The organism is Micromonospora sp. NPDC023956, assembly GCF_040639195.1.
In the GTDB taxonomy this organism is placed as follows: domain Bacteria; phylum Actinomycetota; class Actinomycetes; order Mycobacteriales; family Micromonosporaceae; genus Micromonospora.
In genome coordinates this window covers 115,344-346,029 of the sequence record NZ_JBEZZN010000001.1, presented here as the reverse complement: position 1 = coordinate 346,029, position 230,686 = coordinate 115,344, and the positions used below count along the sequence as shown (strand labels likewise).

Genomic DNA, 230,686 nt, shown 5'->3' with positions numbered 1-230,686 from the left:
GGGACCAGATCCGCAAGCGCATCGAGCACCTGCGCGACGAACTGGCGGCAGCCGGGGTGCAGGGACTCGACGGGCCGGACGCCCGCCGAGGGCTGTGCGAGTGGTTCCTCAGCATGCGGCTGATCGGACCGCAGGACCTCGACTGGCTCGACCGGCACCGTGGCGGAGGGAGGTCGCCGTAGCCCGGACCGGCGTCGGACGGTCTGTCGGTCGTCCCGTACGCGGCGATCATCGCCGTCCGGCGGCACTACGCCGAGGTCTGGTGGTCGGCCTGCCGGTGGCCGCTCTGGGGGGCGGCGTACCTGAGCCGCGCCGGTGTCCACACCCCCCGGTCGCCGAACTGCGGTGCCCTGCCCGAGGGCGACCAGCGCGCTGATCACCCGTGGTAGCCTCAGCTCCAGCGTCGCGTGCCGGTGGCAGACCGTGTCAGGCATGGAGGCGCCGGACCGAAGGGAATACGACGACGATGATCGTTGTCCCTTCGCCCTCTACCTATGCGTGAGGGCGAGAAGAGCAGGCTGGTGGCCTGGCACCGAGAGCTGCACAACGTTCACGACCGGCTCCGCGACGCACTGACCGTGACCCGGGAAGCCCTGGCGGCTGGTGAGTCGGCGGAACCGGCGACCAGAGACCTGCTGCTGTTCTGTCACGGGTTCTGCGCCGCCCTGACGGCCCACCACGAGGGTGAGGACCGTGACCTGTTTCCCGCCATCGCCGAGCAGTACCCGGAACTGCGCGAGGCGTTGCGCTATCTGCGGCAGGACCACTCGATGATGGCCCACCTGCTGACCGGTCTACAGGCTGCCGTGACCCGGGCCGCGCCGCCCGCAGAGCTGGACCGTCATCTGGAGGGCTTGGCGGCGATCATGGAATCGCACTTCCGCTACGAGGAACGCCAACTCCTGACTGTGCTGAAGACCCTGGAACTGGACGCGGACCCCGGCACCGTGCTGGGACCTCTCTAGGGGGCATGCTCGTGCGGTGCGAGTTCCTCCGACGAACTCGCCTTCTACGACGCGGTCGCCGACAACGAGGCCGCCGTGGCGGTGATGGGGGAGGGCAAGCTCGCCGACATCGCCCGCGACCTGGGCGATTCGTCGGGTGCTGATGCAGGCCGAAACCTTCGCCGAGGACTGTTCGACCGAGGCACTACGCAGACGCTTTCCTCACCACCGTTGAGAGGCATCCCTCATGCCAACCGGATGCACGTCACCGTTGGCTACATCCGCCTGCGCGTGTGGTGGCACGTGGCTGAGTTGTTGGGCGGGTTCGGTGGCGAGGGCGTTGGTTGTCAGTCTTCGTCAGTGGGCCGAGGCTGACGGTACCTGGCGATCCATTCCTCGATGTCCTTGGCCAACCACACCTTCATGCCCCGTAGCTCCTGGTACGGCTTCGGGAAGGTGGGATACCGGGCAAGCTGTTGGAACCGCTGCCGCGAGACGCCGAGGCGCTGCGCGATTTCGTAAGGCCCCATCAAGCGGCCTGGCCCAGGGTCCACGCCTCCGAACGTAGGCAGGCGTTTTCTAGTCTTTTGGCTATAGCCAGTTGACTAGACTATTGGGTGAGTGCCACCCTGGACGGGTGACGCGATACATCCCGTACCGGGAGCTTTCGCTGTCGTCGATAAGACCTTCCGGCCAGGCATAACGCTCATCGCCGGGCCTTGTCCCTGTGCAGGCAGAAGGTGGGAGTGCTCGTGACGTCCGAGATCGCGTCCATCGTGTTCGGCGGGCTGGTGCCGGGGTTCCTGCTCGGGCTGCTCGCGTTCCGGGTCAAGTCCCGGTGGTGTCCGTACTGCGGGCGGTCGACCGAGGCCATGCACCGCAGCGAGCAGCGGTGACCACGCCGGGCCGGCAGGACCGCCGGGAGCTGCCGATCGGCCGGCGGGTGGCGCAGCTACGGGCACGCCGGGGGATGAGTCAACAGGTCCTCGCCGACCGGGTCGGCAGGTCCAAGAGCTGGGTCGACAAGGTCGAGCGCGGGGTGCGTACTCTCGACCGCCTCTCCGTGATCGAGACGGTGGCCGCCGCTCTCGGCGTGGCACCCGGCGTGCTGGTCGGCCGTGCGGCCCGACGGACGCCGACCACCGACGCCACCACCGCCGTGGAACGGATCCGCGTGGCGTTGGCCTGCTACGACCCCACCGACCGCGATCAGCCACCCCCGGCGGCCGATCTCGACCGCCAGATCGGGTACGCCTGGACCGCCTACCGGCACGCCCACCATTCCCAGGTGCTCCGGATGGTGCCCGACCTGCTCACCGCGACCCGTGACGTCGATCGTCCCGACGCCGGCCTGCTGGTGCGGGTGTACCAACTCACGGCCCAGATGCTGGTGAAACTCGGCGAGCCCCACCTCGCCTGGCTGGCCGCCGACCGGGCCATGACCGCCGCCGCCGGCCAACCACGTCGTACCGCTCTCGCTGCCGTCCCCTTGGCGCAGGCGCTCCGGGCGCTCGGCCGGGGTGGCCTGGCGATGGCCGTTGCGACCACCGCCGTACGGGCGATCGAGGCGGTGCCGGCGCGCGTGTCCGTACCGGATGATCTGGCCCTGGCCGCGACCCTGCTCACCGAGGCCGCTCTCGCCGCCGCCTCCTGTGGGGACGGCACCGCCACCGACGACCTGACCGAGCGCGCCGCCGGCTGTGCGGCGCGGCACCCCGACGACGGCAGCGGGTGCGGGTCGATCGTGGTCGACCTGGCCCGCGCACTGGCCGCCGTCCGCCTCGGCGACAACCACCTCGCTGTCGCCCTGCACCAGCGCGCCGCCAGCGGCGACGCCTGGCAGCGGCTTCCGGCCGAACACCGGGCCGCCCACCTGATCGACATGACCCGGGCTCACCTCGACCTCGGCGATCATCGGGCCGCCGGCCGGGCGCTCGTCACCGCCGACCGTATCGCCCCAGCCGAGGTCCGACTCCGGCCCGTCGCCCACGCGGCGCTGGCGGCTGTCCTCCGGGCCGGCCCGACCTCCGTCGACCTGACCCGCCTTGCCAGCACCGTCGGCCTGACCCGACCCTGACCTGGGCGAGGAAGGCATCGCGCCAGCTGGGCCATCGATACAGTTCCTCCAATGGACGCAGCATCGACGCGAGCGGCTCTTCACCTGCGGGACCGCCTTGCGCACGTCTATTGGATCGGCGGTGGCAGCGGCGCCGGCAAGTCCACGATCGCGGCCCGCGTCGCGCACCAGTACAGCCTGGGCCGGTACGCGACTGACGACGTCATGGGTGAGCATGCCCGGCGGAGCACCCCCGAGAACACGCCCTATCTGCGGCAGTTCATGGCGATGGACATGGATGATCGGTGGGTGAACCGGTCCCCGGACACCATGCTGGACACGTTCCACTGGTACCGCGGGGAGGCGTTCGGCCTCATCGTCGAGGACCTGCTGGCCCTGCCGGCCGATCGCGGCGTCATCGCGGAGGGCTTTCGGCTTCTACCGGAGCTTGTCGCGCCGCTGTTGGCCGAGCCTCGACGTGCCGTCTGGCTGCTCCCGACTCCGGAATTCCGCCGAGCGGCGTTCGACAGCCGCGAGGGTCTGTGGCAGATCGCCGGCCGGACCAGCGACCCCGAACGCGCCCTGCGTAACCTGCTGGAACGGGACCGGATGTTCACCGAGCGACTCGATGCGACGGTGACCAGCATGCGACTGCCGGTCATCCGCGTGGCCCCGGGGACAACCGAGGACGACCTCGCGGCCCAGGTCGCCGAGTCGCTCGGCCTCTGACTGCTGCCGTGTCGATGGCCGACCGTGCGGCCGGCTGGGCCGGGGGCATCGGCCTGGTGCGGTCAGGGGGTCAGCGGCGGGCCAGCCAGACGGTCCGCTCGGTGCGTACGCTGAGGTCGTCGCGGGCAATCAGGCCCGCGACGATCCTCTCCAGGGCGGCGGAGTCCGACGGGGAGAGCCGCCCCTCAAGGCCGTGGCGCATCCGCCCCAGGGCGACCTGGGCATAGCGGGCTGCCGACGCCGGCAGCGGCGGGCGTAGGTCGATGTCGAAGTGCCGCTCGGTCACCGACGTGAAGCCGGCCTGGCTCATCCGGTCGCCCCAGTTCTCGTGCATGTGCATGCCCGCCTCGTGCCGCCGCTTCGCCGCTTCGGCGTGACCGCGCAGCTCCACGTCCTCGTCCACGGTGCCGGTGAGGAAACGCGGGAACGACTCCAGTTCGGCGATCACCAGCAGGCCACCCGGCCGCAGCGCGGCGAACGCCGACGCGAGCGCGTCCGCGGGGTCGGCCATGTGGTGCATCGAGGAGGCGGCCCAGATCAGGTCGGTCGGGCCGAGGTCGGGCCAGGGCTGGTCGAGGTCGGCCTCGACGGTACGGATCCGGTCGCCCAGCCCGGCGGCATCGGCCCGGCCGCGCAGGTGCGCCAGCATCTCCGGGGCGATGTCGACGGCGGTGACCGTGGCGCCGGGCAGCTCCCGGGCGAGGGCGAGGGAGGCGGTGCCGCTGCCGGCCCCCAGGTCCACGATGCGGGGACGGTCGGCGGCCTCGCGGCCGACCCAGCCGATCAGGTCGCGGACGTACTCGTGCAGAACCTCGGCGTCCAGGTCGAGCATCTCGATCAGGTGGTCGTGTGCCATGCGACGACAGTAGGCGCATCTTGCCTTAGCAGCATACTATCTTGCCTATGAAGCAAGACGAGGAGCTGGAGACCCTGGTTCGGCACCGGATCCGCAACCTGCGGGTGGCGCGCGGCTGGTCGCTGGACGAGTTGGCCAGCCGTTGCCTGATCAGCCCCTCCACGCTCAGCCGGATCGAGACCGGCCACCGGCGCATCGCCCTGGACCAGATGGTCACGATCGCCCGGGTGCTGGGCACCACGCTCGACCGGCTGGTCGAGTCCGACTCCGACGACGACGTGGTGATCCGTCCGCACTGCAACGAGGAACGCGGCATCACCACCTGGCTGCTCTCCCGGGACAGCAACCAGACCGTCGCCAAGCTGCGGGTCACCCGTGAGGCGCCGGAGGACCTACGGGTGCACCCCGGGCGCGACTGGTTCACCGTGCTCTCCGGCACGATCGAGCTGCGCCTCGGCGAGCGCACGATCCTCGTCGGCACCAACGAGGCGGCCGAGTTCTCCACCCTGGTCCCGCACGCGTTCGGCGCCCATGGCGGCCCGGCGGAGATCCTCTGCATCCTCGACCACGAGGGTGGACGCAGTCACCTGGGCCCGGAGCACTGACCGGGCGGGGTCACCCCACGGCGCGACGGCTGCCCTTGCCGCACCACGGATCGGGCGACGACCCGGGCTCCTCCGGTCTGACGGACGTGCTCGCCGGTGTTCTCAGGCGGTGGGCGCGGCAGGATCGCCGAGCGCCACGTCGTCGACCCGGATGTTGATCTCGTCGACCCGCAGCCCGTACGCCTCGACGGCTTCGGTCACCTTGGCGCGCACCGCCTCGGTGACCTGCGGCACCGTAGAGCCGACCTCGATCACGATCACCAGGTTGACCACCGCCGCGCCGTTGGTGACGTGGGCCGAGCAGCCGCGTCGGGCGTCGCCGACCTGATCCAGGCCGACCTTGTCGAGCACCGCGTTGAAGAAGCGGGCGACGTCACCGCCCAGCTCGGCCACCCCGGGCACCGAGCGGGTGGCGGCCACCGCGATCTTCTCCACCACCTCGTCGGAAACGTGCGTGCTGCCCCCGACCACTACGTCCGGCGTCCCCGACAGCTCCTGCGTCGCCTCGTCACCCATGGTCCGTCCCCTGACCGTCGTCATCGCGTATCGAGCAGACGGACTGTACTCGTTCGGCTCACAGGCGGAAGAATTCCAGGTAGGCCTCGATCTGGTGGGCGAGCATCGGCAGGCCGGGCTGGACCGTCAGGTCACGGGCGCTCGCCGCCCGGAGCAACGCCGTCTCCACCGGGGTCATGATGATGTCGGCGACCACGGCGTGCGCCGGCAGATCGCCCACCGGGAACGGCAGCGGGTCGCCGGGGCGCAGCCCCAGGGGAGTGGCGTTGACCGCGAGGTCGACGTCGGCCAGGAGCGGGTGGGGCGAGGCGCTGACCCGGCCGGGGTACACCGGCGACAACCGCCCGTGCAGCGCGTCGAGCCGGCCGGGGTCGGTGTCCACCAGGCGCAGCGCGGCCACCCCGGCGTCGAGCAGCGCGACCGCGATGGCGCTGCCCGCACCGCCCGCGCCCACCAGGCACACCCGGCCACCCCGGGGGTCGTGCCCAGCACCGACCAGGCCACGGACGAACCCGTCCCCGTCGAAGGTGTCGGCCGTCCAGGTGCCGTCCGGCTCGCGGCGCAGGGCGTTCGCGCTGCCGGTCAGGCGGGCGCGGTCGGTGACCCGGTCGGCGAGCGCCAGGACGGCCGCCTTGTGCGGCACGGTGACGAGCATCCCGTCCAGGTTCGCCATCTGGCGTAGGCCGCGTACCACCGGGCCGAGGTCGGCCGCCGTGACGTGCACCGGGACCAGCACGGCGTCCGTACCGCGTCGGGCGAGTACCGGGTTGAGCAGGCCGGGCGCGCGAACCTGGGCGATCGGGTCGCCGAGCAGGGCGTACACCCGGGTCGTACCGCTGATGGCCGGCACGGCCGTGACGGGGGTGTCGACGTCGAGCATCGGAGGTGGTCCTTCCGGGTGCGGTTACCGGGAGCCGGTGCGGTCGGTCGCCAGGTCGCGGGCCAGCCAGAGCGCGCCGTGCAGCGAGGAGAGCCCGCCGAGGACGGCGGCCCGCACCGTCGGAGCCGGTCGCCCGGGACGCCCCGCCTGCCGGGCCAGGTCCGCGACGCGCGGGACGAAGCCGGGCAGACCGTCGGCGAAGCCGCCACCCACCACGGCCACCGGCACCGCCAGCAGTTCGCCGAGGCTCACCACCGCCGAGGCCAGGGCGGCACAGCTCTCGTCCACCGCCGTGACCGCCCACGGCAGACGGTTCCGCCACCCGGCCCGCAACTGGTCGAAGCTGACCGCGCCGCCGTGCTCCCGCGCCGCCCGCCGCAGGGTGGCCGGGCCGGAGGCAACCGACTGGAGACAGCCGATACGGCCGCAGTCGCACGTGGCGCCGTCGAGGTCGACGACCATGTGGCCGACCTCGGCGGAGGCGCGGGCCGGGACGGGCCGGCCGCCCAGCACGATCCCGCCACCGATCCCGGTGCCCACGCCCAGGTACACCAGGTCGTCGTGGCCGGCGTCGCGCGCCTCGGCCAGCGCGGCCAGGTCGCCGTCGTCGGCGTACCCGATCGGCACGTCGGGGAAGATCCGCCGCAGCGCGCCGGTGAGGTCGAGGCCGGTCCAGCTCGGTCGGCCCGGCCAGGTCAGGACCCGGCCGTCGGGGTCGGTGGTGGCCGGCATCGCCACCCCGACCGCGCCGACCGGCCCCCACGTGGTGCGCAGCGCGGCCACCGCCGCGTCGAGCGCCGCCAGATCGCCGGCCGGGTCACCGGCGGCGTGACCAGCGTCGGCCGGACCGCCGCCGGTCGGCCAGGAGAAGGTCCGCTCGTACGTGGGCCGTCCGGCGGCCTCGGCGCGCAGCGCGACCTTCGTGCCACCGACGTCGACGCCCAGGACGCCGACGTCCGGCCCGTGCGTCATGCCGCTGGTCAGTTGTCGAGGACGTGCAGGACGGCGATCGCGGCCGCCGCCACGGCGAACGCCACCGGCACCACCGCCATCGGCACCGGGTCCTTGGCCCGGATGTGGTAGACGGCCGCGCCGATCAGCAGCACGGTCAGGCCGACGGCCGCCGCGACGCCCACCGGCCACCAGAGGAGGCCGAGCAGCAGCCCGGCGATCCCGGCGACCTCCAGGATGCCGATCGTCCGGGTGAGGCCGGCCGAGACGCCGAGGCGGGCCATCCGGTTCCGCATCTCCGTCTGGCCGAGAAGCTTCGGCAGCGCCACGGAGATGAGGACGGAGGCGAGGATGACGGTCAGGGTGATGATGGGGATACGCACGGGGCTGTCCTCGGGTCGGGGGAAACGGACGGACGACCGTGCTGGTGCCGGCCGTGGAAGGGAAGGATCAGGCGACGGTGGCGACGAGGGCGCGGGCGGCCAGCCGGTAGCCCAGCGCGCCGAGTCCGACGATCACCCCGCTGGCGAGCGGAGCGAGCACCGAGTCGTGCCGGAAACTCTCCCGCGCCCACACGTTGGACAGGTGGACCTCCATCCAGGGGCGGGGGTAGTTGGCCAGCGCGTCCCGCAGGCTCCAGCCGGCGATCATCAGCGCGCCGGGGTTGACGATCGCGCCGACCGTGTCGTAGTTGTCCTGGATGGCGCGGATCAGCGCGCCCTCGCAGTCGTGCTGCTCGGCGGTCACCTGCCAGCCGCGCGGCGCCACCTCCTCGGCGACCGCCCGCTCGATGTCGGCCAGCGTGTCGGTGCCGTAGATCTCCGGCTCCCGTCGACCGAGGATGCCCAGGTTCGGGCCGTTGAGCAGGAGCACGTTGGACACGGTTCACCTCGCGCGGAGCGGTCTGCGTCCCGACGGGTTCGACGACGGGTCCCCGCAGTATCGCGTCGCCGGCCGGCACCGGCCGTGACCGTGCCGCGACCTAAGGGTCGGGTAGGGGCGGTTAGGGGCCGTTAGGGGAGTTGAGCCGCCGGTCAGGTCGGTTAGCGTCCACCGCGAGCCAGGTACGTCGCCGTGATCGACGGTGGTGTCCGCCCCGAAGAACCGACCGGGCTGGTGCGGGTCGCACCCGGTGCCCGGGGTCGCGGGGCGGCGCGCCGCCGTCGGCGAACGGCCAGTGAACCGCCGTTCCAGCTGGATTGGGAAGTGGGACATCATGAGTGGTCTGTCGGCGAGCGTGCCGGAGTTCCCCGAGTGGCCGCAGTTCGGTGACGAGGAACGGACCGGTCTGATCCGGGCACTCGAGCAGGGCCAGTGGTGGCGGGTCGGCGGCAGCGAGGTCGACACCTTCGAGGCGGAGTTCGGGGCGTACCACGGCACGCCGCACGCGCTCGCCGTCACCAACGGCACCCACGCCCTCGAGGTGGCCCTGGAGGTCCTCGGGGTCGGACCGGGCACCGAGGTGATCGTCCCGGCGTTCACGTTCATCTCGTCGTCGCTGGCCGCGCAGCGGCTCGGCGCGGTGGCCGTGCCGGTCGACGTCGACCTGGACACCTACTGCATCCAGCCGGAGGCCGTCGCCGCCGCGATCACCGACCGGACCCGGGTGATCATGCCGGTGCACATGGCCGGACAGATGGCCGACATGGACGCCCTCGACAAGATCGCCGCCGACGCCGGGGTCGACATCCTCCAGGACGCCGCGCACGCCCACGGTGCGCACTGGCAGGGCAAGCGCGTCGGCGAGCTGGGCTCGGTGGCCGCGTTCAGCTTCCAGAACGGCAAGCTGATGACCGCCGGCGAGGGCGGCGCGGTGCTCTTCCCCGACCAGGAGCTGTACGAGCGGGCGTTCCTCGTGCACAGCTGCGGCCGGCCGCGTACCGACCGCGACTACCTGCACCGCACCACCGGCTCGAACTACCGGATGAACGAGTTCAGCGCCGCCGTCCTGCGGGCCCAGCTGTCCCGTCTCGACAGCCAGATCGAACTGCGCGAGCAGCGCTGGCCGCTGCTGGCGAGCCTGCTCGCCGAGATCCCCGGCGTGGTGCCGCAGGGGCGCGACGAGCGGGGCGACCGCAACCCGCACTACATGGCCATGTTCCGGGTTCCCGGCATCGGCGAGCAGCGCCGCCGGGTGGTGGTGGACGAGCTGATCGCCCGGGGCATCCCCGCCTTCGTCGCGTTCCGGGCGATCTACCGGTGCGAGGGCTTCTGGCTCGCCGGTGCCCCGGACGAGTCGGTCGACCAGATCGCCGCCCGCTGCCCGAACGTCGAGCAGATCCACGCCGACTGCATCTGGCTGCACCACCGTACGCTGCTCGGCACCGAGGAGCAGATGCACCAGATCGCCGCCGTGCTCGCCGACGTCCTCGGCGAATGACCGCGTCGTCGCCGGTCGCCACACCGGGGCGCGTCCGGGTCGCCGTGGCCGGCCTCGGCTGGGCCGGACGGGCGATCTGGCTGCCCCGGCTCGCCGCGCATCCGCGCTACACGGTGACCGCCGTGGTGGACCCGGACCCGGCCGCGCGTGACCGGGCCCGCGCCGCCCACCGGGTCCCGTCCGCGTACGCCGACGTCGACGAGATCCCCGCCGACACGGTGGACCTGGTGGTCGTCGCCGTACCGAACCACCTGCACGCAGGCGTGGCGGCCCGGCTGCTGCGCCGGGGCGTACCGGTGTTCCTGGAGAAGCCGGTCTGCCTGACCTCCGCCGAGGCGGATCAGCTGGCCGAGGCCGAACGGGCCGGCGGGGCGGTGCTGCTCGCCGGCAGCGCCGCCCGCTACCGGGCGGACGTCCGGGCGCTCGTCGCGGCGACCGCCGACCTGGGCGCCGTCCGCCACGTCGACGTGGCCTGGGTACGGGCCCGGGGCGTGCCCGACGCCGGCGGCTGGTTCACCCGCCGGGACCTCGCCGGTGGCGGTGCCCTGGTCGACCTCGGCTGGCACCTGCTCGACACGGTGCTGCCGCTGCTCGGACCGGCCGCGGTGGTGCACGCCGTGGGCAGCGTGTCCGACGACTTCGTCAACGACGACGCCGCCGCCGCGGCGTGGCGGGGTACGGCCACCGACGCCGGCCGGGCCCGGGGCGATGTCGAGGACACCGCCCGCGCGTTCCTGCTCACCGCCGACGGCGCCTCCGCCGGCCTGCACGCCTGCTGGGCGTCGCACGAGGCCCGGGACCGCACCACCATCGCCGTGCACGGCACCGGCGGCTCGGTGTCCCTGCACTGCACCTTCGGGTTCAGCCCCAACCGGGAGCCGACGCCGGTGCTGACCCGGACCCGCGACGGCGCGACCGTCCGCCTGCCGCTGCCCGAGGAGCCGATCGGCGCCGAGTACGACCGTCAGCTCGACGTGCTGCCCGACCTGCTCGCCGCGCCGGCCAGCCGGGGCGCGGCGGCGGCCGACGCCCGACGGACCATCGACGTCATCGAACGGATCTACCGCTGCGCCCGGCCCACCGCGCCGACGTACGCGCTGGCGGGAACCCTCGACCGGTGAGAACCACCGGCGAACCCACCCGGGAGCAGCCATGAGCCATCCGCCGTCCACCCTCGAGGCCAGCACAGTCCCCGCGCGACCGGGACCGATCCGGGCGGTCGTCTTCGACCTCGACGGCGTCGTGGTCGACAGTACGGCGGTGATGCGTCAGGCGTTCAGCGTCGCCTACGCCGAGGTGGTCGGGACGGGACCCGCGCCGTTCGAGGAGTACAACAAGCACATGGGGCGGTACTTCCCGGACATCATGCGGCTGATGGGGCTGCCGTTGGAGATGGAGGAGCCGTTCGTCCGGGAGAGCTACCGGCTCGCCCACCAGGTGCCGCTCTTCCCGGGCGTGCGCGAGACGCTGGAGGAGCTGTCCGAGCGGGGCATCCGGATGGCGGTCGCCACCGGCAAGAGCGGCCCCCGGGCCCGGTCGCTGCTCGACCTGCTCGGCGTGCTCCACCTCTTCGACCATGTGATCGGCTCCGACGAGGTGCCCCGCCCGAAGCCCGCGCCGGACATCGTGCTCCGGGCGTTGGACCTGCTCGGCATGCCCCCGCACCAGGCGATGATGGTCGGCGACGCGATCACCGACCTGACCAGCGGACGGGACGCCGGGGTGACGACGGTCGCCACCACCTGGCACGGCGGGGACGTCGAGGACCTGCTCGCCGCCGCCCCCGACCTGGTCGCGCACAAGCCGGAGGAACTGCTCGCCCACTGCCCGGCCGTGCCCGCCGCCTGACCGCCCACCGCCTGACCGCCCACCGCCGCCCGGGGTGGTCGCAGGGGACCCGGCGCCCACCCCGGCGCGCGCCGGGGTGGGCGGGGGAGTTCACATCGCGGTGAGGGCGGCCCGGACGGCGCTCTCGTCGACGTCGGCGACGAGTTCCGGACCGGTCGGGCCGTCGAGCACGAAGGACAGTCCCGAGGTGGACTTCTTGTCCCGCCGCATGAACGCGAGCAGGTCGTCGTGGTCCACACCGGTGGGCAGGCGCGTGTCGAGCCCGTAGCCGGCCACCACCTCGCGGTGCTCGTCGACCCGGTCGCCCGGGATCCGACCCAGCAGACCGGCCAGGCGACCGGCGAACACCGTGCCCACCCCGACCGCCTCACCGTGGCGCAGGTGGAAGTCGGTGGCCCGTTCCAGCGCGTGGCCCAGGGTGTGGCCGTAGTTCAGGATGTGCCGCAGGCCGGCGTCGCACTCGTCGGCGGCCACCACCCGGGCCTTGAGCGCCACGCAGGCGGTGATCTGCTCGGTGACCGGACGGCCGCGCAGGTCCCCGGCCCCGATGAAGTGGGCGCGGGCGATCTCCCCGTAGCCGTTGCGCCACTCGACGGCGGGCAGGGTGTCCAGCTGCTCGGTGTCGCAGAGCACCGCGCGGGGCTGCCAGTACACGCCGACCAGGTTCTTGCCCTCGGGGAGGTTCACCGCGGTCTTGCCGCCGACGCTGGCGTCCACCTGGGCCAGCAGTGAGGTCGGCAGGTGGATGACCGCGACCCCCCGGTGGTACAGACCGGCGGCCAGGCCGACCACGTCGGTGGTGGTCCCGCCGCCGCAGGAGACCACCGCGTCGGCGCGGGTCAGGCCGAAGTCGGCGAACGCCCGGCACAGGTGCTCCACCGTGGCCAGGGTCTTGTCGTGCTCGCCGTCGCGGGCCGGCACGACCCGGTGCGGCACCCCCGGGTCCGGGGTCCACTCCGGCGGGCGGGCCGAGACCACCACGACCCGACGGGCACCGACGCGCGCCACCTCCTCCGGCAGCCGGTGGCGGATCCCCGGGCCGACGAACACGGGGTAGGTCCGGTCACCGAGGAGGACGTCGACGCGGCCGGTCGCCTCGGGACCGTCGGTGCGGGTGTTCATGCGGCTGCGGGTCTCCTCGTGGAAGCGGTGGGCGGGACGGTCGGTGGCGGTGGCGGGCGACGGTCCCGCTGCAGGGCCAGCCGCAGCGCCATGGCGGCCAGCGAGTCGACGGCCGGGTCGACGCCCCACCGCTCGTGGGTGAGCTGCGCGTGCTCGGCCAGCAGGAAACCGCGCGGGGTGGCCGCGTGGTCCTCGCCCATCACCTCGGTCACCCGGTCCAGGTAGTGCTGCCAGGCCGCCGCGACCGTCCCGGTCGACGGCAGGTCCCCGGCGGCCAGGACGATCTTCTCGGCCCCGCTGTCGGCCTGCGCGGCCAGGTCGCGGCGGTGCGCCGCGCTCAGCGACCGGCTGCGGTCCTGCCAGTGCAGGAAGAAGAAGGCCGGCCGGTCGGCGACCGGCATCAGGTCGCCCAGGTGCCGCAGGTGGGCCACGACCAGAGGCAGCTCCATGCCGGCCAGCCAGGGCGCGTCGCCCCCCAGCAGGGTCAGGGCCAGCTCGCTGCCGGCCTGGGCCAGCGGCCCGCCGCGTGCGGCGTCGCGGACGGCGTACGGGTCCGGGGCCAGCGGTGGGCCGTCGCCCAACCGTCCCCGTGCCGCGTCGAGGGCGGCGGGACTGGCGTGCAGGCCGACGCGCAGACGAGGGCCGGCGGGGTGACGGAGGCGGTCGTAGAACCAGCGTGACTGCGGGTCGGCGGCGCGCACGGCGGCGACCAGTCCCGCCACGACGGTGCCGACCAGCTCGGCCGCGCGGGCGTCCGGACACCCCCCGCCGGGTACGGCGAGGTGGGCGAACATCCAGGAGCGTTCCAACGACGGCACCTCGACTGGTGGACGGGGCGGGACGGGGGCGACGGTCCACGGGCCACCCCATCATCGGCCGACGGCGCGCCTGGTCATCGGCTCCACGGGTGGATCTGGGGACCACTTAGGGGGTGACAGGGGTAGGTCACCGGAAGGTCGCTCGGAAGACTTGGGCCGTTACGGCGAGGGACGGATGTGGTGACATGCTTCGGAGTGACCTGGTCCAGCCGTTGCCCGATCTGTTGAGGGCCCACGCCGCCAGGCTGGGGGACCGGGTCGCGTTCCGCGACGAGAACCGCTCGGTCGGCTACGCCGCGCTCGCCGAGCGGACCCGCCGGCTGGCCGGGCACCTGGCCGCGAGCGGGGTGGCCCGGGGCGACCGGGTCGCCTTCTGCCTGGGCAACCGGGTGGAGACCGTGGAGACGTGGCTGGCCGTCACCCGGGCGGCGGCGGTCGGCGTACCGGTGAACCCGCGCAGCACGGACGCCGAGCTGGCGCACCTGCTGGACGACTCCGGTGCGGTGCTGGTGGTCACCGACCCGCAGCACCTCGACCAGCTGCTCCGGCTCCGCCGGGACCGCCCCGACCTGCGGGTGTGGGTCACCGGCCCCGGCCCGTTGCCGTCGGGCGTCGCCGCCTGGTCGGAGCTGGTCGACGCCGAGCCGGACATGGACGCGCGGGACGACCTCGGCCTCGACGAGGTCGCCTGGATGCTCTACACCTCGGGCACCACCGGCCGCCCCAAGGGCGTGCTCTCCACCCAGCGCACCTGCCTGTGGTCCGTCGCCTCCTGCTACGTGCCGATCCCCGGCCTGACCTCCGAGGACCGGGTGGTCTGGCCGCTGCCGCTGTTCCACAGCCTCTCCCACATCGGCTGCGTGCTCAGCGTGACCGCGGTCGGCGCGACCGCCCGGCTCGTCGACGGGTTCTCCGCCGAGGACGTCCTGCGCGCGGTCGAGCAGGACGACGCCACGGTGCTCGCCGGGGTGCCGGCCATGTACCACCACCTGGTCACCGCCGCCCGGGAGACCGGCTTCCGCGCCCCGGCCCTGCGGGTGTGCCTGGTCGGTGGCGCGATCACCACCGGGCCGCTGCGCCGGGCCTTCGAGGAGGTCTTCGACGCGCCGCTGCTCGACGCGTACGGCAGCACGGAGACCTGCGGCTCGATCGCCGTCACCCGCCCCGACGAGCCCCGGGTGGAGGGCTCCTGCGGGCGTCCGGTGCCCGGCGTCGACGTCCGCCTGGTCGACCCGGAAACCGGCCGGGACGTCCCCGCCGGGGTGGAGGGGGAGGTGTGGGTGCGCGGACCGAGCGTCATGCTCGGCTACCACGGCCGGTCCGCCGACACCGACGCCGTGCTGCGCGACGGCTGGTACCGCACCGGCGACCTGGCCCGCCGTGACGACGCCGGCAACCTCTTCGTCACCGGCCGGCACCGGGAGCTGATCATCCGGGGCGGCGAGAAGATCCACCCGGCCGAGGTGGAGGAGGTGCTGCGCGCCGTCCCCGGCGTCGCCGACGTGGCGGTCACCGGCCGCCCGCACGAGGTGCTCGGTGAGGTGCCGGTGGCGTACGTGGTCGCCGGGCCGGAGGGTTTCGCGCCCCGGGCCGCCCTGGCGGCCTGCCGGGAACGGCTGGCCTACCACAAGGTCCCGCAGGAGCTGTACGAGATCACCGCCGTGCCGCGTACCGCCTCGGGGAAGGTGACCCGCCGGCTGCTGCCCGACCAGCCGGCCCGACTGCGCGCGGTCAACGGCAGCCACCACGACGAGCTGGTCCGGTTCGGCTGGGCGACCCTGGACGTAACCGGCGTACCGGTGCCGGAACAGCACTGGGCGGTCGTCGGCACCGACACCGGGTCGCTCCCGGCGGCGGACCCGGACCGCTTCCGGTGCCACGCCGACCTGGCCGCCCTGCGCGACGGCGGGCCGGTGCCGGACGTGGTGGTGCTGCCGGTCGGTTCGGCGGACGCGGACCCGCCGACGCTCGCCGACCAACTGGACGGCTGGCTCGCCGACGCCCGGTTCGCCGGCACCCGCCTGGTGCTGCTGACCACCGGAGCGGTGGACGCCTCGACCCCGGACCGGGCGGACGACCCCGACCTCGACCCGTCGGCCGTCGCGGCCTGGGCGGTGGCCCGTGCGCTCCAGGCCACCCACCCGGACCGGATCGTGCTGGTCGACCGGGACCTCGACACGGACCCGTACGCGCTGCTGCCGGCCGTGGTGGCCACCGGTGCCGCCCAGGTCGCCCTGCGCGCCGGTGCGGTCCGCCACGCGCACCTCGGACCCGTGCCCGTGCCGACCGTGGAGCGTGCGGCCACGGTCGCCGACCTGGTCGTACTGGCCGGCGCGGACACCCCGCTCGGGGCGGCGCTGGCCCGGCACCTGGTCGCCGCGTACGGCGTACGGCGGCTGCGGCTGCTGGCCACCGGGCCGACGGACGTCACCGCGCTGACCGCCCTGGCGGCGGAGCTGACCGCCGCCGGCGTCGAGGCCGTCCCGCTGGGCCCCGGGCCCGCCGCGGACCCGGCCGCGTCGGTCGGGGACGAGGAGATCGGCGCGGCCGTGCTCTGCCTCTCCGCCGACGACCTCACCCACGACCTGCCCGACGCCGACAGCCGCCCGGGGCGGCACCGCGCCGACGACGACACCGACGACCACGGCGGACGGCTGCTCGCCCTCGCCGAAGGGCTGCACCGGCGGACCCGACACGCCGACGTCACCACCTTCACCGTGCTCGTGCCGACCGCACCGCTGCTCGGGGCACCCGGTGGCCACCGGGCCGCCGCCGTCGTCGGCGCCCTGCACGCCCTGCTGGCCCGACGGCGGGCGGCCGGGCTGCCCGCCCGGCTGGCCGGCACCGCCACCCACGGCCCCGCCCCGACGCCCGCCGGCCTCCGCCGGGACCTCGACGTCTTCGACACCGCCCACGACGGTGCCGACCTCGTCCTGCTCGCCCGGCCCGCCGCCGGCCACCCGGCCTGGCGGGAACCCGCCCGCCCGGCCGGCGACACCGCCGAGGCGGTCGCGACGCTGCGCCGCCGGCTGGCCGTGCTGACCGCCGCCGAGGGCGACCGGCTCCTGCTGGACCTGGTCCGGGCGGCCACCGCCGAGGTCGTCGGCCTGTCGGGCCCGGTCGCGGTCCGCCCCGGGCGGGCCTTCAAGGAACTCGGCTTCACCTCGGTCGGCGCGGTCACCCTGCGCGATCGGCTGGCCCGGGAGACCGGGGCCCGGCTCTCCGCCACGGCCGCCTTCGATCACCCGACGCCGGAGGCCCTCGCCCGGCACCTCGCCACCCGGCTGCGCGGGGCCGCCCCGGTGGCGACCGCCGAGGCGGCCGGGCCGTCGTCCGCCGACGAGCCGGTGGCCATCGTCGCGATGGCCTGCCGGCTCCCCGGCGGCGTCACCGCCCCCGAGGAGCTGTGGGAGCTGCTCGACCAGGGCCGGGAGGGACTGACCGGGTTCCCCACCGACCGGGGCTGGGACCTCACCCACCTCTTCTCCGACGACCCCGACCAGCCGGGCACCTCGTACGCGCGGGTCGGCGGGTTCCTCGCCGACGCGGCCGACTTCGACGCCACCCTGTTCGCGATCAGCCCCCGCGAGGCGCTGGCCATGGACCCCCAGCAGCGGCTGCTGCTGGAGAGCTCCTGGGAGTTGTTCGAGCGCGCGGGCATCGACCCGACCGCGCTGCGGGGCAGCGCCACCGGGGTCTTCACCGGCGTCATGCACCACGACTACGCCGCGAACCTGCGCCAGGCGCCTCCCGGTGTGGAGGGCTACCTCGGGGTCGGCACCGCCGGCAGCGTGGTGTCCGGCCGCGTCGCGTACGCCCTCGGGCTGGAGGGGCCGGCGGTCACCGTCGACACCGCCTGCTCGTCCTCGCTGGTCGCCCTGCACCTCGCCGCGCAGGCGCTGCGCACCGGGGACTGCTCCCTCGCCGTGGCCGGTGGGGTCGCGGTGATGGGCACCCCGCAGGCGTTCGTGGAGTTCAGCCGCCAGCGCGGGCTCGCCCCGGACGGCCGCTGCAAGGCCTTCGCCGAGGCCGCCGACGGCACCGGCTGGTCCGAGGGCGTCGCCGTCCTGCTGCTGGAACGGCTCTCCGACGCCCGCCGCAACGGGCATCCGGTCCTCGCCGTGCTGCGCGCCACCGCGGTCAACCAGGACGGGGCGTCCAACGGGCTGACCGCCCCCAACGGGCCCGCCCAGGAGCGGGTGATCCGGCGGGCGCTGGCCGCCGCCGGCCTCGGACCGGCCGACGTGGACGCCGTCGAGGCGCACGGCACCGGCACCCGCCTCGGTGACCCGATCGAGGCGCAGGCCCTGCTCGCCACGTACGGGCAGGACCGGTCCGCCGACCGGCCGCTGCTGCTCGGCTCGCTGAAGTCCAACCTCGGGCACACCCAGGCCGCTGCCGGGGCGGCCGGGGTGATGAAGATGGTCCTCGCGATGCGGCACGGCAGGCTGCCCCGCACCCTGCACGTGGACACCCCGACCACCGAGGTGGACTGGACCGCCGGGGCGGTGGAGCTGCTCACCGAGGCCCGCTCCTGGCCGGCGGTCGACCGGCCCCGCCGGGCGGGCGTCTCGTCGTTCGGCATCAGCGGCACCAACGCCCACGTCATCGTCGAGGCGCCCGAGCCCACCACCGGGCAGCAGGAGGAAAGCAGCACGGTTGCCCCGGACGGCGGGACGGTGCCGTGGCTGCTCTCCGCCGCCAGCGGGGAGGGCCTGCGCGACCAGGCCGCCCGGCTGCTCGGTTGGCTCGACGGGCCCGGGGCGGACGCCGACCCGGGCGACGTCGCGCACGCCCTGGCCACCACCCGGGCCGCCCTGGACCACCGGGCCGTCCTGCTGGTCGCCGACCCGGCCGGGGCCCGGACCGGGCTGACCGCGCTGACCCGGGGCGACGCCGACCTGCCCACCGTCGTCACCGGCCGGGTCGGCGACGGGCTGCTCGCGGTGCTCTTCGGCGGTCAGGGCGGGCAGCGTCCCGGGATGGGCGCCGGGCTGCACGCGGTGTACCCCGTCTTCGCCGAGGCGTTCGACGCCGCCTGCGCCGAACTCGACCGGCACCTCGCCGGGGTGGCCCCGCACCCGGTCGCCGACGTCGTCCGGGCCCCCGACGGCGACGAACGCGTCGCCCTGCTCGACCAGACCCTCTACACCCAGCCGGCGCTGTTCGCCGTCGAGGTGGCGCTGTACCGGCTCCTCGAGTCCTGGGGCGTCCGCCCCGACCTGCTGATCGGCCACTCCGTCGGCGAGCTGGCCGCCGCCCACGTGGCCGGGGTGTTCCCGCTCGCCGACGCGGCCGCCCTGGTCGCCGCGCGGGCCCGGCTCATGCAGCAGCTCCCGACCGGGGGCGCGATGGTCGCCGTCGAGGCGGCCGAGGCCGAGGTGGCCGTGCACCTCACCGACCGGGTCGGACTCGCCGCCGTCAACGGCCCGACCAGCGTGGTCCTCAGCGGGGACACCGACGCGGTGCTGGCCGTCGCGGCGACCCTGCGCGCCGCCGGTCGCCGCACCAGCCGGCTGCGGGTGTCGCACGCCTTCCACTCGGCCCGCATGGAGCCGATGCTCGACGCGTTCCGCGAGGTCGCCGCCGGCCTGACCTACCGCACCCCCCGGCTGCCGGTGGTGTCCAACCTGACCGGCGAGCTGGTCGACCCGGCGCGGCTCTGCTCCGCCGACTACTGGGTCGACCACGTCCGGGGCACCGTCCGCTTCCTGGACGGGGTGCGCGCCCTGCACCGGCACGGCGTCAGCACGTTCCTGGAGGTCGGACCGGGCGGGGTGCTCACCGCCACCGCCCAGGACTGCCTCGCCGAGGGCGGCGACCAGCTGGCGTTCGTCCCCACCCTGCGCACCGGGGAACCGGAACCGGACGCGCTGCTCACCGCCGTGGCCCGACTGCACGTACGCGGCGTCGGGGTGGACCGGGCCGCGATCACCGGCCCCGGCCCGCGTCGCCGGGTCGACCTGCCCACCTACGCCTTCCAGCGCCGGCACTACTGGCTGCCCGCCGACGGGCCGGGCTCCGGCCGGCTCACCGACACCGGGCACCCGCTCCTCGACGGCGTGCTGCCGGTCGCCGGCACCGGCCAGGTGGTCGGCACCGGCCGGATCACCGCCGGCCAGTCCGCTCCGGCCAGCGTGGACCGGGCCGTGCCGCTGCTGCCCGCCACCGCACTGCTGGACGTGCTCACCCACCTCGGCGAGCAGCTCGGTGTGCCCGCCGTGGCGCGGCTGCTCGTACCCGAGCCCGTCCCGTTCCCGGTCGACCTGACCGTCGACGTGCAGGTCGACGTCGCCGGTCCGGACTCCGACGGCCACCGGGCCGCCCGCTGTCACGTCCGTAGCGGACCGGGGCAGCCCTGGCGGGAGGTGGCCGAGGCGCTGCTCGCCCCGGCCGAACCGACCGCCGCCGCGACCGCCGTCGGCGCGTCGTGGCCGCCCGCCGGGGCGCGTCCGGTGGACCTGACCGTCGACCCGCACCGGGCGCTCGCCGGTGACCTGGCCCGCGCCGCCTGGACCGCCGGGGACCGGCTCCTGGTCGACGTGCGTCTTCCCGAGGACACCACCGACGCCGACGCCGAGCGGTACGGCGTGCACCCGCAGGTGCTCGACGCCGCCCTGCGCCTGCTCCCGCTCGCCGGCCTCGCCCCGTACCCGAGGGACGGCCGGCGGACGGTGCCCACCGAGTGGACCGGGGTCCGCCGGCACGCCACCGGCGCGCACGCGCTGCGGGTCAGCCTCGCCCGCGCCGGGGCCGACGCGGTGACGCTGAGCGCCGTCGACGACGCCGGGGCCCCCGTGCTCGACGTGGACCGCGTCGTCCTGCGCGACGTACCGGTGCCGACCGCCGACGCGGCGGCCCCGACCGCCGACACCGACCCCGCGGGCCTGTACGCGGTCGACTGGCTGCCCGCCGCCACCCCGGCGACGCCGGTGCCCGCCTGGACCGTCGCCGACGGCGCACCGCCGGCCGGGCCGCTGCCCCCGCTGCTCGTGCTCCGCGTCGGCGACGGCGACCCCGACGCGTCCGTGCCCGACCGGGCCGAGGCGGTCGGCCTCGCACTCCTCGGCGTGCTCCGGCGCTGGCTCGACGACCCGCGGGCCGAGGAGACCCGGCTCGCCGTGGCCGTCCGCGACGGTGACCCCGTGCACGCGCCGGTCGTCGGCCTGCTCCGGGTCGCCCGCGCCGAGCATCCCGGCCGGTTCCTGCTGCTCCACCTCGACGCCACCGACGACGCCACCGTCCGGGCGGCGCTGGCCGCCGCCACCGACGACCCGGAGGTGGCCGTCCGCGACGGTCGGGCCCTGGTGCCCCGGCTGCGCGCCGCCGCCCCCGACGCCGACACCCCGCCACCGGCACTGCGCGGCGGAACGGCGCTGGTCACCGGCGGCACCGGTGGCGTCGGCCGGCACGTCGCCACGCACCTCGCCACCGCGTACGGCGTCAGCGAACTGGTCCTGCTCAGCCGGACCGGACGGCCGGCCCCCTGGACGGCCGCGCTCGCCGAGACGGGCGTCGCCGTACGGGTGGTCGCCGTCGACGTCGCCGACCGCGCGGCCCTCGAAGCGGTCGTCGCCCCCCTCGCCGACCGGCTCGTCGCCGTGGTGCACGCCGCCGGCGTCACCGACGACGCGCTGCTGACCGACCTCGACCCGGCCCGGTGGGCGCACACCCTGCGGGCCAAGGTGCACGGCGCGTGGCACCTGCACGAGCTGACCGCCGGCCTCGACCTCGCCGCGTTCGTGTTCTTCTCCTCCGCGTCGGCGGTGTTCGGCAGCCCCGGCCAGGGCAACTACGCCGCCGGCAACGCCTTCCTCGACGCGCTCGCCGCGCACCGGCGCGCCCACGGGTTGCCGGCCACCGCGCTGGCCTGGGGACTCTGGGCCGAGCAGGACGGCATGGCCGGTCGCCTCGGCGTCGCCGACCTGGCCCGCCTCGCCCGTGGCGGCACCCGCCCCCTCGGCACCGCCGCCGGGCTCGCCCTGTTCGACGCCGCCCTGTCCGCCGACCGGCCGACCCTGGTGCCGATCGGACTGGACCTGGCCGCCGTACGCGCCGCCGGGGAGGTGCCCGCCCTGCTCTGGGCGCTGCTGCCGCCGCCACCCCGCCGGGCGGTCAACGCCGACCCCGCCCCGCGCACCGCCGCCGGCTTCGCCGACCGCCTCGCCGGTCTCGCCGAGCCGGAGCGGGCGGCCCTGCTGCTGGACCTGGTCCGGGCCCGCTGCGCCACGGTCATCGGGCACACCGACGCCAGCGCCGTCGAACCGGACCGCCCGTTCAAGGAACTCGGCTTCGACTCGCTGATGGCCGTGGAACTGAGCAACCGGCTCTCCGCCGTCACCGGCGTCCGGCTCGCCCCGCACGCGGTGTTCAACCACCCCACCCCGGAGGTGCTCGCCGCGCACCTGCACGCCCGGCTGCTCGGCACCGCCGCCACCGAGGTCGCCGACGCCACCACCGTCGCCCTCGACGAGCCGGTGGCGATCGTCGCCATGGCCTGCCGGTTCCCCGGCGGCATCGGCTCCCCGGAGGAGCTGTGGCGGCTGCTCGACGCCGGGGACGACGTCATCGGCGACCTGCCCACCGACCGGGGCTGGCCGCTGGCCGACCTGTACGACCCCACCCCCGGCACCCCCGGGCGGACGTACGTGCGCGCCGGTGGCTTCCTCACCGGCATCGCCGACTTCGACGCCGCGTTCTTCGGCATCAGTCCCCGCGAGGCGCTGGCCATGGACCCGCAGCACCGGCTGCTACTGGAGACCTCCTGGGAGGCGCTGGAACGCGCCGGCCTCGACCCGGGCACGCTGCGCGGCAGCCGTACCGGGGTCTTCGCCGGTACCCACGGCCAGGACTACGCCGACCACATCGCCCCCGGCGTCTCCTCCGACGACGGGGAGACCACTGCCGACGAGGGCCACCTGCTCACCGGTACCGCCGGCAGTGTCCTGTCCGGACGGGTGGCGTACGCCCTCGGGCTGGAGGGCCCGGCGGTGACCGTGGACACCGCCTGCTCGGCGTCGCTGGTGGCGCTGCACCTGGCGGTGCAGGCCCTGCGACAGGGCGACTGCGACCTGGCGCTGGCCGGCGGGGTCTCGGTGCTGTCCACCCCGGCCGGACTCACCGGGTTCAGCCGCCAGCGTGGCCTCGCCGCCGACGGCCGCTGCAAGGCGTTCGCCGAGGAGGCCGACGGGTTCGGCATGTCCGAGGGCGTCGGGATGCTCGTCGTGGAGCGGCTCTCCGACGCCCGGCGGCGGGGCCACCCGGTCCTCGCCCTGGTGCGCGGCACCGCGGTCAACCAGGACGGCGCCTCCAACGGGCTCACCGCCCCGAACGGGCCCTCCCAGGAACGGGTCATCCGGGCCGCGCTGGGCGCCGCCGGGCTCACCCCGGCCGACGTGGACGTGGTGGAGGCGCACGGCACCGGCACGCCGCTCGGCGACCCGATCGAGGCCGAGGCGATCCTCGCCACCTACGGGCAGCGTCCGGCCGACGTCCCGCCGCTGCTGCTCGGCTCGGTCAAGTCCAACCTCGGGCACACCCAGGCCGCCGCCGGGGTGGCCGGGGTGCTGAAGGTCGTCCTGGCCATGCGGCACGGCCGGCTGCCCCGCACCCTGCACGCCGACCAGCGCACCTCCCGGGTGGACTGGACCGCCGGGGCGGTCGACCTGCTCACCGAGGCCCGTCCCTGGCCCCGTACCGACCGGCCGGGCCGGGCCGGCGTCTCCTCGTTCGGCATCAGCGGCACCAACGCGCACGTGGTCGTCGAGGCGGTCACCGACGCCGAGCCGGCGGCCGACGCCGCCCCGACCGCCGTCGACCCGACCGGTGGCGCGCGGGCCCTACCGTGGCTGCTGTCGGCGCGTACCCCGCAGGCCCTGGCCGGCCAGGCCCGGCGACTGCGCGCCCACCTCGCCGAGCGGCCCGACCAGCGCCCCCTCGACGTGGCCTGGTCGCTCGCCACCAGCCGGGGCACCTTCGACACCCGGGCGGTGCTCGTCGGCGCCGACCCGGACCGGATCGCCGCCACCCTCGACGCGCTCGCCGACGGACGTTCCGCTCCCGACCTGGTGCGCGGCGACGCCGGCCCGGCCCGGCGGTGCGTGTTCGTCTTCCCCGGGCAGGGCTCCCAGTGGGACGGCATGGCCCTGGACCTGCTCGACCAGGCCCCCGTCTTCGCCGAGCGGATGGCCGCGAGCGACGCGGCGCTGCGGCCCCACCTGGACTGGTCCCTGCTGGACGTGCTGCGGCGGGTTCCCGGCGCGCCCGGCCTGGACCGGGTCGACGTGGTGCAGCCCGTCCTCTTCGCGGTGATGGTCTCCCTGGCCGAGCTGTGGCGCTCGTACGGCGTCCAACCGGTCGCCGTGGTCGGGCACTCGCAGGGCGAGATCGCCGCCGCCTGCGTCGCCGGGGTGCTCTCCCTGCCGGACGCCGCCCGGGTGGTGGCGCAGCGCAGCCGGGCCATCCGCACCCTGGCCGGGCAGGGGGCGATGGCCTCCGTGGCGCTCCCCGCCGACGTGGTCCGTGACCGGATCGCCCGCTTCGGCGACCGGGTCGCCGTGGCCGCCGTCAACGGCCCGTCCGCCGTGGTGGTCTCCGGGGAGGAGTCCGCCGTCGAGGAACTCCTCACCGAACTCGCCGCCGAGCAGGCCCGGGTCCGCCGGATCGCGGTCGACTACGCCTCCCACTCCGCCCAGGTGGAACGGATCCGCGACGAGCTGGCCGGGGCGCTGGCCGGCATCACGCCCGGCCCGGCCGCCGTGCCGCTGTACTCCACCACCGACCTGCGCTGGCTCGACGGCCCCGAGATGGACCCCGACTACTGGTACCGCAACCTGCGCCAGCCGGTCGAGCTGGAGCAGGCGGTCCGCGCGCTGGCCGCCGAGGGCCACGACACGTACGTCGAGTGCAGCCCGCACCCGGTGCTCACCGTCGGCATCGAACAGACCCTCGCCGACGACCACGGGGCGGTGACCGTCGGGTCGATGCAGCGCGACCAGGGTGGCCTGGACCGGTTCCTGCTCTCCCTCGCCCAGCTGCACGTGCGCGGCGTCCCGGTCGACTGGCGTCCCGCCCTGACCGGCGGGCGGCGGGTCGACCTGCCCACCTACGCCTTCGCGCACCGCCGCTACTGGCCCCGGCCGGTCACCGGCCGCGGCGACGTCGGCGCGGCCGGCCTGGCCGCCGCCGACCACCCGATGCTGGGCGCGTCCGTGCCGCTGGCCGAGGCGCGCGGCCACCTGTTCACCGGCCGGCTCAGCATCGCCGACCAGCCGTGGCTGGCCGACCACACGGTCGCCGGGACCGTGCTGGTGCCCGGCACCGGCCTGGTCGAGCTCTGCCTGCGCGCCGGTGACGAGGTCGGCTGCCCCGTCCTCGACGAGCTGGTCATCGAGGCACCGCTGGCGCTCGCGGCCCAGGGGGCGACCCAGGTGCAGGTAGCCGTCGGCCCGGCCGGCGAGGACGGCCGCCGCCCGGTGACCCTGCACTCCCGACCCGCCGACGGCCCGGCCGGGTGGACGCGGCACGCCACCGCCACCCTCGGCGCGACGGGTACCGCACCGATCGAGGCCGGCACCTGGCCCTCGCGCGACGCCCGCCCGGTCGACCTGACCGACTTCTACGCCCGCCTGGCCGACGACGGCTACGCGTACGGGCCGGCGTTCCGGGGACTGCGCGCGGTGTGGACCACCGGTGACGAGGTGCACGCCGAGGTGGAGCTGCCCGCCGGGCCGCGCGCCGACGCCGACCGGTACAACCTGCACCCCGCGCTGCTCGACGCCGCGCTGCACGCCGCGCACTTCGGCGGCCTCGCCGACGCCGGAACCGACCGGATGCTGCTGCCGTTCGCCTGGAACGGCGTCGTGCTGCACGCCGCCGGAGCCGGCACGCTGCGGGTCCGGCTGCGCCGGGTGGCGCCGCACGCCTTCACCCTGACCGCCGCGGACGCGGCCGGCGCTCCGGTGGCCGAGGTCGCCTCGCTGGCCATGCGCCCGATCTCCCGGGCCGAGCTGGGCGCGCGCGACGCGGCCGTCGACGACGCGCTGTTCCGGCTCGACTGGCAGCCCCTCGCCGTGCCCGAAACCGTCCCGGCGGCCCGGCTGGTGGCACTCGGCCGACCCGTCGGCGGCTTCCCGCACCACCCGGACCCGGCCGCGCTCGCCCGGACGGTCGACGAGGGCACCCCCGCCCCCGACGCCGTCCTCGCCGCCCCGGGCTGGGCCGGACCGAGCCCCACCGACGCCGCCCCGGACGCCGACCGGGCCCGGCTCGTCGCCGCCGAGACCCTCGCGCTGGTGCAGGGCTGGCTCGCCGACGCCCGCTGGGCGGACACCCCGCTGGTCCTGCTCACCCGGGGCACGGTCGGCGTGCACGGCCCCGCCGAGGCCGACGATCCCGAGGCGGCTACCGCCTGGGGGCTGGTCCGCTCCGCCCAGTCCGAGCACCCCGACCGGTTCGTCCTGCTCGACACCGACACCACCCCGGACGCCACCACCGTCGCCGCCGTCCTCGCCACCGGCGAACCACAGGTGGCCTGGCGGGACGGCACCCCGTACGTCCCGCGCCTGGCCCGCCGCGCCGACGCGGCCACCCTCACCCCGCCGGCCACCCCGGCGTGGCGGCTCGACGTGCCGACCCGGGGCAGCCTGGAACACCTGACGCTGGTCCCCACCGACGCGGCCGACGCCCCGCTCGGCCCGTGGGAGGTCCGCGTCCGGGTCCGCGCCGCCGGACTGAACTTCCGGGACGTGCTCAACGCGCTCGGCCTCTACCCCGGCGACCCCGGCCCGCCCGGCGGCGAGGCGGCGGGGGTGGTCACCGAGGTCGGCGACGCCGTGACCGACCTGCGCCCCGGCGACCGGGTGCTCGGCGTCTTCCTCGGCTGCTTCGGACCGGTCGCGGTCACCGACCGCCGGCTGCTGGCCCCGATGCCCGACGGCTGGACGTTCGCCCAGGCCGCCTCCGTGCCGGTGGTCTTCCTCACCGCGTACCGGGGCCTGGTCGACCTGGCCGGGCTGCGGGCCGGCGAGTCCGTGCTCGTGCACGCCGCCGCCGGTGGCGTGGGCATGGCCGCCGTCCAGCTCGCCCGGCACCTCGGCGCGGACGTCTACGCCACCGCCAGCCCCGGCAAGTGGCCGGCGCTGCGGGCCATGGGCATCCCCGAGGACCACCTCGCCTCGTCCCGCACCCTCGACTTCGAGGAGCGCTTCCGTACCGCCACCGGGGGGCGCGGCGTCGACGTGGTGCTCGACTCGCTGGCCCGCGAGTTCGTCGACGCGTCGCTGCGGCTGCTGCCGCGCGGCGGCCGGTTCCTGGAGATGGGCAAGACCGACCTGCGCGACCCGGACCTGGTCGCCGTCGACCATCCCGGCGTCGACTACCAGGCGTACGACCTGACCACGGTGGCGCCCGAGGAGATCCAGCGGATGCTGGTCACCCTGATGGGCCTCTTCGCCGACGGCACCCTCCGGCCGTTGCCGGTGCGGGCCTGGGACGTCCGCCAGGCCCCTGACGCCTTCCGGTACGTCAGCCAGGCCCGGCACGTCGGCAAGGTGGTGCTCACCATGCCCACCGCCTGGGACCCCGACGGCACCGTCCTGCTCACCGGCGGTACCGGCCTGCTCGGCGGGCTGGTCGCCCGTCGCCTGGTCACCGGGCACGGCGTACGGCACCTGCTGCTGGCCAGCCGCAGCGGCCCGGAGGCCCCCGGCGTGGCCGATCTCACCGCCGAGCTGACCGCCCTCGGTGCCACGGTCACCGTGGTCGCCGCCGACGTCGCCGACCGGTCCGACGTCGGCCGCCTCGTCGCCGGGGTGCCCGACGCGCACCCGCTCACCGCCGTGGTGCACGCCGCCGGGGTGCTCGACGACGGGGTGGTCACCGCGCTCACCCCGGACCGGATCGACACCGTCTTCCGGCCCAAGGTGGACGCCGCCCGCCACCTCGACGAGGCGACCCGCCACCTCGACCTCGCCGGGTTCGTGCTCTTCTCCTCCGGGGCGGGCGTGTTCGGCGTCCCCGGCCAGGGCAACTACGCCGCCGCCAACGCGTACCTGGACGCGCTGGCCCGGCGGCGACGCGGGGCCGGCCTGCCCGCCCAGTCGTACGCCTGGGGGCTGTGGGAGCAGGCCAGCGCGATGACCGGCGGGCTGGACCGCACCGACCCCCGGATCACCGCGCGCGACGGCCAGCTGGCCATCCCCACCGACCTCGGCATGGCCCTGTTCGACGCCGGGCTGGCCGCCGCCGAGGAACACCTGGTGCCCACCCGGGTCGACGTGACCGCCCTCGCCGGGCGGGCCGTGGTGCCGGCGCTGATGCGCGGCCTGGTCCGGCCGGACCGGCCCCGCTCCCGGGCCACCGCCACCACCGACGGCCAGGACCTCGCCGGTCGGCTGCGGGCGCTCACCGCGACCGAGCGGTCCGCGTTCCTGCTCGACCTGGTCCGCGCCGAGGCGGCCACCGTGCTCGGCCACGGCAGCCCCGACGCGATCCGGCCGGAGCAGGCGTTCAACGAGATCGGCTTCGACTCGCTGACCGCCGTGGAGCTGCGCAACCGGTTGACCGAGGCGACCGGCGAACGGCTGCCGGCCACGGCGATCTTCGACTACCCGGATCCGACCGCGCTCGCCGTGTTCCTGCGCTCCCGGCTCGTCCCCGACGACGGCGAGGCCACCCCGGCGATCCTCGCCGAACTGGAGAACCTGGAACGCACGTTCGCCGAGACGACCGTCGAGGCGGACCTGCACACCCAGGTCACGGCCCGGCTGGAGGTGCTGGTCGCCAAGTGGCGGACCATGCGCAGCGCCTCCACCACCGACCACGACCTTGACCTCGACCAGGCCAGCGACGACGAGATCTTCAGCCTGATCGACACGGAACTCGGGCTCTGATGGCCGGCCCGACTACGCGGACCACGAGGAAACGGTGATGACCGACGTACTGATCGTGGGCTACGGCCCGGTGGGCCAGGTGGCGGCGATCCTGCTCGCCCAGCGCGGACTCACCGTGCGGGTGGTGGAGAAGTGGCAGACCCCGTACAACATGCCCCGCGCGGTCTCCTACGACGGGGAGGCCAGCCGGATCCTCGCCGCCTGCGGCCTCGGCGACCGCCTCGACGACGTCACCGAGCTGTCCGGCGAGTACACCTGGAAGAACGGCTTCGGCCGGACCCTGCTGCACGTCAGGGTCGCCGACGACGGCCCGGCCGGCTGGCCCGACTCCATCTCCTTCTACCAGCCCGGCCTGGAGGATCGCCTCGCCGAGCGGGGCCGCGCCCTGCCCGGCGTGCAGGTGCACCGGGGGCTGGAGGTCACCGACCTGACCGACCACGGCGACCGGGTCGAGGTGACCGCCGTCGACGGCGACGGCACGGAACACGCCTTCACCGCCTCCTGGGTGCTCGGCTGCGACGGCGCGAACAGCTTCGTCCGCCGCTGGCTCGGCGCCACCGTCACCGACCTGGGCTTCGGCTACGACTGGCTGGTCTGCGACGTGGTGTTGAACGAGCCGCACGAGTTCAAACCGAACAACCTCCAGATCTGCGACCCGGCCCGGCCCCGCACCGCCGTCTCCGCCGGCCCCGACCACCGCCGCTGGGAGTTCATGCGGGTGCCGGGGGAGACCCTGGAGGAGTTCCGTAGCGAGGGCAGTGCCTGGCGGCTGCTGGGCCTGTTCGACATCACCCCGGACACCGCCCGGCTGGACCGCTACGGCGTCTACACCACCCAGGCCTGCTACGCCGACACCTGGCGCTCGGGGCGGGTGTTCCTGGCCGGCGACGCCGCCCACGTCATGCCCCCCTTCCTCGGGCAGGGCATGAGTTCCGGCTTCCGGGACGTGGCCAACCTCGCGTGGAAGCTGGACCTGGTGCACCGGGGCGTCGCCGACGGGGCGCTCCTCGACACCTACGAGACCGAGCGGCGGGCCCACGTGCAGCACGCCATCCGGATGTCCATCGACTCCGGCACGGTGATCTGCGAGACGGACCAGAAGAAGGCCGCCGGTCGGGACGCGGTGATGCTGGCCGCGCTGCGGCGGCGTACCCAGCAGCGGCACGCCCGTTCGCTGCGCGAGGCGATCGTCGACGGTGTGCTGCGCCGCGACCCGGACGGCAGCCCCGCACCGTACGCGGGAGCACCCGCCGTGCAGGGGCGGGTGGCCGTCGGCGACCGGACCGGCCGCTTCGACGAGGTGGTCGGCGCCGGCTTCGTCCTGGTCACCCGTGGTCCGGCGGCGCTCGACGCGGACGCCACCGCGTTCCTCGACACCCTCGGTGCCCACCGGGTGACCGTGCGCCCCGCCGACTCCGCCGCCCCGGCACCCGGCGAGGCCAGCGCGCCGACCGACGTCGTCGACCTCGACGGCGTCCACCTGGCCTGGCTGGCCGACGCGAACGCCGACGCCGTGCTGGTCCGTCCCGACTTCTACGTCTTCGGCGTGGCGGCCGGACCGGACGGCCCGGCCGCCCTCGTGGACGACCTGCGCCGGCAGGTCGTCGCCCGGGCGCTGCACCCCTGACCACTCCCCGCTGCGCAAGGAGCAGACATGTTGGAGAACCTCCGCACCCTCGGCCGGGTGATCCGCACCCTGGCCACCAAGGACCCGGTGGCCCGGGTCCGCCGCTTCTACGAGATCCAGTCCCCGGACGTGGAGTTCGCCGCCCGCACCAGCCGGTACATGAACGTCGGCTACTGGGAGGAGGGTGTGACCAGCCTCGACGTGGCCGGCGAGGCGCTGGCCACGAAACTCGCCGACGCCGCCGGGTTCAAGCCCGACGACACCGTCCTCGACGTCGGCTTCGGCTACGGCGACCAGGACTTCGCCTGGCTGCGCGACCGCCGGGTGGCCAAGGTGCACGGCATCAACGTCACCCCCCGGCACGTCGAGCACGCCCGCGAGCGCGCCAGCCGGGAAGGCCTGGCCGAGCAGGCCGAGTTCCAGCTCGGCACCGCCACCGAGCTGCCCTTCCCGGACAACACCTTCGACCGGGTCGTCGCGCTGGAGTCGGCGTTCCACTTCCACCCGCGCAGCGCCTTCTTCGCCGAGGCGTTCCGGGTGCTCAAGCCCGGTGGCACCCTCGCCACCGCCGACATCATCCCGCTGCGCAACGAGACCCCCCGGATGTCCATCAGCTCCGGGCCGCTGAGCTTCGTCAAGTTCAGTATCCCCGACGAGAACTGGCACGACCGGACCGTCTACGCCGGACAGCTCACCGCGGCCGGGTTCGTCAACGCCGAGGTGCAGTCGATCCAGGACCGCACCTGGGAGGGCTGGCGGCGGTTCCAGGCGGCCCGGCCCCACGACCCGGCGTTCCAGGCCGCCGCCGAACGCAGCGCGGTCAAGGGAATGGCCAACCACTGGCGCGACGAGAACCTGATCAAGAAGGAGATCGCCCTGCTCGACTACGTCATCGCCGTCGCGCACAAGCCGTGACACGGCGCGGCCCTCACCAGCCGGGACCACCCGGCGGCGAGGGCCGCGACCCGCGTCGGCCGGACGCGGTCAGCCGACCGCCGTCCGGGTCAGCGCCGCCGAGAGGGTACGCAGGATCGCCGGCTGGTGTTGGGCCAGGAAGAAGTGCCCGCCGGGGAAGACGTGCAGGTCGAACGGTCCGGTGGTGTGCTCCTGCCAGGCTCGGGCCTCGTCGACCGTGGTCTTCGGGTCGTCGTCACCGGTGAACACCGTCACCGGGCAGCTCAGCTTCGGCCCCGGGGTGTACTCGTACGTCTCCGCCGCCCGGTAGTCGTTGCGGATGGCCGGCAGCGCGGCCCGCAGCATGTCCGGGTCGCCGAGGACCGCCGAGTTCGTCCCGCTGAGCTTCTTCACGTCGGCGAGCAGGCCCTCGTCGTCGAGCAGGTGCACCGTCTCGTGCCGCTGGCACGACGGCGCCCGCCGCCCGGACGGGAACAGGTGCGTGGCCGGCGTGCCGGTTTCCGCCTCCATCAGCCGGGCCACCTCGAAGCCGAGGGTCGCGCCCATGCTGTGCCCGAAGATCGCGAGCGGCTGGTCCAGCCAGGGCCGCAGCACCCGGAAGACCTGCCGGGCCAGCTCCGGAAGGTTGTCGACGCACGGTTCGTGGCGGCGGTCCTGCCGGCCCGGATACTGGACGCTGAGGACCTCGACGGCCGGCGACAGCGCCCGGGAGACCGGGAAGTAGAAGCTCGCGGACCCGCCGGCGTGCGGCAGGCACACCAGCCGGGGCGCACCGGCCGGCGCCGGGTGGAACCGGCGTACCCACAGGCCGTTGTCGTGGTCGGTCATCGTCACGCGATCCTTCCCAGCGATGGACCCGGACCTCCGGGCACCCTGCCATTGCACCGGACGCTAACCGCGCCGCCGGAGGCGGACCACCCCTAGCGGACGGGGCCGAGCGGTTAGGGGTTGTCGCAGCTCATACGACGCCATAACTTCCCCGCAGAGGGGACCCGTGGCTCTCGGGTGACGTGTACTCAAGGACGTGGAACCGAACTGGCCTGAGAATTCGCGCATTCGCACCGCCGACCGCGTCAGGTCTCCGCCGGCCACTGCGATGGGTCAGGTTGATGGACACCGAAGAGAAGCTCCGGGAGTATCTGAAGCGGGTCACCACCGACCTGAGGCGGACCCGGCAACGGCTCCGCGACGTCGAGGACGAGGCCCGGCAGCCGATCGCCATCGTCGGCATGGCCTGCCGGTTCCCCGGCGGCGTCACCACGCCCGAGGAGCTGTGGGACCTCGTCGCCGCGTCCGGGGACGCCGTCGGCGGCTTCCCCACCGACCGGGGCTGGGACCTCGACGACCTCTACGACCCGACCGGGGAGCGCCCCGGCACGTCCTCGGTGCGGGAGGGCGGCTTCGTCCCCGACGCCGGCCACTTCGACCCCCGCTTCTTCGGGATCTCGCCCCGGGAGGCCCTGGCCATGGACCCGCAGCAGCGGCTGCTGCTGGAGGTCTCCTGGGAGGCGTTCGAGTCCGCCGGGGTGGACCCGACCGCGCTGAAGGGCGAACGGGTCGGCGTCTTCGCCGGCCTCACCCACGGTGACTACGCCGCCGGTGCCACCGACGTACCCGACGGTGTCGTCGACTACCTCGGCCTCGGCAACGCCGGCAGCATCAGCTCCGGCCGGGTCGCCTACACCTTCGGATTCGAGGGACCGGCGGTCACCGTCGACACCGCGTGCTCGTCGTCGCTGGTGGCCCTGCACCTGGCCGTCCAGTCGCTGCGCTCCGGCGAATCCGACCTGGCCCTGGCCGGCGGCGTCACCGTCATGCCCACCCCGGCGGTCTTCGTCGACTTCACCCGGCAGGGCAACCTCTCCGCGTCCGCCCGGTGCCGGGCCTTCGCCGACGCCGCCGACGGCACCTCCCTCGCCGAGGGCGTCGGCATACTCCTCGTCGAACGCCTCGCCGACGCCCACCGGCTCGGCCACCGGGTTCTCGCCGTGGTGCGGGGTACGGCGGTGAATCAGGATGGTGCGTCGAACGGGTTGACGGCGCCGAATGGTCCGTCGCAGCAGCGGGTGATCCGGCAGGCGTTGGCGTCGGCGCGGTTGTCGCCGGCGGATGTGGATGTGGTGGAGGCGCACGGTACGGGTACCACGTTGGGTGATCCGATCGAGGCGCAGGCGTTGCTCGCCACCTATGGGCAGGACCGTGTCGTGCCGTTGTTGTTGGGGTCGGTGAAGTCGAACATCGGTCATACGCAGGCTGCGGCGGGTGTGGCGGGCATCATCAAGTCGGTGTTGGCGATGCGGCACGGCATCGTTCCGGCGAGTTTGCATGTGGATGTGCCGTCGTCGAAGGTGGACTGGTCGGCGGGTGCGGTGGAGTTGGTGACCGAGGCGACCCCGTGGCCGGTGGTGGATCGTCCGCGTCGGGCGGCGGTGTCGTCGTTCGGGATCTCCGGCACCAACGCCCACGTGATCGTCGAGCAGCCCGAACCCGTACCGGCCGACCCGGACGTGCCGCAGGCGGTGGCCGGCGGGGACCTCCCGGTGGTGCCGTGGTTGGTGTCGGCGCGGTCGGCGGAGGCCCTGACCGGGCAGGCAAGCCGGTTGGCCGGGTTCGTCCGGGAGGACACCGGCCGGTCGCCGGTGGAGGTCGGCTGGTCCCTGGCGACGACGCGGGCGGCGTTGGAGCACCGGGCGGTCGTGCTCGGCACGTCCGGCGACGAGCTACACGCCGGGCTGGAGTCGCTGGCCGCCGGTGGAGCCGAGCGGGCCGGCGCGTTGGTGGTGGGTCAGGCGGTACCCGGTCGTCGGGCGTTGGTGTTCACGGGTCAGGGTGCGCAGCGGTCGGGGATGGGTCGGGAGTTGTACGGCCGGTTCCCGGTGTTCGCGGATGCGTTCGATCGGGTGTGTGGCCTGTTCGAGGGTCGGTTGGATCGTCCGTTGCGGGAGGTGGTGTTCGCCGAGGCGGGCTCCGAGCTTGCGGGGCTTCTCGATCGGACGGTGTTCACGCAGGCGGGTCTGTTCGCGGTGGAGGTGGCTCTCTACGAGTTGCTGTCTTCGTGGGGTGTGACGGCTGATTATGTGGCGGGTCATTCGATCGGTGAGGTGACGGCTGCGTATGTGTCGGGGGTGTTGTCGCTGGAGGATGCGTGTGCTCTGGTGGCGGCGCGGGGTTCGTTGATGCAGGCCCTTCCTTCGGGTGGGGGCATGTTGGCGGTGGGTGCCGCTGAGGCCGAGGTCCGCGCTGTCGTGGGTGACGGTGTGGATGTGGCGGCGGTGAATGGTCCTCGGTCGGTGGTGTTGTCCGGGCCGGTGGCCGTGCTGGATCGGGTGGCGGAGGAGTGTGCTGCCCGGGGTTGGCGGGTCAAGCGTCTGTCGGTGAGTCATGCGTTCCATTCGCGGTTGATGGAGCCGATGCTGGATGAGTTCCGGGCGGTGCTCAGCGGCCTGTCGTGGTCGGCGCCGAGGGTGCCGATCGTGTCGAACCTGACCGGTCAGGTGGCGGATGCGTCGGAGATCGCGGGTGTGGAGTACTGGGTGCGGCACGTGCGGGAGGCGGTGCGGTTCGCCGACGGGATCGCCACCCTGTACGGGCTCGGTGTCAGCACGGTCTTGGAGATCGGGCCGGATGCGACGTTGACGGCGATGGCCGCTGACACGCCGACCGACCGGACGGTGCACCTGATTCCGGTGATGCGGCGGGACCAGTCGGAGACGAGCAGTCTGGTGACCGCGTTGGCGCGGCTGCACGTGACCGGGACTCCCGTCGACTGGACGGGTTGGTTCACCCAGGCCGGCCACCAGCCGCGCACCGTCGACCTGCCCACCTACGCCTTCCAGAAGGAGCGCTACTGGCTCAACGCCGGAGCGTCCGGCGCGGACGCCTCCGGGCTCGGCGTACGCGGCACGGAGCACGGCCTGCTCGACGCCGAACTCGTCGCCGCCGCCGACGACGTCCGCATCCACGGCGGCCGGCTCTCCGTGCAGGCTCAGCCCTGGCTCGCCGACCACGTGGTGTGGGGCTCGGTCGTCGTACCGGGCTCGGCACTGGTGGAGATGGCGCTGGACGCCGGAACGCGGGCCGCCTGCGACACGCTGGAGGAGCTGACCCTCGCCGCCCCGATCGTCCTGCCCGAGCAGGGCGCCCGAACCGTACAGCTGCACCTCGGCACCCCCGACGAGCACGGCCGTCGTCGGGTCACCATCCACTCCCGGCCGGCGGACGACCCGCGCGGCGACTGGACCCGGCACGCCGAGGGTGTCCTCGCCCCCGGCGGCTCCGACGCACCGGACCCGCTCACCGAGTGGCCACCGGCCGGCGCCACCACCGTGCCGGTCGAGCCGATCTACGAGCAGTTGCACCGTCTCGGTGTGGACCACGGTCCGACCTTCCGTGGGCTGCGCGCCGCATGGCGTACCGACGACGCGGTCTTCGCGGAGGTCGCCCTGCCCGACGGCACCGCCGCCGCCGGATTCGCCCTCCACCCGGCGCTGCTCGACGCGGCGCTGCACGTCGTCGGCCTCACCGACGACGCCGACGCCGACGCCACCGGAGCCCGGCTCCCGTTCGCCTGGTCCGGTGTCGCCCTCACCGCCGTCGGCGCGACCCACCTGCGGGTACGCCTCACCCGCGCCGGTTCGGCGGTGTCGTTGACCCTCGCCGACGGGACCGGTGCACCCGTCGCACGGATCCGTTCACTGCTCTCCCGGCCGGTCGGCGCCGGCCAGCTCGACACCACCGGACCGGCCGGACTGCCCCTGTTCGACCTCCGCTGGTCCGCGCTACCGCTGCCGTCCCGGCCGGCGACCGGAATCGTGGCGCTCGACGACGCCGGACCCGCCACCGCGTCGCTGGCCGGCGGACTCGCCGCCCTCGCCGCCGCCATCGACGCCGGTCGGCACGACCCCCGGCTGGTGCTGCTCCCCGTCGGGGACGATTCGCCCGGCGACCCGCTCGGCGCGACCCACGCCCGGCTCGCCGGGGCCCTGACGGCCGTGCGGGAGTGGCTCGCCGACGACCGCTTCGCCGACCGGCGGCTCGTCGTGCTCACCCGGGGCGCGGTCCCGGCCGGTACCGCCGGTGAGGTGGCCGACCTGGCCGGTGCCGCCGTCTGGGGGCTGGTGCGTACGGCGCAGCTGGAACACCCCGGTCGATTCGTACTGGCCGACCTCGACGCGGGGGTCGACGCCGACCTGCTCGGCCGCGCCCTGGCCAGCGACGAACCCCAGCTCGCCGTCCGCGACGGGCAGCTGCTCGTACCCCGGCTCGCCCCGGCCGACGCCTACCCGACCGGCACCACCGACCTGCTGCCCGACGGCACGGTGCTCGTCACCGGCGCCACCGGCACCCTCGGCGGCATCATCGCCCGCCACCTGGTCACCGTGCACAAGGTCCGACACCTGCTCCTCGTCGGCCGGCGCGGTCCCGACGCCCCGGGCGCGGCGGAACTCCTCGCCGACCTCGCCCGGCTCGGCGCGCAGGTGCGCCTCGTCGCCGCCGACGTCGCCGACCGGGACGCGGTCGCCGCGTTGCTCGCCGCCGTCCCCGCCGAACACCCGTTGACCGGGGTGGTGCACGCCGCCGGGGCCCTCGACGACGCGGTGGTCACCGCGCTGACCCCGGAGCGGACCGCCGCCGTGCTCGGCCCGAAGGCCGACGCCGCCTGGCACCTGCACGACCTCACCCGGCACCTGGACCTGCCGATGTTCGTGCTCTTCTCCTCGATCGCCGGCCCGCTCGGCGGTCCCGGCCAGGGCAACTACGCCGCGGCCAACGCCTTCCTCGACGGGTTGGCCCACCAGCGGCACGCCGCCGGGCTCGCCGCCACCTCCCTGGCCTGGGGGATGTGGGAGGAGGGCAGCGGGATGACCCGCGACCTGGGCACCGGCAGCCGGGAACGGCTGGCCCGCCAGGGCATCGTCCCGCTCGGCACGGAGCAGGCCCTCGCCCTCTTCGACGCCAGCCGGCGCAGCCGGCAACCGCTACTGGTGCCGGTCCGCCTCGACCTCGCCGGACTGCGCACCCTCACCACCGTCGACCACCTCCCGGTAACGCTGCGCGGGCTGGCCGGCGTCCGCGTGCGGCGCAGTGCCGCCGGGTCCACCACCCCGGCGGGCGGATTCCGTGACCGGCTCGCCGCAGCCTCCGACGAGGACCGTCGGCGGCTGGTCGAGGAGCTGGTCACCGGCCAGGTGGCCGAGGTGCTCGGGTACGCCTCGTCGGCCGCGCTCGGCACCGGGCAGTCCTTCATCGAGCTCGGCTTCGACTCGCTGACCGCCGTGGAGCTGCGCAACCGGCTCACCGCCCTGACCGGTGTGTCGCTGCCGGCCACGCTGGTCTTCGACCACCCCACCCCGGACGCGCTGAGCGGGCACCTGATGGCGCAGCTCGGCCCCGGCCCGTCCGCGCCGACCCTCCTCGACGAGCTGGACCGGCTGGAGGCGGCGTTCTCCGCCACCCCGGCGGAGAGCCTGGCCGAGCTGACCGCCGACGAGGAGACCCGAACGGCGGTCACCGCGCGGCTCCGGGCACTGCTCACCCGGTGGGAGGGCGAGGACGGCGACACCGACTCCGTCGCCCCCTCCCTCGACGACGCCAGCGACGACGAACTCTTCGACTTCATCGACAGCAGGTTCGGTCGTTCCTGACCGTCGAACCGCCCCGCTTGCCGACCAACGCGACAGGTGAATCCCCGATGGCCAACGAAGCCAAGCTCCGTGAGTACCTCAAGCGCGTCACCGCCGATCTCCACGAGACCAGCGAACGCCTGAAGGCCGTCGACGCCAGGAACCACGAGCCCATCGCGATCGTCGGGATGAGCTGCCGCTACCCGGGCGGGGTCCGCTCACCCGAGCAGCTGTGGGACCTGGTCGCCACCGCCACCGACGGCATCACCGGCTTCCCCGTCGACCGGGGGTGGGACACCGAGCAGGCGTACGACCCGACGGGGGAGCGGCGGGGCAGCACGTACGCCCGGGAGGGCGGGTTCCTGCACGACGCCGGGGACTTCGACCCGGACCTCTTCAAGATCTCCCCGTACGAGGCGCTGGCCATGGACCCGCAGCAGCGGCTCATGCTGGAGGCGTCCTGGGAGGCGATCGAGGACGCCCGGATCGATCCGCTCTCGCTGCGCGGCAGCCGCGTCGGTGTGTTCGCCGGCATGATGTACCACAACTACGCCGCCGGACTCGAGGACGTACCGGAGACGCTGGACGGCTTCATCGGCGGCGGCACCGCCAGCAGCGTGCTCTCCGGCCGGGTCGCCTACACCTTCGGGTTCGAGGGGCCGGCGGTGACGGTGGACACGGCGTGTTCGTCGTCGTTGGTGGCGTTGCACCTGGCGGTGCAGTCCCTGCGGTCCGGCGAGTGCACGCTCGCGTTGGCCGGCGGCGTCACCGTGATGACCACCCTGGAGACGTTCATCGACTTCTCTCGACAGCGCGGCCTCGCACCGGACGGGCGCTGCAAGTCGTTCGCGGAGGGCGCCGACGGGACGGGGTGGTCCGAGGGCGTCGGGGTGCTCCTGGTGGAGCGACTCTCCGACGCGCGTCGCCATGGTCACCGGGTCCTCGCCGTGGTGCGGGGTACGGCGGTGAACCAGGACGGTGCGTCGAACGGCCTGACCGCGCCGAATGGTCCGTCGCAGCAGCGGGTGATCCGGCAGGCGTTGGCGAATGCCCGGTTGACCACGGCGGACGTGGACGTGGTGGAGGCACACGGTACGGGCACCATGCTCGGTGATCCGATCGAGGCGCAGGCGTTGCTGGCGACGTACGGGCAGGGCCGCGACGTTCCGTTGTTGTTGGGGTCGGTCAAGTCGAACATCGGTCACACCCAGGCCGCAGCCGGCGTGGCCGGCGTGATCAAGATGGCCGAGGCGATGCGGCACGGCATCGTTCCGCCCACGCTGCACCTGGATGCCCCCTCGTCGAAGGTGGACTGGTCGGCGGGTGCGGTGGAGTTGGTGACGCAGGCGCGTGCGTGGCCGGTGGTGGATCGTCCGCGTCGGGCGGCGGTGTCGTCGTTCGGGATCTCCGGCACCAACGCGCACGTCATCATCGAGCAGGCCGAAGCGGAAACCGACCCGGCACCGGCGACGGCCGGGGGCGACCTTCCGGTGGTGCCGTGGCTGGTGTCGGCGCGGTCGGCGGAGGCCCTGACCGGGCAGGCCGGACAGTTGGCGGAGTTCCTCCGCACGCATGCCGACCTCTCGCCGCTGGATGTCGGGTGGTCCCTGGCGACGACGCGGGCGGCGTTGGAGCACCGGGCGGTGGTGTTCGGTGCGTCCGGCGGTGACCTGTCCGCCGGTCTGGTGGCGTTGGCCGAGGGTGCTTCGGTGCCGGGGCTCGTCACGGGTGAGGTGGTTGCTGGTCGTCGGGCGTTGGTGTTCACGGGTCAGGGTGCGCAGCGGTCGGGGATGGGTCGGGAGTTGTACGGCCGGTTTCCGGTGTTCGCGGATGTGTTCGATCGGGTGTGTGGCCTGTTCGAGGGTCGGTTGGATCGTTCGTTGCGGGAGGTGGTGTTCGCCGAGGCGGGCTCCGAGCTTGCGGGGCTGTTGGATCGGACGGTGTTTACGCAGGCGGGTCTGTTCGCGGTGGAGGTGGCCCTCTACGAGCTTCTCGTTTCGTGGGGTGTGACGGCTGATTATGTGGCGGGTCATTCGATTGGTGAGGTGACGGCCGCGTATGTGTCGGGGGTGTTGTCGCTGGAGGACGCCTGCACGTTGGTGGCGGCGCGGGGTTCGTTGATGCAGGCCCTTCCTTCGGGTGGGGGCATGTTGGCGGTGGGTGCCGCTGAGGCTGAGGTCCGCGCTGCCGTGGGTGACGGTGTCGACATTGCGGCGGTGAATGGTCCGGCGTCGGTGGTGTTGTCTGGGGCAGTGGCTGATCTGGATCGGGTGGCGGAGGAGTGCACCGCCCGGGGCTGGCGGGTCAAGCGTCTGTCGGTGAGTCACGCGTTTCATTCGCGGTTGATGGAGCCGATGCTGGATGACTTCCGGGCGGTGCTCAACGGTCTGACCTGGTCTGCGCCGAGGGTGCCGATCGTGTCGAACCTGACCGGTGCGGTGGCGGATCCGTCGGAGATCGCGGGTGCGGAGTACTGGGTGCGGCACGTCCGGGAGGCGGTGCGGTTCGCCGACGGGATCGCCACGCTGCACGGGTTGGGTGTGTCGACGGTCCTGGAGGTCGGGCCGGATGCGACGTTGACGGCGATGGCCGCTGACACGCCGACCGACCGGACGGTGCACCTGATTCCGGCGATGCGGCGGGACCAGTCGGAGACGACGGCGCTGGTCACGGCTCTGGCCCGGTTGCACGTGACCGGCACTCCTGTCGACTGGTCGGGTTGGTTCACCCAGGCCGGGCACCGACCGCGCATCGTCGACCTGCCCACCTACGCCTTCCACCACCGGCGCTACTGGCTGAACGCCAGTACCCGACCCCGTGGCACCGAAGGCTCCGCCGTTGCCTCCCCGAGCGACGAGGCGTTCTGGCAGGTCATCGAGAACCAGGACGTCGAGACGCTCGCCGCCACCCTCGCCGTTGACCCCGAGGCCCCGCTCGGTGCCGTGCTTCCCGCCCTCTCCGCGTGGCGGCGTCGCCACGAAACCGAGTCGGCCCTCGATTCGTGGCGGTACCGGGTCATCTGGCAGCCGCTACCCGACCACGTCCGGCAGGAGGGCGGCGACCTCCTCGTCCTCGTGCCCGCCGAAGTCGACGGCCCCGCCGGCCAGTGGGCGACCGCACTCACCGAGCCCGGCGTACGGCTGCTGCCGGTGGCCGCCGACACCGACCGGGCGCGCCTCGCCCGGGACCTCACGGAGGCGTACGCCGAGGGACAGCCCGGCATCGTCCTCTCCCTGCTCGGCCTCGCACCCGGAACGCATCCCGACTCAGTTTCCGTGCCGGCCGGTCTCGCCGCCACGGTCACTCTCGCCCAGGCCCTCGGTGACTCCGGGATCCCCGCCCGGCTCTGGATCGCCACCCGGGGCGCGGTCACCGTCGACCCCCGCGACCACCTCGTCGACCCTGACCAGGCGGCACTCTGGGGCTTCGGCGGTGTGCTGCGCGTCGAGCATCCACACCGCTGGGGTGGCCTTGTCGACCTGCCCGAGACAGCGGACCCGCGCGGCGTACGACTGCTGCGTCGGCTGCTCGGCGGTGAGCGCGTCGAGGACCAGCTCGCCCTCCGCGCCACCGGCGGGTACGCCCGGCGACTGGTCCACGCCGGTCCGCCGGTCGGTCCCGCGCGTACCTGGACCCCGCGTGGCACGGCGCTCGTCACCGGCGGTACGGGCGCGCTGGGCGGGCACGTCGCCCGTGCCCTCGCGGCGGCGGGCGTCGACCACCTGCTGCTGGTCAGCCGGCGCGGCCCCGGCGCGCCCGGCGCCGCGTCCCTGGCCGAGGAACTGACCGCAGGCGGTACCAGGGTCACCGTCGCCGCCTGCGACGTGGCCGACCGGGACTCGCTCCGAGCACTGCTCTCCACCGTCCCCGCCGACCTGCCGCTCACCACCGTCGTGCACACTGCGGCGGTACTCGACGACACCCTGGTCGACGCCCTCACCGTCGCGCAGATGACCACCGCCCTGCGAGCCAAGGTCGATGCCGCCCGCAACCTCGACGAGTTGACCCGCGACCACGAGCTGTCGGCGTTCGTCCTGTTCTCCTCCCTGGCCGGCACCATGGGTGGCCCCGGGCAGGCCAACTACGCCCCCGGTAACGCCTGGCTGGACGCCCTCGCCCGCCGCCGCCGAACCGAGGGACTGCCGGCCACCTCCGTCGGCTGGGGCCTCTGGGCCGACGGCGGGGTCAGCACCGGCGACTTCGAACGCCGGATGGCCCGCAACGGCATCGCGGCGATGGACCCCGCCACGGCCATCCGTGCCCTCACCCGGGCGCTCGACCACGACGAGACCGACCTGCTGGTCGCCGACGTCGACTGGAACCAGGTGGCGGCCACCGCCGGAGGACGCCCCGATCCGCTGATCCGGGAGCTGCTGACCGCGCCACAGGTCACCGACGCCGCCACCGCCGAGCGGGCCGGCGGCGCGACCGCCCTGCGGCACCGTCTCGCCGGACTCTCCGAGGCCGAGCAGCTCGACACCCTGCGCGACCTGGTGCGCGCCGAGGTCGCGGTGGTGCTCGGGCACGGCGGTGCCGACCAGGTGCCGGCCGAACGCGCGTTCCGGGACCTCGGCTTCACCTCCCTCACCGCCGTCGAACTGCGTAACCGGCTCGACGCCTCGACCGGGCTCACCCTGCCCGCCACCCTCGCCTTCGACCACCCCAACCCCACCGCCCTGGCGGTCCACATCCGGACCGAACTGCTCGGCGGGCACGCCCTGCCCGAGACGCGACAGCCGGCGGTACGCCCGGTCGACGACGACCCGATCGTCATCGTCGGCATGGGCTGCCGATTCCCCGCCGGGGCCGGCTCACCGGAGGAGTTCTGGCGGCTGCTCGCCGACGGGGTCGACGCCATGTCCGACTTCCCCACGAACCGGCACTGGGACCTGGACACGCTGTACCACCCCGATCCGGAGCACCCCGGGGCGTCGTACGTGACGCAGGGCGCCTTCCTGGACGATGCGGGCGCGTTCGACGCGGGGTTCTTCGGGATCTCGCCCCGGGAGGCGGTCGCCATGGACCCGCAGCAGCGGCTGCTGCTGGAGGTGTCCTGGGCGGCGATGGAGGACGCCCGGATCGACCCGTCCTCCCTGCGCGGCAGCCGGGTCGGTGTCTTCGCCGGCACCAACGGTCAGGACTTCGACAACCTCATCCGACACGGCGGCGACGACCTCGCCGGGTACGGCGCCACCGGTGCCTCCGCCAGTGTGCTGTCGGGTCGGGTGGCGTACTCGTTCGGGTTCGAGGGGCCGGCGGTGACGGTGGACACGGCGTGTTCGTCGTCGTTGGTGGCGTTGCACCTGGCGGCGCAGTCGTTGCGGTCGGGGGAGTGCGACCTGGCGCTCGCCGGTGGCGTGACGGTCATGGCCACCCCCGGTGCCTTCGTCGAGTTCTCCCGGCAGCGCGGGCTCTCGGCCGACGGGCGGTGCCGGTCGTTCGCGGACTCGGCGGACGGCACGGGCTGGGGCGAGGGCGTCGGCGTGCTGCTGGTGCAGCGGCTGTCCGACGCGCGTCGGGAGGGTCGTCGGGTTCTCGCGGTGGTGCGGGGTACGGCGGTGAACCAGGACGGTGCGTCGAATGGTCTGACGGCGCCGAATGGTCCGTCGCAGCAGCGGGTGATCCGGCAGGCGTTGGCGAATGCCCGGTTGACCACGGCGGACGTGGACGTGGTGGAGGCACACGGTACGGGTACCACGCTCGGGGATCCGATCGAGGCGCAGGCGCTGCTCGCCACCTACGGGCGGGACCGTGTCGAGCCGTTGCTGCTCGGGTCGGTGAAGTCGAACATCGGTCATACGCAGGCTGCGGCGGGTGTGGCCGGCATCATCAAGATGGTGCAGGCCATCCGGCACGGTTTCGTTCCTCCGACGTTGCACGTGGATGTGCCGTCGTCGAAGGTGGACTGGTCGGCGGGTGCGGTGGAGTTGGTGACCGAGGCGACCCCCTGGCCGGTGGTGGATCGTCCGCGTCGGGCGGCGGTGTCGTCGTTCGGGATCTCCGGCACCAACGCGCACGTCATCATCGAGCAGCCCGAGGCCGAACCGGTGACGGCTTCGTCCGTGGCGTCGGTGGAGGCCGGACCAGCGGCTGACGCGCTGCCGGTGGTGCCGTGGCTGGTGTCGGCACGGTCGGCGCAGGCCCTGGCCGGGCAGGCAAGCCGGTTGGCCGGGTTCGTCCGGGACCACGCGGGGCTGTCGCCGGTCGACGTGGGTTGGTCCCTGGCGACGTCGCGGGCGGCGTTGGAGCACCGGGCGGTGGTGCTGGGTGCGACTGGCGACGACCTGTCCGTCGGGCTGACTGCTCTGGCCGACGGTGAGTCGGTGCCCGGTGTGGTGACGGGTGAGGTGGTTGCTGGTCGTCGGGCGTTGGTGTTCACGGGTCAGGGTGCGCAGCGGTCGGGGATGGGTCGGGAGTTGTACGGCCGGTTTCCGGTGTTCGCGGATGTGTTCGATCGGGTGTGTGGCCTGTTCGAGGGTCGGTTGGATCGTTCGTTGCGGGAGGTGGTGTTCGCCGAGGCGGGCTCCGAGCGTGCGGGGCTGTTGGATCGGACGGTGTTCACGCAGGCGGGTCTGTTCGCGGTGGAGGTGGCGCTTTATGAGTTGCTGTCCTCCTGGGGTGTGACGGCCGACTACGTGGCGGGTCATTCGATTGGTGAGGTGACGGCTGCGTATGTGTCGGGGGTGTTGTCGCTGGAGGATGCCTGCGCGTTGGTGGCGGCGCGGGGTTCGTTGATGCAGGCCCTTCCTTCGGGTGGGGGCATGCTGGCGGTGGGTGCGGCTGAGGCCGAGGTCCGTGAGCTGGTCGCTGTCGCTGTCGATGCCGATGCCGGTTCTGGTGACGGTGTCGACATTGCGGCGGTGAATGGCCCTCGGTCGGTGGTGTTGTCCGGGCCGGTGGCCGTGCTGGATCGGGTGGCGGAGGAGTGTGCTGCCCGGGGTTGGCGAACCAGACGTCTGTCGGTGAGTCACGCGTTCCATTCGCGGTTGATGGAGCCGATGCTGGATGAGTTCCGGGCGGTGCTCAACGCTCTGACCTGGTCTGCGGCGAGGGTGCCGATCGTGTCGAACCTGACCGGTCAGGTGGCGGATCCGTCGGAGATCGCGGGTGCGGAGTACTGGGTGCGGCACGTCCGCGAGGCGGTGCGGTTCGCCGACGGGATCGCCACCCTGCACGGGCTCGGTGTCAGCACGGTCCTGGAGATCGGGCCGGATGCGACGTTGACGGCGATGGCCGCCGACACGCCGACCGACCGGACAGTGCACCTGATTCCGGTGTTGCGGCGGGACCAGTCGGAGACGACCGCCCTGGTGACCGCGTTGGCCCGGTTGCACGTGACCGGCACGCCGGTGGACTGGGCGGGTTGGTTCACCCAGGACGGGTACCGGCCGTGCACCGTCGACCTGCCCACCTACGCCTTCCAGCGCACCTGGTACTGGCCACAGGTCACGGCCACCGGAGGGGCCGCCCGGTCGGGCGATGACGTCGACGAGCGGTTCTGGGCGGCGGTGGAGCGGGAGGATCTGGCCGGGCTGGGGGAGGAGTTCCAGCTCGACGCCGACCAGCCGTTGAGTGCGCTGCTGCCGAGGCTGGCCCAGTGGCGGCGGGAGGGACAGCGGCGGTCCACCGCCGACTCTTGGCGCTACCGCGTCGAGTGGCGACCGGCGGCGTCCGTACCGAAGGCGGATCTGGTCGGGACCTGGTTGGTGCTGGCACCCTCGACGCAGACCGGACACCCGGTGGTCGAGGGCCTGGCTGCGCACGGCGCCGAGGTCGTCACGGTGCTCCTCGACCCGACGGCCCTGGGCCGTGCCGACGTGACCGAGCGGCTGCGCGCTGCCGTACCCGACCCGGGCGATCTCGCCGGAGTGGTGTCGTTGCTGTCGCTCGCGGGCGCGGGTGTCGGTGAGGCGCTGGCCGTGGTGCAGGCGTTGGGTGACTGCGGTGTGGGCGGTCGGGTGTGGTGGGTGACCCGGAGCGCGGTGTCGGTGGGCCGGTCGGACGAGCCCGCGGACCCGGTCGGGGCTGCGGTGTGGGGTCTCGGTCGGGTGGCGGCGTTGGAGGAGCCGCGCCGCTGGGGTGGCCTGGTGGACCTGCCGCAGGAGGTGGACGAGCGGGCGGTCCGCCGGCTCTGCGGGATGCTGACGGATGGCACCGAGGATCAGCTCGCGCTGCGGTCCTCCGGGGTGTTCGTTCGTCGGTTGGTGCGGGCGTCGGGTGATCCGGTGCGTCGGGTTTTCCGGTTGTCGGGGACGGTGCTGGTCACCGGTGGTACGGGGGCGCTCGGTTCGCGGGTCGCGGAGTGGGCGGTCGGTGCGGGTGCCGGGCACCTGGTGTTGACCAGCCGTCGCGGTGAGCGGGCGTCGGGCGCGGTGGAGCTGGCCGAGCGGTTGCGGACGTCCGGGGTACGGGTGACCGTAGCGGCCTGTGACGTGGCGGATCGGGCGCAGGTCGGGGCGCTGCTCGACGGCCTCGCCGGGCAGGGCGACCCGGTCCGCGCGGTCGTCCACGCCGCCGGAGCCCCCCAGTTCACCCCACTGGCCGAGATGGGCCAGGACGAGCTGGACGAGGTGCTCCGCGCGAAGGTCGACGGTGCGGCGCACCTCGACGAGTTGCTGCCGGACGGGCTGGACGCGTTCGTGGTGTTCTCGTCCATCGCCGGGGTGTGGGGCTCGGCGGGGCAGGCCGGCTACGCGGCAGCCAACGCCTTCGTGGACGCGCTCGTCGCGCGCCGCCGGGGCCGGGGCACCGTCGGCACCACCGTGGCGTGGGGACCCTGGGCCGGCGGTGGCATGGCCGTGCAGGGTGAGGCACAGGAGCAGTTGGCGCGGCGTGGTCTGCCGGCGATGGCGCCGGAGTTGGCGGTCACCGCGTTGCAGGGCGCCCTGGACCGGGACGACGTCGCGGTGGTCGTCGCCGACGTGGCCTGGGACCGGTTCGCCCCCTCCTTCACCGCGCTGCGCCCCAGCCCCCTGCTCGACGAGATTCCCGAGGCGCGACCCACGCAGACCGACGTCGGCCCGGCCCCCAACGACGGTCCGCAACTCGGCCGCCGGCTCGCCGGCATGACGACCGTCGAGCGGGACGCGTACCTGCTCGACCTGGTCCGAACCCAGGCTGCCGCCGTGCTCGGGCACGCCACGCCGGACGCCGTACCGGCCGACCGGGCGTTCCAGCGTCAGGGCTTCGACTCGCTCACCGCCGTCGAGTTGCGCAACCGGCTCACCGCCGAGACCGGCCTGACCCTGCCCAGCACCCTGGTCTTCGACCATCCGACGCCGTTGGCCCTGGCGACCCAGATCGGCGTCGAACTGACCGGTGCGCCGGCTGAGACGGTGGCGGCGAACCGGAGCGTCGCGGTCGACGACGACCCGATCGTCATCGTCGGCATGGGCTGCCGCCTGCCCGGTGGTGTCGACACCACCGGGCAGCTCTGGGAACTGCTCACCGGTGGCCGGGACGGCATCTCCGACTTCCCGCTGGACCGGGGCTGGGACAGCTTCCTCGGCGGCAGGCTCACCGACACGTCCTTCCCCCGCCAGGGCGGCTTCGTCTACGACGCCGGGGCGTTCGACGCGGAGTTCTTCGGCATCTCGCCCCGCGAGGCCCTGGCCATGGACCCGCAGCAGCGGCTGCTGCTGGAGGTCTCCTGGGAGGCGATCGAATCAGCCGGCGTGGACCCGTCCCGCCTGAAGGGCGAACGGGTCGGCGTCTTCGCGGGCGCCAGCTTCCAGGGGTACGCCTCGACGGCGATGGGCCGGGACCAGGAGGTCGGCGGTCACCTGCTCACCGGCAACGCGACCAGCGTGCTGTCGGGTCGGGTGGCGTACTCGTTCGGGTTCGAGGGGCCGGCGGTGACGGTGGACACGGCGTGTTCGTCGTCGTTGGTGGCGTTGCACCTGGCGGCGCAGTCGTTGCGGTCGGGGGAGTGCGACCTGGCGCTCGCCGGTGGCGTGACGGTGATGGCTTCCCCCGCCACCTTCGTCGAGTTCTCCCGTCAGGGTGGCCTCGCGCCGGACGGGCGCTGCAAGTCGTTCGCCGAGGGCGCCGACGGGACCGGCTGGTCCGAGGGCGTCGGTGTGCTGCTGGTGCAGCGGCTGTCCGATGCGCGTCGGGATGGTCGTCGGGTTCTCGCGGTGGTGCGGGGTACGGCGGTGAACCAGGACGGTGCGTCGAACGGGTTGACGGCGCCGAATGGTCCGTCTCAGCAGCGGGTGATCCGGCAGGCGTTGGCGTCGGCGCGGTTGTCGCCGGCGGATGTGGACGTGGTGGAGGCGCACGGTACGGGTACCACGTTGGGTGATCCGATCGAGGCGCAGGCGTTGTTGGCGACGTACGGGCAGGACCGTGTCGTGCCGTTGTTGTTGGGGTCGGTGAAGTCGAACATCGGTCATACGCAGGCTGCGGCGGGTGTGGCGGGCATCATCAAGTCGGTGTTGGCGATGCGGCACGGCATCGTTCCGGCGAGTCTGCATGTGGATGTGCCGTCGTCGAAGGTGGACTGGTCGGCGGGTGCGGTGGAGTTGGTGACGCAGGCGCGGGCGTGGCCGGTGGTGGATCGTCCGCGTCGGGCGGCGGTGTCGTCGTTCGGGATCTCCGGCACCAACGCCCACGTCATCCTCGAACAACCGGAACCCTTGCCGGACCCGGTACCGGCCGGGACGCCGGTACCGGCCGGACCAGCGGCTGACGCGTTGCCGACGGTGCCGTGGTTGGTGTCCGGGCGCTCGGCCGACGCCCTGACCCGGCAGGCCGGTCGCCTCGCCGAGCATCTTCGTGGCGACCGGGAACAGTCGCCGGTCGACGTGGGTTGGTCCCTGGCGACGTCGCGGGCGGCGTTGGAGCACCGGGCGGTGGTGCTGGGTGCGACTGGCGACGACCTGTCCGTCGGGCTGACTGCTCTGGCCGACGGCGAGTCGGTTCCCGGTGTGGTGACCGGTGAGGTGGTTGCTGGTCGTCGGGCGTTGGTGTTCACGGGTCAGGGTGCGCAGCGGTCGGGGATGGGTCGGGAGTTGTACGGCCGGTTCCCGGTGTTCGCGGATGCCTTCGATCGGGTGTGTGGCCTGTTCGAGGGTCGGTTGGATCGTCCGTTGCGGGAGGTGGTGTTCGCCGAGGCGGGCTCCGACCTTGCGGGGCTGTTGGATCGGACGGTGTTCACGCAGGCGGGTCTGTTCGCGGTGGAGGTGGCTCTCTACGAGCTTCTCGTTTCGTGGGGTGTGACGGCCGACTACGTGGCGGGTCATTCGATTGGTGAGGTGACGGCTGCGTATGTGTCGGGGGTGTTGTCGCTGGAGGACGCCGGCGCGTTGGTGGCGGCGCGGGGTTCGTTGATGCAGGCCCTTCCTTCGGGTGGGGGCATGTTGGCGGTGGGTGCCGCTGAAGCTGAGGTCCGCGCTGTCGTGGGTGACGGTGTCGACGTGGCGGCGGTGAATGGTCCGGCGTCGGTGGTGTTGTCTGGGCCGGTGGCCATGCTCGATGGGGTGGCGGAGCTGTGTGCCGCCCGGGGTTGGCGAACCAGACGCCTGTCGGTGAGTCACGCGTTCCATTCGCGGTTGATGGAGCCGATGCTGGATGACTTCCGGGCGGTGCTCAACGCTCTGACCTGGTCTGCGCCGAGGGTGCCGATCGTGTCGAACCTGACCGGTCAGGTGGCGGATCCGTCGGAGATCGCGGGTGCGGAGTACTGGGTGCGGCACGTCCGCGAGGCGGTGCGGTTCTCCGACGGGATCGCCACCCTGCACGGGCTCGGTGTCAGCACGGTCCTGGAGATCGGGCCGGATGCGACGTTGACGGCGATGGCCGCCGACACGCCGACCGACCGGACAGTGCACCTGATTCCGGTGTTGCGGCGGGACCAGTCGGAGACGACCGCCCTGGTCACGGCTCTGGCCCGGTTGCACGTGACCGGCACGCCGGTGGACTGGACGGGTTGGTTCACCCAGGCCGGGCACCGGCCGCGCACCGTCGACCTGCCCACCTACGCCTTCCAGAAGGAGCGCTACTGGCTGCACGACACCCCGCCCGCCAGCGCTGCTCACGCCGCCGTCTCGGCTCCGGCGAGCGACGAGCGGTTCTGGGCGGCGGTCGAGCGGGAGGATCTGGCCGGGCTGGGGGAGGAGTTCCAGCTCGACGCCGACCAGCCGTTGAGCACTCTGCTGCCGAGGCTGGCCCAGTGGCGGCGGGAGGGACAGCGGCGGTCCACCGCCGACTCCTGGCGCTACCGGATCGACTGGACCGCCGTACCGGATGCCGAGCCGGCGCTGTCCGGCACGTGGCTGCTGCTGGTGCCGTACCTCGGCCTGGACGGCGCGCTGCTCGCGGCCGTGACCGACGGGCTGACCGCAGCCGGCGCGGCGGTCCGCCCGGTGCCCCTCGACGGCCCGGCCGACGACCGTGAGCTGGTGACGAAGACCCTCCGCGACGTCGGCGAGGTCGCCGGCGTGGTGTCCTTGCTGTCGCTCGCGGGCGGTGGTGTGGGTGCGGCGCTGGCGGTGGTGCAGGCGTTGGGCAGCGCCGGTGTGGGTGGCCGGGTGTGGTGGTTGACCCGGGGGGCGGTGTCGCTGGGCGCCTCGGACGGCCCGGTGGACGAGGCCGCAGCCGCGGTGTGGGGTTTCGGTCGGGTGGCGGCGTTGGAGGAGCCGCGTCGATGGGGTGGCCTGGTCGATCTGCCGCAGGAGGTGGACGAGCGGGCGGTCCGCCGGATCTGCGGAATGCTGACGACTGGCACCGAGGACCAGCTCGCGGTGCGGTCGTCGGGGGTGTTCGTTCGGCGGTTGGTGCGGGCGTCGGGTGACCCGGTGCGACGGGCGTTCCGGTTGTCGGGGACGGTGCTGGTCACCGGTGGTACGGGAGCGCTCGGTTCGCGGGTCGCGGAGTGGGCGGTCGGTGCCGGGGCTGGTCATGTGATGTTGACCAGCCGTCGCGGTGAGCGGGCTCCGGGGGCGGTGGAGTTGGCCGAGCGGTTGCGGGCGTCCGGGGCGCGGGTGACCGTGGCGGCCTGTGACGTGGCGGATCGGGCGCAGGTCGGGGCGCTGCTGGACGGTCTGGCCGGGCAGGGCGACCCGGTCCGCGCGGTCGTGCACGCCGCCGGTGCGGCCCAGTCCGTTCCGCTCGCCGAGATGACCGCCGAGGAGCTGTCCGACGTCCGGCGGGCCAAGGTCGACGGTGCGGCGCACCTCGACGAGTTGCTGCCGGACGGGCTGGACGCGTTTGTGGTGTTCTCGTCCATCGCCGGGGTGTGGGGCTCGGCGGGGCAGGCCGGCTACGCGGCAGCCAACGCGTACCTCGACGGGTTGGTCGCCCGGCGACGCGCCCGGGGCCTCGCCGGCACCGCCGTCGCCTGGGGACCGTGGGCCGGAGCCGGCATGGCGCAGGGCGAACAGCAGGAGCAGTTGGCGCGGCGTGGTCTGCCGGCGATGGCGCCGGAGCTGGCGGTCACCGCGTTGCAGGGCGCCCTGGACCGGGACGACGTCACGGTGGTCGTCGCCGACGTGGCCTGGGACCGGTTCGCCCCCTCCTTCACCGCGCTGCGCCCCAGCCCCCTGCTCGACGGCATCCCCGAAGCGAGCACCGCCGGCCAGCCCGAGACGTCGCCGTCGGACGCGGGAGCACCGCAGGCCCTCCGGGACCGGCTCGCCTCGGCCGGGGACGCCGAGCGGGAGCGCATCCTGCTCGACCTGGTACGCGGCACCGCGGCCACCGTCCTGGGACACCGCACCCCGGCCGCGATCCGGGCCGGACGGGGCTTCCTGGAGCTCGGCTTCGACTCGCTCACCGCCGTCGAGCTGCGTAACCGGCTCACCGCCGAAACCGGCCTGACCCTGCCGACCACCCTGGTCTTCGACCACCCGACGCCGGCCGCGCTCGCCGCGCACCTCGGTGCCGAACTGGTGCCGCACGGGGCGGCCAGCCCGGTCGTCGCGGAGATCGAGCGGCTCGACCAGCTGCTGCGCGCGGTACCCGGGGAACGGCGTGACGACGCGGAGATCACCCGCCGGCTGGAGGAACTGGTCGCCCGGTGGCGGGGTGGCGCGGCCCCGTCGGCAGTCGACCCGGCCCCCGCTGCCGGCCCGGTCGACGTGGCCGACGACCTGGCCAGCGCCACGGAGGACGACATCTTCGACATCATCTCGCGGGAGTTCGGCAAGTCGTGACCGCCTTCCGCCCTAGGGGTGCGCCCTGCGCATCTAGGGGTGTGCCACACCGTGACGGGCTCCGTAGGGTCGGAGCCCGTCAGGTGGTCGTCCCCGACCGGTACGCGGGACGAGTGGTGGGGTGCGCGCGGGTGCCCGGAGGTACGGGAGGTTCCGTGTGACCCACGTCCGCCAACTGCTCGCGATCAGCGACCTCCACGTCGTGTACGCGGAGAACCGCGCGATCGTGGAGGGCCTGCGCCCCGGCAACGACGAGGACTGGCTGATCGTCGCCGGTGACGTCGGCGAGTTCGTCGCCGACATCGAGTGGGCCCTCGGTCTGCTCAGCGAGCGCTTCGCCAAGGTGATCTGGGTGCCGGGCAACCACGAGCTGTGGACGCCCCGGGACGACGTGGTGCAGCTGCGCGGCGAGGCGCGCTACCGGCACCTGGTCGAGCTGTGCCGCCGCCTGGGCGTGGTCACCCCGGAGGATCCGTACCCGGTGTGGGACCCCGACGGCGACCCGGTCCTGATCGCCCCGCTCTTCGTCGGCTACGACTACACGTGGCGACCCCCGGGGACGTACACCCGGGAACAGGCGTTGGCGCTGGCACACGAGACCGGTGTGGTCTGCACCGACGAGATCCTGCTGCACCCGGACCCGTACCCGAGCCGGGACGCCTGGTGCCGGGCCCGGGTGATCCAGACCGAGCGGCGTCTCGACACGGAGCGTGGCGGTCTGCCCACCATCCTGGTCAACCACTATCCGCTGGTCCGCGAACCGACCCGGATCCTCCGGTTCCCCGAGTTCGCCCAGTGGTGCGGCACCGACCTCACGGCGGACTGGCACCTGCGCTACGACGCCCGCGTCGCCGTCTACGGTCACCTGCACATCCCGCGCACCACCTGGTACGACGGTGTGCGCTTCGAGGAGGTGTCGGTCGGCTACCCCCGGGAGTGGCGTCGCCGGGCCACCGCCCCGGGCCAGCTCCGGCCGCTCCTGCCGACCGCCGTACGGCACCTGGGCTGACCGCCCGCGCCGACCCGTCGGCAGGCCCGTTCCGACCGCCTCAGGCTGCTGTTATCCGGTCCGCCGAAGGCCCGTCGACCACAGCTGAATGAGGGGTCCGTAGGGGTTGGGCGGCAGTTCAGCGCTCAGTACCGTCCACTCACGGTAGCGGTCGGATACCGGCATTCCCAGGGCGAGACGGTGCGCGGGCATGCCGGTGGTCAGCGGTGAGGGACAGACATTGAAGCGGTGAGTGCACGTCCGTGTCGCCATCGGTCGCTCCCGGTCGAAGACGCCGGGTCGGATCGATGGCTTCCTCAGTGTTCGGCGGAAATCGATCGGTAGCAAGCTCCGGGCGGGTGGGTCATGGCGGACGAAGAGAAGCTCCTCGAACACCTGAAGTGGGTCACCACCGAACTCCGCCAGGCGCACCGGCGCCTGCGGGAGCTGGAGGACGCCGAACCGGAGCCGATCGCCGTCGTCGGCATGGCGTGTCGGTTCCCCGGCGGCGTCAGCTCCCCCGAGGAACTGTGGGACCTCGTCGCCGCCGGCACGGACGCGACCGGCACGTTCCCCACCGACCGCGGCTGGAACCTGGCCGAGCTGTACCACCCGGACCCGGACCACCCCGGCACCTCGTACAGCGACCGGGGCGGCTTCCTGCGCGACGCCGGCCACTTCGACCCCACCCTGTTCGGCATCTCGCCCCGCGAGGCCCTCGCCATGGACCCCCAGCAGCGCCTGCTGCTGGAGACCACCTGGGAGGTCTTCGAGCGCTCCGGCATCGACGCGGCCACGCTGCGCGGCAGCCGTACCGGGGTGTTCGTCGGCACCGCCGGGCAGGACTACGCGTCCGTCCTGCGCCGCCTCCCCGAGGGCGTCGAGGGGTACGTGCTGACCGGCACCGCCGCGAGTGTCATCTCCGGCCGGCTCGCCTACACGTTCGGGTTGGAGGGCCCGGCGGTCACCATCGACACCGCCTGCTCGTCCTCCCTGGTGGCCCTGCACCTGGCCAGCCAGGCCCTGCGGGACGGGGAGTGCACCCTCGCGGTGGCCGGTGGCGTCAGCGTGATGGCCACCCCCGGCGGCTTCGTCGAGTTCTCCCGCCAGCGTGGCCTCGCCTCCGACGGCCGCTGCAAGGCGTTCTCCGCCGACGCGGACGGCACCGGCTGGGCCGAGGGCGTCGGCATGGTGCTCGTCGAGCGGCTCTCCGACGCCCGACGCAACGGCCACCCCGTCCTCGCCGTCATCCGGGGCAGCGCCGTCAACCAGGACGGGGCCAGCAGCGGCCTCACCGCGCCGAACGGCCCGTCGCAGCAGCGCGTCATCCGGCAGGCCCTCGACAGCGCCCGGCTCACCCCCGCCGACGTGGACGTCGTGGAGGCGCACGGCACCGGTACCCGGCTGGGCGACCCGATCGAGGCCCAGGCCCTGCTCGCCACGTACGGCAGGGAGCGCCCCGCCGACCGGCCGCTCTGGCTCGGCTCCCTCAAGTCGAACCTCGGGCACACCCAGGCCGCCGCCGGGGTGGCCGGCGTGATCAAGATGGTGCAGGCGCTGCGACACGGGACGCTCCCGGCGACCCTGCACGTGGCCGAGCCCACCCCGCACGTCGACTGGTCGACCGGCGCGGTCTCCCTGCTCGCCGAGGCCCGTCCCTGGCCCGAGGTGGACCGGCCCCGGCGGGCCGCCGTGTCGTCGTTCGGCATGAGCGGCACCAACGCCCACCTCGTCCTGGAGCAGGCTCCCGCGCCCGAATCCGGGACCGACGACGCGCCCGACGCGCGGCCGCTGCCGGCGCTTCCGGTGCTGCTCTCCGCCGCGAACCCCACCGCGCTCGCGGCGCAGGCCGGCCGCTGGGCGGCCCGGCTGGACGCCGACGGGCAGCTGCGCCCCCTGGACGTCGGCTTCACCTCGGTCTCCGCGCGGACCCTCCTGGACAGCCGGGCCGTCCTCACCGCCACCGGCCGCGACGACCTGCTGGCGGGGCTGCGTGCGCTCGCGGCGGGGGAGCCGTCGGGCACGGTGGTCACCGGGCACGCGGCCGACCGGGGTCCGCTCGCGGTCCTCTTCTCCGGCCAGGGCGCGCAGCGGGCCGGCATGGGCCGTGAGCTGTACGAGACGTTCCCGGTGTTCGCGAGCGCCCTGGACGAGGTGTGCCGTCACCTGGACCGGGCCCTGCCGCAGCCGCTGCGCGAGGTGCTGTTCGCCACCGAGGGGTCGGCCGAGGCGGAGCTGCTGGACCAGACGGTGTTCACCCAGGCCGGGTTGTTCGCGGTCGAGGTGGCGCTGTTCCGGCTGGTCGAGTCGTTCGGCGTCACGCCAGATCTGGTGGGTGGGCACTCCGTCGGTGAGATCGTCGCGGCGCACGTGGCCGGGGTGCTCTCCCTGGAGCACGCGTGTGCCCTCGTCGCCGCCCGGGGCCGGCTGATGCAGGCCCTGCCGGCCGGCGGTGGCATGCTCGCGGTCGCCGCGTCGGAGGCCGACGTGGCGGCCTCGATCGAGGGACTGACCGACCGGCTCGGGATCGCCGCCGTGAACGGCCCGAACGCCGTCGTCCTCTCGGGTGCGGTCGAGGCGCTGGACGAGGTGGAACGCGGCTGGCGGGAACGGGGGGCACGGACCCGCCGGCTGACGGTCAGTCACGCGTTCCACAGTCCGCTGATGGCGCCGATGCTGGAGAGGTTCCGGGCCCTGCTGGCCCGGCTCACCTTCGCCGCGCCGACGCTGCCGGTGGTGTCGAACCTGACCGGTGCGCTCGCCGACGGCGACGACCTCCGCACCCCCGACTACTGGGTACGGCACGTGGTCGACACGGTCTGGTACGCCGACGGGGTGGCCGCCCTGCGGGACGCCGGGGTGGACACCTTCCTGGAGATCGGCCCGCAGAGCGTCCTGACCGCGATGACCGCCGACGCCCTGCCCGACGACGACATCCTCGCCGTCGCCGTTCAGCGCCGGGACCGGCCCGAGGTCACCGGCCTGCTGGCCGCCCTCGCCGAACTGCACGTCCACGGCGTGCCGCTGACCTGGACGCCGTGGTTCGCCGGCTCCGGTGCGACGCGGGTGGATCTGCCCACGTACGCGTTCCAGCGGGAGCGGTTCTGGCCCGAGGTGGCGTCCTGGCGGGTCGGTGACGTGTCGGGGGCGGGGCTGGGGGTGGCCGGGCATCCGTTGTTGGGTGCGGCGGTACGCCTGGCCGGTGACGGTGGGGTGGTGTTGACCGGCCGTCTGTCGACCTCGACCCACCCGTGGTTGGCCGACCATGTGGTGTCGGGGTCGGTGGTGGTGCCGGGTACGGCGCTGGTGGAGTTGGTGGTCCGGGCCGGTGACGAGGTGGGTGCGTCGCGGGTTCGGGAGTTGACGGTCGCCGCGCCGTTGGTGCTGCCGGCTTCGGGTGGGGTCCGGGTGCAGGTGCGCGTCGGTGACGCCGACGGCACGGGTGGTCGGGACGTGGCGGTGTACTCGCAGCTCGACGAGGACGTCGACGCCGAGTGGGTCCGGCACGCCGAGGGTGTGCTGGAGCCCGCCACGGACGACGAGCCGGTCCTGGCGACCTGGCCGCCGGCCGGGGCGTCCGAGGTCGACCTCGCCGGCTGGTACCCGACGTTCGCCGAGCACGGCCTGTCGTACGGGCCGGTGTTCCGGGGGCTGCGCCGGGTGTTCTCGGGTGGCGGCGAGGTGTTCGCCGAGGTGGTGCTGCCGCAGGAGGCGGCGGAGGTGGCCGGGTTCGGGGTGCATCCGGCGTTGTTGGATGCGGCGTTGCATCCGATCGGGTTGTTGGACGCGGGTTCGGGTTCGGGTCCTCGGGTGCCGTTCGCGTTCGAGGGTGTGCAGGTGCACGCGTCGGGTGCGCGGGTGCTGCGGGTGCGGTTGACGCGTTCCGGTTCGGGTGTGCGTCTGGTGGCGGTGGACGAGTCGGGTGCGCCGGTGGTGTCGGTGGACTCCCTCGTCCTGCGGGAGATGGGCGCCGTCTCCGCGCCGAGCGTCACCGACCGTTCCCTGTTCGAGATCTCCTGGCCTGTCGAGGACGTCGTACCGGCCGGGGAGCCGGCCCGCACCGCGCTGCTGACGGCCGATGCCACCGCGCCCGGCGTCGACCTGCCGGACGTTCCGGTGTACCGGGACGTGGCCGCGTTGCTCGCTGCGGTCGAGGCGGGGGAGCCGTCGCCGGAGGTGGTGCTGCTGCCGGTGCGGGGCCCCGCCGGACTCCCGGTCCCGGAGGCGGTCCGGGCGCTGACCGTGGACGTCCTGACGACCCTCCAGGCGTGGCTCGCCGCCGAGGCGCTCGACGACTCCCGACTGGTGGTGGTCACCCGGGGCGCGATGACGGTCGGTGACGAGGAACGGGTCACCGATCCGGCCGGCACGGCGGCGTGGGGTCTGCTGCGCTCGGCGCAGTCGGAGCACCCGGGCCGGATCGTCCTGGCCGACGTCGACCGTGGCGTCGACGCCGACACGGTGGCGGTGCTGGTGGCGGTGGCCGGCGAGCCGGCCGCGACCGGGGGGCAGCTCGCCGTCCGGGGCGGCACCGTGCGCGTACCCCGGTTGACCCGGCTCAGCGGTGACAGCCTGGTTCCCCCGGCGTCGGAGCGCTGGCACCTCGCCCCGGTCACGCCCGGCACGCTGGACGGCATCGGCCTGGTGCCCGCCCCCGCCCCCGCCCTCGGGCCGGGGCAGGTCCGGATCGCCGTACGGGCCACCGGCGTGAACTTCCGTGACGTGTTGATCGCCCTCGGCATGTATCCCGATCCGGCGGCCCGGATGGGCAGCGAGGGTGCGGGCGTCGTGCTGGAGGTCGCTGACGACGTCGACGACCTGGTGCCCGGCGACCGCGTCATGGGCATGTTCGAGCCCGGTTTCGGCCCGCAGGTGGTGGCGGAGCGGGAACGGGTGGCGAAGATTCCCACCGGCTGGTCGTACCCCCAGGCGGCCTCCGTCCCGCTCGTCTTCCTGACCGCCTACTACGCGCTGCACGACCTGGCGGGTCTGCGGGCGGGTGAGTCGGTGCTGGTCCACTCGGGTGCGGGTGGCGTGGGTATGGCGGCGATCCAGCTCGCGCAGCATTTCGGTGCGACGGTCTACGCCACGGCGAGCCCGGGTAAGTGGGACACGCTGCGTGGCTTGGGGGTGGCTGAGGAGCGGATCGCGTCGTCGCGGACGACGGAGTTCGAGGGTGCGTTCCTGGCCGCGTCGGGTGGCGCGGGTGTGGACGTGGTGCTCGATGCGCTCGCGGGTGAGTTCGTGGACGCGTCGCTGCGGTTGTTGCCGCGTGGTGGCCGGTTCGTGGAGATGGGCAAGACCGACGTCCGTGATCCGGAGGTGGTCGCCGAGCAGCATCCGGGCGTGACTTACCGGGCGTTCGACCTGAACGAGGCGGGCAGCGTCCGGATCGGGCAGATGTTGTCCGAGCTGTTGGCGCTCTTCGAGCAGGGTGTGTTGCGGCCGTTGCCGGTTCGGGTGTGGGATGTGCGGCAGGCGCGGCAGGCGTTGCGGCACATCAGTCAGGCCCGGCACGTCGGCAAGGTCGTCCTGACCGTGCCGGCTCCGGTCGATCCGGACGGCACGACGCTGGTCACGGGTGCTTCCGGCACCCTGGCCGGTGTGGTGGCGCGGCATCTGGTCGCGTCGGGGCAGTCGAACCGGCTGTTGTTGGCGTCCCGCCGGCTGCCGGTCGAGGGCAGTGACTACGCGGCCCTGGTGGCGGAGCTGACCGGTGCGGGCGCGTCCGTCACCACCGTCGCGGCGGACGTGGCCGATGCGGAGCAGGTCGCGGCCCTGGTCGCGGGGGTGGAGTCCGCGCATCCGTTGACCGCCGTGGTGCACTGTGCCGGGGTGGTCGCCGACGCCACGGTCACCTCGCTGGACGCGGAGGCCGTGGCCACCGTCATGCGGCCGAAGGTGGACGCGGCGTGGGCGTTGCACGAGGCGACGGTTGGTCTGGATCTGTCGGCGTTCGTGGTGTTCTCGTCGATCGCGGCGACGCTCGGTTCGCCCGGTCAGGGTAACTACGCGGCGGCGAACGCGTTCCTCGACGCCCTCGCCGCGCAGCGCCGGGCGCAGGGCCTGCCGGCGACCAGCATCGGCTGGGGCATGTGGGCCACCACCAGCAGCATGACCGCCCACCTGGACCGGGACGACGAGCAGCGGCTGAGCCGTCTCGGCATGAGCGGCCTCACCGCCGCCGAGGGAGCCGCCCTCTTCGACGCCGCGACGGCGCGGGCACTGCCGGCGATCGCCGCGGCCCGCCTCCGGATCACCGGGGACGCCGGGCAGGTTCCACCGATCCTGCGGCTGCTCGCCCGCTCGGGTGGACGCCGCCAGGCGGGCGGTGCGACCGGCACGGGCACCTGGTCGGAGCGGTTGGTCGGGTTGTCGCAGGACGAGGCGCGTCGGTCGTTGGTGGAGCTGGTGTGTGCGCAGGCGGCGGCGGTGCTGGGGCACGCGTCGGCGCAGGCGGTGCCGGGTTCCCGGGCGTTCAAGGAGCTCGGGTTCGACTCGTTGACGTCGGTGGAGTTGCGTAACCGGTTGGCGTCGGCGACCGGGCTGCGGCTGACCGCGACCCTCGTCTTCGACTACCCGACGCCGGCCCGCCTCGCCGAGCACCTGCACGAACGGCTCGACGAGACCACGAGCGGCGACCGGGCCGCCGTCCGGACGGCCGGTACGGCGACCCCCGACGAGCCCATCGCCATCGTCGGCATGGCCTGCCGCTACCCCGGCGGGGTGACGACTCCCGAGCAGCTGTGGACGCTGGTCGCCTCCGGTGGAGACGCGATCGACAGTTTCCCCTCGGACCGGGGTTGGGATCTGGACGCCCTCTACGACCCGGACGCGGATCGGGCAGGGACGTCGACGACCCGGCAGGGCGGTTTCCTGTACGACGCGGCCGAGTTCGACCCCGAGTTCTTCGGCATCTCGCCGCGTGAGGCGCTGGCGATGGATCCGCAGCAGCGGTTGCTGCTGGAGACCTCGTGGGAGGCGTTCGAGCACGCCGGAATCGACCCCGCCAGCGGCCACGGCACCATCACCGGCGTCTTCATCGGTGCCGCGTCCTCCGGCTACGCCGCCAGCGGCAGCGAGGGTCTCGACGGGCTCGAAGGTCACCTGCTCACCGGCACCGCCGGCAGCGTCGCCTCCGGCCGGGTCGCGTACACCTTCGGCCTGGAGGGGCCGGCGGTCACGGTGGACACGGCGTGTTCGTCGTCGCTGGTCGCCCTGCACCTGGCCGCCCAGGCGCTGCGCGCCGGTGAGTGCGAGATGGCCCTCGCCGGTGGTGTGGCGCTGATGGCCGCCCCCGGCATGTTCTCCGAGTTCTCCCGGCAGGGTGGCCTCGCCCCGGACGGTCGGTGCAAGGCGTTCGCCGGGGGCGCGGACGGCACCGGCTGGGGCGAGGGCGTCGGCATGCTCCTCGTCGAGCGGCTCTCCGACGCCCAGCGGCGGGGACACCGCGTCCTCGCCGTGCTGCGGGGCAGCGCCGTCAACCAGGACGGTGCGTCGAACGGCCTGACGGCGCCGAATGGTCCGTCGCAGCAGCGGGTGATCCGGCAGGCTCTCGCCAACGCCCGGTTGACCGCCGCCGACGTGGACGCGGTCGAGGCGCACGGTACGGGTACCACTCTGGGTGACCCGATCGAGGCGCAGGCGTTGCTGGCCACGTACGGGCAGGACCGGCCCGGGGACCGGCCGTTGCTGCTCGGGTCGATCAAGTCGAACATCGGTCACACGCAGGCTGCCGCCGGGGTGGCGGGTGTGATCAAGATGGTGTTGGCGATGCGGCACGGCTTGGTGCCGCCGACGTTGCACGTGGACGAGCCGTCTCCGCACGTGGACTGGTCGGCTGGTGCGGTGGCGCTGGCCACTGCGGCGACGCCGTGGCCGGCGGTGGACCGGCCCCGTCGGGCGGCGGTGTCCTCGTTCGGCATCTCCGGCACCAACGCCCACGCCATCATCGAGCAGGCCCCGACCGACATCCCGAAGCCGCGCTCCGCGCGTTCCACCGTGCTGCCCGAGCTGGTCGCCGCCGACGCCGTACCGCTGCCCGTGTCGGCCCGCAGCGCCCGCGCGCTGCGCGACCAGGCGGCGCGGATCCGTGACCACCTCGCCGAGCGGCCGGATCTCGACCTGGTGGACCTCGGATACTCGCTCGCCACCGGCCGCGCCCACCACCCGTACCGGCAGGTCGTGGTCGCCGCCGACCGCGACGACGCGCTGACCGGGCTCACCACGCTGGCCGGGTCCGACCAGCCGGTCAGTGTCGGCGACGACACGACCAAGGTCGTCTTCGTCTTCCCCGGCCAGGGTTCCCAGTGGGCCGGCATGGCCCTCGACCTCCTCGACTCCTCGCCGGTCTTCCGCAGCCGGATGGGGGAGTGCGCGGCGGAGCTGTCCCGCCTGGTCGACTGGTCCGTCGAGGACGTCCTGCGCGGCACGCCGGATGCCCCGCCGATGGACCGGGTCGACGTCGTCCAGCCGCTGCTCTTCTCCGTCATGGTCTCCCTCGCCGAGGTGTGGAAGGCCTGCGGTGTCCGGCCGGACGCGGTCATCGGCCACTCCCAGGGCGAGATCGCCGCCGCCTGCGTGGCCGGCGCGCTCACCCTCTCCGACGCGATGCGGCTGGTCGTGGCCCGGAGTCGGGGCCTGCTCGCCATCTCCGGGCTCGGCGGCATGGTCTCCGTGCCGCTCTCCGTCGCCGACACCGCGCAGCTCATCGCGCCCTGGGCGGACACCCTCTCCGTCGCGGCCCTGAACGGGGCCGGCGTCACCGTCGTCTCCGGCGACGCCCCGTCCGTCGCCGAACTGCTCGTCACCTGCGCGGAGCGCGGCATCCGGGCCCGGCGGATCGCCGTCGACTACGCCTCCCACTGCGGTCACGTCGAGGCGGTCCGCGAGGACCTGGCCGCTGCCCTCGGCACCGTCGTGTCCCACCCGACCGAGGTGGCGTTCCACTCCACCGTCACCGGCGAACTGATCGACACGACGGAACTGGACGCCGACTACTGGTACCGGAACCTGCGCGAGCCGGTCCGTCTCGCTCCCGTCGTCGACGCGCTGATCGCCGCTGGCTACCGGACATTCGTCGAGGTCAGCCCGCATCCCGTGCTCAAGGTGGTGGTGCAGGACGCGCTCGACCGGGCGGCCGCCGAGCCGGCGGGCCAGCGTCCCGCCGTCGCCGGGCAGTCCGGGGTCGTGGTCGGCTCGCTGCGTCGCGACGAGAACGGCCCCCGTCAGCTCCTCGCCGCGCTCGGCGGCCTGTACGCCGCCGGGGTACCGGTCGACTGGGCCACCGTCTTCGCCGGCTCCGGTGCGACGCGGGTGGATCTGCCGACGTACGCGTTCCAGCGGGAGCGGTTCTGGCCCGAGGTGGCGTCCTGGCGGGTCGGTGACGTGTCGGGAGCCGGTCTTGCCGCCCCCGGCCATCCGCTGCTCGGTGCGGCGGTCCGGCTCGCCGGTGACGACGGGGTGGTGCTGACCGGCCGGTTGTCGATCTCCACCCATCCCTGGCTGGCCGACCACGTGGTGTCGGGGTCGGTGCTGGTGCCGGGGACCGCGCTGGTGGAACTGGTCGTACGGGCCGGCGACGAGGTCGGGGCGTCGCGGGTACGCGAGCTGACGGTCGCTGCTCCGCTGTCGCTGCCCGCGTCCGGTGGGGTCCGGATCCAGGTGCGCGTCGGCGAGGCCGACGACACCGGGGGCCGGGACGTCGCCGTCTACGCGCAGCGCGACGAGGACGGCGACGCCGAGTGGGTCCGGCACGCCGAGGGGGTGCTGGAATCGTCCGCCGCCGAGGAGCCGGCGATCGACGCCTGGCCCCCGTCGGCCCCCGAGACCGACCTGACCGGCTGGTACGACGCGCTCGCCGGGCACGGCCTCTCCTACGGGCCGGTCTTCCAGGGCCTGCGTCGGGTGTGGTCCGGTGACGGCGAGGTGCACGCCGAGGTCGTCCTTCCCGACCAGGGTGCGGACGTCTCCGGCTTCGGGGTGCACCCGGCGCTGCTCGACGCGGCGTTGCACCCGATCGGTCTGCTGCTCTCCGACGACGGCACCGCCGGCCCGCGCGTGCCGTTCGCGTTCGAGGGTGTGCAGGTGCACGCGTCGGGTGCGCGGGTGCTGCGGGTAGGGCTGAGCCGTTCCGGTTCGGGTGTGCGTCTGGTGGCGGTGGACGAGTCGGGTGCGCCGGTCGTGTCGGTGGACTCCCTCGTCCTGCGGGAGATGGGCGCCGTCTCCACTCCGGCGGCCGTCGACCGTTCCCTGTTCGAGGTGTCCTGGCAGGCGGCGGAGATCACGCCGGCCGGGGAGGTGCCCGGCTGCGCGGTCCTGGCGACCGACGCCGCCCCGCTCCCCGTCGACCTGCCCGGTACGCCGGTGTACCGGGACGTGGCGGCGCTGCGCGCCGCCGTCGAGGCGGGCGGAACCCCGCCGGAGGTGCTGGTGTTGCCGGTGCCGGCAGCGGATTCCGGGATCGCCGTGCCGGCGGCGGTACGGACCCTGACGGCGGACGTCCTGGCGACCGTCCAGGCGTGGCTGGCGGCCGACGCGTTCGCCGACTCCCGGCTGGTGGTGCTCACCCGCGACGCGGTGGCGGCGCAGCCGGGCGACCGGGCGGGTGACCTGGCGGGGGCCGCCGTGTGGGGTCTGCTGCGCTCGGCGCAGTCGGAGCACCCGGGCCGGATCGTCCTGGCCGACCTCGACCGTGGCGTCGACGCCGACACGGTGGCGGTGCTAGTGGCGGTGGCCGGCGACCCGGCCGCGACCGGTGGGCAGCTCGCGATCCGGGGCGGCACCGTGCTCGTACCCCGGGTCACCCGACCCGGCACCGACCGTCTCGTCCCGTCGACCGACCGGTGGCACCTCGCCCCGGTGGAGCCGGGCACGATCGACGGCGTCGACCTGGTGCCCGGCGCCGACCTGCCCCTGGCCGCCGGCCAGGTACGCGTCGCGGTGCGGGCCACCGGCGTGAACTTCCGTGACGTGCTGATCGCCCTCGGCATGTACCCGGACTCGACTGCGGTGATGGGCAGCGAGGGTGCGGGTGTGGTGGTGGAGGTCGGCCCGGGGGTCGATGGTCTGGTTCCGGGTGACCGGGTGTTCGGGTTGTTCGAGCCCGGTTTCGGGCCGCGGGTGGTGGCGCAGCGGGAGCGGATCGCGCGGATCCCGGCCGGTTGGTCGTTCGTGGAGGCGGCGTCGGTTCCGGTGGTGTTCCTGACCGCCTACTACGGCTTGCGCGTCCTGGCGGGCCTGCGCGCCGGAGAGTCGGTGCTGGTCCACTCGGGCGCCGGTGGCGTCGGCATGGCGGCCATCCAGCTCGCGCACCATTTCGGTGCGACGGTCTTTGCCACCGCCAGCCCCGGCAAGTGGGACACGCTGCGTGGCCTGGGTGTCGCGCCGGAGCGGATCGCGTCGTCGCGGACGACGGAGTTCGAGGGTGCGTTCCTGGCCGCGTCGGGTGGCGCGGGTGTGGACGTGGTGCTCGACGCGCTCGCGGGTGAGTTCGTGGACGCGTCGCTGCGGTTGCTGCCGCGTGGCGGCCGGTTTATGGAGATGGGCAAGACCGACGTCCGGGACCCGCAGCTCGTCGCCGAGCAGCACCCGGGCGTGACGTACCGGGCGTTCGAACTCAACCAGGCCGGCGGAGAGCGCATCGGGCAGATGCTGTCCGAGCTGCTCGCCCTCTTCGAGCAGGGTGTGTTGCGGCCGTTGCCGACGCGGGTGTGGGATGTGCGGCAGGCGCGGCAGGCGTTGCGGCACATCAGTCAGGCCCGACACGTCGGCAAGGTCGTCCTCACCGTCCCGGCTCTGGTCGACCCGGACGGCACGACGCTGGTCACGGGTGCCTCGGGTGCTCTGGCCGGTGTGGTGGCGCGTCACCTGGTTACCACCGGGCAGTCCCGTCGGCTGCTGCTGGCCTCGCGGAGCCTGCCGGTCGAGGGCAGTGACTACGCGACGCTGGTCGCGGAGCTGACCGGTGCGGGCGCGTCCGTCACCACCGTCGCGGCGGACGTGGCCGATGCGGAGCAGGTCGCGGCCCTGGTCGCGGGCGTGGACTCCGCGCACCCGCTGACCGCCGTGGTGCACTGCGCCGGGGTCATCGCCGACGCGACCATCACCTCCCTCGACGCGGACGCCGTGGCCACCGTCATGCGGCCGAAGGTGGACGCGGCGTGGGCGTTGCACGAGGCGACGGCTGGTCTGGACCTGTCGGCGTTCGTGGTGTTCTCGTCGATCGCGGCGACGCTCGGTTCGCCCGGTCAGGGCAACTACGCGGCGGCGAACGCGTTCCTCGACGCCCTCGCCGCGCAGCGCCGGGCACAGGGCCTGCCGGCCACCAGCCTCGCGTGGGGGCTCTGGGCCACCACCAGCAGCATGACCGCGCACCTCGACGCCAGCGAGCACCGGCGCGCCATCCGTACCGGCAGTGCCCCGCTCACCGACGCCGAAGGGCTCGCCCTCTTCGACGCCGCGCAGCGGCACGGTGGCGCGCACGTCGTCCTCATGAAGGTGCCGGCGGTCGCGGACGGGCCGGACGCGGACCGGGTGCCCGCGCTGCTGCGGGACCTCGTCCGCCAGCCCCGTACCCGCCGGCGTTCCGCCGCCCGGAGTGCCGGCGAGCTGTCGGCGGCCGAGCGGCTCGCCGCGCTCAGCCCGGTCGAGCGGCGCGGTCAGCTCCTGGACCTGGTCGCCGGCAGCGTCGCGGCGGTGCTCGGCCACCGGTCGGCGGAGCGCGTCGACCCGCTGCGGCCGTTCAAGGAGATCGGCTTCGACTCGCTGACCTCCGTCGAGTTGCGCAACCGGTTGGCCTCCACCACCGGGCTGCGACTGCCCGCGACCGTCGCCTTCGACTACCCGACCCCGGTCGTGCTCGCCGACTTCCTCGACCGGGAGATCGGCGGTCGGGTCGCCCCGGCAGTGAGCCCGGCCACCGTCTCGACGACCGACGTCGACGAGCCGATCGCCATCGTCGGTATGGCCTGCCGCTTCCCCGGTGCCGTGCAGACCCCCGAGCAGCTCTGGGAGCTGGTCACGGCGGGCGCCGACGTCATCGCGCCGTTCCCCACCGACCGTGGCTGGGACGTCGCCGCCCTGCGGTCCGACACCGGCGACGACACCGCCGTGCCCCGCACCGGCGGGTTCCTCTACGACGCCGCCGACTTCGACGCGGGCTTCTTCGGCATCAGCCCCCGTGAGGCCCTGGCCATGGACCCGCAGCAGCGGCTGCTGCTGGAAACCTCCTGGGAGGCGTTCGAGCGGGCCGGTGTCGACCCGCACACCGCCCGGGGCAGCAGCACCGGTGTCTACGTCGGCCTGATCTACCACGACTACGCCGGCAAGGCGCTCGGCACCTCCGACGAACTCGACGGGTACGTCGGCAACGGCAGCGCCGGCAGCGTCGCCTCCGGTCGGATCTCGTACCTGTTCGGGCTGGAGGGACCGGCGGTCACCGTCGACACCGCCTGCTCGTCGTCGCTGGTCGCCCTGCACCTGGCCGCGCAGGCACTGCGGCAGAACGAGTGCGGGCTCGCCCTCGCCGGTGGTGTCAGCGTCATGTCCACCCCCGGCATGCTCGCCGAGTTCTCCCGCCAGCGCGGCCTGTCGCCCGACGGGCGGTGCAAGGCGTTCGGCGCCGGCGCCGACGGCACCGGTTTCGCCGAGGGCGTCGGCATGCTGCTACTGGAACGCCTCTCCGACGCCCAGCGCAACGGGCGGCGGATCCTCGCCGTCGTCCGGGGCAGCGCCGTCAACCAGGACGGGGCCAGCAGCGGGCTCACCGCCCCGAACGGCCCGTCGCAGCAGCGGGTGATCCGGCAGGCCCTCGCCAACGCCCGCCTGACCACCGCCGACGTGGACGCGGTCGAGGCGCACGGCACCGGCACCGCCCTCGGCGACCCGATCGAGGCGCAGGCGCTGCTGGCCACGTACGGGCAGGACCGCCCGGACGACCGACCGTTGCTGCTCGGCTCGATCAAGTCGAACATCGGGCACGCCCAGGCGGCGGCCGGTGTCGCGGGTGTGATCAAGATGGTCATGGCGATGCGGCACGGCCTGCTCCCGGCGACCCTGCACGTGGCCGAGCCGTCCCCGCACGTCGACTGGACGGCCGGCGCGGTCGAACTGCTCGCCGAACCCCGCCCCTGGCCGCAGGTCGACCGGCCCCGTCGGGCCGCCGTCTCGTCGTTCGGCATCTCCGGCACCAACGTCCACACCATCCTCGAGCAGGCCCCCGAGGCGACCCCCGTGCCGGTCGCGTCGACCCCGGCCGTCTCCGGTGACCTGACCACCCCGTGCGTGCTCTCCGCCCGCACCGGTGCGGCCCTGCGCGGGCAGGCGCGACGACTCCGGACCTGGCTGACCGAGAACCCGGACACCGGACTGGCCGACCTCGGTCACGCGCTGGCCACCGCACGTGCCGCGTTCGAGCACCGGGCGGTGCTGTTGCCCCGGGACCGGCAGAGTCTCCTGGCCGGCCTGGACACACTCGTGGACGACCAGCCGTCCTCCGTCGTCGTGCGCGGCACGGCCCGTACCGGTCGACTCGCCGTCCTCTTCTCCGGGCAGGGCGCGCAGCGCGCCGGCATGGGCCGGGAACTGTACGGGATGTTCCCGGTGTTCGCCGCCGCGCTGGACGAGGTCTGCGGCCACCTGGACGCGTCGCTGCCGCAGCCGCTGCGCGAGGTGCTCTTCGCCACCGAGGGTGCGCCGGAGGCGGAGCTGCTGGACCAGACCGTGTTCACCCAGGCCGGGTTGTTCGCGGTCGAGGTGGCGTTGTTCCGGCTCGTCGAGTCGTTCGGCGTCGCGCCGGACTTCGTGGGCGGCCACTCGGTCGGCGAGATCACCGCCGCGCACGTGGCCGGGGTGCTCTCCCTGGCGGACGCGTGTGCGCTGGTCGCCGCCCGGGGGCGGTTGATGCAGGCGCTGCCGGCCGGTGGCGGCATGCTGGCGGTGGCCGCGACCGAGGCGGAGGTCACGGACACCCTCGTCGGCCTGTCCGACCGGGTCGGGGTCGCGGCGGTGAACGGCCCGCAGGCGGTGGTCGTCTCCGGTGCGGTCGAGGCGCTCGACGAGGTGGAGCGGATCTGGCGGGAGCGGGGTGCGCGGACCCGGCGACTGCGGGTGAGTCACGCCTTCCACAGCCCGCTGATGGAGCCGATGCTCGCCGAGTTCCGGGCCGTGGTGGAGAAGCTCACCTTCGCCGCGCCGCTGCTGCCGGTGGTGTCGAACCTGACCGGTGTGCTCGCCGACGCCGACGAGATCCGTACCGCCGACTACTGGGTGCGGCACGTCCGGGAGGCGGTCCGCTTCGCCGACGGCATCGCCTACCTGCGGCAGCGCGCCGTCGGCACCTACCTGGAGGTCGGGCCGGACGGGGTCCTCGCCGGCATGACCCGGGACTGCCTCGCCGAGGGCGTGACCGAGGGCAGCGACCCGGTGGTCGTACCGACCCTGCGCAAGGGCCGTACCGAGGCGTCCGCGCTGCTCGCCGCCCTCGCAGAGGTGTACGTCGGTGGCGTCGCCGTCGACTGGAGCCCGCTGACCGGCGGCTCCGGCAGCAACCGGGTGGACCTGCCGACGTACGCGTTCCAGCGGGAGCGGTTCTGGCCGGAGACGCCGGCCTGGCGTACGGGCGACGTGTCGGGGGCCGGGCTGGCGGCGGCGGAGCACCCGCTGCTGGGCGCCGCCGTCCGGCTCGCCGGTGACGACGGGGCGGTGCTGACCGGCCGCCTGTCGATCTCCACTCATCCCTGGCTGGCCGACCACGTGGTGTCGGGATCGGTGCTGGTGCCGGGGACCGCGCTGGTGGAACTGGTGGTGCGGGCCGGAGACGAGATCGGCGCCTCCCGGGTACGGGAACTCACGGTCGCCGCGCCGCTGTCCCTGCCGGCCTCCGGTGGGGTCCGGGTGCAGGTGCGCGTCGGCCCGTCCGAGGCCGGTGGACGGGACGTCGCCGTGTACTCGCAGCCCGACGACGACGTCGACGCCGAGTGGGTCCGGCACGCCGAGGGTGTGCTGGAGCCCGCCACGGAGGACGAGCCGGCGATCGACGCGTGGCCCCCGTCCGCCCCGGAGACGGACCTGACCGGCTGGTACGACGCGCTGGTGGGACACGGCCTGTCGTACGGGCCGGTGTTCCGGGGCCTGCGTCGGGTCTGGGCCGGCGACGGCGAGGTGTTCGCCGAGGTCGCCCTGCCTGACGTGGTGGGGGAGGTGTCGGGGTTCGGGGTGCATCCGGCGTTGTTGGATGCGGCGTTGCATCCGATCGGGTTGTTGGACGCGGGGTCGGGTTCGGGTCCTCGGGTGCCGTTCGCGTTCGAGGGTGTGCAGGTGCACGCGTCGGGTGCGCGGGTGCTGCGGGTGCGGTTGACGCGTTCCGGTTCGGGTGTGCGTCTGGTGGCGGTGGACGAGTCGGGTGCGCCGGTGGTGTCGGTGGACTCCCTCGTCCTGCGGGAGCTGACCGGGGTGGCTGCCACCCCGACCGCCGCCTCCCGGTCGCTGTTCGAGGTGACCTGGCAGACCGAGGACGTCACCCCGGCGGGAGCCCCGACGGCCTGGGCCCTGCTCGGTGCCCCGGACGTCGCGGCGGGCCTCACCGCCGCCCTGCCCACCGCTCCGGTCTTCGCCGACGTGGCGGAGCTGGCGTCCGCCGTGGCAGCGGGTGACACCGCACCCGAGGCGGTGCTGCTGCCGGTGCGGGGCGTCGTCGACGCCCCGGTGCCGCAGGCGGTGCGGGCCCTGACCGACCGGGTCCTGGCGACCGTGCAGGCGTGGCTGGCGGCCGACGTCCTGGCCGACACCCGACTGGTGGTGGCGACCCGGGGCGCGGTGACCGCGCAGGACGACGAGCGGGTGGTCGACCTGGCGGGTGCCGCGGTGTGGGGTCTGCTGCGCTCGGCACAGTCGGAGCACCCGGATCGCATCGTGCTCGCCGATCTCGACGAGACCGTCGACGCGCGGGCGCTCGATGTGCTGGCGGCCGTCGCGGGGGACCAGTCCACCATCGGTGGGCAGCTCGCGATCCGGGGGGACCGGGTGTTCGTGCCCCGGCTCGTCCGGCAGGCCGGCGCGGAGCTGGCCCCGCCGGCCGACGGCCCGTGGCACGTGGCCGCGGTACGCCCCGGCACCCTGGACGGCGTCGAGATCGTCCCGACCGCACCGGTCGACCTCGCTCCCGGCGAGGTCCGCGTCGCGGTGCGGGCCACCGGCGTGAACTTCCGCGACGTCCTCATGGCGCTCGGCATGTACCCGGACCCGGCTGCGGTGATGGGCAGCGAGGGTGCGGGTGTGGTGGTGGAGGTCGGCCCGGGGGTCGATGGTCTGGTTCCGGGTGACCGGGTGTTCGGGTTGTTCGAGCCCGGTTTCGGGCCGCAGGTCGTCGCGCAGCGGGAGCGGATCGCCCGGATCCCGGCCGGTTGGTCGTTCGTGGAGGCCGCGTCGGTTCCGGTGGTCTTCCTGACCGCCTACTACGGGTTGCACGCGCTCGCCGAGCTGCGGGCGGGTGAGTCGGTGCTGGTCCACTCGGGTGCCGGTGGGGTGGGTATGGCGGCGATCCAGCTCGCCCAGCATTTCGGTGCGACGGTCTACGCCACGGCGAGCCCGGGTAAGTGGGACACGCTGCGTGGCTTGGGGGTGGCTGAGGAGCGGATCGCGTCGTCGCGGACGACGGAGTTCGAGGGTGCGTTCCTGGCCGCGTCGGGTGGCGCGGGTGTGGACGTGGTGCTCGATGCGCTCGCGGGTGAGTTCGTGGACGCGTCGCTGCGGTTGTTGCCGCGTGGTGGCCGGTTCGTGGAGATGGGCAAGACCGACGTCCGTGATCCGGAGGTGGTCGCCGAGCAGCATCCGGGCGTGACCTACCGGGCGTTCGACCTGAACGAGGCGGGTGGGGCGCGGATCGGGCAGATGTTGTCCGAGCTGTTGGCGCTCTTCGAGCAGGGTGTGTTGCGGCCGTTGCCGACGCGGGTGTGGGATGTGCGGCAGGCGCGGCAGGCGTTGCGGCACATCAGTCAGGCCCGGCACGTCGGCAAGGTCGTCCTCACCGTCCCGGCTCCGGTCGACCCGGAGGGCACGACGCTGGTCACAGGCGCCTCGGGTGCTCTCGCCGCTGTGGTGGCGCGTCACCTGGTCGCCACCGGACAGTCCCGTCGGCTGCTGATGGCCTCGCGGAGCCTGCCCGTCGAGGGCAGCGACTACGCGGCCCTGGTCGCCGAGCTGACCGGGTCGGGAGCGGTCGTGACGCCGGTGTCGGTGGACGTGGCCGATGCGGAGCAGGTCGCGGCCCTGGTCGCGGGGGTGGAGTCCGCGCATCCGTTGACCGCCGTGGTGCACTGTGCCGGGGTCATCGCCGACGCGACGATCACCTCGCTCGATGCGGATGCCCTGGCCACCGTCATGCGGCCGAAGGTGGACGCGGCGTGGGCGTTGCACGAGGCGACGGTTGGTCTGGATCTGTCGGCGTTCGTGGTGTTCTCGTCGATCGCGGCGACGCTCGGTTCGCCCGGTCAGGGCAACTACGCGGCGGCGAACGCGTTCCTCGACGCCCTCGCCGCGCAGCGCCGGGCACAGGGCCTGCCGGCGACCAGCATCGGCTGGGGCATGTGGGCCACGGGCGGCATGACCGCGAGCCTCACCGCCGACGACCGGCAGCGGCTGGGCCGTCTCGGTATGAGCGCCCTCACCGCCGCCGAGGGGACCAGCCTGCTCGACACCGCGATGGCCGGCACGCGGCCGACGGTGGTGGCCGCGCGGCTGCGGATCACCGGGGAACCGGCGCAGGTTCCGCCGATCGTGCGCCAACTCGCCCGCAGCGGGGCACGTCGGCAGGCCCGCTCCGTCGAGGCCGGCACGGGCACCTGGTCGGAGCGGCTGGTCGGGTTGTCGCAGGACGAGGCGCGTCGGTCGTTGGTGGAGCTGGTGTGTGCGCAGGCGGCGGCGGTGCTGGGGCACGCGTCGGCGCAGGCGGTGCCGGGTTCCCGGGCGTTCAAGGAGCTCGGGTTCGACTCGTTGACGTCGGTGGAGTTGCGTAACCGGTTGGCGTCGGCGACCGGGCTGCGGCTGACCGCGACCCTCGTCTTCGACTACCCGACCCCCGAGCGGCTCGCCGAGCACCTGCACGAGCAGCTGGGTCACTCCGTGGCAGCGGCCCCCGCCGCCACCCGGACCCACACCACGGCCGGGGACGACGACCCGATCGCCATCGTCGGTATGGCCTGCCGCTTCCCGGGCGGCGTCGCGAGCCCGGAGCAGCTCTGGAACCTGGTCGCCTCCGGCCGGGACGCCATCGACGGCTTCCCCACCGACCGTGGCTGGGACCTCGACGCCCTCTACGACCCGGACGCCGACCGGGCGGGCACCTCCACCACCCGGCAGGGCGGTTTCCTGTACGACGCGGCCGAGTTCGACCCCGAGTTCTTCGGCATCTCGCCGCGTGAGGCCCTGGCGATGGACCCGCAGCAGCGCCTGCTGCTGGAGACCTCGTGGGAGGCGTTCGAGTCCGCCGGCCTCGACCCCCGCGACACCAGGGTCACCACCGGCGTGTTCGCCGGGCTCATCCACCACGACTACGCGGGCCGACTGGAGGCCTCGGAGGAACTGGAGGGCTACCTCGTCAACGGCACCGCCGGCAGCGTCGCCTCCGGCCGGGTCGCCTACGTGTTCGGCCTGGAGGGGCCGGCGGTCACCGTCGACACGGCGTGTTCGTCGTCGCTGGTCGCCCTGCACCTGGCCGCGCAGGCCATCCGGGCGGGGGAGTGTGATCTCGCCCTGGCCGGTGGCGTGACCGTGATGGCCACCCCCAGCGCCTTCGTCGGCTTCTCCCGGCAGCGGGGCCTGGCTGCGGACGGCCGGTGCAAGGCGTTCGCCGGCTGCGCCGACGGCACCGGCTGGGGCGAGGGCGTCGGCATGCTCCTCGTCGAGCGGCTCTCCGACGCCCAACGGCGGGGACACCGCGTCCTGGCCGTGCTGCGGGGCAGCGCCGTCAACCAGGACGGCGCGTCGAACGGGCTGACCGCCCCGAACGGCCCGGCCCAGCAGCGGGTGATCCGGCAGGCCCTGGCGAACGCCCGGTTGACCGCCGCCGACGTGGACGCGGTCGAGGCGCACGGCACCGGCACCACCCTGGGTGACCCGATCGAGGCGCAGGCGCTGCTGGCCACGTACGGGCAGGATCGGCCGGGGGACCGGCCGTTGCTGCTCGGGTCGATCAAGTCGAACATCGGTCACACGCAGGCCGCTGCTGGGGTGGCCGGCATCATCAAGATGGTGTTGGCGATGCGGCACGGTCTGGTGCCGCCGACATTGCACGTGGACGAGCCGTCTCCGCACGTGGACTGGACCACCGGGGCCGTCGCGCTGGCCACCGAGGCGACGCCGTGGCCGGCGGTGGACCGGCCCCGCCGGGCCGCCGTCTCCTCGTTCGGCATCTCCGGCACCAACGCCCACGTGATCATCGAGCAGCCACCGCTGCCGGACGCGGGCGGAACCGTGGAGCCGGTGCTGCCGACGGTGACGCCGGTGCTGCTCTCGGCCCGTTCGGAGCTGGCGCTCGCCGGGCAGGCGGACCGGTGGGCCCGGTGGTTGGCGGGTGACGAGTCGGTGCGTCCGCTGGACGTGGGCTGGTCGTCGGTGACCACCCGGCCGGCCCTGGAGCACCGCGCGGTGGTCGCGGCGGCCGACCTCGACGAGCTGGTCGCCGGGCTGCGCGCTCTCGCCACCGGTACGTCGTCGGGCACGGTGGTGACCGGCAGCCAGGGCCAGCGGGGCCAGGTGGCGTTGCTCTTCTCCGGTCAGGGCGCGCAACGCGCCGGCATGGGCCGGGACCTGTACGCCGCGTTCCCGGTGTTCGCCGGGGCGCTGGACGAGGTGTGTGCCCAGCTCGACGGGTTGGTGCCGCAGCCGTTGAAGGGTGTGCTCTTCGCCGGGGCGGGCACGGCGGAAGCCGAACTGTTGGACCAGACCGTCTTTACGCAGGCTGGCCTGTTCGCGGTCGAGGTGGCGCTGTTCCGGCTGGTCGAGTCGCTCGGTGTGGTCCCCGACTTCGTGGGTGGGCATTCGGTCGGCGAGATCACCGCCGCGCACGTGGCCGGGGTGCTCTCCCTCGCCGACGCCTGTGCGTTGGTGGCGGCGCGGGGCCGGCTGATGCAGGCGCTGCCGGCCGGCGGCGGCATGCTGGCGGTGGCCGCGTCGGAGGAGGCGGTCGCCGAGACGCTCACCGGCCTGACCGACCGGGTCGGCGTCGCCGCCGTGAACGGCCCGAACGCCGTGGTCGTCTCCGGTGCGGCCGACGCCCTGGACGAGGTGGACCGGATCTGGCGGGAGCGGGGTGCCCGCACGCGCCGGTTGACGGTGAGTCACGCGTTCCACAGCCCGCTGATGGAGCCGATGCTCGCCGAGTTCCGGGCCGTGGTGGAGAAGCTCACCTTCGCCGCGCCGCTGCTGCCGGTGGTGTCGAACCTGACCGGTGCGCTCGCCGACGCCGAGGAGTTCCGCGACCCGGACTACTGGGTCCGGCACGTGCGGGAGACCGTGCGCTTCGCCGACGGGGTCACCGTGCTGCGCAAGGCGGGCGTCGACACCTTCCTGGAGATCGGCCCGCAGAGTGTGCTGACCGCGATGGCCGCCGACGTGCTCCCCGGCGACCAGGACGTGCTCGCCGTGGCCGTCCAGCGGCGGGACCGGACCGAGGTGGCCGGGCTGGTGGCCGCACTGGGTGAACTGCACGTCCACGGGCTGCCGGTCCGGTGGGAGCCGTGGTTCGTCGGTGCGCGTCGGGTGGACCTGCCGACGTACGCGTTCCAGCACCAGCGCTTCTGGCCCGAGCCGGCGAGCCGGCCGCAGAGCCCGGTCGCGGACGCGGGGGACGCCGAGTTCTGGGCCGCCGTGGAGGGTGGTGACCTGACCGTCCTCGCCGACCAGCTCGGCGCGGACGCGGCGGACGCCCTCGCCCCGGCCCTGCCCGCCCTCACCTCCTGGCGCCGGGCCCGGACCCGTGACGCGGCCGTCAACGGCTGGTCGTACCAGGTCGGATGGCGGCGGATCGACCTGGCCGACCGGGCGACGGCGACCGGCGGATGGCTGCTCGTCGGCCCCGACGGCGACCCGGCGGGCGAACAGGTCACCGCCGCGTTGACCGCCGCCGGTGGGGACGTCCGGCGGCTGGTCGTCGACCCGGCCACCGCCACCCGGGGCGGCCTGACCCGCCGGCTGACCACCGCCCTGGCCGACGGACCGGTCACCGGCGTGGTCTCCCTGCTCGGCCTGGCCGGCGGCACCCACCCGAAGCAGCCGGCCGTGCCGGCCGGTGTCGCCGCCACCCTGCTGCTCGTGCAGGCCCTGCACGACGCCGGAGCGGCGGTTCCGCTGTGGTGCGTCACCCGGGGCGCGGTCGGCACCGGCGACGACGACCCGGCGCGCGACGCCGACCAGGGTGCCCTGTGGGGCCTGGGCCGGGTCGCCGGCCTCGAACTGCCGCAGCTACGGGTGGGCCTGCTGGACCTGCCCGAGCAGGACGCCGACCCGGTCCGGCTGGCGGCGGCGCTCACCGCCGCCGGGGACGAGGACCAGCTCGCGGTCCGCCCGGCCGGCGTGTACGCGCGCCGGCTCACCCGGGCCACCCCCGCCGACCCGGCGGCGGCCGAGCGCTGGCGGCCGTCCGGCACCGTGCTGGTCACCGGCGGCACCGGCGCGCTCGGCGCACACGTGGCCCGCTGGGCGGCCGGTAACGGCGCGGCACACCTGGTGCTGACCAGCCGGCGCGGCGACGCCGCCCCCGGCGTCGCCGACCTGCGCGACGAGCTGACCGCCCTCGGGGCCCGGGTCACCGTGGCCGCCTGCGACGTGGCCGACCGGGACGCGGTCGCCGCGCTGCTCGCCCGGATCGATGACGACCCGGAACCGCTGACCGCGGTGGTGCACGCGGCCGGGCTCAACGACGTGGTCCCGCTGGTCGACACCGACCTGGACCGGCTCGCCGGTGTGCTGGCCGGCAAGATCGCCGGGGCGGTGCACCTCGACGAGCTGCTCGGTGACCGGCCGCTCGACGCGTTCGTCCTCTTCGCCTCGATCGCCGGCGTGTGGGGCAGCGGCGGGCAGGCCGGCTACGCCGCCGGCAACGCGTACCTCGACGCGCTGGCCGAGCGGCGACGCGCCCGGGGCCTCGCCGCCACCTCGGTGGCGTGGGGGCCGTGGGCCGACGGCGGCATGGCCACCGACGACGCCCAGCGGGAACTGGCCCGGCGCGGGCTGCGGGCCATGCCACCGCAGGACGCGGTGCACGCCCTGCGGGTGGCGGTCGGCCGTGGCCGCACCTGCCTGACCGTGGTCGACGTGGACTGGGCGACCTTCGCCCCGGCGTACGAGTCGGCCGGTCCGCGTCCGCTCCTGGCCGACCTGCCGGAGGCCCGGCAGGTCACTCCGGCCGAGGACACCGCGCCGGCCGACGGCGGGCGGTCGCTGCGCGAGCGGCTGCTCGCCCTGCCCGGCGACGAGCGGGACCGGCACCTGACCGACCTGGTCCGCGCCGAGGCGGCGGCCGTGCTCGGTCACACCGGTTCCGAGCTGGTCAAGCCGAGGCGGGCGTTCAAGGAACTCGGCTTCGACTCGCTGACCGCCGTGGAGCTGCGCAACCGGCTGACCCGGGTCACCGGCCTGTCCCTGCCCACCACGCTGGTCTTCGACTACCCCGACCCGGCCACCGTCGCCGGGCACCTGCTCACCGAGCTGGTCCCCGAGACGCAGCGGGAGGAGACGGCCGACCCGGCGGAGACGGCGGTGCGGCAGGCCCTCGCCACCATCCCGCTGGCCCGCATCCGCGAGGCCGGACTGCTGGACCTGCTGCTCACCCTCGCCGACGGCGACGACACCGACCACGCCTCCACCGACGAGGGCGTCGACATCGACGAGATGGACGCCGACACCCTCATCAGGCTGGCGCTCGACGGCTCCGAGTCCTGACCCTTGTCCCACGTACGGAGTAACTGATGTCCACGTCTGCAGATAAGGTCGTCGAGGCGCTTCGGGCTTCGCTCAAGGAGACCAGCCGGCTCAAGCAGCTCAACCAGCAGCTGACCGCGGCGGCCCGGGAGCCGATCGCCATCGTGGCGATGTCCTGCCGCTACCCGGGCGGGGTGTCCAACCCGGACGAGCTGTGGGACCTGGTGGCCCGCAGCGGCGACGCGATCGGCGGCTTCCCCACCGACCGGGGCTGGGACCTGGACAACCTGTACGACCCGACCGGGGAGCGAGCTGGCCGCTCCAGCACCCAGCAGGGCGGGTTCCTGTACGACGCGGCCTCCTTCGACGCCGACTTCTTCGGCATCAGCCCCCGCGAGGCCCAGGCGATGGACCCGCAGCAGCGGCTGCTGCTGGAGACGTCGTGGGAGGCGTTCGAGGGCGCCGGCATCGCCCCGTCCGGGGTACGCGGGCAGAAGGTCGGCGTCTTCGTCGGCACCACCGCCAACGGGTACGGCGTCGGCGCGGACGGCGGTGCGGACGGCGCCGACGAGGGCTACCTGCTGACCGGGACCGTCAGCAGCGTCGTCTCCGGCCGGATCGCGTACGCGCTGGGGCTGGAGGGGCCGGCGGTCACCGTCGACACCGCCTGCTCGTCGTCGCTGGTCGCCCTGCACCTGGCCTGCCAGGCGCTGCGCGCCGGGGAGTTCGACCTGGCCCTGGCCGGCGGCGTGACCGTGATGGCCACCCCCAGCGCCTTCGTCGGCTTCTCCCGGCAGCGCGGCCTCTCCTCCGACGGGCGGTGCAAGGCGTTCGCCGCGTCCGCCGACGGCACCGGCTGGGCCGAGGGTGTCGGCCTGCTCCTCGTCGAACGGCTCTCCGACGCCCAGCGCAACGGCCACCGGATCCTCGCCGTGGTGCGCGGCTCCGCGATCAACCAGGACGGCGCGTCCAACGGGCTCACCGCCCCGAACGGCCCCGCCCAGCAGCGGGTCATCCGGCAGGCGCTGAGCAACGCCCGGATCACGCCCGCCGACGTGGACGTCGTCGAGGCGCACGGCACCGGCACCACGCTCGGCGACCCGATCGAGGCGCAGGCGCTGCTCGCCACGTACGGGCAGGAGCGCGACGGGGGCGATCCGCTCTGGCTCGGCTCGATCAAGTCGAACGTCGGGCACAGCCAGTCGGCCGCCGGGGTCGCCGGAATCATCAAGATGGTGATGGCGATGCGGCACGGGCGGCTGCCGGCCACCCTGCACGTGGACGCCCCGTCGCCGCACATCGACTGGACGACCGGGGCGGTGTCGCTGCTCACCGAGGCCCGCGACTGGCCGGCGGTGGACCGTCCCCGGCGGGCCGCGGTGTCGTCGTTCGGCATCTCCGGCACCAACGCCCACGTCATCCTCGAGCAGGCCGCCCCGACCGCCGACCCGGAGCCGGAACCGGCACCGCCCGGCCTGCTCACCACGTCCACCACCGTGTGGACGCTCTCCGCCCGGTCCGCGCCGGCCCTGCGCGAGCAGGCCGCCCGGCTCGCCCGGTACGTCCGCTCCCGGGAGGGGCTCGACCCGGCGCGGGTGGCCTGGTCGCTGGTCGCCACCCGATCGGTCTTCGAACACCGGGCAGCCGTCGTCGGCGCGGACCCGGCACAGCTCCTCGCCGGCCTCGACGCCCTCGCCGAGGGCCGTCCCGCCGCCTCCGTGGTCACCGCCGTGGCCGGCGAGCCGGCCGAGGGCCCGGTCTGGGTGTTCCCCGGCTACGGCGGGCACCACCTGGGGATGGCGGCCAGCCTGGTCGGGACCTGCCCGGTCTTCGACGAGGCGCTCGCCGAGTGCCAGGCCGAGTTCGACCGCTGGTTCGACCTCGACATCGTCGGACACCTGACCGGTGACGACGACACCTGGCTGGGCCGCCACGAGATCGTCCAGCCGATCCTGTTCGCGCTCACCATCAGCCTGGCCCGGGTGTGGCGGGCCGCCGGGATGACCCCGCAGGCCGTCATCGGCCACTCGCAGAGCGAGGTCGTCGCCGCGCACGTCGCCGGCGTGCTGACCCTGGCCGACGCGGTGAAGCTGCTCGCGGTGCGGCTGCGGGCCATCGCCGACCTCGCCGAGCCCGGAACCATGGCCGCCCTCGACCTCTCCGCCGCCGACGCCACCCGACGGCTTCCCGACGGGGTCAGCATCGCCGTGGTCAACGGTCCCCGCGCGGTCACCGTCTCCGGGCCGCACGACCAGGTCGCCGACCTCGTCGCCGCCTGCGCCGCCGACGGGATCCGGGCCCGCGCCATCAACATCGACTACGCCTCGCACTGCCCGCTGGTGCACGCCGCCGCCGAGCGGATGCGCACCGAGCTGGCCGGGCTGACCCCGAGCGCCGGTCAGGTCCGGATCCTCTCCACCGTCACCGGCACCTGGATCGACGGCACCGAGCTGGACGCCGACTACTGGGCGGAGAACCTGCGCCGCACCGTGCTCTTCGACACCGCCGTGCGGACCGCCCTCGACGCCGGGTTCACCGACTTCGTCGAGGTGTCCGTACACCCGGTGCTGAGCATGCCGCTCACCACGATCCTCGACGACACCGGGCTTCCCGGGCAGGTCCTGGCCACCCTCCGCCGGGGCGAGGACGCGGCCGTACGGATGCTGACCAGCATCGCCGCCGCGCACGCCCACGGCCTGCCGGTGGACCACCGGCGGGTGCTCCCCGCCACCGGGATCCTCACCGACCTGCCCACCTACGCCTTCCAGCGGCAGCACTACTGGACCGAGCGGACCACCTCCGCCGGCACCGGCCCGGTCAGCCCGGACGTGGTCGACGTGGAGTTCTGGTCGGCGGTGGAACGCGCCGACGTGGCCGCGCTCGCCGCCCAGCTCGACGGCGACCCGGCCGACCTGGAGGTGCTCGCCCCGGCGCTGCCGGTCCTCTCCTCCTGGCGGAAGGCCCGGTTGCAGCGGGCGGTGCTGGACGGCTGGTCGTACCGGGTGGTGTGGAAGCCCATCGGCCAGAGCAACCCGACCACCGTCCCCGGTGACCTGCTCGTGGTCCTCCCGGCCGGCGACCCGACCCTCGACGGCTGGGTGGACGGTCTCGCCGCAGCCGACGGACCGGCGATCCGGCGGATCCACGTCGACCCGGCCGACGTCGACCGGCACGCGCTCGCCGAGGCGCTCGCCGCCCACCGGGACACCCCGCTGGCCGGGGTGGTCTCCCTGCTCGGCCGCACCGACGCGGAGCACCCGGGCCACCCGGGCATCCCCACCGGGCTGGTCGCCACCACCCGGCTCGTGCAGGCCCTCGCCGACGCCGACCTCCCCGCCCCGCTGTGGTGCCTCACCGTCGGCGGTGTCGGCACCGACCCGGCCGAACCGGTGGCCAGCGCCGCCCAGCACGCCCTCTGGGGCCTCGCCCGGGTGGTCGGCCTGGAACATCCGACCCGCTGGGGCGGCCTGGTCGACCTGCCCGCCGACCCCGACGTCACCACCTGGGCCGAGGTCGTCCGCATCCTGACCACCGACGACGACGAGGACCAGTTCGCCGTCCGTCCGTACGGCACCTTCGTCCGCCGGCTCGCCCGCACCGGCGCCCGCCCCGCCGGGCAGGTCACCCCGTGGCAGCCGCGCGGCACCGTCCTGGTCACCGGCGGCACCGGCGCGATCGGCGCCCAGGCCGCCCGCTGGCTCGCCGCCAACGGCGCGGAGCACCTCGTCCTCACCAGCCGGCGGGGCCTCGACGCGGCCGGCGCCCGGGAGCTGGCCGACGAGCTGACCGCCACCGGCGTACGGGTCACCGTGGCCGCCTGCGACATGGCCGACCGCGACCAGGTCGCCGCCCTGGTCGCCGGGCTGGACGAGATCGCCCCGCTGACCGCCGTGCTGCACGCCGCCGGCATCACCCGGCTCACCGCGCTGGTCGACACCGACCTCGACGTGTTCGACCACGTCATGGCCGGCAAGGTCGCCGGTGCCGCCTACCTCGACGAGTTCCTCGGCGACCGGCAGCTCGACGCCTTCGTCACCTTCGCCTCCATCTCCGGCGTCTGGGGCAGCGGCGGGCAGGGCGCGTACGCGGCCGCGAACGCGTACCTCGACGCGCTCGCCGAGCAGCGCCGCGCCCGGGGTCTCGCCGCCACCTCCATCTCCTGGGGGGCGTGGGCCGAGGGCGGCATGGCCACCACCGAGGAGGCACAGCGGCTGCTCAGCCGGCGCGGCCTCAACCCGATGCAGCCGGCCGCCGCGCTGCTCGCCCTGCGCCGCGCCGTCGAGCACGGCGAGACCTGCCTCGTCGTCGCCGACGTGGACTGGGCCACCTTCGCGCCCGCCTACGCCTCGGCCCGGCCGCGCCCGCTGCTCGACGACATCGCCGAGGCCCGCGAGGCGCTGACCGCCGGCCCGGCCGACGAGACCACCGACCACGCCGCCGCGCTGCGCGGACGGCTGGCCGACCTCACCCGCGCCGAACGGGACCGCCACCTCACCGACCTGGTCCGCGACCACGCCGCCGCCGTCCTCGGCCACGCCGGCACCGACGCGGTCAGCCCGAGGCGGGCGTTCAAGGAACTCGGGTTCGACTCGCTGACCGCGGTGGAGCTGCGCAACCAGATCACCGGCGCGACCGGTCTGGCCCTGCCCACCACGCTGATCTTCGACTACCCGAACCCGGCGGCCCTCGCCGGGCACCTGGCGTCCCTGCTGCGCCTCGACGACGCCGAGTCCGGCCCCGCCGGGACACCGGCCGGCCCGACCGGCCGGGACAGCGCCGACGAGCTGATCGCCATCGTCGGGATGAGCTGCCGCTACCCGGGCGGCGTCAGCGACCCCGACGGGCTGTGGGAACTCGTCGCCTCGGGACGCGACGGCATCACCGAGTTCCGCACCGACCGGCACTGGGACCTCGACCGGCTCCTCGCCGACGACCCCGAGGCCCCCGGCCGCTCGGCCACCCGGTACGGCGGGTTCATCGACCGGGCCACCGACTTCGACCCGGACTTCTTCGGCATCTCACCCCGCGAGGCCCTGGCCATGGACCCGCAGCAGCGCCTGCTGCTGGAGGCCACCTGGGAGGCGTTCGAGCAGGCCGGGGTCGCCCCCGACCGGCTGCACGGCACCCCCACCGGGGTGTTCGTCGGCGCGTCCCCCACCGGCTACGGCACCGGCGACGAAACGCCCGGCCTGGACGGCTACCGGCTCACCGGCGGCGCGCACAGCGTGATCTCCGGCCGGGTGGCGTACACCTTCGGTCTGGAGGGGCCGGCGGTCACCGTGGACACCGCCTGCTCCTCGTCGCTGGTCGCCCTGCACCTCGCCGTGCAGTCGTTGCGGCAGGGCGAGTGCGACCTCGCGGTCGCCGGCGGCGTGAACGTGATGGTCACCCCCGGGGCGTTCGTGGAGTTCACCCGGCAGGGCGGCCTCTCCGCCGACGGCCGGTGCCGGTCCTTCGCCGCCACCGCCGACGGCACCGGCTGGGGCGAGGGCGTCGGCGTGCTGCTGGTCGAGCGGCTCTCCGACGCGCAGCGCCACGGCCACCGCGTCCTCGCCGTGGTGCGCGGCAGCGCCGTCAACCAGGACGGCGCGTCGAACGGGCTGACCGCGCCGAACGGCCCCTCGCAGCAGCGCGTCATCCGGCAGGCGCTGGCCAACGCCGGACTCACCACCGCCGACGTCGACGCGGTGGAGGCGCACGGCACCGCGACCACCCTCGGCGACCCGATCGAGGCGCAGGCCCTGCTCGCCACGTACGGGCAGGACCGGCCGGGTGACCGGCCGCTCTGGCTGGGCTCGATCAAGTCGAACATCGGGCACACCCAGGCCGCCGCCGGGGTGGCCGGTGTGATCAAGATGGTGCAGGCGCTGCGGCACGGCGTGCTGCCCCGCACCCTGCACGTGGACGAGCCCACCCCGCACGTCGACTGGTCGGCGGGCGCGGTCGAACTGCTCACCGAGGCCCGCCCGTGGCCGGAGACCGGTCACCCACGGCGGGCGGCGGTCTCCTCGTTCGGCGTCAGCGGCACCAACGCGCACATCATCATCGAACAACCGCCGGCCGAGGTGGTGGAGGGCGAACTCGTCGAGCCCACCGCGCCGCCGCTGGTGCCCGTGCTGCTCTCCGCCCGGGGCGAGGGCGCGCTGACCCGGCAGGCCCGACACTGGGCCGACCGTCTCGGCACCGCAGACCTGCCCCGACTCGTCGACGTCGGCTGGACGTCGCTGGCCGCCCGTACCGCGCTGGAGCACCGCGCGCTGCTCTTCGCCGCCGACCACACCGACCTGACCACGGCACTGGCCGCCCTCGCCGCCGACGAACCCACCGACGCCGTGGTCACCGGCCGCGCCACCGACCGGGGCCCCGTCGCCCTGCTCTTCTCCGGTCAGGGTGCGCAGCGTGCCGGCATGGGTCGGGAGTTGTTCGAAGCCTTCCCGGTGTTCGCCGCCGCGTTGGACGAGGTGTGCGGACATCTGGATGCGTTGCTGCCGCAGCCCTTGAGGCCCATCCTGTTCGCCCCCGAGGGATCGCCGGAGGCGGCGCTGCTGGACCAGACCGTCTTCACCCAGGCGGGGTTGTTCGCGGTCGAGGTGGCGTTGTTCCGTCTGGTGGAGTCGTTCGGGGTGGTGCCGGACTTCGTGGGCGGGCACTCGGTCGGTGAGATCACGGCGGCGTACGTGGCCGGGGTGCTGTCCCTGGAGCACGCCTGTGCTCTCGTCGCCGCGCGGGGCCGGTTGATGCAGGCCCTGCCGGCCGGTGGCGGGATGCTGGCGGTGGCCGCCCCGGAGGCCGAGGTGGTGGAGACGCTCACCGGGCTGACCGACCGGCTCGGGATCGCCGCCGTCAACGGTCCGGAAGCTGTCGTCGTCTCCGGCGTCGTCGAGGCGCTGGACGAGGTGGAGCGCGTCTGGCGGGATCGGGGGGTGCGGACGCGTCGGTTGACGGTGAGTCATGCGTTCCACAGTCCGTTGATGGAGCCGATGCTGGATGAGTTCCGGGCGGTGTTGGCGGGGTTGACGTTCCGGGCTCCGTTGGTGCCGGTGGTGTCGAACCTGACCGGTGCGGTGGCGGAACCGCAGGAGTTGACCGGTGTCGAGTACTGGGTGCGGCACGTGCGGGAGGCGGTGCGGTTCGCCGACGGGATCACCGCGCTGCGCGCCGCCGGAGTCGACACCTTCGTCGAGATCGGGCCCGGCGCGGTGCTCACCGCCCTGGTCCGCGAAACCCTCACCGGGGACGCCCCCGGCGTCCTCGCCGTGCCCACCCAGCGCCGCGACCGCGCCGAGCCGCACGCCCTGCTGACCGGCCTGGCCGAACTGTTCACCGCCGGGGGCACGGTCGACTGGACGCCGCTCTTCGCCGGCACCGCCGCCACCCGGGTCGACCTGCCGACGTACGCCTTCGCGCAGGAACGCTACTGGCTGCGCCCCGCCGGCCGGTCCTCGGACGTCTCCGTCGCCGGCCTCGGCGCCGCCGGACATCCGCTGCTCGCCGCCGCCATCCGGCTGGCCGGCGAGGACGCCGCCGTGCTCACCGGTCGGCTCTCCGTCGCCGCCCAGCCCTGGCTGGCCGACCATGTGGTGGCCGGCGCGGTGGTCGTCCCCGGCACGGCACTGGTCGAGCTGGTGCTGCGGGCCGGCGACGAGTTCGGGCCCTGCCGGGTGGGTGAGCTGACCATCGCCGCCCCGCTCGTCCTCCCCGCCCAGGGCGCGGTCCGCGTCCAGGTCCGGGTCGGCCCGAGCGACCACACCGGTTGGCGTGCCGTCACCATCCACTCCCAGCCCGACAACGACCCGGACGGCGACTGGGTGCGACACGCCGAGGGTGTGCTCACCCCCGTCGACCCCACCGACGACGCCGGCTTCGGCACCTGGCCGCCGGCCGGAGCTGTCGAGGTGGACCTCGACGGCTGGTACCCGGCCCTCGCCGGCCACGGCATGACCTACGGGCCGCTGTTCCAGGGTCTGCGGCGGGCCTGGACGGCCGGCGACGACACGGTCTACGCCGACGTCGCCCTCCCCGCCACCCCCGACGGCAGCACCGGTTTCGGCGTGCACCCCGCCCTGCTCGACACCGCCCTGCACCCGACCGCCCTGCTGCCCGGCGACGGGACCAGCGGCCCGAAGGCACCCTTCGCGTTCACCGGAGTCCAGGTGCACGCCGTCGGCGCGGACACCCTGCGGGTCCGGCTCACCCGGGTCGGTGGCGGCGTGCGGCTGCTCGCCGTCGACGACACCGATCGTCCCGTCGTGACCGTCGACTCCGTCGTCCTGCGCGAGATGACCAGCGTCGACCCGTCGGCGGCCAGCCTCGCCGCCCGGTCGCTGTTCCAGGTCGCCTGGCAGGCCGAGCCGATCGACCCCGTCGAGGCACCCGGGGCCGTCCTGCTGGGCGCGTCCACCCCGGCGCTGTCCGGCATTCCCGCGTACCCGGGAGTCGCCGAACTGGTCGCTGCCGGTGACGTACCCCCGCTGCTCCTGCTGCCCGTGCCCGCCGCGCCGACCGGCCTGCCGGCGGCGGACCTGCCGGCCGTGGTCCGGGCCACGACCGCCGACGTGCTCGGCGTGGTGCAGGCCTGGCTGGCTGCCGACGACCTCGCCGACACCCGACTCGCGGTGGTCACCCGGGGTGCGGTGCGGGCCGTCGACGCCGACCCGGCCGACGAGCTGGCCGGCGCGGCCGTCTGGGGCCTGGTGCGCTCCGCGCAGTCCGAGCACCCCGGCCGGATCATCCTGGCCGACCTCGACCGGGACCTCGACGCGCCGGCCGTCGCGCTGCTCGCCGCCGCCGACCCGGCCGTGGCGCAGCTCGCGGTCCGCGGCGACGCGACCCTCACCCCCCGTCTGGTACGCGCCGACGCCCCACCCACGGACATCCCGCGTCTGCGCGGCGGCACCGTCCTGGTCACCGGCGGCACCGGCGCGCTCGGCGCGCTGCTCGCCCGGCACCTCGTCACCGAACGGGGCGTGGACTCCCTCGCCCTGGTCAGCCGACGCGGCCCCGACGCGCCCGGCGCGGCGGAACTGACCGCCGAGCTGACCGCCCTCGGCGCAAACGTCCAGGTGTTCGCCGGCGACCTCACCGACCGGGACGCCGTACACGCCCTCGTCGGGCAGGTCACCGAGGCCGGACGCCTCGCGGGTGTGGTGCACACCGCCGGCGTCCTCGACGACGCCGTCGTCACCGGCATCGACCCCGACCGGCTCGCCCGGGTGCTCGCCCCCAAGGTCGACGCCGGCTGGTGGCTGCACGAGGCCACCGCCGACCTGGACCTCGACCTGTTCGTGACGTTCTCCTCCATCGCCGGGGTCCTCGGTTCACCCGGCCAGGGCGCGTACGCGGCAGCCAACAGCTTCCTCGACGCCCTCGCCGGTCACCGGCGGGAACACGGCCTGCCCGCGCACTCCCTCGCCTGGGGCATGTGGGACACCGACGGCATGGCGGCCACCCTCAGCGCCACCGACCGTTCCCGGGTCACCCGCGCCGGCCTCGGCCTGATCACCGGCCCCGTCGGCGTCGCGCTCTTCGACGCGGCCGTCGCCAGCGACGTCCCCGCGCTCGTCCCCGCCGTCGTCGACCTGCCGGCCCTGCGCGCGGCGGCCACCGCCACCGGCGTACCACCGATGCTGCGTGCGCTCGTCGGCACGGTGACCACCCGTCGCCAGGCCGGCGGCGGTGCGACCGGCGGCTGGGCGCAGCGCCTCGCCACACTCGCTCCGGACGAGGCGCGTGCCGAGGTCGACGTGTTGGTGCGTGGTCTGGTGGCGCAGGTGTTGGGGCACGGTGGTGTGGAGTCGGTGCCGGCGGATCGGGCGTTCCGTGAGTTGGGGTTCGACTCGTTGACGGCGGTGGATCTGCGGAATCGGGTGAACGCGGCGACGGGTCTGCGGTTGGGGTCGACGTTGGTGTTCGACTATCCGACGCCGGCGGCTCTGGCGGGGTACGTGTACGAGCAGCTCACCGGTGTGGTGGGTGCCCGTGCGGAGGTGGTCGCCGCTGCTGCTGCCGACGAGCCGATCGCCATCGTGGGTATGGCGTGCCGTTACCCGGGTGGAGTGGAGAACCCGGACCAGTTGTGGGAGCTGTTGTCCTCCGGTGGGGAGGGCATCGGCGAGTTCCCGACCGACCGGGGCTGGGACCTGGAGTCCCTGTTCGACCCGGACCCCGACCACCCCGGCACCTCGTACTCCCGGCACGGGGGTTTCCTCACCGGGGCGGCCGAGTTCGATCCGGCGTTCTTCGGGATCTCGCCGCGTGAGGCGGTGGCGATGGATCCGCAGCAGCGGTTGCTGCTGGAGGCGTCGTGGGAGACGTTCGAGTCCGCCGGTCTGGATCCGTCCCGGCTGCGCGGCAGCCGTACCGGCGTCTTCGCCGGTCTGATGTACCACGACTACGCCTCGCAGGTGCAGGAACTGCCCGAGGGGCTGGAAGGCTACATCGGCACCGGCAACTCCGGGAGCGTGGTCTCCGGCCGGGTGGCGTACACGTTCGGTCTGGAGGGCCCGGCGGTCACGGTGGACACGGCGTGTTCGTCGTCGCTGGTCGCCCTGCACCTGGCGGTACAGGCGTTGCGGTCGGGGGAGTGCGATCTCGCGCTGGCCGGTGGTGTGACGGTGATGGCGACGCCGGGGACGTTCATCGAGTTCTCGCGGCAGCGGGGTTTGTCGACGGATGGTCGGTGCAGGTCGTTTGCGGCGTCGGCGGATGGGACGGGTTGGTCGGAGGGTGTGGGTGTGCTGCTGGTGCAGCGCCTCTCCGACGCGCGTCGGGAGGGTCGGCGGATCCTGGCGGTGGTGCGGGGCACCGCGGTCAACCAGGATGGTGCGTCGAACGGTCTGACGGCGCCGAATGGTCCGTCGCAGCAGCGGGTGATCCGGCAGGCCCTGGCGAACGCCCGGTTGACGACGGCGGATGTGGATGCGGTGGAGGCGCACGGTACGGGTACCACCCTGGGGGACCCGATCGAGGCGCAGGCGTTGCTGGCCACGTACGGGCAGGACCGGCCGGGGGACCGGCCGTTGCTGCTCGGCTCGATCAAGTCGAACATCGGGCACACCCAGGCCGCCGCCGGGGTGGCCGGCATCATCAAGATGGTGTTGGCGATGCGGCACGGTCTGGTGCCGCCGACGTTGCACGTGGACGAGCCGTCTCCGCACGTGGACTGGTCGGCTGGTGCGGTCACCCTGGCCACTGCGGCGACGCCGTGGCCGGCGGTGGACCGGCCCCGCCGGGCCGCCGTCTCCTCGTTCGGGGTCAGCGGCACCAATGCGCACGTGATCATCGAGCAACCGCCCGCCGAGAGCAGGACCACCCCGGCCGGGGACGCGCCCGTACCGGTTGTTCCGGTGCTGGTGTCGGCGCGGTCGGAGGCGGCTCTGGCAGGACAGGCGGACCGCTGGGCGCGCTGGCTGGCCGGCGACGAGGCGTTGCGTCCGGTGGACGTGGGTTGGTCGTCGGTGACCACCCGTCCGACGTTGGAGCACCGTGCCGTACTCGTGACGGCCGATCGGGACGAGTTGCTTGCCGGGCTGCGGGCATTGGCGGCGGGTGAGCCGTCGGGTGCGGTCGTCACCGGTACGGCTGCCGTTCGTGGTCAGGTGGCGTTGCTGTTCTCGGGTCAGGGTGCGCAGCGGGCCGGGATGGGTCGGGATCTGCACGCCGCGTTCCCGGTGTTCGCCGCTGCCCTGGACGAGGTGTGTGTCCAGCTGGATGCGTTGTTGCCGCAGCCGTTGAAGTCGGTGTTGTTTGCCGAGGCGGGTACGGCTGAGGCGGAGTTGTTGGATCAGACGGTGTTCACGCAGGCCGGGTTGTTTGCGGTCGAGGTGGCGTTGTTCCGTCTGGTGGAGTCGTTCGGGGTTGTTCCGGACTTCGTGGGTGGTCACTCCATTGGTGAGATCACGGCGGCGTACGTGGCCGGGGTGTTGTCGCTGGCGGACGCGTGTGCCCTCGTCGCGGCGCGTGGTCGGTTGATGCAGGCGTTGCCGGCCGGTGGCGGGATGCTGGCGGTGGCGGCGTCGGAGTCCGACGTCCTGGCCTCGATCGAGGGGTTGGCCGAGCGGGTCGGTGTCGCGGCGGTGAACGGCCCGTCGGCGGTGGTCGTGTCGGGTGCGGTCGACGCTCTGGACGAGGTGGAGGCGGCTTGGCGTGGTCGGGGTGTGCGGACGCGTCGGTTGACGGTGAGTCATGCGTTCCACAGTCCGTTGATGGAGCCGATGCTGGACGAGTTCCGGGCGGTGTTGGCGGGGTTGATGTTCCGGGCTCCGTTGGTGCCGGTGGTGTCGAACCTGACCGGTGCGGTGGCGGATCCGCAGGAGTTGACCGGTGTCGAGTACTGGGTGCGGCACGTGCGGGAGGCGGTGCGGTTCGCCGACGGGATCACCGCGCTGCGCGCCGCCGGAGTCGACACCTTCTTGGAGGTCGGTCCGCAGAGTGTGCTGACGGCGATGGCCGCCGACGTGCTGCCGGGCGAGGACGACGTCCTGGCGGTGGCGGTGCAGCGGCGGGACCGGTCCGAGGTTCCCGGTCTGCTGGCGGCACTCGGGCAACTGCACGTCCACGGTGTGGCGGTGACCTGGCCGCAGTGGTTCACCGGGACGAGCGTCCAGCGGGTGGACCTGCCCACGTACGCGTTCCAGCACCAGCGGTACTGGCTCGGCATCGGGCGGGCACGGGCGGGTGACGTCACCGGTGCCGGCCTCGGTATGGCCGGTCACCCGCTGCTCGGCGCGGCGGTGACCGTCGCCGGTGCGGACATGGTGGTGCTCACCGGCCGGCTCTCCGTCGCCACCCACCCGTGGCTCGCCGACCACACGGTCTCCGGGGTGGTGATCGTCCCCGGCACGGCCCTGGTGGAACTGGCCGTCCGGGCGGGCGACGAGGTGGGCCTCTCCCGGCTCCGGGAGCTGACCATCGCCGCCCCGCTCGTGCTCCCCGAGACCGGTGGGGTGCGGGTGCAGGTGCGGGTAGGCGCGGCAGACCCGACGGGCACCCGGATCGTCGCGGTGCACTCGCAGTCCGAGGGGGATCCTGACTGGGTCCGGCACGCGGACGGTGTGTTGGAGCCGGGGTCAGCTGACGAGCCGGTGGTCGGTGGGTGGCCGCCGGCCGGTGCGTCCGAGGTGGACGTGGCGGGCTGGTATGGGGCGCTGGCCGGGCACGGCCTGGTGTACGGGCCGGTCTTCCAGGGCCTGCGGCGGCTGTGGACCGGCGACGACGCGGTGTACGCCGAGGTCGCGCTCCCCGAAGACGCTGCCGGGGAGGCCGGACGGTTCGGGGTGCACCCGGCGCTGCTCGACGCGGCGCTGCACCCGACCGGCCTGCTGCTGGCCGGTGAGGAGCAGTCGGGGCCACGGGTGCCGTTCGCGTTCGAGGGTGTGCAGGTGCACGCCTCGGGGGCGGGAGTGCTGCGGGTGCGGCTGTCCCGGTCCGGGTCCGGAGTGCGCCTGGTCGCCTGTGATGAGGCGGGCGCCCCGGTGGTGTCGGTCGACCACCTCGTCCTGCGTGAGCTGAGCGGTGTCGTGGCGCCCGGCGCGGCGACGCGCTCGCTCTTCGAACTCGCGTGGCAGGCCGACGACGCCGGCGCCACCACCGGGGACACGTCCGGCTGGGCACTGCTGGCCGCCGGGGAGTCGCCGGCCGGACTGCCGGATCTGCCGGCGTACCCGGACGTCGCGGCGCTGGTCGCGTCGGTCGAGGCCAGCCCGGCAGCGACCCCCCGGACACTGCTGCTGCCCCTGTTCGGCACCGACGAGGACACCGGCGTACCCGCCTCGGTGCGGGCGGTGACGTCCGAGGTGCTGGCGGTGGTGCAGGCGTGGTTGGCGGCCGGGGTGTTGGTGGATTCCAAGCTGGTCGTGGTGACCCGGGGTGCGGTGTCGGTGCGGTCGGGTGATCGGGTGGTCGATCTGTCGGGTGCGGCGGTGTGGGGTCTGCTGCGGTCGGCGCAGTCGGAGCATCCGGGCCGGATCGTGCTGGCTGACGTCGACGGTGACCTGGACGTCGATGCGCTGGGTGCTCTCGCTGCGGCGGCCGGTGACCCGGTGGGTGGTCAGGTCGCTCTGCGGTCGGGTGCGGTGTTTGTTCCCCGGCTGGTGCGGGCCTCCGTGTCGCCGACGGCTGAGATGACCATTGGCGAGGGCACCGTTCTGGTGACCGGTGGTACGGGTGCGTTGGGTGCTCTGGTGGCGGAGCATCTGGTGGCGGCGTACGGGGTGCGGTCGTTGGTGTTGGTGTCCCGGCAGGGGGCGGCTGCGCCGGGGGCGGATGCCCTGGTGGAGCGGTTGTCGGGTCTGGGTGCGTCGGTGCGGGCGGCGGCGTGTGACGTGACCGACCGGGAGGCGGTACGTGACCTGGTCGGTCAGCTCACCGACGACGGTCGGCTGGCGGGTGTGGTGCACACGGCGGGTGTGCTTGATGACGGGGTGGTTGAGGGGCTTTCTGTTGGTCGGTTGGCTGGGGTGTTGGCGCCGAAGGTGGATGCGGGGTGGTATTTGCATGAGGTGACGGCAGGTCTGGGTCTGGATCTGTTCGTGTTGTTCTCGTCGGTTGCGGGGGTGTTGGGGTCGCCGGGTCAGGCGGCGTATGCGGCGGGTAACGCGTTCCTGGATGGTCTTGCGGTGTTCCGGCGTGAGTTGGGGTTGCCGGCGGTGTCGTTGGCGTGGGGCATGTGGGACACGGCCGGAATGGCCGCCTCGATCGCCGACGCGGACCGGGCTCGCTCGGCGCGGGCCGGCATCACCCCGATGAGCGCGGACACCGGTCTGGAACTGTTCGACGCGGCCCTCGGCGTGGCGCGACCGACGCTGGTGCCCGCCGTACTCGACGTACCGGCGATGCGGAACGCCCTCGGCGTGGGTGGCCCGGTGCCGGCCGTACTGCGGACCCTCGTTGGGCCGACCGTCACCCGCCGGCAGGCCGGACAGGGCGGCGACTGGGCCAACCAACTGGCGAGCCTGGCTCCCGACGAGGCCCGCGCCCGGATCGACGCGCTGGTACGCGGTCTGGTCGCTCAGGTGCTCGGGCACGCCGGCGCGGAGTCGGTCCCCACCGACCGGGCGTTCCGCGAACTGGGCTTCGACTCGCTGACGGCGGTGGACCTGCGGAACCGGCTCAATGCGGCGACCGGCCTGCGCCTCGCGTCCACGTTGGTCTTCGACTACCCGACCCCGGCAGTGCTCGCCGACCACCTGTGGTCCGAGCTGGCCGGTGTACGGCAGACCGCGGCGGACCGGACGGTCAGCACGGTTGCCGGCGTCGACGAGCCGATCGTGATCGTGGGTATGGCGTGCCGTTACCCGGGTGGGGTGGACAGCCCGGACCAGTTGTGGGAGCTGTTGTCCACCGGTGGGGAGGGCATCGGCGAGTTCCCGACCGACCGGGGCTGGGACCTGGGCTCCCTGTTCGACCCGGACCCGGACCGCAGCGGCACGTCGTACACCCGGCACGGGGGATTCCTGCACGGCGCTGCGGACTTCGATCCGGCGTTCTTCGGGATCTCGCCGCGTGAGGCGGTGGCGATGGATCCGCAGCAGCGGTTGCTGCTGGAGGCGTCGTGGGAGACGTTCGAGTCCGCCGGCCTGGATCCGTCCCGGCTGCGCGGAAGTCGTACCGGCGTCTTCGCCGGCGTGATGTACCACGACTACGCCTCCCGACTGGCGGACCTGCCGTCGGATGCCGAGGGCTACGTCGGCACCGGTAACTCCGGCAGTGTGCTGTCGGGTCGGGTGGCGTACACGTTCGGTCTGGAGGGCCCGGCGGTCACGGTGGACACGGCGTGTTCGTCGTCGCTGGTCGCCCTGCACCTGGCGGCGCAGGCGTTGCGGTCGGGGGAGTGTGACCTGGCGTTGGCCGGTGGTGTGACGGTGATGGCGACGCCGGGGACGTTCATCGAGTTCTCGCGGCAGCGGGGTTTGTCGACGGATGGTCGGTGTAAGTCGTTTGCGGCGTCGGCGGATGGGACGGGTTGGTCGGAGGGTGTGGGTGTGCTGCTGGTGCAGCGCCTCTCCGACGCGCGTCGCGACGGTCGACGGATCCTGGCCGTGGTGCGGGGCACCGCGGTCAACCAGGATGGTGCGTCGAACGGTCTGACCGCGCCGAATGGTCCGTCGCAGCAGCGGGTGATCCGGCAGGCCCTCGCCAACGCCCGCCTGACCGCCGCCGACGTGGACGCGGTGGAGGCGCACGGGACGGGTACCACCCTGGGTGACCCGATCGAGGCGCAGGCGCTCCTCGCCACCTATGGGCAGGACCGGCCCGATGACCGTCCGCTCTGGCTGGGGTCGATCAAGTCGAACATCGGTCACACGCAGGCTGCCGCCGGGGTGGCGGGTGTGATCAAGATGGTGTTGGCGATGCGGCACGGTCTGGTGCCGCCGACGTTGCACGTGGACGAGCCGTCTCCGCACGTGGACTGGTCGGCTGGTGCGGTCGCGCTGGCCACCGAGGCGACGCCGTGGCCGGAGACCGGTCGGCCGCGTCGAGCCGCGGTGTCGTCGTTCGGCATCTCCGGTACGAACGCGCACGTGGTCATCGAGCAGCCGCCGGTGGAGGTGGTCGAGGGCGAGATCGTCGAGTCGACCCTGCCGGACGCCCTTGTTCCGGTGCTGGTGTCGGCGCGGTCGGAGGCGGCTCTGGCTGGGCAGGCGGACCGCTGGGCGCGCTGGCTGGCCGGCGACGAGGCGTTGCGTCCGGTGGACGTGGGTTGGTCGTCGGTGGTCACCCGTCCGGCGTTGGAGCACCGTGCGGTGCTTACTGCCACGGACCGGGATGGACTGCTTGCTGGGCTGCGGGCGTTGGCGGTGGGTGAGCCGTCGGGTGCGGTCGTCACCGGTACGGCTGCCGTTCGTGGTCAGGTGGCGTTGCTGTTCTCGGGTCAGGGTGCGCAGCGGGCCGGGATGGGTCGGGACCTGTACGCCGCGTTCCCGGTGTTCGCGTCCGCGTTGGACGAGGTGTGCGGGCATCTGGACGTGTTGTTGCCGCAGCCGTTGAAGCCCATCCTGATCGCCCAGGCGGGCACGGCCGAGGCGGAGCTGCTCGACCAGACCGTCTTCACGCAGGCGGGGTTGTTTGCGGTCGAGGTGGCGTTGTTCCGTCTGGTGGAGTCGTTCGGGGTTGTTCCCGATGTCGTGGGTGGTCACTCCATTGGTGAGATCACGGCTGCGTACGTGGCCGGGGTGTTGTCGCTGGCGGATGCGTGTGCCCTCGTCGCGGCGCGGGGTCGGTTGATGCAGGCGTTGCCGGCCGGTGGCGGGATGCTCGCGGTGGCCGCGTCGGAGTCCGACGTCATGGCCTCGATCGGGGGTCTGTCCGACCGGGTCGGGGTCGCTGCGGTGAACGGCCCGCACGCCGTCGTCGTGTCGGGTGCGGTCGACGCTCTGGACGAGGTCGAGCGGGCCTGGCGTGGTCGGGGTGTGCGGACGCGTCGGTTGACGGTGAGTCATGCGTTCCACAGTCCGTTGATGGAGCCGATGCTGGACGAGTTCCGGGCGGTGCTGGCGGGGTTGAGCTTTGCCGCGCCGTTGCTGCCGATGGTGTCGAACCTGTCCGGGGCGCTTGCCGACGCCGATGAGATCCGTACTCCGGAGTACTGGGTGCGGCACGTGCGGGAGGCGGTGCGGTTCGCTGACGGGATCACCGCGCTGCGTGCCGCCGGGGTGGACACGTTTGTGGAGGTCGGTCCGCAGAGTGTGTTGACGGCGATGGCCGCCGACGTGCTGTCGGGCGAGGAGGACTCGCTCGCGGTGGCGGTGCAGCGGCGGGACCGGTCCGAGGTCCCCGGTCTGCTGGCGGCACTCGGGCAGCTGCATGTCAACGGTGTGGCGGTGACCTGGTCGCAGTGGTTCACCGGGGCGGGTGCGCGGCGGGTGGATCTGCCGACGTACGCCTTCCAGCACCAGCGGTACTGGCCCGCGACGGGCCGGTCGCGGATCGGCAACATGTCCGGTGCGGGCCTTGGCGACGCCGAGCACCCGCTGCTCGGTGCCGCCGTCGACCTGGCCGGCGACGACGAGGTGGTGCTGACCGGTCGGCTCTCGCTGACCACGCACCCCTGGTTGGCGGACCACGCGGTCGCCGGCGTGACGCTGCTGCCGGGCACCGCCCTCGTCGAGCTGGCCGTCCGGGCGGGTGACGAGGTGGGCCTCTCCCGGCTCCGGGAGCTGACCGTGGCCACGCCGTTGACCGTTCCGCAGACGGGAGGCGTACGGCTCCAGGTTCGGGTGGACGGGGCTGCTGGCTCCTCGCAGCGCGCCGTGACCATCTACTCCCGCCGGGACGACGAGCCCGAGTCGGGTTGGGTCCGGCACGCGGACGGTGTGTTGGAGCCGGGGTCGGCTGACGAGCCGGTGGTCGGTGCGTGGCCGCCGGCGGGTGCGTCCGAGGTGGACGTGGCGGGCTGGTACGGGGCGTTGGCCGGGCACGGCCTGGTGTACGGGCCGGTCTTCCAGGGCCTGCGACGTGCGTGGACCGGTGACGGGGAGGTACACGCCGAGGTCGTCCTGCCCGAGGAGTCGGTGGACGTCTCCGGGTTCGGGGTGCACCCGGCGCTGTTCGATGCGGCGCTGCACGCCATCGGCCTGCTCGACGCGGAGGCAGGCACCGCTGCGCGCGTACCGTTCGCGTTCGAAGGCGTACAGGTGCACGCCTCGGGGGCACGGATGCTCCGGGTGCGACTGTCCCGGTCCGGGTCCGGAGTGCGCCTGGTCGCCTGCGACGAGGCGGGCGCCCCGGTGGTGTCGGTCGACTCCCTCGTCCTGCGCGAGCTGACCGGCCCGGCCGCCCCGAGCGCCGCCGCCCGCTCGCTGTTCGAGGTGCGTTGGCAGGTCGAGCAGGTCGTCCCGGCCCCGCAACCGGCCGGCATGGTGCTGCTGACCGGGGACGGGGCCGACCGCGAACTGACGGCCGAACTGGCTGCCCGGTGGGAGGTGCCGGCGTACCCGGATGTGGCGTCGGTGCTGGCCGCCGCCGAGGCCGGCGCCGTACCGGGGACGTTGCTGCTGCCGCTCCCCACCGCGCCCGAGGCCGACGCTGACGTATCCGCCTCGGTGCGGGCGGTGACGTCCGAGGTGCTGGCGGTGGTGCAGGCGTGGTTGGCGGCCGGGGTGTTGGCGGGTTCGACGTTGGTCGTGGTGACCCGGGGTGCGGTGTCGGTGCGGTCGGGTGATCGGGTGGTCGATCTGTCGGGTGCGGCGGTGTGGGGTCTGCTGCGGTCGGCGCAGTCGGAGCACCCGGGCCGGATCGTGCTGGTCGACGTCGATCGGGATGCGGACGCGGAGCTGCGGGGTCTGCTCGCCTGGGCGGCCGGCGACGTGTCGGGTGGCCAGGTGGCGGTCCGTGCGGATGAGGTGTTTGTTCCCCGGCTGGTGCGGGCCTCCGTGCCGGTGGCGTCGGAGCCACCGGTGGTGGGTGATGGCACGGTTCTGGTGACCGGTGGTACGGGTGCGTTGGGTGCTCTGGTGGCGGAGCATCTGGTGGCGGCGTACGGGGTGCGGTCGTTGGTGTTGGTGTCCCGGCAGGGGGCGGCTGCGCCGGGGGCGGATGCCCTGGTGGAGCGGTTGGGTGCGCTGGGGGCGAGCGTCCGGGTTGCTGGCTGTGACGTGACCGACCGGCAGCAGGTGGCCGCGTTGGTCGCCGAGATCTCCTCGGCGGGTCGGCTGGCGGGTGTGGTGCACACGGCGGGTGTGCTTGATGACGGGGTGGTTGAGGGGCTTTCTGTTGGTCGGTTGGCTGGGGTGTTGGCGCCGAAGGTGGATGCGGGGTGGTATCTGCATGAGGTGACGGCAGGTCTGGGTCTGGATCTGTTCGTGTTGTTCTCGTCGGTGGCGGGGGTGTTGGGGTCGCCGGGTCAGGCGGCGTATGCGGCGGGTAACGCGTTCCTGGATGGTCTTGCGGTGTTCCGGCGTGAGTTGGGGTTGCCGGCGGTGTCGTTGGCGTGGGGTATGTGGGACACGGCCGGAATGGCCGCCTCGATCGCCGACGCCGACCGCGACCGGTCGGCACGTGCGGGTCTCCCGTCGATGAGCGCCGAGACCGGTCTGGAACTGTTCGACGCCGCCCTCACCGCCGGACCGGCCGCCCTGGTGCCTGCGGTCGTCGACGTACCGGCGATGCGGACGGCCACCTCCGGTGCTGCCGTACCCACGATGCTGCGCACCCTGGTCGGTACGCCCGTGACCCGCCGCCAGGCGGGACAGGGCGGTGGCGCGTGGGCCGCGCGGCTCACCGGGCTCACCGAGGACGAGGCGCGTGCCGAGGTCGACGTGTTGGTGCGTGGTCTGGTGGCGCAGGTGTTGGGGCACGGTGGTGCGGAGTCGGTGCCGGCGGATCGGGCGTTCCGTGAGTTGGGGTTCGACTCGTTGACGGCGGTGGATCTGCGGAATCGGGTGAACGCGGCGACGGGTCTGCGGTTGGGGTCGACGTTGGTGTTCGACTATCCGACGCCTGCGGCTCTGGTGGGGTACGTGTACGAGCAGCTCACCGGTGTGGTGGACGCTCGCCCCGAGACGGTGGCGTCCCTCGGGGTGGACGAGCCGATCGCGATCGTGGGTATGGCGTGCCGTTACCCGGGTGGGGTGGACAGCCCGGACCAGTTGTGGGAGCTGTTGTCCTCCGGCGGGGAGGGCATCGGCGAATTCCCCGCCGACCGGGGCTGGGACCTGGAGTCCCTGTTCGACCCGGACCCGAACAGCAGCGGCACGTCGTACGCCCGGCAGGGCGGCTTCCTGTACGGAGCCGGTGAGTTCGACCCGGCGTTCTTCGGCATCTCGCCCCGTGAGGCGCTGGCGATGGACCCGCAGCAGCGGTTGCTGCTGGAGGCATCGTGGGAGACGTTCGAGTCCGCCGGGGTCGACCCGCACCGGCTGCGCGGCAGCCGTACCGGCGTCTTCGCGGGCGTGATGTACCACGACTGGGCGACGCGTCTGATGGACCTGCCCGCCGAGGTGGAGGGCTACGTCGGTACCGGCACGTCGGGCAGTGTGCTGTCGGGTCGGGTGGCGTACACGTTCGGTCTGGAGGGCCCGGCGGTCACGGTCGACACGGCGTGTTCGTCGTCGCTGGTCGCCCTGCACCTGGCGGCGCAGGCGTTGCGGTCGGGGGAGTGTGACCTGGCGTTGGCCGGTGGTGTGACGGTGATGGCGACGCCGGGGACGTTCATCGAGTTCTCGCGGCAGCGGGGTTTGTCGACGGATGGTCGGTGTAAGTCGTTTGCGGCGTCGGCGGATGGGACGGGTTGGTCGGAGGGTGTGGGTGTGCTGCTGGTGCAGCGCCTCTCCGACGCGCGTCGGGACGGTCGGCGGATCCTGGCCGTGGTGCGGGGCACCGCGGTCAACCAGGACGGTGCGTCGAACGGTCTGACCGCGCCGAACGGCCCCTCGCAGCAGCGGGTGATCCGGCAGGCCCTCGCCAATGCCCGCCTGACCGCCGCCGACGTGGATGCGGTGGAGGCGCACGGTACGGGTACCACCCTGGGTGACCCGATCGAGGCGCAGGCGCTGCTGGCCACGTACGGGCAGGACCGTGAGCAGCCGTTGCTGTTGGGGTCGATCAAGTCGAACATCGGTCACACCCAGGCTGCCGCCGGGGTGGCGGGTGTGATCAAGATGGTGTTGGCGATGCGGCACGGTCTGGTGCCGCCGACGTTGCACGTGGATGAGCCGTCCCCGCATGTGGACTGGTCGGCCGGAGCCGTCACCCTCACCACGGCGGCGACGCCCTGGCCGGAGACCGGTCGGCCGCGTCGAGCCGCGGTGTCGTCGTTCGGCATCTCCGGTACGAACGCGCACGTGGTCATCGAGCAGCCGCCGGTGGAGGTGGTCGAGGGCGAAGTCGTGCCGTCGGTGACCCCGCTGGCCGTACCGGTGCTGGTGTCGGCGCGGTCCGATGGCGCTCTGGCTGGGCAGGCGGACCGTTGGGCGCGCTGGCTGGCCGGTGACGAGGCGTTGCGTCCGGTGGATGTGGCGTGGTCGTCGGGGGCCACGCGTCCGGCTCTGGAGCACCGTGCCGTGCTGACCGCTATCGACCGGGACGGGTTGTTGGCTGGGTTGCGGGCGTTGGCGGCGGGTGAGCCGTCGGGTGCGGTCGTCACCGGTACGGCTGCCGTTCGTGGTCAGGTGGCGTTGCTGTTCTCGGGTCAGGGTGCGCAGCGGGCCGGGATGGGCCGGGACCTGTACGCCGCGTTCCCGGTGTTCGCGTCCGCGTTGGACGAGGTGTGCGGGCATCTGGACGTGTTGTTGCCGCAGCCGTTGAAGGCCGTCCTGTTCGCCGTCGAGGGGTCGCCGGAGGCGGCGCTGCTGGATCAGACGGTGTTCACGCAGGCCGGGTTGTTCGCGGTCGAGGTGGCGTTGTTCCGTCTGGTGGAGTCGTTCGGGGTTGTTCCGGACTTCGTGGGTGGTCACTCCATTGGTGAGATCACGGCGGCGTATGTGGCCGGGGTGTTGTCGCTGGCGGATGCGTGTGCCCTCGTCGCGGCGCGTGGTCGGTTGATGCAGGCGTTGCCGGCCGGTGGCGGGATGCTCGCGGTCGCCGCGTCGGAGGAGGCGGTCACCGAGACACTCGCTGGGCTGTCCGACCGGGTCGGGATTGCCGCCGTGAACGGCCCGTCGGCCGTTGTGGTGTCGGGTGCGGTGGAGGTGTTGGACGGCCTGGAGGCTGGCTGGCGTGATCGGGGCGTGCGGACGCGTCGGTTGACGGTGAGTCATGCGTTCCACAGTCCGTTGATGGAGCCGATGCTGGACGAGTTCCGGGCGGTGTTGGCGGGGTTGACGTTCCGGGCTCCGTTGGTGCCGGTGGTGTCGAACCTGTCCGGGGCGCTTGCCGACGCCGACGAGATCCGCACCGCTGACTACTGGGTGCGGCATGTGCGGGAGGCGGTGCGGTTCGCTGACGGGATCACCGCGCTGCGGGCGGCCGGCGTTGACACGTTCGTTGAGGTCGGTCCGCAGAGTGTGTTGACGGCGATGGCCGCTGACGTGGTGCCGGGTGACGGGGACGTTCTGTCGGTGGCCGTTCAGCGGCGGGATCGGCCGGAGGTGTCGGCGTTGCTGGCGGCTCTGGGTGAGTTGCATGTCAACGGTGTGGCGGTGACCTGGTCGCAGTGGTTCACCGGGGCGGGTGCGCGGCGGGTGGATCTGCCGACGTACGCCTTCCAGCACCAGCGGTACTGGCCCGAGTCGGTGGACCGGCCGCAGGAAGCCGTCGCCGACGCCGGGGAGGTCGAGTTCTGGGCGGCGGTGGAGCGCGGCGACCTCAGCGGCCTCGCCGAGCAGCTCGGGGCGGACACGGTGGACGCCCTCGCCCCGGCCCTGCCCGCGCTCACCTCCTGGCGTCGGTCCCGGACCCGGGACACCGGCCTGGACGGCTGGTCGTACCGGATCGGCTGGGAGCCGGTACGACCGGCGCCGGTGGCCGGGCTGTCCGGGCGGTGGCTCGTGGTCACCATCGGCGCAGACACCGATGCGGGCGTCGCGAAGACGCTCACCGGAGCCGGTGCCCAGGTGGACACCCTGACCGTGACGCCGAACCTCGACCGGGCGGAGCTGGGCGAGCGGCTGCGCCGTACCGGCGCCGAGGGCTGGGCGGGCGTGCTCTGCGTCCTGCCCCGGCGGGACCGGCCGCTCCCGCACGCGCCGGGTGTACCCGCCGGGACGGCGGCGCTGCTGGCCCTCGTCGGGGCGCTGACCGACTCCGGTCTGCCCGGTCGGGTGTGGGCCCTCAGTCGGGCAGCGCTGCCGGTCGCACCGGGCGAGCAGCCCGGTGACCACTGGGCGGCGTTGGCCTGGGGCCTCGGCCGTGCCGTCGCCCTGGAACAGCCGGACCGCTGGGGCGGTCTGGTCGACCTGCCCGCCCGCGCCGACCGGAACACCCGCGCCGCGCTCGTCGCGGTGCTTGCCGACGGCACCCTGGACCAGGTGGCCGTCCGCCGCAACGGGGTCTTCGGGCGCCGGCTGCTTCCGGCCGCACCGACGGCCGGGACGGGTTGGCAGCCCTCGGGCACGGCGCTGGTCACCGGTGGCACCGGCGCACTGGGGCGACGGGTGGCGCGCTGGCTGCTGGCCAACGGTGCCGCCGAGGTGGTGCTCGCCTCCCGGCGCGGGCCGGACGCCCCGGGCTCGACCGAACTCGTCGACGAGTTGGCCGCGCACGGCACCGTCCGGGTGGTGGCCTGCGACGTCGCCGACGCCGGGGCGGTCACCGACCTGGTCGCCGGGCTGCCGGCGCTCACCGCCGTCGTGCACACCGCCGGCGCGTCCGGCGGGACCGCCCCGGCGTACGAGCTGACCGACGCCGACCTGTCGGCGACGCTGGCCGGCAAGGTGCTCGGTGCCCTGCACCTGGACACCGCGTGCCGCGACCGGGACCTCGACGCGTTCGTCGTCTTCTCCTCGGTGGCCGGGGTGTGGGGCGGCGGTGGGCAGGCCGGCTACGCGGCCGGCAACGCCCTGCTCGACGCCCTCGTCGCCACCCGCCGCGCGGCGGGCCTGCCCGCCACCGCCCTCGCCTACGGCCCGTGGGCCGAGGACGGCATGGCGGCCGGGGAGACCGCGGACGGCCTGCGTCGCCGAGGCTTCACCCCGCTCGCGCCCGACGCCGCCCTCGCGGCCCTGGGCAGCTGGGTGAATGCCCCCGAGGCGGCACCGGTCATCGCCGACGTGGACTGGTCCCGGTTCGTCGCGGCGTTCACCGCGGCCCGGCCGAGTCACCTCTTCGACCGGGTCGCCCCGGCCGTCGCGGTGGAACCGGAACGGCCGGAGGTCGACGCCGCCACCGAGGGACTGCGGGCCCGACTCGCCACGCTGCCGGCGACCGGACAGGAGACCCTCCTGGTCGACCTGGTCCGGGCGGAAGCGGCGGCGGTGCTCGGTCACCCCTCCGCCGACCAGGTGCCGGCCGGGCGGGCGTTCCGGGAGCTCGGCTTCGACTCCCTCGCGGCCGTGCAGCTACGGGACCGGTTGGGCCGGGCCACCGGGCTGACCCTGCCGTCGACCGTGGTCTTCGACCACCCGTCGGCGGCGGAACTGGCCCGCTTCCTCCGTACCGAACTGGTGGCCGGCGTGACCGGTGACGGGCCGGCGGCCGGTGTGGCCGTGGTCCGGCCGGCCGTCGACGAGCCGATCGCCATCGTCTCGATGGCCTGCCGGTTCCCCGGCGGGGTGTCCTCCCCGCAGGAGTTGTGGCAGCTGCTGGTCGACGGTGCCGACGCGGTGACGCCGATGCCGACCGACCGGGGCTGGGATCTCGACGCCCTCTTCGACTCGGACCCGGAGCGGGTGGGCACCAGCTACACCCGCAGCGGGGCCTTCCTCGACGACGTGGCGGACTTCGACGCGGGGTTCTTCGGGATCAATCCCCGCGAGGCCCTCGCCATGGACCCGCAGCAGCGGTTGCTGCTGCACACCACCTGGGAGGCGTTCGAGCGGGCCGGTATCGACCCGCAGCGGGTCCGGGGCTCCGCCACCGGTGTGTTCATGGGCACCAACGGGCAGGACTACGCGACGCTGCTGCTGGGTGCCCGGTCCGAGGTGGAGGGCTACCAGGCCACCGGCAACGGGGCCTCGGTGGTCTCCGGCCGACTGGCGTACTCGTTCGGCCTGCACGGGCCGGCGGTCACGGTCGACACCGCGTGTTCCTCGTCGCTGGTCGCGCTGCACCTGGCCGCCCAGGCGCTGCGCTCCGGCGAGTGTGACCTCGCCCTGGCCGGCGGGGTGACCGTGATGTCGACGCCGGGAGCGTTCCTGGAGTTCTCCCGGCAGCGCGGCCTGGCCACCGACGGGCGGGTCAAGGCGTTCGCGGCGAGCGCCGACGGCACCGGTTGGGGCGAGGGTGCCGGCGTCCTGCTGCTGCAACGGCTCTCCGACGCGCAACGGGAGGGCCGGCGCGTCCTCGCCGTGGTCCGGGGCAGCGCCGTCAACCAGGACGGCGCGTCCAACGGGCTGACCGCCCCGAACGGTCCGGCGCAGCAGCGGGTCATCCGGCACGCCCTGGCGAACGCCGGGCTCACCCCGGGCGACATCGACGCCATCGAGGCGCACGGCACCGGCACCACCCTCGGCGACCCGATCGAGGCGCAGGCGCTGATGGCCGCGTACGGGCCGGGCCGCCCTGCGGACCGTCCGCTCTGGCTGGGCTCGGTGAAGTCGAACATCGGCCACACCCAGGCCGCGGCCGGCGTGGCCAGCCTGATCAAGATGGTGCTCGCGCTGCGGCACGGGACGCTCCCGGCGACCCTGCACGTGGACGAGCCGTCGCCCCACGTGGACTGGGCCTCCGGTCCACTGGAGCTGCTCACCGAGGCGCGCCCGTGGGACTCCGCCGGACGCCCCCGCCGGGCCGGCGTCTCGTCGTTCGGCATCAGCGGCACCAACGCCCACGTGATCCTCGAACAGGAACCCGTCGAGGTGACCGACGGGCCGCCGACCGAGGACGGGGCCGCCCGGCCCACCACCGCGGACGCCGCCGACCGGTCGGCGACCGACCCGGAGGTGGTGCCGTGGCCGGTCTCCGCCGCGACGGCAGCCGGGCTCCGGGACCAGGCCGACCGGCTGGCCCGGCGACTCGACGAGCCGGCCGGCGGGACGGCGGACCGGCCGGACGACAGGGCGGTGGCCTGGACCCTGGTCGAGGGGCGGGCCCACCTGGCCCACCGGGCGGTGGTTGTCGCCGCCGACCCGGAGACCCGGCTGGCGGCGCTGCGGGCGCTCGCGACCGGCGGTGACCACGCCGCGCTCGTCCCGGCCCTCCCGGCCACGACGGGCGGCACCGCCGTCCTCTTCTCGGGTCAGGGTGCGCAGCGGGCCGGGATGGGCCGGGACCTGTACGCCGCGTTCCCGGTGTTCACGTCCGCCCTGGACGAGGTGTGCGGGCATCTGGACGTGTTGTTGCCGCAGCCGTTGAAGCCCGTCCTGTTCGCCGTCGAGGGGTCGCCGGAGGCAGCGCTGCTGGATCAGACGGTGTTCACGCAGGCCGGGTTGTTTGCGGTCGAGGTGGCGTTGTTCCGTCTGGTGGAGTCGTTCGGGGTCGTTCCGGACTTCGTGGGTGGTCACTCCATTGGTGAGATCACGGCGGCGTATGTGGCCGGGGTGTTGTCGCTGGCGGACGCGTGTGCCCTCGTCGCGGCGCGGGGTCGGTTGATGCAGGCGTTGCCGGCCGGTGGCGGGATGCTCGCGGTGGCCGCGTCGGAGTCCGACGTCATGGCCTCGATCGAGGGGTTGGCCGAGCGGGTCGGTGTCGCGGCGGTGAACGGCCCGTCGGCGGTGGTCGTGTCGGGTGCGGTCGACGCTCTGGACGAGGTCGAGCGGGCCTGGCGGGAGCGGGGGGTCCGCACGCGTCGGTTGACGGTGAGTCATGCGTTCCACAGTCCGTTGATGGAGCCGATGCTGGACGAGTTCCGGGCGGTGTTGGCGGGGTTGACGTTTGCCGCGCCGTTGCTGCCGGTGGTGTCGAACCTGACCGGTGCACTCGCCGACACCGACGAGATCCGCACCGCTGACTACTGGGTGCGGCACGTCCGCGAGGCGGTCCGCTACGCCGACGGGGTGCGCGCCCTGCGGGACGCGGGCGTCGACACGTTCGTCGAGGTCGGCCCCGGCGCCGTGCTCACCGCCATGAACGCGGACCTGGTCCCCGACGGGACCAGCAGCCTGGCGACCCAGCGGACCGGCGTGCCGGAGGTGACGGCGCTGCTCACCGCCGTGGCCACCCGGTACGCCAGCGGCCGGGACGTCGACTGGGCGGCGGTGCTGACGCCCCTCGCCGGTCCCCGCCCCGCACCGCGTGACCTGCCGGAACTGCCCACGTACGCGTTCCAGCCGCAGCGGTACTGGCCCACCCTGACCAGGCCGCTGACCGGTGGGGCGGACCGGGCCGACACCGAGTTCTGGCGGGCGGTCACCGACGGCGACCTGGACCGGCTCGGTATCGACGCCGACCAGCCGCTGCGGGACCTGCTGCCGGAACTGGAGTCGTGGCGACGCCGGCAGCACACCGACGGCACGATCGGCGGCTGGCGCTACCGGGTGACCTGGCGGCCCCAGCGGCTCACCGCCGGCCAGCCGGGCACCTGGCTGGTCGTCGCTCCTCGACGGCAGGCGGCCGGGACGATCGCCGACGCGTTGCGTGTCGGTGGGGCCACCGTGCACCTGCTCACGGTGGACCCGTCCACCGCCGACCGGGACGGGCTCGCCGCCGACCTGGCCCGCGCGTGCGCCGAGCACCAGCCGACCGGACTGCTCTCCCTGCTCGCCCTGGACGAGGCACCGCACCCGGGCCAGGACGCCCTGCCGTCCGGGCTCGCGGCGAACCTGCTGCTGCTCCAGGCGCACGTGGGCCGGGAGGTCGACGCGCCGGTGCCGCTCTGGTTCGTCACGACCGGCGCGGTCGCCACCGACGATGAGCCGGCCAGCCGGCCGTGGCAGTCCACCAGTTGGGGCCTCGGCCTGACCGCCGCCCTGGAACACCCCCGGCACGTCGGCGGCCTCGTCGACCTGCCCGGCACGGTGACCGGGGACCTCGGTGCCGCGCTGGTCGCCGCGCTCACCAACACCGAGGGGGAGGACCAGCTCGCCGTCCGCGCCTCGGGGGCGTACGCCCGGCGGCTGGTCCGCGACGCCGGCCCGGCCGGCGGGACGGCCGGTGGCTGGACGCCGCAGGGCACCGTCCTGGTCACCGGTGGGGCGGGCGTGGTCGCCCGGCACGCTACCGGCTGGCTGGAGCGGCAGGGCGTGGCCGTGGTGCCGCTGGACCAGCCGGCCGGCGGGAAGCTGACCGACCGGATGGAACAGCTCGCCGCGGACGGCCGTCCGGTGACCGCGCTGCTGCACGTACCGGCGGACACCGGCACCGTGCCGCTGGTCGAGCTGACCCTCGCCGTGCTCGCCGCCGACCTGGTCGCCACCGTCGGGGACGTCCCCCGGTACGCCGACGAACCGGAGAACCAGGCCCTCGGGGCGCTGGTGCTCTGCTCCTCCACCTCGGGGGTGTGGGGCTCCGGCGGCCGGGCCGGGCAGGCGGCCGGGGACGCGCTGCTCCAGGTGCTCGCGGTGAACCGACGTCGGGCCGGGTTGCCGGCGGCGTCGGTGGCGTTCGGCCCCTGGGCCGACGGGCTCGCCGAGGCCGACCTGGAGCAGCTGAGCCGGCGTGGCCTGCCCGGCATGGCTCCGGACCTGGCCACCGCCGCACTGCGGCAGGCCGCCGTCGACGGCGCTCAGGTGGTGGTCGCCGACGTGCGGTGGGACCGGTTCGTGCCGGCGGTCGCCGCCGTCCGGGCCCGGCCGCTGTTCGGGGAGCTCCCCGAGGCGCGGGAGGCGCTGCGCAGCCTGCACAGCGGGGAACCGGCCGACGACGGGGCGGCGGAGGCGCTGCGCGAGCGGCTGCGACCCCTGTCCGACGCGGAACGGGACAGCATCCTGGTCGAGCTGGTGTCCACCCAGGCGGCGGCGGTGCTCGGCCACCCCGGCACCGGGGATCTCGGCCCGGCCCGTGCCTTCCGGGAGGTCGGCTTCGACTCGATGACCGCGGTGGAGCTGCGCAACCGGCTCCGGGCGGCCACCGGGGTCACCCTGCCGGCCAGCGTGGTGTTCGACTACCCGACCCCGCTGGCGCTCGCCCGCCACCTGCGCACCCTGCTGGTGGAGGACGGGGTCGCCGCCACCGCCGGCCTGCTGACCGAACTGGAGAAACTGGACGGCCTGTTCGCCACCAGCGCGCCGGATCCGCTCACCCGGCAGAAGCTGCTGGTGCAGATGCAGGCATTCCTCGCCCGCTGGGGCGACGACCGGGTCACTCCGGCCGAGGCGCCGGCGGCGCCCACCCTCGACGGGGCCAGCGACGCCGAGTTGTTCGATTTCATCCACCGGGAGCTGGGCGGCCCCGGCGGCAATGTCGGCGGCGTTTTCTGAAGCCGTCGCCGGTCATTGTCGACAGGCGTCGGCACAGCCGGTCGCGGTGGCTGTCACGGCCCCCGCGACCGGCTCCGCCGGGCCGCCGCGCCGGCCCCCGGCCGGGCCGCCGCCGGCCAGCCTCGGGCCGGTCCGGCGGCCGCCTGCGTTAGGGGCGGCCGTAGGGGCGGCCTAGGGGTTGTGACCGTCACCGGCCGACCAATACCTTCCTCCGGTAAGTAGGGCGTGGTCGGCGCTTCGACGCTGTGATTATCTGCAATTCGTGGTCGGGCTGAATTGGCTGTGGTAACGCGGCTTGAGGCGTCGGGGATGGTATTGGGTCGCCTGGTTCATCCGGCTCGAAAAGGTGGCACTGATGGCGACTGAAGACACTCTCCGGGAATACCTGAAATGGGTGACCGCGGACCTCCACCAGACGAAGAGGAAACTCGGCGAACTGGAGGCGGCCCATCGGGAGCCCATCGCCATCGTCGGCATCGGTTGCCGGTTCCCGGGCGGGGTGCGCTCCCCGGAGGACCTGTGGCGGCTGGTCGCGGCCGGCGACGACGCCATCGCCGACTTCCCCACCGACCGGGGCTGGGACCTGGACCGGTTGATCCACCCCGACCCGGACCACCCCGGCACCTCGTACGTCGGCCAGGGTGGCTTCCTCGACTCGGCCACCGAGTTCGACGCCGGTTTCTTCGGCATCTCCCCCCGCGAGGCGCTGGGGATGGACCCGCAGCAGCGGCTCCTGCTGGAGACCTCCTGGGAGGCGTTCGAGCACGCCGGTATCGACCCGGCCACGCTGCGCGGACACCAGGTGGGCGTCTTCGCCAGCACCACCGGCCAGGACTACGCGGCCCTGCTCCAGGCGCCGCCGCCCGGCGTCGAGGGGTACGTCCTCACCGGCACCGCCGCGAGCGTCGTCTCCGGCCGGATCTCGTACGTGCTCGGCATCGAGGGGCCCGCCGTCTCCGTCGACACCGCCTGCTCGTCCTCGCTGGTCGCGCTGCACCTGGCCTGCCACGCCCTGCGGCAGGGCGAGTGCTCCCTCGCGCTGGCCGGTGGCGCCACGATCATGTCCACCCCGGCCGCCTTCGTGGGCTTCTCCCGGCAACGCGGCCTCGCCGCCGACGGCCGGATCAAGGCGTTCGCCGGGGCCGCCGACGGCACCGCCTGGGGCGAGGGCGTCGCCGTCCTGCTCGTCGAGCGTCTCTCCGACGCCCGCCGCAACGGTCACCCCGTGCTCGCCGTGGTCCGCGGCAGCGCCGTCAACCAGGACGGCGCGTCCAACGGCCTGACCGCCCCCAACGGGCCGTCCCAGCAGCGGGTCGTGCTCAAGGCGCTGGCCAGCGCCCGGCTCACCCCGGCCGACGTGGACGCCGTCGAGGCGCACGGCACCGGTACCAGCCTGGGCGACCCGATCGAGGCCACCGCCCTGCTCGCCACGTACGGGCAGGGCCGCCCCGCCGACCGGCCGCTCTGGCTGGGCTCGGTGAAGTCGAACATCGGTCACACCCAGGCGGCGGCCGGCGTCGCCGGGGTGATCAAGATGGTGATGGCCCTGCGGCACGGCACCCTGCCGGCCACCCTGCACGTCGACGAGCCCACCCCGCACGTGGACTGGACCGCCGGCGCGGTGTCGCTGCTCACCGAGGCCCAGCCCTGGCCGGCGGGGGAGCAGCCCCGCCGCGCGGGGGTCTCCTCGTTCGGGATGAGCGGCACCAACGCCCACGTGATCATCGAAGAGCCCCCGGTGGCGACCCCGGACGCCGCCGCCCCGCCGGAGACGCCCGACGCGGCGTCGACCGCGCCGGTGACCGTCACCGACCCCGCGCCGGTGACCGCCGCCGGGCTGGTGCCCGTCCTGCTCTCCGCCCGCGACCACGCCGGGCTCGCCGCCCAGGCCGGACAGTGGGCCGGCTGGCTCGACACCGACCCCGACGTCGGACTGGTCGACGTCGGCTGGTCCTCGGTCACCACCCGGGCAGCCCTGGAACACCGGGCCGTGATCCTCGCCGCCAGCCGGGCCGACCTCCTACGCGACCTGCGGGCCCTCGCCGACGGCGACACCGGGTCCGGTCCCGTCGTCGGCGCCGGCCCCCGGGGCGGACAGCTCGCGTTCCTCTTCTCCGGGCAGGGCGCCCAACGTCCCGCCATGGGTCGGGAACTCGCCGCGACCTTCCCGGTGTACGCCCGCGCGCTCGCCGAGGCCTGCGCCGCGCTCGACCCGCACCTGCCCCGCCCGCTCGGCCCGGTGCTCGCCGCCGACCCGGGCAGCGAGCCGGCCGACCTGCTCGACCAGACCCTCTACACCCAGGCCGGGCTCTTCGCCGTCGAGGTGGCGCTGTACCGGCTGCTGGAGTCCTGGCAGGTCACCCCCGACGTGCTGATCGGCCACTCGATCGGCGAGGTCGTCGCCGCCCACGTCGCCGGGGTGTTCTCCCTGGCCGACGCCGCCGCGCTGGTGGCCGCCCGGGGCCGGCTCATGCAGGATCTGCCCGCCGGCGGGGCGATGCTCTCCGTCGCCGCCGGGCGGGACGAGGTCGAGGCCGTCCTCGCCGACGTCGCCGGCCCGGTCGCGGTCGCCGCTGTCAACGGCCCCGCCGCCGTGGTCGTCTCCGGCACCGGCGACGCGGTCGCCGAGGTGGAGCGGGTCTTCACCGACCGGCAGGTCCGCACCCGGCGGCTGCGGGTCAGCCACGCCTTCCACAGCCCGCTCATGGAGCCCATGCTCGCCGCGTTCGCCGCCGTGCTGGACCGGTTGGAGCGCAACGCCCCCACCCTGCCCATCGTCTCCAACCTGACCGGAACACTCGCCGACGCCGACGAGATCCGTACCCCGGGCTACTGGGTGCGGCACGTCCGTGAGGCGGTGCGCTTCGCCGACGGCGTGGGCCGGCTGCGTGACCTCGGGGTCGGCACGTTCCTCGAGGTCGGCCCGAGCGGCGTGCTGACCGCCCTGACCCGGGAGATGCTGGACGACCCGACGGCCGCCGTGGCGCTGCTGCGGCGGGACCGCCCCGAACCGGTGTCCCTGCTCACCGCGCTCGCCGACCTGCACGCCGCCGGGGTCCCGGTCGGCTGGCGGCACCTCTTCACCGGCGCCGACCCCCGCCGGGTCGCGCTGCCCCGGTACGCGTTCCACCGCGAGCGGTTCTGGCCCGAGCCGCCCCCGGCCGCCCCGGCCGGCGAGGTGTCCCCCGTGGACGCCGCCTTCTGGGCGGCGGTCGAAGAGGCCGACGTCGACGCCCTGCGCGACCAGTTCGGCGGCGACCCGACCGGCGACGACGACCCGGTACGGACCCTGCTGCCCGCGCTGCCCGTCCTCGCCACCTGGCGGCGTAACCGGCAGGACCACGCGGTCGCCGACGACTGGTCGTACCAGGTGACCTGGAAGCCGGTGCCGGTCACCGAGGGGGACCGGCCGGCGGGGCGCTGGCTGCTGGTGCTGCCGGCGGACGCCGCGCCCGGCTGGGCCGACGACCTGGCCGACCTGCTCCGGGGTGGCGGCGACGAGCCGGCGGTGCTCCGCGTCGGCGCCGACGACCTGGACCGCGCGGCGCTCGCCGCGCGCCTGCGCACCACCGTCGGCGACCGGCCCGTCGCCGGGGTGCTGCACCTCGTCGCCGGCCAGGACGGGCTACTGCCCGCCCACCCCGGCACGACCGTCGCCGCCGGCACCACCCTCGTGCTGGTCCAGGCGCTCACCGACCTCGACCTCGACGCGCCCGTCTGGTGCGTCACCAGCGGCGCGGTCAAGGCGGGCCCCGCCGACCGGCTGGACCACCCGCTCCAGAACCTGGTCTGGGGTCTCGGTCGGGCCGCCGCCGCCGAGCAGCCGCACCGCTGGGGCGGCCTGGTCGACCTGCCGGCCACCGTCGACGCGGCGGTACTGCGCCGCCTGGCCGCCGTCCTCGCCGGTGGCAGCGGCGAGGACCAGGTCGCGGTCCGCTCCGGTGGTGTCTGGGGCCGCCGGCTCGTCCCGGCCGCCGCCCCCGACCGGCCCGCCGGCGACTGGTGGGCCGACGGCACCGTCCTGGTCACCGGCGGTACGGGCGCCCTCGGCGGACACGTCACCCGCTGGCTGCTCGACCGGGGTGCCCGCCGGGTCGTCCTGGTGGGCCGTCGGGGTGCCGCCACCCCCGGCCTCGCCGACCTCCTCGACGAGTACGGCACCGACGGGCGGGTCACCGCCGCCGCCTGCGACATGACCGACCGCTCGGCCGTCGCCGCGCTGCTGGACGCGCTGCCCGACCTGACCGTGGTGGTGCACGCGGCCGGCACCGACCAGCTCACCCCGTTGACCGGCACCAGCCTCGACGAGTTCTCCCACGTCGTCGCCGGCAAGGTGCTCGGCGCGCTGCACCTCGACGAGTGCCTCGCCGACCGGCCGCTCGCCGCGTTCCTGCTCTTCTCGTCGGTCTCCGGGACGTGGGGCAGCGCCGGCCAGTGCGCGTACGGCGCGGGCAACTCGCTGCTCGACGCGCTCGCCGTCAACCGCCGTGACCGGGGGCTCGCCGCCACCGCCGTGGCCTGGACGGCGTGGGGTGGCGTCGACGGCATGGCCGCCAAGAACACCGCCACCGAGCAGCTCGACCGGATGGGCCTGCCCACCATCGACCCGCAGCGGGCCCTCGTCGCCCTCGACCGCGCGGTGCGCCGGCCCACCCCCGGTGTCACCGTCGCCAACGTCGACTGGAGCCGCTTCCACCCGGCGTTCACCCTCACCCGGCCCAGTCCGCTGCTCTCGGAACTGCCCCAGGTTCGGGCCATCGTCGAGGCCGAGGCGGCCGACGCCGCCGCACCGACCGCCGTCGGTGACGCGCTGCGCCACCTGGCCGACCTGGACGAGGCCGAGCAGGAGCGGGAACTGCTCCGTCTGGTCAACGAGCAGACCGCCCGGGTGCTCGGTCACGCCACCCCGGACGACCTGCGGGGGCGCCCCTTCAAGGACCTCGGCTTCGACTCGTTGACGGCGGTGGACTTCCGCACCAAGCTGAACGAGGCGACCGGGCTGCGGCTGCCCTCCACCCTGGTCTTCGACCACCCCACCCCCGCCGGGCTGGCCCGGCACCTGCGGGAGACCGTCTTCGGTGCCGACCGCGCCACCCCCACCGAGGTGGCCGTCACCGCCGCCCTGGACGAGCCGATCGCCATCGTCGGCATGGCCTGCCGGTACCCCGGCGAGGCCCGGGGACCGGAGGAGCTGTGGCGGCTGGTCACCGAGGGCGTCGACGCCATCGGTGACTTCCCCACCGACCGGGGCTGGGCCACCCCGAGCCCGGAGAGCGGCTACGCCCCGGCCGGCGGCTTCCTGTACGACGTCACCGACTTCGACCCGGCCTTCTTCGGCATCTCGCCCCGCGAGGCCCTGGCCATGGACCCGCAGCAGCGACTCACCCTTGAGGCGTCCTGGGAGGTCCTGGAACGCGCCGGAGTCGAACCGGGCACCCTGAAGGGAAGCCGTACCGGCGTCTTCGTCGGCGCGTCCACCTCCGGGTACGGCACCGGACTGACCGAGGTGCCGGAGGGCACCGAGGGCTACCTGATGACCGGTGCCGCGCACAGCATCATCTCCGGCCGGGTGGCGTACACCCTCGGGTTGGAGGGACCGGCGGTCACCGTGGACACCGCCTGTTCGTCGTCGCTGGTCGCCCTGCACCTGGCCGGTGAGGCGCTGCGGCGCGGCGAGTGCGACCTCGCCCTGGCCGGCGGCGTCACCGTGATGGCCACCCCCGGCACCTTCGCCGAGTTCTCCCGTCAGCAGGGCCTGGCCGCCGACGGTCGGTGCAAGTCGTTCGCCGCGTCGGCGGACGGCACCGGCTGGTCCGAGGGCGTGGGCATGCTGCTGGTGGAGCGGCTGTCGGACGCCCGGCGCAACGGTCACCGGGTCCTCGCCGTCGTGCGGGGCAGCGCGGTCAACCAGGACGGCGCGTCGAACGGGCTGACCGCCCCGAACGGGCCGTCCCAGCAGCGGGTGATCCGGGCGGCGCTGGCCAACGCCCGGCTGACCGTCACCGACGTGGACGTGGTGGAGGCGCACGGTACGGGTACCACCCTGGGTGACCCGATCGAGGCGCAGGCGCTGCTGGCGACGTACGGGCAGGATCGGCCGGGGGACCGGCCGTTGCTGCTGGGGTCGATCAAGTCGAACATCGGGCACGCCCAGGCCGCTGCGGGTGTGGCGGGTGTGATCAAGGTGGTGCAGGCGATGCGGCACGGGGTGGTGCCGGCGTCGTTGCACGTGGACGAGCCGTCGCCGCACATCGACTGGTCGGCGGGTGCGGTGGAGTTGGTGACCGAGGCGACCCCGTGGCCGGTGGTGGATCGTCCTCGTCGGGCGGCGGTGTCGTCGTTCGGCATGTCCGGCACCAACGCGCACGTGATCATCGAGCAGCCCGACGAGCCGGTGGGGGAGGAGCCCACCACCGAATCCGCGCCGGCCCCGGGCCTGATCAGCGCCGACGTGACCCTCTGGCCGGTTTCCGCGCGGACGGTCCCGGCCCTCGCCGACCAGGCCACCCGCCTCGCCGCGCACCTGCGGGAGCAGGACGCGGTGGACCCGGCGGCGGTGGGCTGGTCGCTGTCCACCACCCGGTCGACCTTCGACCAGCGGGCGGTGGTCGTCGGCCGGAGCGTCGACGAGCTGCTCGCCGGTCTGGACGCGCTGGCGTCCGGTCAGCCCGCCGGGAACGTCGCCACCGGCCTGGCGGCCGGTGCGGGCACCGGTCCGGTGTTCGTGTTCCCGGGTCAGGGTGCGCAGTCGGCGCGGATGGCGGCGGGTCTGGTCGGTCGGGTTCCGGTGTTCGACGCGAAGCTCGCCGAGTGCCAGCAAGCCCTGGCTCCGTTCCTGGACGTGGATCTGGTGTCGGTGTTGACGGGGGACGACGAGTCGTGGCTCGACCGGGTGGAGGTTGTCCAGCCGGTGCTGTGGGCGGTCGGGATTGCTCTGGCGGCGGTGTGGGAGCACGTGGGGGTGTCTCCGGCGGCGGTGATCGGTCATTCGCAGGGTGAGATCGGTGCGGCCTGCGTGGCCGGGGTCCTGAGTCTGGAGGATGCCGCGAAGACGGTGGCTCTGCGGTCGCGGGCGTTGGCCGCTCTGCGCGGTACCGGGGCGATGGCGTCGGTGGATCTGTCCGCCGAGGTGGTCGGGGCGCGGTTGTCGGCGTATCCCGGGGTGGGTGTGGCGGCGGTGAATGGTCCGTCGACGGTGGTGGTGTCGGGTCCGCCGCAGCCGGTGGCGGATCTGGTGGCCGCGTGTCAGGCCGACGGTATCCGGGCGCGGGTGATTCCGGTGGATTACGCGTCGCATTCGGCGGCGGTGCAGGAGGTCGCGGAGCGGCTCCGGTCGGATCTGTCGGAGGTGAAGCCGCAGGCGGGTCACGTCCGTCTGGTGTCCACGTTGACCGGGGAGTGGGTGGTCCCGGAGTCGATGGGTGCGGAGTACTGGTACGAGAACCTGCGGCGGACGGTGTTGTTCGATCCGGCGGTGCGGGTTGCCGTGGCTGCTGGTCACACGACGTTCGTGGAGATCTCGCCGCATCCGGTGTTGACGATGCCGGTGACGGCGATCCTGGACGACACGGGGACGACCGGGCACACGCTGGGTACGTTGCGGCGGGGTGAGGACGATCCGACCCGCCTGCTGACCAGCCTCGCCACCGCGTACACGGTCGGCCTGCCCGTCGACCTGACCAGGGTCCTCGCCGGGGCGGCGGTCGTCGACCTGCCCACGTACCCGTTCGCCCGGGACCGGTACTGGCTCCAGGGCAGCGGCACGAGCCGGGCCGGACTGCCGGCTGCCGGCCTGGACGCGGTGGAGCACCCGCTGCTCAGCGCCGTGGCCGACCTGCCCGGGGACGAGGGACTGCTGCTCACCGGCAGGATCGGCCTGACCACCCACCCGTGGCTCGCCGACCACGCCGTGCTCGGCACCGTCCTGCTGCCCGGCACCGCCCTGGTCGAACTCGTCTCCGCCAGCGGCGCACACGTCGGTGCCGCCCACGTGACCGAGCTGGTCCTGGAGGCCCCGCTCGCCGTGCCCGACGAGGGCGCGGTCGACCTGCGGGTACGGGTCGGGGCGGCCGACGGCGACGGCCTGCGGCCCGTCTCGGTCCACTCGTCCGTCGGCGACAGCGACGACCAGCCGGGTACGGCCCGGCAGTGGCGACGCCACGCCACCGGACTGCTCGCGCCCACCCGGCCGGTCGACGCGGCCCCGGCCGGTGCCTGGCCCCCGGCCGACGCGGAGCCGATCGCCCTCGACGCCCTCTACCCGCACCTCGCCGACCAGGGCTACCACTACGGCCCGGTGTTCCGCGCGCTACGGGCGGCATGGCGCAGCGGCGGCGACATCCTCGCCGAGGTGGCCCTGGACGACGACGCGCCCACCGACACCACCGCGTTCGGGGTGCACCCGGCGCTGCTCGACGCCGCCCTGCACGCCATCGGCGCCAGCGTGCTCGACCGCGCCGACACCGCCCCCCGGGACGGCGCCGCCCAACCGGGGCTCCCCTTCTCCTGGACCGGAGTGGCGATCCAGCCGACCCGGGCCCGGGAACTGCGGGTCCGGCTCACCGTCGGGGAGCAGTCGGTGGCGGCCACCGTCACCGACACCGGCGGGGTGCCGGTCGCCTCCCTCGACGCCCTGGTGCTGCGCCCGATCACCACCGAGCAGCTCGGTGCCGCCCGGCGTACCGCCAACCGGTCACTGCACCGGCTCGACTGGATCGAGCCGGCCACCGCGCCGGCCGCCGCACCCCGGCTCGCCGCGCTCGGCGACGCCTGGCCGGGCGTCGAGACGTACCCAGACCTGGCAGCGCTGGTCGCGGCCGTGGCCGGCGGGGCGACCCCGCCCGACGCGGTGCTCGCCCCGGTCACCGGTCAGCGCGCCGACGAGCCGGGCCCGGCTCGGGCGGCGCACCTGGTCAGCCACGAGACCCTGGCCCTGGTGCAGGAGTGGCTCACCCACCCGGAGCTGGCAGCTCCGCGCCTGGTGGTGGTCACCCGGGGCGCGGTCGGCGTCGCCGCCGACGACCGGCTCACCGACCTGCCCGCCGCCACCGTGTGGGGACTGGTCCGTGCCGCCCAGTCGGAGAACCCGGACCGGATCGTCCTGGTCGACCTCGACGACGATCCCCGCTCGGCGAACGCGCTGCCGGCCGCCCTGGCCACCGGTGAGCCACAGCTCGCGGTCCGGGCCGGACGGCTCCGGACCCCCCGGCTCTCCCGGCTCGGCCCGCCGCCGGCCGACCGGGCGGCCCCCGACCTCTCCACCGGCACCGTGCTGGTCACCGGCGCTTTCGGTGCGCTCGGCCGGCTCGTCGCCCGGCACCTGGTCACCGGGCACGCCGTCCGCCGGTTGCTGCTGGTCAGCCGGAGCGGCCCGGACGCCCCGGGCGCGGCCACGCTGACCGGCGAGCTGACCGGGCTCGGCGCGACCGTTCAGGTGGTGGCCGCCGACGTCACCGACCGGGACGCGCTCGCCGTGCTGCTCGACGAGATCCCCGCCGACCAGCCGCTCGTCGGCGTCGTGCACGCTGCCGGGGTCCTCGACGACGGGGTGCTGCCCGCCCTCACCCCGGCCCGCTTCGACGCCGTCCTCGGCCCGAAGGTCGACGCCGCCTGGCACCTGCACGAGTTGACCGAGAAACTCGACCTGGCCGCGTTCGTGCTCTTCTCGTCCGCGTCCGGCCTCTTCGGCGGTCCCGGGCAGGCCAACCACGCCGCCGCGAACGCGTTCCTCGACGCCCTCGCCCTGCACCGGCGGGCGCGCGGGCTGACCGTCACGTCGATGGCGTGGGGGCCGTGGGCCAACCCGGACCTGCCCGACGGGCAGTCCGGCCACGTCGACGAACGGCGGATGAGCCGTAACGGCTTCCGGCCGTTCGACGGCGACGAGGGCATGACCCTCTTCAGCGAGGCGTTGCGCTTCCCCGACCCGGTGGTCGTACCGGTGAACCTGGACCTCGGGGTGCTGGGCCGGCTCGGTCCGGCGCTGCCGCGCGTGCTGCACGGCCTGGTCCGGCCGGCCGGTGCCGCGGCGGGCACCGCCGCCCCGGCGGGCGACGCGGCGGCGGCCCTGCGGGACACGCTCGCCGCCACCGGCGAGGGGGAACGGGACCGGATCCTCTCCGACCTGGTCCGCACCCACGCGGCGGCGGTCCTCGGGTACGCGTCGATGCGCGCCGTCGACGAGGAGAAGGGCTTCGTCGAGCTGGGCTTCGACTCGCTGACCGCGGTCGAGTTCCGTAACCGGCTCACCGCCGCCACCGGGCTGCGCCTGCCGTCCACCCTGATCTACGACCGGCCGACCACGACCGCGCTCGTCGGCTACCTGCGCGCCGCGCTGCTCGCCGAGCGGAGCACGTCGGCGCTGTCCGTGCTGGGCGAACTGAACAAGCTGGAGACCGCCATGCGCGCGGTCGCCACCGACGACACCGACCGCACCGCCGTCGCCGCCCGGCTGCGCGAGCTGCTGTCCCTGTGGACGTACGCCGAGGCCGGTGCCGACGACGCCGGCACGGGCGACGGCAACCTCAGCTCCGCCAGCGCCGAGGAGCTGTTCAACCTCCTCGACGACGAGCTCGGAACGGCCTGATCCCGGATGCCCCGGACCTCTGATCCCGATACGGAGTGGCCCGATGCCCACTGAGGCAGAGTTCCTCGACTACCTCCGCCGTGCCACCGCCGACCTGCGCGAGGCGCGGCGGCGGGTGCGCGAGGTGGAGGCGAAGGACCGCGAGCCGATGGCGGTCGTCGGCATGGCCTGCCGCTTTCCCGGCGGCGTCCGGGGTCCGGAGGACCTGTGGGAGCTGGTCGCCGACGGCCGGGAGGGGCGGGGCGACTTCCCGACCGACCGGGGTTGGGACCTGGAGCGGCTCTTCCACGTCGACCCGGACAACCCGGGCACCTCGTACACCGACCAGGGCGGCTTCCTCTACGACGCCACCGGCTTCGACCCCGGCTTCTTCGGCATCAGTCCGCGCGAGGCGCTGGCCATGGACCCGCAGCAGCGGCTGCTGCTGGAGAGCGCGTGGGAGGCGTTCGAGTCCGCCGACCTGGACCCGCAGCGGCTGCGCGGCAGCCGCACCGGCGTCTTCGCCGGGGTGATGTACCACGACTACGCCTCCCGGGTGGTGGACCTGCCCGAGGGGGTCGAGGGCTACCTCGGCACCGGCAACTCCGGCAGCCTCGTCTCCGGCCGGGTCGCCTACACGTACGGGCTGGAGGGGCCGGCGGTCACCGTCGACACCGCCTGCTCGTCGTCGCTGGTCGCCGTGCACCTGGCGGTGCAGGCCCTGCGCCAGCGCGACTGCGACTTCGCCTTGGCCGGCGGGGTGACCGTGCTCTCCACCCCCGGCGTCTTCGCCGAGTTCTCCCGGCAGCGCGGCCTCGCCCCGGACGGGCGGTGCAAGTCGTTCGCCGCCGCCGCCGACGGCACCGGCTGGGCCGAGGGGGTCGGTGTGCTGCTGCTCCAGCGGCTCTCCGACGCCCAACGCGACGGCCGGCGGGTCTACGCGGTGATCCGGGGCAGCGCGGTCAACCAGGACGGCGCGAGCAGCGGCCTGACCACCCCCAACGGCCCGAGCCAGGAACGGGTCATCCGGCAGGCGCTCGCCAACGCCCGGCTCGCCCCGACCGACGTGGACGTCGTCGAGGCGCACGGCACCGGCACCACCCTCGGCGATCCGATCGAGGCGCAGGCGCTGCTCGCCACGTACGGGCAGGACCGGACCGGGACGGATCCGCTCTGGCTCGGCTCGGTCAAGTCCAACCTCGGGCACACCCAGGCCGCCGCCGGGGTCGCCGGCCTGATCAAGATGGTGATGGCGATCCGGCACGGCCGGCTGCCGGCCACCCTGCACGTCGACGCGCCGTCGCCGCACATCGACTGGTCCGCCGGGGCGGTGTCGCTGCTCACCGAGGCCCGCCCCTGGCCGGCGGTGGACCGGCCGCGCCGGGCCGGCGTGTCGTCGTTCGGCATCTCCGGCACCAACGCCCACGTCATCGTCGAGCAGGCCCCCGCCGTCGAGGAGACCGAACCGGCGGCCGAGGCCGCCGTACCGCCGCTGGTCCCGGTGCTGCTCTCCGCCCGCAGTCCGGAGGCGCTCGCCGCGCAGGCCGACCGCTGGGCCGACCACCTCGCCGCCGAAGCGGACGTCCGCCCGGTCGACGTCGCGGTCTCCTCCCGCGCCCGCGCCGGGCTGGACCGCCGGGCCGTGGTGCTCGCCGGTGACCGCGCCGACCTGATCGCCGGGCTGCGGGCCCTCGCCGACGGCGAGCCGACCGGCACGGTGGTCACCGGCACCGCCACGCCCCGGGGACGGGTCGCGTTCCTCTTCTCCGGTCAGGGCGCGCAGCGCGCCGGGATGGGCCGGCAGCTCGCCGAGGCGTACCCGGTCTTCGGGCAGGCCCTCGACGAGGTCTGCGCCGCGCTCGACCCGCAGCTGCCCCGCCCGCTGCGGGACGTGATGTTCGCCGAGCCCGGCACACCCGAGGCCGACCTGCTGGACCAGACCGTCTTCACCCAGGCCGGCCTCTTCGCCGTCGAGGTGGCCATGTTCCGGCTGGCGAGGTCCTTCGGCCTCGTCCCGGACCTGCTGGCCGGCCACTCCATCGGCGAGCTGGCCGCCGCGCACGTCGCCGGGGTGCTCTCCCTCGCCGACGCCGCCACCCTGGTCGCCGCCCGGGGCCGGCTGATGCAGGCCCTGCCGGCCGGCGGCGCGATGCTCGCCGTCGCCGCCGACGAGGCGAGCGTGGTCGAGTCGCTGACCGGGATCACCGGCCGGATCGGGATCGCCGCCGTGAACGGGCCCACCGCCGTCGTCGTCTCCGGTGACGCGGAGGCGGTCGACGAGCTGGCCGCCCACTGGTCCGGCCGGGGCACCCCCACCCGCCGGTTGCGGGTCAGTCACGCCTTCCACAGCGAGCTGATGGACCCGATGCTCGCCGAGTTCGCAGCCGTCGCCGCGACGCTGAGCTTCCAGCCGCCCAACGTGCCGATCGTGTCGAACCTGACCGGCCTGGTCGCCACCGCCGAGCAGCTGTGCAGCCCCGACTACTGGGTGCGGCACGTGCGGGAGGCGGTCCGCTTCGCCGACGCCGTCGACCGGCTCGCCGAGGCGGGCGTGGGCACCTACGTCGAGCTGGGCCCCAACGGGGTGCTCACCGCCATGGCCCAGGGCTGCCTCACCGACCCGTCGGCCGTGCTCGTGCCGCTGGCCCGCAAGGACCGGCCCGAACCCCGCGCCCTGCTGGAGGCCCTCGCCCAACTGCACGCCGACGGGCTGGCCGTCGACTGGGACGCCCTGCTCGCCGGGACCGGTGCCCGTCGGGTCGACCTGCCCACCTACGCGTTCCAGCACGAGCGGTACTGGCTGGAGCCGGTCGGCCGGATCGCCGACGTCTCCGGCGCCGGTCTCGGCGCGGCCGGGCATCCGCTCCTCGGCGCGGCCGTCTCGGTGGCCGGCGAGGACATGGTGCTGCTCACCGGCCGGCTCGCCCTGGCCACCCACCCGTGGCTGGCCGACCACGCGGTCGCCGGCGTCGTGGTCCTCCCCGGCACCGCGCTGGTCGAACTGGTCGTCCGGGCCGGCGACGAGGTCGGCGCGTCCCGGGTCCGGGAACTGACCATCGCCGCACCGCTGACCCTGCCCGGCACCGGCGGTGTCCGGGTGCAGGTCCGGGTCGGCGCGGCCGACGACGCGGGCGCCCGCACGGTGACCGTGCACGCCCAGGCCGAGGAGGATCCCGAGGCCGGCTGGACCCGGCACGCCGAGGGTGTGCTGGAACCCGCCACGAACGACGAGCCCGGTCTCGGCGTCTGGCCGCCCGTCGCGGCCACCGAGGTCGACCTCGCCGACTGGTACGACGCCCTCGCCGGCCGGGGCCTGGCGTACGGGCCGGCGTTCCGGGGGCTGCGCCGGCTCTGGACCGGCGACGGCGACCTGTACGCCGAGGTCGCCCTCCCGGAGGAGACCGCCGAGCAGGCGGGCGCGTTCGCGGTGCACCCGGCGCTGCTGGACGCCGCCCTGCACCCGGTCGGCCTCCTCGTCGCCGGGGAGGAGGGCGGCGCCCGGGTGCCGTTCGCCTTCGCGGGCGCGCAGGTGCACGCCTCCGGGGCGACGGCGCTGCGGGTCCGGCTGACCCGCGACGGCCAGGCGGTGCGGCTGGTCGCCTTCGACGCCGCCGGCACGCCGGTGGTGTCGGTGGACTCCCTCGTCCTGCGGGAGATGACCGCCCTGACCGCCCCGAGCGTCGCCACCCGCTCGCTGTTCGAGGTGACCTGGCCCGTCGAGGAGGTCACCGCCGTCGACGACCTCACCGGGTGGGTGCTGCTCGCCGCCCCGGACCGGACCGGTCCGCCCGTCCTGCCCACCTTCGCGGACGTGCCGGCGGTGCTCGCCGCCGTCGACGCCGGTGCGGAACCGCCGCGCGTCCTCGTCCTGCCGGTCGCCGGCTCCGCCGACCTCGACCCGGCCGGTGCGCTCCGCGCCACCACCACCGACACCCTCGGCGTGCTCCAGGCCTGGTTGGCCGCCGAGCCGTTGGCCGGTTCCCGGCTGGTGGTGGTGACCCGGAACGCGGTGGCCGCCGGTGCCGACGACACGGTCGCCGACCTGGCCGGTGCGGCGGTCTGGGGTCTGCTGCGGTCCGCGCAGTCGGAGCATCCGGACCGGCTCGTCCTGGCCGACCTGGACGGTGACCTGGACGCCGCCGCGTTGGCGGTGCTCGCCGGGGTGCTCGACGAGCCGTCGGCGACCGGCGGGCAGGTCGCGCTGCGTGCCGGCGCGGTGTCGACCCCGCGCCTGGCGCGGGCCGCCGTGGCCGCGCCCGGCCGGACCGCGCCGACCGTCGGCGAGGGTACCGTCCTGGTCACCGGCGGCACCGGCGCGCTCGGTGCCCTGGTCGCCGAACATCTGGTCACCGCCCACGGGGTACGGTCGCTGCTGCTGGTCTCCCGGCAGGGCCCGGACGCGCCGGGGGCGGCCGACCTGACCGGCCGGCTGACCGACCTGGGTGCCCGGGTCGAGGTCGTCGCCGCCGACGTCACCGACGCCGACCGGGTCGCCGCGCTGGTCGACGGGGTCACCGGCCGGCTGGCCGGTGTGGTGCACACCGCCGGGGTGCTCGACGACGGGGTGGTCTCCGCGATCAGCCCGGAGCGGCTGGCCGGCGTGCTGGCCCCCAAGGCGACCGCCGCGTGGTGGCTGCACGAGGCCACCCGCGACCGGGACCTGGACCTGTTCGTGCTCTTCTCGTCCGTCGCCGGGGTGCTCGGCTCACCCGGTCAGGCCGCGTACTCGGCGGCGAACACGTTCCTCGACGCGCTCGCCGCGTACCGCCGGGGGGCCGGGCTTCCGGCGACCAGCCTCGCCTGGGGCATGTGGGACACCGCCGGCATGGCCGCCGCGATCGGTGACGCCGACCGGGCGCGTTCCGTGCGGGCCGGCATCACCCCGATGAGCGCCGCGACCGGACTGGAACTCCTCGACGTCGCCCTGGCCGCCGGCCGGCCCGCGCTGGTGCCGGCCGTGATCGACGTGCCGGCGATGCGGGCGCAGGTCGTCGCCGGCCGGGTGCCGTCGATGCTGCGGGTGCTGCTCGGCGCGGTCACCGCCCGCCGGCAGGCGGGCAAGGGCAACTGGGCGGACCGGCTCGCCGGACTGGACCCGCAGGAGGCCCGCGACCAGGTCGACGTCCTCGTCCGTGGCCTCGTCGCGCAGGTCCTCGGGCACGGCGGCGCCGACGCGGTCCCGGCCGACCGGGCGTTCCGGGAACTGGGCTTCGACTCGCTGACCGCGGTCGACCTGCGTAACCGGATCAACGCGGCGACCGGGCTGCGGCTCGCCGCCACCCTGGTCTTCGACTACCCGACCCCGCAGATCCTCGCCGGCCAGGTGTACGCGGAGCTGGCGGGCGGCCGGTCCACGGTCACCACCGACGTGGTCACCCCCGTCGGCCCCGACGACCTGGTCGCGATCGTCGGGATGGCCTGCCGGTTCCCGGGCGGGGCGGACAACCCCGACCAGCTCTGGGAGTTGCTGGCCACCGGCGGGGACGGGGTCGGCGAGTTCCCCGCCGACCGGGGCTGGGACCTGGACACCCTCTTCGATCCCGACCCGGCCACCAGCGGCACCTCCTACGCCCGGCAGGGCGGCTTCCTGTACGGGGCGGCCGAGTTCGACCCCGGCTTCTTCGGCATCAGCCCCCGCGAGGCGCTGGCCATGGACCCGCAGCAGCGGCTGCTGCTGGAGACCTCGTGGGAGGCGTTCGAGTCGGCCGGCCTCGACCCGCACCGGCTGCGGGGCAGCCGTACCGGCGTCTTCGCCGGTGTCATGTACCACGACTACGCCTCCCGGCTGATGGACCTGCCCGCCGAGGTGGAGGGCTACATCGGTACCGGCACGTCGGGCAGTGTGCTGTCGGGTCGGGTGGCGTACACGTTCGGTCTGGAGGGCCCGGCCGTCACGGTCGACACGGCGTGTTCGTCGTCCCTGGTCGCCCTGCACCTGGCGGCGCAGGCGTTGCGGTCGGGGGAGTGTGACCTGGCGCTGGCCGGTGGTGTGACGGTGATGGCGACGCCGGGGACGTTCATCGAGTTCTCCCGGCAGCGGGGTCTGGCCCCGGACGGTCGGTGCAAGGCGTTCGCCGGGGGCGCGGACGGCACCGGCTGGGGTGAGGGTGTGGGTGTGCTGCTGGTGCAGCGCCTCTCCGACGCCCAGCGGGACGGCCGGCGGATCCTGGCCGTGGTCCGGGGCACCGCCGTCAACCAGGACGGCGCGTCGAACGGGCTGACCGCCCCGAATGGTCCGTCGCAGCAGCGGGTGATCCGGCAGGCCCTGGCGAACGCCCGGTTGACGACGGCGGATGTGGATGCGGTGGAGGCGCACGGTACGGGTACCACTCTGGGTGACCCGATCGAGGCGCAGGCGTTGCTGGCCACGTACGGGCAGGACCGTGAGCAGCCGTTGCTGTTGGGGTCGATCAAGTCGAACATCGGGCACACCCAGGCTGCCGCCGGGGTGGCGGGTGTGATCAAGATGGTGTTGGCGATGCGGCACGGTCTGGTGCCGCCGACGTTGCACGTGGACGAGCCGTCCCCGCACGTCGACTGGTCGGCCGGGGCGGTCGCGCTGGCCACCGAGGCGACGCCGTGGCCGGCGGTGGACCGGCCCCGCCGGGCCGCCGTCTCCTCGTTCGGCATCTCCGGCACCAACGCCCACGTCGTGCTGGAACAGGCACCCGAGCCGGCCGCCGCCGACCCCCAGCCGGGGGTCGTCGACGACGCCGGACTCGTCCCGCTCGTGCTCTCCGCGACCGACCGGACCGCCCTGCGCGAGCAGGCCGCCCGGCTGCGCGGCCACCTCGCCGCGCACCCGGAGATCGAACCCGCCGAGGTGGCGTACGCCCTCGCCACCAGCCGGTCGACGTTCCCGCACCGGGCCGTCGTGCTCGGCGCGGACGGACCCGACCTGGCCCGGGGGCTCACCGCGCTGGTCGACGGCGAGTCCACCGGCACGGTGGTGACCGGAACGGCACTGCGCGCCACCGCCCCCGTCTTCGTCTTCTCCGGACAGGGCTCCCAGTGGCCCGGCATGGCCGTCGACCTGCTGGACACCTCCCCGGTCTTCGCCGCCAGCATCGCCGAGTGCGAGGCCGTCCTCGCGCCCTGGGTGGACTGGTCCCTGACCGACGTGCTGCGGGGGGCCGAGAACGCGCCACCGCTGGTCGCCTCCGGTGTGGTGCAGCCCGCGATCTGGGCGGTGATGGTCTCCCTGGCCCGGCTCTGGCGGTCGCTGGGCGTACGTCCCGGCGCGGTCGTCGGGCACTCCCAGGGCGAGATCGCCGCGGCCTGCGTGGCCGGCGCCCTCTCCCTGGAGGACGCGGCCCGGATCGTCGCCCTGCGCAGCCAGGTGCTGATCGACATCGCCGGCCGGGGCGGCATGGTCTCCGTGGCCCTCCCCGCCGACCAGGTCCGCGAGCGGCTGCGCCGCTGGGACGACCGGCTCTGCGTCGCCGTCGTCAACGGCCCCGGGTCGGTGGTGGTCGCCGGGGACCCGGACGCGCTCGCCGAACTGGTCGCCGACTGCGCCTCCGACGGGGTGCGCACCCGACCCGTCGACGTCGACTACGCCTCGCACTCGCCGCAGGTCGAGGCGGTCGCCGACCGGCTCCTGGAGAGCCTGGCCGGGATCACCGCCCGCCCCGCCGAACTGCCGTTCTACTCCGCGCTCACCGGCGAGCAGACCGACACCACCACCCTCGACGCCGGCTACTGGTACCGCAACCTGCGCCAGACGGTGAACTTCGAGCGGGCCGTGCGTACCCTGCTCGCCGACGGGCACCAGGTCTTCCTGGAGGTCGGCCCGCACCCGGTGCTCAGCTTCGGCATGCAGGAGACCATCGACGCCGGCGAGCACGACGCGGCCGTGGTCAACACGCTGCGCCGGGGCGCGGGTGGCCTGCCGCGCGTGCTCACCGCCCTGGCCGAGCTGCACGTGCACGGGGTCGAGGCGGACTGGACCGCCGTCTGCGGCGCGCGCAGCGGCCCGGCCGTCGCCCTGCCCACGTACGCCTTCCACCGGCAGCGGTACTGGCCGGAGACCCCCGTCCGGTCCGGCCCGGCGTCCACCACCGACGACCCGGCCGACCGGCAGTTCTGGGACGCCGTCGAGCGGGCCGACGCCGACGCGCTCGCCGCCGCGATGCGGATCGACGCCACCGAGGCCCGCAGCCTCGGCGACGCGCTGCCCGTGCTCTCCTCGTGGCGGCAACGCCGACGCGACGAGAACACCGTGGACGGTTGGCGCTACCGGGTCCAGTGGAAACCCCTGACCGAGGTGCCCAGCACCCCGCTACGCGGCACCTGGCTGCTCGTGGCGTCCACCCCGCACGCCGGTCATCCGCTGGTCGGGCAGGTCGTGCGGGCCCTCGCCGACGCCGGGGCGGACGTGCTTCCGCTGACCGTCGACGACCCCGACCGGCAGGTGCTCGCCGGACACCTCGCCGCCCTCGACACCGGCACCGTCACCGGGGTGCTCTCCCTGCTCGCTCTCGACGAGGACGACCACCCCGACCGCCCGGTGGTCCCCGTCGGTCTCGCCGGCACCCTCGCCCTGGTGCAGGCCCTCGGCGACCTCGGGATCACCGCACCGCTCTGGTGCGCCACCACCGGCGCCGTCTCCACCGGCCGTGCCGACCCGCTCGACCACCCCCGGCAGGCCCTGGTCTGGGGACTGGGCCGGGTCGTCGCCCTGGAGCACACCGACCGGTGGGGCGGCCTGGTCGACCTGCCGGCGAAGCTGGACCGGCGCTCGGGCGGCCGGCTCGCCGCCGCCCTCGCCGGCCTCGGACACGAGGACCAGGTCGCCGTCCGTCCCTCCGGGCTCTTCGCCCGCCGGCTCGCCCGCGCCGAGGCGGACCCCGACCGGGCGGCTACCGGCTGGCAGCCGACCGGCACCGCGCTGATCACCGGCGGTCTCGGCTCGCTCGGCGCGCACGTGGCCCGCTGGCTGGCCCGCGCGGGCGCGTCCCACCTGGTGCTGACCAGCCGGCAGGGTCCGGCGACCGCCGGGGCCGCCGAGCTGGAGGCCGAACTGACCGGCCTCGGCGCGCGGGTCACCGTGGCCGCCTGTGACGTGGCCGACCCGGAGTCGCTGCGCGCCCTGCTCGACCGGCTCACCGGCGACGGGACCCGCGTCGACGCCGTGTTCCACGCCGCCGGGATCGCCCCGGCCTGCCCGCTCGCCGACACCGACCTGACCGGGCTGGCCGACGCCCTGCACGCCAAGGTCGCGGGCGCGGTCAACCTCGACACGCTCGTCGGCGACGTCGACGCGTTCGTGCTCTTCTCCTCCGGAGCGGGCGTCTGGGGCGGTGGCCTCCAGGCCGGCTACGCCGCCGGCAACGCCTTCCTGGACGCCCTCGCCGAGGACCGCCGTCGTCGGGGCCGGACCGCCACCGCCGTGGCCTGGGGCGCCTGGGACGGCGGCGGCCTGCTGGAGACCGAGGGCGCCGCCGACCACATGTTCCGCTCCGGGGTCCGCCCGATGCGCCCCGAACTGGCCGTCTCGGTGCTGGCCGGTGCCCTCGCCCACGACGAGACCGCCCTCACCGTCGCCGACATCGCCTGGGACCGGTTCCACCAGACCTTCGCGATGACCCGCCCCCGGCCGCTGATCGAGGACATCCCCGAGGTGGCCCGGAACCTGGCCGCCCGGACCCGCGACGACGAGGAGCCGGCCGCCGCGTCCCCGCTGCGCGGCCGGCTCGCCGGTCTCGCCGAACCGGAACGCCGCCGTACCCTGCTGGAACTGGTCCGGGTGCACGCCGCGGCGGTGCTCGGGCACGCCTCCGCCGACGCCGTCGGCGCGGACCGGCCGTTCCGGGAGATCGGCTTCGACTCGCTCAGCGCGGTGGAGATGCGCAACCGCCTCGGCGAGGCGGTCGGGCTGAAACTGCCCGCCACCCTGGTCTTCGACCAGCCCACCCCGACGCTGCTCGCCGGCTGGCTCGCCGACCGGATCCTCGGTGTCACCGCGCAGGTCGACGCGCCCACCCGGGCCGTCACCGGTCTGGACGAACCGATCGCCATCGTCGCGATGAGCTGCCGCTACCCGGGCGGGGTGGAGAGCCCCGAGGAGCTGTGGCGGCTGGTCGCCGAGGGACGGGACGCGATCGCCGCGTTCCCCGCCGACCGGGGCTGGGACCTCGACGCCATCTACGACCCCGACCCCGACACCCCCGGCACCTCGTACGTGCGCGAGGGCGGGTTCCTCAGCGACGTGGGCGGGTTCGACGCCGGCCTGTTCGGCATCTCCCCCCGCGAGGCGCTGGTGATGGACCCCCAGCAGCGGCTGCTGCTGGAAACCGGCTGGGAACTGTTCGAGCGGGCCGGGATCGCCCCGGCCGACATGCGGGACAGCAGCACCGGCGTCTTCATCGGCACCAACGGCCAGGACTACGCGACCCTGCTGATGGCCGCGCGGACCGAGACCGAGGGCTACCAGGCCACCGGCAACGTCGCCGCGGTCCTCTCCGGACGGCTCTCCTACACCTTCGGCCTCCAGGGACCGGCGGTCAGCGTCGACACCGCCTGCTCGTCGTCGCTGGTCGCCCTGCACCTGGCCGTGCAGGCGCTGCGCGCCGGGGAGTGCGGGATGGCGGTCGCCGGCGGCGTGACCGTGATGGCCACCCCCGGGCCGTTCCTGGAGTTCGCCCGGCAGCGCGGCCTCGCCTCGGACGGGCGGTGCAAGTCGTTCGCCGGGGCCGCCGACGGCACCGGCTGGGGGGAGGGCGTCGGGCTGGTACTGCTCCAACGCCTCTCCGACGCCCGCCGCGACGGCCGGACGATCCTCGCCGTGGTACGCGGTTCCGCCACCAACCAGGACGGCGCATCCAACGGCCTCACCGCCCCCAACGGGCCCGCCCAGCAGCGCGTCATCCGGCAGGCCCTGGCCAACGCCCGGCTCGACCCCGCCGACGTGGACGCCGTCGACGGCCACGGCACCGGCACCCGACTCGGCGACCCGATCGAGGCGCAGGCCCTGCTCGCCACCTACGGGCGGGACCGGCCCGCCGACCGGCCGCTGCTGCTCGGGTCGGTCAAGTCGAACCTCGGCCACACCCAGGCCGCCGCCGGGGTCTCCGGCGTCATCAAGATGGTGATGGCGCTCCAGCACGACCTGCTCCCGCCCACCCTGCACGTCGACGAGCCGACCCCGCACGTGGACTGGTCCGAGGGGGCCGTCGCGCTGCTCGCCGAGCCCACCCCGTGGCCCGAGACGGACCGCCCGCGCCGGGCCGCCGTGTCGGCCTTCGGGGTCAGCGGCACCAACGCCCACGTCATCCTGGAACAGGCCCCCGGGCCGGACGAGGACGAGGACGAGGCGGAGCCGGTGACCGAGGTCGTGCCGCCGGCCGGACTGCCGCTGCTGCCCTGGCCGGTCTCCGGCAACGACGAGGACGGGCTGCGCGCCCAGGCCGGCCGGCTGGCCGACTGGGCCACCACCGGGTCGGCCACCGACGACGCGGTGGCCCGGGCGCTGGCCACCGGCCGGTCGCACCTGCGGCACCGCGCGGTGCTGCTCGCCGCCGACCGGGACACCTACCTGGCCGGGCTGCGGGCGCTCGCCGCCGGGCAGAACCACCCGGCCCTCACCCGGGACGTCGCCGAGCCCGGCGGCACCCTCGCCATGCTCTTCTCCGGCCAGGGCGCCCAGCACGCCGGCATGGGGCGTGAGCTGTACCGGACGTTCCCGGTCTTCGCCGGGGCCCTCGACGAGGCGTGCCAGCACCTCGACGCCCACCTGCCTCGACCGCTCCAGGAGGTGCTCTTCGCCGCCGAGGGCAGCGAAGAGGCCGACCTGCTCGACCAGACCGTCTTCGCCCAGGCCGGGCTCTTCGCCGTCGAGGTCGCCCTGTACCGGTTGGTGGAGAGCTGGGGGATCACCCCCGACCTGGTGGCCGGGCACTCCGTCGGCGAACTCGCCGCCGCCCACGTGGCCGGGGTGCTCACCCTCCCCGACGCCTGCACCCTGGTCGGCAACCGGGGACGGCTCATGCAGGCCCTCCCCGCCGGCGGCGGGATGCTCGCCGTCGCCACCGGCGAGGACGAGGTCCGCGACCTCCTCACCCCGTACGCCGACCGGGTGGCCGTGGCCGCCGTCAACGGCCCGGCGGCCGTGGTGGTCTCCGGCGACGTCGACGCGCTCACCGACCTGGCCGCCCGGGTCACCGCCCTCGGCGTACGGGTCAAGCGGCTCACCGTCAGCCACGCGTTCCACAGCCCGCTGATGGAGCCGATGCTGGCCGGGTTCGCCGCCGTCGCCGCCACCGTCGAGTACGCCGCCCCGACCATCCCGCTGCTGTCCAACCTGACCGGCCGGGTCGCCGACCCCGACGAGATCCGCACCCCCGACTACTGGGTACGGCACGTCCGGGAGGCCGTCCGGTTCGCCGACACCGTCACCCACCTGCACTCGCTCGGGGTGGGCACGCTGCTGGAGGTCGGCCCGGACACCGTGCTCACCGCCCTGGCCGCCGAGGCCCTGCCGGACGACGACCGCACCCTGGTCGCCGGCGTCGCGCGGCGTGGCCGGGACGAGGTGGCCACCCTGCTCGGCGCGCTGGCCCGGCTGCACTGCCACGGCGTACCGGTCGACTGGGCGGCGCTGCTGCCCACCGCCGACCCGGTGACCCTGCCCACGTACGCCTTCCGGCACCAGCGGTTCTGGCCGGTCGGTGACGGCGTCGTGGTCGGCGCGTCCGCGCCGGCCCCGGCCGCCGGCACCGTCGACGAGGCGTTCTGGCAGGCGGTGACCGCCGAGGACGGCGACGGGTTGGCCGCCCGGTTCGGGGTCGACCCGGACCAGCCGCTGCGCGACCAGCTTCCCGCCCTCGCCCGCTGGCACCGGCAGCGGCAGACCGACGCGCTGGTCGACGGGTGGCGTTACCGGATCACCTGGCCGCAGCGGCAGCCCGCCGCCGGCCCGGTCACCGGCGACTGGCTGCTGGTCGTCCCGGCCGGAACCACCACCGCGACCGGCGACCGGATCGCCGCGCTGCTCGGCGAGCACGGCGGCACGGTCCGCACCGTGGCCGTCGACCCGGCCACGGCCACCCGGAGCAGCCTGGCCGGGCTGCTCACCCCGGGCACCGGCACCCGGGTCGTCTCGCTGCTCGCCCTCGACGAGCGACCGCACCCCGACCACCCGGCGGTCCCCGCCGGACTGACCGGGAACCTCGCCCTCGTCCAGGCGGTCACCGACGCCGCCCCGGCCGGGCCGCTCTGGCTGCTCACCCAGCAGGCCGTCAGCACCGGACCGGGCGACCCGATCGGCCACCCCGCCCAGGCCACCACCTGGGGCCTCGGCCTGGTCACCGCCCTGGAACACCCCGCCCACTGGGGTGGTCTGCTCGACCTGCCGGCCGAGCTGGACCCGAGCGCCGAGGGACACCTGATCCGGGCGCTGACCAACACCGAGGCGGAGGACCAGCTCGCCGTCCGTCCCCCCGGGTTGCACCTGCGGCGGCTCGCCCGCGCCGCCCGCGCCGAGCTGCCCGCCGCCCCGACCTGGCAGCCGCCCGGCACGGTACTCATCACCGGCGGCACCGGGGCGATCGGCCGGTACGCCGCCGCCTGGTTCGCCCGGCACGGCGCCCGCCGGCTGATCCTGGTCAGCCGGCGCGGAGCGGGCGCCCCCGGCGTCGCCGACACCCTGGCCGAGCTGACCGACCTCGGTGCGCAGGGCCGCGTCGTCGCCTGCGACCTGGCCGACCGGGACGCGGTCGCCGCCCTCGTCGCCGGACTGCGGCGCGACGGCGAGACGGTGGACGCCGTGGTGCACGCCGCCGGGGTGGGCCGGCTCAACCCGGTCAGCGTCGTCGACGCCGACGAACTCGCCGACGTGGTGGCCGGCAAGACCGCCGGTGCCCGGCACCTCGACGAGTTCCTCGACCCCGACGACCTGGAACTGGTCGTCTACTTCTCCTCCATCGCCGCCGCGTGGGGCGTCGGCGACCACGGCGCGTACGCCGCCGGCAACGCGTTCCTCGACGCGTGGGCGCAGTCCCGGCCCGCCGGGAAGGCCCGGGTGGTCTCGGTCAACTGGGGGCCGTGGTCCGGCGGCGGCATGGTCAGCGAACAGCACGCGGTGGCGATGAGCCGGCGCGGGGTGTCGCTGCTGGACCGGGAACCGGCGATGGCCGCCCTGCGCGCGGCGATCGAGGGGGACGGCACGGTGCTCACCGTCGCCGACGTCGACTGGGCACGCTTCGCCCCGGTCTTCACCTCCGCCCGACCCCGGCCGCTGATCAGCGACCTGCCCGAGGTGGCGGCGCTGCGGACCGGAGCCGACCCGGCCGCCGACGGCGGCGACGAGGTCCTCACCGGCCTGCGCAAGCGGCTCGCCGACCTCACCACCGCCGAGCAGAACCGGCTGCTGGTCGACCTGATCCGCACCGCCGCCGCCGAGGTGATCGGCCACGACAGCCCGTACGCCCTGGAGCCCGACCGGCCCTTCCGCGACCTCGGCTTCGACTCGCTGACCGCCGTGGAGCTGCGTGGCCGGCTGGCGAAGGCCACCGGGCTCAGCCCGGCCAGCTCCGTGGTGTTCGACTATCCGACCCCGCAGGCTCTCGCCGAGCACCTGCGGGCCGGGCTGGTCAGCGAGGCGTCGGTGGAGGCGCTGCCCACCGTCGAGGAACTCGACCGGCTGGAGGAGGCGCTCGCCGGCCGTGAGGCCGACGACATCGGGCGGGTACGGATCACCATGCGGCTGCACCGGCTGCTGGAGCGCCTCGGTGCCGCCGAGCGGGGCTCCGGTGAGCGGGCCGACGAGGCCGCCGACGTGGCCGACCGGCTGCGGACGGCCAGCAACCAGGAGCTATTCGATCTTTTGGACAGGGACCTCGGGCTCTCCTGAGGCACGCGTCACGTACCGCTGCAGAACGAGGAAGTGAGACCAACCATGGCGAACGTGCCGGTGGAGAACGAGGGATCCCGCCCGACGACGTCGGACGAGGAGAGGCTCCGCGAGTACCTGACGCGTGTCGTCGCCGAGCTGCACCAGACCCGCCAGCGGCTGCGCGAGGTCACCGCCGAGGAGTCCGAGCCGGTGGCCATCGTCGCCATGAGCTGCCGCTATCCCGGCGGCATCAGCTCGCCGGAGGAGCTGTGGCAGTTCGTCTCGGCCGGCGGGGACGCCATCGGCGACTTCCCCACCGACCGGGGTTGGGACCTCGACCGGCTGCACCACCCGGACCCCGACAACCCCGGCACCTCGTACGCGGCCTCCGGCGGGTTCCTCGCCGACGCCGGGCAGCTGGACGCGGCCCTGTTCGGCATCTCGCCCCGCGAGGCCGTCGCCATGGACCCCCAGCAGCGGCTGCTGCTGGAGGTCAGCTGGGAGCTGTTCGAGCGCGCCGGCATCGCGCCGCTGTCGCTGCGCGGCAGCCGTACCGGCGTCTTCATGGGCACCTCCGGCCAGGACTACGCCGCCGTCATGCACCGCGCCCCCGGCGTCGAGGGGTACGTCCTCACCGGCACCGCCGCCAGCGTCGTCTCCGGCCGGCTCGCGTACACGTTCGGGCTGGAGGGCCCCACGGTCACCGTGGACACCGCCTGCTCGTCGTCGTCCGTCGCCGTCCACCTCGCCTGCCAGGCCCTGCGCGAACGCGAGTGCGGCCTGGCCCTGGCCGGCGGGGCCACCGTGATGGCCACCCCCTCCGCGTTCGTCGAGTTCTCCCGGCAGCGCGGTCTCGCCGCCGACGGGCGGTGCAAGTCGTTCGCCGGTGCGGCCGACGGCACCGGCTGGGGGGAGGGCGTCGGCGTGCTGCTGCTCGAACGGCTCAGCGACGCGCGCCGCAACGGTCACCCGGTGCTCGGGATCATCCGCAGCTCCGCGGTCAACCAGGACGGCGCGTCCAACGGGCTCACCGCCCCGAACGGCCCCGCCCAGCAGCGGGTCATCCGGCAGGCGCTGGCCAGCGCGAAGCTCACCCCCGACCTGGTCGACGTGGTCGAGGCGCACGGTACGGGCACCACCCTGGGCGACCCGATCGAGGCGCAGGCGCTGCTCGCCACGTACGGGCAGGACCGGGGCGACGCCGCCCCGCTGCTGCTCGGGTCGATCAAGTCGAACATCGGGCACACCCAGGCCGCCGCCGGCATCGCCGGGATCATCAAGATGGTCCAGGCCATGCGGCACGGCGTCGTCCCCGCCACCCTGCACGTCGACGAGCCCACCCCGCACGTGGACTGGTCCGCCGGGGCGGTGGCCCTGGTCACCGAACCGACCCCGTGGCCGGCCGTCGACCGGCCCCGCCGGGCCGCCGTCTCCTCGTTCGGGATGAGCGGCACCAACACGCACATCATCCTCGAGCGGCCCGAGGACGTCCCCGCCGAGGCCGACCGCCCGGACCTCTCCGCCCCCGCCCCCGTGCTGCTCACCGGCCGCACCCGCACCGCGCTGCGGCAGCAGGCCGAGCGCTGGTCCGGGTACGTCGCCGCCGACGCCGACCTGGATCCGGCCGACGTCGCCTGGACCTCGGTGGTCTCCCGTTCGCCCCTCGACCACCGGGCCGTGGTGTTCGCCTCCGGTCGGGACGAGCTGGCCGCCGCGTTGCGGGGACTCGCCGACGATCGTCCCGTGTCGGAGGCGGTGACCGGGGTGGCGGGTGCGTCGGGTGAGGTGGCGTTCGTCTTTCCGGGTCAGGGTTCGCAGTGGGTCGGTATGGCGGCCGAGCTGTTGGACACGGCTCCGGTGTTCGCGGAGAAGCTGACGGCGTGTGCGGAGGCGTTGCGTCCGCATGTGGACTGGTCGTTGTTGGACGTGGTGCGGGGTGTGCCGGGTGCGCCGTCGTTGGAGCGGGTGGATGTGGTGCAGCCCGCCCTGTTCGCGGTGGGTGTGTCGCTGGCCGCGTTGTGGGAGTCGTATGGCGTGCACCCGTCGGCGGTGGTGGGTCATTCGCAGGGTGAGATCGCTGCCGCGTGTGTCGCGGGGGCGTTGAGCCTGGACGACGCGGCGGCGGTGGTGGCGTTGCGCAGTCGGGTGATCGCGGGGATGGCCGGTGACGGTGGGATGGTCTCCGTCGCGACGACCGCCGAGGAGGTTGCCGAGACGATCGCCCGCTGGGACGGTCGGGTGGCGTTGGCGGCGGTCAACGGACCCACCTCGGTGGTCGTCTCGGGTGACGTTGTCGCCCTTGATGAGTTGGTGGCGCATTACGAGTCCGCCGGGGTGCGGGTGCGTCGGGTGCCGGTGGACTACGCGTCGCATTCGGCGCATGTGGAGCCGTTGCGGGATCAGCTTCTGGAGTTGTTGGCGGGGGTGTCTCCGCGGTCGGCTGGGGTGCGGTTCTGGTCGACGGTGGTGGGGGAGTGGTTGGACACGGCTGCTCTGGATGCCGGGTACTGGTTCCGGAATCTTCGGCAGACGGTGCGTTTCGACGAGGCGGTACGCGGCTTGGTCGCGGCCGGCTACTCGACGTTCGTCGAGGTCAGTGCGCATCCCGTGCTGACCATGGCGATGCAGGAGAGCGTCGAGGCGGTCGCCTCCGACACCGCCGTGACGGTGACCGGGAGCCTGCGTCGTCACGAGGGCGGCCTCGGCCGCTTCCACCGGGCCCTCGCCGAGGTGTACGTGGCCGGGACCGCGGTGGACTGGCGGCCGGCGTTCGCCGGGCGGTCGGGACGTCTGGTCGACCTGCCCACGTACCCCTTCCAACGCCAGCACTACTGGGTGCCGGCGGAGGAGCCCGCCGCTCCGGCCACCCGCGCCGGCCTGCTCGACCACCGGTTCTGGGACGCCGTCGAACGCGCGGACCTGGACGCCCTGCGCGGCACCCTCGCCGTCGACGACGCCGAGGCCGTCGAGTCGCTGCGCACCCTGTTGCCCGTCCTCGCGGACTGGCGACGCCAGCAGCAGGAACACTCCCTCCTCGACGGCTGGCGGTACCGGGCCGACTGGCAGGTGACCCCCGAACCGGCCGCCGCCCGCCTCGAGGGCACCTGGCTGCTGGCGCTCCCCGCCGGCCTCGACGACGACCCGGCGGTACGCGACATCCGGGCCGCGCTGACCGACGCGGGCGCCGAGCTGCTGCCGCTGACCGTCGCACCCGACGCCGACCGGACCGGGCTCGCGGCGTCCCTGACCGGCGCCGAGATCACCGGCGTGGTCTCCCTGCTCGCCTGGGAGCCGCAGGCCGGCGGGGACGCCGTCCTGCCCGGCCTGGCCACCACGCTCGCCCTGGTGCAGGCGCTCGGCGACGCTCACCTCGACGCACCGCTGTGGCTGGTGACCCGGGGGGCGGTCACCGTCGCCTCGTACGACCGGCTCGCCGACCCCGGGCAGGGCGCGGTCTGGGGCCTCGGCCGGGTGGTCGGCGTCGAGGCTCCGCACCGCTGGGGTGGCCTGGTCGACCTGCCGTCCCGCCTCGACGGCCGTACCGCCGGCCGGCTCGCCGCGATCCTGGCCGGACCGGCCGGCGAGGACCAGCTCGCGGTCCGCGCCCCCGGTGTCTTCGTCCGCCGCCTGGTCCGCGCGGGACTCGGCGACCGCCCCCCGGTACGGCGCTTCACGCCCGCCGGAACCGCGCTGATCACCGGCGGCACCGGCGGTCTCGGCGCCCGTGCCGCCCGCTGGCTCGCCGCGACCGGCGCCGAGCACATCGTGCTGGTCAGCCGGCGCGGCCCGGACGCTCCCGGCGCCGCCGACCTGGCCGCCGAGCTGCGCGACCTCGGCACCCGGGTCACCGTCGCCGCGTGCGACGTCGCCGACCGGGCCGCCCTCGCCGCGCTGCTCGACCGGGTCCAGGCCGACGGCCCACCGGTACGTACCGTCGTGCACACCGCCGGCATCGCCCAGACCACCCCGCTGATGGCGGTCACCCCCACCGAGCTGGCCGAGGTGGCCGCCGGCAAGACCGTCGGCGCCGCACACCTGCACGACCTCCTCGCCGACCAGGAACTCGACGCGTTCGTGGTCTACTCGTCCATCGCCGCCACCTGGGGCAGCGCGGGCCAGGCCGGATACGCCGCCGGCAACGCGTACCTCGACGCGCTCGTGCAGCAGCGGCGCGCCGACGGGCGGGCCGGCACCGCGATCGCCTGGGGCCCGTGGCCGGTGGGCGGCATGCACACGGCCGACGCCGAGCAGAAGCTGCGCAACCGGGGCGTACCCCCGATGGACCCGACCGTCGCGATGGGCGCCCTTCAGCAGGCCCTCGACCACGACGACGTCACCCTCACCGTCGTCGACGTCGACTGGTCCCGGTTCGCTCCCGCGTACGCCTCCGCCCGGCGTCGGCCGCTGCTCGAGGGCGTACCGGAGGCGAAGGCGGCCCTCGACGGCGGGACGCCGCCCGACGACGAGGACGACGGGGTCGCGGCGACGCTGCGTCGCCGGCTGGTCGGGCTGACCCCGGCCCGGCGGGAGGAAACCCTCGCCGACCTGGTCCGGGAACTCGCCGCCGACGTGCTCGGCCACGACGACGCCGCCGCGATCCCGGCCGCCACCGCGTTCCGGGACCTCGGCTTCGACTCGCTGACCGCGGTCGAGCTGCGCAACCGGCTGGTCGCCGCGACCGGGCAGCCGCTGCCCGTCACGCTGGTCTTCGACCACCCCACTCCGGTGGTGCTGGCCCGCTTCCTGCTCGCCGGGCTGCTCGGCGACGCCCCGGCACCCGCCGAGAGCGTCGCCCCGGCCGCCGTCGACGGCGACGAGCCGGTGGCCATCGTGGCGATGGCCTGCCGCTTCCCGGGCGGGGTCACCGACCCGGAGCAGCTGTGGCAACTCCTCACCGACGGCGTGGACACCGTCGGTGAGTTCCCCACCGACCGGGGCTGGGACCGCGATCGCCTCGTCGACCCGGACCCGGAGAAGCCCGGCACCACGTACACGGACAAGGGCGCCTTCGTCTACGACGCGGCGGACTTCGACTCCGCCTTCTTCACGATCAGCCCGCGCGAGGCGCTGGCGATGGACCCGCAGCAGCGGTTGGTGCTGGAGGCGTCGTGGGAGGTGCTGGAGCGGGCAGGGGTTGTTCCGGGGTCGTTGCGGGGTTCGCGAACAGGGGTGTTCGTGGGCACGAACGGCCAGGACTATAGGTCCCTGTTGATGCTGACCAGCGACCAGGTGGAGGGCTTCGGCGGCACCGGGAACGCGGCGAGCGTGGTGTCGGGTCGGGTGTCGTACGCGTTGGGGTTGGAGGGGCCGGCGGTGTCGGTGGACACGGCGTGTTCGTCGTCCCTCGTCGCGCTGCACCTGGCGGTGCAGGCCTTGCGTCGGGGCGAGTGTGATCTCGCCCTGACCGGTGGGGCGACGGTGATGGCGACCCCGGCCCTGTTCGTGGAGTTCTCCCGGCAGCGCGGAATGGCCGCCGACGGGCGGGTCAAGGCGTTCGCGGCGGCGGCCGACGGCACCGGCTGGGGCGAGGGCGTCGGCATGCTGCTCCTCGAGCGGCTCTCCGACGCGCGGCGCAACGGTCACACGGTGCTGGCGGTGGTACGCGGCTCCGCGGTGAACCAGGACGGCGCGTCGAACGGGCTGACCGCCCCGAACGGCCCCTCCCAGCAGCGGGTGATCCAGCAGGCGCTGGCGTCGGCGGGGTTGTCCGCGCGGGACGTGGACGTGGTGGAGGCGCACGGCACCGGGACCACCCTGGGTGATCCGATCGAGGCGCAGGCGCTGCTCGCCACGTACGGGCAGGACCGGGACGTGCCCCTGTTGTTGGGGTCGGTGAAGTCGAACATCGGGCACACCCAGGCGGCTGCCGGCGTGGCGGGTGTGATCAAGATGGTGCTGGCGATGCGGGCGGGTGTGGTGCCGGCGACGTTGCACGTGGACGCCCCGTCGCCGCACATCGACTGGTCGGCCGGGGCGGTGGAGTTGGCGACGGAGGCGACTCCGTGGCCGGCGGTGGACCGGCCGCGTCGGGCGGCGGTGTCGTCGTTCGGCGTCTCCGGCACCAACGCCCACACCATCATCGAGCAGGCCGAGGATCTTCCCCCGGCCGACGGCGTGGAACCCGCGGTCGACGGCGGCGCGCACCCGGGGGTGGTGGCCTCGGACGCGGTGGTGTGGCCGGTGTCGGCGCGGTCGGCGGCGGCCCTGGCCGGTCAGGCGGCCCGGCTGGCGCGGCACGTGCGCGAGCACGACGGACTCGACCCGGCGGCGGTCGGCTGGTCGCTGGCCACGACGCGGTCGACCTTCGAGTACCGGGCCGCCGTGGTCGGCGACAGCGTCGGGGACCTGCTGTCCGGGCTGGACGCGCTGGCGGCCGGTTCGTCGGCGAGCAACGTGGTGACGGGTACGGCCGGCGAGCACGGGGCCGGCGTCGTGTTCGTCTTCCCGGGGCAGGGCGGCCAGTCGGCGCGGATGGCCGCCGGCCTGGTCGGCCGCTGCCCGGTCTTCGACGCGCGACTCGCCGACTGCCAGCGGGCGTTCGCGCCCTACCTGGACGTGGACATCGTCTCCGTCCTGACCGGTGACGACGAGTCGTGGCTGGACCGGGTGGAGGTGCTCCAGCCGGTCCTGTTCGCGGTGGGCGTCGCCCTGGCGGAGGTGTGGCGGCACGCCGGCGTGGTCCCGCAGCTCATGATCGGCCACTCGCAGGGCGAGATCGCGGCGGCCTGCGTGGCGGGTGTCCTGTCGCTGGAGGACGCGGCGAAGGCGGTCATCCTGCGCGCCCGTGCGCTCGCCGGTCTCGCGGGCACCGGGGCGATGGCCGCGGTGGACCTGCCCGCCGACGAGGTCGCCGCCCGGTTGGCCGACCGTCCCGAGGTGGTCGTGGCGGTGCGGAACGGGCCCGCCACGGTGGTGATCTCCGGCCCGCCGCAGCAGGTGGCGGAGCTGGTCGAGGAGTTCCGGGCCGACGGGGTGCGGGCGCGGCCGATCCGGTTCAACTACGCCTCGCACTCCCCGGCGGTGGAGCGGATCCGCGAGCAGATGCTCGCCGACCTGGCGGACCTCGCCCCGCAGTCCGGGCACACGCCGCTGGTGTCCACGCTGACCGGCGAGTGGGCCGACCCGACCGCGATGGACGGCGGCTACTGGTACGAGAACCTGCGCAACCCGGTGCGGTTCGACACCGCCGTGCGGGTGGCGATCGAGGCCGGGCACACCACGTTCGTGGAGGTGTCCGCGCATCCGGTACTGGCCCTGCCGGTGTCGGCGATCCTCGACGACGCCGGCAAGGCGGGGCAGGTGCTGGGCACCCTGCGCCGGGGCGACGACGACCCCACCCGACTGCTGATCAACGTCGCCACGGCCCACGTCCTCGGTCTGCCCGCCGACTGGACGAGGGTCCTCGCGCCGGCGCCGACCGTCGAGCTGCCCACGTACGCCTTCGACCGGGAGCGGTACTGGCTGACGGTCCCGACCCACCAGGTGCGGGACGTCAGCGCGGCCGGCCTCCAGGACGCCGGGCACCCGCTGCTCGCCGCGGCGGTACCGGTCGCCGACGACCAGACGGTGGTGCTCACCGGGCGGCTGTCCGTGCAGACCCACCCGTGGCTGGCCGACCACGTCGTCGGCAAGGCGGTGATCGTCCCCGGCACCGCCCTGATCGACATGGTGGTCCGGGCGGGCGACGAGGTCGACGCCGGCCAGGTGGGCGACCTGGCCCTGATCAGCCCGCTCGTGCTGCCGTCGACCGGCGCGGTCCAGGTGCAGGTGCGCCTCGGCGCGCCCGGAGCGGCCGGCGAGCGGAGCGTCACCCTGCACTCCCGTCCCGAGGAGGGGGGCGACGGCGAGTGGACCCGGCACGCGGAGGGCTTGCTGCTGCCGGACCTTCCCGCCCCCGTGGCGGTGCCGGGGGAGTGGCCGCCGGCCGGCGCCGTCGAGGTCGACGCCGACCTGGACGCCTGGTACGCGCAGTCGGCCGAGAACGGCCTCGACTACGGCCCGGCGTTCCGGGGCCTGCGCCAGGTGTGGCAGCGCGACGACGAGGTGTACGCCGACGTGGTCCTGCCCGACGCGGTGGTCGCCGACGCCCCCCTCTTCGGCCTGCATCCGGCCCTGTTCGACGCGGCTCTCCAGGCCACCGGGCCCAGCCGGATGTTCGGCAACCCGACGGACCCCGCCGGCACCGGCTGGTTGCCGTTCGCCGTCCGTTCGGCCAGCCTGCACGCGCACGGCGCCACCCGGCTGCGGGTGCGGCTCCGGTCGCTCGGCCCGGACACGATCGCCGTCACCCTGACCGATCCGGCCGGGCAGCCGGTCGCCACGGTGGAGTCGCTGACCTTCCGCCCGGTCGGCGCCAGCCGGGCCGACGAGACCGCCGCACTGCGCCGCAGCTCCCTGTTCCACCTGGACTGGATGCCGCTGCCGGCGACCGACGCGGCCGTCGGGAGCACGGCGCGCTGGGCGCTGCTCGGTGCCGACCCGCTCGGCCTGGCCGCCGCGCTGGCCGACGCCGGGCAGCCGGTGACCGGCCACGTCGACCTGGCGGCGCTGGTCGCCACGCTGGACGACGGCGCCGACGTACCGGAGGTGGTCATCGACCTGGGGACCGGGTCGGAGCCGGACCCGCTCCGGGCCGACCTGGACGCGCACGACGCGGCCCGGGACGCCCTGGAGCTGGTGCAGCGCTGGCTCGCCGAGCCGAGGCTGGACCAGACCCGACTGGTCCTGCACACCCGGGGCGCGGTCGCCGCCGCGCCCGGCGAGGTCCCCCGCGACCTCGCCCGTGCCGCCCTGTGGGGGCTGGTCCGATCGGCGCAGACCGAACACCCGGGTCGCTTCACGCTGCTCGACACCGACACCGCCGCCTCCTCCCTGGCCGCGGTCGTGGCCGCGGTCGGCTCCGGCGAGCCGCAGCTCGCGGTCCGGGACGGGGCCGTCCTGATGCCCCGGCTGGTCCGGGCGCGGGACGCCGGGGCGCTGTCGCTGCCCGGCGACGAGACGCCGTGGCAGCTCGACGTCACCGAGAAGGGCACCCTGGAGAACCTGGCGCTGCTGCCCGTCCCGGTCGAGGCGGGCGAGGTGCCGGAGGGCCACGTCGTCGTCGGGATGCGCGCCTCCGGGCTCAACTTCCGGGACGTGGTGCTGGCTCTCGGCATGGTCCCGGACCAGCAGGTGCTGGGCAGCGAGGGCGCCGGCGTGGTGCTCCAGGTCGGTCCGGGCGTGACCGGCTTCGCTCCCGGTGACCGGGTGATGGGCATCATCTCCGGCTCGTTCTCCTCCGTCGCGGTCACCGACCACCGGATGCTCACCCGCATCCCGGACGGCTGGTCGTACGCCGAGGCCGCCGCCGTACCGGTGGTCTTCCTGACCGCCTGGTACGGGCTGGTCGAACTGGGCCGGCTGCGGGCCGGGGAGTCGGTGCTGGTGCACTCGGCCGCCGGTGGCGTCGGCATGGCCGCGGTGCAGATCGCCCGGCACCTCGGCGCGGAGGTCTACGGCACGGCCAGCCCCGGCAAGTGGCCGGCGCTGCGCGCCACCGGGTTCGACGACGCGCACATCGCCTCCTCGCGCACCCTCGACTTCGTCGACGAGTTCCGCGAGCGCACCGGCGGTCGCGGCGTGGACGTGGTGCTCAACGCGCTCAGCGGCGAGTTCGTGGACGCCTCGCTGCGGCTGCTGCCCCGGGGCGGCCGGTTCGTCGAGATGGGCAAGACGGACAAGCGGGACCCGGAGCGGATCGCGGCCGACCACCCGGGCGTGAGCTACCACGTCTTCGACCTCCTGGTGGCCGGCCCGGACACGATCGCGCGGATGCTGGACGAGCTGATGGCGCTGTTCGCCACCGGCGCGCTGCGACCGCTGCCCCGGCGCACCTGGGACGTCCGGCGTGCCCCGGAGGCGTTCCGCTTCCTCAGCCAGGCCCGACACGTCGGCAAGCTGGTCCTGAGCATCCCGCAGGCGCCGCTGCTCGACGGCACGGTCCTGGTCACCGGGGCCACCGGCGCCCTGGGCGCGCTGCTCTGCCGGCACCTGGTCACCGCGCACGGGGCCCGGCAGCTGCTGCTGGTCAGTCGGCGCGGGCCGGACGCGGCGGGCGCGGACGAGCTGCTGGCCGACCTCAAGGCGCTCGGCGCGGACGTGTCGATCGTCGCCGCCGACCTGGCCGACCCGGACGCCGTGGACCACGTGCTGTCCATGGTGGACGCCCGGTACCCGTTGCGGGCGATCGTGCACACCGCCGGTGTCACCGACGACGCCACCGTCGAGTCGCTCACCCCGGACCGCCTCGGCCCGGTGCTGCGGCCGAAGGTCGACGCGGCCTGGAACCTGCACCGGGCCACGCTCGACCGGGAGCTGACCGCGTTCGTGCTCTACTCCGCCGCCGCCGGCGTGTTCGGTGGTCCGGGCCAGGGCAACTACGCCGCCGGCAACGCGTTCCTCGACGCTCTCGCCGAGCACCGGCGGGCCCTCGGCCTGCCGGCGGTCTCCCTGGTCTGGGGCCTGTGGGCGCAGGCCAGCGGCATCACCGGGCACCTCGACGCCGTCGACCGGCGACGGCTGGAGCGCAGCGGACTGGTGGCGCTCGCCAACGACGAGGCACTCGCCCTCTTCGACGCGGCGTGGCGGTCGGAACGGGCGGTGCTGATGCCGGCGAAGATCGACACGACGGTGGCGGCGCCCGGTGCGCCCGTCCACCCGATGCTGGCCGCCCTGGTCCGCCCGGCCAACCGGCGGGCCGTCGCCGCCGAGGCCGCCGGCGGGCAGGCGTTCGTCGACACCCTGCGGGCCCTCTCCGAGGAGAAGCGGGAACGCGCCCTGCGCGACCTGGTGCTCTCGCACGTCGCCGTGGTCCTCGGTCGGAACGGCTCGGCCGGCATGGAACCGACCAGGGCGTTCCGGGAACTCGGCTTCGACTCGCTCACCTCGGTCGAGTTGCGCAACCGGATCGGGGCGGCCACCGGGCTGCGGCTGCCGGCGACGCTGGTCTTCGACAACCCGACGCCGGCCGCGCTCGCCGCCTACCTGGCGACGCAGTTCACGTTCGCGGACCCGGCGGTTGACCGGTCGGCGGGCCTCGGACGGGACCTGGACCGGCTGGAGGCGGCGCTCGACGGGCTCGACCCGACCGACGACGAGTTCCGCCGGATCACCGACCGGCTGCACGGCCTGCTGGACCGGCTGGCCGACCGGCAGGCCGACACCGATGGCGACGACGACCTGGAGTCGGCCACCGCCGAGAACATCTTCGACCTGATCGACCGCGAGCTGGAGACGTCGTGACCGCCAGCCGCAACGACCACGGCATGCCGAGTGAGGTGGGTCCACGGTGAGCAACGAGGACGAGAAGTACGTCGAGTACCTGAAGCGTACGACCTCGGAGCTGCGGCGTACCCGGCGGCGGCTGCGCGAGCTGGAGGCCCGGGAGTCCGAGCCCATCGCCATCGTGGCGATGAGCTGCCGGTACCCGGGCGGGGTCGACTCGCCCGAGCGGCTGTGGCAGCTCGTGCGCGACGGCGGCGACGGGATCGGCCCGTTCCCCGCCGACCGGGGCTGGGACCTCGACCGGCTCTTCCACCCCGACCCCGACCACCCCGGCACCAGCTATGTCCGGGAGGGCGGCTTCGTCTACGACGCCGGGGAGTTCGACGCCGACCTGTTCGGCATCAGCCCCCGCGAGGCGCTGGCCATGGACCCGCAGCAGCGGCTGCTGCTGGAGGCCTCCTGGGAGGCGTTCGAGCGGGCCGGGCTGCCGCTGCCGACCGTGCGGGGCAGCCGTACCGGGGTGTTCGTCGGGGCGGCCACGCACGGCTACGAGTCCGTGGTGGCGCAGGCGGAGAACGGCGAGGGGCACCTGCTCACCGGCAACGCCACCAGCGTCGTCTCCGGCCGGGTGGCGTACACCCTCGGCCTGGAGGGGCCGGCGGTCACCATCGACACCGCCTGCTCGGCCTCCCTCGTGGCGATCCACCTGGCCGCCCAGGGGCTGCGCAACGGCGACTGCGAACTCGCCCTCGCCGGCGGTGTGACGGTCATGCCCACCCCGGCGGTCTTCGTCGGCTTCTCCCGGCAGCGCGGCCTGGCCCCCGACGGCCGGTGCAAGGCGTTCGCCGCCGGAGCGGACGGCACCTCCTGGTCCGAGGGCGCCGGCATGCTGCTGCTCGCCCGTCTCTCCGACGCGCAACGTCTCGGCTACCCGGTCCTCGCCGTGATCCGGGGCAGCGCGGTCAACCAGGACGGCGCGTCCAACGGCCTGAGCGCCCCGCACGGCCCCTCCCAGGTGCGGGTCATCCGGCAGGCCCTCGCCAACGCCCGGCTCGGCACCGCCGACGTGGACGCCGTGGAGGCGCACGCCACCGGCACCCGGCTCGGCGACCCGATCGAGGCGCAGGCGCTGCTCGCCACGTACGGGCAGGACCGGGGCGAGGCCGCCCCGCTGCTGCTCGGCTCGATCAAGTCCAACATCGGGCACACCCAGGCCGCCGCCGGCGTCGCCGGTGTGATCAAGATGGTGCTGGCCATCCAGCACGGCGTCGTCCCGCCGACCCTGCACGTGGTCGAGCCGTCCCCGCACGTCGACTGGACGGCCGGGGCGGTCGCGCTCGCCACCGAGGCGACCCCCTGGCCGGCGGTGGACCGGCCGCGCCGGGCGGCGGTGTCGTCGTTCGGGGTGTCCGGCACGAACGCGCACGCCATCATCGAGCAGGCCCCGGTGCCGGAGGCCGCCGCGGACGGAGCGGCCCCCACCGACGAGCCGGCCCGCACCACCGACCGTCCGCTCGTCCCGGTGCTGCTCTCCGCCCGGTCCGCCGCCGCCGTCGCCGCCCAGGCCGGCCGCTGGGCCGCCTGGCTGGCCGACGCCGACCACGACACCCGTCCCCTCGACGTGGCCTTCTCGTCGGTGGTCTCCCGGACCGTGCTGGACCACCGCGCGGTGGTCGCCGCCACCGGACCCGACGACCTGGTGGCCGGGCTGCGCGCGTTGGCCAGCGGCTCGCCGGCCGGCAACGTCCTCACCGGTACGGGTGCCGCGCACGGCCAGCTCGCGGTGCTCTTCTCCGGCCAGGGCGCGCAGCGCGCCGGCATGGGCCGGGAACTGTACGGGACCTTCCCCGTCTTCGCGTCCGTGCTGGACGAGGTGTGCGGGCACCTGGACCGGGCGCTGCCGAAGCCGCTGAAGACGGTGCTGTTCGCCGGGGCGGGCACGCCCGAGGCGGAGTTGTTGGACCAGACGGTGTTCACGCAGGCCGGGTTGTTCGCGGTCGAGGTGGCGTTGTTCCGGCTCGTCGAGTCGTTCGGGGTCGTGCCGGACGTGGTGGGTGGTCACTCGATCGGTGAGGTCACCGCCGCGCACGTGGCCGGGGTGCTGTCGCTGGAGCACGCGTGTGCCCTCGTCGCGGCGCGGGGCCGGTTGATGCAGGCGCTGCCGACCGGCGGCGGGATGCTCGCGGTGGCCGCGCCGGAGGCGGAGGTGCGGGCCAGCCTGGACGGGCTGACCGACCGGCTGGGTATCGCCGCCGTGAACGGGCCGACGTCGGTGGTGGTGTCCGGGGCGGTCGAGGCGCTGGACGAGGTGGAGCGGACCTGGCGGGACCGGGGCGCGCGTACCCGTCGGCTGGCCGTCAGCCACGCGTTCCACAGCCCGCTGATGGAGCCGATGCTGGCGAAGTTCCGGGCGCTCCTCAGCCGGCTGACTTTCGCCGCGCCGGTGCTGCCGGTGGTGTCGAACCTGACCGGCGCGCTCGCCGACGGCGACGAGATCCGGTCGGTCGAGTACTGGGTGCGGCACGTGCGGGAGGCGGTGCGGTACGGCGACGGGATCGCGGCGGTGCGGGCGGCCGGGGTGGACACGTTCCTGGAGGTCGGTCCGCAGAGTGTGCTGACCGCGATGGCCGTCGACATCCTGTCGGGTGACGAGGGCGTGCTGTCGGTGTCGGCGCAGCGCAAGGACCGGTCGGAGGTTCAGGCCCTGCTGGCGGCTCTGGCGGAGTTGCACGTGCACGGGGTTCCGGTGACCTGGGGGTCCTGGTTCGCGGACACCGGTGCACGTCGGGTCGACCTGCCGACGTACGCCTTCCAGCACCAGCGCTACTGGCCCGAGGCCGGCGGCGCGGCGACCCCGTCGGACGAGCGCGCCGACGGCACCGAGGGCGACTTCTGGGCCGCCGTCGAACGCGGCGACCTGCCCGCCGTCGCGTCCCAGCTGGCCGTCCAGGACGACCCGGACGCCGTGGCGGCCCTCGCCCCGGCCGTACCGGTGCTCTCCTCGTGGCGTCGGGCCCGGCTGCGCGACGCCGTCGTGGACGCCTGGTCGTACTGGATCACCTGGGACCCGATCCGCCCCGCCCCCGTGCCGGCCCTGACGGGCCACTGGCTCCTCGTCACCCCCACCCCCACCCCTCTCCACGCCGATCATGGAGTTGTGGCGCCCGAGTCGGGTGGTATGTGGCTTTCGTCGCTGCCAGAAGTCCATGATCGCGGAGAGTGGGGCGGGGTCGCGGACGTGCTCCGGCGGGGCGGGGGGGACGTCGACGTCCTCCAGGTCACGGCCGGGGTGGGGCGTGCGGCGCTGGGCACGCTGCTGCGGGAACGCGGGGAGCAGGGCTGGACCGGCGTGCTCTGCCTGCTGCCCGAGCGGGACGAGCCGCTGCCCGACGCGCCCGCCGTCCCCGCCGGGACGGCGCTGCTGCTCAGCCTCGTCCAGGCCCTCGCCGACACCGGTCTGCCCGGCCGGCTGTGGTGCCTCACCCGGGGCGCCGTGGCCGTCGGCGGCGGCGAGACGGTCGCCGACCCGTATGCGGCGGCGGCCTGGGGCCTCGGCCGCGTGGTCGCCCTGGAACAGCCGGACCGCTGGGGTGGCCTGATCGACCTGCCCGCCGCCGAGCCCGCCCGGTCCGCCGGCACCGGCGCGAGCCGCGCCGGTCGCCTCGACCCGGCCGCCGGGGAGGCGTTGGTCGCCGTCCTCGCTGACGCCGGCCACGACCAGGTGGCGATCCGCCCGCAGGGCGTGCTCGAACGGCGGCTCGTCCCCGCCGTCGCGCCCGCCGGGGCGACCTGGCGGCCCGCCGGCACGGTGCTCGTCACCGGCGGGACCGGCGCGCTGGGCCGTCAGGTGGCCCGGTGGCTGCTGGCCAACGGCGCCGCCGAGGTGGTGCTCGCCTCCCGCCGTGGTCCGGACGCCCCCGGCACCGCCGAACTCCTCGACGAGCTGGCCGGACTCGGCGCGGCCCGGGTGGTCGCCTGCGACGTCACCGACGCCGACGCCGTCGCCGCCCTCGTCGCCGCCCTGCCCGCCCTGACCGCCGTCGTGCACACCGCCGGCGTGGTCGACGACGGCGTCCTCGACGGCCTCGATCCGGCCCGGATGCAGGCCGTCCTCGACGGCAAGGTCCGCGCCGCGCGGGTGCTGCACGAGGCCACCGCCGGGCGGAACCTCGACGCGTTCGTGCTCTTCTCCTCCCTCGCCGGCGTCGTCGGTAGCGCCGGGCAGGGCAACTACGCGGCGGCCAACGCGTACCTCGACGCGTTCGCCGCGTGGCGGCGCGGCCAGGGGCTGCCCGCCACCGCCATCGGCTGGGGCGCCTGGGCCGCCGAGGGCATGGCGGCGGCGACCGCCGCGCTGACCGCCCGGCTCACCCGGGGCGGTATCAACCCGCTGCCCGCCGCCGAGGCGGTCACCGCGCTGGGCCGGCTGGTCAACGCCGGTGACCCGGCGGTCACCGTCGCCGACGTCGACTGGGGACGCCTCGCCGCCGCCTGGGGCGGGCCGACCCCGCTGATCGCCGGGCTGCCCGGCGTGCCCGTCGGACAGGCCGGGCCGGTCCGTGCCGTCGTCGTCGGCCGGTCCCTGCCTCAGCTCACCGAGCTGGTCCGCACCCAGGTCGCCGCCGTGCTCGGCTATCCGGCCGGCCAGCCACTGCCCGACCGGACGTTCCGCGACCTCGGCTTCGACTCGCTCACCGCCGTCGAGCTGCGCAACCGGCTGACCGCCGAGACCGGCATGACCCTGCCCGCCACCCTCGTCTTCGACCACCCCACGGTCGGCGAACTCGCGGCCCACCTGCACGGCCTGACCGCCGGTCACACCCTGAGCGAGGTGGTCGCCGACGGTGCCGGTCTGCACCGGGAGCCCGTCGCGATCGTGGCGATGAGCTGCCGCTTCCCCGGCGGCGTGTCCTCGCCCGAGCAGCTGTGGGACCTCGTCGCGGCCGGCACCGACGCGATGACCCTGATGCCCGGCGAACGCGGCTGGGACCTCGCCGAGCTGTACCACCCCGACCCCGAGCACCTCGGCACCAGCTACGTCCGGGAGGGCGGCTTCGTCGCCGGGGCGGGCGAGTTCGACCCCACCTTCTTCGGCATCAGCCCCCGGGAGGCCGTCGCCATGGACCCGCAGCAGCGGTTGCTGCTGGAGTCCACCTGGGAGGCGTTCGAGCGGGCCCGGATCGACCCGACCGCGCTGCGCGGCAGCCGTACCGGCGTGTACGTCGGCACCAACGGGCAGGACTACGGCTCGCTGCTGATGGCCGCCGGGGACGTCGACGAGAACTACCTCGCCACCGGCGTCTCGGCCAGCGTCCTCGCCGGGCGGCTGGCGTACACCTTCGGGCTGCACGGCCCGGCCGTCACCGTCGACACGGCCTGCTCGTCGTCGCTGGTGGCCCTGCACCTCGCCGCGCAGGCCCTCCAGACGGGGGAGTGCGACCTGGCCCTGGCCGGCGGGGCCACCGTGATGGCCACCCCCGGCATCTTCGTCGGCTTCTCCCGGCAGCGCGGCCTCGCCGCCGACGGGCGGTGCAAGCCGTTCGCCGGTGCGGCCGACGGCACCGGCTGGGGCGAGGGCGTCGGCCTGCTGGTGCTCCAGCGGCTCTCCGACGCCCGCCGGGACGGCAACCCGGTCCTCGCCGTCGTGCGGGGCAGTGCCGTCAACCAGGACGGTGCGAGCAACGGGCTCACCGCCCCGAACGGCCCCGCCCAGCAGCGGGTCATCCGGCAGGCCCTCGCCAACGCCGGGCTCACCCCCGAGCAGGTCGACGCGGTCGAGGCGCACGGTACGGGCACCACCCTGGGCGACCCGATCGAGGCGCAGGCGCTGCTCGCCACGTACGGGCAGGACCGGCCCGAGGACCGTCCGCTCTGGCTGGGCTCGATCAAGTCGAACATCGGGCACACCCAGGCCGCCGCCGGTGTCGCCGGGATCATCAAGATGGTCCTCGCCATGCGGCACGGGGTCCTGCCCCGCACCCTGCACGTCGACGAGCCCACCCCGCACGTCGACTGGTCCGCCGGCCGCGTCGAGCTGCTCACCGAGGCCCGCCCCTGGGAGCCGGTCGACGGCGTCCGCCGGGTCGGGGTGTCCTCGTTCGGCATCAGCGGCACCAACGTGCACACCATCCTCGAATCGGTACCCGTGGAGGAGCCCGCGCCGCAACCGGCGGCCGACGGACCGGCCGACGAACTGCCCTGGGTGCTCTCCGGTCGTACCGCCGACGCCCTCGCCGACCGCGCCCGCGACCTGCGGGACCACCTGGAGGAGGCGCCGGACGCCGCGCTCGGTGACGTCGCCTGGTCGCTCGTCGCCAGTCGGTCGTCCCTCGATCACCGGGCGGTGGTCTTCGCCGCCGACCGGAGCGGGCTGGCCACGGCGTTGGACGGGCTCGCCGAGGGGCGGGCGGTGGAGGCGGTGACCGGGGTCGCGGGCGCGGCGGGCGAGGTGGCGTTCGTCTTCCCCGGTCAGGGTTCGCAGTGGGTGGGTATGGCGGCGGAGTTGATCGACGCCGCCCCCGTCTTCGCGGAGAAGCTGGCCGCGTGTGCGGAGGCGTTGCGTCCGTACACGGACTGGTCGTTGTTGGACGTGGTGCGGGGTGTGCCGGGTGCGCCGTCGTTGGAGCGGGTGGATGTGGTGCAGCCCGCCCTGTTCGCGGTGGGTGTGTCGCTGGCCGCGCTCTGGCAGTCGTACGGCGTTCGTCCGTCGGCGGTGGTGGGTCATTCGCAGGGTGAGATCGCTGCCGCGTGTGTCGCGGGGGCGTTGAGCCTGGACGACGCGGCGGCGGTGGTGGCGTTGCGCAGTCGGGTGATCGCGGGGATGGCGGGCGACGGTGGGATGGTGTCCGTCGCGACGACCGCCGAGGAGGTCACCGCGACGATCGACCGGTGGGACGGGCGGGTGGCTCTGGCGGCGGTGAACGGGCCGACGTCGGTTGTGGTGTCCGGGGACGTGGCTGCTCTGGACGAGTTGGTGGCGCACTACGAGTCCGCCGGGGTGCGGGTGCGTCGGGTGCCGGTGGACTACGCGTCGCACTCCGCGCACGTCGAGCCGCTGCGGGAGCAGCTGCTGGAACTGTTGGCGGGGGTGTCCCCGCGTACCGGCGACGTGCGGTTCTGGTCGACGGTGGTGGGGGACTGGCTGGACACCGCCGGTCTCGACGCCGGGTACTGGTTCCGGAACCTGCGGCAGACGGTCCGCTTCGACGATGCCGTGCGCAGTCTCGTGGCTGCCGGTTATTCCGCGTTCGTCGAGGTCAGCGCACATCCGGTGTTGACGATGGCGATGCAGGAGAGCGTGGAGCTGGTCGCGGCGGATCCTGCTGCGGTGACGGTGACCGGGAGTCTGCGTCGTGACGAGGGGGGTCTGGGTCGGTTCCATCGTGCGTTGGCGCAGGTGTACGCCGGGGGTGTGTCGGTGGACTGGCGGCCGGCGTTCGCCGGTCGGTCGGGACGTCTGGTCGACCTGCCCACGTACCCCTTCCAACGCCAGCTCTACTGGCCGCAGCCGTCCGCCGTGGCCGGAGCGACCGGTCCGGCCGCCCGCCCGATGGCCGACGACGAGGTGGACGCCCGGTTCTGGGCCGCCGTCGAGGCGGAGGACCTGACCGCCCTGACCACCGAACTCGCCGACGCCACCGACGCCGACCCGCTGCCCGAGGCGGCCTTCGCCGACGTGCTGCCCGTGCTCGCCGCCTGGCGACGCCGGCACCGCGACCAGGCCGCCGTCGACTCGTGGCGGTACCGCGACGCCTGGCTGCCCGTCGCCGAGGGCGACGAGCCGGCCGTCACCGGCACCTGGTGGCTCGTCACCGGCCCCGACGACACCACCGCCGACCAGGCCGCGTTCTGCCGGGACGCACTCGTTCGGCACGGCGCCACGGTCGTACCGGTGGTGCTGGACGCCGAGCGGACCGACCGCGCCGCCCTCGCGGCCCGGACCCGCGACCTCGCCGGGGCCGGGCCTGTCGCCGGGATCGTCTCCCTGCTCGCGCTCGACGAGACCCCGGCCCCCGCCCACCCGGCGGTCCCCGTCGGCTTCGCCGGCACCGTCACGCTGACGCAGGCCCTCGGTGACGCCGGTGTCCGGGCCCCGCTGTGGTGCCTCACCCGGGGCGCCGTCTCCACCGACACCGGCGACCCGCTGCCGCACCCCGTGCAGCAGCTCGCCTGGGGCTTCGGCCGGGTCGCCGCCCTCGAACACCCCGACCGTTGGGGCGGCCTGCTCGACCTGCCCGACGAGTGGGACGACGTGGCCGGGCGACGGCTCGTCCGTGTCCTCGCCGGCAGCGACGGCGAGGACCAGGTAGCGCTGCGGCGCGCGGGCACGTTCGCCCGCCGGCTGCTGCGCGCCCCGCTGGGCGACACCCCGGCCACCCGGACCTGGCGGCCCACCGGGACGGCCCTGGTCACCGGGGGCACCGGTGCCCTCGGCGGGCACGTGGCCCGCTGGCTGGCCGCCAACGGCGCGCCCCACCTGGTGCTGCTCAGCCGCCGCGGCCGGCAGGCCGAGGGCATCGCCGAGCTGGAGGCCGAGCTGGTCGGCCTGGGCGCGCGGGTCACCGTCGCCGCCTGCGACGCCGCCGACCGGGCGGCCCTCGCCGCCGTCATCGACGACCTGCCGGCCGAGCACCCGCTGACCACCGTCGTGCACACCGCCGCGGTGCTGGACGACTCCGTGATCAGCTCGCTCACCCTCGACCAGGCCGACCACGCGCTCGACGCCAAGGTCACCGCAGCGATCAACCTGCACGAGCTCACCCGTGACCGGGACCTCGACGCGTTCATCCTGTTCTCCGCCATGGCCGGCACCGTCGGCAGCTCCGGCGTCGGCAACTACGCCCCCGGCAACGCGTTCCTCAACGCCCTCGCCGAGCACCGGCGCGGCCTCGGACTGCCCGCCACGTCGATCGCCTGGGGTGCCTGGGGTGGTGGCGGCATGGCCGAGGGCGAGTTCGGGCGGATGCTGCACCGGCACGGCGCCCCCGAGATGCACCCGAGGCTCGCCGTCGCCGCGCTGCACCAGGCCGTCGAGCACGACGAGACGTTCCTGACCATCTCGAACATCGCCTGGGACCGCTTCTACGTCGCGTTCACCGCGACCCGCCCCGCGCCGCTGATCGCCGAGATCCCCGAGGCGCAGGCCCTCGCGGCCACCAAGGGTCAGGCCGAGGCGAAGGAGGCCGACGAGGCCGGCCCCGCCGCCACCCTGGCCCGGATGAGCGCCGCCGAGCGTCAGCAGGCCCTGCTCGACCTGGTCCGCGACCAGGCGGCCACGGTCCTCAAGTACGCCGGCGGTCAGGCCGTCGACCCGCACCACGCCTTCCGGGACCTCGGCTTCGACTCGGTGACCGCCGTCGAGCTGCGCAACCGGCTCGCCACCGCCACCGGGCTGCGGCTGCCGGTGACCCTCGTCTTCGACTACCCCACCCCGACCGTGCTCGCCCGGCACCTGCACGACGAACTGGGTGGCGGGGCCGAGGTGGCCGTCGCCGCCGCCCCGGTGACCCTCTCCGACGACGAGCCCGTCGCCATCGTCGCCATGTCCTGCCGGTTCCCCGGCGGCGCCAACGACCCCGAGCGGTTCTGGCAGCTGCTGCACGACGGCCGCGACGCCGTCTCCGACCTGCCGGGCGACCGGGGATGGAACATCGACCGGCTGTACGACCCCGACCCCTATTCCACCGGCACCTCCTACGTCCGCAGCGGCGCCTTCCTGTACGACGTGGCGGACTTCGACCCCGCGTTCTTCGGCATCTCGCCCCGTGAGGCGGTGGCGATGGACCCGCAGCAGCGGTTGCTGCTGGAGACGTCCTGGGAGGCGATCGAGCGGGCAGGGGTTGACCCGGGGGCGTTGCGGGGTTCGCGAACAGGGGTGTTCGTGGGCACGAACGGCCAGGACTATGGGGCCCTGTTGGTGATGTCCACGGACGAGGTGGAGGGATTCGGGGCGACGGGGAACGCCGCGAGTGTCTTGTCCGGTCGGGTGTCGTACGCGTTGGGGTTGGAGGGGCCGGCGGTGTCGGTGGACACGGCGTGTTCGTCGTCCCTCGTCGCGCTGCACCTGGCGGTGGAGGCGCTGCGGCGGGGCGAGTGTGATCTTGCCCTGGCCGGCGGCGTCACCGTGATGGCGACGCCGGGCCTGTTCGTGGAGTTCTCCCGGCAGCGCGGGCTGGCAACCGACGGGCGGTGCAAGGCGTTCGCGTCGGCGGCCGACGGCACCGGCTGGGGCGAGGGCGTCGGCATCCTGCTGGTGGAGCGGCTGGCCGACGCGCGGCGCAACGGCCACCCGGTGCTGGCGGTGGTACGCGGCTCGGCCGTCAACCAGGACGGCGCGTCGAACGGGCTGACCGCCCCGAACGGCCCCTCCCAGCAGCGGGTCATCCGACAGGCCCTGACCAGCGCCCGGCTCTCCACGGCCGACGTGGACGTGCTGGAGGCGCACGGCACCGGCACCACCCTGGGTGACCCGATCGAGGCGCAGGCGCTCATCGCCACGTACGGGCAGGACCGGGACGTGCCCCTGTTGTTGGGGTCGGTGAAGTCGAACATCGGGCACACCCAGGCGGCTGCCGGGGTGGCGGGTGTGATCAAGATGGTGCTGGCGATGCGGGCGGGTGTGGTGCCGGCGACGTTGCACGTGGACGCCCCGTCGCCGCACATCGACTGGTCGGCCGGTGCGGTGGAGCTGGCGACGGAGGCGACTCCGTGGCCGGCGGTGGACCGGCCGCGTCGGGCGGCGGTGTCGTCGTTCGGCATCTCCGGCACCAACGCCCACGTGATCATCGAGCAGGCCGACGAGGTCGAGCTGCCGGTGGACGCCGCTGCGGGCCTGGTGGTCTCGGACGCGCTGGTGTGGCCGCTGTCGGCGCGGTCGACGGCGGCCCTGGCCGGTCAGGCGGCCCGGCTGGCGCGGTACCTCCGCGAGTACGACGGACTCGACCCGGCGGCGGTCGGCTGGTCCCTGGCCACCACCCGCGCGGTCTTCGACCAGCGCGCGGCCGTGGTCGGGACGACCGTCGAGGAGCTGCTGTCCGGGCTGGACGCCCTGGCGGCCGGCGCGCCGGCGGGCAACACGGTGACGGGCACGGTGTCCGGCCACGGTGCCGGTGCGGTGTTCGTCTTCCCGGGCCAGGGGGCGCAGTCGGCGCGGATGGCCGCCGGCCTGGTGGGTCGTACGCCGGTGTTCGACGACCGCCTCGCCGAGTGCCAGCGGGCGCTGGCGCCCCACCTCGACGTGGACCTGGTCACCGTGCTGACCGGGGACGACGAGTCGTGGCTGGACCGGGTGGAGGTCGTCCAGCCGGTGCTGTGGGCGGTGGGTGTCGCCCTGGCGGCGCTCTGGCGGCACGCGGGGGTGGTCCCGCAGGCGGTGATCGGTCACTCGCAGGGTGAGATCGGCGCGGCCTGCGTCGCCGGGATCCTGTCGCTGGAGGACGCGGCCAAGACCGTCGCGCTGCGGTCGCGGGCCCTGGCGGTACTGCGCGGTACGGGTGCGATGGCGTCGGTGGACCTCTCCGCCGACGCCGTCGCCGAGCGGCTGCCCGCCTTCCCCGGGGTCGGGGTGGCGGCCGTCAACGGTCCGTCGACCGTGGTCGTCTCCGGGCCGCCCCAGCCGGTCGCCGACCTGGTCGGCGCCTGCCAGGCCGACGGCGTCCGCGCCCGGCTGATCCCGGTGGACTACGCGTCGCACTCTCCGGCCGTCCAGGAGGTCGCCGAGCAGCTCCGCACCGACCTGGCCGACGTCACCCCGCAGGCCGGGCACACCCGCCTCGTGTCGACCCTGACCGGGGACTGGGTGGTGCCGGAGACGATGGACGCGGCCTACTGGTACGACAACCTGCGGCAGACGGTGCTGTTCGACACCGCCGTCCGCGCCGCGATCGACGCCGGGCACACCACGTTCGTCGAGATCTCCCCGCACCCGGTGCTGACCTTGCCGGTCACCGCGATCCTCGACGACACCGGCACGGCCGGGCACACGCTGGGCAGCCTGCGCCGGGGCGACGACGACCCCACCCGCCTACTGACCAACCTGGCCACCGCGCACGCCATCGGCCTGCCGGTCGACCTGGCGAGGGTCCTCGCCCGGACGCCGACGGTCGACCTGCCCACGTACGCCTTCGACCGGTCCCGGTTCTGGCCGGGCCGGGCCGACGGGCCGGCGGGGGCCACCGACCCGACGCCGAACGGCGTCGACGCCGCGTTCTGGGCGGCCGTCGAACAGGAGGACCTGGCGGCGCTCGCGGACCTCACCGCACAGAACGCCACCGAGTCGCTGGAGCGGCTGGGCGCCGCCCTGCCCCTGCTCGCCTCCTGGCGACGTCAGCAGCGGGACCGGTCCGCCCTGGACGACCTGCGGTACCGCAGCGTCTGGCAGCCGTACCCGGGCACGCCGGTCAGCTTCCTCCCCGGCGCCTGGTGGGTCGTCGCCGACGAGCAGCGCGCGGCCGAGGGCGAGGCCGCCGTGGCCGAGCTGACCCAGCGGGGTGCCGACGCCCGGCTGGTGCTGCTGCCGGAGGAGCCGACCGACCGGGCGGCCGTCGCCGGGCACCTGACGGCAGCGACCCGGACCGACGACGGCGGGCGCGCGCCGGTGGACGGCGTGCTGTCCCTGCTCGCGCTCGCCGACGCCCCGGTCGACGACACCCAGCCGGTACCGCCCTTCCTGGCCCGGTCCCTCGCCCTGGTGCAGGCGCTCGGTGACCTCGACGTGGCCGCCCCGCTCTGGTGTGTCACCCGGGGAGCCGCCGGCACCACGCGGGGCGCCACCCCGACCCGGCCGGAGCAGTCGCTGCTCTGGGGCCTCGGGCGGGTCGTCGCCCTCGAACACCCGGAGCGCTGGGGCGGGCTGGTCGACGTGCCGGCCACCCTCGACGGCCACGGCTGGGACCTGCTCTGCGCCGTGCTGGCCGGTCTCGACGGCGAGGACCAGGTCGCGGTCGACGGTGCCACCATCCTGGTCCGCCGGCTGGTGCGGGCGCCCGGTGGCGCCGAGGCCCCCGACGAGCCCGACCACCCCGGCACGACGCTGGTCACCGGCGGCACCGGTGCCCTCGGCGCGGAGGTGGCCCGCTGGCTCGCCGCCCGGGGCGCCGAGCACCTGCTGCTGGCCAGCCGCCGGGGACCGGACGCCCCCGGCGCGGCCGACCTGGTCCGGGAGCTGACCGACGCCGGCGCGCGGGTGACCGTCGTCGCCTGCGACGTGGCCGACCGGGCCGCGCTGGCGAAGCTGCTCGCCGAGGTGCCCGCCGACGCGCCCCTGACCGGGGTGGTGCACGCGGCCGGCGTCCTCGACGACGGTGTCCTCGACGGCCTCACCGCCGACCGGATCGCCGTCGTCCTGCGGCCCAAGGTGCTCGGCGCGCTGCACCTGCACGAGCTGACCGCCGACCTGCCGCTGCGCGCGTTCGTGCTCTTCTCCGCCATGGTCGGTCAGCTCGGCGCGGCCGGGCAGGGCAGCTACGCCGCCGCCAACGCCTACCTCGACGCGCTCGCCGAGCAGCGGCACCGGCAGGGCCTGCCGGCCACCTCGATCGCCTGGGGCCCCTGGGCGGCGGGCGGGATGGCCGCCGCCGACCAGGCCGTAGAGGAGCGGCGCCGCCGCACCGGCGTGGCCCGCCTCGACACCACCACCGCGTTCGCCGCGCTCACCCGCTGCCTGGCCCAGCGCGAACCGGCGACGCTGGTGGCCGGCATCGACTGGGCGCGGTACGTGCCCGGGTTCGTCGCCGTGCGGCCCAGCCCACTGCTCACCGGCGTCGCCGAGGCGCAGCGGGCCGCCGCCGAGCGGGCCGAGGAGGCCGGGTCCTCCGCCGAGTCCCTCGCCGCCCTGCTCGCCGGGCAGACCGACGCCGAGCGGCGCAGGACCCTCCTCGACCTGGTACGCGGCCAGGCCGCCGCCGTGCTCGGGCACGCCTCGGCGGACGCGGTCGGGCCCGACCGGGCGTTCCGGGAGCTCGGCTTCGACTCGCTCACCGCGGTCGAGCTGCGCAACCGGTTGAGCGCGGCGACGGGCGTGCGGCTGCCCGCCACGGTCGTCTTCGACTACCCGACCGCCGCCGGCCTCGCCGAGTACGTCCGGGCGGCCATCGTCGACGGCGGCGTGGTCGGCGTGGCACCGGTCTTCGGGGAGCTGGACAGGTTGGAAGCGGCGCTGGCCGGCTCGGCGCCGGACCGCAGCGCCCGGATTCGGATCACCGAGCGGCTGCGGGCGTTGCTGGTCTCCCTCAACGAGGCCGACGCTCCGGCGGGCGGCGGGGAGGCCGTCGCCGAGAAGCTCCAGGACGCCACACCCGACGAGGTCTTCGACTTCATCGACCGGGAGCTGGGGGTGTCCTGACGTGATCGCTGCGTGCACGGGTCAACACAAGGAGTGGGCGGTCCATGGCTAACGAGGCGAAGCTTCTCGACTACCTCAAGCGGGTCACCGCCGACCTGCACCAGGTGCGGCAGCGGCTGCGCGAGGTGGAGGCCGGCGAGCAGGAACCGGTCGCCATCGTCTCCATGAGCTGCCGCTTTCCCGGTGGGGTGCGGTCCCCGGAGGACCTGTGGGAGGTGGTCGCGTCCGGCCGGGACGTCATCTCCGACTTCCCCGCCGACCGGGGCTGGGACCTCGCCTCCCTGTACGACGCCGACCAGGAGCAGGGCGGGCTCGGCACGTCGTACACCGCGCAGGGCGGCTTCGTTCACGACCTGGCCGACTTCGACCCGGGCTTCTTCGCCATCTCCCCCCGCGAGGCCCTGGCCATGGACCCGCAGCAGCGGTGGCTGCTGGAGACCTCCTGGGAGGTGCTGGAACGGGCCGGCATCGACCCGCACTCGCTCAAGGGCAGCCGGACCGGCGTCTTCGCCGGCAGCACCGGCCAGGACTACGGCAGCGTGCTGATGGGCGCCGCGCAGGGCCTGGAGGGGCACCTGATGACCGGCAACGCCGGCAGCGTCGTCTCCGGCCGGATCTCCTACACGTTCGGCCTGGAGGGCCCGGCCGTCACCGTCGACACCGCCTGCTCCTCCTCCCTGGTCGCCCTGCATCTCGCCGCCCAGGCGCTGCGCCAGCAGGAGTGCACGCTGGCCATCGTCGCCGGGGTCACCGCCATGTGCACCCCGGCCGCCTTCGTCGAGTTCTCCCGGCAGCGCGGCCTGGCCGCCGACGGCCGGTGCAAGGCGTTCGCCGCCGCCGCCGACGGGACCGGCTGGTCCGAGGGCGTCGGCGTCCTGCTGTTGGAGCGGCTCTCCGACGCCCAGCGCAACGGCCACCCGATCCTCGCCGTGGTCCGGGGCAGCGCGGTCAACCAGGACGGCGCGTCCAACGGTCTGAGCGCCCCGAACGGCCCCTCCCAGCAGCGCGTCATCCAGCAGGCCCTCGCCAACGCCGGCCTCGGCGCCGGTGGCGTCGACGTGGTGGAGGCGCACGGCACCGGCACCCGGCTCGGCGACCCGATCGAGGCGCAGGCGCTGCTCGCCACGTACGGGCAGGACCGGGGTGACGCGGAGCCGCTGCTGCTCGGCTCGGTCAAGTCGAACATCGGGCACGCGCAGGCCGCGGCCGGCGTGGCCGGTGTGATCAAGATGGTGATGGCGATGCGGCACGGCGTCGTGCCGCCGACCCTGCACGTCGACGAGCCCACCCCGCAGGTCGACTGGTCCGCCGGCGCCGTCGAGCTGGTCACCGAGGCGACCCCGTGGCCGGCGGTGGACCGGCCGCGTCGGGCGGCGGTGTCGTCGTTCGGGGTGTCCGGCACCAACGCGCACACCATCCTGGAGCAGGCGCCCGCCCCCGCGCCCGCCGAGGTCGACGCCGAGCCCGGCGCGCAGCGTCCGGTCGTGCCGGTGACGGTGTCGGCCCGCGACGCCGCCGCGCTCGCCGCCCAGGCGGGCAGCTGGGCCGCCCGGGTCGCCGCCGACCAGGCGCTGCGCCCCCTCGACGTGGCCTTCTCGTCGGTGGCCTCCCGGTCCGCCCTGGACCACCGGGCCGTGGTCGCCGCCACCGGCCGGGACGACCTGCTGGCCGGGCTGCGCGCCCTGGCGGCGGGGGAGCCGTCCGGCACGGTGGTCGCCGGCCAGATCGGGGACCGGGGCCAGCTCGCGGTGCTCTTCTCCGGCCAGGGCGCGCAGCGCGCCGGCATGGGCCGGGAGTTGTACGCCGCCTTCCCGGTGTTCGCGTCGGTGCTGGACGAGGTGTGCGGGCACCTGGACCGGGCGCTGCCGCGTCCGCTGCGGGAGGTGCTGTTCGCCGGGGCGGGCACGCCCGAGGCGGAGTTGTTGGACCAGACGGTGTTCACGCAGGCCGGGTTGTTCGCGGTCGAGGTGGCGTTGTTCCGGCTCGTCGAGTCGTTCGGGGTCGTGCCGGACGTGGTGGGTGGTCACTCGATCGGTGAGGTCACCGCCGCGCACGTGGCCGGGGTGCTGTCCCTGGCCGACGCGTGCGCGCTGGTGGCGGCGCGGGGCCGGTTGATGCAGGCGCTGCCGGCCGGCGGCGGGATGCTCGCGGTCAACGCGTCCGAGGCGGAGGTGCGGGCCAGCCTGGACGGGTTCACCGACCGGCTGGGTATCGCCGCCGTGAACGGGCCGACGTCGGTGGTGGTGTCCGGGGCGGTCGAGGCGCTGGACGAGGTGGAGAACGGCTGGAAGGCGCGCGGGACCCGGACGCGTCGGCTGGCCGTCAGCCACGCGTTCCACAGCCCGCTGATGGAGCCGATGCTCGCCGAGTTCCGCACGGTCCTGGCCGGGCTGACTTTCGCCGCGCCGGTGCTGCCGGTGGTGTCGAACGTGTCCGGGGCGCTGGCCGACGGCGACGAGATCCGGTCGGTCGAGTACTGGGTGCGGCACGTGCGGGAGGCGGTGCGGTACGGCGACGGGGTGGCGGCGGTGCGGGCGGTCGGGGTGGACACGTTGCTGGAGGTCGGTCCGCAGAGTGTGCTGACCGCGATGGCTGTCGACATCCTGTCGGGTGACGAGGGCGTGGTGTCGGTGTCGGCGCAGCGCAAGGACCGGTCGGAGGTTCAGGCCCTGCTGGCGGCTCTGGCGGAGTTGCACGTGCACGGGGTTCCGGTGACCTGGGGGTCCTGGTTCGCGGACACCGGTGCCCGTCGGGTCGACCTGCCGACGTACGCCTTCCAGCACCAGCGCTACTGGCCCGAGGCCGGTGCCGGCTGGACCGGGGACGTCACCGCAGTCGGCCTGCGTCCCGCCCGTCACCCCCTGCTCGGCGCCGCCGTCGGGGTCGCCCACGCCGAGGGCTTCCTGTTCACCGGCCGGCTGGCCCGGCGTACCCACCCGTGGATCAGTGACCACGTCGTGTTCGACACCGTGCTGCTGCCCGGCACCGGCTTCGTCGAACTCGCCCTCCAGGCCGGCGCACACGTCGGCGCGGACCACGTCCGGGAACTCACCCTGGAGTCGCCGCTGATCCTGCCGGAGAACGGCGGGGTGGACATCCAGCTGTGGATCGGCCCCGCCGACGAGACCGGCTGCCGGTCGGTGTCGCTGCACTCCGCCCCGGACGGCGAGCCCGCCGACGGTACCCCCGGAGAGCGCGCCTGGACCCGCAACGCCAGCGGCGTGCTGGCCAGCGGACCGGCCGCACCGAGTGGCCCCGCCGGCTGGTCCGACCTGACCACCTGGCCGCCGGCCGACGCCACCGAGGTGGCCACCGACGACCTGTACCTCAATCTCGCGGCCCAGGGCTACGACTACGGCCCCTCCTTCATCGCGCTGCGCTCGGCCTGGCGGCGCGGCGACGACCTCTTCGCCGAGCTGGCGCTCCCCGAGACACCCGCCGCCGAGGCCAGCGGCTACGGGCTGCACCCCGCGCTGCTCGACGCGGCCCTGCACACCCTCGGCCTCACCCCGCCCGGCGGCGCCCCGACCGGGGCTGACGTCCCGCCCGGCTACGGCCGGCTGCCGTTCTCCTGGAACGACGTCGCCCTGCACGCCGCCGGCGCGGCGGCGGCCCGGGTCCGCGTCACGCACACCGGCACCGACAGCATCTCCATCCTGTTGGCCGACGTCACCGGCACCCCGATCATCTCCGTCGGCTCCCTCGTCCTGCGGCCGGTCTCCGCCGACCAGCTCCGTACCGCCGGTGGTGGTGTCGAGTCGCTGTACCGGATCGACTGGACCCCGCTGGCCACGCCCGCCGGGCCGTCCACCGCCGCGTGGGCGGTCGTCGGCGACACCGACCTCGTCGAGGCCGTCGCCGCCACCGGTACCGCCGTGGCGGCGTACCCCGACATGACCGCCCTGCGCGAGGCACTGGACGACGCGTCGGCCGCCCCCGACGTGCTGGTCGTGCCGTTCCCCGCGCCGGCTCCCGGCGCGGACACCCCGCGTGCGGTGGCCGAGGCGACCCACCGGGCGCTCGCCGTCCTCCAGCAGTTCCTCGCCGACGACCGGCTCGGCGCGTCCCGGCTGGTCGTGCTGACCCGGGGTGCGGTCGCCACCGACCGGGACGCCGACCTGACCGACCTGGCCGGCGCGGCGATCATCGGTCTGGTCCGCTCCGCGCAGTCGGAGAACCCGGACCGCTTCCTCCTCGTCGACGTGGACGACGTGGTCGGCGCCGCCGCCACCCTCGTCGCGGTCGGCGACACCGACGAACCGCAGGTCGTGATCCGCTCCGGCGTCGCGGCCGGAGCCCGGCTCACCCGGGTGCCGGCCCCGGCCGAGCCGCCCGTCGCGCCGTTCGACGGCGACGGAACCGTCCTGATCACCGGCGCGACCGGCACCCTCGGCCAGCTGATGAGCCGGCACCTGGTGACCCGGTACGGCGTCCGGCACCTGATCCTCACCAGCCGGCGCGGCCGGGCCGCCAGCGGCGTCGCCGAACTCTGCGCCGACCTGGAGTCGCTCGGCGCCACGGTCACCGTCGCCGCCTGCGACGTCGCCGACCGCGACGCGGTGGCCGGACTGCTCGCCGGCATCCCGGCGGAGCACCCGCTCACCGCCGTCATCCACGCTGCCGGCGTCCGCGACGACGGTGTCATCTCCTCGCTCACCCCCGAGCGGATGGACGGCGTGCTGCGGCCGAAGGTCGACGCGGCCTGGAACCTGCACGAGCTGACCGCCGACCTCGACCTGAGGGCCTTCGTCTCGTACTCGTCCCTCGCCGCCACCGCCGGTGGACCGGGCCAGGGCAACTACGCCGCCGCCAACGCCTTCCTCGACGGCCTCGCCCACCACCGCCGGGCACACGGCCGCGCCGCGCTCACCCTGGCCTGGGGCCTCTGGGCCGACCGCAGCGGCATGACCACCGAGCTGGACGACGTCCACCTCAACCGGATCTCCCGCTCCGGCGTCGCCGCCATGGAGGCCGAGGAGGGCCTCGCCCTCTTCGACGCCGCCTGCCGGACCTCCGACGCCGCCCTGGTGCCCGCCCGCCTCGACCTGGCCGCCATGAAGGTCCAGTTCGCCGGCGGCGGCATCCCGCCGCTGTACCGGGCCCTGATCCGGCTGCCCCGCAGCGCGGCGGCCACCACCGGCGCGTCCCTGGTGCAGCAGCTCGCCGCGCTCGGCGACGACGACCGGGTCACCGCGCTCGTCGAGATCGTCCGGGGCCAGGCCGCCGCCGTGCTCGGCTACCCCGACCCGGCCGCCATCGAGCCGCGCCGGGCGTTCAACGAGTTCGGCTTCGACTCGCTCACCGCCGTCGAGATGCGCAACCGGCTGAACAACGCCTTCGGCATGCGCCTGCCGGCCACCCTGGTCTTCGACTATCCCAGCCCGTACGACCTGGCCGTCCACCTCGGTACCGAGATCGCCGGGACGCCCGTGCCGGTCCGGCCGACGACCAGCACCGTGCCGGTGGGCGACGACGAACCGTTGGCGATCATCGGCATGGCCTGCCGGTTGCCCGGTGGAGTGCGCTCCCCGGAGGACCTGTGGCGGCTCGTCGCCGACGGCGTCGACGCCATCTCCGACCTGCCCACCGACCGGGGCTGGGACCTCGACTCGCTCTACAACCCCGACCCGGACGCCTCCGGCACCTTCTACACCCGGGGTGGCGGCTTCCTCACCGACGTCGACCAGTTCGACTCGGCGTTCTTCGGCATCTCGCCCCGCGAGGCCCTGGCCATGGACCCGCAGCAGCGGCTGCTGCTGGAGACCACCTGGGAGACCTTCGAGTCCGCCGGCATCGACCCGTCCACCGTCCGGGGCAGCAGCACCGGCGTCTTCGTCGGCACCAGCGGCCAGGACTACAGCAACCTGGTGGCGTACGCGGGGGAGGGCACCGAGGGGTACGCCCTGACCGGGCTCACCAGCAGCGTGATCTCCGGCCGGGTCGCCTACACGTTCGGGCTGGAGGGGCCGGCGGTCTCGCTGGACACCGCCTGCTCGTCGTCGCTGGTCGCCCTGCACTGGGCCAGCCAGGCGCTGCGCAGTGGCGAGTGCGACATGGCGCTCGCCGGTGGCGTGATGGTGATGACCACGCCGACCGCGTTCGTCGAGTTCTCCCGGCAGCGTGGCCTGGCCGCCGACGGCCGGTGCAAGTCCTTCGCCGCGTCGGCGGACGGCACCGGCTGGTCCGAGGGCGTGGGCCTGCTGCTGGTCGAGCGTCTCTCCGACGCGCGTCGCAAGGGTCACCGCGTCCTCGCCGTGCTGCGCGGGTCGGCGATCAACCAGGACGGCGCATCGAACGGCCTGACCGCCCCGAACGGCCCGTCCCAGCAGCGGGTGATCCGCCAGGCTCTCACCTCGGCCCGGCTGTCGACCGCCGACGTGGACCTGGTGGAGGCACACGGGACGGGTACCACCCTGGGTGACCCGATCGAGGCGCAGGCGTTGCTGGCGACGTACGGGCAGGACCGGCCGGGGGACCGGCCGTTGCTGCTCGGCTCGATCAAGTCGAACATCGGTCACGCCCAGGCGGCAGCCGGTGTGGCCGGTGTTATCAAGGTGGTGCAGGCGATGCGGCACGGGGTGGTGCCGGCGTCGTTGCACGTGGACGAGCCGTCGCCGCACATCGACTGGACCGCCGGTGCGGTGGAGCTGGTGACGCAGGCGCGGGCGTGGCCGGCGGTGGACCGTCCGCGTCGGGCGGCGGTGTCGTCGTTCGGGATCTCCGGCACCAACGCGCACGTGATCATCGAGCAGGCGGACGAATCCGTCGGCGGGACGGTCGAAACCCACGACCCGGCTCCGGGCCTGGCGCCCGACGCGGCCGTGACGATCTGGCCGCTCTCCGCCCGTACCAAGACCTCCCTGGCCGGTCAGGCCGCCCGGCTCGCCGAACACGTCCGTACGCACGGTGACCTGGACCCGGCGGCGGTCGGCTGGTCCCTGACCGCCACCCGCGCCGTCCTCGACCAGCGGGCCGCCGTCGTCGGCTCGGGCGTCGAGGAGTTGCTGTCCGGGCTGGACGCCCTGGCCGAGGGGGTACCGGCGGGGAACGTCGTCGCCGGCCTCGCCGGCTCGTCCACCGGTCCGGTGTTCGTGTTCCCGGGTCAGGGCGCGCAGTCGGCGCGGATGGCGGCGGGTCTGGTCGGTCGGGTGCCGGTCTTCGACGCGCGGCTGGCGGAGTGCCAGCGGGCGTTGGCGCCGCATCTGGACGTGGATCTCGTGTCGGTGTTGACGGGGGACGACGAGTCGTGGCTCGACCGGGTGGAGGTCGTCCAGCCGGTCCTGTGGGCGGTCGGTGTCGCTCTCGCTGCGGTGTGGGAGCACGTGGGTGTGCGGCCTGCGGCGGTGATCGGTCACTCGCAGGGAGAGATCGGCGCGGCGTGCGTCGCCGGGATCCTGTCGCTGGAGGACGCGGCGAAGACCGTCGCGTTGCGGTCGCGGGCCCTGGCGGTGCTGCGGGGTACGGGCGCGATGGCGTCGGTGGACCTGTCGGCGGAGGCGGTCGCGGAGCGGTTGCCGGTGTTCCCCGGTGTCGGGGTGGCGGCCGTCAACGGTCCGTCGACGGTGGTCGTGTCGGGGCCGCCGCAGCCGGTCGCCGAGCTGGTCGCCGCCTGCCAGGCCGACGGGGTGCGCGCCCGGGTCATCCCGGTGGACTACGCGTCGCACTCGTCGGCGGTGCAGGAGGTCGCCGAGCAGCTCCGGTCCGACCTGTCGGAGGTGAAGCCGCAGCCCGGTCACGTCCGTCTCGTCTCCACGCTGACCGGGGACTGGGTGGACCCGGAGTCGATGGGCGCGGAGTACTGGTACGAGAACCTGCGGCGGACGGTGCTGTTCGACCCGGCCGTCCGGGTTGCCGTGGCTGCTGGCCACACGACGTTCGTGGAGATCTCGCCGCATCCGGTGTTGACCATGCCGGTGACCGGGATCCTCGACGACGCGGCTGTCTCCGGGCACACGCTGGGCACGTTGCGGCGGGGTGAGGACGATCCGACCCGCCTGCTGACCAGCCTCGCCACCGCCTACGCGATCGGTCTGCCGGTGGACCTGAGCAGGGTCCTGGCCGAGACGGCGACCCTCGACCTGCCCACCTACGCCTTCGACCACCAGCGCTACTGGGTCGACCTGCCCGTCGGACCGGCCGGGGACGTCGCTTCGGCCGGGCTTCAGGAGGCCGGTCACCCGCTGCTCAGCGCCACGGTGACCTTCCCGGACAGCGAGCGGATGGTGTTCACCGGTCGCCTGTCGGTGCGGACCCACCCGTGGCTGGGCGAGCACCGGGTGATGAACGCGATCCTGCTGCCCGGTACCGCCTTCGTGGAACTGGCCGCCTACGCCGGTGAGCAGGCCGGCACGCCGGTGGTGGAGGAGCTGACCCTGCTCGCCCCGCTCGTCCTGCCCGAACTCGGCTCCCTCCAGGTGCAGCTCACCGCCGGTGACCGGGACGCGGACGGCCGTCGTACCGTGCAGTTCCACTCCCGGCCGTACCGGGACGGGTCCGACGAGATCCTCGCCGACGTGGCCTGGACCTGCCACGCCACCGGTCTGCTCGCGCCCCGCCCGGCCGAACCGCCCGCGTTCGACCTCGGGGTCTGGCCGCCGCCCGGTGCGACCGCCGTCGACTCCTCCGACTTCTACTCCGGTGTCGAGGCGACCGTCTTCGGCTACGGCCCGGCCTTCCGGGGCCTGCGCGCCGCCTGGGTGCGCGGTGAGGAGGTCTTCGCCGAGGTCGAACTGCCCGCCGACCACCACGCCGAGGCCGGCCGCTTCGGGGTCCACCCGGCGCTGCTGGACGGCGCGTTGCAGGCCATGTCCATCGGTGGGTTCCTCGCCCGGATGGGTGACGGCGCCGACCCGGACGCCCCCCGGCTGCCGTTCGCCTGGACCGGTGTCACCCTGCTCGCCGCCGGGGCCACCGCCCTTCGGGTCCGGGTCGCCTCGGCCGGTGAGGTCGGGGTCTCCTTCCAGGTGGCCGACGCCACCGGCGCGCCCGTGCTGCACGCCGAGTCGCTGATCATGCGCCGGGTCACCGGCGACGCCCTCGGGGCCGCCCGTTCCGGCCGGCACGAGTCGCTGTTCCAGGTCGACTGGCCGGTGCTGCCGGTGCCCGCCGGTCCGGTGCCCGCCGCCACCGGCTGGGTGGTGGTCGGGGACGATCTGCCGCTCAGCGCCGCCTGCGAGTCGGCGGGCGTCCGGGTCCGCGCCGACCTCGCCCCGGACACCCTCGGGGACCTGCTCGCCGGGGGCGAGTCGGCACCCACGGCGGTGATCGTCCCGGTCGCCGGCGACGGGGACGACACGGGCCCGGCACTCGCCGCGCAGGCGCGGGCCACCACGCACCGCGTACTCGGCGCGGTACGGGCCTGGCTCGCCGACGAGCGGTTCGCCGACGCCCGGCTGGTGCTGGTCACCCGGGACGCCGTCGCCACGGGCGACCAGCCCGGGGTGAACCTGCGTCAGGCACCGGTCTGGGGTCTGCTCCGCACCGCCCAACTGGAACACCCGGGTCGGCTGCAACTGGTCGACCTCGACACGGACCCGGAGAGCACCGCCGTGCTGGCCGCCGCGATCAGGTGTGGCGAGCCGCAGGTCGCGGTACGGGCCGGTCAGGTGCGGGTACCCCGTCTCGGACGGGTGCCGGCCGGCGTGGAACTGCTGCCCGGCGGCGTCGACCCGGACGGCACGGTGCTCGTCACCGGTGGCACCGGCGTGCTCGGCCGTCTCCTGGCCCGGCACCTCGCCACCACGCACGGCGTCCGGCACCTGCTGCTCGCCGGCCGACGCGGACCGGCCGCCGAGGGGATGGACGACCTGGTCACCGAGCTGGCCGCCCACGGTACGGAGGTGACCGTCGCCGCCTGCGACGCCGCCGACCCCGACGCCCTGAGCACGCTGCTCGCCGGGATCCCCGCCGCGCATCCGCTCACCGCGGTGGTCCACGCGGCGGGCGTCCTCGACGACGGGGTCTTCGAGTCGATGACGCCCGAACGTCTCGACGCGGTGGCCGTACCGAAGATCGACGCGGCGTGGCACCTGCACCGGCTCACCGCCGACCGCGACCTCGCCGCCTTCGTGCTCTTCTCCTCGGCGGCGGCCACACTGGGCAGCGCCGGACAGTCCAACTACGCGGCTGCGAACGCCTTCCTCGACGCTCTCGCCGCGCACCGTCGCGCCCGGGGACTGGCCGGCATCTCCCTGGCCTGGGGCCTGTGGGAGCAGGCCAGCGGCATGACCGGGCACCTCGGTGACGCCGACGTACGGCGGATGGCCGAACAGGGGGCGGCCGGGCTGCCCACCGAACAGGCCCTGCACCTCTTCGACGCCGCCTGGCGGCTGGACGCGGCCGCCGTCGTACCGATGCGCCTCGACGTCGGGACGCTGCGCGGGCAGGCGGAGTCCGGGGCCCTCGCCCCGATGCTCCGCGCCCTGGTCCGGGTGCCGCTGCGGCGGTCCGTCGACGGTACCGGCGCCGGTACCGGCGGTGTGCCGCTCGGGCAGCGGCTGGCCGGCCTGGCCGAGCCGGAGCGGCGCCGGGTGGTGCTCGACGTGGTTCGGGCGAACATCGCCGCCGTCCTCGGCCACGCGGGGGCCGACGCCATCGACCCGGGCCGGCTCTTCACCGAACTGGGCTTCGACTCGCTCACCGCGGTCGACCTCCGCAACCGGCTGAACAGCCTGTCCGGCCTCCGGCTGCCCGCCACGCTGGTCTTCGACTACCCGACGCCGACCGCGCTCGCCGAGAAGCTGGCCAGCGAGATCACCGCCGGGGAGGCCCCGTCCACCCAGCCCCTCTTCCAGGGCATCGACACGGTGGAGAGCCTGCTCACCACCATCCCGCTCGATCCGGCGACCCGCGAGCGGTTCACCACCCGGATGCGGGACCTGCTGGCCAAGGCGACCGGCCTGGCCGACGGCCCCGCGGCCGAGGAGGACCGGCCCGATCTCGAGTCGGCCAGCGACGACGAGATCTTCGACTTCATCAGCAAAGAGTTTGGAATCTCCTGACATGACCGACCCCCGGATCGAGGCAGGTGCGGCCCGATGAGCGACGACGACAAGCTGCGGTACTTCCTCAAGCGGGTGACCGCCGATCTGCACGACACGAAGCGCAAGCTGCAGACCGTCGAGGCCCGCGACCAGGAACCCCTCGCCATCGTGTCGATGAGCTGCCGGTTCCCCGGCGGCGTCCGCTCGCCCGAGGACCTGTGGGACCTCGTCGCCGACAGCCGGGACGCCCTCACCGAGTTCCCGGACGACCGGGGCTGGGACCTGGAGTCGCTCTACGACCCCGACCCCAACAAGCCGGGCAAGAGCTACACCCGGGTCGGTGGGTTCCTCGACGCCGCCGGTGACTTCGACGCGTCCCTGTTCGGGATCTCCCCGCGCGAGGCCCTCGCGATGGACCCGCAGCAGCGACTGCTGTTGGAGACGTCCTGGGAGGCGGTCGAGCGGGCCGGCATCGACCCGCTGTCGCTGCGCGGCAGCCAGACCGGGGTCTTCGTCGGGGTCACCACCTCCAACTACGGCATGGGGCTGCCGAACGTCCCCGAGGGCGTCGACATGTACCTCGGCACCGGCAACACCACGAGCGTCGCCTCCGGCCGGATCTCGTTCACGCTCGGACTGAACGGCCCCGCCGTCACCGTCGACACCGCCTGCTCGTCGTCGCTGGTCGCCCTGCACCTGGCGGTGAACGCGCTGCGCCGCCGGGAGTGCGACCTCGCCATCGCCGGCGGGGTCACCGTGATGGCCACCCCCGGCGTCTTCGTCGTCTTCTCCCGGCAGCGCGGCATGTCCGTCGACGGCCGGTGCAAGGCGTTCGCGGCCGGCGCGGACGGCACCGGCTGGGGCGAGGGCGGCGGTGTCCTCGTCCTCGAACGCCTCGCCGACGCCGAACGCAACGGTCACCCGGTCCTCGCCGTGATCCGGGGCAGCGCCCTCAACCAGGACGGCGCGTCCAACGGCCTCACCGCCCCCAACGGCCCGTCCCAGCAGCGGGTCATCCGGCAGGCCCTCGCCAACGCCCGGCTCGGCGCGGCCGACGTCGACATGGTCGAGGCGCACGGCACCGGCACCACCCTCGGGGACCCGATCGAGGCGCAGGCGTTGATCGCCACCTACGGGCAGGACCGCCCCGCCGACCAGCCGCTCTGGCTCGGCTCGGTGAAGTCGAACATCGGCCACACCCAGAGCGCCGCCGGGGTCGCCGGCATGGTCAAGATGGTGATGGCCCTGCGCAACGGCGTGATGCCGGAAACCCTGCACGTCGACGAACCGTCCCCGCACGTGGACTGGTCCGCCGGGGCGGTCTCGCTGCTCACCGAGCGCCGCTCGTGGCCGGAGCTGGACCGGCCCCGCCGGGGCGCGGTGTCCTCGTTCGGAGTGAGCGGCACCAACGCCCACGTCATCGTCGAGGAGTACCGGCCGTCCGGCACCACCACCCCCGAGCAGGCGGACGGGGACGACACCGCCGCCACCACGCCCGCGTACCGGCCCGGTCTGGTCGCGTCGGGGGTGACCGTGTGGCCGGTGTCCGCGCGGACCCGGGGCGCGCTCGCCGGGCAGGCCGGCCGGCTGGCCGGGTACGTGCGCGAACACGGTGACCTGGACCCGGCGGCGGTCGGCTGGTCCCTGCTGACCACCCGGTCGACCTTCGACCAGCGGGCCGTGGTCGTCGGCGCGGGCGTCGAGGAGCTGCTCGCAGGGTTGGACGCGGTGGCGTCGGGTCTGCCGGCGGGCAACGTGATGCTGGGTACGGCCGCGGGTTCGTCGGCTGGTCCGGTGTTCGTGTTCCCGGGTCAGGGTGCGCAGTCGGCGCGGATGGCGGCGGGTCTGGTCGGTCGGGTTCCGGTGTTCGACGCGAAGCTCGCCGAGTGCCAGCAAGCCCTGGCTCCGTTCCTGGACGTGGATCTGGTGTCGGTGTTGACGGGGGACGACGAGTCGTGGCTCGACCGGGTGGAGGTTGTCCAGCCGGTGCTGTGGGCGGTCGGGATTGCTCTGGCGGCGGTGTGGGAGCACGTCGGGGTGTCTCCGGCGGCGGTGATCGGTCATTCGCAGGGTGAGATCGGTGCGGCCTGCGTGGCCGGGGTCCTGAGTCTGGAGGATGCCGCGAAGACGGTGGCTCTGCGGTCGCGGGCGTTGGCCGCTCTGCGCGGTACCGGGGCGATGGCGTCGGTGGATCTGTCCGCCGACGCGGTCGGGGAGCGGTTGTCGGCGTATCCCGGGGTGGGTGTGGCGGCGGTGAACGGTCCGTCGACGGTGGTCGTCTCCGGCCCGCCGCAGCCGGTGGCGGATCTGGTGGCCGCGTGTCAGGCGGACGGGGTGCGTGCGCGGGTGATTCCGGTGGATTACGCGTCGCATTCGGCGGCGGTGCAGGAGGTCGCGGAGCGGCTCCGGTCCGACCTGTCGGAGGTGAAGCCGCAGGCGGGTCACGTCCGTCTGGTGTCCACGTTGACCGGGGAGTGGGTTGTCCCGGAGTCGATGGGTGCGGAGTACTGGTACGAGAACCTGCGGCGGACGGTGTTGTTCGATCCGGCGGTGCGGGTTGCCGTGGCTGCTGGTCACACCACGTTCGTGGAGATCTCGCCGCATCCGGTGTTGACGATGCCGGTGACGGCGATCCTGGACGACACGGGGACGACCGGGCACACGCTGGGCACGTTGCGGCGGGGTGAGGACGATCCGACCCGCCTGCTGACCAGCCTCGCCACCGCGTACACGGTCGGCCTGCCGGTCGACCTGACCAGGGTGCTCGCCGAGACGGCGACGCTCGACCTGCCCACCTACGCCTTCGACTACCAGCGCTACTGGCTGGACGGTAGCGGCGGGCCCGACCTGGAGAGCCTGAGCCAGGGCGCCGCCGACCCCGGCGACGCCGGCTTCTGGGCCGCCGTGGAGCGCGGCGACCTGGCCGCGCTCGCCAACGTGGTCACCCCCGAGGACACTCCCGCCGAGCAGACCGCCGACGCGCTGCGGCCGGTCCTGCCGCTGCTGACCTCGTGGCGGCGGCAGCGACGCCGGCAGTCCGACATCGACAGCTGGCGTTACCAGGACACCTGGAAGCCGCTGACCGGCATCGCCAACCGGGGAATGAGCGGTACCTGGGTCGTGGTGATGCCCACCGGCGAATTCGTCGAGCCCTGGCAGGACGCCTGCGTCGAGGCGTTCGCCGCGGCCGGCGCGAGCGTGGTGCCGGTCCCCGTCAGCACCACCGACGTCGACCGCGACCTGCTCGGCAAGCTCCTGCGGGAGGCCGTCGCCACCGGTGCCGGCACCGACGGCGGGTCCGGCGAGGTGACCGGCGTGGTGTCGCTGCTCGCCTTCGACGAACTGGTCCACCCGCTGTACCCCTCCGTGCCGGGCGGATTCGGCGCCACCGTCGCGCTCTTCCAGGCCCTCGGCGACATCGGCCTGCCGGCCCCGATGTGGAGCGTCACCTCCGGAGCCGTCTCGGTCGGTCGTGCCGACCAGCTCCGGTCGCCGATGCAGGCCCTGATCTGGGGCTTCGGCCGGGTCGCCGCGCTGGAGCACCCGGAACGCTGGGGCGGCCTCGTCGACCTGCCCGAGGCGGTCGAGGAGCGCTCCGCCGACCTGCTCGTCGCGGCCCTCACCGGCGCCGGTGAGGAGGACCAGATCGCCGTCCGCCCGACCGGGCTGCTCGGCCGCCGCCTCACCCGCGTCCCGCTCGGGGAGAGCCAGCCCGCCAACCCGTGGGAGCCCTCCGGGACGGCCCTGGTCACCGGCGGCACCGGTGCCCTCGGTGGACACGCCGCCCGCTGGCTGGCCCGCAGCGGAGTGGAGAACATCATCGTCGCCAGCCGGCGCGGCATGGCCGCGCCCGGCGCACAGCAACTCGTCGACGACATCACCGCCCTCGGGGCCCGCGCCACCGTGGTCGCCTGCGACGCCTCCGACCGGGACGCCCTGGCGGAGCTGATCGACGGCATCCCCGACGAGCAGCCCCTCACCACGGTCGTGCACGCCTGCGCGGTGCTGGACGACGCCCTGATCAACGACATCCGGATCGACCAGATCGAGCGGGTCCTCCAGGCCAAGGTCGACGTCGCGTACCACCTGCACGAGTTGACCCTCGGCCTGGACCTCTCCGCGTTCGTCATGTTCTCGTCCTTCGCCGGCACGGTGGCCAGCTCCGGCGTCGGCAACTACGCGCCGAGCAACGCCTTCCTCGACGCGCTCGCCCAGCACCGGCGTGGCCTCGGCATGCCCGCCACCTCCATCGCCTGGGGCGCCTGGGCCGGCGGTGGCATGGCCGACGGTCCGTTCGGTGAGCTGCTGCACCGGCACGGCGTTCCGGAGATGCCCCCGGAGGCCGCGATCACCGCCCTGCACCAGGCGGTAGACCACGGCGAGCCGGCCCTCACCATCGCCGACATCGCCTGGGACCGGTTCGCCGTCGCCTTCACCGCGACCCGCCCCGGCCCGCTGATCAGCGACCTGCCGGACGTCCGTCGGCTCCAGGCCAACGAACACGTCGTCGCCGGTACCGAGGTCCCCGACGGCCCCGACTCGCTGCGGGAGCGGCTCGCCGGCCTGCCCGCCGTCGACCGGATGGCCGTGCTGCTCGGCCTGGTCCGGGGTCAGGTCGCCGCCGTCCTCAACTACGCCTCGGCGGAGTCGGTGGACGAGCACCGGGCGTTCCGGGAGTTGGGGTTCGACTCCGTCACTGCGGTCGAGCTGCGCAACCGGCTCGGGACGGCGACCGGAGTGGCCCTCCCGGTCACCCTGGTCTTCGACTACCCGACCCCGACCACCCTGGCGGAGTACCTCTTCGCCGAGGTGGCCCAGGAGGACGTGGTGACCCCGACCGTGCTCCTCGACGATCTCGACCGCATCGCCGACAGCCTCGACGTGGTGGCGGGCGACGAGGCGGCGCGGGTCCGGGCCACCGTCCGTCTCCAGGCGATGCTCTCGCGGCTCGCCCAGAGCGGCGGCGGTGACATCGGCCGGCACCTCGACGACGCCACCGACGACGAACTGTTCGCGATGGTGGACAAGGATCTCGGGATCTCCTGACCCCACTCCGGCTCTCCCGCCACCCACTCCGGCTCTCTCCGTCCCCTGCGAGGAAGCGGCTCCGACATGGGCAATGAAGACAAGCTCCGCGACTACCTCAAGCGGGTCATGGCTGATCTCCACGACACCCGTCGACGGCTCAGCGAGGTCCAGTCCCAGGAACTGGAGCCGGTGGCGATCGTGGCGATGAGCTGTCGGCTGCCCGGTGGGGTGCGCAACCCGGACGAGCTGTGGGAGCTGCTGCGGGACGGCCGGGACGCCGTGACGCTCTTCCCCGACGACCGGGGCTGGGACCTGGAGCGGCTCTACCACCCCGACCCCGACAACCCGGGCACCTCGTACGCCCGGGAAGGCGGGTTCATCGACGGGGCGGGGGACTTCGACGCCCGCTTCTTCGGCATCTCGCCCCGCGAGGCCCTCACCATGGACCCGCAGCAGCGGCTCCTGCTGGAGACGGCCTGGGAGGCGGTCGAGTCCGCCGGCATCGACCCCGCCTCGTTGCGCGGCAGTCGGACCGGAGTCTTCGTCGGCACCAACGGGCAGGACTACGGCACCCTGCTGATGATGTCGCCCGACGGCGACGAGGGCCACTCGATGACCGGCGGGGCGGCGGCCGTCGCCTCCGGGCGGGTGTCGTACACGCTGGGACTGGAGGGGCCGGCGGTGTCGATCGACACCGCCTGCTCCTCCTCCCTGGTGGCGCTGCACCTCGCCGTGCAGGCGCTCCGCGCGGGCGAGTGCGAGCTGGCCCTGGCCGGTGGGGTCACCGTGATGGCGACCCCCGGCCTCCTGGTCGGCTCCAGCCGCCAGCGCGCCCTGTCCCCGGACGGCCGGTGCAAGTCGTTCTCCGCCACGGCCGACGGCGCCGGCTTCTCCGAGGGCGTCGGCTGGCTGCTGGTGGAGCGGCTGTCGGACGCCCGGCGCAACGGTCACCGGGTTCTCGCCGTCGTGCGGGGCAGCGCGGTCAACCAGGACGGCGCGTCGAACGGTCTGACCGCCCCGAACGGACCCGCGCAGCAGCGCGTGATCAGCCAGGCCCTCACCTCGGCCCGGCTGTCGACCGCCGACGTGGACGTGGTGGAGGCGCACGGTACGGGTACCCGGCTGGGCGATCCGATCGAGGCGCAGGCGCTGCTGGCCACGTACGGGCAGGACCGGGGGGACGCCAACCCGGTGCTGTTGGGCTCGGTGAAGTCGAACATCGGGCACGCCCAGGCGGCTGCGGGTGTGGCGGGTGTGATCAAGGTGGTGTTGGCGATGCGGCACGGGGTGGTGCCGGCGTCGTTGCACGTGGACGAGCCGTCGCCGCACATCGACTGGTCGGCGGGTGCGGTGGAGTTGGTGACCGAGGCGACCCCGTGGCCGGTGGTGGATCGTCCGCGTCGGGCGGCGGTGTCGTCGTTCGGGATCTCCGGCACCAACGCGCACGTGATCATCGAGCAGCCCGACGAATCCGTCGACGAGGCGCACGAGAGCCGCGACCGGGCTCCCGGCCTGGTCGGCGCGGACGTGACCGTCTGGCCCGTGTCGGCTCGGACGCCGAACGCGCTGGCCGGTCAGGCTGCCCGCCTCGCCGCGCACGTACGCGCCCAGGACCACGTGGACGTCTCCGCGGTGGGGTGGTCCCTGGCGGCCACCCGGGCCAGCCTCGACCAGCGGGCCGTCGTCGTCGGCGCGGGCGTCGAGGAGCTGCTCGCGGGGCTGGACGCGCTGGCGTCCGGTCTGCCGGCGGGCAACGTGGTCAGGGGCACCGCTTCGAACTCCGGTCCGGTGTTCGTGTTCCCGGGTCAGGGTGCGCAGTCGGCGCGGATGGCGGCGGGTCTGGTCGGTCGGGTTCCGGTGTTCGACGCGAAGCTGGCGGAGTGTCAGCGGGCGCTGGCTCCGTTCCTGGACGTGGACCTGGTGTCGGTGTTGTCCGGGGATGACGAGTCGTGGTTGGAGCGGGTGGAGGTCGTCCAGCCGGTGCTGTGGGCGGTCGGTATCGCTCTGGCGGCGGTGTGGGAGCACGTCGGGGTGTCCCCGGCGGCGGTGATCGGTCACTCGCAGGGTGAGATCGGTGCGGCCTGCGTGGCCGGGATCCTGAGCCTGGCGGATGCCGCGAAGACCGTGGCGTTGCGGTCGCGGGCGTTGGCGGTGTTGCGGGGTACGGGTGCGATGGCCTCGGTGGATCTGTCCGCCGAGGCGGTCGGGGAGCGGTTGTCGGTGTACCCCGGGGTGGGTGTGGCGGCGGTGAATGGTCCGTCGACGGTGGTGGTGTCGGGTCCGCCGCAGCCGGTGGCGGATCTGGTCGCCGCGTGTCAGGCCGATGGGGTGCGTGCCCGGGTGATTCCGGTGGATTACGCGTCGCATTCGGCGGCGGTGCAGGAGGTCGCGGAGCGGCTCCGTACGGATCTGGCTGATGTCACCCCGCAGGCGGGTCACGTCCGTCTGGTGTCCACGCTGACCGGGGAGAGGGTTGTCCCGGAGAGCATGGGGGCGGACTACTGGTACGAGAACCTGCGGCGGACCGTGCTGTTCGACCCGGCCGTCCGGGTTGCCGTGGCTGCTGGCCACACGACGTTCGTGGAGATCTCGCCGCATCCGGTACTCACGATGCCGGTGACGGCGATCCTGGACGACACGGGGACGACCGGGCACACCCTGGGCACCTTGCGGCGGGGTGAGGACGATCCGACCCGCCTGCTGACCAGCCTCGCCACCGCCTACACGGTCGGCCTGCCCGTCGACCTGACCAGGGTGCTCGCCGAGACGGCGACGCTCGACCTGCCCACCTACGCCTTCGACCACCAGCGCTACTGGCCGGCACCGCCGGTCTTCGTCCACCAGGACGACGGTGAGCCGGACCTCGACCGGTGGCGCTACCGGGTCACCTGGGAGGTACTGCCCGACCTGCCACTGACCCGGCTCACCGGCACCTGGCTCGTCCCGATCCCCGCCACCCTGGCCGAGGATCCCCTGGTCTCCGGTGTGCTGGGGGCCCTCGGCAACGTCGGCGCGGACGTCGTGCCCGTGCCGCTGGACGGGACCGACGAGCCGGCGTTCACCGACCGACTGCGCGCGGCCCTGCCCACCGACGGTCCCACCGCCGTGCTCTCCCTGCTCGGCCTGGACGAGCGGGCCCACCCGGAGCACCCGGCGACCCCGCTCGGCGTCACCGGGACCGCCCACCTCGTGCAGGCGCTCGGCACGCTTGGCGTGGAGGCCCCGCTGTGGTGCGCCACCCGGCGGGCCGTCGCCGTCGGTGCCGGTGACGGGCCGCCGTCCCCGGCGGCCGCCGCGGTCTGGGGGTTCGGCCGGGCGGTCGCCCTGGAACACCCCGGCCGCTGGGGCGGCCTGGTCGACCTGCCGGCCGACCTCGACGCGGGGACCGGCGCACGGCTCTGCGCGGTCCTCGGCGACAGTGGCGGCGAGGACCAGGTGGCCGTCCGGGACACCGGCGTCCTCGCCCGCCGCCTCACCCGCATCACCGAGCCCGAGCCGACCACCACCGACCCCGGTGACGACGGCTGGCGGATGCGCGGCACCGTCCTGATCACCGGCGGAACCGGCGGACTCGGCGGACACCTGGCCCGCTGGGCGGCCCGCTCCGGCGCGGCACACGTCCTGCTGGCCAGCCGGCGCGGGCCGGACGCGCCGGGCGCCGCCGACCTCGCGGCGGAGCTGACCGACCTCGGCGTCCGGGTCACCGTGGCGCCCTGCGACGTCACCGACCGGACGCAGCTCGCCGCCCTGCTGGCGAGCGCGCCCGACGACGCCCCGCTCACCGCCGTGCTGCACACCGCAGCCGTTCTCGACGACGGCATCGTCGACACCGTCACCCCGGCCCGGCTGCACACCGTCGCCGCGCCCAAGTGCACCGCCGCCGAGCACCTCGACGAACTGACCCGGGACCTCGACCTCGACGCCTTCGTGCTGTTCTCCTCCGTCGCCGGCACCACCGGCAACGCCGGGCAGGGCGCCTACGGGGCGGCGAACGCCTACCTCGACGCCCTCGCCGAACGGCGCCGGGCCGAGGGACGCCCCGCCCTCTCCGTCGCCTGGGGTGCCTGGAGCGGGGCCGGCCTGCCCGCCGAGAACGAGCGGGCTCGGCAGCGGCTCCAGCGCGGCGGCATGGTCGCCATGGACCCCGGACTCGCCGTGCAGGCGCTGGTGCGGGCCCTGCGGCGCGGCGAGGTCACCACGGTGGTCGCCGACATCGACTGGACCCGGTTCGCCCCGGCGTTCACCCTGGTCCGGCCGAGCCCGCTGCTCGGTGACCTGCCGGAGGTACGGCAGGCGGCCCGACCGGCGGACCAGCCGGCCGAGGCGGCGGAGGAGACGCCGTCGTCGGCGTTCGCCCAGCGGCTGGCCGGGCTCAGCCCGGCCGAGCGCAACGCGGAGCTGCGGGACCTGGTCCGGCAGTGCGCGGCCACCGCCCTCGGCTACGGTGCGGCCGACGACGTCCCCGCCACCCGGCCGTTCCGGGACCTCGGCCTGGACTCGCTGACCGCGGTGGACATGCGCAACTTCCTCGCCACCGCGACCGGTCTGCGGCTGCCGGCCACCCTCGCCTTCGACTACCCGAACCCGACGGTACTCGCCGCGCACCTCGACGAGCTGCTCACCGGGAACGCCGTCGAGACGGCCGCGCCCGTCGCGGCGGCGGTGTCCGACGAACCCATCGCCATCGTCGCGATGAGCTGCCGGTTCCCCGGCGGGGCGGACAGCCCCGAACGGCTGTGGCAGCTGCTCGCCGCCGGGGGCGACGCGGTCGGGGAGTTCCCCACCGACCGGGGCTGGGACCTGGACCGCCTCTTCGACGCCGACCCCGCCAACGAGGGCACCAGTTACGCCCGCGAGGGCGCCTTCGTCCCCGGGGCCGCCGAGTTCGACCCCGGCTTCTTCGGCATCAGCCCGCGTGAGGCCCTCGCCATGGACCCGCAGCAGCGGCTGCTGCTGGAGACGTCCTGGGAGGCGGTCGAGCGGGCCGGCATCGACCCCCAGACGCTGCGGGGCAGCCTGACCGGCGTCTTCGTGGGCACCAACTACCAGGACTACCGCAACCTGATGATCGGCGCCGAGGGCGCCGAGGGTCACCTGATGACCGGCAACGCCGGCAGCGTGCTCTCCGGTCGGGTGTCCTACACCCTCGGGCTGGAGGGCCCGGCCGTCTCGGTGGACACCGCCTGCTCCTCGTCGCTGGTGGCGCTGCACTGGGCCTGTCAGGCACTCCGTTCCGCCGAGTGCTCCCTCGCCCTGGTCGGTGGGGTCACCGTGATGGCCACCCCCGGCGTGTTCGTCGGCTTCAGCCGGCAGCGCGGGCTGGCCCCGGACAGCCGGGTCAAGGCGTTCGCCTCGGCCGCCGACGGGACGAGCTGGGGCGAGGGCGCCGGCATGCTCCTGGTGGAGCGGCTCAGCGACGCCCGGCGCAACGGCCACCCGGTACTGGCGGTGATCCGGGGCAGCGCGGTCAACCAGGACGGCGCGTCCAACGGCCTCACCGCCCCGAACGGCCCCGCCCAGCAGCGGGTCATCCGGCAGGCGCTGCGCAACGCCCGGCTCACCGCGGCCGAGGTCGACGCCGTGGAGGCCCACGGCACCGGCACCCGGCTCGGTGACCCGATCGAGGCGCAGGCGCTGCTCGCCACGTACGGGCAGGAGCGCCCCACCGACCAGCCGCTCTGGCTCGGCTCGGTCAAGTCGAACATCGGCCACACCCAGGCCGCCGCCGGGGTCGCCGGGATCATCAAGATGGTCCTCGCCATGCGGAACGGCTACCTGCCGCCGACCCTGCACGTCGACGAGCCCACCGACCAGGTGGACTGGAGCGCGGGCGCGGTCGAACTCCTCACCGACGGCCGGCCCTGGCCGCTGACCGGCCGGCCGCGCCGCGCCGCCGTCTCCTCCTTCGGGATCAGCGGCACCAACGCCCACACCATCCTCGAACAGGCCCCGGAACCGGCCGTGCCGGTCGTCTCCCCGGCCGACCTGCCGCTGGTGCCGGTGCTGCTGTCCGCCCGGACCGCCACGTCGCTGGCCGCCCAGGCCGACCCGTGGGCCGATCGGCTCACCGGGCCGGAGGCCGCGCCGCTGGTCGACGTCGGCTGGTCGTCGGCGGTGTCCCGGTCCGCCCTGGAACACCGGGCGGTCGTCCTCGCCGCCGACCGCAGGGAGCTGCGCGCCGGGCTCCGGGCGCTGGCCCGCGGCGACGACTCCCCGCTGCTGGTCACCGGGGTGGCCACCGGGACGCCGAAGGTGGCGTACCTCTTCTCCGGGCAGGGGGCCCAGCGCCCCGGGATGGGCCGTGAGCTGGCCGGGGCGTACCCCGTCTTCGCCGCCGCCCTGGACGAGGTCTGCGCGGACCTCGACCCGCACCTGCCCCGGCCGCTGCGCGAGGTGATGTTCGCCGAGGCCGGCACGGCCGAGGCCGACCTGCTGGACCGGACCGAGTTCACCCAGCCGGCGATCTTCGCCGTCGAGGTGGCGCTCTTCCGGCTGCTCACCGACTGGGGCCTGCGCCCCGACGCGGTCGCCGGCCACTCCATCGGCGAGTTCGCCGCCGCGCACGCCGCCGGAGTGCTCACCCTGGCCGACGCCGCCGAACTGGTCGCCGCCCGGGGGCGGCTCATGCAGGCGCTCCCGGACGGCGGGGCGATGCTCGCCGTCGCCGCCGGTGAGGCCGACGTGCTCGCCAGCCTCGGCGACCGGGCCGACCGGGTCTGCGTGGCCGCCGTGAACGGTCCCCGCGCGGTGGTGCTCTCCGGAGCGGCCGACGCCGTCGAGGAGGTGGCCGCCGAATGGGCCGCGCGGGGCGTACGGACCCGCCGGCTGGCGGTCAGTCACGCCTTCCACAGCCCGCTGATGGACCCGGTGCTCGACGACCTCGCCGCCGTCGCCGCGCGGCTGCCGCACCACGCCCCGGCGATCCCGCTGGTCTCCACGGTCACCGGTGCGCCGGTGGACGCGACGGAGCTGGGCGCGCCGGGGTACTGGGTGCGGCACGCCCGGGGCGCGGTCCGCTTCGCCGACGCGGTCACCGCGCTGCGCCGGCAGGGCTGCACCGGGTTCGTGGAGGTCGGCCCGGACGGGGTGCTGACCGCCCTCACCCAGGCCGTCCTGGCCGACGGCGAATCGGCCGGCGACCGCTCCGCGCTGGTGCTGCCCACCCTGCGCCGGGACCGGCCGGAGCCGGTCGCCCTGCTGCGGGCGGTCGCCACGCTGCACGTGCACGGCTGGTCGCCGCAGTGGCCGGCGCTGTACGCCGACGCCGCACCGCACCTCGCCGACCTGCCCACGTACGTCTTCGACCGGCAGCGTTTCTGGCCCGAACCGCCCGCCTGGCTCACCGCGCCGGTCGACGACCGGGCCGAGACCGACAGCCGGTTCTGGGCGGCGGTGGAGGCCGAGGACCTCGACTCGCTGCTGCGTGACCTGGAGGTCGAGCGGGACCAGCCGTTCGGCACGGTGCTGCCGGCCCTGTCCGCCTGGCGGCGGCGGGGGCGGGAACGGTCCCTGGTGGACGGTGCCCGCTACCGGGAGGTGTGGCAGCCGCTGGACACCCCGACCACACCACCGGCGACGTCGGCGCAGCGCTGGCTGGTGCTGCTGCCCGCCGCGCTGGCCGCCGACCCCGGCCTGGACGCCTGTGTCCGTGCGCTCGGCCCGGACGTGACCACCGTGCCGGTGGACACCGGTGCCGAGCCGGACGAGGTGGCCGGCTTCCTGTCGGACGCGTTCGGGGGCCCCGACCAGCCCTCGTCGATCCTGTCCTTCCTCGGCCTGGACGACGCCCCGCACGCCGAGCACCCGGCGCTGCCGCGCGGCCTGGCGGCCACCGTGCAGCTGCTGCACGCCCTGACCGACCTGGACGTGGCGGCCCGGCTCTGGTGCGTCACCCGGGGCGCGGTCGGGGTCGCCGAGGGCGACGCGCCGGCCAGCCCCCGACAGGCCGCGCTGTGGGGGCTGGGCCGGGTGGCGGCGCTGGAGCAGTCGACCCGCTGGGCCGGCCTGGTCGACCTGCCCGCCACGGTCGACGGCGGGGTGGCGGCCCGGCTCGCCGGCCTCCTCGGCGGCGGGGTCGCCGAGGACCAGCTCGCCGTCCGCGACGCCGGGGTCTTCGTCCGCCGGCTCGCCCCCGCCGTCACCGTCGGGGAACCCGAGCCGTGGCGTCCCCGGGGCACCGTGCTGGTCACCGGCGGCACCGGCGCGCTCGGTGGACACGTGGCCCGCTGGGTGGCCACCGCCGGGGCCGAACGGGTCGTGCTGACCAGCCGACGCGGCACCGACACCCCCGGCGCGGCCGAGCTGCTGGCCGAACTGACCGCGCTCGGCACCGACTGCCGGGTGGTCCGCGCCGACGCCGCCGACCGGACGGCCATGACCGGCCTGCTGGCGGAGCTGCGTCGGGAGGGCCCCCCGCTGCGGGCGGTGGTGCACGCCGCCGGGGTCAGCGAGGTCGTGCCGCTGGCCGAGACCACCCTGGAGGACCTGGCCTACGTCATCGGTCCGAAGCTGGTCGGCGCGGAGCTGCTCGACGAACTGCTCGACGGCGTCGAGCTGGACGCCTTCGTGCTCTTCTCGTCGATCGCGGCCGTCTGGGGCAGCGGCGGGCAGAGCGCGTACGCGGCCGGCAACGCCTACCTGGACGCGTTCGCCCAGCGGCGGCGGGCCCGGGGACTGCCCGCCACGTCCGTGGCCTGGGGACCGTGGACCGAGTCCGGCATGTTCGACGAGGCCGCGCCGGAGCAGCTGCGCCGCCGTGGCCTGCGGGTGATGCCGCCCGGCGTGGCGATGGCCGGGCTGCGGCACGCCCTCGCCGCCGGGGACACCTGCGTCACCGTCGCCGACGTCGACTGGGCCACCTTCCACCCGCTGTTCACCGCGCTGCGGCCCAGCCCGCTCCTGGCCGACCTGCCGGCCGTCCGGGCGCTGACCGCCGGTCCCGTCGAGCCGGTCGGGGCAGCCGCGACCGTCGGTGGGGACCTGCTCGCCGAGCTGCGTCCGCTGCCGGCCGCCGAGCGGCGCGGCGCCCTGCTGGAGATGGTCCGGGTGACCGCGGCGAAGGTTCTCGGCCACTCCACCGCCGACGCCGTCGACACCGAGCGGGGCTTCCTGGACCTCGGGTTCGACTCGCTGACCGCGGTGGAGCTGCGCAACCTGCTCGGCGCGGAAACCGGGCACGAGCTGTCCACCACGGTCGTCTTCGACTACCCGACCCCGGCCGACCTCGCCGGCCACCTGTACGAGGAGCTCTTCGGCGACGAGGGCGGGCCGGTCGACGGCGGCGACGAGGAGACGGTCCGGCGGGCCCTCACGGCGATCCCGCTGGAGCAGCTGCGCCGGGCCGGCCTGCTCGACCCGTTGCTCCGGCTCGCCCGGGACACCGCACCGCCGACGGCAGCCGCCGTGCCGGTCGCACCGGCCGCCCCGGAGGCCGAGATCCGTGAACTCGACGTCGCCGATCTGGTCCGGCTGGCCCTCGAAGGCTCCGACTCGTGACCCGGCCGGCTGCAAGGAGGCCCCGATGAGCGTCTCACTGGACGAGGTCGTCAGCGCGCTGCGCGCGTCCCTGCTCGACAACCAGAAGCTCAAGCAGCAGAACCAGCAGCTCACCGCCACCCTCAGCGAGCCGGTGGCGATCATCGGCATGAGCTGCCGGTTCCCCGGCGGGGTCCGGTCCCCGGAGCAGTTGTGGGACCTGGTCACCGCCGGCACGGACGCGATGGCGCCGTTCCCCGCCGACCGGGGCTGGGACCTCGACGCGCTCTACGACACCGACCCGGACAGCCGGGGCACCTCCTACGTGCGCGACGGTGGGTTCCTGCACGACGCCGGAGACTTCGACCCCGACTTCTTCGGCATCTCGCCGCGCGAGGCCCTCGCCATGGACCCGCAGCAGCGGCTGCTGCTGGAGACCGCCTGGGAGGCGTTCGAGCGGGCCGGGATCGACCCCGGCACCCTGCGGGGCACGCCGACCGGCGTGTACGCGGCCACCAGCAGCCAGGGCGACTACGCGGCCCTGCTCGCCGGGGTCGGCGGCGGCGTCGAGGGCTACCTCGGCACCGGCAGCGCCGCCGCCGTCGCCAGCGGTCGCATCGCGTACGCCCTCGGGCTGGAGGGGCCGGCGGTCACCGTGGACACCGCCTGCTCGTCCTCGCTGGTCGCCCTCCACCTGGCCGGACAGGCGCTCCGCCTCGGGGAGTGCACCCTCGCCCTGGCCGGCGGGGTGTCGGTGATGGCCACCCCGACGGTGTTCGTCGAGTTCTCCCGCCAACGTGGCCTCTCCACCGACGGCCGGTGCAAGTCGTTCGCCGCCGCCGCGGACGGCACCGGCTGGTCCGAGGGGGTCGGCATGCTCCTGCTGGAGCGGCTCTCCGACGCCCGCCGCAACGGGCACCCGATCCTCGCCGTGGTGCGGGGCAGCGCGGTCAACCAGGACGGCGCGAGCAGCGGGCTGACCGCCCCGAACGGCCCCTCCCAGCGGCGGGTCATCGCCCGCGCCCTGACCAACGCGGGACTCACCGCCGACCAGGTCGACGTGGTCGAGGCGCACGGCACCGGCACCACCCTGGGCGACCCGATCGAGGCGCAGGCGCTGCTGGCCACCTACGGTCAGGGGCGGCCGGCGGACCGTCCGCTGTGGCTGGGGTCGGTGAAGTCGAACATCGGGCACACCCAGGCGGCGGCGGGCGTCGCCGGGATCATCAAGATGGTGCTCGCGATGCGGCACGGCGTGCTCCCCGCCACGTTGCACGTCGACCGGCCGACCCCGCACGTCGACTGGTCCGCCGGCGCGGTCCGCCTGGCGACCGAACGGATGCCGTGGCCGGACGGCGACGGCCCGCGCCGCGCCGGGGTCTCCGCCTTCGGGGTCAGCGGCACCAACGCGCACGCCATCCTCGAGCAGGCCGCCCCGCAGGACACCGCCGGAACCGTCCCGACCGGCCGGCCCGCCCCGCCCGCCCCGTGGCTGGTCACCGCCCGCTCCGCCCCGGCGCTGGCCGGGCAGGCCCGCCGCCTGCTGGAGCACCTGGCCGCCGACCCCGGGCTGCGCCCGGCAGACGTGGCGTACTCGCTGGTCACCACCCGGACGGCGATGCCGCACCGCGCGGTGATCACCGGGGAGGACCGGGACGCACTCGTCGAGGGCCTGCGGGCGGTCGCCGAGGACCGCCCGGCCGCCACCGTGCTGCGCGGGGTGGCCCGCCCGGCCGGGAAACTCGCCGTCCTCTTCACCGGCCAGGGCGCCCAGCGGGTGGGCATGGGCGCCGGGCTGCACCGCCGGTTCCCGGTGTTCGCCGCCGCGTTCGACGAGGTCGTCGCCGAACTCGACCGGCACCTCGGCCACCCGCTGCGCGAGGTGGTGTTCGCCGCCCCGGACACCCCGCAGGCCGCGCTGCTGGACCGCACCGAGTTCACCCAGCCGGCGCTGTTCGCCTACGAGGTGGCCGCGTACCGCCTGGTCACCTCCTGGGGGGTGCGCCCGGCGCACCTGCTCGGGCACTCGGTCGGCGAACTCGCGGCGGCGCACGTGGCCGGGGTGCTGTCGTTGCCCGACGCGGCGGCCCTGGTCGCCGCGCGGGCCCGGTTGATGCAGGCGCTGCCCGCCGGTGGGGCGATGCTCGCCGTCCGGGCCACCGAGGCCGAGGTGGCCCCGCTGCTCGACGACCGGGTGGCCCTGGCCGCGGTGAACGGCCCCGCGTCGGTGGTCCTCTCCGGGGACGAGGACGCGGTGCTCGCCGCCGCCGAACAGCTCGCCGCGCAGGGCCGGCAGGTCCGCCGGCTGCGGGTCAGCCACGCGTTCCACTCCGCCCGGATGGACGCCATGCTGGACGACTTCCGGGTGGTCGCCGAGAAGGTCACCTGGCACCCGCCCGCCGTGCCGCTGGTTTCCGACCGCACCGGCGCGCTGCTCACCGCCGCCGAGGCCACCGACCCCGGCTACTGGGTCGCACACGTCCGGGACACCGTCCGGTTCCACCGGGGCGTCACCACCCTGGCCGGCGCGGGGACCGGGACGTTCCTGGAGATCGGTCCGGACGCGGCGCTCACCCCGATGGCCCGGGAGTGCCTGCCCGACCTGGAGGCGGCGGCGTTCGTGCCGGTGGCCCGCCGGGACGTACCCGAGGTGGCCGGTCTGCTCGCCGCCGTCGCGGCGGTGGACCTGCGCGGCGGTGGGGTGCGCTGGGCCGACCTCTTCGCCGGCACCGACGCCGTCCGCGTCGACCTGCCCACGTACGCCTTCCAGCACGAGCGGTACTGGCCCGACCCGATCACCCTCGGCCCGCCTCCGGTCGACACCGGCGAGGACCGGGAGTTCTGGGCGGCGGCCGAGAGCGGGGACCCCGCCGCGCTGGCGGCCGTGCTCGGCGTCGACGACGACCGGGGAGCGGCACTCGGGGCGGTGCTGCCCGCCCTGACCGCGTACCGGGACCGGCGTCGTCGCGGCTCCCGGGTGGACGGCCTGCGGTACCGCACCGGCTGGGTGCCGGTCGAGCCGCCGGCCGGGCCGGCCCTGACCGGGCGCTGTCTGGTGGTCGCGCCGGCCGGTTCGCCGACCGACCCGGTCCTGGCGGCGCTGCGCGCGGAGGGCCTGGCCCCGGTGGCCGTGCCGGTCCGTCCGGGCGACGACCCGGCCGACGCGGTACGGGCGGCCCTCGGCGCGGACACCGACCAACCGGTACGGGTGCTGTCCCTGCTCGACACGGTCGACGACCGGTCGGGCACCGCCGTGCTGGCCGACACCGCCGCCCTGGTCCGCGCCCTCGCCGACGCCGGAACCGCCGCCGGGCTGTGGTGCGTCACCCGGGGCGCGGTCGCCGTCGCCGCCGACGATCCCGCGCCCCGTCCCGCCGGGGCGTCGGTCTGGGGACTGGGCCGCGTGCTGGCGCTGGAACAGCCGCGCCTCTGGGGTGGCCTGCTGGACCTGCCCGCCGAACCCGACCGGGCGGACCTCGACGCGCTGGCCCGGATCGTGGCGCGCGGTGGGGACGAGGACCAGGTCGCCGTCCGCTCCGGGGTGCTGCACGCCCGGCGGCTGGAACACGTCCCGGGCGCTCCGGCCGCGACGGGTGCGGCCTGGCGGCCCCGGGGCGCGGTGCTGGTGCACGGTGGCGCGGCGGTACGCGGTCCGCACGTGCTGCGCTGGCTGGCCCGGTGGGGTGTGACGCATCTGCTGGTCGCCGGGGTACCGGTGCCGGCTGAGCTGACCGCCGAACTGGCCGCCGCCGGTGTCCAGGTCGACCCGGTCGCCGATCCCGCCGGACTGCCGGCGGCCCTGGACCGGCTGGACGCGGCGGGGACGCCGGTGCGTACCGTGCTGCACCTGGTCGACGCCACCGGGCCCGGCGTCCCGGTCGCCGCCGTCGAACCGGCCGACCTCGCCACCGCCGTCGGCGCGGGGGTCGCCGCCGTGGCCGCCCTCGACGCTGCCTGCGCCGACCGGCCCGTCGACGAGTTCGTCGTCTTCGCCTCCACCGCCGCCACCTGGGGCGGTGGCGGCGCGGCCGTGGCCGCCGCCACCGGCGCCGCCCTGGAGGCCCTGGCCGCCGGTCGCCGGGCCGCCGGTCGGCCGGCGACCGTGGTGGCCTGGGCCCCCTGGGCCGACGAGGTCGCCGAGCCGGGCCAGCTGCGGCGGCGGGGCATCCTGCCGCTCGACCCGGAACTGGCCGCCGACGCCCTGCTGCGGGCGGTCGGCGGACGCGACGACGCCGTCGCCGTGGCCGACGTCGACTGGCCCGCGTTCGTGCCGGCCTTCACCGCCGTACGCCCCGCGCCGCTGCTGCGCGGCGTTCCCGAGGCGGCGGAGGCCGACGGGGTGGGCGGCCGGACCGGGGCGACGGTGAGCGACCCGGCCCGTGCCCTGCGGGACCGGCTGGCCGCCGCCCCGGCCGCCGACCGGCACCGCATCCTGCTGGACCTGGTCCGGGCGCACGTGGCCACCGTGCTCGGGCACGCCTCGCCCGGCGCGATCGGGGCCGACCGGGACTTCCTCGAACTGGGCTTCGACTCGCTGACCGCGTTGGAGCTGCGCGACGCCCTGCGCCAGGACACCGGCGCGGAACTCTCCGCCACCCTGCTCTTCGACCACCCCAGCCCCGCCGAGCTGGCCCGCCACCTGCTCGGCCGGATCCTCGGCGACACGGCCGGCGACGCACCGGCCGGGGGAGCCACCCCGGAGGGCGCGGGCGGGATCCTCGGCGGGCTGTTCCGTCAGCCGAAGGCGCGCGAGGACGCCGCCGGGTACGCCGAGCTGCTGGTCAAGCTGGCCCAGTTCCGGCCCAGCTTCACCGAGCCCGGACAGCTCACCCGTCCGGCCGGGATCCTGCGGCTCGCCGAGGGCCCGGGGACCCCGGTGGTCTGCTGCTGCACGATGTCGCTGCTGTCCGGTGCCCACGAGTACGCCCGGTTCGCCACCGGGCTGCGGGGCCGGCGGGACGTGTGGGCACTGCCCAACCCGGGCTTCGGGGTCGGGGAGGAACTCCCCGCCGACCTCGACGCGCTGCTGCGGGTGCACGCCGACACCGTGCGGCGCACCGTCGGCGACGGCCCGTTCGTGCTGGCCGGGCACTCCGGCGGTGCGATGGTGGCCAACGTGCTCGCCCGGGAGCTGGAGCGCCAGGGCCGGCCACCGGCCGCCGTGGTGCTGATGGACACCTACCCGGCCGACAGCGAGGTGCTCGGCGGGTGGACGAACCAGCTGCTCGACGGGATGGTCGAACGGGACAGCGCGTACACCCCGATGGACGACCACCGGGCGACCGCGTGGGCCGGCTACATCCCCCTCTTCTACGACTGGCGGCCCGCGCCGATGGAGTCGGCCACGCTGCTGGTCCGGGCCAGCGAGCCGCTGGGGGAGTGGTCCGGTGAGCCGGACGGGTGGCGCTCCCGGTGGCCGTACCCGCACGAGGCGGCGGACGCGGCGGGCGACCACTTCACGATGGTCGGCGAGCGCGGTCCGGACCTCGGTCTGACCGTGCACGAGTGGCTGGCCGGACGAGATCTGTGAGGCCGACGGGGTCGCCCCTGGCATGCCCCTAGCACCCCCTATCGGAGCGACGAACAACTGTCCCACCGGGACCCAGGACGGGAGCATGACGACGTGGACGACGCAGTAGTGGTCGAGGAGCTGGTCAAGAAGTACCGGCCCGACATGCCGCCGGCGGTGGACGGGCTGAGCTTCTCCGTCGCCGCGGGCGAGGTCTTCGGTCTGCTCGGGCCCAACGGCGCCGGCAAGACCACGACGATCGGGGTGCTGACGACGCGGGTGCGGGCCTCCTCCGGCCGGGCCGTGGTGTGCGGGGCGGACGTGCTGGGCGCGCCGGCCGTGGCGCGGAAGCTGCTCGCGGTCGTCCCGCAGCGGGTGAACCTGGACCGGTCGCTGAGCGTCCGGGAGAACCTGCTCTTCCACTCGGCGTACCACCGGATCCCCCGGTCGCAGCGGCTCCGCCGCGCCGACGAGCTGCTGGAGCAGATGGGGCTCGCCGAGCACGCCAAGTCCCGGACCGACTTCCTCTCCGGTGGCCTGGCGCAGCGCACCATGATCGCCCGCGCGCTCATGCACGAGCCCCGGGTGCTCTTCCTCGACGAGCCCTCCGGTGGTCTCGACCCGCAGTCGCGGCTGTTCGTGCACGACCGGATCGCCGAGCTGAAGCGGGCCGGGGTCACCGTCGTGGTGACCACGCACGACATGGACGAGGCGGAGAAGCTCTGCGACCGGGTCGGCATCGTCGACCACGGCAAGCTGCTCACCCTCGGCACGCCGACCGCGCTGACCCGGACCCTGCCGGGCAGCAGCACGCTGACCCTGGTGGTCGCCGCCGGAGCGCCCGTCGAGGAGGTGCAGGCCGCCCTGGACAACATCCCGGACGTGGAGCGGGTGGAACGGCTGCGTGCCGGCGGTGGCCCGGCCGCGCCGGCCGCCCCGATGCCGATGATGCCGGGCATGCCGCCGATGCCGACGCCGACCCCGGCGGTCACCGCCGATCCGGACGCCTCGCTGTCGTTCCGCCTCTACACCTCCGGTGCCCCGGCCAACGCCGTGCCGATGGCGCTGAAGATCCTCACCGACCTGAACTGCGCGGTCAGTGATCTCAGCATCGGCCAGCCCAGCCTGGAGGACGTGTTCATCCACCTGACCGGAAGGGAACTTCGGTGAGCGTCACCGCCCCCGCCACACCGTCCGCACCGACGGCGGCGCCCCCGCCGGTGCGCTGGTCGGACCAGTTCGCCAGCTTCCGGGCGGTGCTCTGGCGCGACCTCTTCGTCACCAGCCGGGGGGAGCTGGTCGGCTTCGTCGCCCAGGTTCTCATCCAGCCGCTGTTCATGCTGCTGATCTTCGGCAAGGTCCTCGGCGACCTCGGCTACGCCAGCGACAACTTCGCCAACGTGCTGCTGCCCGGCGTGATCGCGCTCAACGCGTTCCTGATCGGCCTGGAGAACACCGCCCTGCCCATGGTGATGGACTTCTCCTTCACCCGGGAGATCGAGGACCGCCTGCTGGCCCCGATGGCGATCCCGCTGGTGGCCATCGAGAAGATCGTCTTCGGCGCGATCCGGGGTCTGATCGCCGGCGTGCTGCTCATCCCGATCGGCATGCTGATGCTCGGCGTCAGTTGGCCGCTGTCGACCGTCCTGCCGGTGCTCGGCGTGCTGGTGCTCGGTGCGCTGGTCGGCGCGGCCATGGGGCTGACCTTCGGCACGCTGGTCCCGCCGCACCTGATCCAGATCATGTTCACCGTGATCATGACGCCGTTGATGTTCACCGGCGCCACCCAGTTCCCGCTGCGCGGGCTGGACTCGATGCGGTGGTTCCAGGTGATCTGCTCGCTCAACCCCCTCACCTACGTCAGCGAGGCCACCCGGTCGCTGGTCGACCCGCCCGGGGTCGAGTCGGTGCCGCTCTGGCTGGACCTGCTGATCCTGGGCGGGGTGTTGGTGTTCTTCACCCTCGTCGGCATCCGTGGCTTCATGCGCCGGGCGATGGACTAGGGGGCGACGGTGACGACGTTCGACGAACGTCCGCTGCTGATCGTCAGTTCGGGTAGCGCCGGGTTGTTCAACCCGCTGCTCACCCTCGCCGGAGAGCTGAAGCGCCGGGGCGTCGGACGGGTCCGGTTCGCCTGCACCGACGAGCGCCGGGCCGACATCGAGGCGCTGCCCGGCGACGGGGACGTGCGCTTCCTGTCGCTCGGTCCGGCCCGGCTCGAGATGCGCCCCGAGCACTGGGACGACGAGACGCACCAGCGGATGTCCACCGGGTCGCGGGTGGAGAACTTCGTCGGCTACGTCGACGCCTCGACCGACCACGACCACCTGCACCGGCTCTACGAGCGGTGCCTGGAACTGGTCGACGAGGTGGAGCCGGCGCTGGCCGTGGTCGACTCGTTCGCCACGTACGGGATGGACGCGATGACCACCCGGGGCGTCCCGTACGTGGTCAGCGTCTCGGTGCCGCCGTCGAACTTCCTGCAGGACAGCCTGCCGTCGGCGTACCCGACGCCGCTGTCCGGCCTGCCGTTGCAGATGAACCCGAGTCAGCGGGCCGCCAACGACCGCCACCGGGCGGCGCTGCTGAACGCCCTGACGGAGCCGGAGCGGCTGGCCCGCAGCACCGCCGCCGTCGAGCGCCGCCGGGCCGCCGGCATCGCCAACGCCGACCTGAGCCCCAGCCGGTACGCGGACGCCGCCCAGGCCCTGCTGGCCTACACGGTGTTCGGTCTGGAGTACCCGTTCGACACCGCCCCGGCGAACCTGCGCCTGGTCGGCTCGATGGTGCCGCCGGACGTGACGCCGAGCCCGGAGGGTGCGGAGCTGCGCGGCTGGCTCGACGCGCACCCGTCGGTGGTCTACATCGGTTTCGGCACCATCATGCGGCCGTCCGCGGCCCAGGTCGCCGCACTGGTCGAGGTGGCCGCCCGGCTCGCGCCCGAGCACCACGTGCTGTGGAAGCTGCCGGCACAACGGCGGCACCTCCTCCCGCCGGCCGGGGAGCTGCCCGCCAACCTGCGGATCGAGTCGTGGCTGCCCTCACAGGTCGAGGTGCTGGCCCACCCGAACGTCCGGGTGTTCTTCAACCACGCCGCCGCCAACGCCATCCACGAGGCGGCCTGGTTCGGGGTGCCGCAACTGGTGATGCCGTTCTGGCTGGACTGCCACGACGGCGCGGTCCGGGTCGTCGACGCCGGGATCGGGCTCGCCGCCGAGCAGGAGGACCCGCTGGACGTCGAGGACGTGCTCGCCAAGCTGCACCGGCTGCTGACCGATCCGGTCTTCCGGGACCGCGCCGAGCTGTGGCGCGGGCGGCTGCGGCAGGCGGGCGGGGTCACCGCCGCCGCCGACCTGGTGCTGCGGCTACGGGCCACCGCTGCCGACCGGGCGCCCGCTCCGGTCGCGGGCTGACGCCGGAGGCCGGGCCCGGCGCGGGTCCGGCACCGCCTCGGCGGAGGACGCGCCATCCACGTCGTCGGGGCGCGTACCGGTTCCCGACCGGTACGCGCCCCGACGTGGTCTCAGGACGCGGCGCCCTGCACCTCCTCGACCAGCGGCTCCGCGTAGGCGACGAGCCGGGCCGGCAGATCGGTGCGGCGCTTGACGTCCAGCTTCCGGTAGACCCGGGTGAGGTGCTGCTCCACGGTGCTCACCGTGATGAACAGCTTGCTGGAGATCTGCCGGTTGGTGTGCCCCTGGGCAGCGAGCGCGGCGACCCGCCGTTCGGCCTCGCTCAGCCCGTCCTCCGGCTCCGGTGTCTCGGCCGGCGGGTACGCCGGCAGTCCGCCCGGCTCGCGGCGGACCAGCCGCTGGGCCAGTACCGGCGCCCCGCAGTCCTGGGCGAGGTGGTAGGCCCGCCGGACCAGCAGCCGGGCCTGCGCCCAGTCCCCGGCCCGTTGCAGGGTCTGACCGGTGTCGCCCAGCGCCCGGACCAGCTCCAACCGGTCGCCGCAGTTCTGGAGCAGGTTGACCGCCTCGGAGAGCAGCTTGCGCCGGTGGTCCGGGACGGCGGTGGTGGCGAGCAGCCGCAGCGTACGGCCCCGGGTCCGCTCGTCCACGCCGTGCGGTACGCGCAGCTGCTCCTGGAGCAGCTGGGTGGCGTGCGCCTTGTTGCCCACGCTCAGCTGCACCCGGGCCAGTTCCAGCCGCCACGGGACCAGGCCGGCGACGTCGATGCCCCAGGCGCGCATCAGCTCCCCGCAGCGACGCAGGTCGGCCGTTGCCGCGTGGGCACGGCCCAGCGCCAGGTGGTGCCGACCCCGCGCGGCCAGGTAGTGCACGCCCAGCGGGGTACGGAACGCGCCGGGTGGCACCGGCTGGGCCAGCCACTGGTCGGCCTCGGCGTGCCGGCCGGACTCCGTCGCGCAGGCGATCAGGGTGGCCAGGGGCCCGGCCACGGCCACCCCCCACGCCGGGACCGGCAGGTCCTCCAGCGCCGACCGGGCGTGGTGCTCGGCACCGGACAGGTCACCCAGGCGCAGGGCCGCCTCGGCGCGCAGCGCGCGGATCACCGCCCGCCACACCGGGCTGTGCCGTACCACCGGACGCTCCAGCAGCGCCCCGCTCCAGACCGCCACCCGGTCCGAGCGCCCCGACCAGAGCAGTGCCAGCAGCGGCGCGGTCAGCACGGGGAGGACCCCGTCGTCACTGTGGTGCCGGTGCAGCAGCTGCTCCGCGGTGGCCATCGCGTCCTGCTCGGCGGCGGGGGTCAACGCCGAGCCGAGCACGGTCAGGGCGTGCAGTTGCAGGTAGCCGACGGGGGGCAGGACCGGCATCCGGCCCCCGGCGGCGACCGCCTCCCGGACCGCCGGCAGGTGGTCGGGGTGGGAGAGGGAGAGCAGCAGCCGCATGGCCCGCAGCCGGCCGGCGTCGGCCGAGTGGCCCGGGTCGTCGTCGGTGGCGCAGCCGGCGATCGCCTCGCCGGCCTCCTCCGCCCGGCCCTGCCAGAGCAGGTACGGCACGGTGGACAGGGCCGTGTCGGCGGGCCATCCGGCGTCGCGGGCCGTGCGCACCAGCTGGGTGAGGTGTCCGTTGACCGTCAGCGGGTTGACCTGCCACCGGGCGTTGACCAGCATCGCCGTGGTGGTGGTGCGCTGCTGGTCGTCCACGTCGGCCCGGCTGACCAGTCGCAGGCAGGCGGCGGCCTCGTCCGGTCGTCCGGAGGACAGGGCCTGCGCGGCGGCGTCCTGGAGCACCGGCACCGTCCAGGTGGCCTCCGCCCAGCCGGCGGCGACCAGGTGCTCAGCCACCGTGCGCGGCTCGACGCCGTGTTCGTGCAGCACCTCGGCGGCGCGCTGGTGCATCGCCCGGCGCTCCTCGGGGGACATGTCGGCCAGGATCGACCGCCGGATGCGCGGGTGACGCAGCTGGTCGCCGTGCATCAGGCCGGAGGTACGCAGCACCCGCACGGTCGGTACGACCGACTCGGGCACGATGTCCAGCAGATGACCCAGCAGCTCCGTCGGCGCCGGCCGACCGAACACCGCCAGCGCCTGCGCCACCCGGCGGACGCCCGGCTCGTGCCGGTAGAGGCAACCGAGCACCGCCTGGTCGAAGGCGGTGTCCGGGGCCGGGTCCTCGTCGGACTCCTCGCGGATCCGTTCGTCGATGAGGGCCCGGGTGAGCAGTGGGTTGCCGCCGGTCACGCTCAGGCAGCGCTCGGCGGTTTCCCGCGCGGCGGCCTCGGCATCCCCGTCGACCAGTTGGGCGATCGCCTCGACGGTCAGCGGCGGCAGGTTGATCCGGGTGAAGTGCGGCTGGCTGAACAGCTCGGCCCGGAAGTGCGGGTGCGGCGGGCGCAGCATCCTGGCCTCGCTGAGCACCACGACGATCGGGGCGTGCCGCAGCCGGCGGGTGACGTAGAGCAGACAGTGCAGGGTCGCCGGGTCGGCGTGGTGGACGTCGTCGATGGTCAGCACCAGCGGACCGGGCTCGGCCAGGTCGAGCAGCGCGTTGAACAGGCCGTGCAGCACCGGCGCCCACGCCCGGTTCGCCGCCGACGACTCGTCGGCGGTCTCCAGGCTCGCCTCGAGCAGCGGAACGACCGACGGTGCCTCCCGCATCAGTCGCTCCACCCGGTCCGCCGTCTCCTGGCCCAGCCGGGCACTGTGGAACAGCTGTCCCAGCACGCCGAGGTGCAGTCCGCGTTCCGCCCGGGAACCCGCGGCGCTCAGCACCCGCCCTCCGGTGTCGGCCGCCCACTCGCCGAACGCCTCCAGCACGCTCGTCTTGCCGCTGCCCACCGCGCCCGTCACGAGCGAGACGTGTCCCCGTTGCTGCTTCTCGCACATCCGGAAGGCTTCCCGCAGCCGGGTGAACTGTTCCTCTCGCTGCACCAGCACCGTTCGTGTCAGCCTTTCTCCTACGCGGTGCCGTGCGGGTCTCGTCGACCGGCACCGCCCCTTTCCGATGCCGACGAGGCCCCCCTTCCGCCGTACCCGTGCTCCGGGATAGGGGTGGAAGTACCGGGCCGCGCCGCCGGGTGGACCTGGGTCCTGCCCCCGGAACCCGTCGCCGAGCGGACGATGATCCGGTTGCACGGAGTCTGGCATCAGCACTGATGTGCGACAACGGTCACGAGACCCCACCGTTGCCCGGGTAAACCTGTGGTCCGAATGGGCCGTTAGGGGTTGCGCGACTGGCCATCGGGGTCATCCCGACTGGCCGGGTGAACACAAGGTGGCGCCGAGATGGACAGGCGGCACGACGTCGCGGACGGCCGGTGCGAACGTTACGGAACGTCGGCATGGCGATACGGACGCCCAATGGTAGCCGTACTACTCATGGTGTCACCACCTCTTTGTGGCGTGCACCTCGTGCGAACGGCCGAGAGCCGTCGACGCCGGGTGGCGTCGACGGCCGTTCGTACCGGAAGGGGTCAGCGGTCGAGCCGGAGCCGGGCGGCCAGTTCGCTGCGGGAGTTGACGTCGAGCTTGCGGTAGATGCGGGTCAGCCGCTGCTCGATGGCGCTGACGGTGAGGAACATCTTCTCGGCGATCTCCCGGTTGGTGTGCCCCTGCGCGGCCAGGGTGGCCACCCGGGACTCGGTGTCGTTGAGCCCGGTGAGCAGGGGAATCGCCTCGTCGCCGTGGTCGGCGGTGCCGTTGCGGGTGACCCGGGCCGTGGGTCGCAGGACCGGAATCCCGCACTCGTCGGCGATGACCCTGGCGCACCGGGACACCTTCCGCGCCTGTCGCAGGTCCCCCGCCTGCTGGTAGGCGTGACCGAGGTCGGTGAGGGCGTGGGCCAGCTCCACCCGGGCGTCGCACTGCCGCAGCAGCCGTACGGCGGCGCGCAGGTGCGGGATGCGGTCGGCGCCCTCCGCGACGGTGGCCAGTACCCGCAGCGCGGCACCCCGGGGTCGCACCTGGTCCGGACGCAGCCGGTCCAGTTCCTCCCGGACGAGCTTCTCGGCCTGCTGCCGGCGGCCCATGTTCCGCAGCGCGCGGGCCGCCTCCGTCCGCCAGGGCACCAGGGAGGAGAGGTCCAGCCGCCACGAGGTCATCAGCTGACCGCAGAGCTGGAAGTCGGCCAGCGCGACCTCGGGGTTGCCCGTGGCCAGCGCGTGCAGCCCACGGGCGTGCAGGTAGTGCAGGCCGAACGGGGTCTCGAAGAGGACCGGTGGCACCGGCGTCCGCAGGCAGGCGGCGGCCTCGTCCCACTCCTGGAGGCAGGTCAGCACCCGGAGCCGGACGGCGAGCGGCAGGCCGATCATGACGCCCCACCCGGTGCGGGAGAGCCGGCTCAGCGCGCCCTCGGCCAGCTCCCGCGCCCGCGCCAGGTCGCCCCGGCTACCGGCCACCGCGGCGGTCAGGGCGGTCAGCAGCGCGCGCGGGGTACGGTGCCGGCCGGTGGCGCCGTGGTCCAACCGTTCGCACCAGTCGCCGGCGAGGTCGAGCCGGTCGGCGTAGATCAGCGCGATCACCGCGCAGACGGCGTTCCAGATGCTCGTCTCGTCGTCCAGGCGGAGGGTGGTCAGGACGTGGTCCGCGTCCTCGGCCACCCCGGCGTCCCCGCGTTCCAGCGCCGCGCCGAGCAGGGTGACCCCCCGGAGCTGCCCCTTGACCCGGGCGAGGGTCAGCGGGTCCCGGCCCGCCCAGTGGGCGGTCGGGCTGCCGGCCGGAGTACCCGGATACAGGGTGGCCAGCCAGCTCCGGATGACGATCAGGTCGGTGGCGGAGTGCGGGTCGTGCCGGTCGGCGCGCTCCTCGAGGTGCCGGATGAGGTCGAGTACCCGGCCGGTCTGCCCGTGCCAGAGCAGGTACTGGATGGGGCCGGAGGCCTGCCGGCTGTTGAGGTGCCCGGCCTCGACGGCGGTGGCGACGCCGAGCAGGTGCGGAACGGCGGCCTGCGGATCGAGCCGCCACTCCGCGCGGGCGAGGGCGGACCGGATCCGTGCCCGTAGGCAGTCGCCGGTGGCGTCCCGGTTGGCCCGGCGAAGATACTGTCGGGCCGCGTCGGCGTCCCCCTCGGCGAGGGCCTGCTCTCCGGCGTCCAGCAGCACCTGGACCATCCACGGCTCGTCGAACCCGTCGGTCTTGAGCAGGTGCGGGGCGATCCGCGCGGGCGGCGCGCCGTCGTCGTGGAGCAGCCGGGCGGTGGCCCGTTGCAGCCGACCCCGTTCCTCCACCGTCATGCTCTCCAGCACCGCGCGGACGACCGCCGGATGCCGGATCCCCTCCTCGGTGACCAGTCCCGCGCTGGTCGACGCGTCGACCGCCCGAACGTCCGGTTCCCCGGGGAGGTCGAGAAGCAGGGGCAGCAACGGGCCGTGTGTCGACCCCCCGGTGACCGCGAGCACCCGGGCGGCCTTCAGCACGAGGTGCTCGCACCGGTAGAGGCAGCTCAACACGCCCTCGCGGAAGGCCTCCCCGGTCACCGGCCGGTCACCGCCACCGCCGGCGAGGCGGTCGTCGGCCAGGGCGTGCACCAGCAGGGGGTTGCCGCCGCTGATCCGGTGCGCCTCGTCGCTGAGGCGACGGGCCACCGGAGCGCCGAGCCGGTCGGCCAGCACGCGGTAGGTCCCGTCCGGGGAGAGCAGGGGCAACCGCACCCGGTGCGACCGTGCCGGCTGCACCAGTTCGGCGTGGATGGTGGGATACCACGGCCGGGTGCGGTGCGCCTCGGTGAGGACGATCAGTACGGCCAGGCCGGTCACCCGCCGGGCCAGGTAGGCCAGGCAGCGTAGCGACGGCCGGTCGGCGTGGTGTACGTCGTCCACCGCGATGACCAGGGGCGCCTGCGCGGCGATGGCCAACAGCTCCCCGCCGATCGCGGCGGTGAGCCGAGCGAGGGCCTCCTCGCCGTCGTCGTGCGCCTCGGACCAGGCGAGGGCACCCTGGTCGAGCAGCCGTCCGAGCCGCTCACGGGTGGTGTCGTCCAGGGGTGTCCGGCGGACGAGCTGGCGGACGATCTCCAGCGGTACGGTGCGCTCGCTGCGGGAGGCGCTGGCGCCCAGGTAGCGGACGTCGGCGTCGGCGCACCGCCGGGCGAACGCCTGGAGCAGGCTGGTCTTGCCGCTGCCGACCGCTCCGGTCACCACGGTCACCGGTCCTGACGAGGTGGGCGGGTCGCCGGCGCCGAGGAGGTCGTTGAGCCGGTGCGTCAGGATGTCGAGCTGCCGGTCCCGCTCGGTCAGGGTCATCGGGCGGGCCCTGTGGCGGGCGCGGTGACCGAGGTCGCCTGGTTGTCCATCCGCTGTGGTCTCCCATGTCACTCAACGAAGTCAGAGACCCACAAATCCTTGACCAATTCTGCTGCGAAGGTCGATGACGTTCGTACGGTGCACGCCTGAGCTTTCCCTAATTCGAGGGTGCCCCGACGTGTCCCCGGCTATCGATCCCGGTGCATGGTGTGGAGTATGGCAGTCCAGCAATTGAGCAGCAAGCCGAACGATGTAAAGGATAGACAAACCTGGTCTGTCGCGCCACTGGCCGTGGGGAGTGGCACCCGGCCGGCAGCGTAACGTCATAGTGGCGATTCGGAGCGTGACATCGAACTTCCTCATCCGGCTGGTCTGGGCACTTTGCAGGCTACCTGCCAATGTGTTTTCAGGGTACCGGTAATGCGTTCGTGAACGGCTATGCCGCGTGCCGTGGAGCGGGCGCGCGGCGGGCGTCCCACCTGCTGTTCGGTGTCCGTTCAGGGGGCGGGCGTCGTGGGAGCGCCCCCACGCGCCACCCGGGGGCGCGGGCGGGCTGATGGCTGGTGCGGGGCCGGTTGCGGGGGGTGGTGCGGCTTGCCCGGTCCGCTGCGGCCGGTCGCCGTCACCGACGGTTCCGTGCTGCTCACCGAGCGGGGGTGGGTGGCCCGACCTGCCCGTGGTCCGTCTCGCGGGAGGGGTCGGGCACCTGCGGTCCGTCGGGCCCGCCCGTACCGACAGGGCTCTGCCCCACCGGCTGCCGGGTGCCGCGGTGCGGTATTGTTTCGTCGCCCAGTCCTGGGCCATTGCCTGCTCGTGAAATTGTCGCGGCCGATGGTGTGCCGAGCCGTCCGCGAAACGCATCGCCATTAGCGCAGCCAACCCCAATCAATGCCGATCGCTCCGTGTCCGGCCCTGCCGATCGTATATGGCCGGCGGCGGACCGTTCCGCACCATTGGGTTCCCTCCGCACCTTCAAACCGTTCCTCCCGGCTCTGCCGAGGCGGGGAACTATTGGTGGAAATAGGCGCACATCCGCACGGTTATCCGCCTGCCGAGTCCTCTCCGGCCGCTTTCGCGGGTGACGACCGGCGTCGACGGCCGGCGGGATCGCCGCGAGCGGCGTCGTCGACCGCGCCGGAGTGCCCTCCGGCGGTGCCGCCCTGGGTGCCGGGCTCGCTCCGGTGCCGGTCGGGATGTTCCACATCGGACACTGCGCCGGTCTACCCCCCTGCCCGGTCACCGCGCCGCGCACCGGGCGCCCTGTTTCGCGAGCACCCCGGCCGGCAGGCCCGAAACGATCATCAGCCCTCGGCGCCCCGCCACCGGTGATCGCGACCGGATACCGTCCGGGCACCCCGCCCCGGAGGTGGAAAGGACGACCAGGCTAGGGGTTGTCGGAGACCCGGACGCCGCCTAATTTCGGGGCATCCGCTCCGATCGGGAGATGACCGGACACCACGAGGCCCCGCACACCCGGAGTACGAAGGGTTCCCTGGCGCGATGCTCCAGCCACTGCCGAGACTCGTCGACGCCGCCGACAGGGGTTAGCTCGGATGAATCTGTTGCCGGCGCTCCACGGGTCCGGCGTCGACCGGGCCGACGCGCTTCGGGTCGCCGGCAGGACCCTTTCCAGCGAGGATCTCCAGGGCTGCGCCAACGCCGTCGCCGACCGGATCCGGGGCGCGCGGGCGGTGGCGGTCGACGCCACGCCGAGCATCGAGGCGATGGTCGGTATGGCGGGTGCCCTCCAGGCGGGCGTGCCGTTGGTGCCGGTGCCGCCGCTGGCCCCAACGGAGGAACGCCGCCGTATCCTGCGCGAGTCCGGCGCGAGCCTCGTCCTCGGGGCCGCCACCGACTGCACCGCCCTCCCCGTGGTCCCCGTCGACCTGCGGCAGCGGTCCTGGAGCGCGCAACCCGAGCCGGAACCCACCGCGGACGCGGTCGTCCTCTACACCGGCGGCGCCGGTGGGACGTCCCGAGGCGTCCGCATCTCCCGAGGCGCGATCGCGACCCAACTGGATCTGCTCGCGGACGCCTGGCGGTGGAGCGCCGAGGACGTCCTCGTCCAGACGGCGCCGCTCTTCCGGGCCTACGGCCTCGTCGCCGGACTCTTCGGCGCGTTACGGGTGGGCAGCCGCTTCGTCCATCTCGACCAGCTCCCGGCCACCGGCCCGGTCGGCACCATCTACCTGGCGGTACCCGGTCAGTGGGCGCGGATCGCCCGGGACGTCGCGGGCGCTCGGGCGCTGTCCGGCGCGCGGATCCTGGTCTCGGGCGACGCGCCGCTGGCACCGACGGTGAACGAGCGGATCCGGTTGCTCACCTCGCACACCCTCATCCAGGGCTACGGCACCACCGAGACCCTGATCGCGGTGACCGGCCGCGCCGACGCCCGGGAAACCCCCGGCACGGCCGGGACCCCCCTGCCCGGCGTGCAGACCCGCCTGCTCGGCGGGGACGGCCGGCCGGTGCCCACCGACGGTGAGTCCGTCGGTGAACTCTGCATCCGGGGGCCGACCCTGTTCAGCGGGTACGTCGGCCAACCGGACCAGACGGCCCCCGGCGACGGGTGGTACCACACCGGGGACCTGGCCACCGTCGCCCCGGACGGCTGCCACCGGATCATCGGTCGGCGCCGGGCCGACGTGGTGCACTGCCGCGACCACGCGGTGCCCGCCCGGCAGGTCGAGGAGGTGCTGCTCACCCACCCCGGCGTCCACGACGCCGCCGTGGTGGGGACGCCGCACCGCGCTCTCGGCGAGATGATCGTCGCGTACGTGGTGGCGGCGGACGGGCTCACCGCGCAGATGCTCATCGACCACGTCGGGCGGATGCTGTCGGCGGCGCACCGGCCCCGTCGCGTGCACTTCGTCGCCGAACTTCCCCGCAGCGCCCAGGGCCGGGTCAGGAAATCCCTGCTGATCGCCGCGGGGTGAGTCCCGGGCGCACCCGCCCCGGCCGACCGGTCGCCGGGCCGGAGCATCCCGCCCCCCGTAGCCGACCCCTACCGGCACGTCGTATCCGTCGCTTCCGGGGTCGGCGCCGCACGCCGCGACGCCTACCATGCCGGTTGTGATCGAGCGGATCCTGCCCCCGGCCGTCGTGGCGGTCGAGTCCTTCACCGACCCCGCCGACCTGACGCTCCACCCCGACGAGGAGCCGCTGGTCGCGAACGCGGTGGAGAAACGTCGCCGGGAGTTCACCACCGTGCGGGACTGCGCCCGTCGCGCGATGGCCCGGCTGGGCCTCCCGCCGGCCCCGATCCTCTCCGGTACGCGGGGCGCCCCCGTCTGGCCGACCGGGGTGGTCGGCAGCATGACCCACTGCGACGGCTACCGGGGCGCGGTGCTCGCCCCCGCGACCTCGCTCGCCTCCGTCGGGGTGGACGCCGAACCGCACGCGGCGCTGCCCGACGGGGTGCTCGACGCGATCGCGCTACCCGCCGAGCGGACCCGTACCGCCGCGTTGCGGGCCAGCCACCCGACGGTGTGCTGGGACCGGCTGCTCTTCAGCGCCAAGGAGTCGGTCTACAAGGCCTGGTTCCCGCTGACCGGCCGCTGGCTGGACTTCTCCGAGGCGGACATCGTCGTCGACCCGGACGGGACGTTCGCCGCCCGGCTGCTCGTGCCCGGACCGGTGCTCGGCGGTACGGAGGTGACCACGTTCCCCGGCCGGTTCCTGGTCGACGGCGGACTGGTCCTCACCGCCGTCACCCTCCCGCCCGACTGACGACACCACCCGCCCGCCGCCTCCGCCCACCCCCGGCACCGCGGCCAGCGTGGCCGGGACGGGGTCAGCACTCGGTGAGCAGGTTCTTCTGCACCTTGCCCAGGGCGTTGCGGGGGAGGGCGTCGACCAGGCGTACCTGTCGGGGCCGCTTGTGCACGTTCAGCTGCCGGGCCACGAACTCGATCAGCTCGGCCTCCCGGACGCCGTCGCCCACCACGAAGGCGGTCACCTGCTGACCGAGGTCCGGGTGCGGGGTGCCCACCACCGCCACCTCCCGGACGCCGGGGTGCGCCAGCAGCGCGTCCTCGACCTCACCGGCGCCGATCCGGTAACCACCGCTCTTGATCAGATCGGTGGCGGCCCGGCCGACGATCCGGTGCCAGCCGTCCGGATCGATGGTGGCCACGTCGCCGGTGCGGAACCACCCGTCCGGCGCCCGGCACGCCGCGTCGGCGTCCGGCCGGTGCAGGTACCCGTCGAAGAGGGTGGCTCCCCGCACCTGGAGTTCGCCCATGGCGACCCCGTCGGTGGGTACGGCCTCGCCCCGCTCGTCGACCACCCGGGTCCGTACCTCGGGCAGCGACAGTCCCACGGTGCCCGGCCGACGCGGTCCGTCCGCCCGGGCGCTGACGGTGATCAGGGTCTCCGTCATGCCGTACCGTTCGACGACCCGGTGGCCGGTCAGCGCGGCGAGGTTCCCGAAGACGCTCTCCGGCAGCTTCGCGCTCCCCGACACCAGCAGCCGGGCCGGGCGCAACGCCCGGGCCGCAGCGGGGTCGGCGGCGATCCGGGACCAGATGGTGGGTACGCCGAAGTAGAGCGAGCCGGCCGCCGCCGCGTACCGCTCGGGGCGGGGACGGCCGACGTGGTGCAGCCGGCTGCCGAGCCGGAGCGGGCCCAGCACACCGAGCACGAGACCGTGGACGTGGAACAGCGGCAGGCCGTGCACCAGCCGGTCGTCCGGCGTCCAGGCCCAGGCGTCGGCGAGCCCGTCGAGGCAGGCGGCGACGGCCCGACGCGAGAGCACCACGCCCTTGGGCGCGCCGGTGGTGCCGCTGGTGTAGAGGATCAGCGCGGTGCTCTCCGGCGCCGGTTCCGGATGCCGGGTGTCCGAACGCCGGCCGAGGTCCACCGGTACGGCCGGGGGAGCGGACGCGTCCGCCGACCCGGCACCGCCCGGCCCGAGCAGGACCTCGGCTTCCGAGTCCCGCAGGATGTGGTCGCGCTCCCGGGGCCCGGCGTCCGGCGGCACCGGTACCACCGCCGCCCCGGCCAGCAGCCCGCCCACCACCCCGACCACGGTCTGCAGAGTCGGCGTGGCCGTCACCGCCACCCGTCGGACGCCACGCAGGTCGTCGGCGACCGCCGCGGCCTGTCGGCGCAGGTCCACCCAGGACGCGGAGCGGTCGTCGACGCGGATCGCGCCCGGCCGTTCGTCGGTGGACTCGGACAGCCAGCTCAGCAGCGGCACGTCGGCGCTCCTTCTGCGCGGTCCACCGGCGGCGTGCCGCCGGCCGGCGGGGGCGGGGGCCCCGGTACGGTCGGTGGGCGGCCGGGACGCCCCTACACGTCCGGCCGGACGCCCCGACCGTAGTCGGGCCGCCCGGGGTCGGCCACCCCTATCGCTGCGGTGTGTCGTACCGCCTCGTGGTGAGGGAGGTGGCACCGGTGTCCGGTTCCGCGGGCCCGGCGGGCGGCGGGTCGGTGGGCGTCGGCGCGGCGGGCGGCGCCCTCGTTCCCGGTGGCGTCCGCGCGGTCGTGCTCGACCTCGACGGCGTGCTCGTCGACAGTCTCGCCGTGGCCCGCACCGCGTTCGCCCTCGCGTACCGGGAGGTCGTCGGCGAGGGCGAGGTCCCGGTCGACGAGTACTGCCGCCATCCCGGCCGCTACCTGCCGGAGGTGCTGCGGCTGATGGGCCTGCCGGCGGCGATGGCGGAGCCGTTCGTGCGGGAGAGCAACCGCCTGGCGCACCTGGTCACACCGGTGCCCGGCGGGCCGGAACTCCTCCGTGAGTTGCGCGGGCACGGCATCGGCCTGGCCGTGGCGACCGGCCGCAGCGGGGAACGGGCCCGTCTCGTCCTGGACCGGGTCGGGCTGCTGCCCCTGGTCGACCACGTGGTCGGCGCGGACGAGGTGCCCCGGCCCAAGCCCGCCCCGGACATCGTCCGCCGGGCCCTCGCCCTGCTGGACGTGCCACCGGGACGCGCGCTGATGGTCGGTGACGCACCGGCCGACCTGGCCAGCGCCCGGAGCGCCGGAGTGGTCGCGGTGGCCGCCCTCTGGGGCGAGTCGGACGCACAGACCCTGCGGGCCGCCGCCCCGGACGTCACCCTGACCCGGATCCAGGAGTTGGCCGCCCTCTGCCTCGGCGGCTGACCGCCAGGACGGACACTCTGCGTGAACCCGTAGAACCCCTGACGGGCCGGTGGTTAACGGGTCCACACCCCCAATTCATCGTCCGTCGGGTTGATCACCGACTCGGTTGCTTGGATGATGGGCGTCGTCGACCCCGAGGGGCCGACCTCGGACCGTTTCCACTCACCGACGCCGCGACCACCCGAGGGTCCCGCCCTCACGACGGCAGCCGCACGTGACGGAGGACCACCCATGCCGGTCATCGAAGTCGAGCACCTGCACAAACGGTACGGCGACAAGGTCGCGGTCGAGGACGTCTCCTTCACGGTCGAGCAGGGCGAGATCTTCGGTGTGCTCGGCCCGAACGGCGCCGGCAAGACCACCACGGTGGAGTGCGTGCAGGGGCTGCGTCGCGCCGACGGCGGGCAGGTCCGCGTCCTCGGGCTCGACCCGGTGCGGGACCGCACCGAGGTGCGCCAACGGGTCGGTGCCCAGTTGCAGGAGAGCCAGCTCCCCGACAAGCTGCGGGTGCGCGAGGCGCTGGACCTGTACCGGTCCTTCTACCGCACCAAGGCCGACATCGACGAACTCCTGGCCGACCTGGGCCTGACCAGCCAGCGCGACACCGCCTTCCACAAGCTCTCCGGCGGCCAGAAGCAGCGGCTCTCGGTGGCCCTGGCGCTGGTCGGCCGTCCGGAGATCGCGATCCTGGACGAACTGACCACCGGGCTGGACCCGCAGGGCCGGCGGGACACCTGGGACCTGGTCGAGCGGATCCGGGACCGGGGCGTGACGGTCGTGCTGGTCACGCACTTCATGGAGGAGGCGGAGCGGCTCTGCGACCGGCTCGCGGTGATCGACGCCGGTCGGGTCGTGGCCATCGACTCGCCGTCCGGCCTGCTCGCCCGGGTCGGCTCGGAGCACCAGGTGCACTTCCGCCCCCTCGACCCGCTCGACGACGCGGTGCTCGACGCGCTGCCGGAGGTGACCGGCATCCGTCGCCACGGCGACGAGGTGACCGTGACCGGCCCCGAAGGGGTGGCCCAGGCGGTGCTCTCGGCGCTGGCCGACCGGAAGGTCCGGTACGGCGGGCTGCGCGTGGAGCAGCCCACCCTGGACGACGCCTTCGTCTCCCTGACCGGTCGTTCCGTCCGGACCGGTGCCACCCAGACGACCGACGAGAGGTCATCGTGAACGCCCTGTCCAAGCTCGTCGCGGTCGAGGCCAAGCTGTTCCTGCGCGAGCCGGTGTCGCTGTTCTTCGTCTTCGCCCTGCCACTGGGCCTGATGCTCGTGTTCGGACTGCCCTCGCGCGGGTCGACGGAGGGGGGCACCGGTCAGCACGGCGAGCTGACGTTCCTGCCGGCCCTCGCGCTCTCCCTGACCATCGGGATGCTCGCCCTGTTCACCCTGCCGATGGCGCTGGGCATCTACCGGGAGCGACGGGTGCTGCGCAGGCTCGCCACCACGCCGGTCAACCCCGCCCTGCTGCTCGTCGCGCAGGTGGTGGTCAACCTGGCGATGGGCGTCGCCGGTGCGGTGGTGACCGCCATCGGCGTACGGTTCCTGCTGGACCAGCCGGCCCCGGCCAACGTGCCGGGCTTCGTGCTGGCCTTCGTGCTCGGTGTGGCCTGCCTCTTCGGGCTGGGTCTGCTCATCGCCGCGCTCGCCCCGTCCGCCCGGTCGGCCCAGTCCATCGGTCCGACGCTCTTCTTCCCGTTGCTCTTCCTCGCCGGGGCCTGGTTGCCGCGCGACCAGATGCCGACCGTGCTGGCGAAGATCGGCGACTACTCGCCGCTGGGAGCCACGGTGGACACCGTCGCCGCGGCCTGGGCCGGGGACTCGCCGGCCGTACCGCAGCTGGTGGCCCTGGCGGTGACCGCCGTGCTCGGTTCCCTGCTGGCGGTCCGCTTCTTCCGTTGGGAGTGAGGGGCGGCACACCGGCCGTGGCGCCCACTGGTCGACGGGGCCCGGGAACCGGGCTAGGGGTCGACTAAGGGGTGCTTGCCGAGTGTGACCTGGGTTACGTTCAGGCGGACGAGGGGCCGTCTCACCTGCGGCGGGACCACTGGTCCCGCCGCTTGCGTTTCCGGCGTCACGGGACGCTGCGGCCCTTTCGCCGCACCCGCGCCGCGGCCGCACCGGCGCACGGCGAGGCGGAACGACAAGCGACGGAGGTCGTGCCATGACAGGTTCTCTCGATCCCGCCCCGACAGTCCGGACGGTGGATCCCGTCGTCAACGGTGACGACCGGGCCACCTCCTCGGCACAGGTACGGACCGACATCGGCCGGGAGGCCGTCGGTATCGTCGACGCGGTTCTGGAGGGTGGGCCGACCACCCTGCCGGCCGAACTGCGCAGCCACCGGGTACCCCTGCTGGAACACAAGATCAAGGTGAGCCACCACGGGGGCTACGAGCACTTCGAGCGGGACGCCGCAGGCGTCGCCGACGGTGCGCCCCTGGTCTTCCGGTGGAGCGGCCGCACCCGGATCGCCGAGTAGCGGAGGCGGGCGGTCGACGTCCCGGATCCGGTGCCCGGCGGGAACACCCCAGCGCGGCACCGGATCCGCCGGACGGCGGGGACCGTCCCGGCCGCGGCACCGGATCGACCGGACGGCGTCGGGGGCACGATCCGCCCCCGACGCCTCAGCCCGGTCGCGCGGTGTCCCGGGCGGCCCGGCCGGCGGCGCCCGCAGCGACCGCGAGGAGGACCGACTCCGCCGTCAGGCCGGCCACCGCCACCAGGACGGACCAGGGCAGGCCGGCCGCGACGTGGGTCGCCACGGCCAGCACCGCCGCGACGACGCCGACCCACCCGGTCCTGGTCACCACGGGCAGGACCGCGGCGTGACCGGCCTGCCACGCCGCGTCGGAGAGCTGGGTGTCCCGGGTCCGGATGCCGACCGCACCGTTGCGTTCCAGTTGGCCGTTCGCGCCGGCCCGGGTCACCCCCACGCACACCAGGGGGACCGCCAGCAGGCCGAGCAGGGCAGTGATCAGGCCTACCATCCCGGAGCCCAGCGGCCTCTCTGCCCGGTCGTCGGGTCGGACCCGTCCCCGCTGCGGCCGACGGTCACCTGCCGAAGGTCCGGGTCAGGCCCCCGCTGCCGCGCCGGTGCCGCCAGTACAGGTCCCGCCGGGCGCCCTTGGGGAAACCGGGCTGCCACGGCTTGACCGGTCCGGCCATGTGCAGGATGGCCGAGTCGCTGAGCTTGCCGCCGAACTCGGGCTCCAGCCGCCAGGCCATCAGGTCGTTCCAGCGGTGGGGCAGGCGCAGCCAGTTGTCGTAGGTGGCGTAGTTCAGGGCGTCCTGGTCGGGGTAGCGCGACTCGTGCGCGTGGCGGACGAGGTAGGCCAGCGCCTTCTCGCTGACCTCGCACTCCTTCCACCGGGGAACGTCGATCAGCAGCACCCCGGAGTTGAAGTAGGGCCCCCGGGGGTCGAGGCCCTCGTACGTCGACAGGCCCGGGATGCCCCCCATGTCGTAGAGCCGGCGGTTGAACGGGTCGCGGACCGCGCCGAGCGGGACGCCCCCCATGTCCAGCTCGAACAGGGGCTGGAGGCTGTTCGTGCAGAGGGTGTCGCAGTCGATGTAGAGCACCCGGCGCACCTCCGGCGGCAGCGCGGCGGGCACCAGCAGGCGCAGGTACATCGCCGGCGAGAGGTACGCCATCACCGGGTCGTTCCCCTTGGGCAGGTCGACCGTGGAGGCGTCCACCTTCAGGTACTCGATCGAGGCGTGCGGCCCCGCCGCCCGGGTGAGAGCGGCCCGGGAGGAGGCCGGCACGTCGTCCGCGGCGATCAGCCAGTACCGGAGCGGCTCGCCCGGGTTCGACTCGGCGACGGTCGCCAGGACGACCGCAGCGTGTGCCGCGTACGCGGCGTCAAAGGTCAGGGTGAGATCCACGGCCGCTCTCCTCCGTACAGGTTGCGCAAAACCCGGAGAAATTAGCCTGAAATTGGCGAGATGAGCAAGGGTTTGCCATTCATCTAGGGGTTCGGAAATCGGGCCCCAGAAAGAACCCTTCAATTCGGTTCCATCACTGGACACCGTCGGGTGGCCCGTGTGGAGGAGGTCGCGCGGGCTGCGCCCGGGGACGCGCGGGACGGGCATAACCGCCGGTGGCCGGGGTGCGCCCGTCGTCGGCGCCGACGAAAGGCCCCGCCGGCGGGCCGGCCGCTCCTGCACGGTACGGCAGGTTCAGCCACCGTGGGAGGGCCGTGTGGGCGGTTTCCCCACCCGGTTGCGGAATACGTGGGGAAAGGGTGTTCCGGCAGATCCGGCCGGCGGATTCGGTGCCCTTGTTCGTACCGGGGATCGTCGTCCTGCGGTGGCGGGCGGATCCGGTCGCGGTGTCCGAGGGGCGGTCCCGGGGGCCCCGGCCGGCGAGGGTCAGGACAGCGTCCGCAGCAGAGCCGCCGCCGCGGCCGCGTTGGTGATCCGCGCGGCCAGGGTCCGGCGGATCCGTTCGGCCGCGGCGAAGGCACCCGACGGGTCGCGCAGGACCCGCGCGGTGTGGGCGGCCCAGAGCCGGACGGTCGCCGACGTGTCGGCATCGATCGGCAGCACGGCCAGCGCCGCGTCGTCCGGCGGCAGGACCTCGCGCAGCAGCATCCCCAGCCCGCTGTTCGCGCTGACCAGCAGCGGGGTCCCGGCGACGACGGCCTCGAGCCCGACCAGGCCGAAGCCCTCGACCCGGGAGGGCATCAGCACCAGGCTGGCCCGGCGCAGGTCGGCCCGGACGTCGGTGGTGCTGGTGGAGTAGGCCCGGGGCGTGACCTGCAACCCGGGTCGCCCCGCCCACCGCAGGACCTGCTCCCGCAGCCGGCCGTGTTCGGTCGGGGGCACGCCGCGCAGCAGCAGTTCGAGTTCGGTGCCGCCCGGACTGAGCAGCTCCACGGCGGCACCCACCGCGCCCGCTGCCAGGTCGAGGCCCTTGACCTGCCAGTCGTCGAGTCGCCCGGAGAGCATGACCTGGCGCTGGTGCCAGCGGGGCGGGGTCCGGGGAGTGTCGTCGTCGAGGTCGAAGCCCGGGTCGATCCGCCCCGGGGCGGCGACGTCGGAATGGACGGACAGGTCCCGTTCGAGCAGACCGTGCAGCAGCGGGCCCACCCCGAAGGCCCGGGTCGCGGTGCGGGCCAGCTCGATGTCCTCCTTCCAGCGCCGCTCGGCGATGGCGCCGGCGTCGGGACGGTCACCGCGCTGCCACTCGATGTGGTCCGACCAGGTGTGCACGACGTGCGCGCGGGCAGCCGTACGGAAGTGGTCCTCGACCAGGATCCGGGCGTGCGTTCCGGTGATCCGGCCGTGTCCGACGACGAGGTCCGGCTCCCACCCGTCGGGCAGGGGCGGCCGGCGGAGCAGCGCGTCCCGCTCGGCGCTGTCGGCGGACACCGGGGGAGCGGCCACCAGGGTGACACCGGCCGCCCGAGCGTGTGCGGTCTCCTCCGGGGTCGGCCGGAGCACGACGCAGACCACGTCCGCCCCGGCACGGACGAGCGCGGCGCACAGGGCCCGGTTGAAGGTGCTCAGCCCGCCCTTCGCGGAGAACCAGTGGGTGTCCAGCGCCAACACCCGGGGCGGTGGGCCGCCGGCGTCGGGTGCCTCCGCCGGCTCCGGTTCCCATCCGGTCCCGGTCCACCCCACCGGTCCCGTGGCGGTGGGCAGGACGGCGGCGAGCAGTCGGGCCGCCTCCTCGGGGTCGCGCGCCCGGACCCGGATCACCTGCCCGGTGGAGCGCAGTTCCACCTCGGCGAACCGTGGCACGGCCATGGCGACCAGCCAGTCCCGGGTGACCCGGACGGCCCCGGTGACGGCCTCCGTGCCGGCTTCGGTGAGGTCGCCGAGGAAAGTGACCACCGCCACCGGGTCGAACCGTTCCCCCAGGGGCCCCCGGTCACCCAGGTCGAAGCCGGTTGCTGCGGACAGTCCCAGGTGTTCCAGCCGGGTGGTGAACTCCGCCCGGGCGGCGTCGTCGACGTCGGCCACGAACTTGACGACCACCTGACCGGGGCCCGAGTGTGTCATGGGCACCATGATGACAGTCCACAGTCGATGGTGGGAGTGGATGGTGGCGCGGTGAACCGGTCCAGCTGGTCGACGCTCCTCGATCACCTCGTCGATCCCGCCGCCGTGGTGCCGGCGGACCATCCGGGCCGGGCCGTCGCCGTCGGCCTGCACGCGGAATGCAACTGGGCACTCCTTGCCGACCTCTACCGACAGCAGTCCGAGGTTGCCCGACGGGAGCAGCAGCACGCCCTGGCGCTCCGGTTCCTGCTGGCCGAGAGCCGGGTGGCGCTCCGGACCGGCGACCGGCCACGGTTCCTCGACACGGTCGTCACCCTCGGCCAGTGGCACCGGCTGAACGGCGGATCCGCCGAGGCCGAGGCGTGGAGCCGCGTCCTGCTGCGGGAGCCCCTGTGCGCGGAGACCGCCCGGTTCCACGCGCACGCGTGGCGGGAGCTGGCGGCCCTGCGGGAGGTGGCCCGCCGGTACGACGACGGCCTGGCCTGTGCCGAGCGGGCCCTCGAGGTGTGCCGCCGGTACGCCGACGCGCCCGGGGTGGCCGGACGGCACGTCCGCGCCCTGCTCCAGACGGCGGCGATCCAGCGGCTCCGGGGCGAGCTGGTGACCGCCCGGGACCTCCTGCGCGAGGCCCGGGAGATCGCCGAGGCCCGGGACGCCGACCCGTTCACCCGTGGGTTGGTCGCGCTGCGGGAGGGCGGCCTGGAGGCCGTCCTCGGACGGCCGCAGGTGGCGCTCGCCGCATACCGGCGGGCCGCGACGGCGTTCGAGGGGGTGAGCGAGAACAACCTCCTGTACACCCGGTTGCGCGAGGTCGCGGCGCTGCGGGAGCTGGGGCGGCTCGACGGCGCGCTGCTGATCACCACCGACCTGGCGGACCGCTTCCGGGCGAGCGGCGACGCCTACCGGCTCGGTCAGGTCCTGCTGGAGCGGGCCGAGGTCCAGCAGACCCGGGGGGACACGGCCGCCGTCGCGGCCACCCTCGAGGAGGCCAGACCGTACTACGAGCGGGTCGACACGCTGGAGGCGCTGCGCTGGCACCGGCACGTCGCCCGCAACCTGCTCGCCTCGGGTGCGGACGGGGCGACCGCGGCCGGACATCTCGCCGTCGTGCTCGACCGGGCCGGCCAACCGGGACGGCGGGACCTGAACCGGACCATGCTCGCGCTCTACGACCTGCACCGGGTCCCGGAGACCGACCTTGTGCCACCGTCGCTGCGACACGTCGCGGGGCGGGGCGCGCTGCTCGCCGCCGACCTGCAACGCGACGCGTTCGGCGAACCGGAGGTGCGCTGGGCGATGCACGCCCAACGGGAGGTGGTGTACCAGGCGGCGGTGCTGGCCCACACCGGCCTCGACGACCCGGAGAGCACGGCGCGGATCGCCGAGACGGGCCGGGCCGACGTGCTCAACCAGTTGCTCGCCATCCGGTCGGGCGGTTCGGCGGGCACCATCTCCGAGTCCCGGATCGACGCGCCGCCGGCGGATCCGGGACTGGCCGACGAGGTCTTCGCGGTGGCCCGGCTGGCCGCCGGGTCGATCCGCTCCGGCCGGGCCCCCGACCGGTTGGCGCTGCCGCCGCTGCCGGGTCGGCTGCCCGCCCCGGCCGTGCTCGACACGATGGCCGACGTCGTGGTGGTCGTCAACGTGGGTGGCGGCCCCGGCGGCTGGTGGTCGTCGGTCCTGACCCGCCCGCGGCACGGCACGTGGCGGGTGGCGCTGCGCACCGCCCCCGCGGCCCTGGCGTCCCGGCTCGAAACCCTGGTCGCCGGGGTCCAGCTGCCGCCGCGGGGGGTGTCCCCGGCCGTGTGGGAGGAACTCGGCGCGTTCCTGCTGCCCGATCCGGACGTCTGGGCCGGGTCACCCGACCGGCCCCGGTCGGTGGCGATCACCCCGGATCCACGGCTGTGGCACCTGCCGCACGGGGCGCTGCTCCGCGACGGCGCGTACCTCTGTGACGTGGCCGAGGTGAGTCTGACGCCGAGCCTGCGGACGCTGGAGCTGCTGCTGGCCCGGTCGGCGTCGGCCGGCCCCGGTCCGGGGCCGGCCGGACCGGCGGTGAGCCTGCTCGACCGGGGGCTGGCGGGTCACCAGATCGAGGGGGCCGCCCTCGACGACTGGCCGGGCGGTCACCGGCCGCTCGCCGGTCTGCCCCTGGTCGACGAGGTGCCGGATCCGGCGCTGCTGTACCTCTCGGGGCACGGCGACGGCGCGGGCGCCGCCACCCTGCTGGGACCGGACGGCGTCACGATGGACTCCCTCGCCCCCCGGCGGCTGCCGCCGCTGGTGGTGCTGAACGGCTGCTGGAGCGGCACGGCGTCCAGCCGGTACGGCTACGACCCGTTGAGCCTGGCCGTCGGCGCGCTGCTGGCCGGCGCCGACACGGTGGTCGCCGGGATCGGGCGGATCGGCAGCGAGGCGTCGGCGCACGTCGGCGCGGCCCTCGTCCACCAGGTCGGGCGCGGTGTTCCGGTGGGCACGGCGCTGCGGCACGCCCAGCGCCAGCTCCGTACGGAGCGCCCCGACCTCGGACCGTTCGACTGGGCGGGGCTGTGCGGCGTGGGCGTCGGCAGGTGACGCGCCGGCCGGTTCCGACCGGTTTCCCGGTGTTTCCTGGCCCGCGCGAACTGGATACGACGGTGCGTGGTGATCGCGTCACGCCCGTACGAGACTGAACGGGTGGAATGGATCCCGGTTGCCGGTGTGATCTGCGGGGCGGTCATCGCCCTCGCCAGCGCCCTGATGGTGGAGGCGCAACACAACCGCGCCCAACGTCGCCAGCATCGCGAGATGGAACGGGTTCGCTACTGCCTGGAGTTCGCTCTGGCGCTCGACGCGGCGCACAGCGCGCTGCGGGAGGTCGCCCAGGACCACGACGATTCCCGGGACCGGCTCCGGCCGGCCAACCGGGCGGTCCACCGGGCGGGTGTCTTCGCCAGCCGGGAGCGGCTGCTCGTGGCCGGCACGGTGGATCTCGTCAAGGCGGGCGAGGTGGCCTACGACCGGTTGATCGCCGTGCGCAACGTGGTCCGCGCGGGTGCGACCCTCCAGTCGAGGGACTACCACCAGGCCTACCACGGGTTCGCCGAGGCGGTCTGGCAGCTCCGGATGGCGGCGCGCGCGGATCTCAACCAGGCCGTGCTGGAGCCGGCGGACCTGGACCGGCGGAGCTGGTCGGAGCGGGAGGGCTGCCGTTGGTGCCTGGAACCGGCGTCCCGCGAGCCCGACCCGTCACCGGTCTGAGCCGGGTCGCGACGTGCTCCGGTGGGCCGGGCGCGGGCTTCCCCGCCGGCCGGTCGTGTGGCGGCGGTCCGGTCACTGCTCGACAGGCCGACCACGCTCGACCTGCGCCGTGACGGCGGGGACCACCCGTCAGCCCGGCAGGATGCGACGCAGGACGCCCTTGGCGGTGGCGACGGTGCGGTAGGACTGCACGAGGTACGAGCCGAGCACGATGTTCGCGCCGGCCAGCGCGGGTACCGCGTACTGGGCGAGACGCTGGCGGCGTTGCCACATCGCGATCTCCTCGGGGGTGCCCGTGGTGGGTAGGGTGGCGTCCTTGACCTCCACCTGGCTGCCGCGCTGCCGGGCCTCCTCGGCGAGTTGTCCGATCCGGGTGCCGCAGTAGGCGGCGTAGCCGGTGGCGACCGCCCCCAGCACGGCCGTACCCGCCTTCGCCATCCCGACGGACGCGAAGCCCTTCTGCAGCGCCAGCCGGCGGCCACCGGTACGGGCGAGGTGCAGCCCGGCGAGCAGGGTCGCGCCGATGCCCGCCCACTGGACAGGACCGAACCGGCTCCACGCCGACTCCGCCACCCGGATGCGGTCGATGCCCTGTGCCAGGTCGCTGCCGGACTTGTTCACCCCGGCGACGCCCATGACGGTGCCGCCGAACCACAACGCCGATCCGACGTCGTGGACCGCCTGGGCGACGGTGTGGTTGTCGGTCATGGTCATCTGCATGTCTGACTCCTCCATGTGCTGACCGATCTGGGTGCCGATGACCCACGGTAAGGCGGCGCGATCGCACGTCACCGCGTTTCGGCACAACCGGCCCGCCTCGGGTGACCCGTCGGGTCCGCCGGTGGTGGTCGGGCGGGTGACCCCGGTCGGATGGCGAGGCGGCCATCCCGCCGGTGGAGCGGCGGGCCAGCGGCGAGCATGGCGGGTATGGGCCTGCGCCGGATCGGGAAGGGGGGAGAGGATCTGCTGCACCGTCGGGAGGACGTCCGCCAGGCGAACTTCCTGGAGCTCTTCGTCGACCTGGTGCTGGTGTTCGCGCTCTCCGGGGTGGTCAACCGGGTCGTCCGGGACATCACCGCCGACGAGACGCTGGTGCGGATCCGGTCGTTGGGCTACCTGCTCGTGCTGGCCCTGCCGCTGATCTGGCTCTGGGTCACCACCGCGCACATCACCAGCTGGTTCGACCCCCGCCGCCGCCGGATCCAGTGGCTGGTGCTGGCCAGCGCCTTCGGGCTGCTGGTCATGTCGTCGTCCCTGCCGGCCGTGTTCGACGGGCGGGGGTGGGCGTTCGCCCTGCCGTACGTGCTTTTGCGGGTCGCGCGACCGCTCGTCCTGATCCCCACCCTGCGCGGCCACGCGCTGCGGGACCTGTACGTGCGGTCGGTGCTGTGGTGCGCGGTGTCCGGGGTGATCTGGCTGGCCGGCGTGGCCGTCTCCGGTGGGGCCCGGGCCGTCGTCTGGGCGGTCGCCGTCACGGTGGATCTCGTGGCGGCGCAGCGGCGGTGGCCGGTGCCGGGGATGAGACCGCCACCGGTCAGCGCGTGGGCGATGGACAGCGGCCACCACCTGCCCGAGCGCTACCAGCAGTTGCTGCTGATCGCCCTCGGCGAGAGCGTGCTGGCCGCCGGGGTCACCTTCACCGACCAGCGTCTCGATCCCGCCACCTGGACCGCGCTGGTGGTGGCCTTCCTGTCGACGGTGCTGTTGTGGCGGATCTACTTCTACCGGTCGGGGCAGGTGCTCGCCGAGGCGGTCACCGCGGCCGGCGACCGGCTGGCGGCCGGTCGGGCCACCGGGGTGGCGCACCTGTTCATGGTGGTGGGCATCGTCGCCACCGCGGTCGGCTTCGAGGTCGTCCTGAAGTATCCGGACGGTCGACCCGAGCTGTCCTGGCTGGCGGCGATCCTCGGCGGGCCCGCCCTCTTCCTCTACGGCCGCATCCGGCTGGAACGTGTCGTGTTCAACCGGCTGTCCCGACGCCGGGTCGTCGCCATCGCCGTCCTGACGGCGGTGTCCGTGCCGCTCGCGTTCGCCCCACCGCTGGTTGCCTCGGTGGTCGCGGCGGTCGTGCTGCTCGGCGTCGCGCTCGCCGACGCGCGGAACGCCGCCGGCCGTCCGGCCGAGGCACCCTCGCCGGCCCACTGACCACCGATCGCCGCGCGGGCCACCGGGAAGGCGGTGCCGACCGCCGTACGGGCCGGCGGAACACCCTGCACCGTTGACCCGCGCGGGCCCGCGACAGCCGGAGTGGGTGGGCTGTCGATCCCGGTTGGTTTGCGCGCGCCAACGGCCTATGGTGGGTCGATGCAGCCGCTCACCCGTCCGCTCCGTAGCGTCGCCACCTCGGTGGCGCGCACGGCGCTGCGTGGGGGAGCGGGGCGCGGCGTCGGTGTCACCTGCCCGCCCACGGTGGTTCGCTGCGGGCTGCCGAGCCCGGTGCCGGCCGGTCGCGGCCCTCCCGGAGACGACCCTCCAGTGGTCCCCACAGTGGTCATCTCCCCAGGGCGAAGCGGAACACCGCTTCGGCCTTTTTCTTTTTCCCCGACAAGGAGCGCGTCGACATGAGCATCCACCCGTCCGGCACGACCCAGCCGCAGTGGCTGACCGAGGTGCACGCCACGTTGGTATCCCAGTTCGAGGAGCAGAGCGCCAGACTGACCCAACTGACCGCGGACACCGGCGACCCGCAGCAGGCCCACACCCAGGCAGCCCTGGTGGCGACCACCCGGCAGAGCCTGGAGCAGATCACCGGCGCGCTGCGACGGATCGCCGAGGGGCGCTACGAGGTGTGCGGCAAGTGCGGCGGGGCGATCCCCGTCGAGCGCCTCCAGGCGCTACCGCACGCCCGCTTCTGCGTGCCGTGCCAGCAGAAGCACGGTCACTGACCACGGTTCGTCGACGGTGGCGGGGCCGCACGCCCCGCCACCCGGTGCCGCTCGCCGGTGCGTCGACCGCTGGTCAGGTTCGACACTGGTTCGTCATGGTTGCCGCCCGTCCGGCCCGGCTAGGGTTGCCCCATGCAGACCTGGCCAGCTCGCACCGGTGCCGCCCAGCGCCGGCCGCTGCCGCCGCTGGCCCTGCTGACCGTACTGGTGATGGTGCTCTGCGCCGCTCGGGCGGTCGGCCTGTGCATCGTGTTCCGGCTGACCCGCCGGGCCGTTCCCGGCTGTGTGCCGGCCTGGTCGGCGGACCGCGCCCCGCCCGTCCCGGCGGCCTGCGCCTGACCGTCACCCAGCCGGTCGAGTCGCCCCGCGCACCGAGCGTGCCCAGCGGGACGCCGGTCGTCGGCGTGGTGCTCCGGCGGTCGGTGCCGCGCGCCCGTCGGTGAACCGGCCGGCTGCGCGGCGGCCCGCCTCCTCCGGTGCCGGTCGGCCACCGCCCGGTCCGCCCCTCCCGTCCCGGTAGCGAACGGTCGGGTTCGTGGTCGACCGGGGCGGCGTGCGTGGACGCTGGCCCTGCCCCGGCACACCCCTGTCGTCGTCACCGCCGTGGAGTTGTCATGGACCTCGAGCTGACCCCGTTGCCCGGTATCGGGCTGTGCCATTCGTTCACCACCGAGGAGGGCCGCCGGGTGGGGGTGGTGGTCCACCACGTCGGTGGCCGCCGGGACCTCGTGCACGACGACGGGGTCGACCCGGACAGCGCCTGCACCCTCGCCCTGACCCGCACGGAGGCGATCGCCCTGGCCCGCCTGCTCGGCGTCCTCGACCTGGTGGCGGGGGCCGGCTGCGCCACCGGCGGGGAGGCGTGACGGACGCCCGGCACCGGCGGGCCCGCACGGTGGCCCCGGGCGGGCGACCGTCGCCGGGAGGGGCCGGTGCGCCCCGGCGGCTCCGCGCGTCCGGTGACCACCGTCCCGCGCCCGGCCGTCCGTCTGTCCCGACGGTCAACGGGTAATGGTGGGAACGGTTACCGTACGAGACGCGGGCGTCACTGTCACCACGCTATTCCGCTGAGTCGCCGTTCGCATTACCGGCCGGACGTCGGTGCGCGATCAGTCAATTTTCGACAATCGATCGGCCTGACCGGGGCCGCCGATCGGTCAACTGTGACCGGTCGTAATGGACGGTAGAGTCGCGGTCTAATTCGTGGTCATCACCGCACCGGGAGAGGGCGATGGAAGAATCCGAGGACCGGCGCCGGTACCAGGTCGTCGTCAACGACGAGGAGCAGTACTCGATCTGGCTGGACGGGTCGGACGTCCCGGCCGGCTGGCGGCCGGTCGGTGTCAGCGGCGACCGGGCGGCCTGCCTGGCGCACATCGACGAGGTCTGGACGGACATGCGTCCGCGCAGCCTGCGCGAATGGCTGGCCAGTCAGGGCTGAACCCGCCGACAGCATCGCCTCCGTCCGGGGCGTGCCGGTGATCCGGTGCGCTCCGGACGGCGTCGTCTCCGCCGTCCACGACGACCGGCGGCCGAGGACCGGCCGGGGACCGGTTCCGTTCTTCGTCCATAAGGGAAAGACGCGTGTCCGGCGCTTCCGGTAATGCGCGCAGAATTCCCCTCCGTCGGGACGGACCGGTACCGCTCCGTCCGATCGCGACTGATCTCGGCGCCGGCGGACGCCCGATTGCGACTGTTGACAGACCTGAATCGTCCTCGTAGCTTCTTGTCTGCCGTTCCCGCCGTCGGAACAAACTGCTGGCCGAGGTGGACAACCGACGCCGGACATCCGCTTTCCCCAAGGTCATCTCTGGTTTCTGGGGTGTTTCTCGTCTGGGCCGCCGGACGTGTGAGGAGTACAGGTGCCGGCAGGGTCCTCCGACGCAGACGCCGCCGGCCGGTACGGCACGGTCACCTTGCAGCCGGGCATGCTCTTCACCCAGGAGCACCAGCCCGGTTCGGGTATCGACATCCTCCAGGTGGTCGTCGACTGGCCGGTGCCGCTGGACCCGACCGCCATGCGGACCGCCTGGCAGCACGCCACCGCCCGGCACCCGGTGCTGCGCACCGCCTTCGTCTGGCCCGGTGGCGGCGACCCGGCGCAGGAGGTCCGGGCCCGGGCGAGCCTGCCGGTGGTGCACCACGACTGGTCCGCCCAGGCGCCGTCCGACGTCGACGAGCGGCTGGCCCGTTACCTCGCCGCCGACCGGGCGGCGGGCTTCGACTCCTCGACCGCGCCACTGGCCCGCGTCACCCTGATCACGTACGGGGCGCGACGGCACACCCTGGCGGTCACCCTGCACCACGCGATCCTCGACGGGCGGTCGGTGCACCTGCTGCTCGACGAGGTCTGCGCCGAGTACGACGCCCTCGTCGCCGGCCGCCCGTACGCGGCCCCGGACCGGCCGCCGTTCCGCGACTACGCGGTGTGGGCGGCCGGACGGCCGCTGGACGGCGACCGGAAGTTCTGGAGCACCCGACTGGCCGGGGTGCCGCTGCCGACCCCGCTGCCACTGTCCACCTCCCCGGACACCCCGCCCCGTGACGCGTCGTCGGTCCGCGAGGCGGCCCGGTCCCTCGACGCCGCGACCACCGCCGCGCTCGTCGCCGCCGCCCGGACCACGGGCGTGTCGCTGGGCACCCTGGTCACCGCCGCCTGGGCGGTCCTGCTGCACCGCTACGCCGGACTCCCCGAAGTGGTGTTCGGCTCCACCCGCACCTGCCGTCGGGACACCGTGGAGGGTGCCGACCGGATGCTGGGGCTGCTGATCAACACGGTGCCACTGCGGATCCGGGTCGAGCCGGACCGACCGGTACGCGACTGGCTGCTCGACGTGCGCCGACAGATCGACGAGGTGCGCCCGCACCAGCTCGCCCCGCTGGGCGAGATCCAGCGCTGGAGTGGGACGCCGGCCAGTTCACCGCTCTTCGACAGCCTCCTGATGTACGAGCACCAGGACCTCCAGACCGCGCTGAGCCGGTCGGTGCCGGGCTGGGGGGAGCGGGTCGCCCGCGTCCACCGGCAGCCCGGCCCACCCCTCACCGTCTGCGTGTACGGCGAGCCCACGCTGACCGTGCTCCTGTACCACGACCGGCGCCGCCTGACCGAGGCCGGCGCGGACGCGATGCTGCGCCACTTCCTGCTCGTTCTCACCGGGCTGGCCGCCGGGACGGACCGGTCGGTGTCGGCGTTGCCCCTGCTCGACCCGACCGACCGGGCCCTGCTGGCCGACTTCCGCACCAGCGCCCCCGTCGGGGCGTACCCGGCCGACGCCACCGTGCCGGAGCTGGTCGCCGCCGTGGCCCACCGGCAGCCCGACGCGGTCGCCTTGGTCGGCGCCGACGGCAGCACCCTGCGCTACCGCGAACTGGAGGAACGCGCCGACCGGCTCGCCGGCCGGCTCGCCGCCGCCGGGGTGCGGCCGGACGAGCCGGTGGCGGTGGTCCTGCCCCGTTCGGTGGAGCTGGTCGTCACCCTCCTCGCCGTCCTCAAGGCCGGCGGCGCCTACCTGCCGCTGGACCCGGACGACCCGCCCACCCGGATCCGCCACCTGCTCGCCGTCGCCGGAGACCCGTTGGTACTGGCCACCGACGAGGTGCCGGGCGCCGCCCGGCTGCTCCGTCTGGACCAGCCCGGCACCGCCGACCAGCTGACCGCCCCGGACGGATCGGCCGTCCCGGAGGAGTTCGCCGCCGTCGACGGATCGGCCGCCCCAGCCGGATCGGCTGCCGCCGGCCGGTCGGCCGGAGCCCCGGGTGCCGTCCCCGACCGGCCCGGTGCGGTGGCCCGCGCGCGGGTGCACCCGTCCGGGCTGGCCTACGTCAGCTTCACCTCCGGGTCCACCGGCACCCCCAAGGGGGTCGCGGTTCCGCACGCCGCCGTGGTCCGCCTCGTCCACCAGCCCGGCTACCTGCGCCTGGGCCCGGACGAGACCGTGCTGCACCTCGCCCCGGTGGCGTTCGACGCGGCCACCCTGGAGATCTGGGGCGCCCTGGCCAACGGCGCGCGGCTCGTGGTGGCCCCGGCCGGTGCCCCCGACCTCGCCGAGCTGGCCCGACTGCTCCGCCGGGAGCGGATCTCCGTGCTCTGGCTGACCGCCGGCCTCTTCCACCAACTGGTCGAGTTCGACCCGGAGTGCCTGGCCGGGGTCGGGCAGCTGCTCGCCGGCGGGGACGTGCTCGCCCCGGAGGCGGTCCGCCGGGCGCTCCGGGCGCGCGGCGGCGCCCCTCTGGTCAACGGGTACGGCCCGACCGAGAACACCACCTTCACCTGCGTGCACCCGATGACCGACCCGCAGGCCGTACCGGACCCGGTGCCGATCGGCCGGCCGGTGCCCCGGACCACGGTGTACGTCCTGGACCGGCAGGGACGCCAGGTGCCGGTCGGCGTACCCGGCGAACTCCACACCGGCGGCATCGGATTGGCCCGGGGCTACCTCGGCCGGCCGGGAGCGACCGCGGCGGCCTTCCTGCCCGACCCGTTCGACCCGCGCCCCGGCGCCCGGATGTACCGCACGGGCGACCTGGTCCGCTGGCGGTCGGACGGCACCCTCGACTTCCTCGGCCGGATCGACGGGCAGGTCAAGATCCGGGGCTTCCGGGTCGAGCCCGGCGAGGTGGCCGCGGTGCTGCGGGGCCACCCGGACGTCGGGGACGCCGCCGTGGTCGTCGACGGGGACGGCGAACGACGCCGGCTGCTCGCCTACCTGACACCCCGCCCCGGCCGGCCCGCGCCGGATCCCGAGGAGCTGGCCCGGTACGCCGCCGAACGGCTCCCCGCCCACCTGCGCCCGGCCGCCCATCTGGTCCTGCCGGCCCTGCCGTTGACCCGCAACGGCAAGGTCGACCGGCGGGCTCTGCCCCTGCCGGAACCGCCGCCGGACCGGCCGCCCGCCGACCTGACCGAACCGGTCCAGCTGCGGCTGGCCGAGCTCTGGGGCGACCTGCTCGGCACCGCGCCGACCCGGGCCGACGACGACTTCTTCCTGCTCGGCGGGAACTCGCTGCTGGCCACCCGGCTCACCTTCGTCGTGGCCGACAGGTTCGGCGTCGACCTGCCGGTCCGCCTGGTCTACGAACGGCCGACGCTCGCCGCGCTGGCCGACGCCGTCACGCACCGCGCGTCCGCCGTGCGGGGCGCGTCCACCGGGGTGGTCCGACGGGACCGGCGCGGGTACCGGCCGTCGCCGGAGCCGGCCGTCGCCGCGACCCCACCTGGGACGACCCCCGTCCCACCGGTCCCGTCGCCCGCGCCAGTGCCGCCCGCGCCCGCGTCGAGCGAGTCTGTGCCGACCGCGCCCGCGTCGGCCGGTCCGCCCGTGCCGGCGCACCTGGTTCGTCCGGCCCCCGGGCCGTGGGCGGTGTGGCGCTGGGTCGGGCTGCGGGCCGCCGGTTTCCCGGTCGAGACGCTGACCGCCCTGGGGGACCCGGACCTGGTCCGGGCCGCCGACACGCTCCTGGCCGCCGGGGACCGGCTCACCGGGGCGCGCCGGGACCTGGCCGAGCGGCTGCGCCGGGTCCGGGCGGCCAGCCCGGCGGGGGAGCGGACCGGCTGGAACCGGGCCGTCCGTCAGCTCCGCCGGGACAGCCCGCCGGAGCCACTGCCCGTCGGTGCCGCCTCGGTCGACGACGGGGCGCTCGTCCGGGCCCACGCGGTGCTCCGCGCGGCCCACGCCGACCGGGACGCCGCGCTCGCGCAGTACCGGGCCGCGTACGACCGGGCCGGCGCGGCACGCGCCGCCGCGTTGCGCGCCACCGCCGACGACCCGCTGTTCCGTGAGGCGGTGACCTGGCAGAACCGGCACGCGTTGCGCACCGGCGTCGACCCGGTCCGGGGTGCCGGGGACCGGCGCGACTCCCGGCACCGCCAGCACGAGGCGCTGGTCGCCACCTACCTCCAGCGCTACTGCGTCAAGAACGACACCATCGGATTCTTCGGCCCGGTCGGCTGGGCCCGGATCACCGACGCCCCGCCCGCGCTCGCCGTCCACCACGGCGCCTCCGCGCTCGCCCGTCGCACCGTCTACCTGGAGAACTGGGCGGTGGTGGAGGTGGCCGAGGCGCTCACCGCCCGCGACCCGGGACTGCGACCGTGGCTGGTGCCCCGTCGGATGCCCTTCCTGGCCGTCGTCGGTGACGAGCTGCGCATGCCGCTCACCCCACCGGTCGAACTGCCGCCGGTGACGGCCCGGCTGCTGCATGCCTGCGACGGCACCCGGACCGCCGGCGAGATTGCCGCCGAGCTGGTCGCCGACCCGGCCACCGGCATCGCCACCGGCGAACAGGTCTACCGGATGCTCGCCGAGCTGCGGGGGGAACGCCGGATCTCGTGGTCCCTGGAGGTACCCAAGGAGGACCTCTTCCCGGAGCGCGCGCTGCGGGCCCGGCTCGCCGCGATCGGGGACCGGGCGGTCCGGGAGCCGGCCCTGGCCGCGCTCGACGATCTCGAACGGGCCCGGGACGAGGTGGTCGCGGCGGTCGGGGACGCCGACCGGCTCGGCGCCGCCATCGAGGCGCTGGAGGACTGGTTCAGCTCGTTCACCGGTACGGCGCCGACCCGTCGCGCCGGCCGGACCTACGCCGGACGGACCCTGGTCTACGAGGACTGCCGGTCCGGCACCGAAGTCACCCTCTCCACCGACCTCGTGGCTACCTGCTGGCCGGCGCTGACCCTGCTGCTGGAGAGCGTCCGCTGGTTCACCTCGGCCGGTGCGGCCCTGTTCCGGCGGGCCTTCGTCGAGCGGTACCGGGAGCTGGTGGCCCGCACCGGCAGCGCCACGGTGTCCTTCGCCGACTTCTGGCTCTGGGCGAACGACCTGCTCTTCGACCCGCCGGAGAAGCTGATCGCGCCGGTGGTGCGGGCACTCCAGGACCGGTGGGCGCGGATCCTGCCGGAGGCCGTCGACCACCGGGTCACCGCCGCCTCCGCCGACCTGCGCGAGCGCGTGGCGGAGGCGTTCGCCGCACCCCGCCCCGGCTGGGTGGGCGCGTACCAGCACAGCCCGGACGTGCTGCTCGCCGCGGACGGGCCCGGAGCGGTCGCGCGCGGGGACTTCCACTGGGTGGTGGGTGAGGTGCACCCGGGGGTGAACACCCTGCGCTCGGCGTTGTTCGTCGCCCAGCACCCCGCGCCGGACGACCTGCGCGCCGCGATGGCCACCGACCTGCCGTACGGCCGGCTCACCCTGGCCGCCACGGGGGAGGAGGGTGGCGCGTCGTCCCGCCTGACCGACAAGCTGGTCACCGACCGGGACCTGCGGCTGGTCTTCGGTCACGACAGCTGCGGGCTCGACCCGGCCACGTCGCTGCCGGTGGCCGACTGTCTCCTCGGACCGGTCGACGGCGTGCTGACCGTGCACAGTCGGGACGGCCGGCACCGGCTGCCCCTGACCGAGGTGCTCGGGGAGGCGCTGATGGTGCAGCTGGTGCAGCGGTTCGACATCCGGCGGCCCGGTGACCACCAGCCCCGGATCACCGTCGACCGGGTGGTGCTGGCCCGGGAGAGCTGGCGGTTCGCCGCCACCGGGCTGGACTTCGCCGGGCTGCCCGAGGAGGGCGAGCGGTTCCACCACGTCCGGCACTGGCAGCGGGAGCACGCCCTGCCCCGGCACGTCTTCGTCAAGACCCCGGTCGAGGAGAAGCCCTTCCACCTGGACTTCGCCAGTCTCGCCTCGGTGGACGTCTTCGCCCGCGCGGTGCGCCGCACCGTGGGCCACGATCCGGCCGCCACCGTACGGCTCACCGAGATGCTGCCCGGCCCGGACCAGACCTGGCTCACCGACGCGCAGGGCCGGCACCGGACGGCGGAACTGCGGCTGGTCGCCGTCGACACGCGTACCCCCGACCCGGTCGACCCGACCGGGCCCGGCACTCCGGCCGCCGACCGGCGGTCGGACCGTACCCACCGCACCCAGGCGGGAGTATGAACACCGAAACCTATGTCCTGCCGTCGTCGTTCACCCAGCGTCGACTGTGGATGATCGACCAGATGACCCCGGGCGCGGCGACGTACCACATCGCCTGGGCGGTCGAGCTGGCCGGCCCGCTCGACGTGGCCGCGCTGGAGACCGCCCTGAGCTGGCTGGTGGACCGGCACGAGTCGCTGCGCACGCACTTCACCGCCGTCGACGGGGAACCCGCCCAGGTGGTCACCCCGGCCGCGCCGGTACGGCTGTCGGTCGCCGACGGTGGCGAACGCTGGTCCGACCTGGTGGACCTCGCCGCCCGGGAGCCCTTCGACCTGGCCACCGGCCCGCTGGCCCGGTTCGGACTGATCCGCCGGGCCGCCGACGCGCACGTGCTCACCGTCGTGGTGCATCACGCGGTGGCCGACGGCTGGTCGTTCGGGGTGATCTTCCGCGAACTCGCCGCCGGGTACGCCGCCCTGGCCGCCGGCACCCGCCCCGACCTGCCCCCACCGCCGGTGCAGTACGCCGACTTCGCCGTCTGGCAGCGGGAGCAGGACGAGCAGGGCGCGTTCGACGCCGACCTGGACTTCTGGCACGCCGAACTGGCCGGCGCGCCGACCCTGCTGGAGCTGCCCGCCGACCGGCCCCGCCCGGCCGAGCAGTCCGACGCCGGGGGTGAAGTCCGGTTCGTCGTCCCCGACCCGCTGGCCGCCCGACTGCGCGCCGGCCGGGACGGCACGCTCTTCACCCGGCTGCTGGCCGGCTTCCAGGTGCTGCTGCACCGGCTCACCGGCGCCGACGACCTGCTCGTGGCGGTGCCGGTGGCCGGTCGGACCCGGCCGGAGACCCGGGACGTGGTGGGCTTCTTCGCCAACACCCTCGCCGTGCGGGCCCGGTTCGCCGACCGGCCGGACTTCGCCGGGGTGCTCGCCCAGGCCCGCACCGCCGCCACCGCCGTCCAGTCCCGCCAGGACGTCCCCTTCGACCGGATCGTGGAGCGGCTGGCCCCCCGGCGCAGCCTCGCCCACGCCCCGGTGGTGCAGGTGATGTTCGCCCTCGACGAACCGCCCGCCCCGGACACCTCGGGCGACCTGCGGATCACCCCACGCCTGTGGGAGAACGGCACGGTCAAGTTCGACCTGACGCTGACCGTCGAGGACCGGCCGGACGGCCTGTCGGGCCGGATCACCTACCGCACCGACCTCTACGACCCCGCTCGCGTCGCCGGTCTCGCCGACCGGTACCTCACCCTGCTCGCCGTCGCCCTGGACCGCCCCGACACCCCCGTCGGCGAGCTGCCGCTGCTCGGCGCGGAGGAGCGGGACCGGCTCCTGCGCGCCGGCAACGACACCGACCTGCCGCTGCCCACCGTGGCCACGGTCGGCGAGCTGCTCGACCGGTACCCGCCCGCCGTCGGTGACGCCGTGGCGGTCGCCGGCCCGGACGGCACGCTCAGCCACCGGGACCTCGCCGCGCGGGCCAACCGGATCGCCCACCTGCTGCGCCGCCGCGGCGTCGGTCCGGACACCCCGGTCGGGCTCTGCCTCGGCCGGGGCACCGACCTGGTCGCGGCGGTCCTCGGCATCTGGCGGGCCGGCGCCGGCTACCTGCCCCTCGACCCGGGCCTGCCGACCGACCGGCTCGCCACCATGCTGGCCGACGCCGCCCCGCCGGTGGTGCTCACCGACGCCACCGGCGCCGCCCACGTCGCCGCGGCGGTGGCCGCCGCCGGCACCGACGCGCCGGTCGTGCTCCACCTCGACCAGCTCGACCCGACCGGACTGCCCACCGATCCACCGCCGGTCGCCGGTCACCCGGACGCGCTGGCCTACCTGCTCTACACCTCCGGCTCCACCGGTCGTCCCAAGGGCGTCGCGGTCACCCACGGCGCGGTGGTCAACCTGCTCGTCGGCTTCCACCGGCTGCTCGGCCTGACCCCCGCCGACCGGGTCGCCGCCATCACCACCCCGGCCTTCGACATCTCCGTGGTGGAACTGGTGCTGCCGCTGCTGGCCGGTGCCCGGATCGAGGTGCTCGACGCGGACACCGCCGTCGACGCCGTCGCGCTGCACGCCGCCCTGACCGCACGGGGCGTCACCGTCCTCCAGGCCACCCCGGCGACCTGGCGGATGCTGGCCGCCGCGCGGGGCGTACCGACCGGGGTGCGGCTGCGGATCAGCGGCGGCGAGGCGCTCACCCGCGACCTGGCCGACCGGCTGCGCGCCGACGGGGCGCGGGTGCTCAACGGGTACGGCCCGTCGGAGACCACCGTCTACTCCTCGGCCGGTCCGGTCGCCGCCACCGGCCCGGTCGACCTGGGCCGGCCCTGCGCGAACACTCGGATCCACCTGCTCGACCCGGCCGGCGAGCCGGTGCCCGACGGGGTGGTCGGTGAGATCCACATCGGTGGTGCCGGGATGGCCCGGGGCTACCACGGGCGGCCGGCCCTGACCGCCGACCGGTTCCGGCCCGACCCGTTCGGTGACCGGCCCGGCGGGCGGCTCTACGCCACGGGCGACCTGGCCCGGCGACTGCCCGACGGGCGGCTCGAGTACCTCGGCCGGGCCGACCAGCAGGTCAAGGTGCGCGGGTTCCGGATCGAGCTGGGCGAGATCGAGGCCGTCCTGCGCGACCAGCCCGGCGTCCGGGACGCCGTGGTGACCACCTGGGGCACGGGCGCGGACGTCCGGCTCGCCGCGTACGCGGTCACCGAGCCGGCCGGCGTGGACGCCGCGTCGCTCTGGCCGTCGGTCCGGGCCGCGCTGGCCCGCCGGCTGCCGGAGTACATGGTGCCGGCCACCCTGGTCGTCCTCGACGCGCTGCCCCGCACCGCCAGCGGCAAGCGGGACCGGCGGGCGCTGCCCGAGCCGACCTGGCGGGAGACCAGCGGGGACGGACCCACCGCACCGCGCGACCCGGTCGAGGAGCAGCTCGCCGCGCTCTGGCGGGACGTGCTCGGCCGCGACGAGGTGGGCGTGCACGACAACTTCTTCGCCCTCGGCGGACACTCGCTGACCGCGACCCGCCTGATCGCCCGCGTCCGCACCACCTTCGGCACCGAGCTGGCGCTGCGCAGCCTCTTCGCCGCGCCGACCGTCGCCGAACTCGCCGTCGTCGTCGCCGGGGGCGGCGTCTCCGCCGGCACCGACCGCATCGGTCCTGCGGGGCCGTCCCCACAGGACCTGCTCGACTCGCTCGACGACCTCTCCGACAGCGAGGTCGACGCGTTGCTGGACAGTCTGATCGCCGAGGAGGGCGAATGACCCCGCACAGGGAACGGGTGGTCGTCATCGGAGCCGGCCTGGCCGGATCACTCGCCGCGCTCCACCTCGCCCGGCGGGGCTATGCGGTCGACGTCCACGAGCGACGGCCCGACCCCCGCACCGCCCCGCCCGGGGCGGGCGGCCGGTCGATCAACCTCGGCCTCTCCGCCCGGGGCATGCGCGCCCTCGACGGGGTGGGTCTCCTCGCCGACGTGCTCAAGCGCAGCGTGCCGATGCGCGGCCGGGTGGTGCACGCCCCGGACGGTTCGGAGCGCTTCCAGCCGTACGGGGTGCGGGAACACGAGATCCTGCACTCGGTGCTCCGCGAGGAGTTGATCGCGCTGGTGGTGGAAGCCGCCGAGGCGGAGCCGGGGGTCCGGTTCCACTTCGACAGCCGACTGCTGCGGCTGGACCGGGACGCCGCGACCGTCGAGGTCGCCCCGACCGGTGGCGGGGAAGCGACCCGGATCACCGCCGACTGGGTCGTCGGGGCCGACGGGGTGTTCTCCACCGTGCGCCAGCAGATGCAGCACGGACTGCGCAGCGACTACGCCCAGGAGTTCCTGCCCTGGGGGTACAAGGAACTGACCATCCCGGTCGGCCCGGACGGCCGTCCCCGGGTCCGGCTGGAGGCGCTGCACGTCTGGCCGGGCCAGGAGGCGCTGATGGTCGCGCACCCCAACCGGGACGGCTCGCTGACCTGCTCGCTGTTCATGGCCCACGAGGGACCGGTGAGCTTCGCCGCGCTGGACACCCCGGCGGCGGTGCGGGACTTCTTCCGCCGGCACTTCCCGGACGCCGAGGGCCTGATGCCGGACCTGGTGGACGAGATCGCCGGACATCCCACCGGACACCTGGTCACCGTCCGTACCGCCCCCTGGCGGCACGCCGACCGGGTGGTGCTGATCGGGGACGCGGCGCACGCCGTCTACCCGTTCTACGGCCAGGGCATGAACTCCGCCTTCGAGGACTGTCTGGTGCTCGACCGCTGCCTCGCCGACCATCCCACCGACCGGGCGGCGGCGCTGGCCGCGTACGAGGCGGCCCGCAAGCCGCACACCGACGTGCTCGCCGACCTGTCCACCGCCAACTTCGTGGACCTGCGGGACCGGGTGCACCGGCCCGGGTACACCCTCTCCGCCGCCGCCGACCGGGTGCTGTCCCGGCTGCTGCCGGGGCGCTGGGTGCCGCTGTACACGATGGTCGCGCACACCACCACGCCGTACGCCGACGCGCTGGCCCGGGCCCGCCGTCAGGAGCGCGTCCTGCGCGGCGCCGGCGCCGGCCTCGCCCTGGGCGCCACGGTGGCCCTCGCCGCCCGGGTACGCGCCGGTCGGCGCCGGGCCGGGGGGCGGTGACCGACGTGCTGACCCACTCCCTCCTGCCCGGACAGATCCTGTTCACCGCGGCGGACCTGTCCGCCGAACCGCCGCACCCGCTGCTCGACGGGGCGCTCGACCAGCTGCGGGCGGTCGTCGCCTGGACCCGCGAGTACCTCTGCGAGCCGCACCCGGAGCTGGGCCGCAAGGGACCGGTCTGTCCCTACGCCCAGGGCTCGCTGGACCGGGACACCTTCTACCTGGCCGTGCACCGGGGCGACTCCGTCGACCCGGCCGAGCTGGACACCGTGCTCGCCGGGTACCGGGACTGGTTCGCCGGTCTGGAGCCGCTGGCCGGACCGGCCGCCCAGTTCAAGACGATCCTGCTCACCCTGCCCGACCTGCCGGCCGACGTGGCCCGCGAGACGGTGGACCGTACCCAGGAACGGCTCAAGCCGGCGTACACCGACCAGGGGCTGATGCTCGGCGAGTTCCACGACGGGCCGCCGGCCAAGGGCGGCCTGTGGAACACCGAGTTCCGGCCGCTGCACAGCCCGGTGCCGATGCTGGTGGTCCGGCACATGGTCGCCAGCGACCTGCCGTTCCTGGTCGACGATCCGGTGACCTGTGCGGCGTACCTGCGGTACTTCGCGCACAGCGCTCCCGGCGCGCTGCGCCAGCAGATCGCCGCGGCGGCGGCCCGGCACGGCCTCGTCGTGCCCGACGCCGCTGCCGGCACGCCGGTCCTGCGCCGGCTGTCGAGCCAGGAGGTGTGATGAGCACGGCCGACTCCGCCGCAGCGGCCGGGGACAAGCGGGCCCGGCTCGCCCGGCTGCTGGCCGAACGGGCCCGCGCACCCCGCCGGCACCCGGCCTCCTTCGGGCAGCGTCGGCTGTGGTTCCTGGACCGCCTCACCGGCGCCGACCCGGTCTACAACATCCCGGTGGCGTTCCGGGTACACGGTCCGCTCGACGTCGACGCGCTGCGGACCGCCCTGGCCGCGATCGTGGCCCGGCACGGGGCGCTGCGGACCACCTTCGCCGAGTCCGGCGGGGAGCCGGTACAGGTGGTGCACCCGACCGGGGTACCGGACCTGACCGTGGTCGACCTGACCGGACTGCCGGCGCCGCAGCGGGACGCCGAGGCCACCCGGCTGGTCTGGGAACAGGCGCGGCAGCCGTTCGACCTGGCCACCGGTCCGCTGCTGCGGGTGGTGGTGGTCCGGACCGACGTCGACCGGCACCACCTGTCGTTCTGCCTGCACCACATCGTCTCCGACGCGTGGTCACTGGGGGTGCTGTTCCGGGAGTTGGACACCGGGTACGCCGCCGCGCTGGCCGGCGCGGCGGCCCGGCTGCCCGAGCTGCCCACCCAATACGCGGACTTCGCCGTCTGGCAGCGGGAGCGGCTGGCCGGGGACACCCTGCGCGGGCAGCTCGACCACTGGCTGGCCCACCTGCGCGGAGCCCCGGCCCTGCTCTCCCTGCCCACCGACCGGCCCCGCCCGACGACCCGTTCCCAGCGGGGCGCGGCGCACTACCTCACCCTGTCGGCGACGGTCACCCGCCGGGTCGAGGAGTTCAGCCAGGCGGCCGGGGCCACCCTGTTCATGACC

Annotated in this window: 62 protein-coding genes and 3 pseudogenes (2 of these 65 only partly in view); 48 read left to right on the top strand and 17 right to left on the bottom strand. The window is 74.6% G+C overall.

The window, feature by feature from the left end; genetic code table 11:
* From AB0F58_RS00715 to AB0F58_RS00705, 3 genes and pseudogenes are all read left to right on the top strand, one after another.
* On the top strand, nucleotides 1-182 hold the 3' end of the coding sequence (locus tag AB0F58_RS00715) for a hypothetical protein (RefSeq protein WP_357135920.1). It extends 535 nt beyond the left edge of the window; 182 of the gene's 717 nt are visible here — the last part of the coding sequence; its start codon lies off the left edge, out of view; the stop codon is at nucleotides 180-182.
* A gap of 312 nt (nucleotides 183-494) precedes the next feature.
* Entirely contained in the window at nucleotides 495-965 is a 471-nt protein-coding gene (locus AB0F58_RS00710) for a hemerythrin domain-containing protein (protein ID WP_357135918.1), read from the top strand.
* A gap of 36 nt (nucleotides 966-1,001) precedes the next feature.
* Nucleotides 1,002-1,319, top strand: a pseudogene (locus tag AB0F58_RS00705) (type I restriction enzyme endonuclease domain-containing protein); the annotation flags it as partial.
* Here AB0F58_RS00705 and AB0F58_RS00700 read toward each other — a convergent pair.
* A complete protein-coding gene (locus AB0F58_RS00700; protein ID WP_357135915.1) occupies nucleotides 1,292-1,474 on the bottom strand; it encodes a hypothetical protein in 183 nt (60 codons plus the stop codon). The pseudogene AB0F58_RS00705 and the gene AB0F58_RS00700 sit on opposite strands and share 28 nt — an antisense overlap.
* 222 nt (nucleotides 1,475-1,696) lie before the next feature.
* Between AB0F58_RS00700 and AB0F58_RS00695 the strand changes: the two genes are divergently transcribed.
* The 3 genes from AB0F58_RS00695 to AB0F58_RS00685 are packed head-to-tail and all read left to right on the top strand — an operon-like array spanning nucleotide 1,697 to nucleotide 3,729.
* Nucleotides 1,697-1,840, top strand: a complete 144-nt coding sequence (locus AB0F58_RS00695; RefSeq protein ID WP_357135914.1) for a hypothetical protein — start codon at nucleotides 1,697-1,699, stop codon at nucleotides 1,838-1,840.
* Nucleotides 1,837-3,021 (top strand): helix-turn-helix domain-containing protein, encoded by a 1,185-nt coding sequence (locus tag AB0F58_RS00690; protein WP_357135911.1) that lies wholly within the window; start codon nucleotides 1,837-1,839, stop codon nucleotides 3,019-3,021. The genes AB0F58_RS00695 and AB0F58_RS00690 overlap by 4 nt, the downstream gene beginning before the upstream one ends.
* Before the next feature lie 51 nt (nucleotides 3,022-3,072).
* The gene (locus AB0F58_RS00685) at nucleotides 3,073-3,729 is read left to right on the top strand and encodes a hypothetical protein (protein WP_357135908.1); all 657 of its coding nucleotides are present in this window, start codon (nucleotides 3,073-3,075) and stop codon (nucleotides 3,727-3,729) included.
* A 70-nt stretch (nucleotides 3,730-3,799) separates the two neighbouring features.
* Here AB0F58_RS00685 and AB0F58_RS00680 read toward each other — a convergent pair whose 3' ends face one another.
* Nucleotides 3,800-4,585, bottom strand: a complete 786-nt coding sequence (locus AB0F58_RS00680) for a class I SAM-dependent methyltransferase (protein ID WP_357135905.1) — start codon at nucleotides 4,583-4,585, stop codon at nucleotides 3,800-3,802.
* A 47-nt stretch (nucleotides 4,586-4,632) separates the two neighbouring features.
* Between AB0F58_RS00680 and AB0F58_RS00675 the strand changes: the two genes are divergently transcribed.
* Complete coding sequence (locus tag AB0F58_RS00675) at nucleotides 4,633-5,190, top strand: helix-turn-helix transcriptional regulator (RefSeq protein WP_357135903.1); 558 nt, start codon at nucleotides 4,633-4,635, stop codon at nucleotides 5,188-5,190.
* A 102-nt stretch (nucleotides 5,191-5,292) separates the two neighbouring features.
* Here the strand turns inward: AB0F58_RS00675 and AB0F58_RS00670 are convergent, their stop codons facing one another.
* The 5 genes from AB0F58_RS00670 to AB0F58_RS00650 all read right to left on the bottom strand — a co-directional run bounded on the left by AB0F58_RS00670 (nucleotide 5,293) and on the right by AB0F58_RS00650 (nucleotide 8,419).
* Nucleotides 5,293-5,706: an Asp23/Gls24 family envelope stress response protein gene (locus tag AB0F58_RS00670; RefSeq protein WP_357136783.1), complete on the bottom strand. Its 414-nt coding sequence runs from the start codon at nucleotides 5,704-5,706 to the stop codon at nucleotides 5,293-5,295.
* Nucleotides 5,707-5,764: 58 nt separating this feature from the next.
* Complete coding sequence (locus AB0F58_RS00665) at nucleotides 5,765-6,586, bottom strand: shikimate dehydrogenase (protein WP_357135900.1); 822 nt, start codon at nucleotides 6,584-6,586, stop codon at nucleotides 5,765-5,767.
* Between the two features lie 24 nt (nucleotides 6,587-6,610).
* Entirely contained in the window at nucleotides 6,611-7,558 is a 948-nt protein-coding gene (locus tag AB0F58_RS00660) for an ROK family protein (protein WP_357135897.1), read from the bottom strand.
* A gap of 8 nt (nucleotides 7,559-7,566) precedes the next feature.
* Nucleotides 7,567-7,920, bottom strand: coding sequence for a DoxX family protein (locus AB0F58_RS00655; RefSeq protein ID WP_357135895.1), 354 nt, complete (start codon nucleotides 7,918-7,920; stop codon nucleotides 7,567-7,569).
* A gap of 67 nt (nucleotides 7,921-7,987) precedes the next feature.
* A complete protein-coding gene (locus tag AB0F58_RS00650; RefSeq protein ID WP_357135892.1) occupies nucleotides 7,988-8,419 on the bottom strand; it encodes a type II 3-dehydroquinate dehydratase in 432 nt (143 codons plus the stop codon).
* Nucleotides 8,420-8,753: 334 nt separating this feature from the next.
* Between AB0F58_RS00650 and AB0F58_RS00645 the strand changes: the two genes are divergently transcribed.
* Genes AB0F58_RS00645 through AB0F58_RS00635 form a run of 3 tightly spaced genes read left to right on the top strand, consistent with a single transcriptional unit; the run spans nucleotide 8,754 to nucleotide 11,765 of the window.
* Nucleotides 8,754-9,917: a DegT/DnrJ/EryC1/StrS family aminotransferase gene (locus AB0F58_RS00645; RefSeq protein WP_357135890.1), complete on the top strand. Its 1,164-nt coding sequence runs from the start codon at nucleotides 8,754-8,756 to the stop codon at nucleotides 9,915-9,917.
* Nucleotides 9,914-11,038, top strand: coding sequence for a Gfo/Idh/MocA family oxidoreductase (locus tag AB0F58_RS00640; protein ID WP_357135888.1), 1,125 nt, complete (start codon nucleotides 9,914-9,916; stop codon nucleotides 11,036-11,038). Before AB0F58_RS00645 ends, AB0F58_RS00640 begins: the two co-directional genes overlap by 4 nt.
* Nucleotides 11,039-11,069: 31 nt before the next feature.
* Complete coding sequence (locus tag AB0F58_RS00635; RefSeq protein ID WP_357135885.1) at nucleotides 11,070-11,765, top strand: HAD-IA family hydrolase; 696 nt, start codon at nucleotides 11,070-11,072, stop codon at nucleotides 11,763-11,765.
* A 90-nt stretch (nucleotides 11,766-11,855) separates the two neighbouring features.
* Here the strand turns inward: AB0F58_RS00635 and AB0F58_RS00630 are convergent, their stop codons facing one another.
* Nucleotides 11,856-12,887, bottom strand: a complete 1,032-nt coding sequence (locus AB0F58_RS00630; RefSeq protein ID WP_357135883.1) for a 3-dehydroquinate synthase family protein — start codon at nucleotides 12,885-12,887, stop codon at nucleotides 11,856-11,858.
* Nucleotides 12,884-13,705, bottom strand: a complete 822-nt coding sequence (locus AB0F58_RS00625; RefSeq protein ID WP_357135881.1) for a hypothetical protein — start codon at nucleotides 13,703-13,705, stop codon at nucleotides 12,884-12,886. Before AB0F58_RS00625 ends, AB0F58_RS00630 begins: the two co-directional genes overlap by 4 nt.
* Before the next feature lie 185 nt (nucleotides 13,706-13,890).
* On the opposite strand from AB0F58_RS00625, the gene AB0F58_RS00620 reads away from it, so the two are divergent.
* Genes AB0F58_RS00620 through AB0F58_RS00610 form a run of 3 tightly spaced genes read left to right on the top strand, consistent with a single transcriptional unit; the run spans nucleotide 13,891 to nucleotide 31,138 of the window.
* Complete coding sequence (locus tag AB0F58_RS00620) at nucleotides 13,891-28,596, top strand: SDR family NAD(P)-dependent oxidoreductase (protein WP_357135878.1); 14,706 nt, start codon at nucleotides 13,891-13,893, stop codon at nucleotides 28,594-28,596.
* Between the two features lie 37 nt (nucleotides 28,597-28,633).
* Nucleotides 28,634-30,223 (top strand): bifunctional 3-(3-hydroxy-phenyl)propionate/3-hydroxycinnamic acid hydroxylase, encoded by a 1,590-nt coding sequence (locus tag AB0F58_RS00615; RefSeq protein ID WP_357135876.1) that lies wholly within the window; start codon nucleotides 28,634-28,636, stop codon nucleotides 30,221-30,223.
* Between the two features lie 27 nt (nucleotides 30,224-30,250).
* Nucleotides 30,251-31,138 (top strand): methyltransferase domain-containing protein, encoded by an 888-nt coding sequence (locus AB0F58_RS00610; RefSeq protein WP_357135874.1) that lies wholly within the window; start codon nucleotides 30,251-30,253, stop codon nucleotides 31,136-31,138.
* A gap of 69 nt (nucleotides 31,139-31,207) precedes the next feature.
* Here the strand turns inward: AB0F58_RS00610 and AB0F58_RS00605 are convergent, their stop codons facing one another.
* Entirely contained in the window at nucleotides 31,208-31,966 is a 759-nt protein-coding gene (locus tag AB0F58_RS00605; protein ID WP_357135872.1) for an alpha/beta fold hydrolase, read from the bottom strand.
* Between the two features lie 281 nt (nucleotides 31,967-32,247).
* Here AB0F58_RS00605 and AB0F58_RS00600 point away from each other — a divergent pair, with 281 nt between their 5' ends.
* From AB0F58_RS00600 to AB0F58_RS00525, 16 genes are all read left to right on the top strand, one after another.
* Nucleotides 32,248-37,782, top strand: coding sequence for an SDR family NAD(P)-dependent oxidoreductase (locus AB0F58_RS00600; RefSeq protein ID WP_357135869.1), 5,535 nt, complete (start codon nucleotides 32,248-32,250; stop codon nucleotides 37,780-37,782).
* A gap of 47 nt (nucleotides 37,783-37,829) precedes the next feature.
* On the top strand, nucleotides 37,830-51,914 hold the full coding sequence (locus AB0F58_RS00595; protein ID WP_357135866.1) for a type I polyketide synthase: 14,085 nt from the start codon (nucleotides 37,830-37,832) through the stop codon (nucleotides 51,912-51,914).
* Between the two features lie 157 nt (nucleotides 51,915-52,071).
* Complete coding sequence (locus AB0F58_RS00590; RefSeq protein WP_357135864.1) at nucleotides 52,072-52,923, top strand: metallophosphoesterase; 852 nt, start codon at nucleotides 52,072-52,074, stop codon at nucleotides 52,921-52,923.
* Between the two features lie 345 nt (nucleotides 52,924-53,268).
* Entirely contained in the window at nucleotides 53,269-76,839 is a 23,571-nt protein-coding gene (locus AB0F58_RS00585) for a type I polyketide synthase (RefSeq protein WP_357135861.1), read from the top strand.
* Between the two features lie 26 nt (nucleotides 76,840-76,865).
* Complete coding sequence (locus tag AB0F58_RS00580; RefSeq protein ID WP_357135858.1) at nucleotides 76,866-106,706, top strand: type I polyketide synthase; 29,841 nt, start codon at nucleotides 76,866-76,868, stop codon at nucleotides 106,704-106,706.
* A 355-nt stretch (nucleotides 106,707-107,061) separates the two neighbouring features.
* Complete coding sequence (locus tag AB0F58_RS00575) at nucleotides 107,062-117,291, top strand: type I polyketide synthase (RefSeq protein WP_357135855.1); 10,230 nt, start codon at nucleotides 107,062-107,064, stop codon at nucleotides 117,289-117,291.
* Between the two features lie 43 nt (nucleotides 117,292-117,334).
* The gene (locus AB0F58_RS00570) at nucleotides 117,335-132,121 is read left to right on the top strand and encodes a type I polyketide synthase (protein WP_357135853.1); all 14,787 of its coding nucleotides are present in this window, start codon (nucleotides 117,335-117,337) and stop codon (nucleotides 132,119-132,121) included.
* A 45-nt stretch (nucleotides 132,122-132,166) separates the two neighbouring features.
* Nucleotides 132,167-143,383, top strand: coding sequence for a type I polyketide synthase (locus AB0F58_RS00565; RefSeq protein ID WP_357135851.1), 11,217 nt, complete (start codon nucleotides 132,167-132,169; stop codon nucleotides 143,381-143,383).
* A gap of 46 nt (nucleotides 143,384-143,429) precedes the next feature.
* Nucleotides 143,430-157,706: a type I polyketide synthase gene (locus tag AB0F58_RS00560; RefSeq protein WP_357135849.1), complete on the top strand. Its 14,277-nt coding sequence runs from the start codon at nucleotides 143,430-143,432 to the stop codon at nucleotides 157,704-157,706.
* A gap of 44 nt (nucleotides 157,707-157,750) precedes the next feature.
* Entirely contained in the window at nucleotides 157,751-168,706 is a 10,956-nt protein-coding gene (locus AB0F58_RS00555; RefSeq protein ID WP_357135847.1) for a type I polyketide synthase, read from the top strand.
* Between the two features lie 36 nt (nucleotides 168,707-168,742).
* A complete protein-coding gene (locus tag AB0F58_RS00550) occupies nucleotides 168,743-173,734 on the top strand; it encodes a type I polyketide synthase (RefSeq protein ID WP_357135846.1) in 4,992 nt (1,663 codons plus the stop codon).
* A gap of 66 nt (nucleotides 173,735-173,800) precedes the next feature.
* Nucleotides 173,801-183,211, top strand: coding sequence for a type I polyketide synthase (locus tag AB0F58_RS00545; RefSeq protein ID WP_357135843.1), 9,411 nt, complete (start codon nucleotides 173,801-173,803; stop codon nucleotides 183,209-183,211).
* 25 nt (nucleotides 183,212-183,236) lie between these two features.
* A complete protein-coding gene (locus tag AB0F58_RS00540) occupies nucleotides 183,237-188,720 on the top strand; it encodes a type I polyketide synthase (RefSeq protein ID WP_357135839.1) in 5,484 nt (1,827 codons plus the stop codon).
* Between the two features lie 93 nt (nucleotides 188,721-188,813).
* The gene (locus AB0F58_RS00535) at nucleotides 188,814-189,869 is read left to right on the top strand and encodes an ABC transporter ATP-binding protein (protein ID WP_357135836.1); all 1,056 of its coding nucleotides are present in this window, start codon (nucleotides 188,814-188,816) and stop codon (nucleotides 189,867-189,869) included.
* Nucleotides 189,866-190,702: an ABC transporter permease gene (locus tag AB0F58_RS00530; RefSeq protein WP_357135834.1), complete on the top strand. Its 837-nt coding sequence runs from the start codon at nucleotides 189,866-189,868 to the stop codon at nucleotides 190,700-190,702. Before AB0F58_RS00535 ends, AB0F58_RS00530 begins: the two co-directional genes overlap by 4 nt.
* A 9-nt stretch (nucleotides 190,703-190,711) precedes the next feature.
* Nucleotides 190,712-192,112, top strand: a complete 1,401-nt coding sequence (locus AB0F58_RS00525; RefSeq protein WP_357135831.1) for a glycosyltransferase — start codon at nucleotides 190,712-190,714, stop codon at nucleotides 192,110-192,112.
* Nucleotides 192,113-192,222: 110 nt separating this feature from the next.
* Here AB0F58_RS00525 and AB0F58_RS00520 read toward each other — a convergent pair whose 3' ends face one another.
* Both AB0F58_RS00520 and AB0F58_RS00515 read right to left on the bottom strand, forming a co-directional pair.
* Nucleotides 192,223-195,042 carry an AAA family ATPase gene (locus AB0F58_RS00520; RefSeq protein WP_357135829.1) on the bottom strand — a complete coding sequence of 940 codons (2,820 nt, stop codon included), beginning with the start codon at nucleotides 195,040-195,042 and terminating at the stop codon, nucleotides 192,223-192,225.
* Nucleotides 195,043-195,578: 536 nt separating this feature from the next.
* Entirely contained in the window at nucleotides 195,579-198,344 is a 2,766-nt protein-coding gene (locus AB0F58_RS00515) for an AAA family ATPase (protein WP_357135826.1), read from the bottom strand.
* Nucleotides 198,345-199,897: 1,553 nt separating this feature from the next.
* Between AB0F58_RS00515 and AB0F58_RS00510 the strand changes: the two genes are divergently transcribed.
* Both AB0F58_RS00510 and AB0F58_RS00505 read left to right on the top strand, forming a co-directional pair.
* Nucleotides 199,898-201,280 (top strand): AMP-binding protein, encoded by a 1,383-nt coding sequence (locus AB0F58_RS00510; protein ID WP_357135823.1) that lies wholly within the window; start codon nucleotides 199,898-199,900, stop codon nucleotides 201,278-201,280.
* A 136-nt stretch (nucleotides 201,281-201,416) separates the two neighbouring features.
* Complete coding sequence (locus AB0F58_RS00505; protein WP_357135821.1) at nucleotides 201,417-202,073, top strand: 4'-phosphopantetheinyl transferase superfamily protein; 657 nt, start codon at nucleotides 201,417-201,419, stop codon at nucleotides 202,071-202,073.
* Nucleotides 202,074-202,137: 64 nt separating this feature from the next.
* On the opposite strand, the gene AB0F58_RS00500 is transcribed toward AB0F58_RS00505, so the two are convergent.
* On the bottom strand, nucleotides 202,138-203,544 hold the full coding sequence (locus AB0F58_RS00500) for an acyl-CoA synthetase (RefSeq protein ID WP_357135818.1): 1,407 nt from the start codon (nucleotides 203,542-203,544) through the stop codon (nucleotides 202,138-202,140).
* 233 nt (nucleotides 203,545-203,777) lie between these two features.
* Between AB0F58_RS00500 and AB0F58_RS00495 the strand changes: the two genes are divergently transcribed.
* The 4 genes from AB0F58_RS00495 to AB0F58_RS00480 all read left to right on the top strand — a co-directional run bounded on the left by AB0F58_RS00495 (nucleotide 203,778) and on the right by AB0F58_RS00480 (nucleotide 206,930).
* A complete protein-coding gene (locus tag AB0F58_RS00495) occupies nucleotides 203,778-204,449 on the top strand; it encodes an HAD-IA family hydrolase (protein WP_357136780.1) in 672 nt (223 codons plus the stop codon).
* A gap of 231 nt (nucleotides 204,450-204,680) precedes the next feature.
* Nucleotides 204,681-205,622 (top strand): ABC transporter ATP-binding protein, encoded by a 942-nt coding sequence (locus AB0F58_RS00490; protein WP_357135815.1) that lies wholly within the window; start codon nucleotides 204,681-204,683, stop codon nucleotides 205,620-205,622.
* Entirely contained in the window at nucleotides 205,619-206,356 is a 738-nt protein-coding gene (locus tag AB0F58_RS00485) for an ABC transporter permease (protein WP_357135813.1), read from the top strand. Before AB0F58_RS00490 ends, AB0F58_RS00485 begins: the two co-directional genes overlap by 4 nt.
* A 295-nt stretch (nucleotides 206,357-206,651) precedes the next feature.
* Nucleotides 206,652-206,930: a DUF5988 family protein gene (locus AB0F58_RS00480; protein ID WP_357135811.1), complete on the top strand. Its 279-nt coding sequence runs from the start codon at nucleotides 206,652-206,654 to the stop codon at nucleotides 206,928-206,930.
* A 145-nt stretch (nucleotides 206,931-207,075) separates the two neighbouring features.
* Here the strand turns inward: AB0F58_RS00480 and AB0F58_RS00475 are convergent, their stop codons facing one another.
* From AB0F58_RS00475 to AB0F58_RS00465, 3 genes are all read right to left on the bottom strand, one after another.
* Nucleotides 207,076-207,438: an SdpI family protein gene (locus tag AB0F58_RS00475; RefSeq protein ID WP_357135808.1), complete on the bottom strand. Its 363-nt coding sequence runs from the start codon at nucleotides 207,436-207,438 to the stop codon at nucleotides 207,076-207,078.
* Between the two features lie 64 nt (nucleotides 207,439-207,502).
* The gene (locus tag AB0F58_RS00470; RefSeq protein WP_357135805.1) at nucleotides 207,503-208,336 is read right to left on the bottom strand and encodes a glycosyltransferase family 8 protein; all 834 of its coding nucleotides are present in this window, start codon (nucleotides 208,334-208,336) and stop codon (nucleotides 207,503-207,505) included.
* Between the two features lie 486 nt (nucleotides 208,337-208,822).
* Entirely contained in the window at nucleotides 208,823-210,457 is a 1,635-nt protein-coding gene (locus AB0F58_RS00465) for a glycosyltransferase family 4 protein (protein ID WP_357135803.1), read from the bottom strand.
* A gap of 51 nt (nucleotides 210,458-210,508) precedes the next feature.
* Here AB0F58_RS00465 and AB0F58_RS00460 point away from each other — a divergent pair, with 51 nt between their 5' ends.
* Both AB0F58_RS00460 and AB0F58_RS00455 read left to right on the top strand, forming a co-directional pair.
* Complete coding sequence (locus AB0F58_RS00460) at nucleotides 210,509-213,031, top strand: CHAT domain-containing protein (RefSeq protein ID WP_357135801.1); 2,523 nt, start codon at nucleotides 210,509-210,511, stop codon at nucleotides 213,029-213,031.
* A 102-nt stretch (nucleotides 213,032-213,133) separates the two neighbouring features.
* Nucleotides 213,134-213,697 (top strand): hypothetical protein, encoded by a 564-nt coding sequence (locus tag AB0F58_RS00455; protein WP_357135798.1) that lies wholly within the window; start codon nucleotides 213,134-213,136, stop codon nucleotides 213,695-213,697.
* A gap of 129 nt (nucleotides 213,698-213,826) precedes the next feature.
* Here AB0F58_RS00455 and AB0F58_RS00450 read toward each other — a convergent pair whose 3' ends face one another.
* Nucleotides 213,827-214,417, bottom strand: a complete 591-nt coding sequence (locus tag AB0F58_RS00450; protein ID WP_357135796.1) for a hypothetical protein — start codon at nucleotides 214,415-214,417, stop codon at nucleotides 213,827-213,829.
* A 207-nt stretch (nucleotides 214,418-214,624) separates the two neighbouring features.
* Between AB0F58_RS00450 and AB0F58_RS00445 the strand changes: the two genes are divergently transcribed.
* The 11 genes and pseudogenes from AB0F58_RS00445 to AB0F58_RS00395 all read left to right on the top strand — a co-directional run.
* A complete protein-coding gene (locus tag AB0F58_RS00445) occupies nucleotides 214,625-215,842 on the top strand; it encodes a low temperature requirement protein A (RefSeq protein WP_357135794.1) in 1,218 nt (405 codons plus the stop codon).
* A 416-nt stretch (nucleotides 215,843-216,258) separates the two neighbouring features.
* On the top strand, nucleotides 216,259-216,582 hold the full coding sequence (locus AB0F58_RS00440) for a TraR/DksA C4-type zinc finger protein (RefSeq protein ID WP_357135791.1): 324 nt from the start codon (nucleotides 216,259-216,261) through the stop codon (nucleotides 216,580-216,582).
* A 132-nt stretch (nucleotides 216,583-216,714) separates the two neighbouring features.
* Nucleotides 216,715-216,921, top strand: coding sequence for a hypothetical protein (locus AB0F58_RS00435; protein ID WP_357135789.1), 207 nt, complete (start codon nucleotides 216,715-216,717; stop codon nucleotides 216,919-216,921).
* 275 nt (nucleotides 216,922-217,196) lie between these two features.
* Nucleotides 217,197-217,448: a potassium transporter TrkA gene (locus AB0F58_RS00430; protein ID WP_357135788.1), complete on the top strand. Its 252-nt coding sequence runs from the start codon at nucleotides 217,197-217,199 to the stop codon at nucleotides 217,446-217,448.
* 365 nt (nucleotides 217,449-217,813) lie between these two features.
* Nucleotides 217,814-218,023 carry an MbtH family NRPS accessory protein gene (locus AB0F58_RS00425; RefSeq protein WP_357135785.1) on the top strand — a complete coding sequence of 70 codons (210 nt, stop codon included), beginning with the start codon at nucleotides 217,814-217,816 and terminating at the stop codon, nucleotides 218,021-218,023.
* Between the two features lie 421 nt (nucleotides 218,024-218,444).
* Nucleotides 218,445-219,797: pseudogene (locus tag AB0F58_RS00420) on the top strand (condensation domain-containing protein); the annotation flags it as partial.
* 57 nt (nucleotides 219,798-219,854) lie between these two features.
* Nucleotides 219,855-224,507: pseudogene (locus AB0F58_RS00415) on the top strand (amino acid adenylation domain-containing protein); the annotation flags it as partial.
* A complete protein-coding gene (locus AB0F58_RS00410) occupies nucleotides 224,504-227,752 on the top strand; it encodes an amino acid adenylation domain-containing protein (protein ID WP_357135783.1) in 3,249 nt (1,082 codons plus the stop codon). The pseudogene AB0F58_RS00415 and the gene AB0F58_RS00410, both read left to right, overlap by 4 nt.
* Complete coding sequence (locus AB0F58_RS00405; RefSeq protein WP_357135781.1) at nucleotides 227,749-229,110, top strand: NAD(P)/FAD-dependent oxidoreductase; 1,362 nt, start codon at nucleotides 227,749-227,751, stop codon at nucleotides 229,108-229,110. The genes AB0F58_RS00410 and AB0F58_RS00405 overlap by 4 nt, the downstream gene beginning before the upstream one ends.
* A 5-nt stretch (nucleotides 229,111-229,115) precedes the next feature.
* Entirely contained in the window at nucleotides 229,116-229,847 is a 732-nt protein-coding gene (locus AB0F58_RS00400; protein WP_357135778.1) for a DUF6875 domain-containing protein, read from the top strand.
* Nucleotides 229,847-230,686 carry the 5' portion of an amino acid adenylation domain-containing protein gene (locus tag AB0F58_RS00395; protein ID WP_357135776.1) on the top strand. It continues 2,520 nt past the right edge of the window, so only the first 840 of its 3,360 coding nucleotides appear in the window; the start codon lies at nucleotides 229,847-229,849; its stop codon lies beyond the right edge, outside the window. The genes AB0F58_RS00400 and AB0F58_RS00395 overlap by 1 nt, the downstream gene beginning before the upstream one ends.

Bases quoted from the DNA above. Each gene is read 5' to 3' on its own strand.
- AB0F58_RS00575 (WP_357135855.1), top strand. From the start codon at position 107,062: ATGGCGACTGAAGACACTCTCCGGGAATACCTGAAATGGGTGACCGCG.
- AB0F58_RS00675 (WP_357135903.1), top strand. From the start codon at position 4,633: ATGAAGCAAGACGAGGAGCTGGAGACCCTGGTTCGGCACCGGATCCGC.
- AB0F58_RS00665 (WP_357135900.1), bottom strand. From the start codon at position 6,586: ATGCTCGACGTCGACACCCCCGTCACGGCCGTGCCGGCCATCAGCGGT.
- AB0F58_RS00490 (WP_357135815.1), top strand. From the start codon at position 204,681: ATGCCGGTCATCGAAGTCGAGCACCTGCACAAACGGTACGGCGACAAG.
- AB0F58_RS00545 (WP_357135843.1), top strand. From the start codon at position 173,801: ATGGGCAATGAAGACAAGCTCCGCGACTACCTCAAGCGGGTCATGGCT.
- AB0F58_RS00685 (WP_357135908.1), top strand. From the start codon at position 3,073: ATGGACGCAGCATCGACGCGAGCGGCTCTTCACCTGCGGGACCGCCTT.
- AB0F58_RS00440 (WP_357135791.1), top strand. From the start codon at position 216,259: ATGAGCATCCACCCGTCCGGCACGACCCAGCCGCAGTGGCTGACCGAG.
- AB0F58_RS00555 (WP_357135847.1), top strand. From the start codon at position 157,751: ATGGCTAACGAGGCGAAGCTTCTCGACTACCTCAAGCGGGTCACCGCC.
- AB0F58_RS00605 (WP_357135872.1), bottom strand. From the start codon at position 31,966: ATGACCGACCACGACAACGGCCTGTGGGTACGCCGGTTCCACCCGGCG.
- AB0F58_RS00405 (WP_357135781.1), top strand. From the start codon at position 227,749: ATGACCCCGCACAGGGAACGGGTGGTCGTCATCGGAGCCGGCCTGGCC.
- AB0F58_RS00660 (WP_357135897.1), bottom strand. From the start codon at position 7,558: ATGACGCACGGGCCGGACGTCGGCGTCCTGGGCGTCGACGTCGGTGGC.
- AB0F58_RS00515 (WP_357135826.1), bottom strand. From the start codon at position 198,344: ATGACCCTGACCGAGCGGGACCGGCAGCTCGACATCCTGACGCACCGG.
- AB0F58_RS00640 (WP_357135888.1), top strand. From the start codon at position 9,914: ATGACCGCGTCGTCGCCGGTCGCCACACCGGGGCGCGTCCGGGTCGCC.
- AB0F58_RS00630 (WP_357135883.1), bottom strand. From the start codon at position 12,887: ATGAACACCCGCACCGACGGTCCCGAGGCGACCGGCCGCGTCGACGTC.
- AB0F58_RS00710 (WP_357135918.1), top strand. From the start codon at position 495: ATGCGTGAGGGCGAGAAGAGCAGGCTGGTGGCCTGGCACCGAGAGCTG.
- AB0F58_RS00600 (WP_357135869.1), top strand. From the start codon at position 32,248: ATGGACACCGAAGAGAAGCTCCGGGAGTATCTGAAGCGGGTCACCACC.
- AB0F58_RS00430 (WP_357135788.1), top strand. From the start codon at position 217,197: ATGGACCTCGAGCTGACCCCGTTGCCCGGTATCGGGCTGTGCCATTCG.
- AB0F58_RS00465 (WP_357135803.1), bottom strand. From the start codon at position 210,457: ATGACACACTCGGGCCCCGGTCAGGTGGTCGTCAAGTTCGTGGCCGAC.
- AB0F58_RS00550 (WP_357135846.1), top strand. From the start codon at position 168,743: ATGAGCGACGACGACAAGCTGCGGTACTTCCTCAAGCGGGTGACCGCC.
- AB0F58_RS00635 (WP_357135885.1), top strand. From the start codon at position 11,070: ATGAGCCATCCGCCGTCCACCCTCGAGGCCAGCACAGTCCCCGCGCGA.
- AB0F58_RS00410 (WP_357135783.1), top strand. From the start codon at position 224,504: ATGAACACCGAAACCTATGTCCTGCCGTCGTCGTTCACCCAGCGTCGA.
- AB0F58_RS00445 (WP_357135794.1), top strand. From the start codon at position 214,625: ATGGGCCTGCGCCGGATCGGGAAGGGGGGAGAGGATCTGCTGCACCGT.
- AB0F58_RS00585 (WP_357135861.1), top strand. From the start codon at position 53,269: ATGGCGGACGAAGAGAAGCTCCTCGAACACCTGAAGTGGGTCACCACC.
- AB0F58_RS00475 (WP_357135808.1), bottom strand. From the start codon at position 207,438: ATGGTAGGCCTGATCACTGCCCTGCTCGGCCTGCTGGCGGTCCCCCTG.
- AB0F58_RS00620 (WP_357135878.1), top strand. From the start codon at position 13,891: ATGCTTCGGAGTGACCTGGTCCAGCCGTTGCCCGATCTGTTGAGGGCC.
- AB0F58_RS00670 (WP_357136783.1), bottom strand. From the start codon at position 5,706: ATGGGTGACGAGGCGACGCAGGAGCTGTCGGGGACGCCGGACGTAGTG.
- AB0F58_RS00435 (WP_357135789.1), top strand. From the start codon at position 216,715: ATGCAGACCTGGCCAGCTCGCACCGGTGCCGCCCAGCGCCGGCCGCTG.
- AB0F58_RS00540 (WP_357135839.1), top strand. From the start codon at position 183,237: ATGAGCGTCTCACTGGACGAGGTCGTCAGCGCGCTGCGCGCGTCCCTG.
- AB0F58_RS00595 (WP_357135866.1), top strand. From the start codon at position 37,830: ATGGCCAACGAAGCCAAGCTCCGTGAGTACCTCAAGCGCGTCACCGCC.
- AB0F58_RS00425 (WP_357135785.1), top strand. From the start codon at position 217,814: ATGGAAGAATCCGAGGACCGGCGCCGGTACCAGGTCGTCGTCAACGAC.
- AB0F58_RS00450 (WP_357135796.1), bottom strand. From the start codon at position 214,417: ATGCAGATGACCATGACCGACAACCACACCGTCGCCCAGGCGGTCCAC.
- AB0F58_RS00570 (WP_357135853.1), top strand. From the start codon at position 117,335: ATGCCCACTGAGGCAGAGTTCCTCGACTACCTCCGCCGTGCCACCGCC.
- AB0F58_RS00680 (WP_357135905.1), bottom strand. From the start codon at position 4,585: ATGGCACACGACCACCTGATCGAGATGCTCGACCTGGACGCCGAGGTT.
- AB0F58_RS00615 (WP_357135876.1), top strand. From the start codon at position 28,634: ATGACCGACGTACTGATCGTGGGCTACGGCCCGGTGGGCCAGGTGGCG.
- AB0F58_RS00700 (WP_357135915.1), bottom strand. From the start codon at position 1,474: ATGGGGCCTTACGAAATCGCGCAGCGCCTCGGCGTCTCGCGGCAGCGG.
- AB0F58_RS00645 (WP_357135890.1), top strand. From the start codon at position 8,754: ATGAGTGGTCTGTCGGCGAGCGTGCCGGAGTTCCCCGAGTGGCCGCAG.
- AB0F58_RS00580 (WP_357135858.1), top strand. From the start codon at position 76,866: ATGTCCACGTCTGCAGATAAGGTCGTCGAGGCGCTTCGGGCTTCGCTC.
- AB0F58_RS00510 (WP_357135823.1), top strand. From the start codon at position 199,898: ATGAATCTGTTGCCGGCGCTCCACGGGTCCGGCGTCGACCGGGCCGAC.
- AB0F58_RS00610 (WP_357135874.1), top strand. From the start codon at position 30,251: ATGTTGGAGAACCTCCGCACCCTCGGCCGGGTGATCCGCACCCTGGCC.
- AB0F58_RS00565 (WP_357135851.1), top strand. From the start codon at position 132,167: ATGGCGAACGTGCCGGTGGAGAACGAGGGATCCCGCCCGACGACGTCG.